The organism is Afifella sp. H1R (assembly GCF_021462425.1).
Classification (GTDB): Bacteria; Pseudomonadota; Alphaproteobacteria; order Rhizobiales; family Afifellaceae; genus Afifella; species Afifella aestuarii.
On record NZ_JAKEDY010000002.1, the window covers coordinates 397408 to 625673 of the forward strand.

Annotated in this window: 215 protein-coding genes, 3 tRNA genes, 1 other RNA gene, 3 pseudogenes and 1 riboswitch (1 of these 223 running past the window's edge); of the genes and pseudogenes, 120 read left to right on the plus strand and 102 right to left on the minus strand. The window is 63.5% G+C overall.

Annotated features, from left to right (window positions below; all coding sequences use genetic code 11):
• Positions 1-257: 257 nt before the first annotated feature.
• Positions 258-2156: a hypothetical protein gene (locus L0F51_RS13440; protein WP_234629718.1), complete on the plus strand. Its 1899-nt coding sequence runs from the start codon at positions 258-260 to the stop codon at positions 2154-2156.
• Here L0F51_RS13440 and L0F51_RS13445 read toward each other — a convergent pair.
• Entirely contained in the window at positions 2141-2614 is a 474-nt protein-coding gene (locus L0F51_RS13445; RefSeq protein WP_234629719.1) for a secondary thiamine-phosphate synthase enzyme YjbQ, read from the minus strand. The two genes, L0F51_RS13440 and L0F51_RS13445, sit on opposite strands and share 16 nt — an antisense overlap.
• A 30-nt stretch (positions 2615-2644) precedes the next feature.
• Complete coding sequence (locus tag L0F51_RS13450) at positions 2645-3133, minus strand: hypothetical protein (RefSeq protein WP_234629720.1); 489 nt, start codon at positions 3131-3133, stop codon at positions 2645-2647.
• An 87-nt stretch (positions 3134-3220) separates the two neighbouring features.
• Between L0F51_RS13450 and L0F51_RS13455 the strand changes: the two genes are divergently transcribed.
• Both L0F51_RS13455 and L0F51_RS13460 read left to right on the plus strand, forming a co-directional pair.
• Positions 3221-3583 (plus strand): DUF952 domain-containing protein, encoded by a 363-nt coding sequence (locus L0F51_RS13455; RefSeq protein ID WP_234629721.1) that lies wholly within the window; start codon positions 3221-3223, stop codon positions 3581-3583.
• Positions 3584-3596: 13 nt separating this feature from the next.
• Positions 3597-4668 (plus strand): annotated as a pseudogene (locus tag L0F51_RS13460) (quinone-dependent dihydroorotate dehydrogenase); the annotation flags it as partial.
• A gap of 28 nt (positions 4669-4696) precedes the next feature.
• Here L0F51_RS13460 and L0F51_RS13465 read toward each other — a convergent pair.
• The 3 genes from L0F51_RS13465 to L0F51_RS13475 form a co-directional block, all read right to left on the minus strand.
• Positions 4697-6007: an MATE family efflux transporter gene (locus L0F51_RS13465; protein WP_370642406.1), complete on the minus strand. Its 1311-nt coding sequence runs from the start codon at positions 6005-6007 to the stop codon at positions 4697-4699.
• A gap of 182 nt (positions 6008-6189) precedes the next feature.
• The gene (locus L0F51_RS13470) at positions 6190-6468 is read right to left on the minus strand and encodes a DUF6460 domain-containing protein (RefSeq protein WP_234629724.1); all 279 of its coding nucleotides are present in this window, start codon (positions 6466-6468) and stop codon (positions 6190-6192) included.
• A gap of 87 nt (positions 6469-6555) precedes the next feature.
• Positions 6556-8184, minus strand: a complete 1629-nt coding sequence (locus L0F51_RS13475; RefSeq protein ID WP_234630352.1) for a cisplatin damage response ATP-dependent DNA ligase — start codon at positions 8182-8184, stop codon at positions 6556-6558.
• 303 nt (positions 8185-8487) lie between these two features.
• On the opposite strand from L0F51_RS13475, the gene L0F51_RS13480 reads away from it, so the two are divergent.
• Together L0F51_RS13480 and L0F51_RS13485 are read left to right on the plus strand one after the other, a co-directional pair.
• Positions 8488-8688 (plus strand): hypothetical protein, encoded by a 201-nt coding sequence (locus L0F51_RS13480; protein WP_092808924.1) that lies wholly within the window; start codon positions 8488-8490, stop codon positions 8686-8688.
• Positions 8689-8710: 22 nt separating this feature from the next.
• Positions 8711-9274, plus strand: coding sequence for a GNAT family N-acetyltransferase (locus tag L0F51_RS13485; RefSeq protein ID WP_234629725.1), 564 nt, complete (start codon positions 8711-8713; stop codon positions 9272-9274).
• A gap of 3 nt (positions 9275-9277) precedes the next feature.
• Here L0F51_RS13485 and L0F51_RS13490 read toward each other — a convergent pair whose 3' ends face one another.
• The gene (locus L0F51_RS13490; protein ID WP_234630353.1) at positions 9278-10288 is read right to left on the minus strand and encodes a ligase-associated DNA damage response exonuclease; all 1011 of its coding nucleotides are present in this window, start codon (positions 10286-10288) and stop codon (positions 9278-9280) included.
• A 102-nt stretch (positions 10289-10390) separates the two neighbouring features.
• Entirely contained in the window at positions 10391-10894 is a 504-nt protein-coding gene (locus tag L0F51_RS13495; protein ID WP_234629726.1) for a hypothetical protein, read from the minus strand.
• A 113-nt stretch (positions 10895-11007) separates the two neighbouring features.
• On the opposite strand from L0F51_RS13495, the gene L0F51_RS13500 reads away from it, so the two are divergent.
• Both L0F51_RS13500 and pdeM read left to right on the plus strand, forming a co-directional pair.
• Entirely contained in the window at positions 11008-13599 is a 2592-nt protein-coding gene (locus L0F51_RS13500; protein ID WP_234629727.1) for a ligase-associated DNA damage response DEXH box helicase, read from the plus strand.
• Positions 13562-14275, plus strand: a complete 714-nt coding sequence (pdeM, locus tag L0F51_RS13505; RefSeq protein ID WP_370642438.1) for a ligase-associated DNA damage response endonuclease PdeM — start codon at positions 13562-13564, stop codon at positions 14273-14275. The genes L0F51_RS13500 and pdeM overlap by 38 nt, the downstream gene beginning before the upstream one ends.
• 39 nt (positions 14276-14314) lie before the next feature.
• Here the strand turns inward: pdeM and L0F51_RS13510 are convergent, their stop codons facing one another.
• The 3 genes from L0F51_RS13510 to L0F51_RS13520 form a co-directional block, all read right to left on the minus strand.
• On the minus strand, positions 14315-15073 hold the full coding sequence (locus tag L0F51_RS13510; RefSeq protein ID WP_234629729.1) for a TIGR02186 family protein: 759 nt from the start codon (positions 15071-15073) through the stop codon (positions 14315-14317).
• The gene (locus tag L0F51_RS13515; RefSeq protein WP_234629730.1) at positions 15073-15999 is read right to left on the minus strand and encodes a sulfite exporter TauE/SafE family protein; all 927 of its coding nucleotides are present in this window, start codon (positions 15997-15999) and stop codon (positions 15073-15075) included. Before L0F51_RS13515 ends, L0F51_RS13510 begins: the two co-directional genes overlap by 1 nt.
• 89 nt (positions 16000-16088) lie before the next feature.
• Positions 16089-20231, minus strand: coding sequence for a peptidoglycan-binding protein (locus tag L0F51_RS13520; protein WP_234629731.1), 4143 nt, complete (start codon positions 20229-20231; stop codon positions 16089-16091).
• 349 nt (positions 20232-20580) lie between these two features.
• Between L0F51_RS13520 and L0F51_RS13525 the strand changes: the two genes are divergently transcribed.
• The 8 genes from L0F51_RS13525 (at position 20581) to L0F51_RS13560 (ending at position 29027) form a co-directional block, all read left to right on the plus strand.
• Positions 20581-20982 (plus strand): MerR family DNA-binding transcriptional regulator, encoded by a 402-nt coding sequence (locus L0F51_RS13525; protein ID WP_234629732.1) that lies wholly within the window; start codon positions 20581-20583, stop codon positions 20980-20982.
• A 139-nt stretch (positions 20983-21121) separates the two neighbouring features.
• Positions 21122-22930, plus strand: coding sequence for an acyl-CoA dehydrogenase C-terminal domain-containing protein (locus L0F51_RS13530; protein ID WP_234629733.1), 1809 nt, complete (start codon positions 21122-21124; stop codon positions 22928-22930).
• Positions 22931-23008: 78 nt separating this feature from the next.
• Entirely contained in the window at positions 23009-24217 is a 1209-nt protein-coding gene (locus L0F51_RS13535) for an acetyl-CoA C-acetyltransferase (protein ID WP_234629734.1), read from the plus strand.
• Positions 24218-24220: 3 nt separating this feature from the next.
• A complete protein-coding gene (locus L0F51_RS13540; RefSeq protein ID WP_234629735.1) occupies positions 24221-24688 on the plus strand; it encodes a cupin domain-containing protein in 468 nt (155 codons plus the stop codon).
• A gap of 19 nt (positions 24689-24707) precedes the next feature.
• On the plus strand, positions 24708-26912 hold the full coding sequence (locus L0F51_RS13545; RefSeq protein ID WP_234629736.1) for a 3-hydroxyacyl-CoA dehydrogenase NAD-binding domain-containing protein: 2205 nt from the start codon (positions 24708-24710) through the stop codon (positions 26910-26912).
• A 97-nt stretch (positions 26913-27009) separates the two neighbouring features.
• On the plus strand, positions 27010-27480 hold the full coding sequence (locus tag L0F51_RS13550) for a thioesterase family protein (protein WP_234629737.1): 471 nt from the start codon (positions 27010-27012) through the stop codon (positions 27478-27480).
• A gap of 133 nt (positions 27481-27613) precedes the next feature.
• Entirely contained in the window at positions 27614-28276 is a 663-nt protein-coding gene (locus L0F51_RS13555; protein WP_234629738.1) for a helix-turn-helix transcriptional regulator, read from the plus strand.
• 16 nt (positions 28277-28292) lie between these two features.
• Positions 28293-29027 carry a thermonuclease family protein gene (locus L0F51_RS13560; protein WP_234629739.1) on the plus strand — a complete coding sequence of 245 codons (735 nt, stop codon included), beginning with the start codon at positions 28293-28295 and terminating at the stop codon, positions 29025-29027.
• 26 nt (positions 29028-29053) lie between these two features.
• Here the strand turns inward: L0F51_RS13560 and L0F51_RS13565 are convergent, their stop codons facing one another.
• The gene (locus tag L0F51_RS13565; protein ID WP_234629740.1) at positions 29054-30145 is read right to left on the minus strand and encodes a 2'-deoxycytidine 5'-triphosphate deaminase; all 1092 of its coding nucleotides are present in this window, start codon (positions 30143-30145) and stop codon (positions 29054-29056) included.
• A 158-nt stretch (positions 30146-30303) separates the two neighbouring features.
• A riboswitch (SAM riboswitch) is annotated at positions 30304-30381 on the plus strand.
• Between the two features lie 55 nt (positions 30382-30436).
• On the opposite strand from L0F51_RS13565, the gene L0F51_RS13570 reads away from it, so the two are divergent.
• Positions 30437-31624 (plus strand): O-succinylhomoserine sulfhydrylase, encoded by a 1188-nt coding sequence (locus L0F51_RS13570; RefSeq protein WP_234629741.1) that lies wholly within the window; start codon positions 30437-30439, stop codon positions 31622-31624.
• A 12-nt stretch (positions 31625-31636) separates the two neighbouring features.
• Here the strand turns inward: L0F51_RS13570 and L0F51_RS13575 are convergent, their stop codons facing one another.
• Positions 31637-32239 carry a CDP-alcohol phosphatidyltransferase family protein gene (locus tag L0F51_RS13575; RefSeq protein WP_234629742.1) on the minus strand — a complete coding sequence of 201 codons (603 nt, stop codon included), beginning with the start codon at positions 32237-32239 and terminating at the stop codon, positions 31637-31639.
• A 105-nt stretch (positions 32240-32344) separates the two neighbouring features.
• Here L0F51_RS13575 and L0F51_RS13580 point away from each other — a divergent pair, with 105 nt between their 5' ends.
• Complete coding sequence (locus tag L0F51_RS13580) at positions 32345-33166, plus strand: transporter substrate-binding domain-containing protein (RefSeq protein WP_234629743.1); 822 nt, start codon at positions 32345-32347, stop codon at positions 33164-33166.
• A gap of 9 nt (positions 33167-33175) precedes the next feature.
• Here L0F51_RS13580 and L0F51_RS13585 read toward each other — a convergent pair whose 3' ends face one another.
• On the minus strand, positions 33176-33985 hold the full coding sequence (locus L0F51_RS13585; RefSeq protein ID WP_370642408.1) for a sterol desaturase family protein: 810 nt from the start codon (positions 33983-33985) through the stop codon (positions 33176-33178).
• Positions 33986-34018: 33 nt separating this feature from the next.
• Positions 34019-34432: a tellurite resistance TerB family protein gene (locus L0F51_RS13590; protein WP_234629745.1), complete on the minus strand. Its 414-nt coding sequence runs from the start codon at positions 34430-34432 to the stop codon at positions 34019-34021.
• A gap of 177 nt (positions 34433-34609) precedes the next feature.
• Between L0F51_RS13590 and L0F51_RS13595 the strand changes: the two genes are divergently transcribed.
• Both L0F51_RS13595 and L0F51_RS13600 read left to right on the plus strand, forming a co-directional pair.
• Positions 34610-36220 (plus strand): lysine--tRNA ligase, encoded by a 1611-nt coding sequence (locus L0F51_RS13595; RefSeq protein WP_234629746.1) that lies wholly within the window; start codon positions 34610-34612, stop codon positions 36218-36220.
• Positions 36221-36351: 131 nt separating this feature from the next.
• Positions 36352-36426: transfer RNA gene (locus L0F51_RS13600), tRNA-Gly, on the plus strand.
• Between the two features lie 16 nt (positions 36427-36442).
• On the opposite strand, the gene L0F51_RS13605 is transcribed toward L0F51_RS13600, so the two are convergent.
• The 3 genes from L0F51_RS13605 to L0F51_RS13615 form a co-directional block, all read right to left on the minus strand.
• Complete coding sequence (locus tag L0F51_RS13605) at positions 36443-38560, minus strand: catalase (RefSeq protein WP_234629747.1); 2118 nt, start codon at positions 38558-38560, stop codon at positions 36443-36445.
• 282 nt (positions 38561-38842) lie between these two features.
• A complete protein-coding gene (locus tag L0F51_RS13610; RefSeq protein WP_234629748.1) occupies positions 38843-40321 on the minus strand; it encodes a glycosyltransferase in 1479 nt (492 codons plus the stop codon).
• Between the two features lie 323 nt (positions 40322-40644).
• Positions 40645-42693 (minus strand): glycosyltransferase, encoded by a 2049-nt coding sequence (locus tag L0F51_RS13615; RefSeq protein WP_234629749.1) that lies wholly within the window; start codon positions 42691-42693, stop codon positions 40645-40647.
• A gap of 227 nt (positions 42694-42920) precedes the next feature.
• Here L0F51_RS13615 and apaG point away from each other — a divergent pair, with 227 nt between their 5' ends.
• Positions 42921-43313, plus strand: coding sequence for a Co2+/Mg2+ efflux protein ApaG (apaG, locus tag L0F51_RS13620; protein ID WP_128293230.1), 393 nt, complete (start codon positions 42921-42923; stop codon positions 43311-43313).
• Between the two features lie 16 nt (positions 43314-43329).
• Here apaG and L0F51_RS20200 read toward each other — a convergent pair whose 3' ends face one another.
• From L0F51_RS20200 to L0F51_RS13645, 5 genes are all read right to left on the minus strand, one after another.
• Complete coding sequence (locus L0F51_RS20200; protein WP_234629750.1) at positions 43330-46725, minus strand: efflux RND transporter permease subunit; 3396 nt, start codon at positions 46723-46725, stop codon at positions 43330-43332.
• Complete coding sequence (locus L0F51_RS13630; RefSeq protein ID WP_234629751.1) at positions 46722-47987, minus strand: efflux RND transporter periplasmic adaptor subunit; 1266 nt, start codon at positions 47985-47987, stop codon at positions 46722-46724. Before L0F51_RS13630 ends, L0F51_RS20200 begins: the two co-directional genes overlap by 4 nt.
• A 289-nt stretch (positions 47988-48276) precedes the next feature.
• Positions 48277-49275, minus strand: coding sequence for an Hsp33 family molecular chaperone (locus L0F51_RS13635; RefSeq protein ID WP_128292095.1), 999 nt, complete (start codon positions 49273-49275; stop codon positions 48277-48279).
• Entirely contained in the window at positions 49272-50192 is a 921-nt protein-coding gene (gene argF / locus L0F51_RS13640) for an ornithine carbamoyltransferase (RefSeq protein WP_234629752.1), read from the minus strand. Before argF ends, L0F51_RS13635 begins: the two co-directional genes overlap by 4 nt.
• 12 nt (positions 50193-50204) lie before the next feature.
• Positions 50205-51407 (minus strand): aspartate aminotransferase family protein, encoded by a 1203-nt coding sequence (locus tag L0F51_RS13645; RefSeq protein ID WP_234629753.1) that lies wholly within the window; start codon positions 51405-51407, stop codon positions 50205-50207.
• Positions 51408-51764: 357 nt separating this feature from the next.
• On the opposite strand from L0F51_RS13645, the gene L0F51_RS13650 reads away from it, so the two are divergent.
• Positions 51765-52277, plus strand: a complete 513-nt coding sequence (locus tag L0F51_RS13650) for a GcrA family cell cycle regulator (protein ID WP_128292092.1) — start codon at positions 51765-51767, stop codon at positions 52275-52277.
• Positions 52278-52370: 93 nt separating this feature from the next.
• On the opposite strand, the gene L0F51_RS13655 is transcribed toward L0F51_RS13650, so the two are convergent.
• Positions 52371-53708, minus strand: a complete 1338-nt coding sequence (locus L0F51_RS13655; RefSeq protein ID WP_234629754.1) for an ATP-binding protein — start codon at positions 53706-53708, stop codon at positions 52371-52373.
• A gap of 79 nt (positions 53709-53787) precedes the next feature.
• Between L0F51_RS13655 and ppk2 the strand changes: the two genes are divergently transcribed.
• The gene (ppk2, locus tag L0F51_RS13660; protein WP_234629755.1) at positions 53788-54657 is read left to right on the plus strand and encodes a polyphosphate kinase 2; all 870 of its coding nucleotides are present in this window, start codon (positions 53788-53790) and stop codon (positions 54655-54657) included.
• A gap of 36 nt (positions 54658-54693) precedes the next feature.
• Here ppk2 and L0F51_RS13665 read toward each other — a convergent pair whose 3' ends face one another.
• Positions 54694-55878 (minus strand): glycosyltransferase family 4 protein, encoded by a 1185-nt coding sequence (locus L0F51_RS13665; RefSeq protein ID WP_234629756.1) that lies wholly within the window; start codon positions 55876-55878, stop codon positions 54694-54696.
• Positions 55879-56031: 153 nt separating this feature from the next.
• Here L0F51_RS13665 and folK point away from each other — a divergent pair, with 153 nt between their 5' ends.
• A complete protein-coding gene (folK, locus tag L0F51_RS13670; protein WP_234629757.1) occupies positions 56032-56571 on the plus strand; it encodes a 2-amino-4-hydroxy-6-hydroxymethyldihydropteridine diphosphokinase in 540 nt (179 codons plus the stop codon).
• A gap of 139 nt (positions 56572-56710) precedes the next feature.
• Here folK and L0F51_RS13675 read toward each other — a convergent pair whose 3' ends face one another.
• Genes L0F51_RS13675 through L0F51_RS13685 form a run of 3 tightly spaced genes read right to left on the minus strand, consistent with a single transcriptional unit; the run spans position 56711 to position 60120 of the window.
• Positions 56711-58168 (minus strand): NAD-dependent succinate-semialdehyde dehydrogenase, encoded by a 1458-nt coding sequence (locus L0F51_RS13675; protein ID WP_234629758.1) that lies wholly within the window; start codon positions 58166-58168, stop codon positions 56711-56713.
• A gap of 18 nt (positions 58169-58186) precedes the next feature.
• Positions 58187-59179: an Ldh family oxidoreductase gene (locus tag L0F51_RS13680; protein WP_234629759.1), complete on the minus strand. Its 993-nt coding sequence runs from the start codon at positions 59177-59179 to the stop codon at positions 58187-58189.
• Between the two features lie 5 nt (positions 59180-59184).
• A complete protein-coding gene (locus L0F51_RS13685; protein WP_234629760.1) occupies positions 59185-60120 on the minus strand; it encodes a hydroxyacid dehydrogenase in 936 nt (311 codons plus the stop codon).
• Between the two features lie 331 nt (positions 60121-60451).
• On the opposite strand from L0F51_RS13685, the gene hemN reads away from it, so the two are divergent.
• Complete coding sequence (gene hemN, locus L0F51_RS13690; protein ID WP_234629761.1) at positions 60452-61798, plus strand: oxygen-independent coproporphyrinogen III oxidase; 1347 nt, start codon at positions 60452-60454, stop codon at positions 61796-61798.
• Positions 61799-62141: 343 nt separating this feature from the next.
• Here the strand turns inward: hemN and L0F51_RS13695 are convergent, their stop codons facing one another.
• The 6 genes from L0F51_RS13695 to L0F51_RS13720 all read right to left on the minus strand — a co-directional run bounded on the left by L0F51_RS13695 (position 62142) and on the right by L0F51_RS13720 (position 63863).
• The gene (locus tag L0F51_RS13695; protein WP_234629762.1) at positions 62142-62546 is read right to left on the minus strand and encodes a hypothetical protein; all 405 of its coding nucleotides are present in this window, start codon (positions 62544-62546) and stop codon (positions 62142-62144) included.
• 5 nt (positions 62547-62551) lie between these two features.
• Positions 62552-62821: a hypothetical protein gene (locus L0F51_RS13700; RefSeq protein ID WP_234629763.1), complete on the minus strand. Its 270-nt coding sequence runs from the start codon at positions 62819-62821 to the stop codon at positions 62552-62554.
• Between the two features lie 60 nt (positions 62822-62881).
• Positions 62882-63121 carry a hypothetical protein gene (locus L0F51_RS13705; protein WP_234629764.1) on the minus strand — a complete coding sequence of 80 codons (240 nt, stop codon included), beginning with the start codon at positions 63119-63121 and terminating at the stop codon, positions 62882-62884.
• Positions 63122-63124: 3 nt separating this feature from the next.
• Positions 63125-63277, minus strand: coding sequence for a hypothetical protein (locus L0F51_RS13710; protein ID WP_234629765.1), 153 nt, complete (start codon positions 63275-63277; stop codon positions 63125-63127).
• Positions 63278-63400: 123 nt separating this feature from the next.
• Positions 63401-63592, minus strand: a complete 192-nt coding sequence (locus L0F51_RS13715) for a hypothetical protein (protein ID WP_128292082.1) — start codon at positions 63590-63592, stop codon at positions 63401-63403.
• A 61-nt stretch (positions 63593-63653) separates the two neighbouring features.
• Positions 63654-63863, minus strand: coding sequence for a cold-shock protein (locus L0F51_RS13720; RefSeq protein ID WP_092808877.1), 210 nt, complete (start codon positions 63861-63863; stop codon positions 63654-63656).
• A gap of 311 nt (positions 63864-64174) precedes the next feature.
• On the opposite strand from L0F51_RS13720, the gene L0F51_RS13725 reads away from it, so the two are divergent.
• Together L0F51_RS13725 and L0F51_RS13730 are read left to right on the plus strand one after the other, a co-directional pair.
• Complete coding sequence (locus L0F51_RS13725; protein WP_234629766.1) at positions 64175-64489, plus strand: hypothetical protein; 315 nt, start codon at positions 64175-64177, stop codon at positions 64487-64489.
• A gap of 3 nt (positions 64490-64492) precedes the next feature.
• A complete protein-coding gene (locus L0F51_RS13730) occupies positions 64493-65050 on the plus strand; it encodes a DUF421 domain-containing protein (protein ID WP_234629767.1) in 558 nt (185 codons plus the stop codon).
• Here L0F51_RS13730 and L0F51_RS13735 read toward each other — a convergent pair.
• Positions 65042-65389, minus strand: a complete 348-nt coding sequence (locus L0F51_RS13735) for a winged helix-turn-helix transcriptional regulator (RefSeq protein ID WP_370642411.1) — start codon at positions 65387-65389, stop codon at positions 65042-65044. The genes L0F51_RS13730 and L0F51_RS13735 overlap by 9 nt on opposite strands.
• A gap of 115 nt (positions 65390-65504) precedes the next feature.
• On the opposite strand from L0F51_RS13735, the gene L0F51_RS13740 reads away from it, so the two are divergent.
• From L0F51_RS13740 to L0F51_RS13755, 4 genes are all read left to right on the plus strand, one after another.
• A complete protein-coding gene (locus tag L0F51_RS13740; protein ID WP_234629769.1) occupies positions 65505-66059 on the plus strand; it encodes an NADPH-dependent FMN reductase in 555 nt (184 codons plus the stop codon).
• Between the two features lie 260 nt (positions 66060-66319).
• Positions 66320-67483: an MFS transporter gene (locus L0F51_RS13745; protein WP_234629770.1), complete on the plus strand. Its 1164-nt coding sequence runs from the start codon at positions 66320-66322 to the stop codon at positions 67481-67483.
• Between the two features lie 73 nt (positions 67484-67556).
• A complete protein-coding gene (locus L0F51_RS13750; protein WP_234629771.1) occupies positions 67557-68522 on the plus strand; it encodes a diacylglycerol kinase family protein in 966 nt (321 codons plus the stop codon).
• A complete protein-coding gene (locus tag L0F51_RS13755) occupies positions 68519-69403 on the plus strand; it encodes a metallophosphoesterase (RefSeq protein WP_234629772.1) in 885 nt (294 codons plus the stop codon). Before L0F51_RS13750 ends, L0F51_RS13755 begins: the two co-directional genes overlap by 4 nt.
• Here the strand turns inward: L0F51_RS13755 and L0F51_RS13760 are convergent.
• Positions 69382-69936: an AAA family ATPase gene (locus L0F51_RS13760; protein WP_234629773.1), complete on the minus strand. Its 555-nt coding sequence runs from the start codon at positions 69934-69936 to the stop codon at positions 69382-69384. The genes L0F51_RS13755 and L0F51_RS13760 overlap by 22 nt on opposite strands.
• 476 nt (positions 69937-70412) lie before the next feature.
• Between L0F51_RS13760 and L0F51_RS13765 the strand changes: the two genes are divergently transcribed.
• From L0F51_RS13765 to L0F51_RS13805, 9 genes are all read left to right on the plus strand, one after another.
• Positions 70413-71114 (plus strand): GntR family transcriptional regulator, encoded by a 702-nt coding sequence (locus L0F51_RS13765; protein ID WP_234629774.1) that lies wholly within the window; start codon positions 70413-70415, stop codon positions 71112-71114.
• A 266-nt stretch (positions 71115-71380) separates the two neighbouring features.
• Positions 71381-72289, plus strand: coding sequence for an NAD(P)-dependent oxidoreductase (locus tag L0F51_RS13770; RefSeq protein WP_234630354.1), 909 nt, complete (start codon positions 71381-71383; stop codon positions 72287-72289).
• A 228-nt stretch (positions 72290-72517) separates the two neighbouring features.
• Positions 72518-73516, plus strand: coding sequence for a DctP family TRAP transporter solute-binding subunit (locus tag L0F51_RS13775; RefSeq protein WP_234629775.1), 999 nt, complete (start codon positions 72518-72520; stop codon positions 73514-73516).
• Positions 73517-73669: 153 nt separating this feature from the next.
• The gene (locus L0F51_RS13780) at positions 73670-74365 is read left to right on the plus strand and encodes a TRAP transporter small permease (RefSeq protein WP_234629776.1); all 696 of its coding nucleotides are present in this window, start codon (positions 73670-73672) and stop codon (positions 74363-74365) included.
• 3 nt (positions 74366-74368) lie between these two features.
• On the plus strand, positions 74369-75784 hold the full coding sequence (locus L0F51_RS13785; protein WP_234629777.1) for a TRAP transporter large permease: 1416 nt from the start codon (positions 74369-74371) through the stop codon (positions 75782-75784).
• An 87-nt stretch (positions 75785-75871) separates the two neighbouring features.
• Positions 75872-76267, plus strand: a complete 396-nt coding sequence (locus tag L0F51_RS13790) for a cupin domain-containing protein (protein ID WP_234629778.1) — start codon at positions 75872-75874, stop codon at positions 76265-76267.
• 111 nt (positions 76268-76378) lie between these two features.
• Positions 76379-76777 carry a hypothetical protein gene (locus tag L0F51_RS13795; RefSeq protein WP_234629779.1) on the plus strand — a complete coding sequence of 133 codons (399 nt, stop codon included), beginning with the start codon at positions 76379-76381 and terminating at the stop codon, positions 76775-76777.
• Positions 76770-77612 (plus strand): alpha/beta fold hydrolase, encoded by an 843-nt coding sequence (locus L0F51_RS13800; RefSeq protein ID WP_234629780.1) that lies wholly within the window; start codon positions 76770-76772, stop codon positions 77610-77612. The genes L0F51_RS13795 and L0F51_RS13800 overlap by 8 nt, the downstream gene beginning before the upstream one ends.
• A gap of 94 nt (positions 77613-77706) precedes the next feature.
• Positions 77707-78516, plus strand: a complete 810-nt coding sequence (locus L0F51_RS13805; RefSeq protein WP_234629781.1) for an N-acyl homoserine lactonase family protein — start codon at positions 77707-77709, stop codon at positions 78514-78516.
• 77 nt (positions 78517-78593) lie between these two features.
• On the opposite strand, the gene L0F51_RS13810 is transcribed toward L0F51_RS13805, so the two are convergent.
• Genes L0F51_RS13810 through L0F51_RS13830 form a run of 5 tightly spaced genes read right to left on the minus strand, consistent with a single transcriptional unit; the run spans position 78594 to position 83245 of the window.
• On the minus strand, positions 78594-79319 hold the full coding sequence (locus L0F51_RS13810; RefSeq protein ID WP_234629782.1) for an ABC transporter ATP-binding protein: 726 nt from the start codon (positions 79317-79319) through the stop codon (positions 78594-78596).
• 10 nt (positions 79320-79329) lie between these two features.
• Entirely contained in the window at positions 79330-80052 is a 723-nt protein-coding gene (locus tag L0F51_RS13815; RefSeq protein WP_234629783.1) for an ABC transporter ATP-binding protein, read from the minus strand.
• Complete coding sequence (locus L0F51_RS13820) at positions 80049-81020, minus strand: branched-chain amino acid ABC transporter permease (protein WP_234629784.1); 972 nt, start codon at positions 81018-81020, stop codon at positions 80049-80051. Before L0F51_RS13820 ends, L0F51_RS13815 begins: the two co-directional genes overlap by 4 nt.
• Positions 81017-81877 (minus strand): branched-chain amino acid ABC transporter permease, encoded by an 861-nt coding sequence (locus L0F51_RS13825; RefSeq protein WP_128292063.1) that lies wholly within the window; start codon positions 81875-81877, stop codon positions 81017-81019. Before L0F51_RS13825 ends, L0F51_RS13820 begins: the two co-directional genes overlap by 4 nt.
• Positions 81878-81919: 42 nt before the next feature.
• Positions 81920-83245, minus strand: a complete 1326-nt coding sequence (locus L0F51_RS13830; RefSeq protein ID WP_234629785.1) for an ABC transporter substrate-binding protein — start codon at positions 83243-83245, stop codon at positions 81920-81922.
• Positions 83246-83398: 153 nt separating this feature from the next.
• Here L0F51_RS13830 and L0F51_RS13835 point away from each other — a divergent pair, with 153 nt between their 5' ends.
• Both L0F51_RS13835 and L0F51_RS13840 read left to right on the plus strand, forming a co-directional pair.
• A complete protein-coding gene (locus L0F51_RS13835) occupies positions 83399-84865 on the plus strand; it encodes an aldehyde dehydrogenase (protein ID WP_234629786.1) in 1467 nt (488 codons plus the stop codon).
• A gap of 372 nt (positions 84866-85237) precedes the next feature.
• Complete coding sequence (locus tag L0F51_RS13840) at positions 85238-85618, plus strand: carboxymuconolactone decarboxylase family protein (RefSeq protein WP_128292060.1); 381 nt, start codon at positions 85238-85240, stop codon at positions 85616-85618.
• Between the two features lie 92 nt (positions 85619-85710).
• On the opposite strand, the gene L0F51_RS13845 is transcribed toward L0F51_RS13840, so the two are convergent.
• Together L0F51_RS13845 and L0F51_RS13850 are read right to left on the minus strand one after the other, a co-directional pair.
• The gene (locus L0F51_RS13845; protein ID WP_234629787.1) at positions 85711-86457 is read right to left on the minus strand and encodes an SDR family oxidoreductase; all 747 of its coding nucleotides are present in this window, start codon (positions 86455-86457) and stop codon (positions 85711-85713) included.
• 106 nt (positions 86458-86563) lie between these two features.
• A complete protein-coding gene (locus L0F51_RS13850; RefSeq protein ID WP_234629788.1) occupies positions 86564-86959 on the minus strand; it encodes a cupin domain-containing protein in 396 nt (131 codons plus the stop codon).
• 125 nt (positions 86960-87084) lie between these two features.
• Between L0F51_RS13850 and L0F51_RS13855 the strand changes: the two genes are divergently transcribed.
• Positions 87085-87981: a LysR family transcriptional regulator gene (locus tag L0F51_RS13855; protein WP_234629789.1), complete on the plus strand. Its 897-nt coding sequence runs from the start codon at positions 87085-87087 to the stop codon at positions 87979-87981.
• Between the two features lie 220 nt (positions 87982-88201).
• Here L0F51_RS13855 and L0F51_RS13860 read toward each other — a convergent pair whose 3' ends face one another.
• The gene (locus tag L0F51_RS13860) at positions 88202-88819 is read right to left on the minus strand and encodes a LysE family transporter (RefSeq protein WP_234629790.1); all 618 of its coding nucleotides are present in this window, start codon (positions 88817-88819) and stop codon (positions 88202-88204) included.
• Between the two features lie 92 nt (positions 88820-88911).
• Here L0F51_RS13860 and L0F51_RS20205 point away from each other — a divergent pair.
• Positions 88912-89100, plus strand: a pseudogene (locus tag L0F51_RS20205) (LysR family transcriptional regulator); the annotation flags it as partial.
• A 27-nt stretch (positions 89101-89127) separates the two neighbouring features.
• Entirely contained in the window at positions 89128-89799 is a 672-nt protein-coding gene (locus L0F51_RS13870) for a LysR substrate-binding domain-containing protein (RefSeq protein ID WP_234630355.1), read from the plus strand.
• Positions 89800-89868: 69 nt separating this feature from the next.
• Here the strand turns inward: L0F51_RS13870 and L0F51_RS13875 are convergent, their stop codons facing one another.
• Both L0F51_RS13875 and L0F51_RS13880 read right to left on the minus strand, forming a co-directional pair.
• Positions 89869-90705 (minus strand): PhzF family phenazine biosynthesis protein, encoded by an 837-nt coding sequence (locus L0F51_RS13875; protein ID WP_234629791.1) that lies wholly within the window; start codon positions 90703-90705, stop codon positions 89869-89871.
• 153 nt (positions 90706-90858) lie between these two features.
• Complete coding sequence (locus L0F51_RS13880) at positions 90859-91185, minus strand: hypothetical protein (RefSeq protein ID WP_234629792.1); 327 nt, start codon at positions 91183-91185, stop codon at positions 90859-90861.
• A 75-nt stretch (positions 91186-91260) separates the two neighbouring features.
• On the opposite strand from L0F51_RS13880, the gene L0F51_RS13885 reads away from it, so the two are divergent.
• The 3 genes and pseudogenes from L0F51_RS13885 to L0F51_RS20005 all read left to right on the plus strand — a co-directional run bounded on the left by L0F51_RS13885 (position 91261) and on the right by L0F51_RS20005 (position 91831).
• Positions 91261-91434 (plus strand): helix-turn-helix domain-containing protein, encoded by a 174-nt coding sequence (locus tag L0F51_RS13885; RefSeq protein ID WP_234630356.1) that lies wholly within the window; start codon positions 91261-91263, stop codon positions 91432-91434.
• A 57-nt stretch (positions 91435-91491) separates the two neighbouring features.
• Positions 91492-91677: pseudogene (locus L0F51_RS13890) on the plus strand (LysR family transcriptional regulator); the annotation flags it as partial.
• A gap of 22 nt (positions 91678-91699) precedes the next feature.
• Positions 91700-91831, plus strand: a complete 132-nt coding sequence (locus L0F51_RS20005; protein ID WP_255701442.1) for a hypothetical protein — start codon at positions 91700-91702, stop codon at positions 91829-91831.
• Between the two features lie 230 nt (positions 91832-92061).
• On the opposite strand, the gene L0F51_RS13895 is transcribed toward L0F51_RS20005, so the two are convergent.
• The 5 genes from L0F51_RS13895 to L0F51_RS13915 form a co-directional block, all read right to left on the minus strand.
• Positions 92062-92766: a hypothetical protein gene (locus L0F51_RS13895; protein WP_234629793.1), complete on the minus strand. Its 705-nt coding sequence runs from the start codon at positions 92764-92766 to the stop codon at positions 92062-92064.
• Between the two features lie 436 nt (positions 92767-93202).
• A tRNA-Arg gene (locus tag L0F51_RS13900) sits at positions 93203-93279 on the minus strand.
• 101 nt (positions 93280-93380) lie between these two features.
• Entirely contained in the window at positions 93381-94838 is a 1458-nt protein-coding gene (locus L0F51_RS13905; protein WP_234629794.1) for a sensor histidine kinase, read from the minus strand.
• A 101-nt stretch (positions 94839-94939) separates the two neighbouring features.
• Positions 94940-96364 carry an FAD-dependent oxidoreductase gene (locus L0F51_RS13910; RefSeq protein WP_234629795.1) on the minus strand — a complete coding sequence of 475 codons (1425 nt, stop codon included), beginning with the start codon at positions 96362-96364 and terminating at the stop codon, positions 94940-94942.
• 9 nt (positions 96365-96373) lie between these two features.
• A complete protein-coding gene (locus L0F51_RS13915) occupies positions 96374-97111 on the minus strand; it encodes a TVP38/TMEM64 family protein (RefSeq protein ID WP_234629796.1) in 738 nt (245 codons plus the stop codon).
• 421 nt (positions 97112-97532) lie between these two features.
• Between L0F51_RS13915 and rpmH the strand changes: the two genes are divergently transcribed.
• The 5 genes from rpmH to argB all read left to right on the plus strand — a co-directional run bounded on the left by rpmH (position 97533) and on the right by argB (position 101684).
• A complete protein-coding gene (gene rpmH, locus L0F51_RS13920) occupies positions 97533-97667 on the plus strand; it encodes a 50S ribosomal protein L34 (protein WP_092811498.1) in 135 nt (44 codons plus the stop codon).
• Positions 97668-97678: 11 nt separating this feature from the next.
• The gene (gene rnpA / locus L0F51_RS13925; RefSeq protein WP_234629797.1) at positions 97679-98107 is read left to right on the plus strand and encodes a ribonuclease P protein component; all 429 of its coding nucleotides are present in this window, start codon (positions 97679-97681) and stop codon (positions 98105-98107) included.
• A complete protein-coding gene (yidC, locus tag L0F51_RS13930) occupies positions 98091-99914 on the plus strand; it encodes a membrane protein insertase YidC (protein WP_234629798.1) in 1824 nt (607 codons plus the stop codon). Before rnpA ends, yidC begins: the two co-directional genes overlap by 17 nt.
• A gap of 53 nt (positions 99915-99967) precedes the next feature.
• Positions 99968-100678, plus strand: coding sequence for a ribosome biogenesis GTP-binding protein YihA/YsxC (yihA, locus tag L0F51_RS13935; RefSeq protein ID WP_234629799.1), 711 nt, complete (start codon positions 99968-99970; stop codon positions 100676-100678).
• An 85-nt stretch (positions 100679-100763) separates the two neighbouring features.
• Positions 100764-101684: an acetylglutamate kinase gene (gene argB, locus L0F51_RS13940; RefSeq protein ID WP_128291983.1), complete on the plus strand. Its 921-nt coding sequence runs from the start codon at positions 100764-100766 to the stop codon at positions 101682-101684.
• A 27-nt stretch (positions 101685-101711) separates the two neighbouring features.
• Here the strand turns inward: argB and L0F51_RS13945 are convergent, their stop codons facing one another.
• A complete protein-coding gene (locus L0F51_RS13945; protein ID WP_234629800.1) occupies positions 101712-102401 on the minus strand; it encodes a GNAT family N-acetyltransferase in 690 nt (229 codons plus the stop codon).
• Complete coding sequence (locus L0F51_RS13950) at positions 102398-102886, minus strand: MarR family winged helix-turn-helix transcriptional regulator (RefSeq protein WP_234629801.1); 489 nt, start codon at positions 102884-102886, stop codon at positions 102398-102400. Before L0F51_RS13950 ends, L0F51_RS13945 begins: the two co-directional genes overlap by 4 nt.
• Before the next feature lie 274 nt (positions 102887-103160).
• Here L0F51_RS13950 and L0F51_RS13955 point away from each other — a divergent pair, with 274 nt between their 5' ends.
• The 6 genes from L0F51_RS13955 (at position 103161) to L0F51_RS13980 (ending at position 108027) form a co-directional block, all read left to right on the plus strand.
• Positions 103161-103904: a pyrimidine 5'-nucleotidase gene (locus L0F51_RS13955; protein WP_234629802.1), complete on the plus strand. Its 744-nt coding sequence runs from the start codon at positions 103161-103163 to the stop codon at positions 103902-103904.
• Positions 103905-104003: 99 nt separating this feature from the next.
• Positions 104004-104099: signal recognition particle sRNA small type (ffs, locus tag L0F51_RS13960), an RNA gene on the plus strand.
• A gap of 120 nt (positions 104100-104219) precedes the next feature.
• The gene (locus L0F51_RS13965; protein WP_234629803.1) at positions 104220-105971 is read left to right on the plus strand and encodes a DNA polymerase III subunit gamma/tau; all 1752 of its coding nucleotides are present in this window, start codon (positions 104220-104222) and stop codon (positions 105969-105971) included.
• A 4-nt stretch (positions 105972-105975) separates the two neighbouring features.
• Positions 105976-106299: a YbaB/EbfC family nucleoid-associated protein gene (locus tag L0F51_RS13970; protein ID WP_234630357.1), complete on the plus strand. Its 324-nt coding sequence runs from the start codon at positions 105976-105978 to the stop codon at positions 106297-106299.
• A gap of 18 nt (positions 106300-106317) precedes the next feature.
• Positions 106318-106923 carry a recombination mediator RecR gene (gene recR, locus L0F51_RS13975; RefSeq protein WP_234629804.1) on the plus strand — a complete coding sequence of 202 codons (606 nt, stop codon included), beginning with the start codon at positions 106318-106320 and terminating at the stop codon, positions 106921-106923.
• A 33-nt stretch (positions 106924-106956) separates the two neighbouring features.
• Positions 106957-108027, plus strand: a complete 1071-nt coding sequence (locus L0F51_RS13980; RefSeq protein ID WP_234629805.1) for a D-alanine--D-alanine ligase family protein — start codon at positions 106957-106959, stop codon at positions 108025-108027.
• A 189-nt stretch (positions 108028-108216) separates the two neighbouring features.
• On the opposite strand, the gene L0F51_RS13985 is transcribed toward L0F51_RS13980, so the two are convergent.
• Complete coding sequence (locus L0F51_RS13985) at positions 108217-108537, minus strand: PBECR2 nuclease fold domain-containing protein (RefSeq protein WP_234629806.1); 321 nt, start codon at positions 108535-108537, stop codon at positions 108217-108219.
• 100 nt (positions 108538-108637) lie between these two features.
• A complete protein-coding gene (locus tag L0F51_RS13990) occupies positions 108638-109810 on the minus strand; it encodes a DNA recombination protein RmuC (protein WP_234629807.1) in 1173 nt (390 codons plus the stop codon).
• 86 nt (positions 109811-109896) lie between these two features.
• On the opposite strand from L0F51_RS13990, the gene def reads away from it, so the two are divergent.
• The 3 genes from def to truA are packed head-to-tail and all read left to right on the plus strand — an operon-like array spanning position 109897 to position 112180.
• Positions 109897-110430, plus strand: coding sequence for a peptide deformylase (gene def, locus L0F51_RS13995; RefSeq protein ID WP_234629808.1), 534 nt, complete (start codon positions 109897-109899; stop codon positions 110428-110430).
• Positions 110431-110460: 30 nt separating this feature from the next.
• Positions 110461-111390: a methionyl-tRNA formyltransferase gene (gene fmt / locus L0F51_RS14000; protein ID WP_234629809.1), complete on the plus strand. Its 930-nt coding sequence runs from the start codon at positions 110461-110463 to the stop codon at positions 111388-111390.
• Between the two features lie 37 nt (positions 111391-111427).
• Positions 111428-112180: a tRNA pseudouridine(38-40) synthase TruA gene (gene truA, locus L0F51_RS14005; RefSeq protein ID WP_234629810.1), complete on the plus strand. Its 753-nt coding sequence runs from the start codon at positions 111428-111430 to the stop codon at positions 112178-112180.
• Between the two features lie 10 nt (positions 112181-112190).
• Here truA and L0F51_RS14010 read toward each other — a convergent pair whose 3' ends face one another.
• The 5 genes from L0F51_RS14010 to dapD are packed head-to-tail and all read right to left on the minus strand — an operon-like array spanning position 112191 to position 115533.
• Entirely contained in the window at positions 112191-112733 is a 543-nt protein-coding gene (locus L0F51_RS14010) for a hypothetical protein (protein WP_234629811.1), read from the minus strand.
• Between the two features lie 44 nt (positions 112734-112777).
• Positions 112778-113944: a succinyl-diaminopimelate desuccinylase gene (gene dapE / locus L0F51_RS14015; protein WP_234629812.1), complete on the minus strand. Its 1167-nt coding sequence runs from the start codon at positions 113942-113944 to the stop codon at positions 112778-112780.
• The gene (locus L0F51_RS14020; protein WP_234629813.1) at positions 113941-114279 is read right to left on the minus strand and encodes a DUF805 domain-containing protein; all 339 of its coding nucleotides are present in this window, start codon (positions 114277-114279) and stop codon (positions 113941-113943) included. Before L0F51_RS14020 ends, dapE begins: the two co-directional genes overlap by 4 nt.
• A 12-nt stretch (positions 114280-114291) precedes the next feature.
• Positions 114292-114657 (minus strand): DUF805 domain-containing protein, encoded by a 366-nt coding sequence (locus L0F51_RS14025; protein ID WP_234629814.1) that lies wholly within the window; start codon positions 114655-114657, stop codon positions 114292-114294.
• 27 nt (positions 114658-114684) lie between these two features.
• Positions 114685-115533, minus strand: coding sequence for a 2,3,4,5-tetrahydropyridine-2,6-dicarboxylate N-succinyltransferase (dapD, locus tag L0F51_RS14030; RefSeq protein WP_234629815.1), 849 nt, complete (start codon positions 115531-115533; stop codon positions 114685-114687).
• 162 nt (positions 115534-115695) lie between these two features.
• On the opposite strand from dapD, the gene L0F51_RS14035 reads away from it, so the two are divergent.
• On the plus strand, positions 115696-116115 hold the full coding sequence (locus L0F51_RS14035) for an HIT domain-containing protein (RefSeq protein ID WP_234629816.1): 420 nt from the start codon (positions 115696-115698) through the stop codon (positions 116113-116115).
• A 7-nt stretch (positions 116116-116122) separates the two neighbouring features.
• Positions 116123-117079, plus strand: coding sequence for an NAD(+) diphosphatase (gene nudC, locus L0F51_RS14040; RefSeq protein ID WP_234629817.1), 957 nt, complete (start codon positions 116123-116125; stop codon positions 117077-117079).
• Positions 117080-117119: 40 nt separating this feature from the next.
• On the opposite strand, the gene L0F51_RS14045 is transcribed toward nudC, so the two are convergent.
• Together L0F51_RS14045 and L0F51_RS14050 are read right to left on the minus strand one after the other, a co-directional pair.
• Positions 117120-118010 (minus strand): prephenate dehydratase, encoded by an 891-nt coding sequence (locus L0F51_RS14045; RefSeq protein WP_234630358.1) that lies wholly within the window; start codon positions 118008-118010, stop codon positions 117120-117122.
• Between the two features lie 2 nt (positions 118011-118012).
• Complete coding sequence (locus L0F51_RS14050) at positions 118013-118750, minus strand: 3-deoxy-manno-octulosonate cytidylyltransferase (protein ID WP_234629818.1); 738 nt, start codon at positions 118748-118750, stop codon at positions 118013-118015.
• Between the two features lie 159 nt (positions 118751-118909).
• On the opposite strand from L0F51_RS14050, the gene L0F51_RS14055 reads away from it, so the two are divergent.
• The 9 genes from L0F51_RS14055 to L0F51_RS14095 all read left to right on the plus strand — a co-directional run bounded on the left by L0F51_RS14055 (position 118910) and on the right by L0F51_RS14095 (position 129980).
• Entirely contained in the window at positions 118910-120310 is a 1401-nt protein-coding gene (locus tag L0F51_RS14055; RefSeq protein ID WP_234629819.1) for a cytochrome c family protein, read from the plus strand.
• A 170-nt stretch (positions 120311-120480) separates the two neighbouring features.
• Positions 120481-122376: an extracellular solute-binding protein gene (locus tag L0F51_RS14060; RefSeq protein ID WP_234629820.1), complete on the plus strand. Its 1896-nt coding sequence runs from the start codon at positions 120481-120483 to the stop codon at positions 122374-122376.
• Complete coding sequence (locus L0F51_RS14065) at positions 122373-124259, plus strand: extracellular solute-binding protein (RefSeq protein ID WP_234629821.1); 1887 nt, start codon at positions 122373-122375, stop codon at positions 124257-124259. Before L0F51_RS14060 ends, L0F51_RS14065 begins: the two co-directional genes overlap by 4 nt.
• A gap of 29 nt (positions 124260-124288) precedes the next feature.
• Positions 124289-125422, plus strand: a complete 1134-nt coding sequence (locus L0F51_RS14070; protein ID WP_234629822.1) for a microcin C ABC transporter permease YejB — start codon at positions 124289-124291, stop codon at positions 125420-125422.
• Positions 125423-125593: 171 nt separating this feature from the next.
• A complete protein-coding gene (locus L0F51_RS14075; protein ID WP_128293208.1) occupies positions 125594-126709 on the plus strand; it encodes an ABC transporter permease in 1116 nt (371 codons plus the stop codon).
• 10 nt (positions 126710-126719) lie between these two features.
• Positions 126720-126956: a hypothetical protein gene (locus tag L0F51_RS14080; RefSeq protein ID WP_234629824.1), complete on the plus strand. Its 237-nt coding sequence runs from the start codon at positions 126720-126722 to the stop codon at positions 126954-126956.
• Positions 126953-127393 carry a type II toxin-antitoxin system VapC family toxin gene (locus L0F51_RS14085; protein WP_234629825.1) on the plus strand — a complete coding sequence of 147 codons (441 nt, stop codon included), beginning with the start codon at positions 126953-126955 and terminating at the stop codon, positions 127391-127393. Before L0F51_RS14080 ends, L0F51_RS14085 begins: the two co-directional genes overlap by 4 nt.
• Positions 127390-129018 (plus strand): ABC transporter ATP-binding protein, encoded by a 1629-nt coding sequence (locus L0F51_RS14090; protein WP_234629826.1) that lies wholly within the window; start codon positions 127390-127392, stop codon positions 129016-129018. Before L0F51_RS14085 ends, L0F51_RS14090 begins: the two co-directional genes overlap by 4 nt.
• Positions 129015-129980 carry a glyoxylate/hydroxypyruvate reductase A gene (locus L0F51_RS14095; protein ID WP_234629827.1) on the plus strand — a complete coding sequence of 322 codons (966 nt, stop codon included), beginning with the start codon at positions 129015-129017 and terminating at the stop codon, positions 129978-129980. The genes L0F51_RS14090 and L0F51_RS14095 overlap by 4 nt, the downstream gene beginning before the upstream one ends.
• On the opposite strand, the gene L0F51_RS14100 is transcribed toward L0F51_RS14095, so the two are convergent.
• Genes L0F51_RS14100 through L0F51_RS14115 form a run of 4 tightly spaced genes read right to left on the minus strand, consistent with a single transcriptional unit; the run spans position 129947 to position 133464 of the window.
• Complete coding sequence (locus tag L0F51_RS14100) at positions 129947-130828, minus strand: FkbM family methyltransferase (protein ID WP_234629828.1); 882 nt, start codon at positions 130826-130828, stop codon at positions 129947-129949. The two genes, L0F51_RS14095 and L0F51_RS14100, sit on opposite strands and share 34 nt — an antisense overlap.
• 45 nt (positions 130829-130873) lie before the next feature.
• Positions 130874-131743 carry an NlpC/P60 family protein gene (locus L0F51_RS14105; RefSeq protein ID WP_234629829.1) on the minus strand — a complete coding sequence of 290 codons (870 nt, stop codon included), beginning with the start codon at positions 131741-131743 and terminating at the stop codon, positions 130874-130876.
• Positions 131740-132087, minus strand: coding sequence for a MarR family transcriptional regulator (locus L0F51_RS14110; protein WP_092811568.1), 348 nt, complete (start codon positions 132085-132087; stop codon positions 131740-131742). The genes L0F51_RS14105 and L0F51_RS14110 overlap by 4 nt, the downstream gene beginning before the upstream one ends.
• A gap of 21 nt (positions 132088-132108) precedes the next feature.
• A complete protein-coding gene (locus L0F51_RS14115) occupies positions 132109-133464 on the minus strand; it encodes a M17 family metallopeptidase (RefSeq protein ID WP_234630359.1) in 1356 nt (451 codons plus the stop codon).
• Between the two features lie 205 nt (positions 133465-133669).
• On the opposite strand from L0F51_RS14115, the gene L0F51_RS14120 reads away from it, so the two are divergent.
• Positions 133670-134479 (plus strand): tetratricopeptide repeat protein, encoded by an 810-nt coding sequence (locus L0F51_RS14120; protein WP_234629830.1) that lies wholly within the window; start codon positions 133670-133672, stop codon positions 134477-134479.
• Positions 134480-134563: 84 nt separating this feature from the next.
• On the opposite strand, the gene L0F51_RS14125 is transcribed toward L0F51_RS14120, so the two are convergent.
• From L0F51_RS14125 to L0F51_RS14165, 9 genes are all read right to left on the minus strand, one after another.
• On the minus strand, positions 134564-135529 hold the full coding sequence (locus L0F51_RS14125; protein ID WP_234629831.1) for a type II secretion system F family protein: 966 nt from the start codon (positions 135527-135529) through the stop codon (positions 134564-134566).
• A 9-nt stretch (positions 135530-135538) separates the two neighbouring features.
• Positions 135539-136516, minus strand: coding sequence for a type II secretion system F family protein (locus L0F51_RS14130; protein WP_234630360.1), 978 nt, complete (start codon positions 136514-136516; stop codon positions 135539-135541).
• Positions 136517-136577: 61 nt separating this feature from the next.
• The gene (locus tag L0F51_RS14135; protein WP_234629832.1) at positions 136578-138053 is read right to left on the minus strand and encodes a CpaF family protein; all 1476 of its coding nucleotides are present in this window, start codon (positions 138051-138053) and stop codon (positions 136578-136580) included.
• A 15-nt stretch (positions 138054-138068) separates the two neighbouring features.
• Positions 138069-139370 (minus strand): AAA family ATPase, encoded by a 1302-nt coding sequence (locus L0F51_RS14140; RefSeq protein WP_234629833.1) that lies wholly within the window; start codon positions 139368-139370, stop codon positions 138069-138071.
• 7 nt (positions 139371-139377) lie between these two features.
• Complete coding sequence (locus L0F51_RS14145) at positions 139378-140082, minus strand: CpaD family pilus assembly protein (RefSeq protein ID WP_234629834.1); 705 nt, start codon at positions 140080-140082, stop codon at positions 139378-139380.
• A gap of 21 nt (positions 140083-140103) precedes the next feature.
• Positions 140104-141615 (minus strand): type II and III secretion system protein family protein, encoded by a 1512-nt coding sequence (locus L0F51_RS14150; protein WP_234629835.1) that lies wholly within the window; start codon positions 141613-141615, stop codon positions 140104-140106.
• 32 nt (positions 141616-141647) lie between these two features.
• Positions 141648-142427, minus strand: a complete 780-nt coding sequence (gene cpaB, locus L0F51_RS14155; protein ID WP_234629836.1) for a Flp pilus assembly protein CpaB — start codon at positions 142425-142427, stop codon at positions 141648-141650.
• A 174-nt stretch (positions 142428-142601) separates the two neighbouring features.
• Positions 142602-143117, minus strand: a complete 516-nt coding sequence (locus L0F51_RS14160) for a prepilin peptidase (RefSeq protein ID WP_234629837.1) — start codon at positions 143115-143117, stop codon at positions 142602-142604.
• A 132-nt stretch (positions 143118-143249) separates the two neighbouring features.
• A complete protein-coding gene (locus L0F51_RS14165) occupies positions 143250-143423 on the minus strand; it encodes a Flp family type IVb pilin (protein ID WP_234629838.1) in 174 nt (57 codons plus the stop codon).
• A gap of 304 nt (positions 143424-143727) precedes the next feature.
• On the opposite strand from L0F51_RS14165, the gene L0F51_RS14170 reads away from it, so the two are divergent.
• The 4 genes from L0F51_RS14170 to L0F51_RS14185 all read left to right on the plus strand — a co-directional run bounded on the left by L0F51_RS14170 (position 143728) and on the right by L0F51_RS14185 (position 147284).
• On the plus strand, positions 143728-144279 hold the full coding sequence (locus tag L0F51_RS14170) for a pilus assembly protein N-terminal domain-containing protein (protein WP_234629839.1): 552 nt from the start codon (positions 143728-143730) through the stop codon (positions 144277-144279).
• A gap of 172 nt (positions 144280-144451) precedes the next feature.
• Positions 144452-144904, plus strand: coding sequence for a large conductance mechanosensitive channel protein MscL (mscL, locus tag L0F51_RS14175; RefSeq protein WP_234629840.1), 453 nt, complete (start codon positions 144452-144454; stop codon positions 144902-144904).
• A 50-nt stretch (positions 144905-144954) separates the two neighbouring features.
• On the plus strand, positions 144955-146157 hold the full coding sequence (locus L0F51_RS14180) for a pyridoxal phosphate-dependent aminotransferase (protein ID WP_234629841.1): 1203 nt from the start codon (positions 144955-144957) through the stop codon (positions 146155-146157).
• Complete coding sequence (locus L0F51_RS14185) at positions 146154-147284, plus strand: AbrB family transcriptional regulator (protein ID WP_234629842.1); 1131 nt, start codon at positions 146154-146156, stop codon at positions 147282-147284. The genes L0F51_RS14180 and L0F51_RS14185 overlap by 4 nt, the downstream gene beginning before the upstream one ends.
• Before the next feature lie 156 nt (positions 147285-147440).
• Here L0F51_RS14185 and hemA read toward each other — a convergent pair whose 3' ends face one another.
• Both hemA and L0F51_RS14195 read right to left on the minus strand, forming a co-directional pair.
• The gene (gene hemA / locus L0F51_RS14190; protein ID WP_234629843.1) at positions 147441-148712 is read right to left on the minus strand and encodes a 5-aminolevulinate synthase; all 1272 of its coding nucleotides are present in this window, start codon (positions 148710-148712) and stop codon (positions 147441-147443) included.
• Between the two features lie 205 nt (positions 148713-148917).
• Positions 148918-150255 (minus strand): aspartate aminotransferase family protein, encoded by a 1338-nt coding sequence (locus L0F51_RS14195; RefSeq protein WP_234629844.1) that lies wholly within the window; start codon positions 150253-150255, stop codon positions 148918-148920.
• A gap of 285 nt (positions 150256-150540) precedes the next feature.
• On the opposite strand from L0F51_RS14195, the gene L0F51_RS14200 reads away from it, so the two are divergent.
• The 19 genes from L0F51_RS14200 to L0F51_RS14290 all read left to right on the plus strand — a co-directional run bounded on the left by L0F51_RS14200 (position 150541) and on the right by L0F51_RS14290 (position 175087).
• Positions 150541-150684 (plus strand): DUF3096 domain-containing protein, encoded by a 144-nt coding sequence (locus tag L0F51_RS14200; RefSeq protein ID WP_234629845.1) that lies wholly within the window; start codon positions 150541-150543, stop codon positions 150682-150684.
• A gap of 233 nt (positions 150685-150917) precedes the next feature.
• On the plus strand, positions 150918-151796 hold the full coding sequence (gene rfbA, locus L0F51_RS14205) for a glucose-1-phosphate thymidylyltransferase RfbA (protein ID WP_234629846.1): 879 nt from the start codon (positions 150918-150920) through the stop codon (positions 151794-151796).
• Positions 151793-152347 carry a dTDP-4-dehydrorhamnose 3,5-epimerase gene (rfbC, locus tag L0F51_RS14210; RefSeq protein ID WP_234629847.1) on the plus strand — a complete coding sequence of 185 codons (555 nt, stop codon included), beginning with the start codon at positions 151793-151795 and terminating at the stop codon, positions 152345-152347. Before rfbA ends, rfbC begins: the two co-directional genes overlap by 4 nt.
• A gap of 19 nt (positions 152348-152366) precedes the next feature.
• Positions 152367-153443: a dTDP-glucose 4,6-dehydratase gene (gene rfbB, locus L0F51_RS14215; RefSeq protein WP_234629848.1), complete on the plus strand. Its 1077-nt coding sequence runs from the start codon at positions 152367-152369 to the stop codon at positions 153441-153443.
• Positions 153440-154342 (plus strand): dTDP-4-dehydrorhamnose reductase, encoded by a 903-nt coding sequence (gene rfbD / locus L0F51_RS14220; protein ID WP_234629849.1) that lies wholly within the window; start codon positions 153440-153442, stop codon positions 154340-154342. Before rfbB ends, rfbD begins: the two co-directional genes overlap by 4 nt.
• Before the next feature lie 67 nt (positions 154343-154409).
• Positions 154410-156629, plus strand: a complete 2220-nt coding sequence (locus L0F51_RS14225) for a glycosyltransferase family 2 protein (protein ID WP_234629850.1) — start codon at positions 154410-154412, stop codon at positions 156627-156629.
• Between the two features lie 8 nt (positions 156630-156637).
• Entirely contained in the window at positions 156638-157477 is an 840-nt protein-coding gene (locus L0F51_RS14230) for a hypothetical protein (protein ID WP_234629851.1), read from the plus strand.
• Between the two features lie 159 nt (positions 157478-157636).
• Positions 157637-158350 (plus strand): sulfotransferase, encoded by a 714-nt coding sequence (locus L0F51_RS14235; RefSeq protein WP_234629852.1) that lies wholly within the window; start codon positions 157637-157639, stop codon positions 158348-158350.
• A gap of 122 nt (positions 158351-158472) precedes the next feature.
• The gene (locus L0F51_RS14240; protein ID WP_234629853.1) at positions 158473-159552 is read left to right on the plus strand and encodes a M23 family metallopeptidase; all 1080 of its coding nucleotides are present in this window, start codon (positions 158473-158475) and stop codon (positions 159550-159552) included.
• A 298-nt stretch (positions 159553-159850) separates the two neighbouring features.
• Positions 159851-160537, plus strand: coding sequence for an FkbM family methyltransferase (locus L0F51_RS14245; RefSeq protein WP_234629854.1), 687 nt, complete (start codon positions 159851-159853; stop codon positions 160535-160537).
• A 147-nt stretch (positions 160538-160684) separates the two neighbouring features.
• Positions 160685-161911 (plus strand): glycosyltransferase, encoded by a 1227-nt coding sequence (locus tag L0F51_RS14250; RefSeq protein WP_234629855.1) that lies wholly within the window; start codon positions 160685-160687, stop codon positions 161909-161911.
• A 101-nt stretch (positions 161912-162012) separates the two neighbouring features.
• Positions 162013-164979: a glycosyltransferase gene (locus L0F51_RS20210; RefSeq protein ID WP_234629856.1), complete on the plus strand. Its 2967-nt coding sequence runs from the start codon at positions 162013-162015 to the stop codon at positions 164977-164979.
• Position 164980: 1 nt separating this feature from the next.
• Positions 164981-167140, plus strand: a complete 2160-nt coding sequence (locus L0F51_RS14260; RefSeq protein ID WP_234629857.1) for a DUF6212 domain-containing protein — start codon at positions 164981-164983, stop codon at positions 167138-167140.
• Positions 167140-169200 carry a glycosyltransferase family A protein gene (locus L0F51_RS14265; RefSeq protein ID WP_234629858.1) on the plus strand — a complete coding sequence of 687 codons (2061 nt, stop codon included), beginning with the start codon at positions 167140-167142 and terminating at the stop codon, positions 169198-169200. The genes L0F51_RS14260 and L0F51_RS14265 overlap by 1 nt, the downstream gene beginning before the upstream one ends.
• A 40-nt stretch (positions 169201-169240) precedes the next feature.
• Positions 169241-169912 carry a sulfotransferase gene (locus L0F51_RS14270; RefSeq protein WP_234629859.1) on the plus strand — a complete coding sequence of 224 codons (672 nt, stop codon included), beginning with the start codon at positions 169241-169243 and terminating at the stop codon, positions 169910-169912.
• 25 nt (positions 169913-169937) lie between these two features.
• On the plus strand, positions 169938-170981 hold the full coding sequence (locus L0F51_RS14275; protein WP_234629860.1) for a hypothetical protein: 1044 nt from the start codon (positions 169938-169940) through the stop codon (positions 170979-170981).
• The gene (locus tag L0F51_RS14280) at positions 170974-172212 is read left to right on the plus strand and encodes a glycosyltransferase 61 family protein (protein ID WP_234629861.1); all 1239 of its coding nucleotides are present in this window, start codon (positions 170974-170976) and stop codon (positions 172210-172212) included. Before L0F51_RS14275 ends, L0F51_RS14280 begins: the two co-directional genes overlap by 8 nt.
• 761 nt (positions 172213-172973) lie before the next feature.
• The gene (locus L0F51_RS14285) at positions 172974-174260 is read left to right on the plus strand and encodes a calcium-binding protein (RefSeq protein WP_234629862.1); all 1287 of its coding nucleotides are present in this window, start codon (positions 172974-172976) and stop codon (positions 174258-174260) included.
• 74 nt (positions 174261-174334) lie between these two features.
• Positions 174335-175087, plus strand: a complete 753-nt coding sequence (locus L0F51_RS14290) for a CmcI family methyltransferase (RefSeq protein ID WP_234629863.1) — start codon at positions 174335-174337, stop codon at positions 175085-175087.
• A 32-nt stretch (positions 175088-175119) separates the two neighbouring features.
• Here the strand turns inward: L0F51_RS14290 and L0F51_RS14295 are convergent, their stop codons facing one another.
• The 4 genes from L0F51_RS14295 to L0F51_RS14310 all read right to left on the minus strand — a co-directional run bounded on the left by L0F51_RS14295 (position 175120) and on the right by L0F51_RS14310 (position 180768).
• Positions 175120-175878, minus strand: a complete 759-nt coding sequence (locus L0F51_RS14295; protein WP_234629864.1) for a class I SAM-dependent methyltransferase — start codon at positions 175876-175878, stop codon at positions 175120-175122.
• 15 nt (positions 175879-175893) lie between these two features.
• Positions 175894-177546, minus strand: coding sequence for a glycosyltransferase (locus L0F51_RS14300; RefSeq protein ID WP_234629865.1), 1653 nt, complete (start codon positions 177544-177546; stop codon positions 175894-175896).
• A gap of 67 nt (positions 177547-177613) precedes the next feature.
• Entirely contained in the window at positions 177614-178999 is a 1386-nt protein-coding gene (locus L0F51_RS14305; protein ID WP_234629866.1) for an HlyD family type I secretion periplasmic adaptor subunit, read from the minus strand.
• Positions 178996-180768 (minus strand): type I secretion system permease/ATPase, encoded by a 1773-nt coding sequence (locus L0F51_RS14310; protein ID WP_234629867.1) that lies wholly within the window; start codon positions 180766-180768, stop codon positions 178996-178998. Before L0F51_RS14310 ends, L0F51_RS14305 begins: the two co-directional genes overlap by 4 nt.
• 330 nt (positions 180769-181098) lie before the next feature.
• Here L0F51_RS14310 and L0F51_RS14315 point away from each other — a divergent pair, with 330 nt between their 5' ends.
• From L0F51_RS14315 to L0F51_RS14350, 8 genes are all read left to right on the plus strand, one after another.
• A complete protein-coding gene (locus L0F51_RS14315) occupies positions 181099-182250 on the plus strand; it encodes a class I SAM-dependent methyltransferase (RefSeq protein WP_234629868.1) in 1152 nt (383 codons plus the stop codon).
• Between the two features lies 1 nt (position 182251).
• Positions 182252-183349 carry an acyltransferase gene (locus tag L0F51_RS14320; RefSeq protein ID WP_234629869.1) on the plus strand — a complete coding sequence of 366 codons (1098 nt, stop codon included), beginning with the start codon at positions 182252-182254 and terminating at the stop codon, positions 183347-183349.
• Between the two features lie 342 nt (positions 183350-183691).
• Positions 183692-184633, plus strand: a complete 942-nt coding sequence (locus L0F51_RS14325; protein ID WP_234629870.1) for a glycosyltransferase — start codon at positions 183692-183694, stop codon at positions 184631-184633.
• Between the two features lie 99 nt (positions 184634-184732).
• Positions 184733-185515, plus strand: coding sequence for an ABC transporter permease (locus L0F51_RS14330; RefSeq protein ID WP_234629871.1), 783 nt, complete (start codon positions 184733-184735; stop codon positions 185513-185515).
• A complete protein-coding gene (locus L0F51_RS14335) occupies positions 185515-186234 on the plus strand; it encodes an ABC transporter ATP-binding protein (protein WP_234630361.1) in 720 nt (239 codons plus the stop codon). Before L0F51_RS14330 ends, L0F51_RS14335 begins: the two co-directional genes overlap by 1 nt.
• A 254-nt stretch (positions 186235-186488) precedes the next feature.
• Positions 186489-187580, plus strand: coding sequence for an ABC transporter ATP-binding protein (locus tag L0F51_RS14340; protein ID WP_234629872.1), 1092 nt, complete (start codon positions 186489-186491; stop codon positions 187578-187580).
• Positions 187581-187817: 237 nt separating this feature from the next.
• Positions 187818-188840 carry an extracellular solute-binding protein gene (locus L0F51_RS14345; RefSeq protein WP_234629873.1) on the plus strand — a complete coding sequence of 341 codons (1023 nt, stop codon included), beginning with the start codon at positions 187818-187820 and terminating at the stop codon, positions 188838-188840.
• Between the two features lie 32 nt (positions 188841-188872).
• Positions 188873-190630: an ABC transporter permease gene (locus L0F51_RS14350; RefSeq protein WP_370642414.1), complete on the plus strand. Its 1758-nt coding sequence runs from the start codon at positions 188873-188875 to the stop codon at positions 190628-190630.
• A 128-nt stretch (positions 190631-190758) separates the two neighbouring features.
• Here the strand turns inward: L0F51_RS14350 and catB are convergent, their stop codons facing one another.
• On the minus strand, positions 190759-191397 hold the full coding sequence (catB, locus tag L0F51_RS14355; RefSeq protein ID WP_234629874.1) for a type B chloramphenicol O-acetyltransferase: 639 nt from the start codon (positions 191395-191397) through the stop codon (positions 190759-190761).
• A 190-nt stretch (positions 191398-191587) separates the two neighbouring features.
• Positions 191588-191677 (minus strand) — tRNA-Ser (locus tag L0F51_RS14360).
• Between the two features lie 296 nt (positions 191678-191973).
• On the opposite strand from L0F51_RS14360, the gene L0F51_RS14365 reads away from it, so the two are divergent.
• On the plus strand, positions 191974-192297 hold the full coding sequence (locus L0F51_RS14365; protein WP_128291915.1) for a hypothetical protein: 324 nt from the start codon (positions 191974-191976) through the stop codon (positions 192295-192297).
• Positions 192298-192359: 62 nt separating this feature from the next.
• On the plus strand, positions 192360-193025 hold the full coding sequence (gene msrA / locus L0F51_RS14370) for a peptide-methionine (S)-S-oxide reductase MsrA (RefSeq protein WP_234629875.1): 666 nt from the start codon (positions 192360-192362) through the stop codon (positions 193023-193025).
• A gap of 71 nt (positions 193026-193096) precedes the next feature.
• On the opposite strand, the gene mepA is transcribed toward msrA, so the two are convergent.
• Complete coding sequence (gene mepA / locus L0F51_RS14375) at positions 193097-194134, minus strand: penicillin-insensitive murein endopeptidase (protein ID WP_234629876.1); 1038 nt, start codon at positions 194132-194134, stop codon at positions 193097-193099.
• Positions 194135-194248: 114 nt separating this feature from the next.
• Here mepA and L0F51_RS14380 point away from each other — a divergent pair, with 114 nt between their 5' ends.
• Positions 194249-195187, plus strand: a complete 939-nt coding sequence (locus L0F51_RS14380; RefSeq protein ID WP_234629877.1) for a glycosyltransferase family 2 protein — start codon at positions 194249-194251, stop codon at positions 195185-195187.
• Between the two features lie 31 nt (positions 195188-195218).
• Here L0F51_RS14380 and L0F51_RS14385 read toward each other — a convergent pair whose 3' ends face one another.
• Positions 195219-196451, minus strand: a complete 1233-nt coding sequence (locus tag L0F51_RS14385; RefSeq protein WP_234629878.1) for an extensin family protein — start codon at positions 196449-196451, stop codon at positions 195219-195221.
• Positions 196444-197367: a L,D-transpeptidase family protein gene (locus L0F51_RS14390; protein ID WP_370642415.1), complete on the minus strand. Its 924-nt coding sequence runs from the start codon at positions 197365-197367 to the stop codon at positions 196444-196446. Before L0F51_RS14390 ends, L0F51_RS14385 begins: the two co-directional genes overlap by 8 nt.
• 634 nt (positions 197368-198001) lie before the next feature.
• On the opposite strand from L0F51_RS14390, the gene L0F51_RS14395 reads away from it, so the two are divergent.
• Complete coding sequence (locus L0F51_RS14395) at positions 198002-198178, plus strand: DUF1328 domain-containing protein (RefSeq protein ID WP_128291908.1); 177 nt, start codon at positions 198002-198004, stop codon at positions 198176-198178.
• A 163-nt stretch (positions 198179-198341) separates the two neighbouring features.
• Here the strand turns inward: L0F51_RS14395 and L0F51_RS14400 are convergent, their stop codons facing one another.
• Both L0F51_RS14400 and L0F51_RS14405 read right to left on the minus strand, forming a co-directional pair.
• Positions 198342-199301: a hypothetical protein gene (locus L0F51_RS14400; protein ID WP_234629879.1), complete on the minus strand. Its 960-nt coding sequence runs from the start codon at positions 199299-199301 to the stop codon at positions 198342-198344.
• 121 nt (positions 199302-199422) lie between these two features.
• On the minus strand, positions 199423-200283 hold the full coding sequence (locus L0F51_RS14405) for an SDR family oxidoreductase (RefSeq protein WP_234629880.1): 861 nt from the start codon (positions 200281-200283) through the stop codon (positions 199423-199425).
• Between the two features lie 151 nt (positions 200284-200434).
• On the opposite strand from L0F51_RS14405, the gene L0F51_RS14410 reads away from it, so the two are divergent.
• Positions 200435-201058 (plus strand): LysE family translocator, encoded by a 624-nt coding sequence (locus L0F51_RS14410; protein WP_234629881.1) that lies wholly within the window; start codon positions 200435-200437, stop codon positions 201056-201058.
• Positions 201059-201072: 14 nt separating this feature from the next.
• Here the strand turns inward: L0F51_RS14410 and lepA are convergent, their stop codons facing one another.
• Positions 201073-202893: a translation elongation factor 4 gene (lepA, locus tag L0F51_RS14415; RefSeq protein WP_234629882.1), complete on the minus strand. Its 1821-nt coding sequence runs from the start codon at positions 202891-202893 to the stop codon at positions 201073-201075.
• Between the two features lie 149 nt (positions 202894-203042).
• On the opposite strand from lepA, the gene L0F51_RS14420 reads away from it, so the two are divergent.
• The 4 genes from L0F51_RS14420 to L0F51_RS14435 all read left to right on the plus strand — a co-directional run bounded on the left by L0F51_RS14420 (position 203043) and on the right by L0F51_RS14435 (position 208174).
• On the plus strand, positions 203043-204329 hold the full coding sequence (locus L0F51_RS14420; RefSeq protein ID WP_234629883.1) for a glycosyltransferase family 87 protein: 1287 nt from the start codon (positions 203043-203045) through the stop codon (positions 204327-204329).
• A 176-nt stretch (positions 204330-204505) separates the two neighbouring features.
• On the plus strand, positions 204506-205648 hold the full coding sequence (locus L0F51_RS14425; RefSeq protein ID WP_234629884.1) for a glycosyltransferase family 87 protein: 1143 nt from the start codon (positions 204506-204508) through the stop codon (positions 205646-205648).
• Positions 205639-206931, plus strand: coding sequence for a glycosyltransferase family 87 protein (locus L0F51_RS14430; RefSeq protein ID WP_234629885.1), 1293 nt, complete (start codon positions 205639-205641; stop codon positions 206929-206931). The genes L0F51_RS14425 and L0F51_RS14430 overlap by 10 nt, the downstream gene beginning before the upstream one ends.
• 7 nt (positions 206932-206938) lie before the next feature.
• Positions 206939-208174 (plus strand): glycosyltransferase family 87 protein, encoded by a 1236-nt coding sequence (locus tag L0F51_RS14435; protein WP_234629886.1) that lies wholly within the window; start codon positions 206939-206941, stop codon positions 208172-208174.
• A gap of 131 nt (positions 208175-208305) precedes the next feature.
• On the opposite strand, the gene L0F51_RS14440 is transcribed toward L0F51_RS14435, so the two are convergent.
• Together L0F51_RS14440 and L0F51_RS14445 are read right to left on the minus strand one after the other, a co-directional pair.
• On the minus strand, positions 208306-208992 hold the full coding sequence (locus tag L0F51_RS14440; RefSeq protein ID WP_234629887.1) for an OmpW family protein: 687 nt from the start codon (positions 208990-208992) through the stop codon (positions 208306-208308).
• 156 nt (positions 208993-209148) lie between these two features.
• Positions 209149-209301 (minus strand): YqaE/Pmp3 family membrane protein, encoded by a 153-nt coding sequence (locus tag L0F51_RS14445; protein WP_234630363.1) that lies wholly within the window; start codon positions 209299-209301, stop codon positions 209149-209151.
• Positions 209302-209447: 146 nt separating this feature from the next.
• On the opposite strand from L0F51_RS14445, the gene L0F51_RS14450 reads away from it, so the two are divergent.
• Complete coding sequence (locus L0F51_RS14450) at positions 209448-210851, plus strand: deoxyribodipyrimidine photo-lyase (RefSeq protein ID WP_234629888.1); 1404 nt, start codon at positions 209448-209450, stop codon at positions 210849-210851.
• Between the two features lie 94 nt (positions 210852-210945).
• Positions 210946-211446 carry an MmcB family DNA repair protein gene (locus L0F51_RS14455; protein WP_234629889.1) on the plus strand — a complete coding sequence of 167 codons (501 nt, stop codon included), beginning with the start codon at positions 210946-210948 and terminating at the stop codon, positions 211444-211446.
• 65 nt (positions 211447-211511) lie between these two features.
• On the opposite strand, the gene L0F51_RS14460 is transcribed toward L0F51_RS14455, so the two are convergent.
• Together L0F51_RS14460 and L0F51_RS14465 are read right to left on the minus strand one after the other, a co-directional pair.
• A complete protein-coding gene (locus L0F51_RS14460; protein ID WP_234629890.1) occupies positions 211512-212069 on the minus strand; it encodes an ActR/PrrA/RegA family redox response regulator transcription factor in 558 nt (185 codons plus the stop codon).
• 87 nt (positions 212070-212156) lie between these two features.
• Positions 212157-213476 (minus strand): ActS/PrrB/RegB family redox-sensitive histidine kinase, encoded by a 1320-nt coding sequence (locus tag L0F51_RS14465; protein WP_234630364.1) that lies wholly within the window; start codon positions 213474-213476, stop codon positions 212157-212159.
• Positions 213477-213846: 370 nt separating this feature from the next.
• Between L0F51_RS14465 and dapB the strand changes: the two genes are divergently transcribed.
• From dapB to L0F51_RS14480, 3 genes are read left to right on the plus strand one after another with little or no spacing between them, the layout of a single operon-like run.
• Positions 213847-214647 (plus strand): 4-hydroxy-tetrahydrodipicolinate reductase, encoded by an 801-nt coding sequence (gene dapB / locus L0F51_RS14470; RefSeq protein ID WP_234630365.1) that lies wholly within the window; start codon positions 213847-213849, stop codon positions 214645-214647.
• Positions 214648-214675: 28 nt separating this feature from the next.
• Positions 214676-215308: a 2,3-bisphosphoglycerate-dependent phosphoglycerate mutase gene (locus tag L0F51_RS14475; protein WP_234629891.1), complete on the plus strand. Its 633-nt coding sequence runs from the start codon at positions 214676-214678 to the stop codon at positions 215306-215308.
• The gene (locus tag L0F51_RS14480; protein WP_234629892.1) at positions 215305-215904 is read left to right on the plus strand and encodes a hemerythrin domain-containing protein; all 600 of its coding nucleotides are present in this window, start codon (positions 215305-215307) and stop codon (positions 215902-215904) included. Before L0F51_RS14475 ends, L0F51_RS14480 begins: the two co-directional genes overlap by 4 nt.
• 479 nt (positions 215905-216383) lie before the next feature.
• On the opposite strand, the gene L0F51_RS14485 is transcribed toward L0F51_RS14480, so the two are convergent.
• Together L0F51_RS14485 and mbfA are read right to left on the minus strand one after the other, a co-directional pair.
• A complete protein-coding gene (locus L0F51_RS14485; RefSeq protein ID WP_234629893.1) occupies positions 216384-217253 on the minus strand; it encodes an aldo/keto reductase family oxidoreductase in 870 nt (289 codons plus the stop codon).
• A 106-nt stretch (positions 217254-217359) separates the two neighbouring features.
• Complete coding sequence (mbfA, locus tag L0F51_RS14490) at positions 217360-218337, minus strand: iron exporter MbfA (protein ID WP_234629894.1); 978 nt, start codon at positions 218335-218337, stop codon at positions 217360-217362.
• 116 nt (positions 218338-218453) lie between these two features.
• Between mbfA and L0F51_RS14495 the strand changes: the two genes are divergently transcribed.
• On the plus strand, positions 218454-219296 hold the full coding sequence (locus L0F51_RS14495; RefSeq protein WP_234629895.1) for a lipo-like protein: 843 nt from the start codon (positions 218454-218456) through the stop codon (positions 219294-219296).
• A gap of 50 nt (positions 219297-219346) precedes the next feature.
• Here L0F51_RS14495 and rpoN read toward each other — a convergent pair whose 3' ends face one another.
• From rpoN to L0F51_RS14520, 5 genes are all read right to left on the minus strand, one after another.
• Entirely contained in the window at positions 219347-220849 is a 1503-nt protein-coding gene (rpoN, locus tag L0F51_RS14500) for an RNA polymerase factor sigma-54 (protein WP_234629896.1), read from the minus strand.
• A gap of 121 nt (positions 220850-220970) precedes the next feature.
• On the minus strand, positions 220971-221885 hold the full coding sequence (gene lptB / locus L0F51_RS14505; RefSeq protein ID WP_370642416.1) for an LPS export ABC transporter ATP-binding protein: 915 nt from the start codon (positions 221883-221885) through the stop codon (positions 220971-220973).
• 13 nt (positions 221886-221898) lie between these two features.
• A complete protein-coding gene (locus tag L0F51_RS14510; RefSeq protein WP_234629897.1) occupies positions 221899-222507 on the minus strand; it encodes an LptA/OstA family protein in 609 nt (202 codons plus the stop codon).
• Positions 222508-222518: 11 nt separating this feature from the next.
• Complete coding sequence (gene lptC / locus L0F51_RS14515) at positions 222519-223238, minus strand: LPS export ABC transporter periplasmic protein LptC (RefSeq protein ID WP_234629898.1); 720 nt, start codon at positions 223236-223238, stop codon at positions 222519-222521.
• Between the two features lie 75 nt (positions 223239-223313).
• Complete coding sequence (locus L0F51_RS14520; protein WP_234629899.1) at positions 223314-223928, minus strand: ribonuclease D; 615 nt, start codon at positions 223926-223928, stop codon at positions 223314-223316.
• Positions 223929-224290: 362 nt separating this feature from the next.
• Here L0F51_RS14520 and L0F51_RS14525 point away from each other — a divergent pair, with 362 nt between their 5' ends.
• Positions 224291-224752 carry a GFA family protein gene (locus tag L0F51_RS14525; protein ID WP_234629900.1) on the plus strand — a complete coding sequence of 154 codons (462 nt, stop codon included), beginning with the start codon at positions 224291-224293 and terminating at the stop codon, positions 224750-224752.
• Between the two features lie 43 nt (positions 224753-224795).
• Here the strand turns inward: L0F51_RS14525 and L0F51_RS14530 are convergent, their stop codons facing one another.
• From L0F51_RS14530 to L0F51_RS14540, 3 genes are all read right to left on the minus strand, one after another.
• Positions 224796-225404, minus strand: coding sequence for a DsbA family protein (locus tag L0F51_RS14530; RefSeq protein WP_234629901.1), 609 nt, complete (start codon positions 225402-225404; stop codon positions 224796-224798).
• Between the two features lies 1 nt (position 225405).
• Positions 225406-226155, minus strand: coding sequence for a L,D-transpeptidase (locus L0F51_RS14535; RefSeq protein ID WP_234630367.1), 750 nt, complete (start codon positions 226153-226155; stop codon positions 225406-225408).
• Between the two features lie 234 nt (positions 226156-226389).
• A protein-coding gene (locus L0F51_RS14540) for a plasma-membrane proton-efflux P-type ATPase (protein WP_234629902.1) crosses the window boundary here: on the minus strand, positions 226390-228266 show its 3' portion. It continues 601 nt past the right edge of the window; only the last 1877 of its 2478 coding nucleotides appear in the window; its start codon lies beyond the right edge, outside the window; the stop codon is at positions 226390-226392.

Here is a 228266-nt window from a genome sequence, read left to right on the forward strand (position 1 = left end):
TGGCCGGGATGGATGCCGTAAAAGCATTGCACAGAACCTTTTCATACCCTGTTATCGCACATGGTGAAGGACAAAAAGGGACATGGGAGATGCGCCGAATCCGGCTATCCTTCTCATTCCGCAGATGGATCAGGTTCGCGCTGCAACGTTTCCAGCGTACGATCAACGATCTCAGACATGTCTGGAACGCGAGAAAACCCGCGGGTTCGGCGGGCATTGGAGCCTCGTGAAGTGTCGAGAAAGGCGCGTATCGAAGCATGAGTAATCTCCCTTATTCGATCGATACTGACTTCTTCACGGCTTATGCCCGCACCATCTGGGGCTTCTTTGTCGCAGTTCTGGTGGGATCGATTCTCCTGCTTATGGCGCTCGATGCACTCGGCCTGCCGCAAGCGGTGATCGGGATGGGCTGTCTGGCAGGATCGCTCATCGCCTTTGTCGGCATCGGGCTTGCTTCCGGCAGCACGCAGGCCAAGGGCTTCTTTCTCGCCGGCGGCAGTGTACCCGCCGGCTACAATGGCATGGCAGCGGCCGCTGCCTATCTCTCAACCGCATGGTTCCTGCTTCTTGGTGCAGCCTTCAGCTCCTGGGGCGCAGCCGCATGGGCGATCGTCGCCGGAGCGCTCATCGGCCTTGCAGCAGGCGGCCATTACCTCGCCGCCCCCATGCGCCAGAGCGGCGCCACCAGCACGGCGGATTTTCTGGCGCGGCGGCTTGCCAGCCCATCGGTTCGCCTTGCCGCCTCCCTCATCGTCATCGCCACGGGCTTCATGCTGCTTGCCGTGATCTTCAACACCGGCGGTCGCATCACGGAAAACCTCCTCGGCCTTCCCTTCGGATGGGGTGTCGGCACGATGGCCGCGATCGTCGCTCTGATGCTCATTCTCGGCGGCACGCGCAGCACGACATGGACGCAGACAGCACAATTCATCGTGATGTTCGCCGCCTTCCTCCTGCCGGTGGCGATCGCAGCCGCCGACCGCTACGGCTGGCCGTTGCCGCAGCTCGCGTTGAGAGATGCGGCCTCTGCCGTGCGCACGATCGCGGGCGCCGATCCCCGGGCAGCACCGGCAGCTGCCGGCCTGTCTCTCTTCGGACATTTCTGGCCAGCCGATTTTGCCGGATTGCTGGCATTTACGGCCTTGTGCAGCGTGGCACTGCCACATGTTCTTGAACGCTATCTGACGGCGCCTTCCGCCGCGAGCGCCAGGCGTAGCTCACGCTGGCTTCTCCTCTTCACTGGCCTGTTTCTGATCACGGCCCCGACCTATGCCGCATTCAGTCTACTCGAGCTGCTGCGCGACGTGGTCGGTATGCCGCTGCAGTCCTTGCCGGACTGGGTCTTTTCGCATGGTCAGGCGGGGAGCCTTGCGCTGTGCGGAGCGCCGGCCGTCTCACCCGAAGCGATCAGAGCGGCGTGCGGCGCGCGCGTCGACACGATCGGCCTTTCCCTGCCCGACATCAGGCTCGCCAGCGAAACGATGGTCATCAGCTTCGCGGAGCGTGAAGGGCTCTCCTTCGCCTTTTCGAGCCTTATCTTCGCGGGCACCGTGGCCGCCGCATTGTCGAGCGCCAGTGGGTTGTTGATGGTGATCGTCGGCACCGCCAGCCAGGATATCCAGCACCGGCTTTTGATGCCCGATATGCCGATCGGCAAGCGGCTTCTGGCGGCGCGCTTGACGATGCTTGGCGCGATCGCGCTTGCCGCGACGTGGGCTCTCGAGCCGAACCGCGCGGTGATCGATCTCGGGTTCCTGGCGCTCGGCCTCATCGCGGCGGGGCTGATGCCGGTCCTCATCGCGACGGCGCGCGCGCGCCATGTGCGGCCCTTGCCGGCGCTGCTCTCCATGCTCGCCGGGACGGCCACGCTTCTCGCTCTGTTCATGCTGCAGCGATTCGGATTCGACCTTCGCGCGGCAAGCGGTGACGAATGGCAGCCTCAGGCTTTCGCGGCTTTGAGCGAGGCCGGCATTCCTCTCGTCGCCTCGACCTTCATCGCCATCGCGGCATCGACGGCAACCCTCATTCTGGCCTCCGTGCTCGTTCCCGCGACAGCGTTGGCGGCTCGGCGTGGCCGAGGCCCGAAAGCACAGGTCGTACAACCGGAAGAGCTGTACCGACCAGGTGCCGAGCGGATGTCTCAGCTGCCGAAATAAACGAGCTTCAGGCTGCGCCTGTGCGGGCGCGTGCGATGCTCGACAAGATAGACGCCCTGCCAGGTGCCGAGAGCGAGGCGCCCGTCCTCCACCGGTACGGTCAAGGAGACATCGGTCAGCATGGTGCGGATATGGGCAGGCATATCGTCCGGTCCCTCCGTGTCATGTACCCAGCCCGCGTTCTGCGGCGCCAGGCTGTCGAGAGCGGTCAGAAGGTCGGTCTGCACGGAAGGGTCGGCATTTTCCTGGATTGTGAGCGAAGCCGAGGTATGCCGCAGGAAGACGCAGAGAAGTCCTCTCCGGGCTCCCGCCTCGCGCAGCCATTCCTGCAGCTCACCCGTGATGTCGATGAAACCTTGACCGCGCGTCGGCAAGGAGAGGCCGCTTTGCACGAGCCGCGCGGCCGTCGTCTCGATCGTTTCGTCGAAGCTCACATCGCGTGCGCGTGATCCCAGCATAGCGTTCAGTCGTGCTCCCCGTGGCCCGCGTCAAAGCCTGTCGTCGTTGAAATCGCGTTTCAGGTCTTCCACCATTCCGAAAAAACGGCGCATGACCTGATCGGTGAGGTTGAAGAAGCGATCGAGCTTCTCCTGCTCCTCGGACGTCATGCTCCCGTTGTCGCGCTCGGAGGCAGGGGGAGCCGACGGTCTCGCGGTGAGGCTCTCAAGCTTCCCCTCGAGCCGATCAAGGCGTTGCGACAAAGCCTCGATCTCCTCCTGATAGGCGAGCCGCTCATCCGCGACGAGGCGACAGACGGCGCCCTCGCCCATGCCTTCGCAGCGTGAGACCTCGCCCGTTTTCGTGTCGAGGCGCAACGCCCCCTTCTCGATCGGCACGAAGACATAGCGCTCGGTGGTCGGCCGATCGACGACGCCATTGGACGTGCGCGGTGGCTCGGCCGCACTTGCCGGCACCAAGGCCGACAAGGAGAGGCCGGCGCCCATCAAGAAGACGACGGCAAGCGAAAGGGAACGCATGGCTCTGTCCTTTTTGATGTGCACAAATGCGTAGCGGCGACGGCACCGCTTTCGGCGCAGCGCAGCTTCGTTATCATGGCGGCTGCAATGCAGCATCTCATTTACAAGATAGCGCCAAAACCCCTGTGGCGCGAGGCCGAGGCGGCCGGCGTTTTTCACGGAGCCCCTGTCGACCGCACCGACGGCTTCATCCATTTCTCCAGCGCCGAGCAGGTCGGCGAAACGGCGGCGAAGCATTTTGCCGGACAGAGCGATTTGCTGATCGTCGCCGTTGATGCGGAACGGCTCGGGCCTTCGCTCACATGGGAGCCATCGCGCGGCGGAGTGCTCTTCCCACACCTTTATGCACCCCTACCTCTTTCATCGGTCTTGTGGGTGAAAGACCTGCCCCTTGGCGAGGATGGCCGGCACCGTCTGCCGGAGGAGATCCGGGCGGAGGGCAGCGCGTGAACCTGGATCAGATGGCCGCCGGGCTTATGCGACTTTTGCCGCCGGAGCAGGCCCATGCGCTCGCATTCACAATGCTCAAACGCTTCGGGCGAACCAGCCGTGGGCGAGACGCGCACGGCAAGCTCGCCGTCAATCTTTTCGGTCTCTCCTTCGCCAATCCGGTCGGTCTTGCCGCGGGTTTCGACAAAAACGCGGAGGCCATCGACGGACTTCTCAATCTCGGCTTCGGATCGATCGAGATCGGCACCGTCACGCCGCGCCCTCAAAGCGGCAATCCGCGCCCACGACTCTTCCGGCTGACTTCCGACCGCGCCATCATCAACCGCATGGGCTTCAACAATGACGGTCACGAGGCCGTCGCCCGGCGCCTCGAAGAGCGGCGCGGCCGCGGCGGGCTCGTCGGCGTCAATATCGGCGCCAACCGCGACCAGGAAGACCCGGCGGCCGATTACGTTGCGGGCATCCGCCGCTTCGCACAGCTTGCGAGCTGGCTCACGATCAACATTTCCTCCCCCAATACACCGGGGCTGCGCGGCCTACAGGAGGCGGGCACCTTCGACCGACTGCTCGGCCGGTGTCTGGAGGCGCGCGAGGCCGTGCCGTCGCCCCGGCGCGTCCCGCTTCTCGTCAAGATCGCGCCGGATCTCACGGAAAAACAGCTCGCCTCGCTCATCGAAACCAGTGTCGATATGGGCATCAGCGGACTCATCATCTCCAACACCACGATTGCGCGCCCACCTCTCAAGGCGAAGCGACTGGCGGAAGAAAAAGGCGGCCTGTCGGGCCTCCCGCTTTTCAATCCGTCAACGGCCATGCTGGCCCGTGCCCGCCAGCTCGCCGGGCCAAAGCTGCCACTGATCGGCGTCGGCGGCATCCATGACGCACATTCCGCCTGGGCGAAGCTGGTGGCGGGCGCCGATCTCGTTCAGGTTTATACGGGTTTCATCTTCGAAGGACCGCGCTTCGCCGAGCGCATCAAATCCGGCCTTTCGAAAGAGCTCGCCAAGCGGAACTTCGACGCCATCAGCGATGCGCGCGGCATCGAGACGGCCCGTTGGGCAGCCGCCTGGCCACCGCAGGACTAGCTTTCAGACCCGCGACCTCTGCAGGACGTTAGATCGCGGCGCTCTCCATGCCCTGCCGCTTGACGGGGAGCCGCCATGCGAGCGTCAGACCACGCAGCCCGAGGAAGACGAGCAGCGCGGCCCACAGGCCATGATTGCCGAAAGGCGGAACGAGCACAAAACACAGAACGAAAAAGCTGGCGAGCGAGGCGAGCATCATATTGCGCATCTCCTTCGACCAGGTGGCGCCGATGAAGACGCCGTCCATCTGGAAGGCGAGCACGCCGGCAAGCGGGGTGAGGCAGGCCCAGGGAAGGTAAAGCCGGGCCGCTTCGCGCACGTCCTGCGACGTCGTCATCATGTCGACGAGCGTCCTTCCGGCAAAAAAGTAGAGCCCGGCGAGCGACAGCGCGAGCACGAAGCCCCAGACGACCGTCAGACGCACGGCGCGGTCGAAGGCCGGGGGGAAGCGTGCCCCCACGGCCCGTCCGACGAGCTGTTCGGCCGCGTTCGCAAAACCGTCGAGAAAATATCCGGCGACCAGGAAAAAATGCATCAGGACGGAATTGGCCGCGAGCGTGACCGCGCCGAGCGCCGCGCCCTGGCGGGTGAAAAAGGCAAAGGCGAAGAGCACAGAGAACGAGCGAATCATGATGTCGCGGTTGACGACGATGAGCCGCGCAAAGCCGGTCTTGTCGAAGATTCGTGTGAGGGACGGTCTCTGAGCACCGCTCACATGCGGGATAAGGACGGGCACGAAGGCGAAAAACGCCACCATCTCGGCAATGACCGAGGCCGCTGCGACACCGGTAATTCCCCAGCCAAAATCCAGCACGAAGAGAAGCGACAGAACGATGTTGGTGAGCGTCAGAACTGTTTGCAGCGCGAGCACCAGGAAGGAGCGGCCTATGCCCAGAGCCCAACCGACCAGGGCGTAGTTCGCCAGCATGAAGGGCGCGGCCCAAATGCGCACCAAAAGATAGTTGGAGGTCGCATCAGCCACCTCTGGACCGACATCCATCGCCACGATGCCGAGACGTGTGACAGGCACCTGAAAAAGGATGATGACGAGGCCGGCAACGAGCGCGATCAGAAGCGCGCGCACAAGGATCGCCTGCTCCTCCTTGCGATCGCCCGCACCAAACGCCTGGGCGACGAGCCCCGTCGTGCCGGAGCGCAGAAAATTGAGCGTCGTGAAGATGACGTCGAGGATGATGGCGCCGACCGCAATGCCGCCAATGAGCGCCGCATCCCCGAGCTGACCGATCACGGCCGTATCCACCAGACCTGCGAGCGGCACCGAAAGATAGGCGAACGTCATCGGCACGGCGATGCCGAGGACCAGCCGATTGTTGACCAAGAAAGGCTTCGGCGCGGCGCCCATCTCGGGCTTTGTCGGGGCGCCTGCTTGTTCAGGCGATGGGGCGGGGCTCGTTTCGCTCATCATCTAAGCCATACAGCAATCGGTCGGCCGCGAAACCACTACAGAAGTTCATAATATGTTCCAAGGGCCCTTCCTTATCGGCGACACGACCGCTGGGTTCAGTCCCGGCGGCCGCCCATCACGGAAAACAAGCGCATGATGATGAAGATTGGCACGACAATGAGGGCGCCAAAAAGGAAGTAGCCGAAGGCGTCGGAGAAGACGGCAAAACCCATGTGGTAGACGCGCATGACGAAGCGTTCGGCCCAATAATAGATGTCGAACGGATGCACGTTGAGCACCGACAGCACCAGGCCGACGATCACCGACAGGACGATGAGACGAAGAAGAACCCGAAAAGGGGAATCGCCCAGGAAGCGTGTCATCCGGCCCGCCATGCTCGGGTCTCCTTTTGTGCGATCGGCTGAGAGCTAGGGTTTCGGAGACCGAATGGCAAGCCGATACATCGAGGCACCAAACATCGATTATACCTGCTGCGGCAGCAATTTTTCCAGGTCATCGAGGCGATCCGCCTCCGCTGCAGGCTTGTCCCATCTGATCCGGCTGATGCGTGGAAAGCGCATGGCGATCCCGGATTTGTGGCGACTTGAACGAGCCAGCCCCTCGAAGGCCACCTCGAGAACGAGACCGGCGTCAGGCTCGGCCCGCACGGCCCGTACCGGGCCGAAACGATCAACCGTATTGTTGCGCACGAACCGGTCGAGCTCCTTCAGCTCCTCGTCCGTGAAGCCGAAATAGGCCTTGCCGACGGGAACGAGCTCCCCGTCCTCGGCTTTCTCCGCGGTCCAGACGCCAAAGGTGTAATCGGAATAAAACGAGGACCGGCGACCGTGGCCACGCTGGGCATACATGAGCACGGCATCGACCAGGAAGGGATCACGCTTCCATTTGAACCAAGGGCCTTTCGGTCGCCCGGCGACATAGGCCGTGTCCCAGCGCTTCAGCATCAGGCCTTCGGCGATTTCATCGAGGCGGCCCTCGGTCGGCGGATTGGCGCGCAGATGTGCAAGCTCGTCCCAATCTCCGAAGTCGACGAGGGGGGAAATATCGATGTGCGGCGACGACAGGCGAGTGACGAAACCCTCAAGCCGCCGCCGTCGTTCTGCGAAGGAAAGCGGGCGGAGATCTTCATCCCCGTCTTGAAGGAGATCGTAAGCCCGGATGAAGGCGGGATAATCCTTGAGCATCTTCGCCGTCACGCGCTTGCGGTTGAGGCGCTGCTGCAAATCCGAAAAGGGTGCGATCGCCATTCCCCCATCCCCTTCGCGCGCCACCAGCAGCTCGCCGTCGATCGCGCCGTCGAATTCCATTTGCTCCAAAACGTCGGGAAATGCGCCGGAGATGTCATCGCCGGTGCGGGAATAAAGTCGGCGTTCTCCACCTGAAGCCGCTGCCTGGATGCGAATCCCGTCCCATTTCCACTCGGCCGCATAATCTGTCGCATCGAGCTTCGAGAAATCCTCATCCTGGATGGCGCTCGCCAGCATGACCGGCCGGAAGGGCGCCTTCTGCTTCGATTGCGGTCTCTCTCCGCGCCCTTCCAGAAAGGCGAAGAGATCGACGTAGGGCGGCTTCAGGCCATGCCACATCTCCTCGATCTCGGTTGCCGGGCAGTCACCGAATTCCGCCAAGGCCTGGCGCGCGAGACGGGCCGTCACGCCGATCCTAAGCCCGCCGGTGATGAGCTTCAAAAGCGCGTAACGCCCGCTCGGATCGAGTTCGTCGAGCCAGCTGGCGACGAGCCTCGGCCCTTCGAGACGGGATGCGCCCCTGAGCCGCTCCACCACCTCGGCGAGATGCAGCGCCGCGCCGACATCGCTCTCACCCGGCCAGATCAGCGAGACAGTCTCAGCCAGGTCGCCGACATAATCATAGGAAAGCGCAAAGAGGACGGGATCGACCCGCTCCTCCGCCAGAGCGCGCACCATCGCCGGCTTGACCGAGATGATGTCGAGATCTCCGGTGATTGCCGCAATGGCGTAACCGCGGTCAGGATCTTTCACCTGGCGCAGATAATCGATCAGAAGCCTGATCTTGCCGTTGCGCTGCGGCGTCAGGGTGAGACGATCGAGGAGGGCGGCAAAGGCCTGCATGCCGGGAATATAGGCATCCCAGTAACGGTGACGAGCAAACCGCGGCGTCTTCAGGCCACGAAACGCCATTGCTGCAGCGCAATATTTATGGGTTGTCGCAAGGCCTGCGACAGCTCGCCTCAGTAGCACGAGTGTGCCGACACATCAGGCACTTGATGGACAATTGTGCTATGCAAAAACAATCCTGCTGCATTGCAAGAGAACGGGTTGGCAGGCGCGCGAAGCCACAGCATTTTAGGAGCGTTCGTCAGCTGCCGTTGCCGTCCCGATATGGCTCGGCTCCGTCTCCGGAAGGATCGCATCATGGCCCATGCCGCACACGGCTCTTTCAGCTTCGCCGGCCGGCTCCACGTACCCGCTCGGTTTCGCCGCGCGTTGAATTGGATCATTTGGGCGCGCGAGGCGGAAGCCATCCGCCGCATCGAACAGGAATCCGGTTTTCTCATCGGCCCGTCGCAGCTTCGCGAGATGAAGCGCCATCACCTCGCGCACCGGCCGCTTTGACGGCTTGCCTGGCTGAGGTCGCATGACGGCTTATATCCGCAAGCTCTGGCCGTATGAGGCCTCGCTCTTCTCGGAGCATCTGTGCCGGCTCGGTCCCGAGGCGCGGCGGATGCGCTTTGCGGGCCCCGTCAACGACGCGCGCATCAAGAATTATGTTCGCGAAGCCTGGGATCTGGACACCACGATCCTCGGCTATTTCGTCAACGGCGTCATCCGCGGCTCGGCCGAACTGCACCCGCTCACCAAAGAATGGACGGGCAAAGCCGAAGCCGCTTTCGCCATCGAAGAGGCCTGGCAGGGGCGAGGCGTCGGCCGGGCGCTTCTTGCGCGCACTTTCACGCTCGCCCGCAATCGCGGCTTTCGCCAGCTGCATCTCTTCTGCCTGCAAGAGAACCGGCGCATGCTGAAGCTCGCGCGCGAGCTTGGCGCCCGTCTCACCTATGACGAAGGCGAGGTCGACGCGTTGCTCGAACCGCCGCTTGCCAATCCGTTCTCCTGGTACGGTGAAGCGCTCGACGATGCAGAAAGCGCGTTCCAGGCGACCTTGAGCCTGTTGCAGCCGAAGCCTGCCGGCGTGGCCGCCTGAGCCTCAATCGGGTTCGTCTTCGTAGCCTGCAAGATGCAGCGGGCGGGCAGCAACACCGTTGAGCTCGCACCAGCGCAACAGCGCGTCGTCGCGGCCATGCGTGATCCACACTTCGCCAGGCGCAATTTCTCCGATCGTCTGCAACAGCTCTCCCCAATCGCAATGGTCGGAAATAACCAGCGGCAGTTCCACCCCGCGCTGTCGGGCTCGCTGGCGGATCATCATCCAGCCTGACGCGAAACAGGCGAGTGGATCGGGAAAGCGGCGTGCCCAGCGATCGGAAAACGCCGACGGCGGGCAGACGACGATGGCACCGGCGAACTCGCCCTTGCGCGCATTGTCCACGGTTGCCGGCGCGAGCGGACCGAGATCGACCCCCTCCTCGCGATAGAGATCGCACAGACCCTTCAAAGCACCGTGAATATAGATCGTGCGATCGTATCCGGCCTCACGAAGCAGGCCGATGACGCGCTGCGCCTTGCCGAGCGCATAGGCGCCGACGAGATGCGTGCGCTCGGGGAAGACTTCGGTGGAGTGCATGAGCTTGGCGATCTCGCCGCGGTCGTCCGGATGGCAGAAGACCGGCAGAGCAAAGGTCGCCTCCGTGATGAAGACATCGCAGGCGACCGGCTCGAAGGCGGCACAGGTCGGATCCTTCCGGCGTTTGTAATCGCCAGAAGCGACGATGCGGAAGCCGTCCTTTTCCACCGCGATCTGCGCCGATCCGAGCACATGGCCGGCCGGATGAAAGCTGACGGAGGTGCCGTTGATGGCGAGCGTTTCGCCAAGCTTCGCGTCCTGAGTGGAGGCCGCGAAGTCCGGCCCATATCGGGCGGCCATGATCTTCAACGTCTGCGACGTCGCCATCACGGCGCCATGGCCGGCACGCGCATGGTCGGCATGACCATGGGTGATGAGTGCGCGTGGCACCGGGCGCGTCGGATCGATGTAGAAATCGCCTGGCGGGCAATAAAGGCCTTTCGGCGTCGTGCACAGAAGCTCGGTCGGGCGCATCGTCCCGAGATAGGGGCGCGGGCGGACTTTTCCATGTCGCCGGTACATGTCACCGGCACGCTCATGTCACCGGCACGCCGCGGCGGAGCTTTCGGGCCTTGCCTAAATCTCGCCGAGCCGCAGCCAGCGGTCGTCGTCGGGCCGCCGCACCTCCCAGATGCGCCAACCGTTGAGATTGACCTTCTTGCCGTCGCGGGTGCGCACATGCGCGATGAGCGCGGCGGAGGGAGAATTGTAGCTCGTGCCGTTCACGACCCAGTGGCCGTCGACGATGAGACCTTCCACCGTCTGGCCGGCATAGGCAGCTCTCAAGGTCGTGCCGTTCGGCAGAAACACCTCGTGACCGTGACGGCCGATCTTCGACCAGCCGCCCTCCTTGGCACCGCCACCCTTGGCGCGACGTGCACGTTCACCGAGGCTTTCTTCCGCAGCCGCAACCCCTCCTCTGCGGCCGTCAAGGCCGAGCAGGCGACGGAGGATGGCGTTCTGCGTCTCCTCAAAATCTTCCCGTGCACCTTCGATCCGCTTGTGCACGTCCATGTCGACAGCAATCGTGGCGAGGTTCTCCTCGTCCTTCTTCTTGCTGCCCTTCTTCTTCTTGGCCATGCCTCCCCCCGGCAGCCGCATCTTGGCATTGTGGAACTTTTCGACGCCGCGGGGGACGCGACGCAACGTCAGGTCCGCTCGACTTGGCCGCAACCAAGCCTAAACTCATCGTCATGACGGCACCCGCTGCGATCCCCATTGGCGAAAACGGGCTCCTGCCGGAGCGTTTCCAGCAATGGTTCGCCGACCGGGGCTGGGCACCGCGCCCCCATCAGCTCAAGCTCATCGCCCAAGCACGGGCGGGCTCCTCGTCGCTTTTGATCGCTCCGACCGGCGCTGGCAAGACGCTCGCGGGCTTTCTGCCCTCACTCATCGAGCTTTCGCAAGCGCACGACAGGCGCAATTCATCACATTTCATCGGTCCGCACACCCTTTATGTCTCGCCTTTGAAGGCGCTCGCCGTCGACATCGAGCGCAATCTCGGCATGCCCGTCGCCGAGATGGGGCTACCCGTGACGGTCGAGACGCGCACCGGCGACACACCCACCCACAAGCGACAGCGGCAGAAACTCAGCCCTCCCGACATCCTTCTGACGACGCCGGAGCAGGTCGCGCTTTTGATCGCCTCACGCGATGCGGAGCGCTTCTTCGCGCGCCTGTCGACAGTCGTCTTCGACGAATTACACTCTTTGACCCCTTCAAAGCGCGGCGACCTTTTGGCGCTCGGGCTTGCGAGGCTGCGCAGGCTTGCGCCGGGCCTCAGAACGATCGGCCTCTCAGCCACCGTCGCCTTCCCCGACGATCTGCGTGCCTGGCTCGTCGAACAGCAGTCCGACGCGCGCCGAAATCTCGCCGAGATGGTCGTGGTCGGCGAAGGCGCGCCTCCGGAGATTTCGATCCTGCATTCTGAAGCGCGCATCCCCTGGTCGGGACACACGGCGCGCTATGCGCTGCCTGAGGTTCTCGAGGCGATCCAAAGCCACCGCATGACGCTCGTCTTCGTCAACACGCGCTGGCAGGCAGAGATGCTGTTCTCCGAGCTCTGGCGCATCAACGAGGAGGCACTTCCGATCGCGCTGCATCACGGCTCGCTCGACCGCGGTCAGCGCCGCAAGGTGGAGGCGGCGATGGCAGCGGGCTCTCTGCGCGCGGTCGTCGCCACCTCGACGCTCGATCTCGGCATCGACTGGGGCGATGTCGATCTCGTCATTCATGTCGGCGCGCCGAAAGGTGCGAGCCGTCTTGCCCAGCGGATCGGCCGCGCCAACCACCGGATGGACGAGCCTTCGCGCGGGCTCCTCGTGCCGTCGAACCGCTTCGAGGTGATGGAATGCCAGGCGGCACTCGAAGCCAATGAAGCCGGCATCCAGGATACACCGCCGCTCAGACCCGGCGCGCTCGACGTCTTATGCCAGCATATTCTCGGCATGGCCGTCGCCGCCCCGTTCGACCTTGAAAGCCTCTATGAGGAGGTTCGCTCAGCCGAAAGCTATCGTGGCCTCAGCTATGAGGATTTCGAGCAGGCCGTCGATTTCGTGGCGACCGGAGGCTACGCTCTCAGGAGCTATGAGCGCTACGCCAAGATCCGCCGCCGGAAGGACGGGCTGTGGACGCTTTCGCATCCGAAGCTCGCCCAACAATACCGCCTCAATCTCGGCACCATCGTCGAGGCGCCGATGCTCAATGTGCGCCTAGCCTCCCGACGTGGCGGGAAGGACGGCCGCCCCGGCACCGTGCTGCGCGGGGGACGCGTCCTTGGCAAGATCGAAGAGTATTTTCTGGAACAGCTCGTTCCAGGCGACACGTTTCAGTTCGCCGGCCAGGTCCTCGCCTTCGTCGGCATTCACGAAAACGAGGCGCTCGTCACACGGGCCGAGGCCAACGACCCGGCGATCCCTTCCTATGCCGGCGGCAAATTCCCTCTAAGCACCTATCTCGCCGCCGGCGTGCGGGCGATGCTCGCCGATCCCGCCCATTGGGAGAAGCTGCCGGCGCAGGTGCGCGACTGGCTCGCCATCCAGCGCGAGGTCTCAGTGCTGCCGTCGAAAGACGCGCTTCTCGTGGAGACCTTTCCACGCGAGACGAAATTCTACATGGTCGCCTATCCCTTCGAAGGGCGGCTCGCGCATCAAACACTCGGCATGCTGTTGACGCGCCGGCTGGAGCGGGCGCGCGCTCGCCCGCTCGGTTTCGTCGCCAACGATTATGCACTCGCCATCTGGGGGCTGCGCGACATGGGCGGCCTCTTTGCCGCCGGCAAACCTTCGCTTGCAGAGCTCTTCGATGAAGACATGCTGGGCGACGATCTGGAGGAGTGGCTGGCAGAGAGTTATCTCTTGAAACGCAGCTTCCGCAATTGCGCCATCATAGCCGGACTGATCGAACGTCGGCATCCCGGCGAAGAGAAGAGCGGGCGACAGGTGACGATTTCCACCGACCTCATCTATGACGTGCTGCGCAGCCACGAGCCTGACCATATTCTTCTCAAGGCCACGCGTGCGGATGCCGCGACCGGGCTTCTCGACATCCGCCGCCTCGGCGAAATGCTGTCGCGCATCCAGGGCCGAATCGTGCATCAAAGGCTGGCGCATGTCTCACCGCTTGCCATCCCGGCCATGCTGGAAATCGGCCGGGAGCCGGTCTTCGGCGAGGCGCAGGAGGATCTTCTGATCGAAGCCTCCGAGGAGCTGATGCGCGAGGCTATGGGCAGCGAGGCAGATTTTGGCGCTGGCGGAGACTTCTCACAGAGACGAGATCTTGCCTGAGACGCGTATCGCGCTTTCGGGGCGAGAGCTGGTGCTCGATGTTTCCGGGGCGCTCTGGGACCCGGCCTCACGCATGCTGGTCGTGGCCGACCTGCATCTGGAAAAGGCGTCGTCCTTCGGTCGCAGGCACACGTTTTTGCCGCCCTATGACAGCGCCGCCACCCTTGCCGCCCTTCACAACCTGATCCTGCGACGCAAGCCGAAGACCGTCATCTGTCTCGGCGACAGTTTTCACGATGGCGGCGGGCCCGAGCGCCTCGCCGAGATCGACCGCGGCAAGATCGCAGCGCTGCAGGCGGGACGCGACTGGATCTGGATCGCCGGCAATCATGATCCCGCTCCTCCCCCGGGCCTTGGCGGCGAGTGTCTCGCGGAGCTTTCGCACAATGGCCTCACCTTCCGACACGAGCCGGAAGACGCGATGGCTCAAGGGGAGATCGCCGGGCATCTTCACCCATGCGGGAAAATTGCCCGGCGCGGACGCAGTGTGCGCCGGCGGGCTTTCGTCACGGACGGCACACGGCTCATTCTGCCCTCGTTCGGGGTTTTGACCGGAGGGCTCAACGTCCTCGACCGCGCCTTTGTCGGCCTCTTCGCCAGACGCGGTTTCATCGCTTTCCTGGTCGGAGCCGACCGGCTTTATCCCGTCGCGCCGGCGTCTCTCAGGCCAGATTGAGGGAACTGCTTCGCCGAGATCCAGACGTTGGAAGCGGCCTCAGTTGCGGCGGAAGATGATGCCGGCCATCCAGCCGGTAAAGACGGCCACCATGACGGCGAAAAGTCCGTAGAGCAGCGGCTGCTCCGTCGAAAAACGCGCGATACGGTCGGAAAAGCCGCTCTTCTCGACAAGGAGGCTTTGTACTTCCGCCGCCACCAGTTCTTCGTTGCGAAAGAGGAAGACGGAGACGTGGTAGGTGCCGACGGGGATCGCCGACGGCAAATGGAAGGTGGTGCGAAAGACATTCGGCGCGAGGAAGGTGACCGCATCGCCGCGCTTTACGAAGAGCTCCTTCTGTTTCTTCAGCTCCACGAGCGCTTTTGCGAAGGCCTCGTCCTGCGGCGTGTAACTTGCGTCACGCGAGAAGCCGAGATCGGCGAAATCCAGCTTGTAGCGCGCCAAGAGCTGCTGGCTCGCCGCATCGTTCAAGTTCTCGCTCATATGGATGACGTAGAAACTCGGGACATTGTAGAATTCCCGAGAGGCGGTGTTGATCCAGATGCCGGCGACCTGGCCCTTGCGTCGCACGACAAGCGGCATCTGCGGACCCGCCACGACGATCGCCACCTCATAATCGCGCTCGCCGGAGGCCGATTTCGCGCCTTCCACCGCACCGAACACCGTGATGTTGGAGCCCGTGAAGTTGGACGTGATCTCGACGGCGTCATCCGACAGGGTGGAGACGAGCTTCTCCGCTGAAGCCGACCCGCAGGCGAAGAGACCGGAGACAAGAGCGAGAGCGAGCAGGAACCGCATCAGCCGATCCCCTGCAGAAGGGCGATCGAATAAAGGCTCGCAGGCGGCAGGAACAGGTTCAACAGGAAGCGGAGTGCTACCGCCAGCACCAGAAGCGCCAGGAAAAGACGCAACTGGTCGCCGCGCATGGCCTGACCGATCTGAGCCCCGAACTGTGCACCGACGACACCGCCGACGATCAAGAGACAGGCCAGCATCAAATCGACGGCGCCGTTCTCCAACGAATGCAGCACCGTGGCGAGTGCCATCGTGAAGAGGATGTAGCCGAGAGAGGTGCCGATGACGACGTTGCTCGGCACGCGCAGAAGGTAAATCAGCGCCGGCACCATGATGAAGCCGCCACCAATGCCGAGAACGGTGCCGAGAAAGCCGATCGACAGGCCAAGCAGGATCACCGGGATGACGCTCACATAGAGTTTGGAGCGGCGGAAACGGACCTTGAACGGCAGGCCGAGCAGCCAATTGTGATGGCGGCCTCGGCGCAGATTGGGTGGACGGCCGCGCCGCGCGCGCAGAAAGGAGCGCAGCGCCTCGCGCAGCATGAGGCCGCCGATCAGACCAAGAAAGGTGACGTAGGACAGCGAGATAATGACATCGAGCTGACCCAGCGAGCGCAACATGGTGAAGACCCGCACGCCGAGCCATGAGCCGGTGACGCCGCCGACGATGAGAAACATCGTCATCTGCGGGTCGATCATCCGCCGACGCCAATAGGAGATCGCAGCCGACGTGGACGAGGCGACGATCTGAGGCGTCACGGTCGCCACGGCGACGGCGGGGCTGATGCCGGAAAAGATCAAGAGCGGTGTCAGCAGAAAGCCGCCGCCAACGCCGAACATGCCCGAAATGAAGCCGACCGCCGCTCCCATTCCGAGATAGACGAAGATGTTGACCGTCAGTTCAGCGATCGGGAGATAGAGCTGCACGCAGGACGGTCCTGTCGCTATCGGCGAAATTCGCTCGGTCTAGGCCGATCTCTTCAACACCGCCGCTTCACGAAGCGCAAGACGGTGGTTCAGATATCTTTTTCATCAAGCGCCTTAATGACGCCGGTATCGATTTCGCCGGTCACGGAAAGGCCGTTATCCTTTTGGAACGAAGCAATTGCCTGGCGCGTCTTCTTGCCGAAGATGCCGTCGGCAGGTCCCGGATCGTAGCCCTTTTGGGTGAGAAGATCCTGGGTGTGCTTCACGAGGTCCGGGCCGCTGAGGCTCACGCTCTCGCTGGCTTGTTCGCCCCATCCGCTTTCGGGCGCGAAGACCATGTTGGCCTGCGGATCGATCGGCAGGGCCTTGAAAGTCTCGGCAGCCTTCTTCGCCTCCGGCAGCAGATCTTGCGGCAGTGCATTGGCGATTTCCTGCTGGCGCTTTTTCGCCTGCTGGTCGCCCGAGCGCGCTGCCACGGCAAACCATTTGTAGGCGGCCACAAGGTCCTGTTTGACACCGAGGCCCCGTGCAAAAAGAACTGCGATATTGAACTGGCTGTCGCGCACACCTCGCTCGGCCGCGCGCTCGAAGAGATCGGCCGCTTTTTCCAAATCCGGGGCGCCGTCCGCCCCCTCGGCGTAAAGAACGGCGAGATTGTGCATGGCTTTCACATTGCCGGCATCGGCCGCCTTGCCATACCAGCTGAGTGCCTTGTCGATGTCCTTGGGAACACCCCGTCCCTTCTCGTAAATCGAGCCGAGCCGATATTGCGCGGGGGCCAGCCCGCCGCGGGCGGCGCGCTCATACCAGGAGACCGCGGTCGCCTGATCGCTCGCCACGCCGCGGCCTTCGGCATAACGGACGGCGACTTCGAACTGGGCCTCCGTCACGCCGGTCTCTGCAGCGCGCCGAAGTTTTTCGGAACCGATCGACGCCGGCAGAGAGCCTGACGGATGTGAGACGGCCGGTTCTTGTGCCGTCGGTGCAAGCGTCTGGACGGCCTCGGATGGCGGCGGGGTGATCGAGGCCGTTTGCGACAGCGCTTCCCCATCGTCGAAGATTTCGTTGTCGTCAGGCTCCGCCGGGGCGGAGGAGACAGCGGCTTCCGGCGCCTGACCGAGCGCCGTCTCGTGTTCGGCTTCAGCCTTCGGCGCGCTGGCGCGTGCGGGCGGCGTCAGCTCCTGGGCGCTCAAGCCCGGCAGTGCGGAGAGACGGGTCGAAAAGGCTGTTTCCCGGTCGGGCCGTGGAAGTGTCGCGGTGTTATCAGATTCGATCACCGCTCCGCCCGACGCGGGGCTCGGCTGGATGATCGAGCTGCCGTCGCCCGGAACTTCGGTCTCCTTCGGAGCGGGCGCCGGTGTCTCGACCGCCGGACGCGAATTCGCGGTCCGGGCCTCCTCGCCTCGCACCTTGACGAATTGCACCGCGGCGAACGCGACGGCGAGCGCGACAGCACCCGCCACGAGAAGACGGCGCCGGGCCTTGAAGAAATCGAGGATCTGCGACCCGCCTCGCCCCTTGGCGCGGCCGGCATCGCTTTCGGCGGCGGCAGCTTCCGCGGCGGCGGCACGGGCGGCGCGACGCGCAGCGCTCAGGAAGTCGCTCGAGGAGGTCTCTCTGTTGCGGCTTTGAGCCCTGAAATCCTCGTAAGCCGCAGCCAGCGCCTCTTCGGAACCGCTCATCTGGGACGGCGGGTTCTTGCGGGCCGCTGAAATGTAATGGCTTGCCGAACTCGGCGCATCCGCGAGGTCGGAATGCAAGGGACCGCCGCCCGGCTCCAAGAGGGAGTCGAGCGACACCTCCTCTTCCTGGCGGGGCACGAAGGATTCCGCCCGGCCGCCAGTCGCCCGCTTCAGCAATTGCGTGGCGGAGAGGCGGCTCAGGAGGCCCGGGGCGGTGCTTTCTTCCACCCGCTTTTCCGGCTCCGGCGCGGGAGGCCGCGGCGACCATTGCACGGGACCCGCGCGGCCCGCGGGACCAGGCTTCGGGCCAGACGGCGCGGTCGATGAGGGAGACTTCCCGGACGGCCTGTCGTCATCGCCGGAAGGGGTGGCGCGCGGTGCCGGCGTTGTCGAACCGCCATTGTCGTCGCCGGAGAACGGCAGGTCGCGCTCTAGAAAAGCCATGCGCTTGACGACGGCTTCCAGCGTTCCGTGCACCGCGTCGAGCGAGCTTCGCGTGCGTTCCTCGCTCGCCTCGGCGACGGATTTCAGTTCGCCGAGATCATGCTGGAGCGCGCTGGCAAGACGCGCCAGCGCTTCCGATCCTTCAGCAGTGTCGACGCCGGCCGCGTGCCAGGTTTCCGCGTCGTGGTGCAGCTCCTGACGATCCAAGCGTTCGCGAATATCCGCGAGCGCGTCTTCGAGGCGCGTCAACGCCTTCGATTCCGCTGCGGGGCGATCGAGCATCGCAGAGATGCGGCCGATCTGGGCTTCCAGCTCGCGGTTGAAGCGCGCCGGCTCCTCGGGCAGCCGGTCGAGACGCTCTTTGATTTCGCGGATGGCCGGCTGCAGCACGCGAACGCCAGCATCGGCGGTCGGCGGGCTGTTGCGGATATCGGCCCTGAGCTCGGCGATTTCCGAGCGGAGATCGACAATATCGTTCAAAAGACTGCTGTCGCTATCCGGCAGTTTTTGATCAAGGCCTTGTATGCGGGCCTCGAGCGCCGCAAAGCGCTCACCGATCGGGGCGCTGGTAACGGCGTCTTCCATGCGGGCGACGAGACCGGAAAGCTGATCGACATCGACCCGCTCATCGGCGATGCGCGCATCGATTTCCGACAGGCGATCAAGGACGGGCTTGAGCGAGAAGCGTTCTTCGCTCTCGGTCAGGAAGCCTGAAATTTCAGCCGCAAGACGGTCGAGACGCTGGGTGATTTCGTCGATATCGGACGAGTCGACACTGCGTTCATCGATGCTCGTAGCGATGCGGCTCAGCTTGTCGTCGAGCGCGGTCAGCATCGGACGTGTGTCGGGCACGGCCTGAATACGCGCGGAAAGTTCGGAGAGAGGCCCCTCTATCGCTCCGAGATCGGAGCGGCTTTCACTGAGACCTTCAACACGCTCAGCCAGACGGTCAAGCTGCGCAGCAAGATCGTCGATGGCGCCGATTCGGCTGTCGCGGATCTCATCCATCGCGGCTGCGAGCGTGTCGAGTCGGCTTTCGATACGGGCGAAACTCTCGTGTTCGTCACCGCGATCGTGAGGTTGAGACATCGCATCGATGCGGCCAGCGAGTTCGCCGAGCCGGGCTTCGATCGCATCAAAAGCTTTTCCCTGCGGAAGCGCGGCAAGACCGATGCGGATGGCGGCGATTTCCTCCGCAAGCCCCTGCGGCTGGGCGACCGAGGCGACGCTGCGATGCAGCGCCTGAAGGCGCAGATCGACATCACCCATGCGCTCCTGCAAAGAGGCGAGCGCACCGCGCGAGGGACGCACCTCGTCTTCCAGTGCGTGCTGCAGCTTCTCGATCTGGCGCAAGACCTCGGCGTTCTTGTCGGCGGCGTTCTTGTTGGAAGGAGCCGGCATCCTGTCGCGCTCAGCAGCGGGTGCCGCGCGTGAAGTCTCTGCGGGTGCCTCGCTCTTCGGCCGACGATTGGCGAGATCGCGGGCGAAATCAGCAAGCCCGCCAGCGAATGCGCGGCGCGGTTCGGCGGGCTTCTCTACTGGCTTTTCTGAAGGCGTGGACTTGCGAGGCGATGGTGTCTGGATGCTCGGCTCTGCAGGTGTCGCCAGAGGCTCTGGTGTATGCGCCTCGTCGAAGGCCGCTTTGCGCTGGCCAGCACCGCCGGCGGCACCGCCACGTGAGAGCTCCTCCAGGTGCCTTTCGAAAGCGTCGAGACGCTTCAAGAGGTCGTCGGCGGCATCAGACGTCTTGTCTGAGTACGGCGGGGTCGTCGTTGCCGGCTCATCGAACGTGCCAGGGGCGGGAGGCGCAACCGGCGCACGCCGGCTGCGAGCCTGCGAGGTGCGGTCAGCCTCGCCGCGCTCTGCCTCTTCGATGCGTCTGGCAAGCGCTTCGACGGCCGCCTGCAGGTGTTCGGTGCTGATGTCGCCCTCGCCGACATCTCCGGCAAGGCGCTCAGCTTCCGAATCGGCGTAGGCCGGCTCGTGAATGATGCGACCTTCCGCATCGAAGCGCGCATTCAACAGAGCCCGCAGATCGGTTCCCTCCTGACCCGGGGCGGGCGGCGGCGATCCTGCTCTGCCTCTCCATGATGTGCGGGCTTTCATTGCGTCTCCTCGGACCAGAAGAGAAAAACTCGACCGTTCGCACGCCGACAGGTCGAAGCACTCTGATGGTTGGAAAAAGGTTAACGGCGCTCATGGTAAACATGACGTTAACTCTGCCATGTTTTGGACGATTTCTCATGTTGAGCAGCCGGGAAAGCAGCCTGACAAGGAACCGGGGCGGCAGACGCCCCGTTCACGTTTCATCGAAGCCCGTAGGCTGGACCTATAGGCTCATGATTGACGTGCGCTATTGTTCGGTCGAGAGACTGCGACCTCAATCAAAGTGAACGTACTCACGCCCGACCGGCGGAAAGCTGGCGCTTACGGCGGGTGCAGAAAGTGGACGTGAATGACTTACAGCATCGGTGAATTGTCGCGCGAATTCGGCGTGACGCTTCGAACCCTACGATTTTACGAAGACAAGGGCCTTCTCAACCCGCGTCGCGAGGGATTGAACCGCATCTATTCCCGGCGCGACCGGGCACGGCTGAAGCTCGTCCTGATGGGCAAGAAGGTCGGCTTCTCACTGGTGGAGATCAAAGAAATCCTCGATCTCTACGATCTCAAGGACGGCGAAGTTCTGCAGATGCAGGTGGCTCTCGATAAGTTCGAGGGACAGGTTGCCGTCCTGAAGCGGCAGAGAGAAGAGATCGAGCACGCCATCGACGAATTGTCTCAAACGATGGATTCGGTGCGCCAGATCCTGACGCAGAAGCAGGACGAGCAGAAGCAGGCCGGAGAGGCCGCGTAAGTCTTAGAAGACGTTGCGTCATGCTCAGAAACCCCCGCATTTCCGCGGGGTGAAGGGCGCGTGCGCGCTTGTCAGTGACGAAATCAGACGATAAGGGAAGGTCGACCTAGCTGACGTTTACGTAAGGGTAAGCTCTCCTATGCCGACCTATTCCGCTCCTGTTCGCGATACGCTTTTCGTCCTCAACGACGTGCTTGGAATTGGCCGTCTTTCGAACCTCCCCGGATTTGCCGATGCCGTTGGCGAAGTCATGGAAGCGGTTCTGGAAGAAGGCGGCAAATTCTGCCGCGAGGTCCTCGCACCCCTCAATCAGGTGGGCGACCGCGAAGGCTGCACGCGTCACGACGACGGCCGCGTGACGACGCCTTCCGGCTTCAAGGATGCCTACCGCCTTTATGCCGACGGCGGCTGGGTGGGACTGGCGGCAGATCCCGATTATGGCGGCCAGGGCCTGCCTTTCGTCATCGCCACAGCCGTCGGCGAATTTCAGGCCTCGGCCAATATGGCGTGGTCGATGTATCCGGGCCTTGCCCAGGGCGCCATCGCCGCCCTTTCCGCGCATGGCAGCGACAGTCAGAAGAGCGCGTATCTGCCGCGCCTGATCGCTGGCGAATGGCTTGCCACGATGAACCTGACGGAGCCGCATTGCGGCACCGATCTCGGCCTCATCCGCACCAAGGCGGTGCCGCAGGAGGATGGCAGCTACCGCTTGAGCGGCCAGAAGATCTTCATCTCCGGCGGCGAGCATGATCTCACGCCCAACATCGTTCACCTCGTGCTGGCGCGCATCGAAGGCGCTCCCTCCGGCGTCAAAGGCCTTTCCCTCTTCCTGGTGCCGAAGCGCCTGCCGGATGCGGACGGCGCGCCCGGCGAGGCGAACGGCGTCACCTGCGGTGCGATCGAAGAGAAGATGGGCATTCATGGCAATGCCACCTGCGTCATGAATTATGACGCCGCGAAGGGCTGGCTTGTCGGCGAAGCCCATAAGGGCCTCAAAGCGATGTTCACGATGATGAACGAGGCGCGGCTCGGCGTCGGCCTGCAGGGACTGGCACAGTCGGAAATTGCCTATCAGAACGCCGTCACCTATGCGCGCGACCGGCGCCAGGGGCGCGCCCTGTCGAAGAAGAACGGAACCGCCGGCGAGCCTGCATCTGCCGCCGACCCGATCATCGTGCACCCTGACATCCGCCGGATCCTAATGTCGGTGCGCGCCTTCAACGAGGCGGCGCGCGCGCTCATGCTCGACACCTCGCTCAAATCCGATATCGCCACCCGCAGTCCCGATCCCGCTGCCCGGCAGGCGGCGGAAGATTGGCTCGCGCTCGTCACACCGGTGATCAAGGGCGTCTTCACCGACCGCGGCTTTGAAAACGCCGTCGCCGCGCAGCAGGTCTATGGCGGCCATGGCTATATCGCGGAATGGGGCATGGAGCAGTTCGTGCGCGATGCGCGCATCGCCATGATCTACGAGGGCGCCAACGGCATCCAGGCGCTCGATCTCGTCGGGCGCAAGCTGCCCGCCGACAATGGGCGCGCCATCACGGCATTCCTGACCGAGATCGCGACCTTCCTCGCCGAAAACGCTGAGGACGCGACGCTTGCACCGCTCGTCCCCGCCCTGAAGGAAGGGCTCGACCATCTGCAAAAGGCGACGATGTGGCTCGCCAAGAACGGCATGCAGGATCCGGACAATGCAGGTGCCGGTTCCACCGATTACATGCACCTCTTCGGTCTTGTCGCGCTCGGCTATATGTGGGCGAAAATGGCGCAAGCGGCCGGCAGAGCGCTCGCCGCAGGCGCGACGGAGGATCAGAGCTTCTACGAAAACAAGCTTCTCTTCGCCCGCTATTACATGGAACGGGCGATGCCGGAGACCGGAACGCGCCTCAGACGGATCGCCACGGGCGCCGAGACGACGATGGCGCTGCCAGCTGAGGCTTTCTGAGGCCTCCCAGACGTCAAAACCAAACAGAACATCGTATCTGCGGAGCCCTCACCGCGGATCGCCAGGGCAGGAGAGAACATGTCTGAAGCCTATATCTTTGACCATGTGCGCACGCCGCGCGGCCGCGGCAAGAAGGACGGAGCGCTGCACACCGTGCCGACCGTGCGGCTTGCGGCAACCGCGCTTGAGGCCGTGCGCGAGCGCAACGGGCTCGATACGAGCCTCGTCGACGATGTGATCCTCGGCTGCGTCGATCCGGTCGGCGAAGCGGGCGGCAATATCGGGCGCGCCGCGGTTTTCGCCGCCGATTATCATCAGTCCGTTCCAGGCATGCAGATCAACCGCTTCTGTGCCTCGGGCCTCGATGCCGTCAACATGGCGGCCGGCCAGGTCGTCACCGGTCACCATGATCTTGTCGTCGCCGGCGGGGTGGAATCGATGTCGCGCGTCGGGCTCGGCGCGTCGGGCGGCGCCTGGGCCGTCGATCCGCAAGTGGCCGTGCCCGCCTACTTCATGCCGCAGGGCGTCTCCGCCGACCTCATCGCCACCAAATACGGCTTCACCCGCGACGATTGCGATGCCTATGCGGTGGAAAGCCAGAAGCGCACCCATGCCGCCTGGGAAGAAGGCCGCTTCAAGCGCTCGATCGCACCGGTCAAAGACCCGACCGGCCTGCCGCTCCTCGAACGCGACGAGCATCCAAGGCCCGAAACCGACATGCAGTCTCTCGGCTCCCTCAAGCCGTCCTTTGCGGGCGTCGGGGAGATGGGCGGCTTCGATGCCGTCGCCATCCAGGCCCATCCGGAAGTCGAAAAGCTCCGCCACGTCCACCACGCCGGCAATTCGTCGGGCATCGTCGATGGCGCAGCTGCCGTCCTCATCGGCAATGAACAGGGCGGCAAGGCCGCCGGTCTCAAGCCGCGCGCAAAAATCCGCGCCTTCGCCAATATCGGTTCAGAACCCGCTCTGATGCTGACCGGGCCGGTCGACGTGACCGAAAAGCTCCTGAAGCGCTCCGGCATGCAGTTTTCCGACATCGATCTCGTGGAGATCAACGAGGCCTTCGCCTCCGTCGTGCTGCGCTACATCCAGGCCTTCGATCTCGATCCGCAAATGGTCAACGTCAATGGCGGAGCGATCGCCATGGGCCATCCGCTCGGCGCGACGGGTGCGATGATCCTCGGGACGGTACTCGACGAATTGGAGCGGCGTGATCTCAACACCGCCCTCGTGACCTTGTGCATCGGCGCCGGCATGGGCACGGCGACGATCATCGAAAGGGTCTGAGCCATGCCAAAAATCGACATCGATCAGATCCCCGAGGTGAACTCCACCGGCTATCCGGCACCCTACGACGCGCTGGTGGCCGGGCGCTTCCGCAAACGCCTCGGCAATGCCGGCGGTCTCGACCAGTTCGGCGTCAATCTCTGCCGTCTGCAGCCCGGCGCCGCCTCGTCCCAGCGCCACTGGCACAAGGCGGAAGACGAATTCGTCTTCATCGTCGAAGGCGAAGTGGTTCTCGTCGAAGACGGCGGAGAGACGATCCTGAAGGCGGGAGACGCCGCCACTTTCAAGGCGGGGGTCGCGAACGGCCATCAGCTCATCAACCGCAGCGACAGGGACGCGCTCGTGCTCGAAGTCGGAACACGCTCCGGCGCCGAAACCGTGACCTATCCCGACATCGATTTGCACGCCGTCACCGACGACGGTGCACCCGGCTACACGCATAAGGACGGCACGCCTTACGAGCGCGCCTGAGCCTGGGGAGAAACAAACAATGACCTACGAGAATTTCACCTGCGAAACGGGTGGCGACGGGATCGCTCTCGTCACCTGGGACATGCCGAACCGCTCCATGAACGTCTTCACGGAGACGGTGATGGAGGAGCTCGCCGCCATCGTGGACTGGGCGGTGGCCGAAGACGCCGTGAAGGGCGTCGTCATCACCTCGGCGAAAAAGGATTTCACCGGCGGCGCCGATATCAACATGCTATCCAGCCTCCTCGGTGCTTTCGAAGCCAAGAAGGCGGAGAACCCGCAGGCGGCCACCGCCGAGCTTCTGGAACGCGCCTCGCGCATGTCGCGCCTCTATCGCCGGATCGAGACCTGCGGCAAGCCGTTCGTCGCCGCCGTCGCCGGCACCTGCATGGGCGGCGGGACCGAGTTGATGCTCGCCTGCCATGGCCGCGTCGTTGCTGAAAACGCCAAGATCGGGCTGCCGGAAGTCAAGATCGGTATCTTTCCGGGCGCCGGCGGCACGCAGCGCGTGATGCGCATGGCGGATGCCGTTGCGGGCCTGCAATTCCTTCTGCGCGGCAACACGCTCAAGGCCGAGGCCGCCAGATCGATGGGCCTCGTCGAAAAGGTTGCTCCGGAAAGCGAGCTCGTCGAGACCGCGAGGACGATGCTGAGCGAGGGTGTATCCCCCGTCAAACCATGGGATCAGGAAGGCTACAAGCCGCGCGGGGCGACCGCCGTCTGGACGCCCGGCGGCTTCCAGTTCTGGCCTGCCGCGAACGGCCTCTACCGCAAAGAAACGCAGGACAATTACCCTGGCGCACGGGCGATCATGCAGGCCGTCTTCGAGGGCGTGCAACTGCCGATGGACCTCGCGCTTCAGGTGGAGAGCCGCTACTTCGCCAAGACGCTGCAGACCAAGGAAGCCCAGGCGATGATGCGCTCGCTCTTCGTCTCGCTGCAGGCGCTCAACAAGGGGGCCCGCCGTCCGGCCGACGTGCCGGCGAGCGAGCTGAAGCGCGTCGGCGTTCTCGGCGCCGGCTTCATGGGGGCGGGCATCGCCTATGTCACGGCGCGCGCCGGCATGGGGGTCGTCCTCATCGATCGCGACCAGGAGACGGCGGAGAAGGGCAAGCTGCATTGCGCGAGCCTTCTCGAAAAGGAGGTGGCGCGCGGGCGTATGAGCGAAGAAGCCGCTGCCGGCATTCTTGACCGCATCGTCGCGACGCCCGATTACGCCGCGCTCGCCGATGCCGATCTCGTCATCGAGGCCGTCTTCGAAGACCGCAAGGTCAAGGCCGAGGTGACGGAGAAGGTGAAGGCGCATCTGCCGGAGGGCGCGATCTTCGCCTCCAACACTTCGACGCTGCCGATCACCTCGCTTGCCAGGAACTGGCGCTCGGAAGAGGAGTTCGTCGGCATCCACTTCTTCTCTCCCGTCGACAAGATGCAGCTCGTCGAGGTGATCCTCGGCGAGAAAACCGGCGACAAGGCGCTCGCCGTCGCCCTCGATTATGTGCGGGCGATCCGCAAGACGCCGATCGTTGTCAACGATTCGCGCGGCTTCTACGCCAATCGCTGCGTCACCGCCTATCTCCTCGAAGGGCATCTCATGCTTCTGGAAGGCGTGCCGCCGGCGATGGTGGAAAACGCCGGCAAGATGGCTGGCATGCCCGTCGGGCCGTTGTCACTCACCGACGAGGTCGGCGTCGATCTCGCCTGGAAGATCGTCAAGGCGACCGAGGCAGATCTCGGCGAAGGCGCCGTTTCGGCCGAGCAGAAGCGCCTCTTGTCGGAGATGGTGGAAAGCCGCGAACGCTTCGGCCGCAAGAACGGCAAGGGCTTCTATGATTACGCCGGCAAGGACAAGCACCTGTGGCCGGGGCTTTCCGAGATCGTGACGCCGCAATCGGCGGATGGTTTCGATTTCGCGGAGTTGAAGGAACGCCTTCTCGTCACGCAGGCGCTCGAAGCGGCCCGTACCGTCGAAGAAGGCGTGATCGAAGATCCGCGCGAGGCCGATCTCGGCTCGATCCTCGGCTTCGGCTTTGCACCCTTCACCGGCGGAACGCTCTCTTATATCGACTTCATGGGTCTCAAGGAGTTCGTCGCGAAGGCGGAGAGGCTCGCCGAGAGATACGGGCCACGCTTCAAACCGAACGCGCTTTTGAAAGAGATGGCGGAGAAGGGCGAGACGTTTTACGGCCGCTTCGGCAGGACGGACGAGCGCGAAAGGGCGGCCTGAGGTCGATGTCTAGCTGATGTATGTCTGGGGTAGACTTCTGAAGTTGGGGCTTTCGGGAACGAAGGCCCCTCTTCCCGTTCCGTTCGGGGTCTCGGAATTGTCGTTTCTCACCTGGCCGTGGGATTGCGACACCAATCTCCATATCACCAACGGTCGCTATCTGATGCTGGCCGATATCGGCCGCTTCGATCTCTTCCGCCGCTTTGGCCTGTGGGACGAGGCGATGAAACGCGGCTGGGCACCGATGCTCGGCGGCGTCAACATCGTCTTCCGGCGCGAAATCCGTATGTGGCAGCGCTTTCAGCTCACCTCGCGCATCGTCACCTGGGAGGGAACGAGCGTCGTCGGCGAGCACCGTTTCGTGCTCGGCGAAAAGGGCGAAGGGCAGGTTGCCGCCCAGGCACTGACCTGGGGCGGCATCTATGATCGCAAGGGCAAGCGCTTCGTGCCACCGGAGGAAATGTTCCAAATCCTCGGGATTACGGCCGAGCCGCCGGAGCCCGACGAGAACGTCGCCGCCTTCCTGGCCGCACAGCGCACCCTGCGAGAGCGTGTCAAGGCTGGGTGAAAACGCTTTACCGCCTGGAGAAAAGCACGCAACGCAAGAAAATCGGTCGTGCCGGCCACCGGCACAGTTGTGCTCCTGCCCTATTAAGGACTATATTCCTTAATCACGCGCAGGGCGGGAGCGCCCCACGATCATGGTCTGGACACACGCTACTGTTTGGGGCGCCATCGATGCGCTCGCCAGCCGCCACGGTCTCACTGTGTCCGGGCTGGCGCGCAAGGCTGGCCTCGACCCGACCGCCTTCAACCGTTCCAAGAGATGCAGTGCCGATGGCCGGCCCCGCTGGCCCTCGACAGAATCCATCGCCAAAATTCTGACGGCGACCGGAGCCTCGCTCGAGGAATTCGTCGGCCTCGTAGAGACGCGCACGCGCTATGGCGGCCGGGCCGTTGACGTACGCTTGCCGGCCCCGGCGCAGGTGCCGCTTCTCGGCCTTGCCCAGGCCGGTGCGGGAGGCTTCTTCGACGATGGTGGTTTTCCCGTCGGCCAGGGATGGGACGAGATCGACCTGCCGGTAGCCGACAGCGAAGGCTCCTATGCGCTCGAAGTCAGCGGCGATTCCATGCTGCCGCTTTACCGCAACGGCGATGTCATCATCGTCTCCCCGACCTCGCAATTGCGGCCGGGGGACCGGGTCGTGGTGAAGACGACGGAGGGCGAGGTGATGGCCAAGACCCTGCAACGGCAGACGACGGACGCCGTCGAATTGCATTCGCTCAATCCGGAGCACCCCGACCGGGTGGTGCCGCGGACCGAGATCGAGTGGATCGCACGCATCATCTGGGCGAGCCAATAAAATTCGGCCGCCCCAGATGCGCGCCCTGACCCTCATCAGCCTCCTTCTCGTCGTCGGGCTCGTTTTCGGGCTTTTTGCGCTTCCCTCGCCCGCCCCCGACGAGGGCAACGAGGGATCACCAGCCGCACCGCAAGCGGCACCGCCGCCGGCGCTCCCACAAGAGGTCGAGCCCGCGACGCGCAATGTCACTCCGCGCGGCATGACACTTGGTCCCAAGGTGAGCGGGCCGCTCCTGCGCGTGGAGCCACCGGAACCCGTACGCGCCCGCGAAGACGAGCCGGAGGAGCAGGGGAAGCAGAAGACTGCGCCGACGGAAAGAACCGAGCGTCTCTTCCGCCCCGTCGTTGCCGGCCTCGGCAAGATCGAAAGCGGCGAACACAGCGTCAGGCTCGCGGGGATCGAGCCGCTCGCGCCCGATGCGAGCTGCGGCAAGCCGGTCTGGCCGTGCGGCATGATGGGACGCTCGGCGCTGCGGCGCCTCATCCGGGCGCGCGCCATCGACTGCACGATTCCGGCGGGCACGGAGACGCTGCCGGAGACGACGTCATGCCGGCTCGGCGATATCGATCTCGGCGAATGGCTGGTGAGCCAAGGCTGGGCGAAAGCCACCGCGGCCCGCTATCAAGTCGCGGAAAAGGCGGCGAAACGCGAGAAGCGGGGCCAGTGGAGCACGCAAAGACCAGGCTTCACACCCGACGCAGAGGAGACTGCACCATTCTCCTCCGACCTCCCCTCAAGCTCACCTCTTTGACCGGGCGTCGGCCCGACAGGCGCGCCTCAGACGCGAAAATGCTTGGAGAGCTTGAGCGCCTGGCCCTGGTAATTTGAACCGAGCCCAGCGCCATAAAGCGCCTTGGGCAGCGCCGCCATGCGCTCATAGACGAGACGGCCAACCGTCTGCCCGTGTTCCAGGATGAACGGCACCTCCCGACTCCTCACTTCCAGCACCGCCCGGCTGCCGCGGCCGCCTGCCGTATCGTCGCCGAAGCCCGGATCGAAAAACCCCGCGTAATGCACACGGAATTCGCCGACGAGCGGATCGAAAGGCACCATCTCCGCCGCCGTCTCGGCGGGCACATGCACGGCTTCGCGCGAGGCCAGGATATAGAACTGATCGGGATCGAGGATCAGGCCCGCCTTGTCGCTCGGCCGCAAGGGCTCCCAGAAATCGGCAACCTCATAGGCGTCCGGACGGTCGACATCGATGACGCCGGTGTGTCGCTTGCCGCGATAGCCGATGAGGCCATCCTCGCCGCCGGCGAGATCGACGGAGAGAACGAGACCTTCGAAAAAGCGCGGATCGCTCGACACGAAGGACGTCGTCTGCAGCGTGCCAAGCTCTTCGTCAGAAAGGCGCGCATGGCCGCGGCGGAAGCGGATCTGTGCCAAACGCGAGCCGGTGCGGACGAGAACCGGGAAGGTGCGCGGCGAGATCTCCAGATAAAGCGGTCCGCGGTAGCCCGCCGGGATCTGGTCGAACGCGTCGCCATTGTCGGCGATCACCCGCGTGAAGACGTCGAGCCGGCCGGTCGAGCTTTTCGGATTGGCGCTCGCGGCGACCTCTTGCGGCAAGGCCAGGGATTCCAGCAACGGCACGATATAGACGCAGCCTGTTTCAAGAACGGCACCGCCGGTGATGTCGAAGGCGTGCAGCTTGAAGCGGTCGAGTTTTTTCTCCACCGCGCAATCGCGCCCGGGCAGGAAGCTCGCGCGCACACGATAGGCCGTCTCGCCGAGGCGGAGATCAAGGCTCGCCGGCTGCACCTGTCGGGCATCGGGCGGCGTGGCGAGATCGATTTCGCCTGCCGCGATCATCGCCTCAATCGCGCTGTCGGGCAAAATGCCGTCGCTGTTTTCTTTTGCGTTCATGCCCCTCGGTTAGCCGAAGCCAAGGGCCACGCCAAGTCGGCAGTTTCCGCCCCCTCTTCACCGTGGTCGCGCCTTTTGCTGCCGCCCGACGCATTCCAGCATCGCAGTCTTTCCTCAAGTGCAGCATTGACGCCGACCAAGTCGAAGAGTAATCGGCCCGAGGACTTCGTGGTGATTTGGCCGGCCGGCTTGCAGCCACGTAAAACAACTCGCTAAAAGGTCGGGGCGCATTCGACCCGGTCTGGCGGCGGCCCGGCCGGGTTTTCGTTTGCTTGAAGGCAGGAATGCGCCGTGACAGACAAAAAGTCTCTTCGCCCCGCCACGCAGCTCGTGCATGGCGGCACCACAAGATCTCAGTTTTCTGAAACCTCCGAGGCACTCTTCCTCACGCAGGGTTTCGTCTATCCGAGCGCGGAAGCCGCCGAAGCGCGCTTCAACGGCGACGATCCGGGTTACGTCTATTCGCGCTATGCGAACCCGACGGTTGCGATGTTCGAGGAGCGCATGGCGCTTCTGGAGGGCGCGGAAGCGGCGAAGGCAACGGCCTCCGGCATGGCCGCAGTGACGGCGGCACTCCTCGCCGACATCGAAGCCGGCGACCACGTGGTCGCCTCGCGCGCGCTCTTCGGCTCCTGTCTTTACATCGTGTCGCAGCTTCTGCCGCGTTTCGGCGTCACGTCCACGCTCGTCGACGGCTCCAACCTCGATGAATGGCAGGCGGCAGTCACGCCCAAGACGAAGGCGCTGTTCCTCGAAAGCCCTGCCAATCCGACGATGGAGCTCGTCGATATCGCCGCCGTTGCAGAAATCGGCCGCAGCGTCGGTGCCCGTCTCGTCGTCGACAATGTCTTCGCGACGCCGATCTTCCAGAAGCCGCTCGAACTCGGCGCCCATACTGTCGTCTATTCCGCCACCAAGCATATCGACGGCCAGGGCCGCTGCCTCGGCGGCGTGGTTCTGTCGAATGCCGAATGGGTGGAGGAAAAGCTCCTGCCCTTCGTCAAGCATACCGGCCCGGCGCTCAGCCCGTTCAATGCCTGGGTGCTTCTGAAATCGCTCGAAACGCTGGAACTGCGCGTGCGGCGCCAGGCGGAAACGGCAGCAAAACTCGCCGAGATCATCGGCGCGCATGCGGCCGTTGCCCGTGTTCTTTATCCCGGCCATCCGGACCACCCGCAGGCCGAGCTTGCCCGCCGGCAGATGCGCGGCGGCGGCACGATGATCGCCATCGACATGAAGGGCGGCAAGGACGCGGCCTTCCGGCTCGCCAACGCACTGCAGATCGTCAGCCTCTCCAACAATCTCGGCGATGCCAAGAGCCTCATCACCCACCCGGCGACGACGACGCACCAGAACGTCGCGGAAGAGGTACGGCGCGAGCTCGGGATCACCGAGGGTATGCTGCGCTTTTCCGTCGGCCTCGAAGATCCCGAAGACCTCGCAGAAGACGTGGCCCAGGCGCTCGACGCGGCGCTCTGAACGGCTCTCGCATCAGAAGGTGCGCCAACCGAGCAGAATGCGCGAGGTCGTCGTCACGGCGCAAAGCGCCGCAAACAGGTAGGCGAGAGGCGGAAAAGCCGCGGGAAACAGGCAGAAGGCGAGGAAGAAGATCACCGTCTCCGCGCCTTCCATGAGACCCGTCGTGAAGTAGAGCGACTTCACACCGCGCTGGTCGGTCGTGATTTTCTTCTTTTCCGCCATCACGGCGAAGGCAAGAAAGCTCGCGCCGTTGACGTAAAAGGCGAGAAGCAGGATCGCGGCCGCAAGTGCGTTGGCGTCCGGATCGGCGAGCGCGAAGGCGGCGGGGACGAGGCCGTAAAAGGCAAAATCGAGCGTGATGTCGAGAAAGCCGCCGCGATCGCTGAGCGCAGTCGCACGTGCCACGGCGCCGTCGAGCCCGTCGGCAAGGCGGCCCAAGAGAATGAGAACGAAGGCGAGTGCATAGGCCTCGACGACGATTGCACCAGCTGAGAGCAGGGCGAGACCGAACCCTGCCAACGTCACCTGATCGGCGGTGACACCGCGGCCGGCGAGCATCCGGCCGAGAGAGTTCAACCCGGGTTCAATCTGCTTGCGAATAAGCCCGTCGAGCATCTCCCGCCTCCTCGCGGTCTCGTTCGCTGACGCTCGCTCCTCTAGCGGTCCTGTCAGCAAGACACTATGAACGATTGCAAACGACCTCGTGATTGGCGCGCCGTCTTGCCGAGACTTTTCCTCTTTCTCGCGATCCTCTTCGTCGCCGCGGCCGGCGCGGCGAAGGCCGAAGATCCGGTGATCCCTAATTTCTGGGATCCGCGATCCCGCATCGAGCGGCCCAATATGGATGCGGTCGGCGCGATCCGCTTTCTCGTCACGGACGATTTCGCGCCGTTCTCGTTTCGCGACCGGCACGGAGACCTGGTCGGCTTCGACATCGACCTGATCCGGGCCATGTGCGAGGCGCTCGAGGTCCAATGCGCGGTGCAATCGCGCCCGTATGAGACGCTGGAGACGGCGCTTCGGGACAAGGAGGGCGACGCCATCATGGCGGGGCTTTCGCCCGATCCGGAAGGCGAGGATCCGCTTCTCGCCACACGCCCCTATCTCAAGATACCGGCACGTTTCGTCACTCTGAAGGAGACGGAGTTCGAACCCGACAGCGACAGTGACGGCTTCGTCGGAGTCGTCTGCCACAGCGCACATCAGGCCTTTCTGGAGGATTATTTCCCGAAGGCGCGTGTCGCCTGCTACCAGAACCCGGCCGCCGCTCTGCAGTCCTTGCAGGAAAAGCGTCTGACCGCCGTCTTTGGGGATGCGCTCAGTCTCGCTTTCTGGCTGCACGGCGCAGGATCAAAAGATTGCTGCCGCTTCGCGGGTGGGCCTTATCTCAACGATGCCTATTTCGGCGACGGGCTGCAGATCGCCGTGCGGCCGCAAGAGCACGAGCTCAAGAGCGCCCTCGATTACGCCCTGCGCGAGACCTATCGCAACGGCACCTATGCCGAACTCTATCTGCGTTATTTTCCCGTCGGTCTGTTCTGAGCCGGTGCCTCAGGCGCCGCGCCGGAAGGGATAGAGAAGCGACCAGAGGAAGCGCGCCGGCGCGCCATCCTGGTGCGGCTTGAGGCCCAGACGCATGCCCACCTGCCCGGCCTCGGGATCCTGCGTATAGACGCGGAAGAGCCGGTCCCAAACGGAAAAGTTGAAGCCGTAATTGCTGTCGGTTTCGCGCCGCTCCACCGAGTGGTGGATGCGGTGCATGTCCGGCGTCACGATCAGGACGCGCAGCGCCCGGTCGACGCGGTCGGGCAGGCGGACGTTCGAATGATTGAACATCGCCGCGCCATTCAGAACGATCTCGAAGAGAAGAACCGACAGGACCGGCGCACCGATGATGACGACGAAGGCCGCCTTCAAGCACATGGAGATGAGGATCTCGATCGGATGAAAGCGCAGCGCCGTCGTCACGTCGACATCGACGTCGGCGTGGTGCACGCGGTGGACGCGCCACAGGATCGGGATCTTGTGAAAAGCGACATGCTCCGCCCAGACGGTGAAATCGAGCAGAATGAACGCAAGGACGCCGGCGAAAATCGGATCGAGGCCGAGCGTTCTAAACAGCCCAAAACCCTGCGCTTCAGCAAAGATGGCGGCGCCGACCGCCGCCATCGGAAAGATCACCCGCAGGACCGCGACATCGACGAGAAGGACCGCAAGGTTCGTCACCCAGCGCCGGCTCTTGAGCGGATGCGCTCTACGACGCGGATAAGCGAGCTCAAATGCCGCCATCGCGCCGAAAATGCCGAAGAAGGCGAGAAGCCGAATGCCGGCTTCGGAAAAGAGAAATCCGAAACTCATCACGCCTCGTCCGATGGCCCTGGCCGCTTCGCGGCCTTAAACGCGACGGTAGCGGGCCGTGGCCGAACGCTCCAGGGCCGCCGCCGTCAATTTGTCGATAGCGAGCCGGTCGCGCAGCAGGCTGAGAAAGCGCAACTCCTCCTGCGGCAGATCGAGATCGGCCACCGCCACTTCGACCACCATGGCGTAAAGCGTGTCGTAGAGCTTCTCAGGCACCGCGTCTTCAAGCAGCGACAGCATGTTTTCGAGCCCGTCCGCCCCGGCGAGGATTTCGGCCGCGGTGCGCGACACATCCGGCAGACGGTCGCTGTCGAAGCCTGAAAAGACCGGCAGAGAGCGCGTCAGATTGCCGATCGTCATGAGTTCGGGATCCGCCATATGGCCGTCCACGGCCGAGACCGTGACCATGGCGTAGACGAGGGCATCCTGGGTGGAAACCGTTTGCGGCATTCTGGGCTCCTTGGCCGGCTGATACTGCCGCGTAGCTATGTTCGCCCACGCCCCTTCGCAAGCTGGCCTGCGCCTCGACGGCACGCTTTCCTTGCGCTAGAGCTGCGCTCCCAGATTGCGGCACCGGCTCATGACGACCCGGCATCGCCCACAATCGCTCAACCACCAGGATGAAAAATGTCTGCCCAATCTCTGCCCGAAGAATGGCTCGCCGCCGCACAAGTCTCGAAGGCCTGGCCTTTCGAGGAAGCGCGCAAGCTGATCGATCGGCTGGAGAAACGTGGCGGAGACAAACGCGAAATCCTGTTTGAGACCGGCTACGGCCCCTCCGGCCTGCCGCATATCGGCACCTTTGGTGAGGTGGCGCGCACGACGATGGTGCGCCACGCCTTCCGCGTCCTGACGAAAGACAGCGTGCCGACCCGCCTCCTCTGCTTCTCTGACGACATGGACGGCCTCCGCAAAGTGCCGGAGAACGTGCCGAACCGGGAGATGATGGAGGCGCATCTCGGCAAGCCACTGACGGAGGTGCCGGATCCGTTCGGCTCCGAGCACGGCAGCTTCGGACGGGCGAACAATGCGCGGCTGCGCGCCTTTCTCGACACATTCGGCTTCGAGTACGAATTCGCCTCGGCGACGGATTATTACAAGAGCGGCCGCTTCGACGAGACGCTTCTCAAGATGCTCGCCGTCTACGAGAAAGTGCGGGCGATCATTCTGCCGACGCTGGGCGAGGAGCGGCGCGCCACCTATTCGCCCTTTCTGCCGATCTGCCCGCGGACCGGCATCGTCCTGCAGGTGCCGACAATCGCGCGCGATCCTGAGGCCGGCACCATCACCTATCTCGATCCGGAGACGAACGAGGAAGTGACGGTGGGCGTCACCGGCGGCCAGGTGAAGTGCCAGTGGAAGGCCGACTGGGCGCTCCGCTGGACGGCGCTCGGCGTCGATTACGAGATGGCCGGCAAGGATCTCATCGATTCCGTCCGCCTCTCCTCGCAGATCTGCCGCGCGCTCGGCGGCAACCCGCCCGAGGGCTTCAATTACGAGCTCTTCCTCGACGAGAATGGCGAAAAAATCTCAAAGTCGCGTGGCAACGGGCTCACCATCGACGAGTGGCTCGCCTATGCCTCGCCGGAGAGCCTGGCGCTCTACATGTTCCAGAAGCCGCGCTCAGCGAAGCGGCTTTATTTCGACGTCATCCCGCGGGCGGTCGATGAATATTTCTCGCATCTTGCCGCTTATGACGCGCAGGCGCCGGAACAGAAGATCGTCAATCCGGTCTGGCACATCCATTCCGGAAAGCCGCCCGAAGTCGAGATGCCGGTCTCGTTCGCCATGCTTCTCAACCTCGTCTCGGCGTCGAATTCCGAAGATGCGCGTGTGCTTTGGGGCTTCATCTCCCGCTATGCGCCGGGGGCGAGCGCGGAAAGCCATCCGGCACTTAACGAACTCGTCGGCTACGCGATCCGCTACTACAACGATTTCGTCAAACCGACGAAAAGCTTCCGCGCGCCGACGGACACCGAGAAGGCCGCTCTCGCCGATCTCGACCAGCGTCTTGCGGCGCTGCCGGACAATGCCAGCGGCGAAGAGATCCAGAACGAGGTCTATGCCGTCGGCAAGGCGCACGATTTCGGCAATCTCCGCGACTGGTTCCAGGCGCTCTACCAAGTGCTTCTCGGCCAGGACCAGGGACCGCGCTTCGGCTCCTTCGTGGCGCTTTACGGCATCGGCGAGACACGGGCGCTGATTGCAAAGGCGCTCGAAGGCGAACTCGCCGCATAAGCGGCTGGCCGGCGCGCGGCCTCTGGTCGTCTCAACCATAGCGGCGTGCCGTGCCTCTTCAGAGAAAATGCGGCGGCCCTTCCGATCCTGCTTGACGGGAGGGCCGGCCGCGGCCAATTTGCGACCCGGCCGCGGGCGTAGTTCAGTGGTAGAACGTCAGCTTCCCAAGCTGAATGTCGTCGGTTCGATCCCGATCGCCCGCTCCACCTTTCCTCTTCGATTTTAGCCTGCGCTCACTTTCGGCTCCCGCTCCCACACGCGCAGCTTGCCGAGGCTCTTCACGAAGTTCTTCGCGTCGCCGGCGTCGGAAAGAGCGACGCAGCCCGCATCCATGTCGGAAGCAATTCCCGCCTTCTCGAACAGCATCTTCGCCGCCTGCGAATAACCGATGAACTTGCAATGCACGAACGCGTCGGAGACGAAATCCTTCGCCGGCGGCATCTTGGCAAGCGCGGCGACCGCATCCTCGGACGTCAGGATCGCCACCGCGTCGTAAAGGACGGAAGGGCCGCCATCGATCTTCTCATCGGCCTCGATCCAGGTGCCGTCGGAGGCTTCGACGCCGCCCACCATCGGCGCCACGAATTCGATCATCGCACCCTCGGCCTCGACAGCCGATTTCAGGGCTTTCACGAGATCGACGTCGACGCCGTCGGTGACGAGCACGCCGAGCTTGCGGCCGGCAAAGCTCTCCGGGCCGTTCAGAATGATTGAGAGCTTGGGCGAAGCCTTAAGCTCCATCTTCGTCGGCATGGCCGCTTCGATCGGCTCCGGCATCTTCTTGAGACGCAGCCCGTCCGCCACCTTCTTCGCCAGTTCCTCATCGACGTTCCTCAGATGAGCGACGATGCGGGCGCGGATTTCAGGCGTCTCCACCTTGGAAAGCTCGAACGTGAAGGCGGAGATGATGTGGCCCTTCTCCACATCGGTCTGCGACAGGTAAAATTGCCGGGCCTGGCTGTAATGATCGGCGAAAGTCTCGGAGCGCACGCGGCCCTTTTCGCCCTCGACGGCTTCCGGATGCGAGGCAAAGCCCGTCTTCGGGTCCTCGCGCGGCCCGCCTTCCTCTCCGCTCCAGGAATTCGGCTCGTAGTTCGCCCGCCCCACCGGATTGTGGAACGCCATGTGGCCGTCCTGCTGGAAGTGATGGAAGGGGCAGCGCGGGGCGTTCACCGGCAGATGCGTGAAATTGGTGGAGCCGAGACGCGACAGCTGCGTGTCGAGATAAGAGAAGTTGCGTCCCTGCAGGAGTGGGTCATTGGTGAAGTCGATGCCCGGCACGAGATTGCCGGTATGGAAGGCGACCTGCTCGGTCTCGGAGAAGAAATTGTCGACGCAGCGGTTCAAGACCATGCGCCCGACCGGCTTCACCGGCACCTCTTCCTCCGGAATGATCTTCGTCGCATCGAGGACGTCGAAATCGAACTTCTCGGCAAAATCCTCATCGAAAAGCTGCAGGCCGAGCTCCCATTCGGGATAGTCGCCCATCTTGATCGCGTCCCAAAGGTCGCGGCGATGGAAGTCCGGGTCGACACCGTTCAGCTTCAACGCCTCATTCCAGACGACCGATTGCATGCCCTGCTTCGGCTTCCAGTGGAACTTGACGAAGGTCGATTTGCCCTCGGCATTGACGAAGCGGAAGGTGTGGACACCGAAACCTTCCATGAAACGGAAAGACCGCGGAATCGTGCGATCCGACATGATCCACAGGGCCATGTTGATCGATTCCGGCGTCAGCGAAATGAAGTCCCAGAAATTGTCGTGCGCCGTCTGCGCCTGCGGGAAGCCGCGATCCGGCTCCTGCTTGGCGGAATGTATGAGGTCGGGAAACTTGATGGCGTCCTGAATGAAGAAGACCGGGATGTTGTTGCCGACAATGTCCCAGTTGCCTTCCTTCGTGTAGAATTTCACAGCGAAGCCGCGCACGTCGCGGGCGAGATCGGCCGAGCCTTTGTTGCCGGCCACCGTGGAGAAGCGCACGAAGACATCCGTCTTCTCGCCCGGGCGCTGAAAGAGATCGGCCGCCGTGATATCTGACAGGCTCTCGTAGGTCTCGAAATAGCCATGCGCCCCGAAGCCTCTGGCATGCACGACGCGCTCCGGGATCCGCTCATGATCGAAATGGAAGATCTTCTCACGGAAGTGCTGATCTTCCAGAAGCGTCGGCCCGCGGCGCCCGGCTTTCAGTGAGTTCTGATCGTCGGAGACGGGCGCACCTTGCGCCGTCGTCAGCGGCTTTCTCTTGCCATTCGCGACCTGATGCACCTCGCCACCCGTGCCGCGCAGCACCTTCTGGTCGGCGAAGTCGACGGGTTTCATATCCTGCTCAGATCTTGCCATGAGACTGTCTCCTCGATGCGGGGCTGTCCGTTGTCTGTCTCAGGCGCAACACGGGCCCGACGGGGGCCGTTCCCTCAAATGACGGAGACTTTCTTTAGCTGCACAACGGACGTGGCCGAGCGCGCCGCTCGAGGGCGGATGATGCATCCGTGTCGGCCGCGATCTTGGCCGTTCTGGCGGACGTACCATCGCCTTGGCAAGACTCGTGGGGGGCGGACGGTGATACAATCACCATCCGGCCTCTTCACGAAGATCAGGTGCACCGGATCGGCCGCTCGACGATCAGGCGGCGGCGCGGCCGTCGAGCGTCTCCGCCAGCACGCGCAGCCAGTTGCGGACATGGGCGAAGACCAGGAACTCGTTATGCACACGCTGCTGCGCGCTCAGGCCGAAGGCGTCGCGATGCTCCTGGTCGAGCAAGAGCTCGGTCAGCGTGCGGGCGATGTCGTCGGTGTCGTGGGCGTCCTTCACGAGGCGGCCATCGAGATCCGGACGGATCTGCTGGCGCAGGCCCGCCGCTGGAGATCCGACGATTGCCGCGCGCTTCCACATCGCCTCCGTCACCGTCAGGCCAAAGCCTTCCCGAACCGAATTCTGCACGACGATATCGGAGCAGCGCTGCAGCGCGTTGACGATTAACGCGTTGTTCTTAGGCGAGGTCATCGGCAGGGAGATGACGGCGATCGCCTCCTGCAGGTCGGGATCGAGCGAGAGATAGGTGTCCATCACCTCTTGCAGCGCCTCCAGACCTTCCGGATCGTCGGTCACCGATTCCGGATCGGGGCCGGCAAGCACCAGCCGCGCCAGATCGAGCGGGTGGCGCTCCTCCTCGCTCAGCGTGTTCGTCTTCAAGGCTTCTTTCATCTTCACGAAGCCCTGCATCAACGGCAGCCAGCCCTTGAGGCGGTCCCAGCGGGACACCTGCGTGACGATGGGCCGAAAAAGAAGGCCGAGGTCTTCAGGCTCGGTCGCCGGGGCCCATTCGCCGTTGCTCTGTAACCTCTGGGCACGCTCTTCGAAAGGCGGCGTCAGCGTCGGGCCGGTCGCCGTGATCAGACCGCCATTGGCGAGGATGCCAGCCAGCTTGTGCACCGGCAGATCCCGGTTCTTGTTGCTCAAAGGATCGATGGAGGGGTGGATGATGCTGGCCCGTCCGGCGAGACATCGCGGGATATATTCCGGCGCCGTGAAGACGGTGTGGTCGTATTTCACCGCCCATTGCTCGAGAAACTCCCAGGCCGCGATGGTCTCCGGCGTCTCCTCGTCGAGGCCGATATGGCAGCGCCAGATCGCAGTCAGGTCCATGCGCTCGCGCAGAAGCGCGCCGGCTCCGAGCGGCTGCGGATCGTGGATGACGAGAACGTCGTTCGGCTTCACGAATTCGGCGAGACGGGCCGCCACCGAGTGGCTCACCTTCTCGTAAAGCGCATGGGCGCCGTTGCCGAGGTCGGGGTCGCCCGCGCCATGGATGAGATTGTGGATCTGCTTGGTCAGGCGGAAAAACGCGTCCTCGTCGCTTTCCATGACAAGCCAGTTGGCGTCGACACCGAGTTCGCGCAGCATGGTGATCAACGGCGGCAGAAGCTCTGCAACGCCGCCCCCATGAGCCGTTGAGTTGACCATCCAGACCCGCCGCCCCTGCAATTTCGGCAGGAGCATTTCAGCTTCGTCGCGAAGGTCGCGCACATCGTTGCTGAGATGCGCGATGCGCTCATAATCCTTCAGCGAGGCGTGGTGGTTGGAATCGATGAGTCGTGCCATGCCTGTTCTCAAATCCTCATGGGTTCAAAGCCGCAAATGCAAAACCTATGCCTTTGGCTCGATCGGTGAAGATCACACTTTGGCGGGGTCACGAACAAAAGCGCCGAGCCAGAGCCTGAGGCCGAATTTCGCTGGCGAAAATCACAGTCGAACGACAGAAACCGTCAAAGAATGCTGGCCGGAGACAAAGGCGGCCGTCTGGAGGAAAGGAAGCTCAGCTTCCAGGGTGGACGGCTTTTCTAGCCGCAAGCCGCCTAAGGCTCAACCGGAGCCGCAGAAACCGCTCCGCAGGACTTCCACCCCGAGGCCCGGCACCCTTTGCATCAAAGACGCGCAGGCGAAGGACGGTTGGAGGTGGCACAACCTCTCGTCCCGCAAAGCTCAGACCCGGGCCGTCGGCTTCCGAACCATGTCCTTTGGCGCCACAACGCTCTGAACCGTGAAACGCTGAGCCATCTCGCCGGGCCGCGCTGGGTATCGGGCCCCATTCCCCGCGCCCTCGACAAGCCGTGGGCCGTCTTCTCCCACAGAAACGGGCGGCGCAGCAGCTGGAAGAACGCCTGCCAGGAGGCGAGCGACATCGCCATCCAATAAAACGGAAGAAGCGCAATCATCGGCACGAGGTCCGTCCGTCCGACCGATCGCAGGCCGCGGAAGGCCATGGTCGCCGAGGACAGGACGAGCACCGTCACATTGAGGAAGTTCGCTGCAAAAAGGCTCCAGGAGAGCAGGCCGTCCGGCTCCGGCATGCCGCCAAAGGCCAACGCCGCAAGAAGCCCGACAACGCAAGCGGGCCCGTAAGCCAGCAGCCCGGCAACCCCCATCCCCAAAATGGCCAGAACCGCCAGACGATCCTTTGCAGTCAGAGCTGGGGCAGCCGCCTGCGCCGGCCACATGGCAATGAGGAGAGACTGCATCCAACCCTTCACCCATCGCCGGCGCTGCCCCATCCACTGCGAAAGCGAAACCGGCGCTTCCTCGAAGGTGCGCGAGGCGATCGTGATGCTGCGATAATGGTAGCGGGCGAGCCTGATTCCGAGGTCGGCATCCTCGGTGACGTTGAAGGGATCCCAGGCACCGATCCTCTTCAGGACGGCGAGCGGAAAATGATTGGATGTGCCCCCGAGCGGGAGCGGCATGCGCCAATGCGCGAGGGCCGGCAGGAAGACGTCGAAATTGGCCGCATATTCGAGCGCAAACAGCTTCGAAATGACGTTCTCGGTGTTGTCGATGGTGAGCCGCGCCTGCACGCACCCAAGCGTCGGGTCGTTCGCAAAGACGGCGGCCGCCTTTCGAAGCTGATCGGGTTCAGGGCGATCCTCCGCATCGTAGACGACCACGAGGCGCCCCGTCGCGAACGGCAGCCCGTAGACGAGAGCCTTCGGCTTTGTGCGCGGCTCCTGCGGCGGCACGGCAACGATCTGGTAACGCGGATGGCACGCATGACGCCTCGCGGCGGCAAGCGTGTCTTCGTCGTCGGCCTCGATCAACAGGAGGCATTGCAGCTTCGAGGAGGGATAATCGATGCGATCGAGATGGGAAATGAGATCGGGCACGATCCCGGCCTCGCGGTAGAGCGGCACAAGGACCGTGTAACTCGGCAAATCCGCATCGCTCAAAGGCCGGACAGGCCTTTCGGTCGTCTGCAGGAGGGCAATGGCCGATTTGAGAAGCATCGAAAGAAAGAAGAAGGCACTCAGGAGGATCGCAACGATGCGCCCGAAAGGTAGGGGTGAAACGAGGATGAGACCGATCAAGGCGAGCGGCGCCGCAGCGATCGCGAGCCGTCCTTTGCGCGAACTGCAGAGAAGCGCTGAAAGCTGCGGCTTTGCACGCGCCAGCCGGTGCGCGGCGCAATAGGCGAGGCCGGCATCGTTGCGCGCCAGAAGACACGCCTGGATCGTCGCCGGATCGGCGATCGCAAAGCGCTCTTTGATCTCCGGCCGCTGCATCAGAAGGCGCTGCAATTCCTCGACCCGGGCCGGCCCCTCCGGTGCGAGCACGAGCATGCGCGCGGCGCCCTTTTCAACGAGCATTCGCCTGGACCTGGCGATGGTTTCCGCAGCCGGCGGCAGGGTCTCAGGCAGGAGTGTCACCGGATCGCCCTCGGCGATGAAAGGCAGACCGAGATGCTCGGCAAGAAGCCGCCAGTAGAGGGCGCGCGAAAAGCCCGGCAGGGCCATCAATTCCTGACTGGCCGAGGTTCCGCGCTGTCTTGCGAGCTGTGCCGCAAGAGCGAGCATTCTCGGCGTGAGACCGCGCCCGGCGAGGAAAGCGATATCGGCCGGCAGAGCCGCACTGTCCGGGCGCTGCAAATCGGCAGGAGATGGAAACAGCGAGGAAGCGCGCGACGAGCGGGAGACCGCCGGCAACACCCGTCTCGGCGGAACGGACACAGGCTGACGCGACCCGCCACCTGTGCGGCGGATACCCGGATTTTCCCCTTGCAAGCTCGCCCCCCTTCAAGCCCGCCAGAGACACAACTTTAGCATGAGGTTTGCAGTAAACAAATTCTTAACGACGTCCGCTGCCGAGACGCAAAGAGCTTGCGCTGTGTGACCGGGTCACGCAAAAAGCGCCGCAGAGAATCGGATCGACCATGTACCGCGCCACCACCCGCAACATCACCGTCTCCGTCGCGCCGGAGTTTCTGGAAAAAGAATCCAATCGCGAGGCGGGGCGGTTCTTCTGGGCCTACACGATCGAAATCACCAATGAAGGCCAGGAGCGGGTGCAGCTTTTGCGGCGGCACTGGCAGATCACCGATGCGCTCGGGCGCACGGAAGAGGTTCATGGGCCTGGCGTCGTGGGCGAGCAGCCCGAAATCCCACCGGGCGAGACTTTTCGCTATACGAGCGGTTGTCCGCTCAGCACGCCTTCAGGGATCATGGTGGGCAGCTACGACATGGTGAGCGAGACCGGCTCCGGCTTCTCCGTCGAAATCCCGGCTTTCTCGCTCGACCTGCCGGGACAAAAAGCGCTCCTTCACTAAGAACGAGCGCGCCGTCTCAGGACCGCGCGAAAGCCGAGACGCGCCGTCCCGCAGCAAAGCGGAAGAGGCGCGAGATATCCCCCCCAATACCGATCAGGGCCGGCACGAGGAAAAGCACGAGCCCGGTCGCAAAGCCCAGACCGAACACCATGGTGATCGCCATGGGCAGCAGGAACTGCGCCTGCAGGCTCGTCTCCGTCAAAAGCGGCGCAAGCCCGGCGATGGTCGTCAGCGAGGTGAGAAGCACCGCGCGAAGGCGGTCCGTACTCGCTCCGATCGCGGCCTCGGCCAGGTCGTCCCCATCCCGCAAGCGCTCCTCGAGACGGTCCACGAGAATGATGGAATCGTTGACGAGGATGCCCGCCAGTCCAAGCAGACCGAAGAGCGACAGGATGGTGAGGTCGAAACCCATGAACAAATGGCCGAGCGTCGCGCCGACGAAGCCGAAGGGAATGATGAGCATCACCGCGATCGGTCGCAGATAGGAGGCGAAGACCCAGGCGAGAAGAATGTAGATAACGGCGAGAGCGATCACCGCACCGAGCTTCAGGTCGGCGAAGGCGTCCTCCCGCTCCTCCGCGCGTCCGGAAAAGCCCGTGTCGAGGCCATAGCGCGCAGCGATGCGGTCGATTGCGCCGGTTTGGCGCAGAGAGGCGAGAACCGCACCCGGATTGGTGACGGCGAGGTCGACATCGGCGGTAACCGCGACGCTCGATTTGCCATCGACACGCTGGATGGAGGCAAAGCCCTGTCGCTCGCTCAAGGTCGCCACTTCCTCAAGAGGCACGTAAAAGCCTGCCGGCGTGCGCAATTGCAGAGCGCGCAAGGCGGCCGTGCCCTCCCCGTCCAACTTGCGCTTGACCCGGATCGTCACCTCTTCGTCGCCATCGGCGAAGCGGCGTGGAATGGCGCCTTCCAGCGCATTGCGCACCTGGCGGCCGACGTCTTCGTTGGTCAGGCCGAGAGCAGCGCCCCGCGGCGTCAGGCGGATGACGAGTTCGGGCTTGCCGTAGGGGAGGTCGTCGGCCACGCCGGAAACACCCGGAAAGCCTGAGAGAACCTCTGCCGCCTCTTCGGCGGCCTTCTTCAGATCGGCCGCATTGCCACCGCGGAAGCGGATATCGACGTCGCGTCCCGGCGGCCCACCGCGCATCTCGTAAACGGCGAAACGCTTGATGCCGGCAAGGTCCGGCGCTTTTTCCTGCCAGGCGCGCACGATCGTCGGCGTGCGCACGTCGCGCTCCTCGGAGGTGACGAGCTGCACCCGGAATTCGGCGAGATTGTCGCCTTCCGAGCGCCCCGCCGAACCGATGGTGGTGAAGGCGGCGACGATCAGCGGCTTGTCCGGAGAGAGTTCGTCGCTTGCCCGCCAGAGAGCGGATTCGAGCTTTCTGACCGTCTCCTCGACCTCTTCGCGCGGCGTACCCGGATTGAATTCCACGCGGCCTCGGATCGTCTCCGCCTCCGGGGACGGAAAGAACACGAAGGCGACACGCCCGCCCTGCAGAAGGCCGATCGTGAGGATGAAGCTTGCAACCGCGAGCGCCACCGTCAGGTAGCGCCAATGATAGGTGAAGCGGACGAGCCGCAAGAACGGTCCGCTGCGCACCCATTCGAAGCCGTTGTCGAGGCCACGGCGCAGCGCTGTGCGGCGGTGCGTGCTGCGTTCGCGGCGATGCGAGAACATCGCGACCAGAGCCTCGATGAGGGCACCGGCGGCCATGGCGAAAGCGACCGTAAAAAGAAGCTGCAAGGAGGACGGGCGCTCGGAAAACCAGTCACCGAGGGCGGAAAGCCAGGACAGTTCCAGAAGCTCGCCCGTGCCCGGCCGCAGCGCCAGGATGACGGCGGCCGCAACCGACAGCGAGGCAAACACCCATCGCCACATCGACCAGCCGAAATGGCGCACCCGCGTCAGCGAATGGGCGAGATGGCCGGGCAGAACCAGAAAGCACTCGACGAGACTTGCGAGGATCACCGCGATAACGACGAGCGGCAGGGTCTGGATGAACTGACCGATGCCACCGCGCACGAGGAAGAGTGGCGCAAAGGCTGCGACCGTCGTCAGGCTCGCCGCGAAGACCGGCGTCATCATATGGCCAGCCCCGCGGATGGCCGCCGTCAGCCCGTCATCGCCTCTCGACGAACGTGTGGCCGTATGCTCCCCCACGACGATCGCATCATCGACGATGACGCCCAGCATCATGATCAGCCCGAAGAGCGACATCATGTTGAGCGTCTGCCCGGTCACGTACATCACGCCGAGCGTCGTCATCATGGCGATGGGGATGCCGGCAGCGACCCAGAAGGCGATGCTGCCGTTCAAAAAGACGAACAGGATGAGGACGACGAGGATAAGGCCCTGGAGGCCGTTACGGACCAGAAGCATGATCCGGTCGGCCACCTGATCGGCATTCACGTCGTATTTCAGGATCTCGACATCCGGCGGCAATGTCGGCCGCACACGCTCCAGATAATCGTTCATCAGCCGCGCGCTGGCGAGCGTGTCGGCGCTGGCGGAGCGTTCGACGTAGAGCTCGATCGCTCGCTGTCCGCGCGCCAAACCTTCTTTGTCGTCCGGGTCGAAGCGCTCGTTCACGTCGGCGAAATCTCCGACGCGGATCCTCTCGCCAGACGCGAAGCCCTTGACCTCGATCTCCTTGATCGCCGCCGGATCTTTGGCATCGGAGAGCGCACGCACCTGACGCGACATGGAGGCGTCGAGTTCTCCCGACGGCAGGTCGCGACTGTTGCCGGCGATTGCCGTCGAGACGTCGCCGATGGTCAGGCCGAGCCGACGCAATTCCGCCTCTTCGGCGGTCACCACCAATTCGCGATCGCGAAAACCCGTATAGGTGACGGAATCGATGCCGGCGTCGATCAGCCCGTCATGGATTCGCTTGGCGATCGCGCGCAGCGCCGTCTCCGAATAAGGGCCGGTGACCGCCAATCTCGCGACGGCTTCGCGCCATTGTCTGAAGGAGACTTCCGGCTCTTCCGCATCCTCCGGCAGGTTGGTGATCGCTGCCACCGCCGCCTCGACATCCGACAAGGCCTTCTGCATGTCGGCGCCGTCTTCGAATTCGAGCGAGATCGTGGCGCTCCCCTCGCGGGCATAGGAGCGCATCTCGTCGACGCCGTCGAGGAAGCGCACATCCGGCTCGATCACTTCCAGAATATTGGATTCTACGTCCTCCGCGCTCGCCCCCGGCCAGGAGACGGAAATGGAGATCGTGTCGGTTTCGAGCGAGGGAAAGAACTGCGTGTTGATCTTGAGAAGGGCGAAGATCCCGAACAGGATCATCAGCACCATCAAGAGGTTCGCGGCATTGGCGTGACGCGCGAAAAGCTCCACGATCGGGATGGCATCGCGCCGCGGGCTCGACGAGGGAGCGGGCGGCACCGCACTCACGAGCCATGCCCCATCGACATCGTCGGTGAGATCCGCGTGTTCTCCCCAGGCTTCGCCACCTTGATGCCTTCGCGGGCATCGGCGATCTGCGTCGTCATCACCGTCTCGCCCTCCGACAGGCCGGAGGTGACGATGACGTCGGCCCCATCATAGGCGGCAACATCGACGGCGCGACGTTGAAGGCGCCCATCCTCGACGACGAAGACGGCATTGCCGCCGTAGAGCGCCGTTTCCGGAAGCCGAACGGCATCCTGCCACGTTCTGTCGGGCACGGAGACTTCAACGAAGGCGCCTGGGCGGAGATCGACCTCCGGCCCGTCTTTGACGTTGGCGAAAAGCTCCACGCCGCCACGGTCGGCCACGACCTCCGCACCGATACGATCGATCGTGCCCTTATAGACGAGAGGCTCGCCGCCGACCGTCCAGGTGATGTCGACCTCGCGGCCGATGACACCTTCAGAATCCGAGAGAAGACGGCCGAACTGGCGATCGCTCACCACGAAACGGGCTTCCACGGAGCCTTCGCGGTAGAGCTCCACGAGAAGGTCGCTGGCACTCACCTTGCGACCGAGCCCCGCCGCTTCGCTCATGACCACGCCATCGAAGGGGGCTTTCAGGACCGTATCGGCGAGATTTCGCTCTGCCTCTTCGACGCGCCAGCGCAGCCGATCGTTCACCGCGCGCTGCTGCTCCAACCGCGCACGGGCGACCTCAAGATTGCTCTGCCGTTCTTCGAGCGCCTGGGCACGCTGGCTCAAGATCAGCTGCCGTTCATCGAGGGATTGCTGAGTTCCGGTCCCGCGCGCACGCAATTGCTGGGCTCGTTCGAGATCCGTGCGGGCGAGATCCAACTGCTCTTTGGCGCGCGACACCGCAACCTCTTCGGCGCGCACACTCGCCTGCCGTTCGGCCAGCGTCGCCTCGGCCTCGCGCAGATTGGCGCGGGCCTCTGTCAGGGCGCCGCGATAGGGGAAATCATCAAGCGTGACGAGCGTGTCGCCCGCCGTCACGCGCCGCCCGACTTCCACATCATCGGAGATGGATACGATCTCGCCGGCAACGAGAGCACGCAGCTCGACCGTCTTGCCCGCGATGGTCGTGCCAAAGACCGCAAAATCCGGCTGATGGCTGCCGAACGCGACCGTCTGCGTTTCGACCGTGTAGACCTGCTCGCTCGGAGGGCGCTTCGGCCCTTCGGGCGCCGTGGCGGCCATGTAGCGCATGCCAGCGACCGCGGCGGCAAGCACCACGAAAACGAGCACGGTCTGAACGAGCCCACGCCAGACAGGATGCGCGGTGTTGTGCCGCGTCTTTGAAGATTGCGAGCTCTTCTCCTCAGCCGGCCGGGCGGCGGGCTGCAGCTCGCCTTCTCCTGCGCCTTGTTTCGGCGCAGGAGAATCGACCAGCAGGAGCGGCGTCTTGGCCTTGTCGGTCAGAGCAACATCCTTTGCGATTCAACGGCATCAGACAGCCCGAAACCTTAGAGGTTCCAGGTGAACACCAGCTGAATGGTAAGGCATGCGGCGACGTGGCCGACAACTAAACGATCGGTCAGGCTTTGCCGGAATTCAGCTCTTCGGGCGTGAATCGATACTCTTTGCCGCAGAACTCGCAGCGGACCTCTACTGCGCCTTCGACTGCCGCCTCTTCCAGCTCATCGGCGGGAAGCTGCTCCAACACCTGCTCGATGCGTTCGCGCGAACAGGTGCAATGATCGCGCAGAACCGTCGGCTCGAAGACGCGCACGCCACGTTCATGGAAGAGGCGAACGAGAAGACGTTCGGCCGGAACGGCCGGGTCGATCAGTTCGAGGTCCTCCACCGTATCGACGAGCGCGACGGCTTCCAGCCAGGCGTCGTCCTCGAGCGGCAGATCGGCCATATCGGCATCGTCCGGCGTATCGCCCGGATGGAGATCGCGGACTTTGATGCGCTCGCTCGATTCCGGCAAGAACTGCGCGATCAGCCCGCCCGCGCGCCAGGCCTGCTGGGCCTCGCCGGCACTGCCGCGATCGACGATTTCGGCAACGGCCAGGCGTACGCGCGTCGGGATCTGCTCCGACTGACGGAAATAGGAATGCGCCGCGTCTTCCAGGCTCTCGTTCTCCAACGGGACATAACCCTGGTAGCGGCGCCCGGTCTTGCCCTGCTCGATGGTCATGGCGAGCGTGCCGCGGCCGAGGAGATCGCCGCTCGCAGCGCGGCCGGAAACCGTCACCGCCTCCACGCGCTCGCGGTTGCACGTGGCCGTGGCGCGGATCTCGCCCGGGGTGCGGATATCGACGACGAGCATCGAGACCGGACCATCCGTTTCCGTTTGCAGGATGAAACGGCCCGTATCCTTCAAAGAGGTGGCAAGCAGCGAGGCGAGCGCCACGGCCTCGCCGAGAAGAACCTTGACGGGCCTCGGCAGATCGTGGCGCGCGAGGATCGCATCGATCGCCGGTCCGAGCGTGACGACGCGGCCACGCACGTCCAGCGGATCGACTTGAAAGGGCAGAGCGCGGTCGTCCGCGCGGGATTCAGTCTGTGTGACAGTCGTCTTGTTCACGAAGGCTCCGAAAGACACCAGGAAAGGATCGCCTTTTGCGCATGCAAGCGGTTTTCCGCTTCATCGAAGACGACCGATTGGGGGCCGTCGATCACGCTGGCGGTCACTTCCTCGCCGCGATGTGCGGGCAGGCAATGCATAAATATGGCGTCTTTCTTGGCATATTCCATCATGCGGTCGTTCACCTGGTACGGCTTCAAGAGATTGTGACGCCGCCCCCCTTCGTCATCGCCCATCGAAACCCAGGTGTCGGTGATCAGGCAGTCGGCCTCGGCTGCGGCCTCTTCCGGCGCATCGAGAAAACGCACCTTCGCGCCATTCTCCTGCGCCCAGTCGCGGATCGCCTGGTCGGGGCCGAGCTCGGCCGGGCTTGCGACATCGAGGCTGAAGCCGAAGCGCTCGGCCGCATGAACCCACGAATTCATGACGTTGTTGGCATCGCCCAGCCAGGCGAATTTGCGGCCTTCGAGGGAGCCCCTGTGCTCTTCGAAGGTCATCAGGTCGGCCATCAGCTGGCACGGATGCGAGCGGCGCGTCAGCCCATTGATGACGGGAACCGTGGCATGCTCGGCAAGGGCTGCGACCATGTCATGGTCGAGCGTACGTATCATGATCGCATCGACATAACGCGACAAAACCTTCGCTGTGTCGCTCACGCTCTCACCGCGGCCGAGCTGCATTTCCTTGCCGGTGAGAAGGATGGCGTCGCCGCCGAGCTGGCGCATGGCGACGTCGAAAGAAATGCGGGTGCGCGTCGAGGGCTGCTCGAAGATCATCGCAAGGATGCGGCCTTCGAGCGGCCGCTCGGCAACGGGACCGGCGCGGCGGGCAGCCTTCAGCTGTTTGCCGTCGTCAAGGATCAGCCGCAGCGTGTCGGACGGAATGTCGGCAAGGTCGAGGAAGTGACGCAGGCTCATGTTTTATTCTCCCTACGCGGCAGCGGACTTGCCGGCGGCGCGCAGCGCAGCTTCGATACGGTTCACGCCTTCATCCATCTCCGCCTCCGAGATGATCAGCGCCGGCAGGACACGCACCACATTGTGGCCCGCCCCCACGGTGAGGACGCCGTGCTTGCGCAGGCGGGCAACCATTTCCGCAGGTGCGCCCGCGCAGACGAGGCCCAGCATCAGCCCCTCGCCGCGCACATCTTTCAGTTGATCGGGATAGGCATCGACGAGGCGCGCAAGCTTCTGTTTGAGGAGGAGCCCCTTGCGGGAAACCTCGGTCAGGAATCCATCTTCGAAAACGAGATCGAGAACCGCATTGCCGACGGCCATGGCGAGAGGATTGCCGCCATAGGTGGAGCCATGCGAGCCGACGGCCATCGCCTCCGACGCCTCACGCGTCGCCAGGCAGGCGCCGAGCGGGAAGCCGCCACCGATCGCCTTGGCGATCGCCATGACGTCCGGCGTCACGCCCGCCCATTCATGCGCAAAGAGGCGGCCCGTCCGGCCCATGCCGCACTGGATCTCGTCCAGCACCATCAACAGGCCGTGCTCGTCGCAAAGCTCACGGATGAAGCGCAGGAATTCGTGCGGCACCGGGCGGATGCCACCCTCGCCCTGGATCGGCTCGATGAGAATGCCGGCCGTTTCCGGGCCGATCGCCGCTTTCAGTGCGTCACGGTCGGCAAAGGCGACCTGGTCGAAGCCTTCGACGTTGGGCGCGAAACCTTCCAGATATTTCGCCTGACCGCCGGCGGCGATCGTGGCGAGCGTGCGGCCATGGAAGGCGCCCTCGAAGGTGATGATGCGGTTCTTCTGCGGCTGGCCCTTGGCGTGGTGGTAGCGCCTCACCGTCTTGATGGCGCATTCCATCGCCTCGCCGCCGGAATTGGTGAAGAAGACGCGATCGGCAAAGCTCGCCTCGCAGAGACGACGACCGAGTTTAACCTGTCCCGGAATCTCGAAAATGTTGGAGACGTGCCAGAGCTTTTCCGCCTGCCGCTTCAGGGCCTCGACCAGATAGGGATGCGCATGACCGAATGCGTTGACGGCGATGCCGCCCATCAGGTCGAGATATCGCTCTCCCGATGTCGTCTCCAGCCAGACACCCTCGCCGCGCTCGAAGGCGAGCTCAGCGCGGGCATAGGTCGCATAAAGAGGAGAAGACAGGGGAGAGGCGGCCGACATGGGCGTGGTCCGATCCGATATGTGAGATTTTGCTGTTGAAATGCGAAAAGCCGCCCTACGGCGGCTGCGCTTCGTTTATCATGAGGCTGGCGAGCCGCGCAATGCGCGGCTTTTGAGCATGCCTGTGTGGCATTCCGGACTCACTTTTGCCGTATCCGGGGGAAAAACATCAAATCGCCGGCGGGACTCTTGTCGAAGAGTCGACCGATCGGGTAGTTTCGAAATCGTTAAACACGACATCTCGTGTGGCGGACCGGATCCCCTACCAGTTATTGCGTTGGCGCAGGTTTTTTGCCCCTGCGACGCAGACGGATTCCGCCAATGACACAAACGCGGCAGCAAGGAGCCAAGACGCCCATGTCCTGGACCGATGAACGAGTCGATCTTCTCAAAAAGCTCTGGCAGGAAGGCCTCAGCGCCAGTCAGATTGCCGGAGAACTCGGCGGCGTCACGCGCAATGCCGTCATCGGCAAGATTCACAGGCTCGGGCTTTCCGGACGCGGCCAGCCGACATCCACGATCAAGCGGGCGCGTCGACCGCGCAATTCCGCTCCCGTCCGGCAACAGCACCGGACCGTGACCGTCGGCGCCACGGCCCTTCAGGCCGAGGTAGAGGTAGAAATGGAAGTCGAGCAGGAAACCGAACTGCAGCCCGTGCACGCTCTCGTCATGCCGATCTCGCGGCGCCTGACGATCGAGAAATTGACCGAGCGCACCTGCAAATGGCCGATCGGCGATCCGGGCGACGAGGATTTCCATTTCTGCGGCTGCGATTCCCTGGAGAGCTCGCCCTATTGCGAATACCATGCGGGCGTTGCCTATCAGACATCCGATCCGCGCCGGCGCATGAAGCGGGCCGCGAACGGCTGAGTTCAGCTTTCTCCCGAAGACTGGCGTAACAGACTGCGGAGCTTCGGCTCCGCTTTCTTTTTTGTGAAACTCCGACTTCTCCGCCGCGCGGGATCAGCCGGCCAAGGCAGGCTTTTGCGCCTCATCCGCCGTGGCATGATCCGCCGGCGCCTCGGCAGCCGGCAGGCGCACGGTGAAGGTCGCCCCGGCGCCCTGCTCGCTGTCGATATCGAGGCGGCCACGATGGCGCGTCAGGATATGCTTGACGATGGCCAGGCCGAGGCCGGTGCCCTGCTTCTCGCGACTCGAGGCGACATCGACCCGGTAGAACCTCTCGGTGAGCCGCGGCAGATGCTCCGGCGCAATCCCCGGCCCCCAATCGCGCACGCTTGCCAGCACGACCGCTCCACCGTCCAGGTTCTGCTGCACCAATCTCACGTCGAGACGTTTGCCGGCGCCTCCGTATTTGAGGCCATTCTCCGCCAGGTTCTCCAACACCTGATGGAGCTCGTCAGCATCGCCCAGGACGAAGACGGGCTCGTCCGGGACATCGAGCGTCACCTCCACCTCCAGATGCTCGGCAAGCGGACGCAGACCGTCGACGACGCGGCGCGCGATCTGTGCAAGATCGATGTGCTCCCGCGGCTGTTGATGCACCCGCATCTCAAGCCGCGACAGGGAAAGAAGATCATCGAGGAGGCGGCGCATGCGCTCCGCCTGTTCGCGCATGATGGTCAGAAAGCGGTCCTGAGCTTTGGGATCGCTTCGGGCAGGCCCCTGGAGCGTGTCGATGAAGCCCGAGAGAGATGCAAGCGGCGTGCGCAGCTCGTGGCTGGCATTGGCCACGAAATCGGCGCGCATTCTGGCCGTCGCCAGGCGCTCGGTCACATCCTCGAAAAGCAGGAGAATGAAAGGCGCCGCGGCAGCGGCATGCAGCACCGGCTGAACGGTCACCACATAGACGGTCTCCGCCCCGCTGCGCTCGCGATACTCGAACCGGCTCGTCACCATACCCTGGGCTGCGGCCAGCGCATCTCGAAGACGCGGCGTCCGAATGCTCATGGAAAGCGGGTCGCCGGGGCGAGCCTGCGGGAACGCAGCGGTTGCTGCCTCGTTGGAGAAGCGCGTGATACCGCGCTGATCGAGCAGGAAAGCGGGATGCGGCAGCGATGAGACGACGGCCTTCATCCCCGTGTCGGGCCACAGGATGCGGCTGTGCGCGGCCGCAGACGACAACCGCTCAGAGCGCATGCGAGCAGGGGCTGCGGCCGTGACGACGAGAACGAAAGCAAATCCCAGAACGGACCACAGGACCGGCACGGAGAAATTGACGGTCACGAACGCCAGCACAAGCGCCGTCGCCAGAAGCGGCAAACGCGCCGCGGCGAGGCGTGCAAGCGGGCGGGCAGAATTCACCGACAGGTTGTTTTCCGTGTTCGTCTCCTCAATCACTTTTGCCGCTCTCGTAAAGCCATTCAGCGTTCTGTAGACTCGCTGCGTGACAAGTCTGAGTCAGAGAATCAACCTGCACATGAACAATCAGGACTTTTCCACCTTCGACCTCGATGCACCCGAACTGCCGGCCTGGGTGCATGAGAACGCGCTGACCTCGGGCAACTTTCCTTATTCCAAGAAGCTCAAGCGCACAAAGTACGAAAACGAACTGCGCGACCTGCAGCGCGAGCTCGTGCAGGTTCTCGCCTGGGCCCAAAACAAGAACCAGCGCATCGTGCTGTTGTTCGAAGGGCGCGACGCGGCCGGCAAAGGCGGCTCGATTAAGGTCCTGCGGGAAAATCTCAACCCCCGGCACGCCCGCATCGTGGCGCTCGCCAAGCCGACGGAGCGCGAGCACGGGCAATGGTATTTCCAGCGCTATGTGGAAGAGCTTCCGAGCAATGGCGAAATGGTGCTCTTCGACCGCTCCTGGTACAATCGTGGCGTCGTCGAACCCGTGATGGGTTTTTGCAGCGAGACCGAGGCCGCCGTGTTCCTGCGGGAGGCGCCGGATTTCGAGCGCATGCTGGTGCGCGACGGCGTGCACCTCTTCAAGTTCTGGCTCAATATCGGTCGCGAGATGCAGCTGAAGCGGTTCCACGACCGCCGGCACGACCCGCTGAAATCCTGGAAGATCTCGCCGGTCGACAAGGAAGCGATCAAGCGCTGGCCGGCCTTCTCTGCCGCCCGCGACCGGATGCTTGCCGCGACGCATTCGCAGGAAGCCCCGTGGTACGTGGTGCGCGCCAACGACAAGAGGCGTGCACGGCTCAATCTCATTCGCACGGTCCTTCTCTCGCTGCCCTATGACGGGAAAAATCGCGAGCGCATCGGCGAGCTGGACGAGGCGATCGTCTCACAGGGACCGGAATTTCTGAGCGAGGTCGAAGCGTCGCCAACGGGCTGAGCCGAAAAACGGCGGGCTGAGCCGAAAAGCAACGGCTCAGGCGGCGTTCAAGGTTGCACCCACAGCGGGCCCGCCGCGGCGCCTTGAAAGCGCCTCGTGGTAGAGGGCCTCATTCCCCTCTGCCATGCCGGAGAGGGAAAAGCGCTCGCGCACGAAGGCCCGCCTTGCGGCCGCCTCCTCGACAAGACGCTGAGGGTTTTCAAGCGCGGCTGTGAGCGCGGAGGCGAGCGCTCTCTCATTGCCGGGCTCGATCAGACGATCCTCCTCGCCTGAGAAAATTTCCGGAATACCGCCGACGCGCGTGGCGATCATCGGCGTGCCGGCGGCGGCGGCCTCCAACACCACGTAGGGCAGCGATTCCGCCAAAGACGGCACGACGATCATGCGCGCCTGCGCCAAAGCCTGGCGGGCCGGCATTGGAGCATGGAAGCGCACGTCGAGATCCTTTTCCGCAGCGAAGACCCGATAGGTCTCGATGTGCTCGCTGTTCCCGCCACCAACCACGCAAAGGCTCCGTCTGGTGCCTTCTGCCTTGAGGATCTCCAGCGCCCGCAACAGCACGCCGACGCCCTTCAACGGGCGCAATTCGCCGAGGAACAGAAAGTCCGCAGGATTGTCGATCTTCGCGACCGGCTCAAATTCTCCCGGCCGCAGCCCGTTGTAGATGACATGCGCGGGGCAACGCGGCTCGCCCACTTTCTCGCGGTAGGTTTCCGCCTCGAAAGCGGAAACGTGGATCAGCGAATCCGTCACCCGCTCCAAAGAGCGCTCCACGCCGAAATAGAGACGCCCCGCCAAGGTGTTTCGATCGAAGTTCAGGCTGCCGCCGTGGAGCGTATAGAATGTCGCGACCACACGGCCGGAGCGGCGCTCGCTCGCCGCAGTCAGGCGGCTGAAAACTCCACCCTTGGCGCCGTGGCCATGGATGACGTCGGGGGCAATCGAATCCGCGTGGGCGCGCACGCGCAGAAATGCGCCAAGATCGACCGGCCGGATCGGGCGACACATCGGCGTGCGCTTCAGGCCGAGGGCAAGGCGGTTTTCGAGTTCGGCCAATAGCCCGGCTTCGAACGCCCCACCCGTGGTGGAATCACAGATCATGCCCACCTTGTGGCCGCGATCAGCCTGCATTTCGATCAGATCGCAGACATGGCGAAACACGCCGCCGACAGGCGCACGCAGCACATGCAAGATCCTAAGGGGTTCACCTGCATTCTGCATTTCTTCCTCCCGGCCCAAACAAACATTATCGGGCAGCATGGATAAGAGGTCGTTAATATCTAAGGCGCGGGGCTTGCTTCGATCCGGCAGGCATCTCTACCTGTGCTGATGGAACGATTCGCGTACGTATCACCTCGACCACGAGGTTTTCGCATGATTCACCGCAGCCTCGCCTGCGGCGCCGTCAAGACCGTGCTGGGGCTCGGAGCCAATCTCGGCGATCCGGCTGACACTTTTCGCAAGGCCGCGAAGGCCATCGCCAATGTGGACGGGGTCACCGTGACCGCCGCCGCTCCGCTTTATGTGAGCCGGCCATGGGGAAAGACCGACCAGCCCGATTTCACCAATTCGGCGCTTCTGATCGAAACACAGCTGAGCCCACGGCGCCTGCTTGCGGCTCTTCTCGACGTTGAGAAGGAGCTTGGCCGCATTCGTGCCGAACCTTGGGGGCCGCGCGTCATCGATATCGACATTCTCGTCTACGGCGAAGAACTCCTCGCCGAGCCGGAGCTGTCGATCCCGCATCCGCATCTGACGGAACGAAGCTTTGCCCTCAAGCCGCTTGTCGATCTTTGGCCGACGGCGAAGATCGGCGAGCGTCCAGCAAGCGAGATTCTCGCACGGCTCGATCTGTCGGACCTCACCCCGGCAGGCGCCGGCAACTGGCATCGCGAGCCCCTGCGGCGGAATTGATGCGGCACACCTGACCGGCCACCGCGCCTGTCGCGCTTCATCTGCGCGAAACAAAGGCTGCACGAAAAAGGGGCTGCACGAAAAAGGCCTCCCCCTCGGACGAGGGAGAGGCCGATCAAACTCAGCTGCGCCTCGGCGATTAGAGCCCGAGGCCGCCGATGCAGACGTATTTGATCTCCAAATAATCGTCGATGCCGTACTTGGAGCCTTCACGGCCGAGGCCGGATTCCTTGACGCCGCCGAAGGGCGCGACCTCCGTCGTGATGACGCCCTCGTTGACGCCGACGAGGCCATAATCGAGCCCTTCTGAGACGCGGAACGCACGGCCGAGATCCTGCGTGTAGAAATAGCAGGCGAGACCGTATTCCGTGTCATTGGCGAGCGCGACCGCCTCTTCCTCCGTCTCGAATTTGAAGAGTGGCGAAACCGGGCCAAAGATCTCTTCCTTCGAGAAGCGCATATCGGGCTTCGCATCGGCGATCACAGTCGGTTCGAAGAAGGTCCCGCCGAGCTCGTGGCGCTTACCGCCGGCAATGACCTTGCCGCCCTTGTCGACGGCATCGCCGATCAGCTCTTCGACCTTGGCGACCGCATTGTCGTCAATGAGCGGGCCCTGCTGCGTCCCCTCTTCGAGACCAGAGCCGACTTTCAGGCCCTTGGCGGCTTCGGCGAACTTTTCGGCGAAACGGTCGTAGATGCCGGCCTGGACGTAGAAGCGGTTGGTGCAGACGCAGGTCTGGCCGGAATTCCTGAACTTTGCGGCAATGCCACCAGCGACCGCGCGGTCGATATCGGCATCATCGAAGACCAGGAACGGCGCGTTGCCGCCGAGCTCCATAGAAACCTTCTTCACGGTGTCGGCCGACTGGCGGATCAGAACCTTGCCGACATCCGTCGAACCGGTGAAGGTGACTTTTCGGACCTTCGGGCTTTCCATGAGCGCCGCACCGATATCCTTGGCGGAGCCGGTGACGACGTTGACCACGCCTTTCGGAATGCCGACCTCTTCGCAGAGCGCACCCCAGGCAAGGCCCGAATAAGGCGTCTGCGTCGCCGGCTTGACGACGGCCGTGCAGCCTGCAGCGATCGCCGGACCGATTTTGCGCGACAGCATCGAGGACGGGAAGTTCCACGGCGTGATGGCGCCGATGACGCCGACCGGCTGCTTCGTCACCATGATGCGGCGGTCTTTCCACGGGGACGGAATGAGATCCCCGTAGACACGGCGCGCCTCTTCGGCAAACCACAGGACATAGGCGGCGCTCATGCCAACCTCGCCTCGCGATTCCGTCAAGGGCTTGCCCTGCTCCAGAGTGAGGAGCTCGGCGAGCGCATCCTGATTGTCCATGATGGCGTCGTGCAGGGCGCGCAACAGCTTGGCGCGCTCGTCGGCGCTCGTCTTCTTGAAGCTCTCGAAGGCCTCGGCAGCGGCCTCGATGGCGCGCTCGGTCTCGGCCTTGCCACATTTCGGGATGGTGCCGATCGTCTCGCCGGTCGCCGGATTGGTGACGTCGATCGTCTCGCCGGAATCGGCTCCAACCCATTCGCCGCCGATCAGATTGGCTTCACGTTTCCAGTAATGCGTCTTTTGCAGCATGCCTCACTCCCATTCCTGTCATTCGATGCCGGCGATCGCCCGAACCGTGGCGATCACCGCGTCATCCATTTCAATTCCCTTCTCTTCCGCCTCCGCCCGAAGCGCCTGGCGCCGCGCACCCGGCACACGGGCGGGAGGATCGGCCTCGATCATCGCCGCCAGGTCGCCGAAGCGGCCAATGGCGTCGGCGCCGAAGGCCGTGGGATCGATGGCGATGATGAGTTGACCGGTGTTCGGAGGGCCACCCTCGGCGTCGAAGAAGGAACTCGCCTCGCTCGCATAACTGGCGCCGTTAAGACCGGCGGCAAGCATTTCCACCATAAGAGCAAGTGCCGTCCCCTTGGCCCCGCCGAGCGGCGCCATCGTGCCGGCAAGCGCCTCGACCGGATCGGTGGTCGGCTTGCCCGCCTCGTCGAAGGCCCAGCCCTCCGGGATCTCCTCGCCTCTCTGCTTGGCCGCCATCACCTTGCCGCGTGCCACCTGCGACAGCGACAAGTCGACGACCACCGGAGCGGCATCCTTGCGGGGGGCCGCAAAAGCGATCGGGTTGGTGCCGTAAAGACGGCTGCGCCCGCCCCAGGGGGCCATGGCGCCCGGCGCGTTGGCGAACATGAGAGCCAAGAGCCCCGCTTCGGCAAAGGCTTCGACCGTCACGCCCATGGCGCCGCAATGGCTGGAGCGCTTGATCCCTGCCATCGCCAGCCCCTGGCGGCGCGCAATGGGCGGCAGTTCGGCGAGAGCCAGATCAAGCGCGGGATAGGCGAAGCCGTGCGCCGCATCGACAGAGAGCGTAGCCGGTCGGACGACTTCGGCCGTCGGCACCGCAAAGCCGTCGATCTTGCTGGCGCGCGCCTGCCCCGAATAGGCCTCGACACGGCGAAGGCCGTGGCTCGTCTGGCCGCAGGCTTCAGCGGCGACGAGCGCACGGGCGACGGATGCGGCGTTTTCCGGGCTGACCCGCGAGGCGGTCAAGGCGGCCTCCACGAGATGCCGCAATTCGCCAAGTCGCATGTGGGTCACTTGCGGCCCTCGAGGTGATTGATGACCGCATCGGCGATGACCCGCCCGACGCGCAGGTTCGATTCTGCGGTGAGGCCCGCAATATGAGGCGTCAAAACCACATTCGGCAGATCCGCAAAGACGGCCCCCGCTTCGGCCGTCAACGGCTCGGTCTCGAAGACGTCGAGCGCGGCACCGCCCAACCGGCCCTCCTGCAGGGCCGCGACAAGCGCCGTCTCGTCGACGATGCCGCCACGTGCGGCGTTGATCAGGATCGCGCCGGGCTTCATGCGGGCGAGCGCAGCCGCATCGATGAGATAGCGCGTCTCGTCCGTCAGCGGGACATGCAGGCTGACGACGTCGGCTTCCGCGAGGAGCGTAGACAGGTCGGTGCGCGGCGCCTCGTTCCACGCAGCGTCCGAGGCCGGGATATGCGGGTCGGTGGCGATGACATCGAGGCCGAGCGCCTCGGCACGACGCGCCGTTTCACGGCCACTCGCACCGAAGCCGACCAGACCGATCACCTTGCCGCTCGCTTCGCGACCGCGCATCAGCTCTCCACGCGGCCATTGCCCGGCGGCGACGGCAGGCGTGGAGAGATAGGCGCCGCGCAGAAGCAGAAGCGCAGTCGAGATGACGTATTCGGCAACGGACAGAGCATTCGCCGCGGCGGCCGGATAGACGGCAATGCCGCGCCGGGCGCAGCATTGCGTATCGATGTTGTCGACGCCAACGCCGAGCCTGCCGACACATTCGAGCGCATCGGCCCCCTCGATCAGATCCGCCCGCACCTCGGTGCGGTTTCGGACGATCAAGGCTCGCGCTTCTGTGAGCGCCGCCTTCAGCGCATCGGGCTTTTCGGCAAGATCGGGGGCGTAAAGGGTGGAGAAGCGAGCGGACAGGCGCGCAACGGCCGCCTCATCCATAAACTCGGAAATGACGATGTCGGACATTTTTCCTGAAACGACCGGGCCTTCGGGAGGAAACGGCAAGCCCATGGCAGAGGCGAGCAGCGGTGATAATCACCACCGCCGCAGGGATAGATGACGAAGCGGCACCTTGTCCACGAATCTTGTTGAGAGAGCCGCTTCGCCGGGCATACGCAGGCCTCGCGGCGCACCGAAAAAGTGGAGGCGCAAGGCCGCGTTCGCGGGGCTTCTCGGATCGCCAAGCCGTTCAGATTGCAGAAGGACATGCCAGCGTGCGCGTCAAACCTTGCGGCGGCCGATTTCCTCTTTGACATTGATCAAGGACGCCTTCGACGAAAGCATTAGAAATACCCAAATGGTTCCTGATCTCGTCCGCAAATACGCGGCGCCTGTGCCGCGTTACACCAGTTATCCGACGGCGCCCCACTTCAACGAAGAAGTGGACGGCAAGGTCGCGAAAGCCTGGCTGAAAGAGCTTAAGCCCAATACCAGGGCTTCGCTCTACTTCCACATCCCGTTCTGCGATACGCTGTGCTGGTTCTGCGGCTGCACGACCCGGCATGTGCTGCGCTACGATCCGGTGCTGCCGTACCTCAAGACGCTGAAGGACGAGCTGAAGCTCGTGGCCGAGCTTGCGCCGGACATCAACGTCGAGGGCGTGCATTGGGGCGGCGGCTCGCCGACCTTGCTGAAGCCGGACGACATCATCGAGCTGGCCTCTGCGATCCGTGAGGCCTTCCCGTCCGCGGCGGATGCCGAATTCGCGATCGAGATCGATCCGCGAGAATTCGACGACGCGCGTGTGGAAGCACTCGCCAAGGCCGGGTTTACCCGCGCCTCGATCGGCGTGCAGGACTTCGACACGAAGGTGCAGGCCTCCATCAACCGCATGCAGAGCTTCGAGGAGACGGAATCGGCCGTCAATCGGCTGCGGGCTGCCGGCATTCGCTCCATCAATGTCGATCTCGTCTATGGCCTGCCATATCAGAGCCGGGACAAGCTCGTACGCACGGTCGAACAGATCCTGACCCTCAGGCCGGACCGCGTGGCTCTCTTCGGCTATGCGCATGTGCCCTCGGTCATCCCACGCCAGAAGATGATCCCGACGGACGAACTGCCGGACGTTCTGGAGCGCTTTGCGCAGGCCAATCGCGCGGCCACGCTCTTCACCGGGGCCGGCTATCAGCGCATCGGCTTCGACCATTTCGCCGTGCCGGAGGATTCCCTTGCCGTGGCCGCGTGGGAGGGTCGCCTCCACCGCAACTTCCAGGGCTATACGACGGACGAGGCCGACGCTCTGATCGGTTTCGGCGCATCGTCCATCAGCAAGCTCCCGCAGGGTTATCTGCAGAACGAGAAAACGACCCGGCGCTATGCGGCCGAGATCGAAAAAGGCGAGCTTGCGACCGTTCGCGGCTTCGAGCTTTCCCAGGCCGACCGGGTCCGGGCCTTCGTGATCGAGCGGCTGTTGTGCGACTTCGCCTTCTCGGCGGGGACCTTGAAGGCGCATTTCGGTGCGCTGGCCGATCCCGTCATCAACGATGCCCGCTATTTCGCGGAATCGGACCCCGACGGGCTCTTCTCACGCGTCGGCGACCGCTTCGTCGTCACCGATCGCGGCAGGCCCTTCGTGCGCAGCGTTGCAGCTTCTTTCGACGCTTATCTCGGGACGCGTGCGGCCACGCATTCGACTGCCGTCTAGAACGCCAGGCACGGGCGGAGCTGCCAATGGCGGCTTCTGCCCCTGTGCCGGCGCCGGCAGTCGCGGCCGCTTGGGGGCGTATCCTGGGGTGAGCGTCGAAAGAGCCTTGTCCGCAAGCCCCTCATCCATCGGCTTCTCGTCCGTCAGGCATAAACGACACATGCACTCCGGCCCCGTGATGGGCGGCCGAAGTCAGCCTGACACATTTGCCAATGCCTGGGCATCGCGTTGCCAGCAGGGCCCGCGCGATGCGAGCTCAGCACGCGCGGCATGCTCCCGTGAGCGCCGCGGTTATGGCGATCTTGCTATGAACGTCGCCTCGGTTCGCCCCCGCGGCCGTCAGCTAGATTTCTGAAACCTCTTCGGCCTCGTCAGGCTCATCGATTTCATCGTCAATGTCGTCCTCGATGTCGGCAGCAGGCGCCGGCGCCGCTTTCTTCGCTTTCGGCTTTCTCTTTGGGGCTTTGGCCCCATCGGCTCCGGCGTTCGCACCGGCCTTTTTGGAAGCCGCGCTCTTCGTCGCCCGCTTCTTTCGGGTGGTCTCTTTCGGCGCGTTCTCTTCTGCTTCCGTCGCTATCCCGGCGTCATCAGCTTCTTTGGCAAGACGCTGTGCCCGCAGTCTTGCGGTCTTCTGGCGTGCCGCGTTGAGCTCCGCATCGATCACCGCTTTCGCTGCGGCAGTCGTGGCATCGGCCTTGTCGCGGCGCAGCTTGACGCTGTCACCTTTGCCCTGCGTTTTTGTAGACATCGACATCACCCTTGATTTGTGGGCGGCGCGGATTCAGCGTCGTCGGCGTCGGACGGGCTCGCGCCAGATGGGGAGATTTCCGCCCCCGCCTCATCGATGATGCGTTCGATGCGTGCGAGTTGGTCGTCCGTAAGCATGGTATGGGTCCCCCGCTGATCGAGCCGCGCCTTCTGGCTTTCGAGAAACTCCCGCTGCGGAGGCGTGACGTTGTCGCTCGAAAGCGCATGCGCCATCCGCGCCTTGAGCTCGGCCACGTCCTTCACGCTCCTCGCCATGGCGCTCCCCTTCGCGGGCTTCCCCTGCGTCGACGACTTCGTCGGCGTTCCCATTTTAGATTATCGCTTGGGCCGGAAAGAGCTGCCCTGTGTCGCACCCTCAGCAAGCGGGCGCAGCAGCATCATATGACGGGTGGACAGGACGACATCCGGCAACGTCCCGGGTGCGCCGAGCCTGATTTCCTTGGCTGCGAGAAAGTCCGTCTTTTCGAGAAGGAGCCGCATCTCTTCGACAGATGCCATCTCATGCTCGATGAGGAGCTTGTCGCCGCTCGACATGGTGACTTCGAAGCGCGCCACAGATTATTTCTTCTGGCCGAGCTTGAGAGGCGTCCCACTGGAACCCGAAGAGCCGAGCTCTGCCGTCTCCATATATTTCGGGCTGTGCTTGGCGCCCTTTTCTTTGCTCTTCGGCTTCTTGGCTTCCTTGGAAGCCCGCATCTGCCCTTTTGCCATGACCTACATCCTCTCCGAACCGAATTGCACATCGTGCGCCGTTCGGGCGTTGCGCGGGAGCGGCAGGCGCGGAAAGCCGGCCTTGGTTCGGAAGGACCGTCTCCGGGCCTGAGACATACGCCGTTAAAGGCGCGACAACTGACTTTCCTGGACGACGCGCTGCTGCGAGCTCACCGTGCTTTGCACACGGTACTGGCAATCGCCGTGTTCCTCGGGCAGCAAAGCCAGGATTTTGTAGACGCCGGCGACACCCGGGCCGACGGTCTTTTGCGACAGGCGGACCGTCTGGCCCACCTTGAATGAATGGCTGGTCATATTCCCTCCGCCGTACGGCATGGGAAGAGAAGGCGCAGGCGAGCCTGCGCCTTCTGAAAAATCAGGCGTGCTGCAGGTTCGTTGCAGCTTCCTTGCCGGAGCGGCGATCCGCCTCAACGTCGAAGGAAACGCGCTGACCTTCGACGAGGCCGCGCATGCCGGCACGCTCGAGAGCCGTGGCATGGACGAACACGTCCTTGCCGCCGTCCTCCGGCTGGATGAAGCCATAACCCTTCTGGGAATTGTAGAATTTTACGGTACCAACCGCCATGGAATGTTCCTTTCGCAGAACGCGTATGGGTACACGTGACGCGACATGCGCACGTGTGTGGAAGTCGAGTTTTGGAGGAAGTCTGAACCCGCGCCCGGCGAAACGGGACTTAACGGCCAAATTGTCCGGCCAAAGATCGATGGTTGTTCTTGTAGACTGCAATTGCGGCATTAACAAGAAAAACTCCGCCCCAGGCCGGACAAGCCCCGGAACTCTCGAAAATGCCGGTTGTTGGTAAGTGAGACTGCATGGCCGCGGCGCCGCCGCCCGCAGGCCTTGCAGCGCAACAGCATGTTTCAAGAGGAGGCCCCATGGCCCGTCTCGTCGCCGCCGGCGCAGCCACCGCTCTGATCACCCTCGCGATCGCGGCCCCGGCCGCAGCGCAGGAGCGCTTTCCCGCCTGCCAGTCGCAGCAGAGCCTACAACAGATCATCGGCAGCAACGGGGAATTGATGCCGTCCGACTGCCGCAATCTCACCATCACGCGCCTCGAGAGCGACAGCGGCTCGCTCTGTCTCATCGACTTTTCCAATGCCGGAGGCGGCGTCGTGCAGGCCTTACGCGATGCGGCCATGCCGGAGAAATGGTGGGTGCGTTGCGATCAGCTCAGCGACACGGGAGGCTGATCGATGTTTTTTGACAGCTGGGGCGACCTCTTCCGCATCCTCGTTATCGGCATTCTGGCCTATGGCGGGCTCGTCCTCCTGCTGCGGGCGACCGGCAAGCGCACCTTGTCTAAAATGAACGCCTTCGATTTCATCGTCACGGTGGCGCTCGGCTCCATACTGGCCACCGTGCTGTTGTCGAGCGAGGTTTCGTTGAGCGAAGGTCTGTTCGCCTTCGCCCTCCTGTGCCTCCTGCAATATGCCGTGGCTTACGTCTCGGTGCGCTCGGAGCGGTTTCAGTCGCTCGTCAAGGCTGACCCCTCGCTCGTCTTCTTTCGCGGCCGCTTCCTCCACACCATGCTCAAGAAGGAGCGTGTCACGGAAGAAGAGGTCTACGCAGCCATGCGCGCGGCGGGGATGGCCGACATCGACGCCGTCGCGGCCGTGGTCCTGGAAACGGACGGTTCGATCAGCGTCGTTCCCGCAGCAAACGAGCCGGAGGGCGAACCGGCCAAGGCGTCCACTCTGCGGCATGTTCAAGGCCGACAGGAAGCTCGCGCCGAGGCAGGTCTGTCAGGCTGAGCGGCCGGTCCGCTCCGGACATGCATCATCGAAACGACGGCGGGCGTCTTCGACCTGCGCCTGGTTTTGCCGCGCCCATGCCGCCAACGCCGTCACCGGCACGAGGAGATCGCGGCCGAGCTCGGTGAGCTCATATTCGACCTTCGGCGGCACGGTCCCGTAATCGCGGCGCAACACGAAACCGTCGCGCTCCAAAGCCCGCAACGTGGCCGTCAGCATTTTCTGGGAAATGCCGCCGATCTCGCGCTTCAACTCTCCAAAGCGCAGGGGCGCATCGCCCAGCAAGGTGATGACGAGGACCGACCATTTGTCGCCGATGCGCGACAGGATCTCGCTCACAGGCCGGCAATCCGACGGGAGGTGACAGATCTGCGGTTTCAAAAAAGTGCCTTCTTGTGGCCCCCGGCGGGGCTGCCCTATCTGACGGTCACCAATGGTAACCAGGAAAGGCCTTATGCGAAAGATAGCAGTTCTCGTAGGCAGCCTACGGCGCGCCTCCATCAACCGGACCCTCGCTCATGCGCTTGAGAAGCTCGGCAAGGATGAGTTCACCTTCATCTATCCGGACCTCAACCTGCCGCTCTACAACAACGACCTGTGGGAGAATCCACCGGCTTCCGTGCTGGCGCTGAAGCGCGATCTTGCCGACGCCGACGGCATCATCTTCGCCACGCCGGAATTCAACCGGTCGATCCCGGCCGTCCTCAAGAACGCCATTGACTGGGGGTCCCGCCCCTACGGCGAAAGCTCCTGGACCGGCAAGCCGATCTCCGTCATCGGCGCGTCTCCCGGCCGGATCGGAACCGCCGCCGCACAGGTCGGTCTGCGCAGCGTCCTCGTCACCCAGAACGCCTTTGTCATGGGCCAGCCGGAGGTTTACCTCGCCTTCCCGGAAGGGCTGATCGACGGGGAGCTCACCGTCACCGACGAGACCACCCGCAACTTCCTCAAGGAATATCTTTCGCGTTTCGGCGAGTGGATCGACAAAATGCCAAAGCTCGACAAGTAGCGTCCGGTTCAGGCTTCCGACTTCGCCTCAGACCTTTGTCTGAGGCGCATCGATCTTTTCGCTTCAAGGACGGGACGCCCGTCCTTGCCTCCCCTCGGCATACGTCCCCAAGACGCCCCGAGCGAGCCGAGACCCGTGCGTTCCGGACACGAACGCACCGGAGACGGATGGCGGAATCCGCGTTACGACGTTATCTCGTGATGCACGGCCGGCGCATCTACCCGGTCCGTTTGGCGGCGCGTGGCCAGGGGGCGTTTCACATGTCGGTCGGCAAAGCGTCAGAGGCGGTCTTCGTGCTCGACCGGGCTGCCATCGCGGCGGTGATCCTCGGCGTCACCGCCTTTTCGGTCTCCCAGGGCCTTACCTATCCCCTCATTTCGCTCATCATGGCCCGTCAGGGCGTCACCGATAGCGTCATCGGACTCAATGCCGGCGTCTTCAGCCTCGGTCTTGCCGTCTCCACCCTCGCCATCGGCCCTTTGACGGCAAGGCTGGCCGGCGACAAGATCATCATCGTGGGCCTTGCTGGCTGCTCCCTCTGCCTCTTCGTCTTCGGCATCACGGATTCGCTGGCCGTCTGGTTCCTCGCCCGCTTCCTGCTCGGGATCTGCGTCAATCTCGTCTTCATGCTGAGCGAAGCCTGGCTCAATGCTGCCTGCCCGGATCATCTGAGAGGGAGGATCTCGGGACTTTACGGCGCCGGCATGTGCGCGGGATTTGCCGCCGGCCCCCTCGCCATTCCGTTTTTCGGCAGCGACAGCAGCTTTCCCTTCGCCATCCTTGCCGTCTATCTCGCCATCGTCGCGTTCGCGACCGCCGTTCTGAGCCGCCGCGCCCGCACACGGCCACAACCTTCACCCCCCGGCGCGCTGGTCACATTCGTACGTTCCGCCCCTGCGCTCGTCGTCATGGTGTTTGCTTTCGGCTTTGCCGACATCGCCGCGATCTCCGTCATGCCGGTCTATTTCGTGAAGACGGGACATTCGGAAGCCTTTGCGGCAATCGCGGTGACCATGGTCGCGCTGCCGACCGCGCTCGCGCAGCCCGTCGTCGGCCTGCTCCTCGACCGCCTGCCCCGCCACGGGGTCGCGATCGCCTGCGGCCTCATTGCCGGCGCCACCTTCATCATCATTCCCTTTCTGGAATCGGAGCCCGCGATCCTCGCCGTCTTTGCCCTGATGGGGGCCGCGGAATTCGCCCTTTACACCTGCGCGCTCACGCTTCTCGGCACGCACTATACCGGCGGCCTTCTCGTCGCCGGCAGTGCCGTCTTTGGCCTCTCTTACGCGATCGGGAGCGCGGGCGGGTCCACCGCCACGGCCTCGGCAATGGACATTTTTTCTCCGGCCGGGGCACCGGTCACCGCGGGGCTCGTTCTGTTCGTCCTCGTTGCCCTGATGTTGCGCTTGCAGTCCGACCGATGAACCGTTCGCCTCCTGGTGCATTCACGCAGGAGACGCCGGATCGACCGGCCGCAACCAAGGCAAGCCGCGTTTCATGCACCCGCTTCGCATCCATGTCGTCTTCAACGCCAATTCCGGGACCGCGGCCAATTTGACACCGGCCTCGCTCGGCGAGCGTTTCGCCGCCGCCGGTTTCGACGCCACCATCGACAGCAATACGGACCGCCCGCTACAGGAACGCGCCCAAGAGGCCGCATCTTCACAGGCCGATATTGTCGTCGCCGCCGGGGGTGACGGCACCGTTACGGCCGTCGCCTCGGCACTTCGAGGACGCGACGAGACCCTTGCCATCCTGCCGCTCGGCACCGCCAATCTTCTTGCCCGCGACCTTGCCGTACCTCTCGACATCGAGGAGGCGATCGCAACGCTACGCGACATGCAGCCGAGAAGGATCGATATCGGCGAGGTGAACGGGCGGGTGTTCCTGCACAAGGTCGTCATCGGCTTCGCACCTGCCGTGGCAGCCGGCCGCGAGCATCTGCGCGACAATCCGGGTTTCGGAACGCGGCTCAGCTTCCTGCGCTTTTTCTGGCGCCGCCTCACCCACCCCCAGGACCTGCGCGTCACGTTGCAGCGGGATGGCGCCGACAACACGGAAACCTTGCGTGTCCGCTCCATCGCCGTTGCCAACAATGCCTATGACGAGGAGCTCGGCCGCTTCTTTTCCCGCCGCAGGCTCGATCGCGGGCTTCTGACGATCTACGCGCTGCGCCATCTCGGCCTCCTCGATCTTCTCCGGCTCGTGGCCGGCATGGCGGTCGGGCGCTGGCGCGATGACGAAGCGCTCATCATCCATGAGGCGCATGACGTGCGGCTGTCGACGCAGCGTCGGCTGGTACAGGCGATGATCGACGGCGAGGTCGAAAAGATCCGCCCGCCTCTCGATTTTCGCGTTCACCCCCAGGCCCTCACGGTGCTCGCCCCGGTCGCGCAGACAGGCGAGACGGCAGAAGGGGGCGCGATTGCCTCAGCACCTTTTCAGGAGCGGGCGTCGGCATGAGAATCGCACATCTTTCCGATCTCCATTTCGGGCATCATGACCCGCGGCTGGCCACCTCGCTCCAGGAAGATCTCCTCGCCTCGCAGCCCGATCTCGTCGTGGTCAGCGGCGACTTCACCCAGCGCGGGGAGGCCGACGAATTCGCCGAAGCCGGCGCCTTTCTCGACGCCCTGCCGATGCCGACCTTCTGCGTTCCGGGAAATCACGACGTGCCGGCCGTCAATCTCATCGACCGCTTCCTAACGCCCTACCGGCTCTACAAGAAACACATATCCCGTGATCTGGAGCCGTTCGCGGAGATGGACGGCGTTGCCATTGCTGGTCTCAAAACCTCGCGGCGCATGCGGCTCGGCCTGAATTGGGCGCACGGCTCCTTGAGCCATGACCAGCTCGATGCGCTTGGCTCCCGCTTCGATGCGGCCGACGCCTCGGCCCTGCGTGTCGTGGTCGCCCACCATCCGCTGCTTCTGCCCGATCCACCGATCGACATGCGGCGGGTGAAGCGGGCGGACCTTGCTCTCGAGACCTTCGCCGGGCTCGGCGTGCGGCTCGTTCTCTCAGGACATTTCCATATGGCCTATGTCCGCAAGCATGGCGGTCCCGCGGAGAAAAAAGAGGGTGAGCCGACCGGCGGGCGCGAGGCCGCACACGCGCCCATCCTGGTGGCGCAGGCCGCGACCTCGATCTCGACACGGTTGCGCGGTGAGCCGAACGCCTACAATTCCATCGCCATCGAAAACGGGTCGATCGACATCGCGGTCAGAGCCTGGGACGGCGAAACCTGGCACCAGAGGCCCGCCGATATCTTGCACAAAGACACTCCTGAGGCAGAATCGGAGATGCCGGAGACGAGGCGGCTTCACGCCGCGGCGATCCGCTGAAGGATCGCGCCAACGAGCTTTGTGCGTCCCTCGTCGTGGTCAGCAACGGCGATGACCTCGTCGTCGGCATGGGCACGGACCAGATCTTCGACGCGCGCGTCGATTCTCAGCGCCTCGTCACCACTCTCGAGCCGGCCGTAGGTCTCGTACTCCGCCTGCGGGCGGACGATCAGAACGTCGAGGCGGCGGACGCTTTTGTGGCACCAGATGCAGAGCTCGTGGAAGGCCGTGGGATAATGGGGCGCGGCGTAGACGCTCGCCAAAAGCACGCATCCATCGACCACAATCACATCGACCTTGCCGAGAAGCTCTTCGACGGGCGCCCATTGCTCGCCGAGAATGGTGATCTTGTTGGCGATCGCATGCGGTCGGCCTTCCCAGATCCGCCTCTTGGTCACCTCGGTCACGAGTTCACAGGCAACGTGACGCCGCTTCAGATCGGAAAAGAGCCCCGCGGCGAATGTCGATTTGCCGACGCCCGGACCTCCCAGGATATTGACCACCAGGGTTTCGCGCGAAGCGGAGGCATTCATTGCTCGACCTTTCACGACGGAGCGCTTCGTTCAATCAAGAGCCGACGCAAAGCCATATGCGGCCGCCCCCGGCTTGCAGCGCAGAGGCGGGATGCGAGGCTCGAATGCTGAGATGGACGACTTGCAAAACTCTGTCGCCTTGACCTGATCTCAGCGCATCCGATAGCCGATGGTGCCTCCTGGCGCATCCCCTGGCGGCAGAGATCGGCCCATTGATCGGTCTATTCAAACGCGCTGATGGCGGGCGTTGGCCGGACCACGCATTGAAGGCGCGACTTTCGAGCGCGGCCCACTGGGATGGCATAAAGGTGCATATGCCCGGGCCTCTAAAGATTGTAGGACCGTCATGCGATCATTACGAATGCTAGACACGTCTGCGTTGCTGAACAATAATCTTCATGTCTGCGGGATCCGAGCGGGTCGGTGAGCGGGCGGCGGAAGCGACCAGTCCGGCAAGGGGAAAAGCAGTGCCCGGAATGAATGAAACGAAGGTGAGGGACGAGGAATTCCGCGTTCCACGCCCGGCGGCAACTTTGCGCCACAGCGTCACGGAAAGCATCCGCCAGGCCATTGCAGCCGGGCGGTTTCGCCCGGGCGAGCGCATGCCGGAGCGCGATTTGTGCGAGATGACGGGCGTCAGCCGAACGCTCGTGCGCGAAGCCCTCCGCCAGCTCGAATCGGAAGGCCTCATCGAGGTCATCGCCCATAAGGGACCGGTTGTCTCCCGGATCACCGCGGCGCAGGCGATCGGGGTTTATCAGGTGCGCGAGGTGCTGGAAGGCCTGGCGGCCGAGCTCTTTGCCGAGCACGCGACGGATAACGACCGCGAGGCGCTGAAAGCCGCGTTCGAGGAGGTCAAGAAGGCCGACATCGCCGCGACGCGCATCGCGCTGAAGAACAAATTCTACGATTGCCTGGTCACGGGCACCGGCAACGAAGCGCTGGGCAAGACGCTCTACATGCTGAACGCGCGCACCATGCTTTTGCGGGCGCAATCGCTGCAGGCCCCCAATCGCTGGCAGCAGAGCCTGAGCGAGCTGCAGACGCTCCTCGACGCGCTCGATCGCCGCGACGCCGCAGGGGCGAAGGCGATCGCCACGGACCATGTGCGGCGCGCCGCGGCGGCGGCCATGCACACATTTTCCATGGATACGCGCGACAAGAAGCGTCGCGCCTGAAGGCCCGTTTTTCAGGCCAGACGGGGCCCACCAAACCCTCCCCTCCGGCGTTGCCTCCGACCTTGGGTTTCATGTTCTACGTGTTCCCACCAGGACACGCAGGACGCGCGATCAACCACTAATAATATTGTATTACGGTATTAAGATCGATAAGGTAGCTCCGCTTGCGGGTTCCCGCGTCGGCGTCGGATGAGGCCGCTGCAGGCAAAATCCCGCCATCGCAACGAATAATCGGCAGGCTGTCGAGCCGCCAATCGTGGAGGAATATCTTGAGCGACAAAATCGGCTTCATCGGTCTTGGAAATATGGGGGTCCCGATGGCTGGGCGCCTCTTGGACGCCGGCAACCCGCTCGTCGTTTATGATGCGCGCGAAAGTGCAATCGCACCCTTCGTGGAACGCGGCGCCAAGGCGGCAAATTCGGCGGCCGATCTCGCCTCTCAGGTCGACACCGTCTTCCTGTCGCTTCCGACACCGCCGATCGTGGAGGCCGTGGCCTTCGGCGATAACGGGCTCGCGGAAGGAAGCCAGGTGAAGCGGATCGTGGATCTGTCCACGACGGGTCCGCAAATGGCGGAAACGCTGGCGAAAAAGATGCAGGACAAGGGCGTGACCTGGCTCGATTCCCCGGTGAGCGGCGGCGTCGGCGGCGCCAAGGCCGGCACCCTCGCCGTCATGTTCTCCGGTCCGAAAGGCGACTACGACAACCTCCTGCCGCAGCTCAAGGCGATCGGCAAGCCGTTCTATGTGAGCGACAAGCCGGGCCTCGCCCAGACGATGAAGCTCGTCAACAATTTGTTATCTGCAGCGGCCATGGCTCTCAGCTCGGAAGCTGTAGCGATGGGTGCGAAGGCCGGGCTGTCGCCGGATGTGATGATCGACGTCATCAATGCCGGCAGCGGTCGCAACACCGCGACCATGCAGAAATTCCCCCAGTCGATCCTGCCGGGCACCTTCGATTACGGCTTCTCCTCCGGGCTCATGTTCAAGGACGTCAAGCTCTTCAACGAGGTCGCCAAGTCGATGGGCCTCAACCTGCCCGGCTGCGAAACGGTCTTCGATATCTGGCAGGATGCCGTCGACAAGCTCGGCGCGGATTCCGATTTCACCAAGGTGGTGACGCTGACGGAGAAAGCCGCCGGCGTCAGCCTGCGCAGCGACGGCGCCACCGGCTGAATTCCGGGAAGGCGCGGCGGCCGCACAGGGCAGCGTAGCGCTTTTCTTTCTGCATAAAGTACACTTCTGCGACGACAGCACGCGCGGAAAGCGCGGGCTGTCGCCTGCAAAATTGTTCTGAAATATTCTGATCATACAATCATATTGACTTGGCCCAAGGCCTATGATCAGCTCACTTCAGGTTCCGCCACTGAACGAGCGGGAAAAGTGATCACCAGGGAGGACACGATGAAAACCACCATTCTCACAGCTCTCGCGATGAGCCTTCTGGCCAGCACGGCCATGGCTCAATCGGAGTGCCAGTCCGGCGAAACGCTCATCAAATACAGCCATGTGAGCGCTCCGACCGGCAATCCGAAGGGCGAGATGGCCACCGCGCTCGCCAAGCGCGTCAACGACGAGATGGACGGGCAGCTTTGCATCCAGGTCTATCCGAGCTCGCAGCTCTACAATGACGACGAGGTGATGGAAGCGCTGGCGATCGGCGACATCCAGCTCGCCTCTCCGGACATCGGCAAGCTCGGCGCCTATACGGCCAAACTCGACGTCTTCAACCTGCCGTTCCTGTTTGAGGACACCGACGCGGTTTCGCGCTTCACCCATAGCGAGACGGGCGACGAACTCCTGAAGTCCATGACCGACGACGGCTTCGTCGGCCTCGCCTATGTCTATAACGGGTTGCGGGCCTTTTCCGCGAACCGGCCCCTGATCGAGCCGTCCGACCTCAACGGGCTCAAGATCCGCGCGACCACCTCGGACGTGTCGATCGCCATGATCAAGGCCCTCGGCGCCAACCCGCAGCCGCTCGCCTGGAGCGAGGCCTTCGGCGCCTTGCAGACTGGCGTCGTCGACGGGCAGGAAAACACCTGGTCGAACATCTACACCGGCAAGCTCTACGAGGTGCAGGACGGGGTCACCGAGACCAACCACCAGTTCCTCACCTACATTCTCGTCACCTCCGAGGACTTCCTCGACAGCCTGGATGACGATGTGCGCGAGAAGTTCCTCTCGATCGTCGGCGAGGTCAGCGACGAGTACAACGAGAAGGCCACGGCCATCAACGAAGAGAGCAAAGAGCGCATCCAGGAAGCGGGCGTCACCGTTCGCACGCTCTCTCCGGAACAGCGGCAGAAATGGGTCGATGCCGTGAAACCCGTCTGGGAAGAGTTCGAAGACGGGATCGGCAAGGATGTGATCGAGGCCGCTGTCGCGTCCAACAAATCCTGAACGCAGGCTCTGCCGGGCCCACAAGCGCGGTGACGGCTGACATGCCGTCGCCGAACACGCCCTCCGTGCGCCCGGCCGGACCGCTCGCCATTGAGATTCCCTTCGCCGCTTTCGGCGAAGGGCCGCGAGGATCCAACCCCTGAAGGATGGAAGATGAGCAGTTTCGGCCGACGCGTCGACCGCTTCGAGCGCAGCGTCATCGCGATCTTGATGGCGGCGATGACAGTCACCTCCTTTACCCAGGTCATCGCCCGCTACGTGTTCAATACGGGCTGGCTCGGCGCGCTCGATTTCGCGCGCATCCTGTTCGCCTGGCTCATTCTCTTCGGCATGGCTTACGGCGCGAAGATCGGCTCGCATCTGGCGGTCGACACGCTCGTCCGGGCCCTGCCCAAGCACCTCTTCAAGGCGTTTGCGATCTTCGGCGCACTTTGCGGCATCGTCTACGCCGCAATCTTCTTCTGGGCCGACTGGCTTCAATTCGTCGGCATCGACGCCAAGGGCGGCGCCTTTCCTTACTGGCTGCGCACCTTTGAAACCGGCATCGGCCTCACCGAGATCCGCTATCCGGAATGGGCGCAGGAGATGTTCGATCTGCCCGCCCGGGTGCATCGCTGGATCGCCTATCTCATCCTGCCCCTCGGCCTCTTCCTGTTCGGCTTCCGCTGCCTGCAGGCGCTGATCGAGATCGTCCAGGGCAAGCGGGAGATGATCACCACCGCGATCGAGACGACCGAGCTCATGGATCAGCATTCAGATCCCGACCACGAGAGCTACGCCGCCGCGCAGGAGCACGCCTCAGAGGCGCCGCACTGGTACGACGACAACAACTCCACAGACCGGAGGTAAATGATGGTCTCCGGCTTCCTTTTCATCACGGTTCTGGCGCTTCTCTTTGCCGGCGTGCCTGTCGCGCTCGCGCTTGGCCTGTCGAGCGTTCTGACGATCGTTCTCTTCTCCGGCGATTCCATGTCGTCGGTGGCGCTCAAGCTCTTTACGGCCTCGCAGAGCTACACGCTGCTCGCCATCCCGTTCTTCATTCTCGCCTCGTCCTTCATGTCGACCGGTGGCGTGGCGCGCCGCATCATCCGCTTCGCAGTCTCCGCTGTCGGCCATCTCCGCGGCGGCCTCGCGATCGCCTCGGTGATGTCGTGCATGCTGTTTGCCGCGCTCTCCGGCTCTTCGCCCGCGACCGTGGTTGCGATCGGCTCGATCGCCATCGCGAGCATGCGCGAGGTCGGCTACTCGAAGGAATTCGCTGCAGGCATCATCTGCAATGCCGGCACGCTCGGCATTCTCATTCCGCCGTCGATCGTCATGGTGGTCTATTGCGCCGCCACAGACGTCTCCGTCAGCCGCATGTTCCTCGCCGGGATCCTGCCGGGCACCGTTGCCGGGCTGATGCTGATGGTCGGGGTCTATCTCAATGCGCGTTTCCGCGGCATGCCGAAACTGCCTTTCGCGGGCTTTACGGCCGTACGCGATGCCTTTCTCGACGCGTCCTGGGGCCTCTTCCTCGTCATCGTCATCCTCGGCGGCATCTATGGCGGCATCTTCACGCCGACCGAGGCCGCGGCCGTCGCGGCGGTCTATTCCTTCCTCGTCGCAATCTTCATCTACCGCGATATGGGGCCGCTTCGGGGCGTGCCGTGGCGCAAGGACGGTGAATCGATCATCGGCGCCGTGCAGCGCAACATCCTCCTGACGGTCACGCGCTTCGTGCCGGCCTGCTTCCACCGCGACACCGAGCATGTGCTGGTGGAGGCCGGCAAGGCGACGATCATGCTCATGTTCATCGTCGTCAACGCGATGCTCTTCGCCCATGTGCTGACGGTGGAACGGGTGCCGCAGACGATCACCGAATGGATGATCGGAGCCGGGTTCAACTGGTTCACCTTCCTGCTGGCGCTCAACATCCTGCTGCTCATCGGCGGCCAGTTCATGGAGCCCTCGGGCCTCCTCCTGATCGTCGTGCCGGTTGTGTTCCCGGTGGCGATGGAGCTCGGCGTCGACCCGATCCATCTCGGCATCATGATCGTCGTCAACATGGAGATCGGGCTGATCAGCCCGCCGATCGGGCTCAATCTCTTCGTCACGGCGAGCGTCGCCCGAATGAGCGTCGTGCAGGTGACGAAGGCTGCGGCCCCCTTCATCGGCATCATGCTCATCTTCCTCGTGATCGCCACCTACGTGCCGGGGCTTTCGACACTCGTGCCGTACTCGCTGATGGGCCCGGAGCCGAAGAGCTTCACGCATGGCCTCAAATGAGGCGTGCAACCCCACCGCTCAACGAACGACCCGCTGAGGCGGGAGACCAGGCCGGACGAAACGGCCGACATCAAGGAGAGGAGAAATATGGAGATCAGACGTCTTGGAACTCTGCCGACCCGCAAGGCACCGGCAAAATCCTTCACGGGGAATGTCTGGCAGGACCCGATCATCGAGGCGCCTGAGCCGGCGCTGCTGAAATCGAACGTGGTCATGTTCGAGCCGGGCGCCCGCACGGCCTGGCACACACACCCGATGGGTCAGACGCTTTACGTGACCTCCGGCACCGGCCGCATCCAGAAATGGGACGGGCCGATCCAGGAGATCCGAGCCGGCGACGTCATCTGGATCCCGCCCGGCGAGAAGCATTGGCATGGTGCGGGTCCCAACACGATGATGACCCACATCTCCATGCAGGAAGGCCATGACGGCGTCGTCGTCGAATGGCTGGAGCACGTCACCGACGAGCAATACGGCGCGTAAGGGAAAGCGGCGCGGCTCGAAAGAGTTCGCGCCGCCTGCTTATGCGCGAGGCTCCGACCTGGCGAGCCGGAGGCCCTGCCCCAGCCCGCCTTCGACGACAAGGATACCGAAATGGCTGAATTTCCCGACCCGGATTGGATGGCCGCCTTTGCCGACAGGGTCGCCTCAGACCGAGAGCTTGCCATCATCGGCGGCAAGTTCGACGTCGATATGGGCATCACCTTTGGCGAGCGCCGCTACGTCTTGCGGGTGCGCCAGGGCAAGATTGAAAAAATCCTGCCGGCCCCCGGCTTCGACGTCCCCACGCAATTTGAGATCCGCGCCCCGATGGAGCTGTGGCAACGCTTTTTGAGCGAGACGCCGCCGCCGCTCTACCACGACATCTTCGCCATGATCATGCGCGTGCCGGAATTCGTTCTCGAAGGCGACACGCTCGTGGCGATGCAGAACGCGCGTGCCCTGCACCGCATGATGGGCCTGATGCAGAAGGTGGGGAAAGAGCATGTCTGAATTCGAACCGATCGTCGGCCGCTACCTCAATGTGGCGATCCAAGGCCGCAACCACCGCATCTATGTGGAAGAAGCCGGTGAGGGCATCCCCCTCCTCTGCCTGCATACCGCCGGGGCCGACAGCCGCCAGTTCCGCCATCTCCTCAACGACGAAGAGGTGACGCGCCGGTTTCGGGTCGTTTGCTTCGACATGCCCCGGCATGGCCGCTCCGACCCGCCCGACGAATGGTGGCTGGAATCCTACGAGCTCAAGACGGAAGAGTATCTCGCGACCATCGAAGCCGTATGGAAGGGTCTCAAGCTCGACCGTCCCGTGGTCATGGGCTGCTCCATGGGCGGAGCCATCGTGCTCAGGGTCGCAAGCGACTTCCAGGACGAGATCCGCGGCATCATCGGGCTCGAAAGCGCCGCGCACGCGCCCGGCCGCTACAACGAATTCCTGCTGCATCCGGCCGTGCATGGCGGCGAACTCGTCGCCACCTACACGTTCGGCCTCAACGCGCCGCAAAGCCCCGAAGAGGGCAAGCGCGACAATTGGTGGTACTACGCGCAGTCCGGCCCCGGCGTCTATCGCGGCGACGTCATGTTCTACAGTTTCGATTTCGATGCCCGCGAACATGTGAAGACGATCGACACCGCCAAATGCAAGGTGAGCCTTCTCACCGGCAGCTACGATTATTCGTGCACGCCGGCGATGACGGAGAAAGTGGCCGCCGCCATTCCCGGCTGCCGCTACACCGAGATGGAAGGCATGGGCCACTTCCCGATGATCGAGAACTATGCCCTCTTCCGTCAGTATCTTCTGCCGGAACTTGAGGTGATGGAGGCCGACTGACCACCCTCACCCCGCCAAACGCGGTCACCCATGCACAGGAACCGGCCCGCGCCCCACCGAGAACAAGAGCGCGGCCGGTCGGAAGGGAGGAAAGATGACACCTGAACCTTATGAGGTCTACGCGGTCCGCTATGCGCACAATCCGGCCGCGACTGCCGCGCACAATTTCGTCGGCGGCGATCCGCATGACGTGCCGATGCCGCTCGACTATTTCGTCTGGGCGATCAAGGGCAACGGCCGCACCTTCATCGTCGATACCGGCTTCGATGCGGCGATGGCGGAAAAGCGCAAGCGGCAGTTCCTGCGCTCGCCCGGTGAGGGCCTGAAGACGATCGGCATCGATCCGGACGGGATCGAAGACGTCATCATCTCGCATATGCATTACGACCATTGCGGCAATTACGATCTCTTCCCGAATGCGCGCTACCATCTTCAGGACGCGGAGATGGCGTATTCGACCGGCCGCTGCATGTGCCACGACGCGCTCAAGCTCCCCTTCGAGGAAGAGGATGTGGTGGCGATGGTGCGCAAGGTCTTTGCCGGCCGCGTCAAGTTCCACGACGGCGCCTCGGAGATCGCGCCCGGCATCAGCGTCCATCATGTCGGCGGCCATTCCAAAGGGCTGCAGGTGGTCCGGGTCTGGACGCGGCGCGGCTGGCTCGTCGTCGCCTCCGATGCCAGCCATTTCTACGCCAATATGAACGAGGGCCGCGCCTTTCCGGTGCTGCACAGCCTCGCCGAGACGCTCGAGGGCTATGACCGGCTGTGGGAGCTCGCGAGCGATCGCTCGAACGTCATTCCAGGGCACGACCCGATCATTCTCGACCGCTATCCGGCGCCGAGCTCGGGCCTTGAAGGCGTCGTCGTGCGCCTCGACGCCGATCCGAAAGAGCCGGCAGGGTAAGAGATCCTCCCCTCTTCCCGAACGGCAAACGGGCGCCCGCGGGCGCCCGTTTTTTTGTCGGATTACGGTGAGCGCGTTCAGAGCCCGAGATAGGCCTCACGCACCTTCGGATCGTCGTGCAGCGCCTTGGCGGATTCCGCCAGAACGATCTCGCCCGATTCCAGCACATAGCCGCGCGAGGCGACCGAGAGGGCGAGCGAGGTGTTCTGTTCCACGAGCAGGATCGAGGTCCCCGCTTCGTGGATCTTGACGAGGGCATCGTGAACTTCGTCGACGACGATCGGCGCGAGACCATGGCTCGGCTCGTCGAGGATGAGAAGGCGCAGATTGAGCATCATGGCGCGGCCGAGGACGACCATCTGCTGCTCGCCGCCCGACAGCGTTCCGGCCCATTGCCGCCGCCGCTCCTTGAGGCGCGGAAAGAGGGTGAAAGCCTTTTCCAGGCGCTCCTTGTAAACGGGGTCCTGGCGCAGCGTGTAAGCTCCGAGCAGCAGGTTTTCCTCCACCGTCATGTCCGGAAAGACATGACGTCCCTCCGGCACATGGGCGATGCCGAGCTTCGGGATCTCATGCGCTTTCAGCGACATCAGATCCGTGCCATCGAAGGTGATGCGCCCGCGCGATTTCGGCACGAGCCGTGAAATGGTGCGCAGGAGCGTGCTCTTGCCAGCCGTATTCGCGCCGATGACGCAGACGAACTCGCCCGCATGCACGTCGAGGCTGACGCCGTGCAGAACATCCGAGCCGTCATATCCCGCATGCACATCTTCGACCGACAGGAGAGTGGGTGTCGTGTCGCTCATTCTGCCGACCTCATTCATATTCCTGTCCGAGATAGGCCCGCACGACCTCCGGATGTCTCGCAATTTCTTCGGGTGAGCCTTCCGCGATCTTCTTGCCGAAGTTCAAAACGACGATGCGCTCGCACAGCGTCATGATGGCGTGCATGTGATGCTCGACGACGACGACGGCGAGACCGTCGCGGCTCAAGGAACGGATGAGATCCATGATCTCCTCCATCTCCACGCGGTTGAGCGCCGCCATCACCTCATCGAGGAGAAGCCCCTTCGGCTTCGTCGCCAGAGCACGCGCCACTTCCACCCGGGCACGTTCGGGAAAGGAAAGGTCGGCCGCCTTCTTGCCGGCGATGTCGGCGAGGCCCACCCGCGCGAGGCAGGTCTTTGCGAGCTCGCGCGCATCGTGGACATTGGCCCGAAGAAGGCCGCCGATCAGGACATTGTCGAGCACCGTCGCCTCCATGAAGAGGGCGACATTCTGAAAGGTCTTCGTGAGACCGCGCGCAGCCACCTTGTGCGGCTTCAGACCGGTGATGTCCTCGCCTTCGAGCCGGACGATGCCGTCCGTCGGCTTGTGGAGACCGACGAGCGTGCTGAAGAGCGTCGATTTTCCGGCGCCGTTTGGACCGATCAGGCCGACGATCTCGCCGGGAGCGACATCGAAGGACACGCTGTCGAGGGCCGCCAGGCCCCCGAAATGCTTGCTGATGCCGTCAACTTCGAGGATCGCCTGTCTCATGACGACTTCCTCCGGCGAAGGCGAGAGACGCCGTTGGTGATCAGAGCGAGAATGCCGCGCGGTTCGATCAGGATGATGGCGATCAGCATCACGCCGAAAGCGAGCTGCGACAGGCCGGCGCCGCGCGAGGAGAGGAGCACATTCGCCATTTCCTCCATCGGCACGATCAGGAAGGCGCCGATGATCGGGCCCACCACCGTTCCGGCACCGCCCAGAATGGCGATGATCGCCGCCCGCACCGAGATCGGGATGATGCCGAACACCGCTTCCGGATCAAAGAAATAGGTGAACTGGGCATAGAGCGTGCCGAGGGTCGCCGTGAGCGCGGCGGAAATGACGGCCGCCGTGATCTTCACCTGCGTGGTGTTGACGCCGACCACTTCGGCGGCCTCCGGATTCTCCTTCAAGGCGCGCAGCCGGTAGCCGAGGCTGCTGTGGCGCACCCAGACGAAGACGCCTGAGATGACGACGAGCGCGCCCAGCATGATGTAGTAATAGGGCATCGTGCTCTTGAACTGCAGAAGCCAGAAGCTGTCCGGAGAGAACGGCACCGAGAGACCGACCGGCCCGCCCGTCACCGATGTCCAGGAGCCTGCAATCACGCGGAGCACTTCGCTGAAGGCGAGTGTCGCCAGCGCGAAATAATGCCCACGCAGCTTCATCGTCGGGAAGCTCAGGAGATAGGCCGCAACCGCGGCGATCGCCGCGCCCGCCAGCATGCCGATCCACGGCGACAGGCCGAAATTGATCAGAAGGATCGTCGAGGTGTAGGCCCCGAGCCCGAAGAAGGCGGCGTGGCCGAGCGAGATCTGATTGGCGAGACCGCCAACGATGTTCCAGGCCTGGCCGAGCGCGGCAAAGAGAAGCGCAAGCGTCAGGACGCGGATCGCATAGCCTGTCGGATCGAGAAACGTCGGGACAATGGCGGCGCCCACGAGGACCACCGCACCGACAATCCACCACTTCATCGTGCCGCTCCAATCAGTCCGGTCGGCCGCACCGCCAGCACCGTCAGGAAGACGATGAACAGGACGAGGTTTTGCAGCTGGATTGGGAAGAACAGGGTGGAGACGGACTGGATCACGCCGACGGCGAAACCGCCGACGACCGCACCCGCCACGCTGCCGAGCCCGCCGAGCACCACGACCGTGAACATGAGCACGACGAACTGGTGGCCGACGGTCGGATGCACGGTGAAGTAAGGCAGGATCACCGCGCCCCCAAAGGCCGTCATGCCGACGCCGAGGCCGAAGGCGATCTGGCGCATGCGATCGGCGTTGATGCCCATCAGGTTCGCCGCCATCGGATCCTGAGCGGTCGCACGCATCGCCCTGCCGTACCAGGTCTTGTTGGTGAACAGCCAGAGAGCCGCCGCCGACAGAAGCGCCATCAGGAAGGCGGCGAGATAGGGAACACCGATGAACAGGGGCCCAAGCCGCAAGGTCGACGTCTGATAGCTCGTCGTCACCGAATGGAAATCAGAGCCGAAGACGATCAGCGTCAGGTTCTCAATGACGATGAGCAGGCCGACCGTGACGAAAATCTGCGCCACGGGCGGGGCGTTCAGAACCCGTTGGATGAGCGTCATCTGGACGACGACACCGAGTCCGAAGATCACCACGAAGGATAGAAACGAGCCGATCAGAGGATCGAGCCCGAGGAACTTCCAGGCGAAATACGCGACGAACATGCCAAGGGTCAAAAACTCCGCCTGCGCGAAGTTGACGATGCCCATGACGCCGAAGACCAGGGTCAGCCCGATGGAGATGACGGCGTAAACGCCGCCGATCATCAGCCCATCGAGCACGGCTTGGATGAAGGCCATGCAGCTCTCTAGCGAAATGTTGAACGTTTGGAGCGGGGCCGGCTATTTGCCGGCCCACACAGCCTCTTTCTTGGCGACATCGTCCGGCCAGACCGTCACCAGATCGTCGCCGCGCCATTGCACGATGATCGGCTTGGCGAGCGTGTTGAGACCGGTCTCGTCGAAATCGACGCCCCCGCCCGGGATGACGCCGGCCCAACCACCTTCGAAGCGGTTGTTGCGCAGGGCCTCGCGGAGCGCATCGGAATCGGTGTCGCCCGAAATCTCCAGAGCCTTCGCAAGCACGTCGAGGCAGACGGCATGCTCCAGCGCCTCGTGCACCATGAAGTAGCCGAAGCGCTCCTTGAACGCATCGGTGAGCTCAGGCGCGAGATCGTAATTGCTGGGCGCAACCGAAAAGACGTTTTCGGCATATTCGCCGAGCGCCGCCCGGAAATCCGGAATGACATAGCCGCCCGCGCCGCCGATCACCGGCATATCGATACCCTGCTGGCGCATCGTGCGGATGATCTGCACACCGTCATTGAGATAGGAGCACGGGAAGACGGCGTCGGCATTGGTGCCGCGCAGCTGGTTGATGAGCGGCGTGACGTCGGTGATGCCGAGAGGATAGGCCTCATCCATCACCACTTCGATGCCGAGCTCGGCCGCCGTGTCGCGGAGGCCGCCGGCCTGCGACGTGCCGAAGGCCGTGTCCTCATACATGATGGCGATCGACTTCAACGGCTTGCCGGCCTTTTCGGCCACGCCCGCCGGACCGCGCAACTGCGCCGCGCCCATCGTCGTCGCCTTGGAGATCACCTGGAAGACGTTCTTGAAGCCGCGGCCCGTGATCATGTCGGAGAACGACATGGTGAGAAGCGGCACGTCACGCCGCTCCGTCGCTTCCGACAGTGCGAGCGACAGCGACGAGGCATAGGCGCCGAGGATCGCCACGACGTTCTGCTGCGCGATCAGGCGCTGACCGACGGTCGCCGCATTGGTCGGCGTCGACGTCGAATCCGCGATGATGAGATTGATCTTGGCGCCACCGAGAGCCTTGATGCCGCCATTGTCGTTGATCTGGTCGGCAGCGAGCTGGATGCCGTTGCGCGAATTGACGCCGAACTGCGCATTGGCGCCCGACAGCGGCACCACCACGCCGACATTGACGTCGGAGCCCTGGGCACGGGCGACCTTCGAAAGATAGGGGGTCGCGAGCGTCGCCGCGCCTGCGGCGAGGAAATGCCGCCGGTTGAGAGCGAAACGCGAAAGCCCCTTAGGCGCGCTGGCCGGGCTCTCGGTCACGCCCGTCTTCGAAACGGACTTCTCCTGCGATGCCGACGGTGCGTCAGCGAAATCGGTCGGTCCCTTGCCTTTCCGGTGCATATTTTCCTCCCACTCTATGATTGTCTTATTGAATGAAGTGTTGCGGCATCAAACGCGCTCGTCAAGTGAAAACTGCTCATACAATCATACGTGGACGTCGACATCGGTTTCTGCCAATTTCGCCCCAACGATCACACGACATGGGAGGTCAACATGCAGCGTTACGGGCATTTCATCGGCGGGAGCTTTGTCGATCCGGCCGAAGGCGAATGGTTTGAGACGAAGAACCCCTATACGGGCGAGGCCTGGGCGGAGATCGCTCGCGGGACGAAATCCGACATTGAAAAGGCCGTTGCCGCGGCCGAGGCCGGCTTCGAAGAATGGAGCGCGTTGACCCCGTCCGCCCGCGGCAAAGCACTTTACCGCCTCGCCGAGCACATCGAGGCGGATGCGGAGCGGCTGGCGGAAATCGAGGTCCGCGACAACGGCAAGCTCTATGCGGAGATGTTCTCGCAGACGAAATATCTCGCCGAATGGTACCGCTATTACGGCGGGCTCGCCGACAAGATCGAAGGCGCCGTCATCCCGACCGACAAGGGCGGGATCTTCAATTTCACCCGCTATGAGCCGCTCGGCGTCGTCGGCATGATCACGCCGTGGAATTCACCGCTGCTGCTGCTCGCTTGGAAGCTCGCGGCGGCGCTTGCCGCAGGCAATACGGCGGTGATCAAGCCGTCGGAGTTCACCTCCGCCTCGACGCTCGAATTCATGACGCTCTTCGAAAAGGCCGGTTTCCCGGCAGGCGTCGTCAACACGGTCACAGGCTTTGGCCTCGAAGCGGGCGCGCCGCTCGTGGAGCATCCGCGCGTCTCCAAGATCGCCTTCACCGGGTCCGATATCGGTGGGCAGAAGGTCTATGAGACGGCCGCGAAACAGATCAAACACGTCTCGCTCGAACTCGGCGGCAAATCGCCCAACGTCGTTTTCGAGGACGCGGAGATCGACGCCGCAGTGATGGGGGCGATTTCCGGCATTTTCGCCGCCACGGGCCAGACCTGCATCGCGGGTTCGAGGCTTCTTTTGCAGCGCTCGCTCCACGATCGCTTCGTGGAGCGGCTCCTTGAGGTGGCGCGCGAGGCGAAGATCGGCGACCCGATGCTGGCAGATACCAATGTCGGCCCGGTCACGACCCCCGCGCAATATCGCAAGGTGCTGGACTATATCGAAATCGCCCGAGCCGAAGGGGCAAAATGCGTCCTTGGCGGCAAACCGGTCGAGGGTCAGCCGGGCGGGCAGTTCGTCGAGCCGACGGTCTTCACCGGCGTCAGCAACGAGATGCGCATCGCCCAGGAAGAGGTGTTCGGCCCGGTCCTCGCCGTCATCCCGTTCGAGGATGAAGACGATGCAGTGCGGATCGCCAATGCCGTCGATTTCGGGCTCGCAGCTGGCGTGTGGACGAAGGATATGGGCCGGGCCCTGCGCATGTCGGAGCGGCTGCGCGCCGGCACCGTCTGGGTCAACACCTATCGTGCCATCAGCTACACCTCGCCCTTCGGCGGCTTCAAACGCAGCGGTATCGGCCGCGAAAGCGGCCTCGAAGCCATCAAGGAATATCTCCAGGTGAAGTCGGTGTGGATCGCGACCGAAACCTCCGTCGCCAATCCCTTCATCATCCGCTGAGGTCCAAAAATCGGTCTGTTTGGAGGCGGATCGATTTTCCGCGATTGACCCCATCAGTTATGATTGTATGATCATCATAATAAGAAGATGAGCGCAGGCGCTCCGTGCGAGCGCCTGCGTCGCCTCAAAGGGAGGAAAGATGGACCGTTCGGCGGCAGCCGCGCTGGAAGAAGCGCGGGCCGGTTCGAGCCTGTGTGGCGATGCCGCAAAGGCGCGAACCTGTCGGCCGGCGCAATCCGGCGGATCTGCCCGGCAGCATCACTCCCGCACATCAAGACCTGCCCTCACCCGTGGCCCGTGCCGTCGCGGACGCTGGGGCGGGCTCACCACAGCCGAATCTGAAGAGAGCTCAGGAAAGAAGGGACCTTAAAGATGGATCAGAAGATGTTCGAGAAGGGGCTCGCCAAGCGCAAGGGAACGCTCGGTGCGGAATATGTGGAGCGCAACCTCGCCGCGGCCGACGAGTTCAGCCTGCCCTTTCAGGAGGCCATGACCGCCTGGTGCTGGGGCTTTGGCTGGGGCGATGAGGCCATCCCGCCGAAAACCCGCAGCCTGATGAATCTCGCCATGCTGGGCGCCCTCGGCCGCTGGCACGAATGGGAAACGCATTGCCGTGGCGCGCTGACGAACGGCGTCTCCAAGGAAGAGATCCGCGCCGCCGTCCATGTCGTGGCGATCTATGCCGGCGTGCCGTGCGGAGTGGAATGCTTCCGCATCGCCCGCCGCGTCCTGGAAGAAGCCGGCGAACTCTGAGAAGCCGCAGCCCGATCCTCGCTTTGAAACGAGAGGATCGGGCGCGCTCACGGGCCCTTGACGCGAGCGATCGCGCAAGGGCCATTTTTGTCTCAGACCGGCTGGCTCGTCGGCCGGAACAAAATCTCATTCACATCGACTTCGGCCGGCTGGCTGACCGCAAAGGCGACCATGCGGGCGAAAGACAGCGCCGGAACCGCGATTTCGGCCACGTGCTCGCGGACACCCTTGGCGATGTCCTCTTCGCTGATATGGTCGAGAAGCTCGGTCGCGACCGCCCCCGGCGAGATCACCGTCGTGCGGATGTCGTAGGGCTTCACCTCTTGCCGCAGCCCCTCCGAAATGGCGCGCACAGCGTGTTTCGTGCCGCAATAGACAGCCGCACCGGGCGCAACCTTGTGTCCGTAAACGGATGACACGTTGATGATGTGCCCGCTCTTCTGCCGCTTCATATGAGGGAGCGCGGCAGCGATCCCGTAGAGCACGCCCTTCACATTGACGTCGACCATACGGTCCCATTCGTCGATCTTCAGACGTTCGAGCGGCGCAAGCGGCATCAAACCGGCATTGTTCAACATGACGTCGATACGGCCGAACGTCTCGACAGCCTTGTCGACGAGCGCCGCCACCTGATCGCGGCGGGTGACATCCGTGGTCACGGCGAGAGCCTTGTGGCCTTGATCCGTCAGTTCCTTGGCGATCGCGTCGATGCGCTCCGCCCGGCGCGCGCCGAGAATCACCGTCGCGCCCTGCTCGGCGAGATGCCGCGCCGTCGCTTCGCCGAGACCGCTGCTGGCGCCGGTGATGACGATGACCTTCCCCTCGATGTTGTCACTCATTGGAAAACTCCTTGTTTGCCGGCTCCGCAGCCGAGGCGCGGAACGCTCTGACCACCTTCCGAACGCCACAGCTTCGGCGATGGAGCGGCCGGCGGTTCTCGCCTGCTCATTTGCGGTATTCTTCGTCCGTTACATGCTCCAGCCAATCGACCGGAGAGCCGTTCAGCTTCTCCTGGATGGCGATATGCGTCATGGCGGTCGTGGGCGTCGCGCCATGCCAATGCTTCTCGCCGGGCTCAAACCAGACGACATCGCCCGGCCGGATCTCCTCAATCGGCCCATCCTGGCGCTGAACCCATCCGCAGCCCGCAGTGACGATCAGCGTCTGGCCCAAAGGATGCGTGTGCCAGGCCGTTCGCGCCCCAGGCTCGAAAGTGACGCTCGCCCCGGCAACCCGCGCCGGGTCGGGCGGGCTCATCAGAGGATCGATGCGGACCGAGCCGGTGAAATAGTCTTCCGGCCCAGGGGCAGAGGGCTGAGAGCCGCTGCGTTTGATATCCATTCTGGCCTCCTTCTCGCCTGAGAATGCGTGGACGCCTCCATCGGCGCCTTGGCCACAGATATAATCACTCCTATTTTTCCAATTAGGCCATATTATCTGAACACACTTATTAGCTGGCCTAATCTATGCCCTCCGAAAACCTCAACGATCTCGCTGCCTTTCTAGCCGTTGCCCGGGCACGCAGCTTCACCAAGGCGGCGGCGAATCTCGGCGTCTCGCAATCTGCTCTCAGTCAGACGATCCGCAATCTGGAAAGCCGGCTCGGGCTGCGCCTGCTCTCGCGCACCACGCGCAGCGTGCAGACGACGGAAGCCGGCGAGCGTCTGGAGCTCGTGCTCGGAGCACGTCTCGACGAGATCGACGCGGAGTTGGCCGCCTTGAGCGAATTGCGCGAGAAACCTGCCGGCACGATCCGCATCACCGCCGATGAACATGCCGCGACGATGGTGCTGTGGCCGGCGCTTGAACGCTTCCTGCCGGACTATCCCGACATCAAGGTGGAGATCGTCATCGATTTCGGCCTGACCGACATCGTCGCCGAGCGCTACGATGCCGGGGTGCGCAGCATCGAAATGGTGGCGAAGGACATGATCGCCGTCCCCATCGGTCCCGATATGCGGATGGCCGTTGTGGCAAGCCCCGGCTATTTCGAGACGAGGTCCCGCCCGCAAACGCCACAGGATCTCACCGCGTACAATTGCATCAATCTGCGGCTGCCCACCCATGGCGGGCTTTATGCCTGGGAGTTTCAAAAGAACGGGCGAGAGCTGCGTGTGCGCGTCGACGGACAGCTTGTCTTCAACAGCGTTGCGATGCTCCTGAAGGCCGCGCTCGCAGGTCTCGGACTGGCCTATGTGCCCGAGGCCGAGGCCCGGCCGCATCTCGACGACGGGCGCCTCGTCCGCGTGCTTACGGATTGGTGCGAGCCGTTCTCGGGCTACCATCTCTACTATCCGAGCCGGCGCCAGCAATCTCCCGCCTTCGCCCTTCTCGTCGACGCGCTTCGCTACAAAAAGAGGTGAACGCTTCAGGGATCGCGCCCGTCCCATGCGGTTCGACCAGGTCGAGTTCGGAGGCGGCGCATCGCCCGCTTGCACGCAAGCACCTCTTCCAGAGCGAACGGCTTGATCAGATCATCAACGGCGCTGTCATCGCGCTCTTCGATGCGGTCGGGGCTGTCCCCCGGGCGCTCAGCAGCGCAGCGATGCGGATCTCAAGCCCAGCCGGCGATCTATCGGACACTCAAGACCCTAGATTGGTCGCTGCCAACGCAATCCCGAAGCCGACCAGCAACATGCCGAAAACCCTGTCGATCCAATGACGCACATTGAAGATCTGCTTCTGGATGCGTGGTGCGCCGAAGAACAGACTGACCATGGTAAACCACACCACATGAGCCAGCGAGATGAAGAGCCCGTAGGAGATCCGCGTCACCAGCGGCGTATCCACCTGAACAACTTGCATGAACAGGCTGACGATGAAGATCGTGGTCTTCGGATTCAAAGCGTTCGTCAGAAAGCCGATCCGCAAGGCCTCCAGGTCAGACGGAGCCGTTTCGTTTACCGCCGCCGGTCCCCCGGCCTTGCGGCTGAACAGCATCTTTGCACCCAACCAGACCAGATAGGCCGCGCCAACCAGCTTCAGGATGTTGAACAGGCCCGGTGACTCGCGGATCAGCACCCCGATGCCGAGCAGCGTGTAGCTCACATGAACCAGCACCCCCATGCCGATGCCGAGCGCGGTCAAAACACCGGCCCGCCGGGAAAGCGACAGCGAGTTGCGCGACACCATGGCGAAGTCCGGCCCCGGACTGATGACGGCGAAGATGGTGATGGTGATGACCGCGAGCCATTCGGCCATAGCGTGCCCCTTCGGTTTTTCCCTTGGGTAGCGCCGTGAGAGCAGTGGCAAAAACGATGACTTCTGACCGAATATGTGAAAATAAATGACATATGGGTCGGCACATCACATCGCTCCCCGCGCTCGCCTGTTTTCGGGTGGCTGCCGAGCTTGAGAGCTTCAGCAAGGCCGCTGATCGGCTGAATTTGACGCATGGCGCGATCAGCCGCGCGGTGAGGCTGCTTGAAGACGATCTCGGCACAGCGCTTTTCGAGCGCCGAAACCGTGCGGTTTTTCTGACGGACGCCGGACGCAGGCTGGCGCAGGTGGTGGCGCGCGGTCTTGGGGAAATCGAAGAGGAAGCACAGCGCATCAAGGAGGAACATGCCGACGCGCCCGTCACGATCTCATGCGAACCGACCCTGATGATGCGCTGGCTTATCCCCCGGATGCCGCTCTTCCATGCCGCACATCCGACAGCTGATGTGCGCCTGCTGGCCGGTGGCGGGCCGGTGTCCCTCGGATCGGGGATCGACCTCGCCATACGCCGCAATGACTTCACCTGGCCGGAAACCTACCTCTCGCAGCATCTTTTCGACGAACGGATCGGCCCGGTCTGCCGTCCCGACAAGGCTGGGGAGTTTTTCGGTTCCAATCGGATGAATGCAACGACCATGCTGCTGCATACGCGCACGCGGCCATCGGCCTGGACGACATGGGCCGAAATCACCGGCGAGACTTATTCGGCCAACCCCCGACAGGATTTTGAGCATTTCTATTTCAGCCTGCAGGCCGCCGTGGCGGGCCTGGGCGTTGCAATCGGGCCGTGGCATCTCGTGCAGGACGATATTCGGGCCGGACTGCTTGCCGCGCCCCAAGGCTTCCGCGCGGATGGCAGCGCCTATGTTCTGCTTTCGGCGCGAGAGCCGGAAGACCCCTCGACAGCCACTGCATTTCAGCTCTGGCTGGGCGCCCTTGCGACCGATGAAGCGCGGGCATAACGGCGTTCCTGAATCCCAGCGGCCCTGGTCGCGACTTCCGGCGCAAATCGGCCCGTCGACGAACGCCGCTCAGGCGCGACTCGCCCCGCCTCCACCTCGGCCTGCCTCTGTGTCGTCTGGAAGAGAAAGCGTCGCCTTCATGAAGGTCACGGCATTGCCTGCCAGCAGAACGCGGTTCTCGGTCAGCTCGCAGTTCAGCCATCCGCCGCGGGGCGAGGCCTGGTAGGCGAGAAGCTTCTGGCGCCCAAGCCTCTCTGCCCAATACGGCACGAGCGTCGCGTGGATCGACCCGGTCACGGGATCTTCGGGGATGCCCGCGCCCGGGGCAAAATAGCGAGAGACGAAATCAGCTCCGTCTTCGCGCGTTTCCCGGCCCGTGACGACCAGGCCGACAGGCCCGAGACGGGCGATTGCGGCCAGGTCCGGAACGAAACCGCGTACGGCGTCCGCATCGCCCAGATCGATGAAGAAATTCTCGAAATTGCGGAAGATAGCGACGGGCGGCGAAGGAAAAATGCGCCCGATTTCAGACGGCAGAGCCTCGATCATCTTGGGCCGCAGGCAGGGAATATCGAGGCGATATCCGCCAGCGTCTTTTGCCACCCGCAACTCGCCCATGCGCGTATGAAAGATGAGCGGGGAGGTTGCCGCACAGGTCGTGAAAAGGATGTGCGCCGTCGCCAAAGTGGCATGTCCGCAGAAGTCCACTTCGTGGGCGGGGGCGAACCAGCGCAGATCCCAGACGCCATCCGCGCGAGGCTTCACGAAGGCGGTCTCGGCGAGATTGTTCTCTTGTGCGATCGCCAGCATCAGCTTGTCGGGCAGCCAGCTCTCAAGCACCAGAACGGCGGCCGGATTGCCGGCAAAGAGCTGATCCGTGAAGGCGTCGACCTGATACATGCGCATCGGAGACCTTTCCCAGGTGCGAGTTCTCTTCGGCCGGCAACGATGCCCCATCACCATGCGGGATAAAACATCGAGACGTGGGCGCGAGCGCAAAAAGCGATGACGAACCGCACCGGGCGAAGGTGAGAGCGATGTCTGCGCCATAGTTCTCCTTCATGCCGAAGCCGATGGCCCGGCGACGTGGATCCCGCTGAGGTGGATCACGGGAAGCCAATCACGGGGAAGCGGATCACTCGGCCGCCTTGGTGACCGCCCCCTGGTAAGGCTGCGCGTCCATTGATAACCGCTGCCGTTCTGCGTCACGTGGCCGAGACCCGGGAAGCTGACATGCTCGGCCGCAACGAGCTCGTGCGTCTCAGCCAGCTCGGAAAGCGTGCGTTCGCGCGTCGCGCGAGCCTGCGCCGGACCGGCGTCGAAATCCGCCGTGACGTTGGGGTGTGAAAACTGCACTTCGGCGGCGTGGACGATGTCTCCCACCACCAGAACATGCTGCCCCTGGCTGGCGATCCGGTAAAAGCTGTGTCCCGGCGCGGGATCGGCGGCATCTCCGAAAAGATGCTGATCCAGACGCTCAAACGGCTCGAAGGTGCGGGTCTGGTGACCCGATTCGCCTACCCTGAGGTCCCTCCGCGCGTCGAATACTCGCTCACCGAACGGGGAAGATCGCTCAGCCCTCTTATCGTCGCTTTCGACGAATGGATCGAAGACCATTCCTTGGAAATGGTCTGACAGGGGACATGGCCCGACAGCCTCACGCGCCCGCCGACATGCGCTCGTTTTCGGAAAGCCTGCATCGCCGCCTTCACCGTGCGCGAAGACATGAGCGCCGGCCGCCTCGTGCCGGTCCTCGCCCATCTCGATGCAGGCGAGAAGGAAGCCTTCCACGCAGTCTATCTCGGCCAGGGCGGCCCGCTGCCATCGCGCGTGCGGGCGCTGCTCGACTTCCTCGCGGAACACGGCAGGGTGACATGACTGGCGGCGACAAAGTCGCGAGATGGCCGTCACACGCAATGTCTGCGCGTTGCGGCAGACGGAAGCAAGGCACGCCGTGGCGATCTATGCCGGCGTGCCGTGCGGGGTGGAATGCTTCCGCATCGCCCGCCGCGTTCTGGAAGAAGCCGGCTAGCTTTAAGCCGGAGGTTTCGGCCACGTCCTCGCCTGAGGTTAGAGGATCGGACGTTCAGCGCACCCGCAGCCGATAACGGCGCAAAGACGAATCAACGAGGTGGCCCAAGACGACGGCCGCCTCGTTTTTCGTTGGGGCCGCGAATATCGAGCAGCATACCGGCGGCGCTGCCGTGCTGAGTGGGCGAAAAACTTCTCGCAATTTCGGAAAATGGCGGCAGGCGCTGCAGCTCAAATTCCGGTACCACGTGGCGTGTCGGAACGGATGATCGGCAAAAGCAGATTCTCTAGCGTAACGACAGCATCATCGACCGCTTCAGCGACTGCATCGGCACCATTTTCACCAAATCCGAACCACAGGACCTTTTCGAGCTTCTCTTTGCGGGCGATCTCCTTCTTTATCAGGTCCTCCCGAACTTCAGTAGGCAAGTCCCGGATACGAGCATAGTTTTGTGCCGCAGCTATGATCTCATGTCGCTGGTTCCAGAATTCATTCAGCTGTTGTTCAACCTCATCACCAAAGATCGCCTTGGCGGTGGGCATGGTGTCAACGAGTTTGTTCCAGTCATCTCGAAACTGCTCCGATCTCGATAATGTCCCTTGAGCCGTGATTAAAAAGCCCTTGGCGCCTTCGGGCGTGCTGTCATCAATCACCCCCTTCTCTCGCAAGTTTGCCTCTACGGCGACAATTTCGCCCGCCATCATCATCGGCGAACGGATGCTCCGAATAACCTGCTTTAGTTTGTAGGCCAGCGCCAAGATTTGCTCGGCCAGATGGATACGCCGTTCCTCGTGTTTTTGCCGACGCCATTGCTGAAATGTATCACTGCCTTTGCGTGCAGCATAAATAACTGCGCACGCTCCGAGGATTGTTCCAATCCCCGAAAGCATCGCGCCCACAGCCGTCCAGTCGATCCCACGAAGCCACTCCATCACCGAAACGTAACTTCGGTTTCACGCTCCGTCGACGTTGTCCTCGGCATCCGATCGCTGCGAATTGCCTCAATCGCGCGAAAAAGAGATGATGTGGCCTAGCCACGGCAACACTCTGCTTCACCGCGGATTGCGAGCTGCAACAGGCCACGTTGCAGGTGATGCAGGCTGAGCTAATGGCTCCGCCGCCCAATGGAAACCTTGAGAGAATAACTGCGCTCGCTGTCGGCCTTGGTATCGGCGGATGGGGCATCCACATACAGACCCAGGGAGTAAACAGTCAGAAACTGGAGATAACTGCAGAACGGCGATCCGCACATCTAGAGGCACGAGCACCGGGATCGTTGGACTGAGCGTACCACACGCTTGCCGCCCGGAGCCGACAACCAGGCGCAACTGAGCCAGAACGCCCTCAAAATTCTATGAAATAGAAAGGAAATGGCGCACCGGAGAGGATTCGAACCCCTGACCCCCAGATTCGTAGTCTGGTGCTCTATCCAGCTGAGCTACCGGTGCTTGCCGCGGTCGTCGCAACCCATCGGGTGCGGCGCGGAGCGACACACCTAATCGCTCAGAAGACGGATTGCAAGCACCTCTCGCCGCCTCTTTCACGGCTTTTATGCTTTGCGGCGATCGCGCATATCAGCCAGCCGCGCCGGACGGTCGGGGATCTCGATCTGGAAGACGGTTCCGGCCCCAGCCCGCTCCAAAAGCTCTATTTCTCCACCATGGGCAGCCACGATCTCCTGCGCGATCGCAAGACCGAGCCCGACACCGCCCGGCCGCGTGGAGCCCTGGAAGGGTTTGAACAGCGCCTCGCGCGCCCGCTTCGGAAGGCCCGGCCCCGTGTCACAAACACGCAGGCGCGCGACCGCGCCCGTGCGTTCTCCCTCGACCCAAAGGCGGCGGATGACGGAGGCGTTTTCATCCGACACGAGAGCCTCCTGGGCATTGCGGCAGAGGTTGAGCATGACACGGAAGAACTGGTCGGGGTCGGCGTCGATCTCCAGGTCGCCCGGGACCCGGTTTTCGAAAACAACCGTGCCGTCCGGCGTCAGGCTCAAGATTTCCGCCACCTCCTCCACCAGCCGCCGGGCGGAGACGAGCCGGCGCACGGGCTCCGCCTCTTCGGCGCGGCCATAGGCGAGAACCGAGCGGGTGTAGCCGATCGCCCGATCGATCGTGCCCACGAGCTTCGGCGCGATGCGGCGCACGAGCGGGTCCTGCGCCTCGCCGAGATGGTCTGAGAAGAGCTGGGCGGAAGCCAGGATGTTTCTCAGGTCGTGATTGATCTTGGAGACTGCGAGCCCGAGATTGGCGAGATGCCGGCGCTGATGCAACATGTCGCGCAAGGCCGCCTGCATTTCGGCGAAACGCTCCTCCGCGCGGCCGATCTCGTCATGGCGGCCGGTCGGCGTGACCTCGCAGCGCACATCCTCCGGATCGGCGGAAAAGTCCTGCATGCTGGCGGCGAGTTTCTGGATGGGCCGCACGATCATCCGCCTCAACGCCAGATAGACGAAGGAGGCGGTGATGACGGAAATCGCCATGGAGAGAAGCAGGATATTGCGTGAGTACCGCAGCATGGCCTGGCGCAGGCCATCCTCGCGCAGCACGATTTCGAACATCGCCATGCCGGCCGGAGGCTCTCCCGAAACACGGATGAGCCGATCCCCGCCCCCCAAAAAGAGCGTGCCGAAGGCCGCCGCGATCGCCTCTGCAGGTCCCAATTCGCGCAGATCTTGATGGACCGCCACTTCTTCCGGCATGTTGCCGGCCGCGATCAGGATATGCTGGCCGTTCTCCATCATCGCGATCGCTTCCATGCCGATCGCCTGCAAGAGACGCTTCTGCAGATCTTCGGGGAAAGGAGCTGCGCCGGGGCTTGATCCCGCAAGGGCCGCAATCGACGCCGCCTCGAGCTTCTCGTCGAGCCACATATTGCGGAAATTGGCGATCGAAGGCACGTAGATCAGCACTTCCGCGACCATGACGAAGGTGATCGTCAGCACGAGAAGCTTGCCCGACAGCCCGCGCACCGGCCACAGCTCGGCAAGCCGCGACTTTCTCGTCATGTTCTCCGGGGGCTTTTCCTCAAGCGCCACCAAACACTCCTCAGACGCCTCGCGATCCTCGCACGCGTCACATCACAACAGGCCGCATTCGCGCCTGCCCTTCAGCCGAAGCGGCGCAGAAAACGTGCGAGCGCCTTCGCCTTATTCGGGACCGGGAGATAGAAGCTCGTCGCCGCGCGCTTTCCCACCTCCGAAACAGTCGGATAAGGCAGGAGCATACCCATCATATCGCGCACCTTGAGACGTTTCGAGAGCGCCAGCGCATAGGGGGCAATCATCTCGCCCGCATTGCGAGCCACAATGTCGACACCGAGGAGGCGACCCTGGCGCGTCGTGACGAGGCGGATCAGCCCCTCCGTTTGCCGTTCCGCCCGGGCGCGATCGTTCTCAGCGACGGGCCAGCGCAAGACCCGCACATGGCCATGGCGCCGCTCCGCCTCCTCAAGCGTCAAGCCGGCATGCGCGAGTTCCGGATCGGTGTAGGTGACCCAGGGCAGAAGGTCGCGTTGCGGCCGCGCGCCGATCCGAAACAGCAGCGGACGCAGCAAGAGCCCAGCCTCATAGCCGGCCCAATGGGTGAAATTGGGTCCGCCGGTCACGTCGCCGACGGCATAGACGCGACGATTGCGGGTGCGCAGGTTGGCGCTCACCTTGATGCCGGCCTCATCGAAATCGACCCCGGCCTTGTCGAGATCGAGCCTGCCAACATTCGGCCGGCGGCCCGTCGCGACCAGGATCTGCGTCCCATCGACGGCCTCTTCGCTGCCGTCGGACTTTTTAATATGCACGCGCACGCCGTAGCGTCCGCGCCGGGCCACGCGCAAAATCTCCGTCTCTTCATGAATGGTGACGCCTTCGGCGACGAGACGGCGGCGAACGTGATCGGCAAGCTCAGGATCGTCATGGGAGAGGACGCGTCCCCTCTCCAGGAGGCTGACCTCCGAGCCGAGGCGGCGAAACGCCTGCGCCATCTCCATGCCCACCGGTCCGCCACCGATGACGATGAGATGGGTCGGCAGTTTCGTCAGATCGAAGAGGGTTTCGTTGGTCAGATAATCGAGGCCGTCCAGCCCTTCGATGTCGGGCACCTGCGGCGACGAGCCTGTGGCGATGACGAAGCGACGCGCGCTGATGCGCGTCTCGCCAGCGATGATCGTGCGCCGGTCGAGGAACGACGCCCTTTCGCGAATGACGCGCACGCCGAGGCCGGTGAAACGCTCCTGCGAATCGTTGGGTGCGATCGCCGCGATGACAGAGCGAATATGAGTGTGAACGGCCGCGAAATCGACGTCGGCAGCCCCAGCGTTGACGCCGAAGGCCGGCGCCTCGCGCAGATGTGCCACATGCCGCGCCGCCGCAATCAGGGCCTTCGAAGGCACGCAACCATAGTTCAGGCAATCGCCGCCCATCCTGCCGTTCTCGACCAGAACTGTCGGAACGTCGAAAGCGGATGCGGCCGCCGCGAGCGTCAGGCCGGCGGAGCCTGCGCCGATCACACAAATGTCGGTCTTGATCTCTTCTGTCACGTCAAACGGTCACGTCTTTTTGCCGGCAACTCGGGCCCTCCAGCGCTTCAACATGATGGGCAGAAGAGCGGCAAGGGCAAGGACGGCAAAACCGAGAAGAAGCTGCGTCGAAAAGACCGGCCCCTCTTCGTCGAGAGCCGTGCCCACGCCCTCGCCGAAATAGGAGTACGCGAAAGTGCCCGGAAGAATGCCGAGGAAGGTCGCAAGCGCATAGGGGCCGAGACGCATGTCGAAAAGCGCCGGGGCAAGATTGATCACCCAGAACGGAAAGATCGGCGCGAGGCGCAAAAACAGAAGATAATGAAAGGCGTCTTCCTGGAAGCCTGCCCGCAGGCGTTTCAGGCGCGGGCCGGCACGGCGGGCAAGGACCGTGCCGAACGACGTGCGGGCAATGAGAAAGATGATGCAAGCGCCGATCGTGGCGCCCACGGCCGACAAGGCGCCGCCCAGCACCCAGCCAAAGAGCAATCCGCCCGCGATCGTGACGATGCTCGCCCCCGGAAAGGAGACGGCGACGAGGGTGATATAGACAATGACATAGAGAAGCCCGGCAAGCGCGAGTCGGTCGTCAACAAAGCCTTTGAGGGCTTCGCTCTCTTCTTGAAGAGCCTTGAGAGAGAGAAACTCCTGAAAGCCCCCCGCATAGAGCAGGAGGAGCAGGAGCACGACAATCCCGACCGGCAGGAAACGCAGCCAAAGCGCGCGCGGCGCTTCGCTGGGGGGATGCTCCTCTATGGCATCCCCCATCGTGCCTTCGGTTTCGTCTCGTCCATCCGCTCTTCGTTCCCTGACTTTCGTCCCAACATTGTTCTCGGCCATTCGCCTGCGATCCTTCGGCGCTGCCTTGTTCGTGTTCCTCAGCCGCTCGACACGATATTTGATGTCGCGCGCGACGGAGCCCTCTCAGACCCCAGGTAAGGCATTCAGGCCGGGAGAAGGCGAGCTTCACTCGGAATTGAACATCACGCGATCATTCTCTCATGCGCACATGACCTTTGGAACGCGCGTTGACTTCGGCCAGGCATTGCCACTATATCGCGCACGCGAAAAGCACCGTGCCGCAATGGCGCACGGTCCGAATTCCGAACATCGAAGCAGCATTTCGGTCATAGGTGCCGGCTGACTTCCGTTCACCAGCTTGAGGGCTGCCGCAGGCGGCAGAACGATTATGAAACGGACTTTTCAACCGAGCCGCCTCGTGCGCAAGCGTCGCCATGGCTTCCGTGCTCGCATGGCCACCAAGAACGGCCGCAAGGTTCTCGCCCGCAGACGTGCGAAGGGACGCAAGCGCCTGTCTGCGTAAGCTTCGGCGCCATGCAGCGCCTCAAAAAACGAAGGGACTTCCTGGCAGCTCGCAAGGGCTTTCGCCGGGCAGGTCCCTATTTCGTTCTGGAAAGCCGTGATCGCGGCGATTCAGAAGAGGGGCGCATCGGCTTTACGGTGTCCAAACGCGTGGCCCGCCAGGCGGTGGTGCGCAACCGTATCCGCAGGCGCCTGAAAGAGGCGGCACGGGAGGCTGTCAGCGATCGACAGCAGACCGGGCGCGACCTCGTCGTCATCGCACGTTTGCCGGCACTTCGAGCCGATTTCGCCGATTTGGTCGGCGCATTCTCCACGGCGCTCACCGCTTCGAGCGAGACGGCTCACCACGACCATTCGAGCCGTTCGCGCAGAAAGCGCCGCGGCCCCATTGAAATTCCGCCCGAGCGCGGAGGACGGGACGCTGATGGACAACAACCGTAACGTCATTATCGCCATCGCCCTGTCGCTGGCGATCCTGCTCGGCTGGCAGTACTTCGTCGCCGGACCGCGCATCGAAGCGCAGCGCCAGCAACAGCAGGAAGAGGTGCAGCAGGCGACGGACCAGGAAACGTCGGTTGCCGGCACGCCAGGCGCGACCGCGCCCGCAGGTGCCGATGCCCCGGCCGGCGCGGCCCCGCAAATTCCGCCTTCCGCGAGCGAGACGGCGCCTGCAACGGGCGGCACGGCCGAGCCCGCCGCCGATACGCCCCGGCTTGCCGTCGATACACCGGCACTTCAAGGCTCCATCAGCCTCGTCGGCGGACGCATCGACGAACTCGATCTGAAGCGCTACCACGCGACGCCCGATCCGAAGAGCCCGATGATCGAGCTCTTCTCGCCGATCGGCAGTGCCGACCCCTATTATGCCGATTTCGGCTGGGTGGCCTCTGCGGGCGGGCCGGCGGTTCCGGACGCCAATACGGTCTGGCAGGCCGACGCGGAGACGCTGACGCCGGACAAGCCTGTCACCCTCACCTGGGACAACGGCCAGGGTCTCGTCTTCAAGCGCCAGATCGCGGTCGACGACAATTACATGTTCACGGTGTCGCAAAGCGTGGAGAATTCCTCCGGCGCGCCCGTAACGCTTTATCCTTATGGCCTGATCAGCCGGCACGGCACGCCGGGCGGTCGCAGCTTCTACATCCTGCATGAAGGCCCGATCGGCGTCTTCGGCGACGAAGGCCTCAAGGAAGTCAAATACAAGGATCTCGAGGACGAGTCCGTCACGCCCGCAAAGACGAATGACGGCTGGCTCGGCATCACCGACAAATACTGGGCGTCCGCCCTCATTCCGCGCGGCAAATCACCGTTCCAGGGCCGCTTTCTGCGGACCGAAGACGGAGCTGTGCCGACCTATCAGGCGGATTTTCTGGGCGATGCCGTCACCGTCGAGCCCGGCGCTTCGGCCAATCACGAGACGCTGCTTTTCGCCGGCGCCAAGGTCGTCACGCTCCTGAAGCAGTACGAGCAGAGCTTCGACATCGACCGGCTCGACCTGCTGATCGACTGGGGCTGGTTCTATTTCCTGACGAAGCCGATGTTCTTCGTCATCGACTTCCTGTTCCGGTTCCTCGGCAATTTCGGCCTGGCGATCCTCGCCGTCACGGTCATCGTCAAAGCCATCTTCTTCCCGCTGGCGAACAAGTCGTACGCCTCGATGTCGAAGATGAAGAAGATGCAGCCGCAGATCAAAAAGCTGCAAGAGCGCTACAAAGACGACAAGCCGGCGATGCAGAAGGAGATGATGGAGCTCTACAGGCGGGAGAAGATCAATCCGCTTGCCGGCTGCTGGCCAGTGCTCATTCAGATCCCGGTGTTCTTCTCGCTCTACAAGGTGCTCTTCGTCACCATCGAGATGCGGCATGCGCCGTTCTTCGGCTGGATCAAAGACCTTTCGGCGCCCGATCCGACGAACATCTTCAACCTGTTCGGGCTGCTGCCGTTCGAGGCGAGTTTCCTGCATCTCGGCGTGTGGCCGCTCATCATGGGTCTCACGATGTTCGTGCAGATGCGCATGAACCCGCAGCCGCCCGACAAGACACAGGCGATGATCTTCAACTGGATGCCCTTGATCTTCATGTTCATGCTGGCGTCGTTCCCGGCCGGTCTCGTCATCTACTGGGCCTGGAACAACTTCCTGTCGGTGCTGCAGCAGGGCATCATCATGCGGCGCAACGGCGTGAAGATCGAGCTGTGGGACAATATGAAGGGCCTCTTCGGCCGCAAGTCCGACACGCCCGCCGAATAGGCGAAAGCGGCCGGCAAGGTGCCGGCCGCTCCCCGAACAGGTGAGATCAAGCCATGCCGCATGAGCCGCCTGAGGGCCAAAGTGACAGCGAACGGAGCAGCCGACAGGCCAATCCCTGGGGCTCTCCCTGGCGTTATGTCGCCTCCGCGCCCAACCTCGCGGCGCTTCCTCCAGAAGGCCCCGTCGAGATCGCCTTCGCCGGTCGCTCGAATGTCGGCAAATCGAGCCTGATCAACGCGCTGACGCGCCAGAAGGACCTCGCCCGCACCTCCAAGACGCCGGGGCGCACGCAGGCGCTCAATTTCTTCGTCCCAGATCGTCCAGGCGACAGCGGCGAGGAACCTCTCATCGCCCTCGTCGACATGCCCGGCTATGGCTTTGCCAAGGCGCCGAAGGACAAGGTGGAGGACTGGACGAAGCTCATCCACGACTACCTGAAGGGACGGGCGACGCTCCGGCGCGTCTTTCTTCTCGTCGACGCTCGCCACGGGCTCAAAGCGGCCGATCTCACCGTGATGAAGGAACTCGATACGGCGGCCGTCACCTACCAGATCGTCCTGACGAAGGCCGACAAGCCGAAACCCGGCGAGCTCAAGCGCCTGATCGAGGCGACCGCGGAAGCGATCCGCAAGCGCCCCGCCGCTTTTCCGGAGATTCTGGCCACGTCGAGCTTCAAGGATAGCGGCCTTGAAGGCGTCCGCACGGCCGCCGCTGCGCTCATTGATTGGCAAGGCGAGCGAGACTTGCTAGACACCGCGCCCTGAAGCGCCGGTTGCCGACGCCCTCCAGATCCTCTTCCTCGGCCACGCGTTATAGACGCCTTCCGGCCCTTGATCTTCGGAGCCATCGATGAGCGAAGCCACCAAGAGCGAAGCATACGATCAGGCGAGACTTCTTTCCGAGGCCCTGCCTTATATGCAGCGCTACGAGGGGCGAACGGTGGTCGTCAAATATGGCGGGCATGCCATGGGCGATCAGCATCTCGCCACGGCCTTCGCCCGCGATATCGCTCTCTTGAAGCAATCCGGAGTCAACCCGATCGTCGTCCATGGCGGCGGACCGCAAATCGGCGGCATGCTTGAAAAGATGGGCATCGTCTCGGAATTCAAGGGCGGCCTGCGGGTGACCGACCGCAAAACCGTCGAAGTGGTCGAGATGGTGCTGGCCGGGTCGATCAACAAAGAGATCGTCGCGCTCATCAACGCGCAGGGCGAATGGGCGATCGGGCTTTGCGGCAAGGACGGCAATATGGTCTTCGCCGAAAAGCTGAAGCGCACCGTCGTCGATCCCGATTCCAATATCGAGAAGGTGGTCGATCTCGGCTTCGTCGGTGAGCCGGTGGAGGTCGACCGGACGCTGCTCGACCTTCTTGCGCGTTCTGAGATGATCCCGGTCATTGCCCCGGTGGCGCCTGGCCGCGACGGCGAGACCTACAACATCAATGCCGACACTTTTGCCGGCGCCATCGCCGGCGCGCTCGAAGCCAAGCGGCTCCTCTTCCTTACCGACGTCTCCGGCGTGCTCGACAAATCGGGCAAGCTGATCGACGAGCTCACCGTCGCCGAAGCACGGGCCCTCATCGCCGACGGCACCATCAGCGGCGGCATGATCCCGAAGGTGGAAACCTGCATCGAGGCGGTGGAACGGGGCGTCGAAAGCGTCGTGATCGTCGATGGCAAGGCGCCGCATTCGGTGCTCCTGGAGCTCTTCACGGTGCACGGCGCCGGAACGCGCATCCGCCCCGACGGAGCCCCGGAACGCACCGCCTGAGAGCAGGGTCGACGGGCGCGCTTTTCCTTACGCCTTATCTGCCATGACGACATGCATATGGGTGCGGAGGCGAAAGCCGCAGGCCTCGTAGAGCCGGATCGCGTTCTCGTTTGAGGCGTAGGCATGCAGGAAGACGCGCTCGCCGCGGGCGACGATCTCGCCCGCAACAAAGGCGAGAAGGGAGCGGCCGAGACCACGCCCTTGCGCCTCCGGCCGTGTACAAAGGCCGCTGAGTTCCGTCATCCCCGGCAGTTTCAGCCGCTCGCCCGCCATGGCGATCAGCCTGCCATTCTCTTTCACGCCCCAGAAGCTGCCGAGGCTCTGGGCTTTCAAGGAAAACGGCCCGGGTTTCGTCAATTCGGCAAGCGCCAGCATCGCCTCTGCATCGTCGGGTCCGAGCGGAACGATCCGGGGATCCTCGATCCGCGAGAAAGACCCCTCGCCCACCATCTGGACACCGTCAGCCTCCATGGCGACCGCCACACCCTCAGGCAAAGTGACAGGATCGCGCTGCAGGAAGACCATCCGCTCGCCCGGACGGCAGAGCCTCTCCAGCGCGGCGAGGCTCTCCTTGCCATTATCCTTTGTCGCAACGAAGGGGCTGGTATCGGCCGGATATCGGCGGGCACCCGCGCTGCCCTCGGCGAGATGGGCATGTCGGGTGACGAGCGCCGTCCAGATCGGGCGGCGGAGGTTCTCTTCCTCGATCGGGCTCATGGTTCTGACTGCTCCTCCGTACGGCGGGCAAGCGACGCCTCGGCGAGACTGTCTTCGAGCGCGGCGAGCTGCTGAAGGAGTGGCCCGCGGAGGCCTTGGCAGAGATCGGCTACCGCCGCCTCGATGCGCGGCCAGAGCTCGCGCTTGCCGACTTCCACCAATTGCCGGCCCTCATCGGTGAGATCGACGATCTTGCGCCGCCGATCCTCTAGCGAGGCCTCGGCCTTGAGGAGGCCCTGGGCAATCAGCTGATTGACGGCCCGCGTCGCGCCCGGCTGGCTGACACCGACGGCCTCGGCCAGATCTCCGAGCGTCATCGATCCGAGGCGGTCGAGGCTTGCGAGATAGGGATAGTTGCTGGCGTTAATCGCCAGTTCCTTCGTTGCCAGGATCGCATCGGTGTCGGCCTGAAGCCGTTCGCCGATGCGCCTCAGGCGGGTGCCGAGGCAGAGGAAGCCAAGCGCGCGAACCACATCTTCCGGCAATGGATCCTCCTTTTCGATAACCGGTTATATATCTTGTTATATTATCGCTGTCCATCCTCTCCCGAAAAGCGGATGGACAGGACGGACGGCGTTGTCATCGGAACGGCTGGCGGGCGCCTGATGCCGGGACCGGCGGGTAGAAAAGAACGCGGTCTCCGCAACGGCCTCGCACGAAAATCTTCGGTGACGAGGCCCGGAGCTGTGGCCACGCAGCCATGTCAGCCTCACCAAAGCAAGCCGTGCACATGTTTACGAAATCGCGTAAGCAGACCGCATGAACGCACTTGCAGCAGAAGACATCGCACCCCACAGCCGTGAAGATCTCAGCGTCTTTGCGGAGGTGGAGGCATGGATCTTTGATCTCGACAATACCCTCTATCCTCGCGATTCGAACCTGTTCGCGCAGATCGACGAGCGCATCCGCAGCTATGTCCGGAATCTCTTGAATGTCGACGAGGCTGAAGCCCACCGTATCCAGAAAGAATTTTACGAGCGGCATGGCACATCGCTGCGCGGGTTGATGCTGGAACACGACGTCGACGTCGACAGCTTTCTGGAATTCGTGCACGACATCGACCGCTCGGCGCTCGCCCCGGCCCCGGAACTCGCCGCGGCGATCGCTCGCCTGCCCGGCCGCAAATTCATCTTCACCAATGGCTCACGCGCGCATGCGGAGCAGACGGCGACGCAGCTCGGCCTCTCCGATCATTTCGAAGACATCTTCGACATCGTCGCCGCCGACCTCCTGCCGAAGCCGCGCGAAGAGACGTATCGGCGCTTCATCGAGCGTTTCGATATCGCCCCCGCCAGGGCGGCCATGTTCGAAGACCTGTCGCGCAACCTCGTCGTGCCGAAAGATTTCGGCATGCGCACCGTCCTCGTCGTGCCGTCTGGCACGCGCGAAGTCTTCCATGCCGAATGGGAGATGGAGGGTCATGACGGCGCGGAGCATGTCGATTTCGTCACCGACAACCTCGCGGCCTTCGTCTCGGAGATCGTCACGGCACGCGGCGTTTAGCGGCCGCGCCGCCTGTCTTCGGCCTCGGACAAAGCGCCCCATCGCGCAAGTCGTGCGCTCCCCTTGCAGGCGCGGCGCAAAATCGTCATATAGGCGCCGGGAGGCTGGCGACGGGCGCGTCTTTCGCCAATCGGGTCAGGTCCGGAAGGAAGCAGCCCCAACGAATTCGGCGCGGGTCGTCGTCCAGTCTCCTTCTTCAATCAGGCCGCCACGCAAGGCGGCCTTTTCGTTGGCGCGGCATAAAAGGGAACATCGTTTGGAGCGCTTATTGCGTTCGGCATTCAACCCAAGCCGATCATGCTCTAAAAGAAGCTGATGAGCGCTGCGCCCGGCTACCAGGTTCTCGCCCGCAAATACCGCCCCTCCGGCTTCGATGATCTGATCGGCCAGGAGGCGATGGTGCGCACCCTGAAAAACGCTTTCAGGGCCGGGCGCATCCCGCATGCCTGGATGCTGACGGGTGTCAGAGGCATCGGCAAAACCACCACGGCGCGGATTCTCGCCCGCGGGCTCAATTACCAGCCCAAAGAGGGCGAAGGCGCCCCGACGGTGGAGTTTTCCGAAGAGGGCGTGCATTGCCGCGCCATCATGGAAGGGCGCCATCCGGACGTCATGGAGATGGATGCCGCCTCCCATACCGGCATCGACGACATCCGCGACATCATCGATTCGGCCCGCTACGCACCCACCTCGGCGCGTTACAAGGTCTACATCATCGACGAGGTCCACATGCTGTCGAAGGCGGCCTTCAACGGGCTGCTGAAGACGCTCGAAGAGCCGCCGCCGCATGTGAAGTTCATCTTTGCCACGACCGAAATTCGCAAAGTGCCGGTGACGGTGCTGTCGCGCTGCCAGCGCTTCGACCTGAAGCGCGTCGATGCCGCGGAACTCATCACGCATCTCAATTCCATCGCCGGCAAGGAAGGCTTTGAGGTCGAGGCCGAGGCGCTCCGGATGGTGGCACGCGCAGCCGAAGGCTCGGTGCGCGATGCGCTTTCCATCCTCGACCAGGCGGTCGCCCATGGCGCCGGCCGGGTCGGCGCGGAGACGGTGCACGATATGCTGGGGCTGGCGGATCGTGCCCGCATCGTCGACCTCTTCGAAGAGGTGATGAAGGGCGATACCGCCTCGGCGCTCGCCGAATTGCGGCTGCAGCACGAGCGCGGCGCCGACCCGGTGACCGTCCTCACAGATCTTGCGGAATTCTGCCATTACGTGACCGTCTCCAAGCTCGCGCCGGGGACGGCGCCTTCGAGCGCCATTTCCGAGACGGAGCGGGTGCGGGGGGAAGCGCTCGCGGGAACACTCGCGGTCTCGATCCTCTCGCGCGCCTGGCAGATCCTCCTGAAAGGCATCCAGGAAGCACAGCTTGCGGCCCATCCCGAACAGGCGGCCGACATGGTGATCGTGCGGCTCTGCCACGCCGCCAATCTGCCCACACCGGAAGAGGCGCTCAAAGCGCTCGCCGACGAGCAGGACCGATCCGGCAGTGCTGCGGGGCGCCCCGATGGCGGCGGCGCCGCACCACCTCCCCCGCCGCAGGCGCGGCTCGTGCAGTCGGGCAATGGCGGGACACGAGCCCACCCGGAGCCACGTCAGCAGCCGGCCGCAGCACCCCGCGCGGCGCAAAGCCAAGCCGGGCCGCAGCTGCAAAGTTTTGCCGACATCGTTGCCGAAGGCCGCGCCCGGCGTGATATCCGCCTCGTCAACGCGCTCGAACGCTTCGTGCGGCCGGTCAAGGTCGAGGACGGGCGGGTGGAGATCGCGCTCGACGAGGGCGCCCTTGCGGATCTGCCGCAACGGCTTTCGGCTGCCCTTTCGGAATGGACCGGCCAGCGCTGGGTCGTCATCGTCAGCCAGACAAGCGGCGCGCAAACCCTGCGCGAAGTGAAGCAGGCTGAAGATGCACGGCTGATGGCAGAGGCGGAAGCCGATCCGATCGTGCAGAAGGTTCTGGAACGCTTTCCGGGTGCAGAGATCGTCGCCGTACGCTCGCGCCCCGAAGACGACGACACTGATGACGACGAGGCGGGTGAGACGCCCGACCCATCAAGAGAGGATGACTGACACCATGCGCGATCTCATGGGCATGATGAAGCAAGCCAAAGAGCTTCAGGGAAAGATGCAGGAGCTGCAGGAGGAGGTGGCCGCGATGGAGGTCGCCGGCTCTTCCGGCGGCGGGCTCGTCTCCGTCGTGGTCGACGGCAAGGGCACGCTCAAATCCATCAAAATCGACCCCTCGCTCATGAAAGAGGACGAGACGGAGATCCTGGAAGACCTCGTCGTCGCTGCCGTGGCCGACGCGCGCGGCAAGGCCGACCAGGCGACGCAGGAGAAAATGTCGGAGCTCACCTCCGGTCTGCCTCTGCCCCCGGGCATGAAGCTGCCGTTCTAGGATTCCGCGCGAGACATCATGGCCGCTTCCACTGTCGGGCCGGAGATCGAGAAACTGATCCAGGCCCTCTCGCGCCTGCCGGGGCTCGGGCCGCGTTCGGCCCGGCGCGCTGCGCTTGCGCTCATCAAAAAGAAAGAGACGCTGCTCGTGCCGCTCGCCAATGCGGCACGCGAGGCGGCGGAGGCTGCCAAGGTGTGCTCCCTTTGCGGCAATATCGACAGCCGTGACCCCTGTTCGGTCTGTTCCGATCCGTCGCGCGATCCTTCCACCATCGTGGTGGTGGAAGACGTCGGCGACCTTTGGGCGCTGGAACGCGCCGCCGCGACTAAGGCGCGCTACCATGTGCTCGGCGGCGTGCTCGCCCCCCTCGATGGGATCGGCCCGGACGATCTTGCCATCGACAGCCTTCTCGGCCGTGCGGCAGCGCCCGAAGTCACGGAGATTATCCTCGCCGTCAACGCCACGGTCGAGGGCCAGACGACGGCGCATTACCTCACCGACGAGCTCGCCTCCTGTCACGTCCAGGTGACCCGGCTGGCCCATGGCGTGCCCGTCGGCGGCGAGCTCGATTATCTCGACGACGGCACGCTCGCAGCCGCCATGCGGGCAAGGACGGCGTTTTAACCCCCTTTCCGGAAACCTCCTGCAGGAGCCACCATGACGCCTCCGTCCTCACGCACGCGTATCGCCGTCCTTTTCGGCGGCCGGTCGGCGGAACACGATGTTTCGATCATGTCGGCGACCAACGTCATGCGGGCACTCGACCCCGAGACTTACGATCTCGTACCGATCTTCATCACGCGTGACGGACGCTGGCTTGAAAGCCGTTTCGAAGACGGCCGCCCGACGACACCCGAGACGGGGACAGAACTCGCTCTTCTTTCTGGCGGCAAAGGCCGCATGCTTGCCCTTTCGCCCGAAGGACAGGCCCGGGAGATCACTTCAATCGATATCCTCTTTCCGGTCCTTCACGGCCTCTTCGGCGAAGACGGCTCCATCCAGGGCCTCGCCGAGACAGCGGGCGTCGCCTTCGTCGGCTGTGGCATCCTGGGCTCAGCGACCGCCATCGACAAGGACATCGCCAAGCGTCTCCTCATGCAGGCCGGCCTGCCCGTCGCGCATGCGGTCACGATCGCATTGGGTGAGGCGCCCTCCTTCACCGAGATCGAAGGCGCGCTCGGACTTCCCCTCTTTGTCAAGCCGGCGCGGCAGGGCTCGTCGGTCGGGGTGAGCAAAGTGACGAGCGAAGCAGGCTTTGCCGCGGCACTTGCGGAAGGCTTTCGCCACGACACGAGGCTTCTCGCCGAGGAGTTCATCGCCGGCCGCGAGATCGAATGCGCCGTCCTTGAAGACCCGAAAGGCGCGCTTTTCGTCTCGCGTCCGGGCGAGATCGTGCCGGCGGAACGCCACGGCTTCTACAGCTATGACGCCAAATATATCGACGAGACCGGTGCGGCGTTGAAAGTCCCTGCGGATTTGCCGCCGCATCTCGAAGCCGAAATCCGCACCCTAGCCGCAAAGGCGTTCCGGGCGCTCGGCTGCGACGGCATGGCCCGGGTCGACTTCTTCGTGACCGCGGAGGGGCGTATCCTCGTCAACGAGCTCAACACCATCCCGGGCTTCACCGATATCAGCATGTATTCCAAGGCTATGTCGGCAAGCGGCGTCGGCTACGCGGAGGTCATCGACCGGCTGGTGGAACACGGCCTCGCACGGGCCGCAGGCTGAAGAGCAAGGCGAGATTGAACCAGCCGATTCTATCGCTTATATTAGCTCTGCTTGCGTTCAGAGGTGAGAACGGCCTTCTCACGCACCTGAAGTGCCTATGGCGCATCAGGTCAGTAGCCCGAAAGAGCGAAGAGATCCGGAATTTGGCGTCCGGCGATCGCAAACAGGAGCCCCGCTTCGGCGGGGCTTTTATTTTGTGCGCGTGACAAAGCCTTTCCGCAGCCGGCGATCGAGCTTGTTCCGGTCGATCGGATAAAAGGAACGGACGAGATAGCGGCCATCTCCGTCCCGCTGCAGCCTGATCGCGATCAGCACGATCAGGCTGTTGTCTTCGACCTCGCCAATCAATTCAAAACCGCTTTCGCGATGATGTGGCGACTGTCCGATATAGTCGGGGCTCCGCACAATTTCGGAGAGAAATGGCAGACAGGCGGGGAAGGTTTCGCGATGCCGACGGAACGCATGCTGCTGTGCCGGAATGCTCAAATAGACGGGGCCGGACGGCAACACCAGGTTCGCCCTGCTGAGGGCACCAAGAGGCAGCCTCCCGAGAGTGAGGGGACGGAAACGTGGCTCATTGTCCCTTCGCTTTGCCGACAACCGCTCTGCCCTACCCCTCGCCGCCGGCCGCGAGCTTCTCCTCCTCCGCTTCCTCGCCGAAGCCCAGGCCCTCTATCCGGGCACCACGCTTCTGCAGCTTGTCGCTCGAAATCAGGATCTGTTCGATGTCGCGGCTCGTCTGGCCGAAATGCGTGGCGAGTTTCCTGATACGCTCGTCGAGACGTCCGAGATCCTCCATCAAGGACATCACCTCTTCCTGGATGACATGCGCCTGCTCGCGCAGCCGCGCATCGCGCAGGACGGCCTGCATCACCTGGATCGACAGCATCAGAAGCGACGGCGAGACGATGACGACGCGCGCCCGGTAGGCGCGCTGCACGACCTCTTCGAAGCGTTCATGGATCTCCGCGAAGACCGTCTCGGAGGGCACGAACATGAAGGCCGTGTCCTGCGTCTCGCCGGGAGTGAGATACCGCTCCTGAATGTCGCGGATATGCTTCAGGAGATCCGTGCGGAACTGCGCCTGAGCCGCCTTCTTTGTCTCCGCCGTCTCCGCATCCTTGAAGGCATTGTAGCCTTCAAGCGGGAACTTGGCGTCGACGACGAGCGGCGGCACGCCGTTCGGCATGAAGACGAGGCAATCCGGTCGCGCGCCGGATTTCAGCGTCGCCTGGAACTGGTAGGCCCTCTTCGGCAGGCCGTCGGCGACGATCGCTTCCATGCGCGCCTGACCGAAGGCACCGCGCGTCTGCTTGTTGCCGAGGATGTTCGACAGGGTCGTCACCTGACCAGCAAGCTCGGTGATATTCCTCTGCGCCCGGTCGAGCACGGCAAGACGCTCATGCAGCTGGCGCAGATTTTCGCCGGTGTTCTGCGCCGCCTCGCCGACAGAGCGGTTGAGACGGTGGCCGATCCCATCGAGACGTTCCGAGAGATGCCGGTTGAGCTCCGACTGGCGGCTGCCGAAAATTTCCGCCATCGACTGCATGCGCCCCGACATTTCCGCCTGGGTTTTCAGGAGCGCCGAGAGCTCACCGCGCATCTCCGCCGCCTGCACGCTCGCCTCAGCAGCCAGACGACGGTTCTTCGCACCGGCCCGCAGAGCGAGGAGGAGCACGACGAGAAGCACGAGCCCACCGAAGCCGGCCGCCGACAGCACAAGCGGGTCGGCGTCGGAAAGTCGGCCAAGTGCATCGGCAAAGACAGGCGACCATGAGTCCATTTCATGAACATAGCTGATTCGCCGCGTACACTCGGCCGTCACCCGACATTGACCGCAGGCCCCGGAAACCCTAAGTCGCGAGGGCCATGGCCAAACTCGACATCGTCACACTTCCCGATCCCGTCCTGCGCAAGCTCAGCGACCCCGTCGAGGGCATGAGCGAGCCGATCCAGAAGCTTCTCGACGACATGCTGGAGACGATGTACGAGGCGCCCGGCATCGGCCTCGCGGCCATCCAGGTCGGCGTGCCGAAGCGGGTCATCACCATCGACGTCAGCCGCGAAGAGGACAAGCGCGAGCCTCTGTTTCTCGTCAATCCGCAGATCGTGTGGCGCTCCGACGATCCGAACGTGCACGAGGAAGGCTGCCTCTCGATCCCGGAATATTTTGCGGAGGTGGAGCGCCCCGCCCGGGTGAAGGTGACGTATCGCGACTATGACGGCAAGGAACAGGAGCTCGAAGCCGACGGTCTTCTCGCCACCTGCATCCAGCATGAGGTCGACCATCTGAACGGCGTCCTCTTTATCGATTATCTCTCCAAGCTGAAGCGCGACATGGTCATCCGCCGTTTCACCAAGGCGGCGCGCGAGAAAGAACGCAGCGCCAGTTCGGCCATGTAGCCGTCCCCGGAAGGGGCAAAGGGACAGGCGATGACACTCAAAGTGATTTTCATGGGCACGCCGGATTTCGCCGTGCCGACCTTCCTCGAACTCGTCGGCCAGGGCCACGAGATCGCAGCCGTCTACACGCAACCGCCGCGCCCCGCCGGCCGCGGCATGGCGGAGCGCAAAAGCCCAGTGCATCTTCATGCCGAGCGCTTCGGCATTCCGGTGCGCACGCCGAAGAGCCTCAAGAACGAAGAGGTGCAGGCGGAATTTGCGGAACTTCAGGCCGACGTCGCCGTCGTCGTCGCCTATGGGCTCATCCTGCCGAAGCCGATCCTGGACGCGCCGAGTGAAGGCTGCCTCAATCTCCACGGCTCGCTCCTGCCGCGCTGGCGCGGGGCGGCCCCGATTCAGCGCGCCGTCATGGCGGGCGATCCGGAAACCGGCGTCATGGTCATGCGCATGGACGAAGGTCTCGATACCGGCCCGGTGTGCCTTGCCGAAAAGACGCCGATCGGTCCCGACGAGACGACGGGGCAGCTGCACGACCGGCTCGCGCGTCTTGGCGCCGATTTGATGGTGCGGGCGCTCGGCGCGTTGGAGCGGGGGGCGCTGACGGCCACCCCTCAGGCCGAAGACGGCGTCACCTACGCCTCCAAGATCGACAAGAGTGAAGCGAAGATCGACTGGTCGCAGCCCTCTCCTGAGGTGCACAACCTCATCCGCGGGCTCTCGCCCTTCCCCGGCGCCTGGTTTGAGATCGAGGCGGGCGGCAAGCGCGAACGCGTGAAAGTGCTGCGCTCGGAAAAAGCCGAAAGTTCGGGCCAACCGGGCGAGCTCCTCGACAGGATGACCATCGCCTGCGGCGACGGTGCCATTCGCCTCGTCGAGGTGCAGCGTGCCGGCAAGCAGGCGATGGATGCCGAGGCGGCACTGCGCGGCCTGCCAGCCGATTTCCGCATCCTCGTCGCGTGAGACAGCACGCCCTGGCGCCCTTCGGCAGAGCCTCGTTATGCCCCGCTACCGCCTCCTGATCGAATATGACGGCGGCCCTTTCGTCGGCTGGCAACGGCAGACGACGGGCCCTTCCGTGCAGGCCGCGATCGAAGATGCGATCTTTGCCTTCACGGGCGAAGAGATCCGGATCCGGGGCGCCGGCCGCACCGATACGGGCGTGCATGCGCTCGGCCAGGTGGCGCATTGCGACCTGCAAAAAGACTGGCCGGACGACACGGTGCGTGACGCCCTCAACGCGCATCTGCGACCCGCGCCGGTCGCGATCCTCGCGGCAAGGCAAGTACCTGACGATTTCGATGCGCGGTTTTCGGCGGAAAAGCGGCATTATCTCTACCGCATCGTCAACCGGCGCCCGCCACTCGCTTTGGAGCGTGATCGGGCCTGGCAGGTGCCGGTGCCGCTTGATGCCGATGCCATGCACGAGGCGGCGCAGACGCTCGTCGGGCGGCATGATTTCACCACCTTCCGGGCGGCCGAATGCCAGGCGAAGAGCCCGGTCAAAACCCTCGACCGGATCAGCGTGCGGCGTGAACTCGATATGGTCGTGGTCGAAACCTCCGCGCGCTCTTTCCTGCACAGCCAGGTGCGTTCCTTCGTCGGCACGCTGAAACTCGTCGGCGAGGGCAAATGGCGGGCGCGCAACGTCGCCGAGGCACTCACCGCATGCGACCGCCGCCGCTGCGGACCCCTGGCACCGCCCGACGGGCTTTATCTGGCGAAGGTCGATTATCCAGAAGACGACGCCTGAGCGACGCCGGCTACATCACCCCGACGAAAATGCGGTCGAGGCTCACCTCGATCAAAATCCCGATCAAGAGCTGCAGCAGAACGACGGGCACGGCCATCATCACCGGCACGGCGAGTGCGGTGCGGACCACCAGATAGGAAAAGCGCAAGGCGACCACGAACAGCGCCAGCAGAAGGAAAGAGAGGACCGGAAGCGGCACGAAGCCCGTCGCGTGGAGCGCATGCGGCAGCGCGAACATGCCGGCGATCACCACCGCACTCCAATTGCGCGCCACGATGAACGGCACATAATGCGTGGCAACCCCGAGCGGGCGGGCAACGAGCGCAAAGAAGATCGGAAACGCGACCCAATCGAGGGCGAGGCCGAAGAGCCGCAGGGAGACGAAGCTCCCGGCCAGAACCGTCACGGCGTGATCGGTCGCCGTCAGCGCAATTTTCTCGGAGGAGATCGCAACGAGCGTGAATGGGATGATGAGGATCACCGCACCGAACGAGCGCCAGAACCCCTCCAATGTCAGATCGAGTTCCTGCAGCCCTTCGGCACGGCCGTTCATCACCTTCCATGCGCCGGTGACTTGTTGGATGCAGTAAGAGAAGATCATTGCGTGCGGGCGAAGATGCTGTCCAGGAAGGCTTCGTAGATGCGTGTCAGCTCCTCGAGATCGGCGGCCGGCACCCTTTCGTCGGTCTGATGCATCGTGGCGCCGACGAGACCCAGCTCCACGACCGGGCAAAAATCCTTGATGAAGCGCGCATCCGATGTCCCGCCGCCCGTCGAGAGGCGCGGACGTGAACCGACGATGGCGGAAACGGCCCCGCTCAAACTGCCGATCAGCGCCTCGTCCCGGGCAAGAAAGGAATCGCTCGGCGGCTGCCCCTCTTCCAGGCTCCAATGGATCTCGCCTTTGGCCGCCTCGCTCAGCCGTCTCTCGATTTCGGCGCGCAGGCTCGTCCGCGTCCAGCAATCGTTGAAGCGGCTGTTGAAGCGGGCCCGGGCCTCTCCGGGAATGACGTTCCAGGCGCTATTGCCTGTCGCGACATCGACGACCTCGAGCGTCGAAGGCTCGAAATGGGCACTGCCTTCATCGAGAGGCGTCGCCGTCAGCCCCTCGAGCAGCGTCATCAAGCGCATCACCGCATTCTCAGCGAGATGCGGATAGGCGGCGTGGCCCTGCCGCCCATGCGCGACGATGGTCGCCGAAAAGCTGCCGCGCCGGCCGATCTTGACCTGATCTCCGACCCAGTCTGCAGATGTCGGCTCGCCGACGAGCGCGCCGGAGAATTCATGCCCTCGAGCCTTCGCCCAATCGAGCAGCTTGGTCGTGCCGTTGATGCCGGGCCCTTCTTCATCGCCCGTAATGAGGAAGGAAAAACGGCCGGAAAAATCGCTGCGGCGCGCCTTGAAGCGCGAGAAGGCGGCGACCATCGCCGCGATCGCGCCCTTCATATCGACGGCGCCGCGCCCGTAGACGAGGTTCTCATCGAGCGCTCCGGAAAAGGGTGGATGCCGCCAGGCGGCTTCCTCTCCGGGTGGCACCACATCGACATGACCGGCGAAGGTGAGATGGTAATCGCCTTCACCGATGACGGCGAAGAGGTTCTCCACGTCCGGTGTGCCGACCTCGGAGAAAACGGGCCGATCGACAGCGAAACCGAGCGGCTTCAACGCCGCCTCGAGGACGTCGAGCGCCGGCGCCGCTTCGGGCGTCACCGAAGGTGCGCGGATCAAATCGCGGGCGAGCTGGACGGGGTCGATCACGGTCACGGGATGAGACGCGTTTCCGGGGGCGGGCCCCAGCTGTTGGCGTCCGGATCTCCCTCCAGGAGGCCGAGATCGACGATGGCCCAGATCGGTCCGATGACCGGGATCAGAATGATGAGCGCCCACCAGCCCGAGCGGCCGCGATCGTGAAAACGTTTCACGTGACAGGCGATGCCGGCCAAAAACAGGAAGACGGAAATCAGAAAGGCGATCAGCCCGTCATTGCCGAAAAGCAGCGTCGCGATGAGAGAAATGATGAAGAGGCCGATGACCCCGATCCACCAATCCTTGCGCGCGATGCGCCCTTCGAAGCTCGTATAGAGATATTTCCAGTCCATCCTCGGCCTCCCTCACCTCGGCGGCAGGTTCGGCGCCTCGCCAAACCGGTTCTTTCCGCCGGTGCCCCGCACGACACCGAAGGCGATGGTAGCGAAAATCGACAGAACGGGAACGAGTAGGATCGCCGCAAAGGCGCCCGTCGCGTTGAAATCGTGCAACCGCTTCACACCGATGGCGATGGAGCAGACCATGCCGACAATGAGAGCGAAGCTGGCGAGCGTCGGATTGTGGAAGGTGACATCGCCCGTCTGCGGGTGGACATCCGGCTGCAGCAGGAAGGCCAGCACCGCCACCACGCCGAAATTGGCGAGCCAGTAGACTTCGCGGCCGATGCGGCCATCAAAGCGGAAAAAAAGCCAAAGCAGGCTGCGCGCCATCTTGCCTCCAAATGCTGGCGGGACGCGTCAGCTGCGCAAGAGCTCGTTGATAGAGGTCTTGGCGCGGGTGCGCTCGTCGACACGCTTGACGATGACGGCGCAATATAGCTGTGGCCCCCAGTTTTCACCCGGCAGGTTCTTGCTGGGCATCGTGCCCGGCACGACCACAGAATATGGGGGCACTTCGCCGATAAACACCTCACCGGTGTTGCGATCGACGATTTTTGTCGACGCGCCGAGATAGACTCCCATCGACAAGACCGAGCCCTGGCGCACGATCACACCTTCGGCGACTTCGGCACGTGCACCGATGAAGCAATCATCCTCGATGACCACCGGTCCGGCCTGCAACGGTTCCAGCACACCGCCGATGCCCGCACCGCCCGAAAGATGCACGTTCTTGCCGATCTGCGCGCAGGAGCCGACCGTCGCCCAGGTGTCGATCATCGCCCCCTCGCCGACATGGGCGCCGAGATTGACGAAGGACGGCATCAAGACCGCGCCCGGCGCGATGAAGGCTGAGCGACGCACCACACAATTGGGCACCGCGCGAAAACCTGCGCTCTCGAAATCCGCGGCCCCCCAGCCGGTAAACTTCGACGGCACCTTGTCCCACCACACGGCTCCGCCCGGACCACCCTCGATCACCGACATCGGCGTCAGGCGGAAAGACAGCAGCACCGCCTTCTTCAGCCATTGATTGACGTGCCAGTTGCCATCAGGTCCCGGCGCGGCCACACGCTCTTCGCCGCTGTCGAGAAGGTCGAGCGCCGCATCGACGGCATCGCGCACCGGTCCTTGCGTCTCCGGGCTGAGCTCGCCGCGCTTTTCGAAGGCCTCGTCGATGGTCGCCGCGAGTTCGGTGTGATCGGCCATTTTCTTCGTCTTCCCCTGCCGGTGAGTTGCTGCCGGTCTTGCCCATATCAATCCTGCGGTGGCGTAAGCCGGGGCGGGCGCCGCGTCAATTGCCACAGATCCTCCCTTCGCGCCGGCCCTGGCAGGTGTTAGAGCCTCACACAGGCTCTAGGTCACGAGGTCATGTCCGGCTTTTCTCTTCATCCTCGGCTCGCCGCCGATACGTTTCCGCTCACCGAATTCCCTCTCTGCCATGTTCGGCTGATGAACGACGCCACCTATCCATGGCTCATCCTGGTGCCGGCGCGGCCGGAGCTCGCCGAGATCATCGATCTCGATGTCGCGCAGCAGAACGTTCTGATCGGCGAGATCGACGCGGCGGCGCGGTCGCTCCGGCAGGTGACGGGCTGCGACAAGCTCAATGTCGCCGCCCTCGGCAACGAGGTCCGCCAGCTTCACATCCACGTCATCGCCCGTTTCGTCGGCGACCCGGCCTGGCCGAAGCCCGTCTGGGGCGCGGTCCCTGCAAGGCCTTACGCGATCGAGGCGAAAGACACACTCATCCGCCGCCTGGAAGACGCTTTTGCAGCCGCTTCGGCCTGAACGCGTCATGTCCTCAAGCTTCCTAGATCGCCCTTTCCTCGAGGCGAGCGCCGCAAACGGCTTCGCGGGAAACAATTTCGACCGGCAGAGCGAGCATCGCGCGGAACATGCGGTCGAGATCGCGCTCGGTTCACCCGATGCGCGGATCCACCTCTTTTGCGAAGACCGTGCTCTCGTGAAGATCTCTCCGGAGCCGCAGGCCGCCTTTTCGGTGAACGAGGCCGAGGCCATCGGCTTCGATCCCGCCACCCTCATTCTTCTCGGATTTCTCGGCGCAGAGCCGCGGCTTGCCGCCATGGCGATCCCGCAGGCAGAGTGGCCGGAGCCGCTGCGGGCGATCGATCTTCGCTCCCTCGCGGTCCAGGGCCTTCTGTCGGCGGAAGATCTCGGCGGGCTCGCGCAGGCGCGGTCACTGCTTGCCTGGCATCAGAACCATCGTTTCTGCGCGAGATGCGGGAGCGAGACGGAGATGCGGGCAGGCGGCGTGAAGCGGCACTGTCCGTCCTGTGAGAGAGAGCATTTTCCGCGCACGGATCCGGTCGTCATCATGCTCGTCATCGACCCGGCGCAGAACCATGACGCCTGCCTTCTCGGCCGCCAGCATCGCTTTCAGCCCGGCATGTATTCCGCGCTTGCGGGGTTTCTGGAACCGGGGGAGACGATCGAAGCGGCGGTGAGGCGCGAGATCGCCGAGGAGGCGGGGATCCGGACGGGGCGTGTGCGCTACCATTCCAGCCAGCCCTGGCCTTTCGTCTCCTCGCTTATGATCGGCTGCCATGCGGAGGCCGCCTCCAACGAGATCACGCGCGATGAAAGCGAGCTTGAAGATTGCCGCTGGTTCACCCGCGATGAGGTCCACCGGATGCTCACCGGCACGCATCCGGATGGGCTGACGGCGCCGCCCGAAATGGCGATCGCGCACCGCCTCATCGCGGACTGGGCCGATTGGGCGGAGGGGAAATAGCGAGCGCCTCACGGCCCTCGCCTTCCGTCATCCTATCGCTTTACGCCCCGCGGGAGGGTCTGAGCGCGCGGTTCGCTTCCGGCTCCGCCTGATGGGCGCGAAACGGATCGGCCGGATAGACACCCACGACCCGGAACTCGGCCGAGAAGAACTGCAGCTCTTCGAGAGCGAGCGCCACCATCGGATCGTCCGGATGGCCTTCGACATCGGCGTAGAACTGCGTGGCGAAGAAGGTGCCGCCGAGCTGATAGCTCTCGAGCTTCGTCATATTCACGCCATTGGTCGCAAAGCCGCCCAGCGCCTTGTAGAGCGCGGCCGGAACGTTGCGGACGCGGAAGATGAAGGTGGTGACGGCCGGTCCCGCCTCGATCGCCGGCTGCTGCGGCTCGCGCGACAGGATGATGAAGCGTGTGGTGTTGTGCGCCTCGTCCTCGATATCCTCGGCCAGAATGTCGAGGCCATAGACTTCGGCTGCAAGCCGTGTCGCGATCGCCGCGCGGCTCTTGTCGCCGAGGTCCGCCACCTGATGGGCTGAACCCGCTGTGTCGGCGGCCACTTCAGCCTTCAACCCATTGGCGCGCAGGAATTTGCGGCACTGGCCGAGCGCCATGACATGGCTTTGCACCGTCTTCACATCCTCAAGGCGCGCACCTTTGAGGCCGAGAAGCTGGTGGCGAATCGGCAGGAAATACTCGCCGATGATGGAGAGCGTCGAGGACGGCAGGAGATGGTGGATATCCGCGACGCGGCCAGCGACGGAATTTTCGATCGGGATCATGCCGAGATCGGCCTCCCCCGTCTCGATCGCCTGAAAGCAATCCTCGAAGGTCGCGAGCGGCACCGCTTCGGCCGCCGGAAACACATCCTGGCAGGCGATGTGGGAGTTGGCGCCGGGTTCTCCCTGGAAGACGACGCGTCTCGCCTCGGCCATGTTCATTCCGCTTCTCCTGCAAGGATGGCGCGTGCGCGCTCCAGATCCGCCATTGTGTCGACGCCGAGCGGCACGGTTTCGACGATCATGGCGTCGATGCGCATGCCGTTTTCGAGTGCCCGCAGCTGCTCCAACTTTTCGCGACGTTCCAAAATGCCGGGTGGCAATGCGACGAAACGTTGCAGAGCGGCGCGCCGATAGACATAAAGTCCGATGTGATGAAACAATGGTCCCTCCCCATACGGCGCCGTCGCACGGGTGAAATAAAGCGCCCGCAGCCGATCTGGCGCGACCGGCGTGCCGACGACTTTGACGACATTGGGGTTCGTCCGTTCCCCTCTCTCCGAAATCTCTGCCGTGAGCGTGGTGATCGCCACCTCCGGATCTTCAAGGGGGCGGAGAGCCGCGGCGAGCGTGGCGGGATCGAAGGTCGGCAGATCGCCCTGCATATTGACGACGACATCGTGCCGGCCTTCCGGATCGAATGTCTCGAGCGCTTCGGCGATGCGGTCGGAGCCCGAGGGATGGTCGGCCCGCGTCATGATGGCGATCGCGCCGGCCGCTTCGGCTGCCTCGGCGATGCGCTTCTCGTCGGTCGCCACGACGACCGGACCAAGCCCGGACTCGTGGCCGCGGTCCACGACATGGGCGATCATCGGACGGCCGGCGATATCGGCGAGGGGTTTTTCCGGCAGCCGCGTGGCGGCAAGCCGTGCCGGGATAACGATGAGAGGATTCATCGAAAATTCATCGAGATACACTGGAAAGGAACTTCGGCGGCGGGCTTATACGCCCGCGATGGAACCGTCAAACCGAGAGCTTCAGCGCTCTCAACCTTGCCTCCCGGGTGTGGTGCGCCCTATTTGCAGCCCGGCCAATAAAGCGGAGTAGAGATTTCAATGCATTCGCCCGCCTGGAACACCTACGCAATGGCGATCCTGGGGACGCTGCTGGTCGCCTTCGGCCTGTCTGTTCTCGGAGATATGCTGTTTGAATCGCCGGAGCTGGACGAGCCCGGCTACGTCATCGCGACAGCCGAAGAGAGCGGCGGCGGCGACACGGCTGCCGAGCCCGCAGGCCCGGAACCTCTGCCGGTTCGCCTTGCCAATGCCGACACGGATGCCGGACAGCGCACCGCCAAGCAATGCGTGGCTTGCCACAACTTCCAGAAGGGCGAAGGCAACAAGATCGGTCCGCTGCTCTGGAACGTCGTCGGACGTCCCGTCGCGTCGGAGGAGGGCTTCAGCTACACCGACGCCATGCAGGAATTCGCCAAGACCGAAGGCGAATGGACGTTTGAACATCTCGACAGTTACCTGACCAATCCGAAGGGCGTGGTGCCAGGCACGGCGATGAACTTCGCCGGCATCAAGGACGATCAGGACCGCGCCAACGTCATCGCCTATCTGCACACGCTCTCCGACGATCCTCTGCCTTTGCCCGAGCCCGAAGCCGCGCCAGCCGAAGGCGGCGATGAAGCCGCCGCGTCTGAAGGCGAAGCTGGAGGAGCGCAGGCAGAGGCAACGCCGGAAGAGACGCCGGCTCCTGCGACCGCAACAGGTGGCGGGACGGCAGCTCCCGAAGGCGAAGTGACGGAGGAGACGGCCCAATCGGCAACCGAGCAGGGCGCCTCCGATGTGCCGGGCGGCGATGCCGGTCAACAGCAGGCCCAGGGCGAGCAGGCCCAAGGCGAGCAGGCCCAGGGCGAGCAGGCCGGCGAACAATCCGCAGAACCGCAGCCGGAGAATGCGCAGCAGCCACCGCAGCAGTCTCAGGCCGCACCATCACCGGCAGGTCAGGCGACGGCGGACGCTCAGCAACAGGGGCAGCAACAGGCTCAGCAGGGTGAGGCAGAGCAGCAACCTCAGAACCAGCAGCCGGCCGAGGGTCGGCAGCAGGCTCAGGCGCCTGCCGGGAATCAGGAGCCGCCGAGCCCGACGGTCGCCATGATCGCCGATGCCTCGCCGGAGGCGGGCGAAAAGGTCGCCGCGCAGTGCCGCGCCTGCCACACCTTCGATAAGGGCGGCGCCAACCGGATCGGCCCGAACCTCTGGGAGATCGTCAACCGTCAGGCCGCGGCACATGAAGGCTTCAAGTACACCGATGCCATGCAGAAGCATGCGCAGGAGATCGGGACGTGGACCTACAACCACCTGGACACCTATCTCGCCGATCCGCGCGGCGTGGTGCCTGGAACGAAGATGATCTTCGCCGGCGTCAAGAAGGACGAGGACCGCGCAGCGCTGCTCGCCTATCTGCGCACGCTCTCGGCCAACCCAGCACCGCTGCCCGGGCAATGAGCCCTTGCAGTCGGACAAAATGACCCTGTTGACGCCGCGGCTTTGCCGCGGCGTTCTTTTGTCTGACAAAACAACGGGTTAAATTTTCGTCAGGTCGCGTCTCGGCGGGTGAAACGCGATCCTTCGGCGTTTATCATGATGTTTCGACACAGCGAGATCCGGCCTCTTACATGACAGCACGCTTCCTCCAGCTTCCCCTCGTCTGCCTGCTCGCGCTCGGCGGCTTTGTGAGCGCCCAGGCGCAGGATGCGGACCAGCCGCGCGACGAGAAAACCTGGCGCCATGCGACGTCGCTCATCCAGGAGCCGAAATACGGGCCGGATTTCGCCCATTACGATTACGTCAATGTCGATGCGCCGAAGGGCGGTACGCTCAACCAGGTGGCGGTCGGCACCTTCGACAGCCTCAATCCCTTCATCATCCGCGGCACGGTCGCGGCGGGTCTCGGTCTCATCGTCAATGCGCGCGGCGGCATCGGCTACGACAGCCTGATGGAGCCGTCCGAGGAAGAACCGAGCACCAGCTACGCCCTCATCGCCGAGGCGATGAGCTATCCGGACGATTATTCCTCGGCGACCTTCCGGCTCAATCCGAAGGCGCGCTGGCATGACGGCGAGCCGATCACGGCCGAGGACGTGGTGTGGTCCTTCAATACGCTCAAAGAGATCAACCCGCAGTACAATCAGTACTACCACAACGTCGTCAAAGCCGAGATCACTGGCGAGCGCGAGGTCACCTTCACCTTCGACCAGAAAGGCAATCGCGAGCTCCCCAACATCATGGGCGATCTCGTCATCGTACCGAAGCATTGGTGGACGGGCACCGACAAGAACGGCAAGAAGCGCGATATCACGCAGCCGACCTTGGAGCCGCCGCTCTCCTCGGGACCCTACCGGATCAAATCCTTCATCCCCGGCCGCAGCGTGATCTGGGAGCGCGTGCCGGATTATTGGGGTAAGGACCATCCGTTGCGGGTCGGCCGCTACAATTTCGATGAGATCCGCTATGAGTATTTCCGCGATGCCAATGCGGTCTGGGAAGCGTTCACCAAGGGCGGCATCTACGACTTCCGAGCGGAAAACCGTGCCCAGCGCTGGGCTCAGGGGTATGATTTTCCCGCCGCACAGCGCGGCGACGTCAAGAAAGAAGAATTCGAGACGACATCGGGCGAGCCGATGCAGGCCTATGTGCTCAACACCCGCCGGGACAAGTTCTCCGACCGGCGCGTGCGCCACGCCCTGACGCTCGCCTTCGATTTCGAGAGCCTCAACAAGAACCTGTTCTTCGATCTCTACAGCCGCACCAACAGCTATTTCGAAGGCACCGAGCTCGAAGAGACCGGGCTGCCGGAAGGCAAGGAGCTCGAATATCTGGAAAAGGTGCGCGACAAGGTTCCGCCCGAGGTCTTCACCGAAGAGTTCAAACTTCCCGTCTTCGACAGCCGCGAGGCGATGCGCGACCATCTGCGCGAGGCGGTCAAGCTCCTGCGTGAGGCCGGCTGGGAGCAGCGCGATGGCGGCCTCTTCAACAAGGAGACGGGCGAGCGCTTCACCATCCAGTTTCTCGGCAACGATCCGAACGACGAGAAGATATTGTCGCCTTACGCCAACACGCTGCGCCGGCTCGGCATCGACACGTCGATCCGCATCGTCGATGCGGCCCAATACCAGGCGCTGACCGACGATTTCGATTACGACGTCATCGTGGGTTCGTTTCCCCAGTCGCAATCACCCGGCAACGAACAACGCGAATTCTGGGGCTCCTACGCCGCTGATCAGCGCGGCAGCCGCAACGCCGCCGGGATCAAGAATGAAGCCGTCGACCAGCTCGTCAACGACATCATCTACGCGCCGGATCGCAAAAGCCTGGTCGCGGCGACCCGCGCCCTCGACCGCGTGCTCCTGTGGAACTACTACATGGTACCGCAGTGGAATCTGCCGAAAATCTGGCTTGCCTACTGGAACAAGTTCGGCATCCCGGACAAGCAGCCCTCTTATGCGGGCGTCGACGTCTACTCCTGGTGGATCGACCCTGAGAAAGAAAAGAAACTGAGGATGGCAGAGTGATTTCGTTCACCCGCCGCGGCGCTCTTCTGGGCGCCGCATCGCTTGCGATGGCGCCGAAGCTGATCGGCGCGTCCGGATTCGCCGGAGCGGCCCATGCCGCGACGCCCGCCGGCCCCCGACACGGAATGTCGCTCTTCGGCGACCTCAAATACGGCGCCGATTTTGCCCGCCTGGACTACGTCAATCCCGATGCACCACGCGGCGGCCGGCTCGTCATGGTGCCGAGCCAGTCCTACTACAATCAGAGCTTTCTCACCTTCAACACGCTCTCCTCTTTCGTCATCCGCGGCGACGCCCCGCCGCTCATGGAGCTCACCTTCGACAGCCTCATGAAATGGGCCGCCGACGAGCCGGACGCCTGTTACGGGCTCGTGGCGGAGAGCGTCGAAGTCTCCGAAGACGGTCTCACGCTGCACTTCCGTCTTCGTCCGGAAGCCCGCTTCAACGACGGCACGCCACTCGTCGCCGATGACGTCGTCTATTCGATGAATATCCTGAAGGAGAAGGGCCATCCGGACCTGCTTCTGCCGTTGAAGGAAATGGTTTCCGTCGAGGCGGACGGCGAGCACGACGTCGTCGTCAAACTGTCGGGCAAGCATTCTCCCGAACTGAAGCTCGTCGTCGCGCAGCTGCCGATCTTCTCGCGCGCCTGGTACCAAGGCCGCGCATTCGATGCGTCGACACTCGACGCGCCTCTCGGTTCCGGCCCCTATGAGGTGGGCGAGCTGCAGCAGGGCCGCTTTATCGAGTATCGGCGGGTGGAGGATTACTGGGCCAAGGATCTCCCCATCAATCGCGGCTTTCACAATTTCGACGTGATCCGGCTCGAGTTTTTCCGCGACAGGCAGGCAGGATTCGAGGCCTTCAAGAAGGGCGCCTTGACCTTCCGCGAGGAACTCTCATCCAAGAGTTGGGCGACCGAGTACGACTTTCCGGCCGTCGTGAGCGGCAAGGTGGCGACGGAATTGATGCCCGACGAAAAGCTCCCGGACTTTCAGGCGTGGTACTTCAACACCCGCCGCGGGAAATTTGCCGATCCGGCCATACGTCAGGCGATCGGCCTCGCCTTCGATTTCGAATGGCTCAACACCAATCTCTTCTACGATTCCTATCGCCGCACGGCATCCTGGTTTGAAAAATCCGTCTATGCCGCGGAAGGCGAGCCTTCGGATGCCGAACTTGCGCTCCTCGAACCTTTTCGGGACGAGTTGCCGGAGGAGGTCTTCGGGCCCGCTGTGGTGCCGCCGACCTCCGATGGCTCAGGTGTCGATCGCGACAATCTCCGCAAGGCGGACGAGCTTCTTCGCCAGGCCGGCTGGAGCCGCAACGGCGGCCGCCTCGTCAACAATCAGGGCGACGTCCTCTCGGTCGAATTCCTGATCCAGAACGATCCGGTCTCGGAACGCGTTCTCGGCAAATTCGTCGATTCGCTCCGCCGGCTCGGCGTCGACGCCTCGATCCGCCCGGTCGATTCGGCGCAATACCAGGCACGCGCCTCGGAGTTCAATTTCGACGTCATTGGTCTGCGTTTCCGCACGACGCCCACGCCCCTGGAATCGCTGCGCGCATCCTATGGCAGCGCCTCCGCGGATCTGCCTGGCTCGCGCAATTATGCGGGCATTCACCTCAAGGCGGTCGATGCCCTCATCGATCAGGCCCTCGCGGCCAAAGACCGTGACACCCACCGCAACATCCTGCGGGCGCTCGACCGGGTCTTGCGCGCCCATTATTTCGTCGTGCCGCAATGGTACCAGGATGCGCATCGCGTGGCGCGCTGGGACATGTTCTCACGCCCCGAAACAAAGCCGGACTACAGTTTTCCTTTCGAGACCACCTGGTGGTACGACGAGGAAAAGGCCAAGCGAATCGGCATGGCCGGCTGAGCTGAGACCGACGAGCCGACGGAGACGGATTGGCAGCCTATATCCTGAGACGCCTCTTGCTGATGATCCCGACCATCCTCGGGATCATGGCGATCAGCTTCGTCGTCGTGCAGTTTGCGCCGGGCGGGCCCGTCGAGCGGGTGATCGCGCAGATCCAGGGCACCGACGTGTCTGCAACGGCTCGCATCGGTGGCTCGAGCGGCGGCGACTTCTCCGCCGCCGGCAACACCAATCAAAGCGGCTCGGATGCCGCCATCACCTCGAAATATCGAGGTGCTCAGGGACTCGATCCGGAGTTCATCCGCCAGCTCGAAAAGCAATTCGGCTTCGATAAACCGCCCCTCACCCGCTTCGGACTGATGCTGTGGAACTATGCCCGCTTCGATTTCGGCGAGAGCTATTTCCGCGACATCTCCGTCATCGACCTCATCAAGGAAAAGCTGCCCGTCTCCATCTCTCTCGGGCTTTGGATGACGCTTTTATCTTACGTCATCTCCATCCCGCTCGGGATCCGCAAGGCCGTCAGCGACGGCTCGGTGTTCGATGTGTGGACTTCGGCCGTCGTCATCATCGCCTATGCGGTGCCGGGCTTCCTCTTCGCGATTTTTCTGATCGTGTTCTTCGCCGGCGGCTCCTTCTTCGACTGGTTCCCGCTGCGCGGCCTCTGGTCTGAGCAATATGCCCGCATGGGCTTCTGGGAATGGATCACGGATCCAGAAGCGCTCGTCGACTATTTCTGGCACCTCGCTCTGCCGCTCATCTCGATGGCGCTTGCGGCCTTCGCCACGACGACGCTCCTCACCAAGAATTCTTTCCTCGACGAAATCCGCAAACAATACGTGGTGACGGCGCGGGCAAAGGGGCTGACGGAACGCCAGGTGCTCTATGGCCATGTCTTCCGCAACGCCATGCTCATCGTCATTTCGGGCTTTCCGGCTGCGTTCGTCTCGGCCTTCTTCGCCGGCTCGCTCCTGATCGAGACGATCTTCTCGCTCGACGGGCTCGGGCTCCTCTCCTTCGAGAGCGTCATCAACCGCGATTATCCGGTCGTCTTCGCCACGCTCTATATCTTTTCGCTGATGGGCCTCATCGTGCAGCTCGTCTCCGACCTCACCTACACCTGGATCGATCCTCGGATCGATTTTGAGAGCCGGGAGGTCTGAGCGATGGAAGTCGAGACAGATCCGAAGCAGACGGACGAACCGAGGCCGGACGCGCCGAGGGCGGAAACGCCGACGACGCCCGCTCCGCCGCATGCGCCGGATCCCGGCACGCCCGAAGCACCCGCGCCCCTGCCCGGACAAGAGGCTGCACCCGGACGCCGGCTCTTCACTATGTCGCCAATCAACAAGCGGCGCTGGGAGAATTTCAAGAAGAACCGCCGTGGCTTCTGGTCCTTGTGGCTCTTCCTTCTCCTCTTCGGCCTGTCGCTGATCGCCGAAGTGCTCGTCAACGACAAGCCGATCGTGCTCTCCTACAAGGGAGAGCTCTATTACCCGATCCTCGTCGATTATCCGGAAGAGACCTTTGGCGGCTTCCTGGCGACGACGGACTACCGCGACCCGTTCATCTCCGACGAGATCAACGCCAATGGCTGGATGATCTGGCCGCCGATCCATTATTCCTATCGCACCGTCAATCGCGATTTCCCGACGGAAGAGCTGCGCGAGGCGCTGGGGCGGCCGATCGGCTTTCCGGCACCGCCGACATGGCGGATCGCGGGCTCCGTCTGTCCGGGCGACACGGAGCAGCTCGAACGGTTCTGCGACAAGTCGAACTGGAACTGGCTGGGCACCGACGATCAGGGCCGCGACGTGGTTGCCCGCCTCGTCTACGGCTTCCGCATATCCGTGCTCTTCGGGCTCGTGCTCACCGTATTTTCATCGATCGTCGGCGTCGCGGCCGGTGCCGTGCAGGGCTATTTCGGCGGGCGCGTCGATCTCTTCTTCCAGCGCTTCATCGAAATCTGGACGGCGATCCCTGCGCTTTATCTCCTTCTCATCATCTCCTCGATCCTGCCGCCGGGATTCTGGGTGCTCCTCGGCATCCTCCTGCTCTTTTCCTGGGTCGCGCTCGTCGGCGTGGTCAGGGCGGAGTTCCTCAGGGCGCGCAATTTCGAATATGTGAAGGCGGCGCGCGCGCTCGGAGTGTCGAACCTGACGATCATGTTCCGGCACCTCCTGCCGAACGCCATGGTGGCGACGCTCACCTTCATGCCGTTCATCCTGAACGGCTCGATCACGACGCTCACCTCGCTCGACTTCCTGGGCTTCGGAATGCCGCCCGGTTCGCCGTCGCTCGGCGAGCTCCTCGCTCAGGGCAAGGCCAATCTGCAGGCGCCCTGGCTCGGCATCACCGGCTTCATCGTCATCTCGCTGATGCTCTCGCTCCTCATCTTCATCGGCGAGGCGGTGCGCGACGCCTTCGACCCGCGCAAGACTTTTGCGTAGGGTGAGCGCCATGGACGAAAGAAAGCGCCATATCGTGGAAGACTATCCGGCCGAGCGACTGCCGCCAGAGCTTCGCGGAGACATCGATCCGAGCCATCATGCGCGGGTGATCGTGGAGGATACGGGAAGTGAGGTCCCGGCGAGAAGCGGATGGCGCAAGCACTTTAGAGCCGCCGCTCATCGAAACACCTCGATCGAGGAAGCGGTCGCGCGGATCCGCGAGCTGCGTGACGAATGGGAAAAATGAGCGACAAGGCCCGCTGGCGTGTCTATCTCGATTCGAATTTCTTCATCCGTTTCGTCGAGAGCGAGGACGAGCGTCTCGCGCCTTTGTTTGCGCAGTTGGAGGCAGGGTTGCTGACCCTTCATACCAGCGAACTTGCCCTGGCGGAGCTTCTCGTGGGGCCACTGCGAACAGCCAATGCCGAACTCAGCGGGCGGTACGAGGATATCATCGGCGCCTCGGATTGGTTGCAGGCCTCTCCGGTCAGCCGAGAGATCCTGAAGCGGAGGGCTGAAATCCGCGCCACCATCGGGAATAAGCTGCCGGACGCCATTCATGTGGCGACTGCGATGGCTGAGGCATGCAACGTCTTCGTCTCCTCCGACAAGCGACTGAAGATGCCCGAGACAATGAAACGTATCGGCCTCGACGAGGTCGCTATCGAGGAAGTCTGGCCATGACCTCCCCCCTCCTCTCGGTCCGCGATCTTTCCGTGGACTTCACGCAGGGCGGGCGCACGACGCATGCGGTGCGCCATGTCTCCTTCGACATCGCGGAGAAAGAGACCGTGGCGCTCGTGGGTGAATCGGGCTCCGGCAAATCGGTGACGGCGCTTTCCGTCCTACGGCTTCTCACCTATCCGCCGGCGAGCCATCCCTCCGGTGAGATCTTCTTCCGCGACCGCGAACTTCTGAAAGCCGGCGATCGCACCCTTCGGGAGGTGCGCGGCAACAAGATCTCCATGGTGTTCCAGGAGCCGATGTCGTCCCTCAACCCGCTGCACACGGTGGAGCGGCAGGTCGGCGAGGTGCTCGACGTGCACCGCGGCATGAGCGGCAAGGCGGCGCGGGAAAGGGTTCTGGAGCTTCTCCACCAGGTCGGCATCCGCGAGCCGGAAAGCCGTCTCAGATCCTATCCGCATCAGCTCTCAGGCGGCCAGCGCCAGCGCGTGATGATCGCCATGGCGCTCGCCAACGAGCCCGATCTCCTGATCGCCGACGAGCCGACGACGGCACTCGACGTCACCGTGCAGGCGCAGATCCTGGAGCTTCTCGCCCGCCTGAAGCACGAGCAGAACATGGCGCTCCTCTTCATCACCCACGATCTCGGCATCGTGCGCAAGGTGGCGGACCGGGTCTGCGTCATGACGGATGGCGAGATCGTCGAGCGCGGGCCGACGGAAGAGATCTTCACCAACCCGCAGCACAGCTATACGCGCCATCTTCTCGCCGCCGAACCCAAGGGCTCCGCGCCCGCCACCGACCGTGACGCACCGTTCGTCATGGAAGCCGACGACCTCAAGGTCTGGTTTCCGATCAAGCGCGGCTTCCTGCGTCGCACCGTCGGCCATATCAAGGCCGTCGACGGCATCGACGTCAAAGTGCGCGAAGGCGAGACGCTCGGCGTCGTCGGCGAATCGGGCTCCGGCAAGACGACGCTCGGGCTCGCCCTTCTCAGGCTGATTTCCTCCAACGGCCGCATCGCTTTTCTCGGGCGCGACATCCAGGCGGCGCGGTTCAAGGACACCCGTGCGCTTCGCGCCGATATGCAGATCGTCTTCCAGGATCCTTATGGCTCGCTGTCGCCGCGCATGATCATTCGCGACATCGTCGGCGAAGGTCTCGCCGTGCACGAACCCGATCTGAAGGCATCGGAGCGCGATCGCCGCGTTGTCAAAGCGCTCGACGAAGTGGGCATCGATCCGGAGACGCGGTTTCGCTATCCGCATGAATTCTCCGGCGGCCAGCGCCAGCGCATCGCGATTGCCCGCGCCATGGTGCTGGAGCCGAAATTCGTCATGCTCGACGAGCCGACCTCGGCTCTCGACATGAGCGTGCAGGCACAGGTCGTTGACCTCCTGCGCGATCTGCAGAAGCGCCACGACCTCACCTACCTCTTCATCTCGCACGACCTCAAAGTGGTGCGCGCGCTCGCCAACGAAATCATCGTCATGCGCGACGGCAAGGTGGTGGAAGCCGGACCTGCCGCGCAGATCTTCGACCATCCGCAGACCGATTACACCAAAGCGCTGATGGCCGCCGCCTTCGATCTGGAAGTCGCCTACCGGGGAGCCATCAGCACGTGACCACTCTTCTTCTTTCCCTCGCCGATTGGGATCCCCGTCGCTGGCTTGAAAACCTGAAGGCCGCACTTCCCGAAGACGAGGTCGTCGCCACGACGCCGGAGGGCGGCTTTGCCGGCGATCCCGCAACTCTCGAGCGGGTGGAGTATCTTCTCACCTGGAAGCCCCGCCCCGAGCTTTTCGACAGCCTGCCCAATCTCAAGGCCATTCTTTCAGTCGGCGCCGGCGTCGATCATCTCGTCGATCTGCCCAACCTTCCGGATGTGCCGATCGCACGCATCGTCGATCCCGACCTCACCACGCGGATGACGGAATATGTCGTCTGGCAGGTGCTGCATCACGTGCGCCTCGGTCCGGATTATGCCGCACTGCAGAAGGAAAAGCGCTGGCGACCGCTCGCCCAGCCCCCGGCCGGCAAGGTGACGGTCGGAATCATGGGGCTCGGCGTGCTCGGCACGGCGTCGGCGAAGATGCTCATGCAGCTCGGCTTCCGTGTGGTCGGGTGGAGCCGACGCCCGAAGATCGTCGCCGGCGTCACCGCCTTTGCCGGCGAAGGCGAGCGCGATGCCTTTCTGGCAGAAACGGACATCCTCGTCTGCCTTCTGCCCGACACGCCACAGACGCGCGGGATCATCGACGGAGGGCTCATCTCAAGACTGCGCAAGGATGGCCCGCTCGGCGGCCCGGTCCTCATCAATGCCGGGCGCGGACAGTCTCAAAACGAGGCAGATATTCTGTCAGCCTTGCGCGATGGCACGCTGCGCGGCGCGAGCCTCGACGTTTTCCGCACGGAGCCCTTACCGGCCGACAGCCCGATGTGGAACGCGCCCAACCTCGTGGTCACGCCGCATATGGCCTCGATCTCCGATCCGCATGGCTTGTCGCCGCTGATCGCGCGACAGGTGCGCCGCGGCAAAGCCGGCAAGCCGCTTCAGTATGTGGTGGATCGGGACGCCGGGTACTGAGGCACGACCGGCGTGAAGGCCATATTGGCGGCGACGATGGTGTTTTCGTCGGTGTGCTCGAGCATCTGAAATCCCATCACCTCCAAGGCACGCTCGACCTTGTCCCAGGCACCGGCGCGTCCATGCGCCGGGTTCATGTCGATGGCGAGGAGCCGCGTCCGCTTCAGGGTGCGCATGGCTCCGGCAAGAATTTCAGGCTCCACGCCTTCCGCATCGATTTTCATAAAGTCGATCGCAGGCAAGGCCGCGACAGCAGGCAGAGCATCGAGCGGCCAGGCTTCGACGGAGGCGAAGGCGCGCTTCTGCTCCGGGCGGCGGATGAGCGAGCTCGACGCGCCATCTGGGGCGAGATGCAGCTTCAGAGCTTCCCGTCCCTTCCACATCGCACAGGAGACGAGACGGACATTGTCGAGCCCCCTGACATTCTGGGCCAGACAGGCATAGGCGCGCGGATCCGGTTCGATCGCAATGATCGTCGCACCCGCATCGGCGCATAGAAGCGTCAGCTCGCCAACATTGGCGCCGATATCGATGACGACATCGCTTTCGCGCGGGAAATAGAGCGTGCCGACGGCGTATTTTTCACCCGTCAGATGCAGCCGCTCCCCGATGCCGCTGCGGTAGCGGGGAACGCGATTGAGGCTCGGGAGAGCGAGACGGCGCAGGCCGTCATCGATGATGATGCGCTCGGCATCAGGGATGATTTCGACGGGCCGCCCCCGGCCGTGCCGATGGGCCTGGAAGCTCAAATGCCACTGGTAGTACCGGCGCAGCAACGTCTGCGGGCACACCGAAAGAATCGCATTGCCGAATTGCCGAGCAGGCAGATGCATGGAGGAATACGCCACGGAAGTCGCCAATTCTTTGCCGACGAAGGGACACGTTTGATGGCGTCATTGCAAGCGTCGAATTGCGGTGATCTTGAGACCTTTGGCGGCAAAACGCGAACGTGCCGCAACCAGCGGTTCGCTCGCTGAACACATGTGGAAAGCGTTGGCGTGGAGAAGGGTTTCGCCGTCGCGCATCAGCCCGACATGCCCCTCCCAGAAGATGAGATCGCCGCGGCGAAGCGGCGGCAGATCATTGCCGGGCTCGAGCGCCTCGCCGATCTCTGCCGCCTGCATATCGGCATCTCTCGGCGCTTTCCTGCCGGCCATGTGGAGCGCGACCTGGACGAGGCCCGAGCAGTCGATGCCGGCATCCGTCTTGCCGCCCCAGAGATAGGGGACGCCGAGAAAACTCTCTGCCACGGTGGTCCAGTCAGACTCGCGTGGGGCATCCACGGGCGACAGATGCTGCATGACGACCGCGCCGGCCGGTTCGACGAGGCCGTAACGGGCGTTCTTGTCCTGCGCCTCCCCCGTCACCGCCACTTCGGCGCCGAGAGGCAACGTCATGAGCGGCGGCAGTTTGATATCGGGGCCCGGAAACAGAAAAGTGCTTCGCGCGGCAACGCGATGGGTGGGCACCGTCACCTCTGCCCGCAGCGACGCGGTCGGTAGCCAGCCGACATAGCCATCTCCTTCGAGCTGGCCCCAGGCCCAGCCCTCGCCGGTCTCTTCGAAGACGCGGACGATTTCGCCGCAAAGCGCTTGCGTCTCGAGCGCGCCCATCGGGTTCGGCTCGCGTCTCACCGGTGCCGTTCCATCGACCACCTGATAGAGACTGCCCTCGACGAAACGCGGCGCCTCCACGCGTCCCTTGAGACGCACATCCGCGAGATCGCGCCGGAAGGCGTTGCGGCGCGGATCGAGCTTCGTCATCGTGTCACATCCTCGGTCTTGGCAACGACGAGGTCGGCGAAGCGCTCCAGAAAGAGCGCGCCGTCCACCGTTCGCTGCACCAGAACATTGCGCATGTCTTTGGGATCGCGCTTGCGCGTCAGAAGCCCGTGCCGCCCGAGCGTGTCGAGCGCGCGCGTGATGACGGCCTTGGTGACGCCGAGTTTCGCGGCAAGCCCGCGGACCGTATGCGGCGGCGCCTCCAGATAGACGATCAAGAGGACCGTCATCTGGCGCGCCGTCAGATCCGGCTCGTCGGCACGCACCAGCGACAGCGTCACCTCGTGCCACAGACGCAGAGCCTGGCTCGACCGCAGGATCGTCATGAGAGGCCGAATTCGGGCACGTCAGCCCCGGCCGTAACGCTCGGCACAATAGGCGAAGAGCGCCCGGATCCCTTGCGCCTCGCCACCCTTGGGACCGAGCGCCCGCGCTTTCGGTGCCCAGCCGAAAATGTCGAAGTGCAGATAGGACGGGCTTTCGGTCACGAAACGCGCCAAAAACAGCGCGGCCGTGGTCGCCCCGGCGAAGCTGTTGCTCGAAATATGGTTCACATCGGCGATTTCGGAGGAGAGCCACGCGTCGTAGGGCTTCCACAAGGGCAGCCGCCAGACGGGGTCGTGCTCGGCCTTGGAGGCGGCCTGAACGCCTTCCACGACGGCCTCGTCGTCGGTGAAGAAGGGAGCGATATCGGGTCCGACGGCGACACGCGCGGCGCCCGTCAGGGTCGCCATCGAGACGATGAGCTCCGGCTTTTCCTCGTCGGCCAAAGCCAGGGCATCGGCCAGAACCAGCCGTCCCTCCGCATCGGTGTTGCCGATCTCAACCGTCAGGCCCTTACGGCTCGGGAAGACATCGCCCGGGCGGAAGGCGCGACCGGAAATGGAGTTCTCGACGGCCGGGATGAGAACGCGCAGACGTACCTTGAGACCGGCGAGCATGATCATGCGGGCAAGCCCCAGGACATTAGCCGCCCCGCCCATGTCCTTCTTCATCAGAAGCATCGAGGACGGCGGCTTGATGTCGAGGCCGCCGGTGTCGAAGACGACGCCCTTGCCGACGAGCGTCAGCTTGGGATCGGCCTCGTCACCCCATTTCATATCGATCAGGCAGGGCGCGCGGTCGCTGCCATGACCGACGGCATGAATGAGCGGATAGTTGCGCGCCAGCTCCTCGCCTTCGGTCAGCGTAAAATCGGCGCCTGTCTCTTCAGCCAGTTGCCGCGCCGCCGATGCAAGCTCGGACGGGCCGAAATCGTTGGCCGGCGTGTTGATGAGATCGCGCGTGAGGCTGACGCTCTCCGCCGTCTGCCGCAGCGCTTCGATATCGAAATCATCCGGCAGCACGAGGCGCGGCCGTTCCATGTCCGCGTCGCCGTGATAGCGAGTGAAGCGGTAGCCGCCGAGCGCGAAGCCGAGGGCGGCGAGACGCAATTCGCCCAGCGCACCTTCGAGACGGTAGTGTCCCTCCGGAAGCTTTTGCGCGAGCTTGCCGGTGAGAAACGGATTTCTCGCAAGGCCACCACGCCCGGCTCCGAAGAGCACGCGTTCGAGCCCCCCATCCGCTCCCGGAAGGAGCGCGATGTCGCCGCTATGGGCGCAAAAGCCGCTGACATCCGCGAACTTGCGGTGCTGATCGCTGAGACCGGCAAGGGCTTCGTCGAGCCCCGCTTCCTCGATGACCGTGACGGGCGTCACGCCCATTTCGGCGCCGACTTCGCCGGCCCTGACGAAAACTGGATGATTGCTCAAGATATCCTCCGATCGGCCCACCCCTAGGCGCGAGCGTCTGCCATTGCAACGAGGACGATCCTTCAAGACGCACGACCTGCCGCATTTAGCGTTAACGAATGCTTAGCCAGTGAGGCCTACATCTTGGTGCATAACGTGCCAGAACGGGACAGCCTCCATGCGGATGCGGCCAAGTCAGAAATCAGGTGCGGCGCTTCTTCGAACCGCTGCCATTCTTTCGCTCGTGGCCTTTGCGGCGGGCTGTCAGAGCCGGCAGGCCGACGCGCCACGCACCACGGGTTCGATCGGCGCAACACAGACGCTCGAGGTTTCAAATCTCAGCCATGACCAGGCGCTGCGCGCCGTCCAGGCCTGGGGGGCGCGGTATAGCAACGACGAAAAAGACAAAGTCGCGGCACTCAATTATGCGGCAGCGCTGCGGGCGGCCGGCCAGCCGTCTCAGGCCGTGGCCGTCTTGCGCAAAGCCATCATCTTCCATCCGAAGGACCGGCAGGTGCTCGCCGCTTTCGGCAAGGCGCTTGCCGAGAACGGCGAATTCCAGGAAGCGCTGGCGACGGTGCAGCGGGCTCAGCATCGCGACAACCCGGATTGGCGCCTGCTCGCGACCGAAGGGGGCATTCTCGATTCCGTCGGCCAGAACGAACAGGCCCGTCAGGCTTACCGCCAGGCGCTCGTGCTCGCCCCCGGCGAGCCGCAGATCCTCAACAATCTCGGCATGTCCTACACGCTGACCGGCGAGCTCGACGAGGCCGAGAAGGTGCTCAGACAGGCGGTCGCCAATCCGAGCGCCTCGGCGAAGGTGCGTCAGAACCTGGCGCTCGTCCTTGGGCTTCAAGGGAATTTCCGGGAGGCCGAGGCGGTCGCCGCGCAGGATCTCTCACCCGAAGAGGCGAAGGCGAACATCGCCTATCTCAGGGCGATGCTCGCCCAGAAAGACACCTGGAAGGACATCAAGCAGGCGGGCTGAGGCGCGTTCCGGTGCGCCGGCGACCCTGGATTTTCCGGTCCTCCCGCATGATCCGGCGTCACGCCGGCCCGCCGCACCACAGCATCAATTCATCGACATGACCTGAATCGCCGCCGGCGTGATGATCACGGCGAACAGCACCGGCAGGAAGAACAGGATCATCGGAACGGTGAGTTTCGGTGGCAACGAAGCCGCCTTCTTTTCCGCCTCTGCCATGCGCATGTCGCGGTTTTCCTGAGCCAGAACGCGCAGCGAATGGCCGAGCGGCGTGCCGTATTTTTCCGCCTGAACGAGACTCGTTACGACCGCGCGCACACCTTCGACACCGGTGCGCTTGCCGAGGTTCTCGTACGCCTTGCGTCGATCCTGGAGATAGGAGAGCTCCGCCGTCGTCAGCGACAGCTCCTCCGCCAGCTCCACCGATTGATGGCCGATCTCTTCCGACACCTTTCGGAAGGCCGATTCGATGCCCATGCCCGATTCGACGCAGATGAGCAGGAGGTCGAGCGCGTCCGGCCACGCCTGCTTGATGGCCGTCTGGCGCTTCGTCGTCCGGTTCTTCACGTAGAGGCCGGGCAGGTAATAGCCGAGATAGGCAGCCGCCACGACGATCACGAGCTTGATCGTCGGCGGCTGGTCGATCGGATCGAGGCCGAAGAGATAAAGCCCCGAAGCGATGAACATGCCGAGCGGCGCGAGCAGGCGAGCCGCAAGGAAGAAGAGAACCGGATTCTGGCCCCGCAGGCCGGCCATTCGAAGCTTGTTGACGATATCCCCGTCTTCCGCCTGTTTCAGGAGGTTGAAACGGTCGACGAAGTTTTTGACCCAGCGCGTGGGCTCGGGCTTCAGCGTCGCCTGCTTCTTGGCGGCATCCATCTTGGCGCGCTCACGTGCGCGGATGCGCTCGCGTTCGCTCGACACCTGCTTCATGCGCGCGGAGAGATTGTCACCGGCAAGGTAGGGCCAGGCCAGAACGACGATCGCCGAGAACACCGACAGCGCCGAAGCAAGGGCGATGAAGAGATCGGCGTTTTGCTGAATGAGGTTCATGACCGCGCGCTAGAAATCGAAGTTGATCATTTTGCGCATCACGAGGATGCCGATGAACATCCACATGGCCGCGCCCACGAGAACGATATGACCGAGCGTGGTCGTGAAAAGAAGGGCAATATAATCCGGGCTCGTCAGATAGACGATCGACCCGACGATGATCGGCAGGCTGCCGATGATCATCGCCGAGGATTTGGCCTCAGAACTCATCGCCTTGATCTTTCCTGCCATCTTCTTTCGCTCGCGCAGAACCTTGGAGAGATTCGACAACGCCTCGGCGAGACTGCCGCCGGTGCGCGACTGGATCGCGATGACGATGGCGAAGAAATTCGCTTCCTGCAGCGGGATGCGCTCCGGCAGCTTGGAAACCGCCTCATCGAGCGGCATGCCAAGCGTCTGATCCTCGATGACCTCGCGGAATTCGGTGGAGACGGGCGGTGAGGCTTCGGCGGCGATGATCTTCATGCAATCGATCAACGGCAGACCCGCCTTGACGCCGCGCACCACCACGTCGAGTGCGTTCGGAAATTCGGCGGTGAACTGCTTGAAGCGGCGCTTGCGCAGGAAATTCACGTAGGCATAGGGCAGAAGAATGCCGAGGCCGACGCCAAACCCCGCCGCCGGCACCAGGGGCAGGATGCCCAAAAGCACCAGGAGCAGGATCGCCAGAAGCGAGGTGATGGCGCAAATCAGCGTGAAAGTCCTGGCCGACCAGGAAAGGCCGGCCTGGCGCATACGTAAGACGAGGGTCGGTTTGCGGCTGCGTTTCGATTTCTGCTGCTCTTCGATCTCGCGCAGCGTTTCTTCCACGCTGCGGCGCCGGCGGCCTTCTTCACCACCCTTGCGCTCCGTGGCGAGAGGACGAGCGGTGACCCCTTCGACACGCTTCTGACTGCGCGAACCGCCTCCGAGCCCCGACGAAAAGAGCGCGAAGATCACGCCCCCGACCGAGAGGATTATGACGCCGACGAGGGCGAGCTTGACCATCTCAGGCGTCAGCACGGCCGCGCCCTCTCACATGTGCGACGATCTCTGGCCCGGGCTCCGCTCATGCGCGCATCGGCTCGTCTGCCTCGGCAGCATCGAGAGCCGCGGCAAGGCGCTGTTCTTCGTTGAAATAGCGCGCCCGGTCCCAGAAGGCGGGGCGGCCGATGCCGGTCGAGCGATGGCGGCCGAGAACGCGGCCATCCTTGTCTTCGCCAACGATGTCGTAGACGAAGAGATCCTGCGTGATGATGACGTCGCCTTCCATCCCGAGCACCTCGGTGATGTGGGTGATGCGGCGCGAACCGTCGCGCAGACGCGCGGCCTGGACGATGACGTCGATCGAGGAGACCATCATTTCGCGGATGGTGCGCGAGGGCAGCGCGTAGCCGCCCATGGTGATCATCGATTCAATACGGCTCAGCGCCTCACGCGGCGAGTTGGCGTGCAGGGTGCCCATCGAGCCGTCATGGCCCGTGTTCATGGCCTGCAGGAGGTCGAAGGCTTCCGGTCCGCGCACTTCGCCGACGATGATGCGTTCCGGGCGCATACGCAGGCAGTTCTTCACGAGATCACGCATCGTCACCTCGCCCTCGCCTTCGAGGTTCGGCGGACGGGTCTCCAAACGCACGACATGCGGCTGCTGCAATTGCAGTTCGGCCGCGTCCTCGCAGGTGACGATACGCTCGTCGTGATCGATATAGCGGGTCAGGCAGTTCAACAGCGTGGTCTTGCCCGAACCGGTGCCGCCGGACACCAGGACGTTGCAGCGAACCCGACCGATGATCTGCAGAATGGTCGCGCCTTCCGGCGTGATCGTGCCGAAGCGGACAAGCTGATCGAGGGTGAGCTTGTCCTTCTTGAACTTTCGAATGGTGAGGGCGGGCCCGTCGATCGACAATGGCGGGGCGATGACGTTGACGCGCGATCCATCGGGCAGGCGCGCGTCGCAGATCGGGCTCGATTCGTCGACCCGGCGGCCGACCTGGCTGACGATGCGCTGGCAGATATTCAGAAGCTGCGCGTTGTCGCGGAAACGGATGTCCGTCTCCTCGACCTTGCCCAAGACTTCGATGAAGACCTGCTCGAACCCGTTGACCATGATGTCGGCAATGTCGTCGCGCGCCAGCAGCGGCTCGAGCGGCCCATAGCCGAGAACATCGTTGCAGATATCTTCAAGCAGCTCCTCCTGCTCGGAGATCGACATCACCAGGTTCTTCACCGTGATGATGTCGTTGACGATATCGCGGATTTCTTCACGCGCCTGCTCGGCATCCATCTTGGCGAGCTGCGACAGGTCGATCGTGTCGATCAGCGCCCCGAAGATCTGCGTCTTGACGCGGTAATATTCCTCCGACTTGCGCGGCCGCGCAGCGATTTTCGCGGACTTCGTCGGCGCAGGCGGCGGTGTCAGGCTGGGGGTGGCCGGAGCCGCCGGCCTCACCGCGCTCTCCGAGACAGCTGGTTTCTTCGGCGCCTCGGCCGCGGGCTTCGGTCGTTGCGCCTGTTCCAGCTCGGTGACGCTGCGCTTGCCGAACATACACTCTTCCTTGGTTTAGGCGGCCCGCTTCGATTTGGGCTTCGACTTCAGCTTTTCGAGCAAAGGCCCCAAGAGGAGGCTGGTTTTGCGTCCGTGCTTGGTCTCCTTACGGCCGGTGACAACCTGCGCCAGGTCCGTGAAGATCTCATTGATATTGGATTTCGCCGACGCTTCGGCAATCATCTGACCGTTGTTGGCGGCCGTGCCGAAGAGAAGCGGATCGAAGGGGATCACGGCACTCGTCGGCAATTGCAGCGCGGCGGCAAAGTCATCTGCCTTGATTTCCGGCTGACGCGGCACGCCGACCTTGTTCAGGACGAGCCGCGGAGGCGCATCGTTGGGCCTCGCCTGCTTGAGGAAATCGACCAGGTTTTTGGTGTTGCGCAGATTGGCGAGATCGGGCGTCGCGGTGATGACGATTTCATCGGCCGCCAGCAGCGTCTTGCGCGCCCAGGCTGTCCAAAGGTGCGGCAGGTCGAGAACGACCGTCGGCACGTTCGACTGCACGAGGTCGAGGACGTGGTCGAAGGCCTCTTCGTCGAAATCGTAGGTCTTGTCGAGCGTCGCCGGGGCAGCGAGCAGGCTCAGATGCTCCTGGCACTTGGTCAGAAGGCGGTCGAGCAGGACCTCGTCGAGCCGGTCGGAGCCGAAGACGGCATCCGCCATGCCTTGCGGCGGATCCTCGTTAAAATCGAGGCCTGCTGTCCCGAATGCGAGGTCGAGATCGGCAAGGATGACGTCTGAGGCGAAGACGGACGCCATAGTCGAGGCGAGATTGTGGGCGATCGTCGAAGACCCCACGCCGCCTTTGGCGCCGATGAAGGCGAAGACCTGTCCGAGCTTCGCGCTCCCTTCGTCGCCATAGATATCGGCGATGGCACGGATCACGGCCATGACGTCGATCGGCGCGACGAGATATTCGCTGACGCCGCGCCTGATCAATTCCCGATAGGTTGCCACATCGTTGGAATGGCCGATAACGAGAACCTTCGTGCCGGCGTCGCAGACTTCCGCCAGCTCATCGAGGCGCGCCAGAAGATCTTCCTTCTCCAGGCGGCTTTCGACCACGATCAGATTGGGGGTCGGCGCGGAGCGATAGAATTCGCAGGCTGCACCAAGACCGCCGGTATGCACCTTGCAATGCGCGCGCGCCATGCGCCGGTCGGAGCAGGCCATATCGAACGTCGCGGCGACTTCCGGCGTGTCGCAAAACGCCTGGATGGTGACGCGCGGAACCGGCTTGATATCGGCCTTCTCCGTCGTCTCCGGCTCGGACACGTCCTCCGCAAAGGGGTCGTCGTAATCATTGCTGCTCATTGGGCCATCAATCTCCCAAGTCGCTGCTGATCAGGGTTATGCCGGACTTGGTTTCGGAACCCGAAGCATAGTCCTGAAGAACCTTCGCGCGCCGTGTCGCATTCGCCGGAGACATCTGGCGCGGCTGCAGCAGATCAGCAGGATTGGCCACCATCGCGGCGAGATTGTGCTGCGAAGCGCAGCCAAAATTGTAGTATTCGCGATTGTCCGCCGTGGCGGTCACGTCGTCCGGCCAGACGCCGCATTTCGGCGTCACCGCCTTGACCTTCAAATAGGACAGACGCACTGGGGCCGCGCGGCTTGCATTGCTGCGATAGGGCGCAACGCGCACGAGTTCCGGCTCCACCCCAGCTTCCAAGACGGCTGCGCGGATGGCACGCGAGGCCGCCGCGGCGGCAATGTCGTTGCCGGAGCCGCTCGGCACCTGAACGGTCACCGAACCGATGCCTGTGTCACGGTAGCCAAGAGCGTAATCGTAAATCGCATCCTTGATCTCAGGCGACAAATGCCCGCCGCGCATCCCGATCGGGATGTCCAGCGTCTCGGCCTCCTCCGAAACCATAATGGGATGTCTCAGGCGATAATCCTGCCGCTCGAGTCCGGCCTGGTCAAGATTTCGTGACTGGCAACCGGCCAGGAGCCAAGCAGAGAGGACGAGCACGAACGCTGCTTTCGCTCCACTCTTCCGGCGATGACATGCGAAGGATTGCATGAAGTCGTTCCCCTTATCCGATCAGTCGAACGAAAATCCGACCTGACCGGCGTAAACACCCGTCGGGCGGTCTCCCTGGGCGCCATAGCGCTTGACCAGACTGCCGAGAAAATAAGCCTCGGCATCATTGGCCATCGCCATATTGTCGTCGGGGCGGGCGAGTTTCTGCGGCGACACCGGTTTGACGACGTAGGGCGTGATGATGACGACGAGCTCCGTTTGGGAGCGCAGGAAATCCTTGGAGGAAAACAGCGCCCCGAGAATCGGCAAGTGCTGCAGCCCCGGCAGACCGGAAACTGCGCGGCGGGTTTCATCCTGGATGAGGCCTGCAATGGCGAAAGCCCCGCCCGAAGGAAGCTCGACGGTCGTCTCGGCGCGACGCACGGTAATTCCGGGGATGGTGATGCCGGCGGCCGTCGAAAAGGAGCCTTCGGTCGCGAGGTCGCTCACTTCGGTGCGCACCTTGAGGCTGATGCGGCCGCCATCGAGAACGACGGGCGTGAAAGCGAGATTGACGCCGAACTGCTTGAACGCCACCGAAATGTTGCCGTCTTCGTCGACCGCAACCGGCACCGGAAATTCGCCACCCACCAGAAAGTTCGCCGTCTCGCCGGAGACAGCCGTCAGGTTGGGCTCCGCGAGGTTGCGCAACATGCTCGCCTCTTCCAGGGCCTTGATGCTCGCCGAGAGCCTGTTGCCGTTGTTGTTCCAGGCAAAGCCACCCGAGGCGGGATCGGTGTTGGTGTTGATTGGAAAATTGAACGGCGAAAGGCTGCTCACCCCACTGACCGCACCATTGCTGATGGCGCCGAAGCCGAGATTGCCATCCTGCAGAACGGCCTGAGTGTTGATGCCGAGCTGTTTGACGATCTCGCGATTCACCTCCGCAATCGTAACGCGGAGATTGACCTGCTCCTGACCGGTGATCTTGAGAAGGTTGATGATGCCGGGGCCGTCGTCGGAGGAGCCGCCGCTGCCGCCCGTATTGATGGTGATGGAGCCGGCGCTCATGCCGCCGCCACTGGACGACTGGATCAGGCTTCTGGCGATCTGTTCGGCCTTCTGAGACGCGCTGGAGGACGGGACATAGCCCGTCAGAACGATCGAGCCATTGATCACTTCGGCATTGATCTGGGCGTCTGGAATGGCCGTGCGGAGAAGCCGATTCAGGGGCGTCAGATCGGTTTCGACATAAAGATCGAGGCTGGCGATCTGCCGTCCGGCCGCATCGAAGAGAAAGACATTCGCCTGGCCGGTTTTGACGCCGATCAGATAGAGCCTGGTGGAGGTGCGCAACACCGCATCTGCGATCTCGGGATTCGAGACGAGGACGTCCCCTGCTGCCCGGGGAAGCTCCACGACCATGGATTTGTTGACGCCGAGGCGTAGGGGCTGATTCTGTGAGGCACCGGTCGCGCTCAGCGTGACGGTGCGAGGAAAGTCGGATGCGGCCTTGCTTATCCCTGCCAAGGGCAAGGAAAGCGCAACGAAAGTCAGCACGGCCAGCGCCCATATGCGCGCATGCCCAACCATCTTCACTCTCCTTCTGGGGATGCGACAGGCATTCATTGGGTCTTCACCAGCTGCTCATCGCCGAAGCGGATCACCTTGACCGTGCTCGAGCGGTTGCGGTCGACGGCCGTATCCGTGCTGTCGGCGTCCGCCATGCTCCGAAGGGCGAGCGACAAGGTTCCGCTGCCTTCCGCCGCCGTCACAACTTCGGCTTCGCGTGGAGTCACTTCCAGCGTCGCCGTCTTCCCGATGACGACCGGCTCGCCCTCACGCTCCTGCACGGTCTGATCGATGGCCAGAACGCGAATATTTCTCAGGATCGTACGGGTGATCTGGCTGCGGGATTCGCCGCCTTCCTCGGAGGACGTCAGAAGAATATCGACGCGGTCATTGGGAAGGACGAAACCGCCGGCCGCGCTTTCGGCCGACACGCGAACGGCAACGGCGCGCTGCCCCTCCGGCAGGATCGCCGACATGAAGCCCGAATCGGCGGTGGCGAGCTTGCCATCACGGATCGGTTCTCCGTCCAAAAACTGATTGCGCACGACGACACCAGAGAGCTTTTCGATCGCATCCGGCCGCGCCGTCTTCTCGATGAAGGCCGGATTGATGCTGTCTTCGGGCCAGGGCTGCCAACGCATGTTCGAGCCGCTGAGCGTGGTGCCCTGCGGGAGATCGGCGGAGGCGACCAGGATGTCGCGCATTGCGACCTGTGGAGGCGGCGTGGCGGTGGGCTCGTTCACGGGCCCACTGTCGAGGTTGAGCGCCAGATAGGCGGCTGCACCTCCGGCAAGGAGGGCAACGACCAAGACGATCAATCGGATTGGGGCCATCGCGTGGAGAACCTCGGCTGACGCAATTCACGCCTAAGGGCGCTCAAGCCGGAGTTTCTTCGGGAATGGTCAAGGTATGGTTAATGCGCCGGGCCATCTGTCCCTTTCTGGGACGCAATCTACAATTGCACCGCTCGATCAAGCCTGATTCAGAGATTGAATTGGCCTTGATGATCATGTGAGCCGAGGGAGCCAATCGGTCTGATGAAACAGAATCAGGGCTGCGGCAGCAAAAGCCACGCCATAGGGCACGCCGCTCTCTCCATCGCGGAAACGGCTGAGACAATCAGGCCAATAATTGGGGAAGGGGATGCGGCCCATTCGCAGTTGTAGAACGACGAGGGTCAGCACGCCTCCCAGCACGGAGGCCAGGGCAAAATACGGGAGGACATCGGCCCAGCCGAACCACAAGGCGGCTACACTGGCAAGTTTGGCATCACCGCCACCGATCCATCCGGCGGCAAAAAACGCGAAGGTCACGCAAAAGGTGGCGAGCCCGACAGCGAGGCTCAGCCCCATTTCATGCAGCGTCAATCCTGCAAGCGGCGCAGCAATCAGCCACAAAATGAGGAGAAATAGGACCAGGACGTTGCGAATCTTGAACGTCAAAAGATCCATGATTCCCGCATAGGTCATCAGCAGCGGGAAGAGAAACAGAACGGCGTATTTCAGGAGAGCGATTGCGGACACGCCATTCTCCAATGCGCCCCAGGCGCCGGCCGATGCTCACACTGGTGCAGTCCCGAAAAGGAGAAACGGAGGGCGATGGCCCTCCGTTGCATGAACCCTGCGTGCGATACGCCAATAGCAGGCCTTTATGTCTCAGCCAGCTGTGCCGAGCGTGCTCGCGATCGAGCTGAATGCACCCTTCAGGCCGGTGCCGAGCGTGCTCATCACAGCAATGATCACGACCGAAATCAGCGCGGCGATCAGGCCATATTCGATGGCGGTCGCACCGGACTCGTCCTTCACGAAGCGGTTCACAAGCTTCTTCATCTCTCTGCTCCTTCTGTCGTCACCCCGAACGCCCGCCGTTGCGGTCTTTGGTGCCCGGGAACTAGGGACAATGCCTAGCAACAATTGTTTGCGGCAATCTTAATCCAATCATCCAGAGAGCCGGGGGGATGCTGCACGACGAAGCTTGCGCGAAGCATGCACCGAGATCTCTTTAAGATACGGAAAAGGGTGACAACGGCCGCTATTGAAGGAATTTATCTCAGAAACTCATACACTTATGAGACTCCCCGTTTTCCAAACAATTTTTCGCACTTCCCTCATGACGCCGAATGACTGAGAGGCTTTGCACGAAGTTATTTGCACTTCGTTCACCCTTCTTACGTATTGTGCTGATGAATTTGGTAAGGACGATCTCATGCAAGGCATGCGCACCAGGACGAATCGAGCCGCTGCCGCTCGCATCCTGGCAGGGCTGCTGCCCCTTTTCCTTCTCGTCGCCACGAGCCTTCCCGCGCGTGCGGACACGATCGCGCTGACCATCGATTTCGCCAAGGTGATGAAGCTCGACAAACCGGTGTCGACGATCGTGATCGGCAATCCGGGGATCGCGGATGCAACGGTGGAGGATGAACAAACCCTCGTCCTCACGGGTAAGGCGGCCGGCACGACCAACTTGATCGCGCTTGATCAAGATGGACACGAGGTCGCGAACGCCATTTTGCAGGTGGTGTCGAACGACCGGCAGCTCACGACCGTCTTCTATGGATCCAACCGTCAGACCCTGTCCTGCTCGCCAATCTGCGAGAAGGTGATTTCGGTCGGCGACGCGGTGACGAATTTCGAGCAGGCGAGCGCCCAGATCCAACAGCGCCAGAGTTTCGCTCGCGGACGGTGACGCCTGCCGCCGGACAAACCCCGGCATGTCCCCTCACGACGCTCGCGACCGCGGCTCCTCTTGTGGTGGGCGCCAGGACCCGTACACACGCCTTGTCGGCCAGGCCGCGGCAGCATGAGCCTGGATTGCGAAGCATGGCGGCAGCTCCCAGAACGACCTCGAAGGACTTATAATGCTGAAGGAATTCCGTGAGTTCGCCCTCAAAGGCAATGTCCTCGACATGGCGGTGGGCATCATCATCGGTGCGGCCTTCGGGGCGATCGTGTCGTCTCTCGTCGATGACATCCTGATGCCGCCGATCGGCGTTCTTCTGGGCGGCGTGGATTTCTCCCAGTTCTTCGTCGTGCTGAAGGGTGACGGCACCTTCAACACCATCACGCAGGCGAAGCAGGCCGGCGCCGTCACGTGGAACATCGGTCTTTTCATCAATGCGCTCGTCAAATTCCTGATCGTCGCATTTGCCGTCTTCCTGCTGGTCAAGGCCGTGAACCGGCTGATGCGCAAGCGTGAGGAAAAGCCAGCGGCGGCTCCCGAAGTGCCAGAAGACATCCGGCTGCTTCGCGAAATCCGCGATGCGCTGCAGGCGCGCACTCCCGCAGCGAAAGACGGGAATCCCACCATTTGAGCCCATCAAGGCGCTAGACGGGCTCGGTGAACGGGCGCTACAAATTGCGCATGAGCGCCCTTCCCTCCGATCTCTCCGAACCCGGAACGCAACTTCTTTCCACGCTTCGCCAGGAGGCGCTCGCCACGCCTGATTCCGGCATCGTGGAGGTGATGAATTACGGCCGCGAAAGGCCGGGTATGATCCCGCTGTGGGCCGGGGAAGGCGACCTTCCGACACCGGATTTCATCTGCGAGGCGGCAGCGCGCTCGCTCGCCGCTGGCGAGACCTTCTATACGTGGCAGCGCGGCATCCCGCCTCTGCGGGAAGCGCTCGCGCGCTACCATCAGCGTCTTTACGGGCGCGATTTTTCAGCCGAGCGTTTCTTCGTGACGGGCTCCGGAATGCAGGCGATCCAGATCGCGATTGCAGCGGTTGCCGGGACCGGCGACGAGGTGGTGATCCCGACACCGGCCTGGCCGAATTGCGCGGCGGCCACCGGCCTTGCCGGTGCGACGGCCGTGCATGTGCCGATGCATTTCACCGACAATGCCGGCTGGCGTCTCGATATCGACGAGCTTCTTGCCGCGACGGGTGAGAAGACGAAAGCGATCTTCCTCAATTCCCCGTCGAACCCGACCGGTTGGACCGCAACGCGGGAGGAATTGCAGGCGATTCTCGATTTCGCCCGCAGGCGCAAGCTCTGGATCATCGCCGACGAAGTCTATAACCGCTTCTTCTTCGCGGGTGATCGCGCGCCGTCTTTCTACGACATTGCGCGGGACGACGACCCGATTCTTTTCGTCAACACTTTCTCGAAGAACTGGGCGATGACGGGGTGGCGCGTCGGCTGGATCGGGGCGCCACCGGCGCTCGGCCGGGTGCTTGAGAACCTCATTCAGTATTCGACTTCCGGCGTCGCCGTGTTCATGCAGCGCGCAGCGACAGTTGCCGTGGAAGAAGGCGAACCCTTCATTGCCGAGCAGGTGGAACGCGCCCGCCAAAGCCGAAAGGTAATTTGCGAGGCGCTGCAAACCTCGCCGCGCACGCGCTTCACCTGGCCCGACGGCGCCTTCTATCTCTTCTTCTCGATCAAAGGCGAAGAGGAGACGGGAAAGCTCGGCTTGCGTCTCGTTGACGAGGCAAATGTCGGCGTGGCGCCCGGCACCGCCTTCGGAGCGGCGGGCGAGGCTTTCATGCGGCTTTGCTTTGCGCGCAAGCCCGAGGACATGGCCGAAGCCGGGCGGCGGCTCGCAAACTGGCTCGCGAGGTGAGTGGCCAGGCCGGCGACTTCGCCCTTCCTCTTCGCGAAACCCTCGTTCGGGTCGCGGCCACGCTTGCCCTTTCGACGGCAGGTGGAGCTTTGTTTGCGCTGATCGGCCTACCCGCCGCGTGGATTTCCGGAGGCATGCTCTTCGTTGCGGCATCCAGTCTCGGCGGCTTCCACACGGAGATCCCGAGCGGGTTGCGCAACATCATTTTCCTCGTTCTCGGCGTGATTTCCGGAACGGGGGTGACGCCGGCAACGCTCAACGAGGTGTCGAGCTGGCCGGTCAGCTTTTTCGCCCTTGCGATCACTGTGATCCTGGTCACCGTCGGAAGCTACCTTCTCCTGGTGCGCATGTTCCGATGGGACCGCCACAGCGCGCTTTTCGCAGCTCTGCCGGGGGCGCTTTCCTTCGTGCTGGCAGCTGCCGAGATGACCTCTGCCGATCTTCGACGCGTCGCCATCGCTCAGAGCCTTCGGCTCATCATCCTGCTCGAGGCGCTGCCGCTTGCCGCCTTCCTGGCTGGCGTTCATCCGAGTGCGGTCGGCGCCCGCGGCGTCGCCTCCGTCGATTGGGGCGAGCTTTTTCTGCTCTTCGCCGCCGGGGCCGTTTGCGGATTTCTTCTCTACAAGCTGCGCATCCCGGGCGGGCAGATGCTCGGCGGCCTCCTCGCGGCAGCCGTGCTGTGCGTCTCCGGCGTGGTCGAGACGGCGATCCCCGCCTTCATCCTCATTCCGAGCCTCATCGGCATCGGTGCCATTGCCGGCTGCAGGCTGCGGCCTGAAGATCGGCCGCTCCTGCCGAAAATCCTGACCGCCGCAGGCGCCGCCTTCGCCATCGCTGTCGTGATTTCCGCGATCGGCGCGGCGATCACGAGCGTGATCCTCGATATTTCGCTGTTGCAGACCTTCATGGCCTTTGCGCCGGGCGCGCTCGAGGCGCTGACCATCCTCGCCTTCACCATGAATGTGGACCCGGCCTATGTGGCCGCCCATCATGTCGTCCGGTTCGCTGCCCTCGCCTTCGCAGTCCCCCTTCTCGCGCGCTGGCTGATGCGGCAGGAGGAGCACGCCGCTCCCGATCCCGAAGAACCCTGGGAACGCGGGCGCAGCGAACGCGGGAAGAAGACGTAGCCGCCGCGGAACCTCGGCGCACCCATCCGAAAAGAGGCGTGGCTTTAAGCTTGCAGCCATCCCAAACGAAAACGCGGGCCTCTCGGCCCGCGTTCTGATGCGACGTCTGACGTCGCGCTATCTGTTGCAGTTGGAGGCTGCAGCCAGCCGCAGCACTCAGCCGCCCGAAGCCGCGAAGATCTGGGCACGCGCCGGCGCCGTCTCGACGGAGTCGGGCCGGTTGAGCGGCAGATGGAGAGCCTGCCACGTCTCCACCAACGCCTCGGCAAGCTGATCGATGAGCTGATCGTCGTGCATCGGGGTCGGCGTGAGCCTGAGACGCTCAGTCCCGCGCGGCACGGTCGGATAATTGATCGGCTGGATGTAGATGCGGTGCTTTTCCATCAGACGGTCGCTCGCCGCCTTGCAGGCTTCCGGGTCGCCGACGAGCACGGGAACGATGTGCGTTTCGCTCGGCATGACTGGCAGACCGGCTTTGCGCAGCACGTCCTTGGCGCGGGCGGCCTGACGCTGCTGGCCGGCACGCTCTTCCTGCGACGTCTTGAGATGGCGGATCGAGGCGCAAGTGGCCGCAGCGATCGCCGGCGGCAAAGCCGTCGTGAAGATGAAGCCCGGCGCATAGGAGCGGACCGCGTCCATGATCGAGGCAGGCCCCGTGACGTAGCCGCCAAGCGTGCCGAACGCCTTCGCCAGCGTACCTTCGATGATGTCGATACGGTCCATGACGCCGTCGCGCTCGCAAATGCCCGCGCCGCGTTCGCCGTACATGCCCACGGCATGCACTTCGTCGATATAGGTGAGCGCGCCATACTCGTCCGCGAGATCGGCGATCTTCTCGATCGGCGCGACGTCACCATCCATCGAGTATACCGATTCAAAGACGATCAGCTTGGCGCGATCCTTACCTGCCACCTTCAGAAGCTCTTCCAGATGCGCAAGATCGTTGTGGCGCCAGATCTGCTTCTGGGTGCCGGCGTGCTTGACGCCTTCAATCATCGACGCGTGGTTGAGCTGATCGGAGAGGATGAGGCAGTCCGGCAGGAGCCGGGCGATCGTCGAGATCGCCGCCTCGTTGGAAACGAAGCCCGACGTAAAGACCAGCGCCGATTCCTTGTGATGGAGATCGCAGAGCTCGGCTTCGAGCTCGACCAGCGGCCGGTTGGTGCCGGAAATGTTTCGCGTGCCGCCCGCGCCCGCGCCCATCGTCAGCGCCGCATGGCGCATCGCTTCGACGACCTTGGGATGGTGGCCCATCGCCAGGTAGTCGTTCGAACACCAGATGGTGACTTCCTCCGCCTGGCCGTCGCGTCGCCAGATGGCTCGCGGGAACCGCCCGACTTGCCGCTCCAGATCGGCAAAGACGCGGTAACGCCGCTCGTTGCGCAGGGCCGCGATGGCGGCTTCGAAATGAGAATGATAATCGAACATAGCGTTCCCCGGTCGATGCCGCTCGAACAATAATCAGCCCGAACCTTGCTTGGCTAGCGGCGCTTCGCCGCGCAACCGTCAAGCAGGCCTGACACTGACGATACGTCCATCAGATTGACACACCCGTGATCTGGATCAAAGAGCGGGCACTTTCCTGCGGCGAGTGGCCGCTTTTTTTGGCCACTCGCCCTTTTTAGCGGCAGCCCTAAAGCACACTCAGCGTCTGGCGCAGAATGTCAACCATCTCGTCGACATGGCTTTTTTCGGCGATCAGCGCCGGCGCGACGATCGCGGTATCGCCGGTGAACTTTACGTGCAGGCCTTTCCAGAAAAGTTCTTTCTGCAGCCTGTTGCCACGGACACCCGGCTTGCCATCCTCCGGCCAGGCTTCCACGCCCGCCATCATTCCATAGCCGCGGATGTCGCGAACGGCGGGAATGTCCTTCAGCGAGTAGATGGCGTCGAGGAAGTAGCCCGACAGATCGGCCGCCCGATCAAACAACCCTTCGCGCTCGTAGATGTCGAGTGTCGCCAGCCCCGCGGCGCACGCCACCGGATGGGCGGAATAGGTGTAGCCATGGAAGAACTCGATGGCGTTCTCCGGTGCGGAATTGGTGATCGTCTCGTAGATCTCGTCACGCGCAGCGACGGCGCCCATTGGAATGGTGCCATTGGTGATCGCCTTCGCCATCGTCATGATGTCAGGCGTGACGCCAAAGGCCTGAGCGGCAAAAGGCGCACCGAGGCGGCCGAAACCGGTGATCACTTCGTCGAAGACGAGCAGGATGCCGTTCGCATCGCAGATCTCGCGCAGGCGTTCCAGATAGTCCTTCGGCGGCACGAGCGTGCCGGTGGAACCTGCGACCGGCTCCACGAAAACCGCCGCGATGGTCGACGCGCCGTACATGTCACAGAAGCGCTGCAGATCGTCGGCGAGCTCGGCGCCTGTTTCCGCCTGCCCCCGCACGAAGGTGTTTTCTGAATCCCAGGTATGGCGCATCGCCACCACATTCGGGATCACGCCCGGAAAAGCCTCGCGGTTCTTCATCAGGCCCGAGAGCGAGACGCCGCCGATATTGACGCCGTGATAGGCCCGCTCGCGCGACACGAAGCGCAGACGCTGCCCCTCACCGCGGGCACGGTGATAGGCCATGACGATCTTCAGCGCCGTATCGATCGCCTCCGAACCGGAATTCACGAAGAAGATGTGATTGAACGGTTCAGGAAGGATCTGCGAGAGCTTGGCGGACAGGGCGAAAGAGCCCGGATGCCCAAGCTGGAAATGCGGCGAGTAATCGTTCTGCAGCATCTGGGCGTGGACCGCCTCGATGATCTCCTTGCGGCCATGGCCCGCCGCCACGTTGAACAGCGCCGAAGACCCGTCGATGATTTTGCCGCCCTTGTGGTCCCACAGATACATGCCCTCGCTTTTCACCACGAGGCGCGGCTCGGCCTTGAAATCGCGGCTTGCCGTAAACGGCAGCCAATGGCTCTCCAGCGAATTGGTGGCGAATTTCTGCAAAGGCTCGGCCAGCATGTTCATCGAGGCACCTCCAAGATTTGGCAACCGCCGGACACGGATGTTCATGACCGGCCCACGACTCCGTTCAGCGGACCATCGAGCTGAACGCTGTCTCAGATGCTTGTCATGGCGATTTGTCGAGAGATTGTCCATCGCGGTGATATTCGTTCGATATGCCCCGCATAAACTTCGCTCTTTCGCTCAAAGCGTGAGCAACGCTCTTCGGTCTTCGACGTTTTGCGACAGTCACGAGGGCGGACCGCGGACAGCCCCCATCGCCCCGCCCCTATCCAGGAGACCTCACCCATGGACATCGTCCTCATCCAACCGGCGGTCGCTCTCATCGCCGGCATTCTCATTCTCGTCTTTCCGCAGATCCTGAATTACGTGATCGCCATCTACCTGATCATCATCGGCCTCGTCGGACTTTTCCCCCAGCTCGCCGGATGAACCGAGCAATCGGGAAGCCGTCAGGATCGGCCGGCGCCCCCCAAAGGGGCGTCGTCGCCACACAATCCAAGCGCGGTCCCCTCGACCCGAAGATCGCGATCGCCTAAGAGCTTCTCTCCAGCGTCTTTCTTTGCCAGGGCGCCTCGGCGCGCCCTGAAGCAAGGCTGGCGTGCGCTTGCACGCGCGGCCTACCTATCCTAGACGCCTGTGGACTTTTCAGCTGAGGTATAGCCATGCGGGGGATCATTCTGGCGGGCGGCAGCGGCACGCGGCTTTATCCGCTCACCATTTCCGTCTCCAAGCAATTGCTGCCGATCTATGACAAGCCGATGATCTATTACCCGCTCGGCGTGCTCATGCTGGCGGGCATTCGCGACATCCTGATCATCACCACACCGCGCGATCTGCCGATGTTCCAGGAATGCCTGGGCGACGGCAGCGCTTTCGGCGTGTCCTTGTCTTATGCCGAACAGGCGCATCCGAACGGCCTCGCCGAAGCCTTCATCATCGGGCGCAATTTCGTCGGCAACGAGCCTGCCGCCCTCATCCTCGGCGACAACATCTTTTATGGCGCGGGCCTTTCGGGCCTTCTCAAGAACGCGGCCAGCAAGGACACGGGCGCCACCGTCTTCGCCTATCACGTCGACGATCCGGAGCGGTACGGCGTCGTCTCCTTCGACCGTGAAACCGGCATGGCGCAGTCGATCGAGGAAAAGCCGGCAAAGCCGAAATCCTCCTGGGCGGTGACCGGGCTTTATTTCTACGACAACGACGTCGTCGACATCGCGGCCGACGTGAAGCCATCCGCCCGTGGCGAACTCGAAATCACGGACGTCAACCGGGCCTATCTCGAACGTGGCGATCTCGAAGTCTCGCGGCTTGGACGCGGCTATGCCTGGCTCGACACCGGCACGCATGACAGCCTCCACGAAGCCGCCGCTTTCGTGCGCACCATCGAACACCGGCAGGGAACCATGGTGATGTGCCCGGAAGAGATCGCCTTCGAGCTCGGCTATCTCGATGCGGCGGCCGTCACCGCCCGGGCCGAGAAGCTCGGCAAAACCCATTACGCGCAATATTTGATGCGCCGCATTCAGGAGCGCAGCCAATGATCGAGGTCAGGCCTCTCGGCCTCGAAGGCGTCGTCGAAATCGTCCCGAAGAAGTTCGGCGACGATCGCGGCTTCTTTTCCGAGACCTACAATGCCGACCGCTTCGCGGAAGCGGGCATCCCGCTCACCTTCGTGCAGGACAACCATTCCTATTCGAAGGCGGTGGGGGTTCTGCGCGGGCTGCATTATCAATTGCCGCCGCGGGCGCAGGACAAGCTGGTGCGCGTCACGCGTGGGCGCATCCTCGATGTCGCCGTCGACATCCGCCGTTCTTCGCCGACCTTCCGGCAATGGGTCAGCCTCGAAGTCTCCGCTGCGAAATGGAACCAGATCCTGATCCCGGCCGGCTTCGCGCATGGATTTCTGACGCTCGAGCCGGATACGGAGGTCCTCTACAAGGTGACCGACGTCTATTCGCCCGAGCACGACCGCTCGCTGCGCTTCGACGATCCGGAGATCGGCGTCGACTGGCCGCTATCTGGCGATGCGCTCACGCTGTCGGCGAAGGATCAAGGAGCGCCCCTCCTCGCCGAAGCGGATATCTTCGATTAATCGGGCCGGAGGCCAAGAGATGAGAATACTCGTGACGGGCGGGGCGGGCTTTATCGGCTCTGCGGTCTGCCGCCACCTCGTGCAGGAGGGCGTGGAGCGCGTCGTCAACGTCGACAAGCTCACCTATGCCGGCAACAGGCAGTCTCTGCGCGCGATCGAGAATGCGCCCAACCACGTTTTCGTTCAGGCCGATATCTGCGACGACACGGCGCTCCTCGACGTCATGAAGGCGGAGCGCATCGACTCCGTCATGCACCTCGCCGCCGAAAGCCATGTCGACCGTTCCATCGACGGCCCGGCAGCCTTCGTGGAAACCAATGTCGTCGGCACCTTCCGGCTTCTCAACGCGACGCTCGCCTATTGGCGAGAGCTTTCGTCGGAGGCACAGGAAAAATTCCGTTTCCATCACGTCTCGACCGACGAGGTCTTCGGCGACCTGCCTTTCGACAGCGGCATCTTCACCGAGGAGACGCCCTACGCGCCGTCTTCGCCCTATTCGGCCTCGAAGGCGGCGTCCGACCATTTCGTGCGCGCCTGGCACGAAACCTACGGCCTGCCGGTCGTTCTCTCCAACTGCTCCAACAATTACGGGCCCTATCACTTCCCGGAAAAACTCATCCCCCTCGTCATCCTGAACGCTCTCGACGAGAAGGAGCTGCCGGTCTACGGCCAGGGCGCCAATGTGCGCGACTGGCTCTACGTGGAGGACCATGCGCGGGCGCTCGCCCTCGTCGTCGGCAAGGGCGAGATCGGCGAGAGCTACAATATCGGCGGACGCGCGGAACGCACCAACCTTTCGGTCGTGGAGACGATCTGCGATCTCCTCGATGAGCGGCGGCCGCGCGACGGCAACAAGAGCTACCGCGACCTCATCACATTCGTCACCGACCGTCCGGGTCACGACCGGCGCTATGCGATCGATCCCTCGAAGATCGAGCGCGATCTCGGCTGGCGCGCCCAAGAGAGTTTCGAGACGGGTATCGCTCGCACCATCGACTGGTATCTCGAAAACGAATGGTGGTGGGGCCCGCTCCGCGCCGAGCGCTACAAGGGCGAACGTCTCGGGCATGCCCATCAGAAAGCGAAGGCCGGATGAGGATCGTCGTCACCGGCAAAGACGGGCAGGTCGCACGCGCCCTGATCGCAGCGGGCACCCGATCCGATGCGACCGAAATCATCGCCGTCGGCCGCCCCGAGCTCGATCTGGCGCGGCCTAAGACGATCGCGCCGGCAATCGCCGCCGCTCGGCCGGATGTCGTCGTCTCCGCCGCCGCCTATACCGCGGTCGACCAGGCCGAGGACGAGCCGGACCAGGCCTTTCTCATCAACGAGAAAGGTGCGGGCGAAGTGGCGCGGGCCGCACGCGAGCTCGGTGTTCCGATCATCCATCTGTCGACGGATTACGTCTTTTCGGGCGATGGCGCCGAGCCCTATGACGAGGCGGTGGCGACGGGCCCGAAGGGCGTCTACGGCGCGAGCAAGCTTGCCGGCGAACAGGCGGTTGCCGCCGCCAATGCCAACCATCTCATCCTGCGTGTCGCCTGGGTCTACAGCCCCTACGGCAAGAACTTCGTCAAGACGATGCTCCGGCTTGCCGAAGGCCGCGATCAGCTTTCCGTCGTCGACGACCAGATCGGCAATCCGACCTCGGCCGAGGACATCGCCGACGCCGTTCTTGCAATCGCCCGGCACTGGCAGAAGACCGGGGCCGCCCGCCCGAACGGACTTTATCATTTCGCCGGCACCGGCGAGACGAGCTGGTGCGGGTTCGCGCGTGAAATCTTCCGTGTGAGCGGAACGCTCGCCGGCCCGACGGCGGAGGTTGCGGCGATCACGACGGCGGAGTTTCCGACAAAGGCGGCGCGGCCCAAGAACTCCCGCCTCGACTGCCGCCGTTTCGCCACGGATTTCGGCCATGCGGCGCCCCCCTGGCACGATAGCACCGCCCGCGTGGTGAACACCCTCTTGCGCGACCGAGATGGCTCGCCGAACTGAGAGACGAGCAAGCGCCCCGGCATGAGACCGGACCGGCGCAAGATGATCAAAGCGAGGAACCGAAAAAGTGCGCGCTGTTGACCTTCGACAGGATTGTGCGGCGTGCGAATATGTGAACGTTTCGGGCGCTGACGGCGCCTACACTGCGACCTCCGACGACCCGCAGATCCGCTTTCGGCCGGTCCGTCCGCTCGAGCCCGGCTGGTATCATTGCGCCTTTGAAATCTCGGGCAATTCCGTCGTCACACCGCAGATCGTCATCGACACGGGCAAGGGTTTTCTCGCCACTTATCGGGTGAGCCTCAAAAGCGACCGGCGGCGAAACCGCTTCTCTGCCGATTTCTATCTGCCCGAGCCGGCAAACGAGCTTTGCCTCTACCCCGCGGACGGCGCCGGCAAATTCGAGATCGGCCGCCTCCGCATCAAGCGCCGCAACCGGGCGGAAACGCTTCTCTTCTTTGCCGGCCACGCACTCCAGATTCTCTGGCGAGATCCGATGCGTCTTGTGCGTCGGTTTCGGCAATACTGGCATTATCTGCGCCGCCCGCATTTCGTGGGCGTGCGCACACCGTCGCGGCTGAGCCCCGGTGGCGGCAGCTATCCCGATTGGATCAAGCGCTACGATTACCAGCCGGAGCGCGATCGCAAGAGGCTCGAGACGCAGATCAAGGCGCTCGAAAGGCGCCCCGTCATCAGCGTTTTGATGCCGGTCTACAACCCTCCGGCCGATCTTCTCGATGCCGCCATCCGCTCTGTCGTGGAACAGGTCTATCCGAACTGGGAATTGTGCATTGCCGACGACGCCTCGTCGGATCCGGAGATCGGTCGCCGCCTCGAGGCATGGGCGGAGCACGATCCCCGCATCAAGGTCGTTCGACGAGAGATCAACGGGCACATCTCGGCCGCCACCAATTCCGCTTTCGTCGTCGCAACGGGCGACTGGATCGCCCTCCTCGACCATGACGATGTCCTGCGGGAAAACGCGCTCGGCGAAGTCGCCGTCGAAATCGGGCGCCATCCGGACGCTGAGATCGTCTATTCCGACGAGGACAAACTCGGCTCGGACGGGCTGCGCTACGAGCCCTATTTCAAGCCGGACTATTCGCGCGAGCTTCTGCGCTCACAGAATTATTTCAACCATCTGACCGTGCATCGGGCGGAAAATATCCGTCGCGTCGGTGGATGGCGCGTGGGTTTCGAGGGCAGTCAGGATTACGACCTCAATCTGCGCATCGCCGAGATCGTCGAGCCCGGGAAAATCCGACATATCCCCAAAGTGCTTTATCACTGGCGCGCGGTGGAGGGCTCGACGGCCATGGCCGGCGGGGAGAAGAACTATGCCTATCTTGCCGGCCAGCGCGCCCTTGAGGATCATGTCACACGCACCGGACTGCCGGCGAAGGTCGAGCCGGCGCCGGGCGTACCCTTCTACCGGCTGAAGCTCTCAGTGCCGGAGCCCCGCCCTCTCGTCAGCCTCATCATCCCGACGCGCGATCACGCAAAACTTCTGCGTGGCTGTATCGAATCGATCCTCACCAAGACCACCTACGACGCTTACGAGATCCTCATCGTCGACAACGGCTCCGTCGAACCGGAGACGCATCGCTATTTCGAGGAGCTGCGCGCGGATCCGAAAGTCCGCGTCATCTCCTACGACAAGCCGTTCAACTACGCGGCAATCAACAATTTCGCCGCCGCCCAAGCGAACGGTGCCATTTTAGGCCTCGTCAACAACGACATCGAAGTGATCTCGCCCGATTGGCTCACGGAAATGGTGTCCTGGGCGGTTCAGCCGGATATCGGGTGCGTCGGCGCCAAACTCTACTATGCCGACGATACGATCCAGCATGCCGGCGTGATCCTCGGCATTGGCGGCGTTGCCGGCCATTCCCACAAATACTTCCCGCGCGAGGAGCCCGGCTATTTCGGGCGGCTCAAGATCCTGCAGAACGTTTCGGCGGTGACGGCGGCCTGCCTTATCGTGCGCAAGGAAGCCTATGAGGCTGTGGGCGGCCTCGACGAAGAGCATCTCGCCGTCGCCTTCAACGATGTCGATTTCTGCCTTGCCGTCCAAAAGCTCGGCTTTGCGAACATCTTCACGCCCTATGCGGAGATGTACCACCTAGAAAGCATTTCACGCGGCCATGAGGACAATTCCGAGAAACAGGCCCGATTTTTCGAAGAATCGCTCTACATGCAGAAAAAATGGCAACGCCTGTTGGCATGCGACCCCTTCTATTCTCCCAATTTGAGCCGGGAGCACGAAGATTTCTCACTTCGCAGTTGATTGAGCCGATGCGCAAGCTCCAGGACCTGAAGAACGCTCTTCCGCTCTCACGCAGCATCGTGACGAGCAGGAAAAGTAAGAATATCGACAAGATTTTCTTCCTGCATATTCCGAAAACGGCAGGTTCGGCCTTCAACCTCGCCTTCCAGAAAGCCGTCCCCGACGGACGGCATTTCGAGCACATGGAGAGCCAGCGAGAGCTCTTCTATTCCGTCGTCAGCGACGGCCAACCTTTCTACGCGTCCGGGCATTTCCCCTTTTCGAGAGTGCGCGACCTCGTGATGCGGCCCGACGTCTTCACCATCACGATCTTCCGCGAGCCGCTCAAGCAGCTCCTCTCGCATCTCAAATGGGTGAAGGCCTATGGGCGGCCCGACGGCGAAGCCCGCCGTCATCTCATTCCGGAAAACATCGCCGAACTGTCGCTCGACCTTTGGGAAACCGATCTCAACGACGTCGCCAGGCTCGAACCGATCCTCGCCTCGCCGACCGCCATCTCCCTCTTCGACAACACGCAGACCCGCTACATGACGCGCTCCATCGGCGGACGCATCGGTGAGGAGCAGAACCGCTTTTCCATGGGGCATCTGAAACATTTCGACTTCTTTTTCGTCCTTGAGGACATGGCGGCCGCACATAAAAAGCTCACCAGGAAAATCCCCGGGCTCGGGCCAATTCCGCGCACCAATGAGGCGATGCTATCTGAAACGGTCGACCTGCAGGACGGCAAGATCCGGACCTTTTATGAAGGCTTCGTACGTTTCGACAGGAAGCTTTACGACAATGCGCGGCGCCGCTCGAGGCGCCGATTCCTCGGCCTGTCCGAGGAGGACATGCAGAGCGTGTGAGGCGCGCGACTTGAACGCAGTACGCACGAAGACGCATTCTAGGCGGGCGGCGTCGGCAGGGCGTGTTTCAAAAGGTTCTCACCCGCTGGCAGCATTCTTCAACACGGGGCGCGCCGAGAGGCTCCGGCGCGTCGATCCCCGCAAGACCAGGAGCCACGATTGCACTCGCTTGAAGACTATCTCCGGCAAACGAAGCTCGCGCGCTTTCCATTCCTTTTCATCGTCACCTATGGCCGCTCCGGCTCGACCTTGCTGCAGGGATTGCTGAACGCACTGCCGGGCTATCACATCCGCGGCGAGAACAACGCCGCCCTCGTCCCACTCTTCCGCACGCAAAGACGATTGCGGCACACGCGCTCTGAATGGGGAAACGAGGCGACCACGCCAGGGAGCCCGTGGTATGGCGCCGAGCTCATCGAGCCCGACATGTTCGTGGCCGGTTGCGCGGACGCCTTCTTTCGCTCTGTTCTGAGACCTTCGGTCGGCGCAAGATGCTGCGGTTTCAAGGAAATTCGCTACGACAGAAGGACACTGAGCGACGGGGACTTCGTGCCCTATCTCCGGTTTCTCCGGCGAGCTTTCCCCGGTGCCGCCTTCGTTTTCAATTTCCGCAATGTCGAGGACACTCTGAAGAGCGGCTGGTGGCCGGATTACGAGCCGGGCGATGCGGAGCGGGCGATCTCGGTCATGCGAACGCGCATGGGAGATTATGCCCGGGACCACCCCGAACATTCCTTCTCCTTCGACTATGACGCCGTGTGCCGCGATCATTCCTACTTCGCCGAATTGTGCGCCTTCCTCGGCGAGGAGTACGACCCAGGGATGGTCGAGCGGGTCATGAGCACCAGCCACAGCATCGGCGGGTCACGGTGACAGGCTTTCCCGCCTGGAACTCCTAAGATCGCGCTCGAAAGCGCGTCTTGCCGCTGCCCCAGTCACGAAGCGGTCGCATTTGCGACCTTTCTTCGGGCCGTCTCATCAGGAAAGGAACGCCCATGCGCGCGTGGCATGGCCATCTCTCCATCGCCTCATCAAGTCGTGCGATGCCCGCTCTGACCGCAGTGGGGCGGCTCCGCGCTCCGGCGCTCGCACTCGTCCTGCTTGCGCCGCTCACGGCATCGGCGGCCGCCTTCGAACTCGAACTGCCTCTCGCCTGCACGCCTGGGACGGATTGCTTCATCCAGCATTACGTCGACCGCGACGGCACCTCGGGCGCGCATGATTATCATTGCGGCAGCCTCACCTATGACGGCCATAAGGGAACGGATTTTCGCATTCCGACGCTTGAGGCGATGCGCGAGGGGGTCAACGTGCTGGCAGCGGCCCCCGGCAAAGTGCTGCGCGTGCGCGACAAGATGGATGATGTGTCCGTGCGCCGCATCGGGGTGGAGAACGTCAAAGGCTCCGAATGCGGCAATGGCCTCGTCATCGATCACGGCGACGGCTGGCAGACGCAGTATTGCCATATGCGCCTTGGCAGCATCGTGGTGCGGCCGGGCGAGCAGGTGGAAGCGGGCGCCGTTCTCGGCCAGGTGGGCCTGTCGGGACAGACGGAATTTCCGCATGTGCATCTTCAGCTGACGAAGGACGGGACGATCGTCGACCCGTTCAGCTACCAGCCGGATGTCGCCGCCATGGAAGGCGAGGCCGCCTGCGAGAACCAGATCCCCGGCACCTCGCTTTGGGCCAGCGACGTCCAGGCGAACCTCGCCTACACGGCCGGCAGCATTCTCAATGTCGGCTTCAGCGACCGGGCGGACCTGAAGATGGTCGATATCGAAGGTGGCATGCTGCACGATCCCGACACGAGCGCGCCCGTGCTTGTCGCCTATGGCCGCGCCATCGGCCTTCTGAAAGACGACATCCAGCACATGCGCATTACCGCGCCTGGAGGGCAGGTTCTCGTCGATCAGGCCGTCGACCCGCTCGAAGCCAACAAGGCCCAGGTTTTCGTCTTCGCCGGCCGCAAGCGGCCGTCCCAGGGTTGGCCCGCCGGGCGCTATGAAGGCGTCTATAGTGTCGAGAGGGACGGGGAAACGATCCTGGAAAAACCCTTCTCCGCCACGCTCGAATAGGGTTCTCAAAAAAGAGGTCCCAGATGACAGTGCATCTGGGACCTACGGAGTCGGTCTCTATCTGGAGATGCCCCAGTATGACCGGATGCAGCCGGTTATGCCAGAGACAGTCTGCGTCTTTTGCAGACGAGCGTCTGCAAAAAGCCAGTCAAATACGACACGCTGACATGGGCTGCACAGAAAAATGCGTCCGGGGAAGACGTGGGGCGCGGCTTCGGCGACTGGTTGCCGCGGCGGGCGACTGCGGATAAGCCGACCACCGACGCTTATTCTGCAGCATGACGACAAGGAGCAAGAGATGCAGCCGGCTACGAGCCCGGAAATCGTCGAATGCCGGGGCGTCCGCCTCGACCTGTCGCATCCCCTCTTTACCGAAAAGCTGCGGCGCGCCGTCGAGCGCGGCTGGTATGAAGGCGCGGAAGCGCGGGCGAGCGAGATCATGGTGAGGCCGGGCGACCACATCGTCGAATTCGGTGGCGGCTGCGGCTTCATCTCGAGTTTCATGGCCCTCACCCATGCCGACATCACGATCGAGTGTGTGGAGGCCAATCCCGAGCTTCTGGCCCTGATCGAACACCATCACCGTTTGAACGGCGTCACCTGCGCGACCCTCCACCACGAGCTCGCCGCGCGCGAGGACGGCCTGGCGGATTTCTACGTGAGCAAGGATTTCTGGGCCTCGTCGACACGGCCGGGGGCGGAGGCGCGTCGCGTAGAGGTCCCAGCACGCGCCATCTCCAAGCGTCTCGATGAGTGGGATCCGCAGGTCGTCGTCATGGATGTCGAAGGGGCGGAACTGGAGCTTCTTGCAGATCCGCTGCCTTCGAACCTGCGCGCGCTCGTCCTGGAGCTTCACCCGGACATTTACGGTTTGCCGGGCGTCAAAGCCGTCATGGACGGACTGTCGAAACAAGGGTTCGCTTTCGTGCCGGAGGCGAGTGAGCATGCGGTTACCGCCTGGGCACGGGTCGATGCTCTTGCCTAGCTTGAGACAAGCGGCTTTCCGGCGCCTTTCTATCCTGCGTGTTGACAGCGCAGCCGCGTCCCCGCATTGCCATCATGCAGGGTTCGTCACCCCCGTTGCCGGCACGACGCCTGGCCTGCCAAGCACCTCTTCGGATTTTTCAGCCCCATGAAAATACTCTTCCTGCACAATAATTTTCCTGGCCAGTATCGGCGTCTCATCAACTTCCTGAAGGATGATCCTCTGGTCGAGGACATGATCGCGGTTACGCTGGAAACGAACCAGCAGAAATTTCCTTTGAAGAAGGTTCTGTACAAACCGCATCGCCCGGTGACGAAGGGCATCCATCCGGCAGTCGTCGCCTTCGAATCCGCGGTCATCAATGCGCAGAACGTGTTTCAGAAACTCGTCAGCGTGAAGCAATCCGGCTGGAAGCCCGATATCATCTGCGGCCATTCCGGCTGGGGCCCGACGATGTTCCTGCGCGAACTGTGGCCCGACACACGCATGCTCACCTATTACGAGTGGTGGTACAATTCGACGGGCGCCGATACCGACTTCCTGCGCCGCGAACCCGCCCCCTATGACGAGCGCGTGCGCATGCAGATGAAGAATGCGCCTTTCCTTGCCGATCTCTCGATCATGGATTGGGGGATCTGTCCGACGCGGTTTCAGCACAGCCAGTTTCCGGCCATGTTCCGCGACAAGATCGAGCTTCTGCACGACGGCGTCGATACGGATTTCATGTGTCCGGACCGCTCCGACACGCTCACGATCGGCGACAAGACTTTTCGGGCGGGCGACGAGATCGTCACCTATGCCACGCGAGGCATGGAGCCCTACCGCGGCTTTCCGCAGTTCATGGAGGCGGTCGCCAAGCTGCAAAAGCGGCGCCCCAACATGCAGACGATCGTCGTCGGCAGAGACCGCGTCGCCTACGGCTCCAAGCGCTCCGACGGCAAGACCTACAAGGAACATGCCCTGGAGACGCTCGATCTCGATCTGAGCCGCATCCACTTTCTCGATCTGGTGCCTTTGGAGAAGCTGCGTACGGTCTTCCGCATCTCCTCCGTGCACGTCTATCTCACCGTGCCCTTCGTGCTGTCATGGTCGATGATCGAGGCGATGAGCACCGGCGTCCTGCTGCTTGGTTCGGACACCGACCCCATCCGGGAGATGATCGAGGACGGCAAGAACGGCCTCCTCGTCGACTTCTTCGATTCCGACAAGATCGCCGCTCGGATGGAGGAGGCGCTCGCCGGGCAGCAGAAATTCGTGCCGTTGCGCGCGGCCGCACGTCGCACGGTCCTGGAGCGCTATGCCATGAAGCATCTTCTGCCCTGCCACCGGCAGCTCATGGTCGATGTCGCCTCTGGCGCCAAGACCTGTCGCTGAGCCGGTCGTCCTTTCGATTTGGCGCGACCTGTGCCATCCATCCGAGCCACACAGCCGCATCATGCCGGCCTGGCATTTCGTATTGCCCTGGGAGCGCGTTCGTGAACGCCACACTCAAGCGGACTTTGAAACGCTATCTGCTGCCCTTCACGGGATCGATGCGGCTCCTCAGGGCGCATCCGATCCTGATGAACGGGCAATGGTACCTTGAGAACAATCCGGATGTGGCGCGCGCCGAGATCGACCCGATCGAGCATTTTCATCGCATCGGCTGGAAAGAGGGGCGCAATCCGTCGGAGCATTTCGACGTCACCTATTATCTGACTGCCTACCCCGACATTCGGGCCGCGGAGATCAACCCTCTCATCCATTACCTTCAGGTCGGCTGCACCGAAGGCCGCAACCCCTCGCCCACCTTCGACGCCGCCGCCTATCTGCGCGACCACCCCGACCTCTCGCAAAAGAAGCTCACGGCCTACGAGCAGTTTCTCGTCGCCACCGGCCGTGCAGACGTCGAACGCGAGCCGATGACGATCCCGCGCGGCGCTTATGACGAGATTTCGGAAAGCGGGCTTCTGCACGAGACCTGGTATCGCGGGAAATATCCCGACGTCGTCGCCGTGCCCGATCCGCTTCGACATTACATCGACTGGGGCATCCGCGAAGGCCGCAGCCCCAATCCATATTTCGACCCGACCTGGTACACGAAGGAGCACCGCTACGCGCTGCGCGGCCTGCCTCCGATCCTGCACTATCTGCGCCATGGCTGGCAGAATGGCTGCGACCCGTCGGCGGCCTTCAGTCTCACGCATTACAGCAACCTCACCGGCTGGTCGCCACGCGATGGGGAGCCGATCGCGCGCTTCATGAAGGAGGGGCTGCCGCAGGCGCCCGCGCTCAGGCCGGTCGATCCCGCAAAGCCCGGGCATCGCATCAATCTCGGGCGGCGGGACGCGCATTGCTGCAAGGGAAGCTTTCTGCGTTACCCGCTGGATCACCGGCCCGCCGAGACCGCCGATGCACATGGCAGTTTCATACCGAACCGCCTCGTCCTGCATTGGGTGATCCCGGATTTCGGGACTGGCGGCGGCGGCCATATGACCATCTTCCGGATGGTGCGCGCCCTCGGTCTGCGCGGTCACCGCCAGACGGTCTGGATCCATAACCGCGATCCGAAAGAGCCGCTCGACGGGGCCTACGACGACGTCGTGCGCCATTATCAGACGATCGACGCGGACATCCGCCTCATCGACGAGGAGGGTTTCGTCGATGCTCAAGGCGATGCCGTCATCGCGACCGACTGGGCGTCGGTGTGGCCAGCCCGTTCGATGCAGCAGGTGAAGCGCTGCTTCTACTTCGTGCAGGATTACGAGCCGTTCTTCTTTGCCCGCGGCGCCGAAGCGCTTTTGGCGGAAACCACCTATCGAAGTGACGTCGATTGCCTGTGCGCGAGCCCCTGGCTGTCGCAAACGCTTGAGGAGAATTTCGGCCGCTGGACGCGCCATTTCCACCTCGCGGCCGATCGCGATGTTTATTATCCGGCAAGCCCGCGCTCGGCGCCTGCCGCCAACGCGGACGCGCTTCCGCGGATCGCGCTTTACGCCCGCCGCTTCACCGCCAGGCGCGCTGTCGACCTCGGCCTTCTGGCGCTCGAGGTGCTGGCGCGGCGCGGACACGGATTCATCGTCGATTTCTTCGGTTCCGAAGAGCCGATCGAGACAGCGCCCTTCCCTTTCGTGCAGCATGGGACGCTGCCGCCGCAGGAGCTCAGCCGGCTCTACCGTTCCGCCACGATCGGCGTCGTCTTCTCGGCGACGAACTACTCGCTCGTTCCGCAGGAAATGATGGCCTGCGGCCTGCCGGTGGTCGAGCTCGATGTGGAAAGCACCAAGGCGATCTATCCCGAGGGCGTGGTGTCGCGCGCGGGCGCCAATCCCGACGCTCTCGCCGATGCCATCGAAGCGCTGCTCTTCGATGGCGAGCGCCGCGCCACACAGGCGCGCAAGGCCCTCAACTGGGTCTCCCAGTTCAGCTGGGAAGGCGCTGCCGACGTCATCGAAAAAGGCATCGTCGACCGGCTTCAGGAACTCGGGCACGCCCGGCTTGCGCCGGCGGTCCCGCGGGCCACACCGAAAGCCTCCGTCGTCATCCCGACCCTCAACGGCGGGCCGCTCCTCCTCGACGTCATCGAGCGGGTGAAGGCGCAGAAGCTGCACGAGCCGTTCGAGATCCTCGTCATCGACAGTGGCTCGAGCGACGGCACGATGGAGCGCATCGAGGCGGACGATTCGGTCATGCTGCACCGCATCGACAAATCGGAGTTCGGCCATGGCCGCACGCGCAATCTCGGCGTCGAGCTGACGAGCGGCGATTACATCGCCTTTCTCACCCAGGATGCGCTGCCGACGAACGAAGGCTGGCTCGCCAATCTCGTGATGATGCTCGACCATTATCCGGATGCAGCCGGCGCCTTCGGTCACCATCTCGCCTGGGAAGCCGCGAGCGCCTTTACCAAGCGCGACATCGACCAGCATTTCCGGCAATTCTTCGAAATGCCGCTCGCCGTCTCCAAGGATCTCGATCCCGCACGCTACGCGGCGGGCGACATCCAATGGCGGCAGCAGCTGCATTATTACAGCGACAACAATTCCTGCCTGCGGCGTTCCGTTTGGGAGAAAATCCCTTATCGCGACGTTCCCTTCGGCGAAGACCAGCTCTACGCCGAGGACATCGTCGCGGCCGGCTACCAGAAAGTCTTCGCACCGAATGCCGTCGTCTATCATTCGCATGATTACGACGAAGCGGAGACCGAAGAGCGTTCGATGATCGAGGCGCGGTTCTTCTACGAGCATTTCGGCTACGTCCTCATGGAAGATGCCGCCACTCTCGAGAAGACGCTTGCCGCTCTCAATGCCGCCGACACCGCCTGGGGACGCACCCACGGGATCGGCGACGAGGAGATCGCCTATCGGCACAAGCTCAACAAAGCCCGCCTGAAGGGCTATCTCGCCGGGGGCCCAGAGGCTCAGGGCCATCTCGAGCGGTGGCGCAGAAAGAAGGTCGCCTGACGTGCCGGATCCGACCGCCTTTTCCAGCGGGATTTTCGTCGATCCCGACAGCGCGCAACAGATCTTCGGAGCGTCGAGCCAGGTGTTCGTCTCCGAAAGCCTTGCCGAACGTCTCGGAGACCTGTCGCATCTTCCGACTTCCGTCACGCTGTTTGATCAGGATGGCCGGCTCAGATCCTCAGGATCGCATCCGGGCGCGGCCGCCCATGTCCTCACCGACGCCATCCCGCACGGCGTCTTCCTGATTGCCTGCGGTGACGGTGAGCAGGAGATCGCGGCAAAGCTCGTCGGGTTCTTCAAGCGGCACGACGCGCGGCCCGTCCCCTCTCTTGCCGTCATCGATGCGACCGAGACCGATGCGGCGCTCTTACGCTTCACCCATGCGCTCTTGCCGGCGATGAGCCATCGTCTCGCCATCCAGGAAGAGGTCCTCGGCCGGCGCGAGAGCGAGCTTGCCGAGATGCGCCAGCACGCGGAGTGGCAGCAGCTACAGCTTCGCCTCGGCCGCGAGATGGTCGAGGCGCTCGGCTATTCCACACGCATGCTCGCCTATGAGGTGCCGGCCGGCGATCGCACGATCGGCCCTGGCGGCGACGAGGAGGCGACATCGCTCGTCCAGCGCCTGCCGGTCGATCTCGCCGGCATCAACGCCGTCAGTCTTTATGTCGTCACGCCCAAGAAGACCTCCGGCCAAATCATCGTCACGCTCGGGCCCCCCGATCTGCGGCAGAGCCTCGCCCGGGCGGAGATTGCCGCTACGGATTTGAAGGCCGGCTGGAACGATATCGTTCTGGAAAAGGCCGTCGGTCCGATCCACGGCGATGGCGTCCTCACCGTCTCCTTCCTCCGAGACGCAAAGGTCGCCGCACCGCTCCTGTCGCTCACGGACGAGACGACCGACCGTTTCGGCCTGATCGATCCCGACGGCGCGGGTTCGCTCGCGCTCAAGATCTGGAAGGGCCTTTCGCCCGAAGCGTTTCCGGCAGCGAACCGTGCGGCTTTGCGGATCTCCCGTGCGCCGCTCGATACCGCGGGGCTCTCTCGTCGGCTGCATTATATCTTCGGCGCCGCCGAAGAGGCGATTCTTCGGCAAACGAGCAAGGGCGGCCCGCTTTCGGCAACCGACAGCAATGGCCAGATCGGCCTGCGCACCCTTCCTGGAAAGATCGGCGGCTTCCGGCTTGCGGATGCGATCAGTCCCGGCACGCTCACCGTCTCCGTCGATCTCGCGCGCGCCGCCGACGATGTGGATGAAGAGATCGAAACCGCCATCCTTGCGATCCCGAGCCAAGACCTCGTTCTGCGCGATGCGGACGAGCTGCGTCAGGTCGTGGAAGCGATTTTCGCGCAGGATGCCGGCACGACAGCGAACCTGCCGGCCTCGCTCACCCGACGCCTGCCGAAGGCGACGCGCACGACATTGCGGCTGACATTCGCGGGCCCGACCGAGCGGCCGATGGACGTCGTCCTGGCGCTCCGCAATTCTTCAGGCGTCGAGATCGCATTAAGCGCATCGCACATGGAGGTCGAAAAGATCGAGGGGCTGCGGAGCGAACTCGAACCGCCCTTTGCCCGGCGCATCCCCTTCGCGGAACTGAAAAGCCGGATGAGCTACATGTTCGGCGACAGCGAAGGTCGCCGCGCATCCGAAGGCCTCGGGTTTTCGGTTTTCGAGATCTCCGACGTCGAAAACTTCATGCAGACGCATCCTTTGCCCGACGGGCTTTCGGGGGCGCGCGGTGTCGGCATCCTGCCCGAAGGACTCGTTCGTGTCAGCGCGCGGGTGATGACGAGCCACCGTCTGGGACCCGATGCGGAATACGGGCTGTTCCTTATCGAGCGCGGTGCGGGCGAGGAAGACCCCGCCGCCTTCGCCAGGGCGATGGAGCGCTTCGTCGAAGACGGCGACACCGCCCGGCCCGATTTCGTCATCGCATCCGCGAAGGTGAACACGAAGCCCAATGAGCGGCACGATTTTGCCATCGAGCTTCAGACGCCGCTCGCACAGCCTGCCGACCTTCTATGCACCATCCGCAGTCTTTCCGGACATATCAGCTTTGCCTGGTGCCGCTGGTATGGGCTCGATCTCACGGTCGCCGGCAAGGGCGCGCATCGCCTTGAGCTCACCGGCGGCAAGGCAAAGCCTCGTTCGGAGAGGTGATGCGGAGCCCGCTCCTCACCGACAATGACGTGCCGTCCGGCTTTCGGCGGATCGGCGTCGTCGTGCCGGTCTACGGCCATTCGCGCTTTGCCGTCGAAGCGGTGAAAAGCGCCTGCGAGCAGATGCTTGCGACACCCCATGTGGTGGCCGTTGTCGACGACGGCTGTCCGAACCCCGAAACCCAGCATGCGCTGACGGCCTGTCGAGCGCGCTATCCGGGGCGGGTGATCAGCCTGCGCCAGAGAAATGGCGGCCTGTCGGCCGCCCGCAACACCGGCGTGCGCACGCTTCTGGGGCTCTTTCCGGATACCGACGCGATCTTCTTTCTCGATGCCGATAACAGGCTGGAGAATTACGCACTTGCCGCCTATGCGGCCGCCCTCGGCGCGGAGGACGGCGCCGGCTGGGCCTTTCCAGACGTGCACGCTTTCGGCCTGACGCCGATGGTCGACGGCGTCGATGTGCGCGAAACCACGCTCGCCGATTCCGCGCTCCGGCATCGCCGCGGCAATATCAGCGAGGCGGGCAGTCTCGTGCGGTCCGAGGTCTTTCGCGCAGGTGTCTTCTACGACGAGACGATGAAATTCGGCCTCGAAGACTGGGATTTCTGGCTGTCGGCCCGCGAAGCCGGCTTTCACGGCGTGCGTGTCACCGATCCGGGCTTTCTCTATCGCGTGCGTCCGGAAAGCATGGTCGCGCAGTCGCGCCGCCAGACGGACGAGATCATGGCGGGGATGCAGCGCAAGCATTCCGATCTCTTCGCCCGCTCCGCGATCCTGGCCGACGAGCACGAGGAAGCGCCGCGTTTCCTGATGGCCAACCTTGAGACCGGCGAGATCCGGGCGACATCGGACCCGCTTTTGCCCGGCCGCACATTGACGTTGCGGGAAGCGGCGACCCTCTTCGAAAAGCATCTCTCCGGCATTCACGAGCACGACGTTCCGCCCGTTCTCGTTGCCCATCACGGGCGCGCCGCGGCCGACATGGAATGGCCGCAGCATCTGCGCAGCCTCTTCTTCGAAGCACTGGCAGAGCCCCTTTCCGGCCCGCACATCCTTTCCATTCGTGCCGCCGATCATGCGAGCCGCTTCGTCGGCGACACGCGGCGCGCGCGCAAGGACATCGAAGCCGCCGAGGCTCTCATCGCCCTCATCCCGCTCAACGAATTGTCGCGGCTCGCCTTCGAGAGACCGAAGCGGCCGGGTCTTGCCCTCGTGCGCGACGTGACGCGCGTCGAGCACTGGAGCCTTCCGACGCTCGAGCAGGTGCCGCCGTTTCAGGGCCATGTCGGGCACAAGCGGCGGATTGCGCGGCTTTCGGCCCTTCTGAGGCCGTTCACACGCGTGTCGCAGGCGCGTCCTCTCCACCATGCGAGCCGGTTCTATCGCGGCCCGATCGTGAAGGATGTGCGCGAGTTGATGGCCGACGATCTCTGCGGCTACGCGCCCTTCAAGCCGTTCCCCTTCATCGCGAGAGGCCGGGAGCGCTGCCTCGTCGCCGTCGCGCCAGCGAGCCTAGCCGATGAGGCGCTGCAAGACGCGTTCGGCCGCTTCTGCGAGCGCCTGTCTCGGGCGGGCCTGCGCCTGTCGCTCGCGCTTGACGGACAGACGGCGAATCCGGCCTTCGCACGCGCCGCACGGGCGGCCAATTTCGAAAACATCCTTCTCGATCCGGTGCCCGCGCCGCCGCCGTCGGATTTCGGCTTCATGGGAAGCGACATCCCTGTCCAGGATCCTTCCAGGCATGCGCGCCTGATGGCGCTGGCGCGCGGCCATGACGCCCTCATCACCTTCGGCATCACCGATTTCCTGCCCTTTGCCGGCGAGGCCAAGGGCGACAAGATCTTCACCATCCTCACCCTCGACGACATTCTTGTCGAACGAGATGCCGTCCGGGGCCGGGATCCCGTCACCGTCGCGGCCGCCTATGAACACGCCCATCATGTGATCGCCGCCGGGGTGAAGGCGCGCAAAGCGCTCGCCAATTGCGGCGTGCCGTCGAGCCGCCTCGTGCCCACGGAAGCGCTCGCCTTCACCATCAAGAGCCGGCTCGCCCGTTGATGCGCCGGCCGTCCCATTCGCTGAACCCGCGGAGACCCCTATGACCGCCAGGCCCGACTTCGAGAAATTCATCGTCATCGTCACCTATGGCCGCTCGGGCTCCACGCTGTTGCAGACGGCCCTGCAGACGATCCCCGGAGCGATGATCCGGGGGGAAAACAACAACCTTCTCTATCCGCTCTTCCGGGCGTGGAAGCGGGCTCACAACACCCGCTACAATCAGGGACAGACGCCGATCCCGGCGCACGGGCCTTGGTACGGCGCCGACGAGATCGTGCCGCGCCGCTTCGGCGAGGAACTCGCCGGCCTCTTCGTGCGCGAGATTCTGAAGCCCACGCCGCAGACGCGTGTCCTCGGCTTCAAGGAAATCCGCTTCCACGATGCGGAGCCTGGCGAGATGCCGGAGTTTCTCGATTTCATCCGCGAGTTCTTCCCGCCCTGCCGGCTCATCTTCAACACGCGGCGCGCTGCCGACGTCGCGCGCTCCTCGTGGTGGAAAGATGTGGAAACCGAAAAGGTGATGGAGATGGTGGAGGATCTCGACCGGCAGTATGCGGATTACGTCGCCGCGCATTCCGATACGAGCTTCCTCGTGCGCTACGACGATTACGTCAAAGACCGGGCGAGCCTGCGCGCCCTTTTCGACTTCCTCGGCGAAGCCTATGACGAGGCGGCGGTCGAGGCGGCCTTCGGCCACCGCCTGCCGCATTGAGGCACGAGCCGAAAAACCGCTCCTGATGCGCGAACTCCTTCTGCATATCGGCCACCCGAAGACCGGCTCATCGACACTTCAGGCGTTTCTCGCCCGGAATGCGGAGGAGCTTGCGCGCCGCGGTCTCTTCCTCGCCGGCGGGGATCTCGGCTTCGATCCGCACAACAAAGTCTCCGGCAATCCGCTGCATTATTTCCGCGCCAATGCCGGGATCGCGCCCGAGGCTTTTGCGGACCATCTGCGCGCCAGGATGGCGACGATTGAGGCGCCCGACGCCCGCTTCGTCCTCTCCACCGAGATCCTCTTCAATCCCGGCCATGCGGCACTCTTCGTCCCGCTTCTCGGCGAGATATCGGTGCGTGTTGCCTATTACATCCGCCGGCAGGATCGCGTGCTTCTCGCCGCCTGGCGGCAATGGGGGCTGAAGCGCGGGCTGTCTCTGCCGGAATTCATCGCCTACCGGATGAATTCCGGGCTTCCCGATTATGAAGCGACGATCACCGAATGGGGCGAGGTCGCGGGAGACAACGCGCTCCACCTGCGCTTTCTCGATCCCCGCTTTCTGACGCGCGGCGATCTCTTCGCCGATTTCGCGGAGTTCCTCAAAACGCCGGCCGAGGGCCTCGCCGCTGTCGCCAATGAGAATGTCAGCCCGGACGCACGGCTTCTGCGCTTTCTCTCCCGCCATTCCGGCCTCTTCGAGAGCCTCGACGACGACCGGCCGATCAACGTTTTGGCGATGGGCCGCTCCGGCGACGGCGCGGAAAAGCTGAAGCTGCCAAAAAACCTCTTCGATCTCGTGCGCCGCCGCTACGAGGTGCGCAACCAGGAGATCCTCGCCCGCTTCATGCCGGACAGGACGGGGCTCGCCGTCATCGACGAGGCGGATGCGCCGATCGAGGAGACGCAAGCGTCCGCCGGGGCCGAGGCGCGCGACGCCGAACATGTGACGGCCCGGCTCGTCGATCTCGTCTCCCGCCAGGAGCGAACGTTGCAGGCCTTGCGGACACGCATCGAAAAGCTGGAGGCCGAGCGGGCGAAGGATCCGGACGGCAGCACACGTGGCTGAGGATGCCGCAGCCACCCTGCGGGCTCTTGCCGGGCACGAGGTCGCGCCGGTGCGGGCGCCCGATCTCTGGGCCCGGCCCGGCGTCTGGCATCCGCTCTCGCCGCGGCTGCAGGCCAAGGCCGTTGCGGGCGCCGCACCGCTCGGCGATGAGGGGCCGCGGCTTGCCCTCGGTGCGCCACCCGAAACGGAGATCGAGCGCGATCCGCTTCAGGCGCGGCCGCGCTATGTGGTTGCGGGAAAGAACGTCCTCCTCGCCGGCCAGCGGGCGTTGATCGATCCGGGAGATCCGGACATCGCCGAGAGCGGCGCGGCAGAGCCTGTCCTCGTCAACGACGTTCTGCTTCTCCCCGCGCCCTTCTTCGATCAGTCTCGCCCGCTGTCCGCTTTCCCGCACGAATTCCGCATGACGCACGGGGTGAGCCGTGCCGGCGAAAGGCTCGGCATCGCGGCCGACGCCCACCTTGCGCCGCCGATCGAAACCCCGGTGGTCGCACTCGGCTCGACCGAATCGCGCAATTACGGCTCCTGGCTCTTCCGCATCCTGCCGAAGCTCCTGCTCCTCGATGAGATCCCCGAAGCGGCGGGGCGCGCGCTCCTCGTGCCGATGGAGGCGGAGTGGATGCGCGAGATCGTGGCGGCCGCCGCACCCGGACGGGACGTCATCGCGCAGGACGTGACGGCGATTACGCCGCTTGCCGATGGCCTCGCCCCTTCGCTTGCCGCCCCCGGCAACGTGTTTCCGTCCGAGCTGCGCCGGGCTCTCACGGGCTTCGCCGCGCGGCTGGCCGGCCCCGCATCCTCGCCGCGCGGCGCCGGGCACCGGCTTTATATCTCGCGCCGGAGCTGGTCGAAGACGGCACCGCGGCGCATTCTTATGAACGAGGACGAGATCGTCACCCGCCTCGGCGCGCTCGGCTTTGAGGAGATCCGGCCCGAGACCCTGCCGCTCGGCGCCCGCATCGCAGCCTTTCAGGAAGCCGAGATCGTCATCGGCCCGTCGGGCTCCGGCCTCTTCAACTGCGTCTTCTGCCGGCCGGGCACGACGATCCTGGAGCTCGAGCCGCATGGCGGCTTCCGTCCCATGCATCAGAGCCTTTATCGCAGCCTCGGCTTCGCCCATGGCTTCCTGCGCGGTGAGATCGTGTCGCCGGGCCCGGCACCGGCCCATCCCAACTGGCGGATCGAGGCGGAGGCGGTCTTAAGAATCGCAGAGGCGTGCGCGGCGCGCTGAAAACACCGCCGACAAGGCACCCGAAACGGCGGAAAAGCCGCCTGCGCCTGCCGCTTGACATGATGCAGACGGGCAACACTTCCGCGCCAACGCACCGGCGAGATGTTGAGCCGCAGGCCGGCCTCAGGGATGGCGCACCGGGAGGCCGCACGGGCCGCCGCCCCTCGGGAGAGCGGGGCGCCGCGGTCCCGCCGGGCCATCGCTCCACAGGCTCTCAGGAGCCAGATCACCGGATCGGCAGGTCCTGCGACGCCCCGCCGCCTTGCATCAGCGACAGACCGGCGAAAGACGTGTCGCATCTGCCACGCGCCGAGAACGGCGCTCCACACGTTTGTTTTCCAAGGACTTAGGGAAGCGCAGAGACGTCATCCGCGCGTCGGGCGACACCAGCGGCGGCGAATGGACGAAGGAAACCGTGGCGTACCACAACAGCTCTGCAAAGGCTGGCACAAAACCTGCCGCGCCGCACGAGAGGCGCCCGCCGACAGGCAAAGGCGCCGCCATTCTTTTCAGGTACTCTTAAGTTTCTTTAAAAGAAGCTTTCCCCAGCTGGCGTTTTCACTTAAGCCCTTTCTACGACGCGACAATTGCATTTTAGCAACCCCCGCGGAAATTTATCCGCCGTGGCTTTCGCAGGTTGACACCGATAGGGGCCTCCGCAATAAGCTGCGGTCCGCGTTACCCTCCGCCGCGGCGCAAACATGGCGTGGGGATGGGGATACAACACACGCGCGTGTTTTGAAGCTCTACTGGAGAAACACATGGCTGAGATTTTCGGAACGAACGGCGACGATACCCTGGTGGGTAGCGCTGCTGCGGATTCAATCTATGCAATGGCCGGCGACGACGTCGTGAGCGACGGCAACGGCAACGACCTGGTTTTCCTGGGTGATGGTGCTGATTCCATCACCATGACTGCTGACGGCCTCGGCGACACCGTCCTTGGCGGCGCCGGCAATGACACCGTCAACCTGAACGCTGAGAGCCTTGCTTTTGGCGTCTCCGGCCAGATCAACGAGATCTATCTCGGTGACGGCGCCGACTCCGTTACCGGCGCTGGCGCCGGCGACATGATCAACATCATCGGCGGCGGCGACGGTGCCGACACGATCGCGGTTGGCGCTGGCGCCGACACGATCTATGGCGGCGACGGCGACGACGTTGTCACCAGCACGGGTGGCGACGACGTGATCTTCCTGGGCGCTGGCAACGAGACGTTCACGGCCGTGGCCGGCGACAACCTCGTCTATGGCGGTGCTGACGAAGACAGCCTGACGGGCGGCGCGACCGATTCCGACACGCTGTTCGGTGGCGACGGTGCCGACACGCTGACCGGTGGTGGCGGCGACGCCCTCCTCGGTGGTGGCGCTGGCAACGACGTCCTCGTGGGCGCCGGTGGCGACGAGACGATGTATGGCGGCTCGGGCAACGACGTCATGTCGAGCGGCGGCGGCGATGACGAGATCTACGGCGGCGCAGGCATCGACACGATCACTGTCGACGGCAACGACACTGTCTTCGGTGGCGGAGACGCCGATTCGATCGTCGTCGGCACGGCCGGTGGCAACGAAGTCTATGCCGGCGACGGCAACGACCTCATCAGCAGCTCCTTCGCCGGCAACGAGCTCGGTGGTGGCGCAGGCGACGACACGATTTCCACCAGCGCAGCTGACACCGTTTTCGGTGGTGAGGGTGCTGATTCGATCGTCTCTTCGGGCGGCGGTGCCGAGCTCTTCGGTGGCGCTGGTGCCGACACGATCGCTGCGGTTGACGGCGACGAAGTGACCGGCGGTGCCGGCGACGACGTCCTGAACTTCACGGGCCTTGCCGGTGGTGGCACAGAGAACGTCACGGTTACGGACTTCGACGACGACGGCAACGACATGGTCGTTCTCGACAGCGGTGACACGGTCGACTTCAACTTCGACACGACCACCCAGCCGGGCGACGTGATCGTCACTGTCACCGACGGCGGTGGCACGTTCACGATCACCTTCGAAGACACCGACGCGTCTCAGATCTCGTCGGACGACTTCATGTTCGTTTGATCGTTCCTCAGGAACGAAAGAAAGGGGCGCTTCGGCGCCCCTTTTTTTATGTAAAAAGGAGAGGAGACGAGCTCATGCGGCTTTCGATCCCGCTCGAGCAGATCAATGGTTTTTTCTTTGGTTTCAAACGCGGCCGGTACTTTCCGACACGGCGGTTTCCGCCGCTGACATCGGAGGAGCAGGCGATCACCGATCGCTTTCATCGGCTCTATTACAGGCGCCTGTTCTCCAAAGCGGCCGAACCGTCCGAGGTGAGCTGGCTCGGTCACCGGGTTCTGAAATGCCCGATGGACATGATCACCTATCAGGAGATCATCACCGAGACGCAGCCTGATCTCATCATCGAATGCGGGACGAAGTTCGGCGGCAGCGCCTTCTTCCTGGCGACCATCTGTCAGCTCGTCGGAAACGGCCGCATCGTCACCATCGACATCAACGCGCCGGACGATCCGCCCAAACACAATCTGATCACCTATCTCACGGGATCGAGCACCGATGCCGCGATCGTGGAGCAGGTGAAGGACATGATCCGGCCCGACATGCGCGTGATGGTCATCCTCGATTCAGACCACCGGGCCGCGCATGTCCGTCGGGAATTGGAGCTTTATGCGCCCCTGGTCAGCTCAGGCTGCTACCTGATCGTCGAGGACGGCAACGTCAACGGCCATCCCGTCTTTCCCGAGCACGGCCCCGGGCCGCAGGAAGCGATCAAGGACTTCCTCGCCACGGACGACCGTTTCGAGCTCGATGCGCAGCGCGAACGGCATCTTTTGACGCTCAATCCCGGCGGCTTTCTGCGCCGGAAGGGCGAAGCGGCGTCCGCCTGACGGCTCGCCGGCGCTTTTAGTCTCGCGCCGGTTCAGGCCTGACGCGCTTGCGCCGGAGCCTTCTTCGCCGCCATCGCGAGTTTCAAGCGGTTCGTCACGGCCCCGCCCAGGAAGGCGAACGTCCGGCGTACGGCGCTCGTCGCCTCCGGGTCGTGGCGGGCCGCGCAGAGCGAGGTGATCGCTTCGTTCCGCGGCTCACCCTTGACGAGCACGCCGAGGCCAAAGCCATGCAAGAACTCGAACGCATGCGCCCCCTCCGCGATCTCCGCCCAATAGCGGTGCACGCCGAAATCGCCCCTGCGGACATTGGTGTCGTGAAAGAGGATAACGCCCCCCTCCTTCACCTTCGGCAGCCAGGTCTTGTGGTCGTGCCCGACGGCCTCGTAGGTGTGAAGCCCGTCGATATGCAGAAGATCGATGGCGCCGTCGTCGAAATGGGCGAGCGCCTCGTCGAAGCGGGCCCGGATCAAGGTCGCGAAGCTGCCGTAGCGATCCTCGTTGTAGCGCGACAGCTCGTTGTAGATGTTATCGCCGTAATAGCCGGCGTGCTGGTCGCCCTGCCAGGTGTCGACGGCATGGCAGGCGGTTGCCGTGCCGAGCTGCTTGATCGCCTGATTGAAGGCGCAGAACGAAATGCCGGTATGTGTGCCGAGTTCGACGAGGCGCTCCGGGCGCAGCTTGTCGATGAGCCAGAAGGCGAAGGGCGTGTGCTCCAGCCAGCCTGAAGCTCCGATCCGCTCAGGCACCTGAAAGACGGCCGGCGAATAAAGCCAGGAAAGATCTTCGGTCATAACGTCATCCACCCTCTAAGCCGTCTCGGTTTGTGGCTCGCCCCAGGCCGGCTCATCGCTCAGGCGCGCGACGCGCTCGGCCTCGAGCGCTTCGTGATTTCGCAACAGGCCTGCGTACCATGCGGCCTCGCCGCTCGCGTGGTAGGTGCGCATGCGCCGTGACGCAACTTCGTCATAGGCCGCGCGGGCGATTTTTTCGCGCCGCTCGCGATCCTCGATCAAGGCCCGCAGATGTTCGCGGAGCTGTTTCGCCGATTTGTAGAGAAGCCCCGTCTCGCCATGGCGGGCGACATCGCCATAAATCATCGGGCTCGCGACGACGGCGACGGAATAAGCACCGCATTCGATGAACTTCAGGTCGCTCTTGCAGCGATTGAAGAGATTGTCTTCGAGCGGCAGCCAGGCGATATCCGCCTTCGACATGAGCGCCTTGTATTCCCTGAACGGCAGAACCGGCTGGTAATGCTTGTCCTCCGCCTTCACCGCCTCGAAGAACGCACGGTCGAAGACGACGTCGACGCGAAGCTTGTCCGGCCCGTAGCGGGAGACGACCTCGTTGACGGCATCGATATAGGGGGCCCAATCCTCTTTGCGGTTGAGCGCGGCAAAGAGAAGCCTGACCGGCCCCTGCCGGGGCTCGACGGGCCGAAACGGCGGCAGCGCCTCGATCTGGTTGGGCGAGACGAAGACGTTCGGATTCCACTCCCGGATGATCTTGGCGAGCGTTTCCGTCGAGGTTCTGACGGCATGCGCGGAGCGGAAGGTGAGGTGGCCGTTTTCCGCGATCGCCGGCCAGCGCATCGGATTGTCGTCGAACTCCACCACGAGGAGCTTGTGGGTTTCGAGAATCTGTCTGTAGACGGGAAGCGATTCCTCGCGCGTCAGGATCGGCCGCTGCCAGACGAAGACATCGCGCGTCCCCTGGCTCGGGCGCCTGGGCGTGGGGCCGAGATCGTCGATCATGAACTCGGGCAGCGTGCCAAGCGCTGCAAGCGGCGCCTGCATACGGACGATTGCCATCGCGTCGGGCTTTGAAGCGAGCGTCTTGCCGGTGAAGCGGATGATCCTGTCCGGCACTCGGCGCGGGCGTGTCTGGGCGGTGAAATGCGACGCCGCGAGCCGCCGGAGCGCGGTCTCGCCATCGACCTTCAGCGCGGCGCAGAGCGGCCGCACGGCCTTTGCCGTCTCTTCGCCGAGCCCTGGTCCCGCCTGGATCGCGACGATGCGTGCAAGCGGTGCGCCGGCGCGTTTCGCCATCTCCTGCAGCTCTTCGGGATCAAACCCGGCTCTGGCGCCATCGTTCTTCCCCGCAAGAAAGGCCTGCAATCGCGGCCAGAAAAACCGGTTCGGCACGAGGAGCGCGCAGACACCCTCGTCGCGCACGCGCGGCGCCAGCGCCTTCAGCGCGGCTTCCGCCTCATCGGGCGTGTCGGCGACAAGTGCGCCGGCATCATAGGGGCCCGTCTCACAGCTGGAAGCATCGCCCGGCATGTCCGCAGCGGGCGTGGCGCTGTCCGCCCGGTCGATCTCGATTTTTGGGTTGCGGGCCCGCAGCAGCGCCTCGAGCCCCGGCACGGGCCGCCCGGCGAGAAGGACGCGGCGCGCCGTGATCGGCAGCTGCGCCGCCAGCCTGTCGGCCAGCATGCCCGGCGTCTCGCTCTCGCCCATTCTCTCCCCCCGGCCCCGCTCCGGTCGCCCGTCTTCGGGCTTCTTCTCGTGTCCGTTGCCGCGCGGCTCAGCCGACGAAGGCCTTGTCGCGCATGTCCTGATAGGGCTCGATCAGATATTCCAGGAAGGTCTTGTTTTCGAGCTCGAAATACACCTGCCCCACATTGCCCGGCATGACCTTGCCGTACTCTTTCAGGCTTTCCGGGTCGACGGAGGCGCGCACCTTGTAGAAATAGCGGCCGGTCTTTTCGTCCTGCTCGCTGTCCGGCGAAATGTAGCTCACCTCGCCGTCGAGAATCTGGATCGCCTTGGAGCGCTCGCGCGAGGGGAAGCGGATCGAGACGTGCTGACCCTGGCGCACGGAATCGATGTAATGCGGGTCGACCATCGCCTCGATGCTCATCGGCACGCCTTCCGGCAGGATCTCGAAGATCGGATCGCCCGGCTTGATCACCTGGTCCTGCGTGTTGACGGCGACATTCACGATCGTGCCGGAAACCGGCGCACGCACTTCCGAACGCTTCGTCACATCCGAAAAATAGCGGATATTCGAGGAGAGCTCGAAGATGTTGGAGCGCAGATCCGTGATCTGCTGGGCGACTTCGTTGGCCCGCTGCGACAGGGCCCGGTTCAGCTGTTCCTGCGTCTCATTGATGGTGGAACGCTTGTCGTCCATCTGAATGAGCGTCTGGCGGACATTGTCCTGGTCGGACGCGAGCTGGCGGTTGAGCGCAAAATTGCGATCGCGCGTCGTCAGGCCTTTGTCCAGAAGATCGCTCGAAACGCGCACCTCTTCCTGCGTCGCCTCTACGCGCTCGCGCCGCTCCGTCAGCATCTCTTTCAGATTGTCGAGAAGCTGCTGATTGTTGTCGATGCGCTGGTTGAGGATCGTTTTCAGCGACGTCATCTCCGCCGTCTTGGCTTCGAATTCCTCGCGCTGCGAACTCGCCGTGTCGGCAAGCTCCGGCTCTTCGGCGATGCGCCGCTCCAGATCCGGCGGCAGGACGATCTCGTCGTCGCCCCGCTGCTCGGCGAGATAGCGGGCAAGCTTCACCCGGGCGACGTCGCGCTGCATCTGCGCGGTCGCAAGCTTCGCCTCCGCGCTCGTCACGTCGATGCGGGCCAGAAGGTCGCCCGCCTTCACCTGCTCGCCCTCCTTCACCAGCACCTCGTTGACGATGCCGCCTTCCAGATGCTCCACGATGCGGTTCTTGCCCTGGGCCACCAGGCGGCCATCGGCCATGAAGGCGCCGTCGATCGGGGCGGAGACGGCCCAATAGGTGCCAAGCCCGACGAAACAGAACATGGCGATGATGGCGAGCCGGTAGGCGCGCGTCAGCTTCAACGGCACTTCGTGGTGCCAGGCATGGTAGAAGGGCGCGTCGTCCTTACGGGGCTTGCGGGCCGCGGGGGCCGGCTTGCCGTACATGCCGATCGCCTGCAATTCCTTCACGATGCGGACCCTCCCGCGCCGGCCGCGACCTGGCCGTCCGTCTTCTCGTTCGCCTCCTCGCCGCCTTTCGGCTGCTGGATCTGGCGCACGGGCCGCCGTTCCACGCTCGCCGGCTTCACCACCTTGGGCAGAACTTCCTGGCGCGGCCCGTAATTCTCGATCGTGCCGTTCTTCATCAAAAGCACGCGGTCGACGACCTGCAGCAGCACCGGGCGCTGCGTCACGAGGATGATGGTGGCCCCACGCGCCTTGGCGCGGCTCACCGCGCCCAGAAGAATGTGGTCACCCTCCTGGTCGAGATTGGAATTGGGCTCATCGAGGAAGATGAGCCGCGGATTGCGGTAAAGCGCGCGGGCGAGCGCGATCAGCTGCTTCTGGCCGCCCGACGGCTGCATTCCACCCGTGCCAATACGCGTGTCATAGCCGCGCGGAAAGCGCAGGATCATCTCGTGGATGCCCGCCTGCTGCGCCGCCTCGACGATGTCGGTGTCCGACGCGTCGGGATCGAAACGGGCGATGTTCTCACCGATCGTGCCGGGGAAGAAATCGACCGCTTGCGGCACGTAGCCCATATATTCGCCGAGCTGGATGCGGTTCCAGTTGCGCATGTCGGCGCCGTCCAGGCGCACATGGCCGGCATTCGGCATCAGCCCGCCGGCAAGCAGGCGCAGAAGCGTCGATTTGCCGGCGCCGCTCGGTCCGATGATGCCGATGGTCTCGCCGGCTTCGATGCCGAAGGAGATGCGCTTGATGATCGCCTCGTCGGAGCCGCGCACGCCGAAGACGAGCTTCTCGACCATGAAATTGCCCTTGGGCTCCGGCAGGGCCGTCCTCTCCGGCTCGACATAAAAGCCGATCAGCGCATCGCGGACGCGGTTATGGGCGGACCAGGCATTCGTCAGCGCGCTCCACGAGCCGACGAGACCGTCGAGCGGCGCGAGCGCCCGGCCGCCGAGCATCATGCAGGCGAAGACGACCACCGCCGCGACATCGCCCTCGAGCGCCAGGAAGGCGCCGACGCCGAGGATCGAGGCCTGAAGGCTGAAGCGCATGAAGCGGGAAAAGCCGCCGAAGAGCGCACCGACCGTCTGCAGGTTGACGAAAGCGGTGAGGCCGCGCGCATTGAGGCTGCCCCAGCGCGCGATCGCCGTCTTCTGCAGGCCGAGGACACGCACCGTTTCAGATTGTTCGATATGCGATTGCAGGATCCGGTTGGCGCCGCGCTGGGCGTCGTTCTGCACTTCGATGCCGCGCTTCATGGCACGCTGCTGGAGGATGGCGACGACGACCATCACAACCATGCCGCAAGTGATCAAAATCCCGAGCGCAATGTCAACCATGAAGAGAACGGCGACAAAGATCGGGATGAACGGAGCCTCGGCCACCGCGGCCAGCGCGCGCGAGCCGATGAAGGTCTTCACCTGCCGCACATCCTGCATGAGCTCCATGCCGGAGGATGCATCGCGGCTGCCATCCAGGAAATGCGCGTAAACGACCGGCCCCGCGAGCATGGCTTCGTAACGCGCGGCCGCCCGCGCCAGGACCGCCATGCGCAACGCCTCGAAAATGCCGTAGGTCGCAAAAGCGATGAAGGCGAGGATCGAAAGCGCGATCAGCGTTTCCTCGCTGCGGCTCGGCAGCACCCGCTGAAACACCTGCATCATGTAAAACGGCAGCGCCAGCATCAGAACGGAGGTGATCCCGCTCATGATGAACACGCCAATGAAGGCGCGGCGGACACTGGAGGTCGCGTGGTCAAGTTCTGTCATTGCGCTGTCGAACACCCGTTGCGGAAGCCGTCAGCGGCGTTCCGCAAGATGGAAAGGAGACTCCCGACACCAAACCCGCGTCCCGGGTCGTTCGTGGCCGCCGGAAAGCGGCCACCGTCGCATGCCAGACCGCTTCTGTTCAAACCCATGCCTACAATAGCATCTGGGATAGATTATCAGCTAGCACATGCTAACGAAGTCTCACAAGCACAGCGTTTCGGACGATATTGCGGCGAAACGATGAGAGATTCGTGCCACACGCTGCCGACCTCAGTGATGAGGATCGTCTCGCCTGGACAAGATCGTCACGCAACTCGTATAGGCGCCCCCATGATCCACCTCGACAGCCACCCAACTGCCGAGCTCTCCACGCCTTACGACGTGTTCGAGGGATGGGTTGCACATGCCTCCGAGGGACCTCTTGATCTCAGACTTGCCGGCGCGCCGCTTGCGGTCAGCAAAGTTGCGCGCCCCGATCTCGGGCAAGGCGGGATCGGCTTTCGGGCCTATGTCGATCTCACGCAGCTCGATGCTAAAGCTCTGAACGCGCCATTGCCCCTCATTGCGGAAGTGGATGGCAATCCGGCCGGCGCGCTTGAAGTCACGATCGCGCCCGATCTTGCCGACACCGTCGCGGCGGCGCGTTCTGCCAAACTTCGCAAGCGGGACTGGCTCGTCCACCATCTGCGGCACTGGCAGAGCGGTGAAGCCGGGGTGGAGAAAGACGAGGCTCTTGTCTTTCCGCAGTCTGGCTTTTCCACGCCGCTTCCACCCTTCGGCGCCGTCAATATGCTCGATCCCGCTTATGGCTTCTCCGGAAAGCTTGCTGACAAGGCCGACGGGGTCTCCGACCATCCCTATCCAAGCCTGCTCGAAACCCAGCTTGCCGCGGCGCGGCACGAAAACTTCATGGCGCTCGATTTCGGCGCCGGCTTCAAGCGGATCGAGCGGCCCGACGTGATCTACATGGAGATCTTCGACTATCCGTCGACGGACCTCCTTACCGTCGGCCAGGCTCTTCCCTTCGCGGACAACACCTTCGACATGGTGCTGACACTCGCGGTGCTCGAGCATGTCGATGATCCCTTCACCTGCGCAAAGGAAATCGTGCGTGTGCTGAAGCCGGGCGGATTGTTGTTTTCCGGCATCCCCTTCATGCAACCCGAACACGGCTATCCCGACCATTATTTCAACATGACGCGCTCGGGTCATCGCCGTCTCTACGGTGCGGAAATCGAGGTCATCGAGCACATCGTCGACGACCACCAGCACCCGTTCCGCTCGCTGCAGTGGATCCTGCGCTCCTATATGCAGGGGCTGCCGGAGGACGCGCGCCCGGAATTTGCCGAGATGAGCGTGCGCGATATTCTGACGAGCCGCTACTGGAAGGCGCGCCAGCAGCCTTTCGTCAAAGATTTGAGCGAGACGGCCCAGTTCGAACTCGCCTCGGCCACGACCTTGATCGGCCGCAAGCGCGGCTGACATGTTCGACCGCCTGCGGACCGCCCGCGACGAGAGCCAGCCTTGGCCAGGTCCCGCCCCCGTTCCGGCGCATATCCCGGCCCTCGACGGTCTGCGGGGCGTGGCGGCGGTCATCGTCATGCTCTCGCACGTGGCGAGTGCGACGGGCATCGCGCATGATTACTTTCAGCGCGGCGGCGGTCAGATCGGTGTCATGATCTTCTTTGCGCTGTCGGGCTTTCTGATGGCGCATATCTATTTCGAAACGCCGCTACGGCCTTCTACGCTCTACAAATATCTTGTGGCCCGCGTCGCCCGTGTCGTGCCGCTTTTCCTCGCCGTGGTCTTTCTCTCCTACGCGGTGACGCGGTGGAAGAGTGGCGAATATCCTTTCGTCTATTCCATCGACGGCGCCGATCTCATCGACCACCTGCTTCTGCGACGTGGCGAAAACGTGCTTTGGACGATCCCGGTCGAGCTCCGCTTCTACGCGCTCTTCCCGCTCTTCTGGATCCTCTATCGCGTCTCGGGCAATCTCGCCCTCGTCTCCTGCCTGGCGATCGCGCTCGCCTATTATCTCCTGCCGCCCTTCTCCATGCCGGTCATGCATCTCGGGCATTACTTCGTCATCGGCATGGCCACGAAGCTTTTGTCCCAACGCATCCATTTCGCTCCGAAGCTCAACGATGCGGGCTTCCTCGGCTCCACCGCTATGATCGCATTCCTCTTTCCGATGCCGTTCATTTGGCTGTTCGGACATACGCCACGCATGTGGTGGGAACCGCAGATCGCTGTGGCCGTCTTCCTCCTCCTCTTCTTCACCTTGCGCAGCAACTTCGCGGCACGTCTTCTTGGCACGCTCTGGCTGCGCAAACTCGGCGACATTTCCTATTCGCTCTACCTCACCCACATGCTGGCGATCGGCAATCTGCGCTACTTCCTCGACCCGCAGACACACCCCGTGCTTCTCGGGGTCTCGGCCATCACGCTCGCCATCCTGCAATCCTTCCTGATCTTCATCCTCTTCGAGAGACCGGCGCGCCGTCTCATCCGACGCCTTGCAGGACCGAGGCGCCGGCCTGCCATGCGCTCCGCGCCGAGCGCGCCGCGGAAGGGTTGACAGAGCGCGTGACGACGATGATGCCTTGGCCGCGACGGACCAAAGCCGCCCGTCGATCCCTTGATGCCTCAAAATCACCCTATTGCGCCGGACATGAGCCTCGTCGATTTTCAACCCAGGGTCAGCCGGCTTGCCAGTTCTGCCAGACGCTCCGCACACCTTCGCATCGCGACGCTGCATCGACGCCTCGGGAGACGTCGCGAAGGTCACGTCTGTGAGGCCGGGGCATGCCGCCTTCCGGCATCGCGGTTCGACGCGATGAGCGCCATCTCAAAGCGGCACCGCACACGGATGCGAGCAGCGCCGGATTTTCACCAAAGCGAGGCGGCGTAGACGATGTCCTTGTCGCGAATTGAACCGGATGCGCCGCGGACCGCCGTCCTCCTGTCGGTCTACAACGGTGAGCGTTTCCTGCTGCCGCAAATCCAATCCCTGAAAAACCAGACCGTCGCTCCGATCGATCTTTGGATCTCAGACGATGGTTCCTCCGATGGCTCCGACAAGATCCTGACGGAGACGGAACGGCAATGGGACAAGGGAGCCTGCCGTCGACTAGCGGGGCCACGGAATGGCTTCGCGGCCAACTTCCGAGCGCTTCTCGCCAATCCCGATATCGAAGCCGATTACGTGGCCTTCTGCGACCAGGACGACCTGTGGGACGAGGACAAGCTCGCCGCTGCGCTCGCCTGGCTCGCGGGCGCGGACCCGAACACGCCGGCGCTCTACTGCACCCGCACGCGCCTCATCGCCGAGGACGGCAGTCTCCTTGGCTATTCACCGCTGTTCCCGCGCACGCCGAGCTTCCAAAACGCCATCCTGCAGAGCATCGCAGGCGGCAACACCATGGTCATGAACAGGGCCGCCCACGAGCTGATGCGGGAAGCCTCCCGCCGCAGCGACTTCGTGAGCCACGATTGGTGGTGCTATATGATGGTGACGGGAGCCGGCGGACGGGTGCATTACTCGCCCGAAGCGCGCATCGGCTACCGTCAGCACGGCTGCAATCTCGTCGGCGCCAACTCCTCCTGGCCCGCCCGTCTGCGCCGGATCACCTTCCTCACCAAGGGCGGCTTTCAGGGATGGAACGCGCATAATCTCGCCGGTCTTCGGGCCTGCTGGGATCTCTTGACACCGGATGCGCGAAACGTCATCGAACGCATCGAACAAGCGCGCTCCGGCCCGTTGCCTCGACGGCTTTCCGCGCTTTGGAAATCCGGCGCTTATCGACAGACCGTCTACGGAGATATCGGCCTTTATGTCGGCTGCATCATCAATCGCCTATGACGCTGCCATCCTGTCGCGCCGACGCGCGCCCGAGGTCGCCCCGGCGCAGGGGCGTGCTCAGGCACTTCCGGCGGGACGGCGTTGCGTGAGGCAATGGCAATGCTGAAATGGCTGTGGGCCGCATTTGCGGATCTGCGCGAAGGGATCGCCTTCCGCCGCGCCTGGATGGCGCTTGCGGGCGAGGACATCACCGATCAGCACCGGCGCACGGCGCTCGGTCCGATCTGGCTTCTCATCAACTACCTCGCCTTCGTCGGCACGTTCATCGCCATCTTCGGTTATGCGCGCGGCGCCGGTTTTTCGGCCTATGTCGCGCTCGGCTTCTTCGTCTGGATGTATCTGTCGGAAGTGATCAACCAGAGCATCTCGCTCTTCGTGCGTGAGGAGAACTTCATCAAGGGCACGCGCCTGCCCCTCTCCGTCTACGTGTTCCGACTGACCATGCAGTCGCTCATTCGCGCCGGCTACGCCCTCATCGGCCTTCTCGGCCTGCTCTTCATTCTCGGAACGCCGATTACGGTGGCCTGGATATGGTCGCTTATCGGCATTCTTCTGATCATCGCGATCACCCCAGCCGCGATCACGGTCCTTGCCGTGGCCGGGGCCTTCTTCCCCGACCTGCAGTTCGTCGTCGGCAACATCATCCGACTCGGTCTCTTTCTCACGCCGATCTTTTGGTATCCGGCCGAGGGCGCCATCCGCGGGCATTTCTATTTCTGGAACCCGTTCACCTATTTCCTCGAGATCGTGCGCGTTCCGATCACGGACGGCGTGTTGCCGCTGCATGCCTTCTATGTCTGCGGCCTGATCGGCGCCATTTCGTGGATCCTGGCTCTCTGGAGCCTCGGCCGTTTCCGTCGGCAGATCATCTTCGTCCTGTGATGCCCTCCATTCATCTCGACAATGTCAGCCTCGTCTACCGCGTCCGGCACAAGCTGAGCTTTCGCCCGACGGATCGCAGGCTGAGCCCGCCCGGCGGCGTCATCGGCGGCCGCGGAACGAAACGCTTCGTCACGGCGCTCGATGGCGTCAGCCTCGATCTCAAAGCTGGCGACCGGCTCGGCCTTGCCGGTCCGAACGGAGCCGGCAAGACGACGCTCCTCAAGGTCATCTACGGCGTCTATGAGCCGAGCGGCGGCGTCGTGAAGATCGACGGGCGCGTCGATGCGCTCTTCAACATCACGCTCGGCTTTCGCGGCGAGGCGACCGGCCGGCGCAATGTCGAGCTCCGCGGCCTCATCAACGGCTGGAGCAAGGAAGAGATCGCCGAGCGCATGCCCGAGATCATCGAGTTCAGCGAGCTCGGCGAATTCATCGACATGCCGCTGAAGGCCTACAGCCAGGGCATGGCGGCGCGCCTCGCCTTTTCGGTGGCGACGAGCTTCGAACCCGAAATCCTGGTCATGGACGAGTGGATCGGCGCCGGCGACAAGAGCTTTCAGGACAAGGCGGCGACCCGCATGAACGCGCTTGCCGAAAAGGCTGGCATCATGATCCTCGCCAGCCACAATCCGACGCTGCTGAAGCGCACCTGCAACAAGATCCTCACGCTCGAAAAGGGCAAGATCAAATCCCTGGAGCCGACGGCGTCGACGGAGTGAGAAGCCCATCCTCCTCGTCCGTTCCTGTCGCGCTCCACGCACGGCCATCGCTCAAAAGAGGCCGGCTCGCATGCCGTGGCGGCGCCTCATGACATCCCGACACCGCGCGGTTGGATGACGACCCGCGAGGGCAAAAAGCCACCTCTCCCGCACACGCGACCGTGACCGGTGGAGATCCTTTCCGGACATGCGGGAAACCATCGTGGATGCTAAGGCTCGGCGCGCCGTCCTATCGTGAACCGAGGCCCAGACCGATGAACGACGAGCCCCCACCAATCCTAAAGGTCGACGGCGTCACGCGCCGATTCGGCCGCGTGCCCGCTCTCGACGACGTCTCCCTGGAGGTCAGGAGCGGAGAGATCGTCGCGCTTCTCGGGCATTCCGGCTGCGGAAAATCGACTTTGCTGCGGATCATCGCCGGCGTTGAGGACATCGACGGCGGTCAGGTTGCGCTGGGAGGCCAGATCGTGGTCGGGGGCGATATTTTCGTCGAGCCCGAGATCCGCAATGTCGGAATGATGTTCCAGGATTATGCGTTGTTTCCGCATCTGACGGCGCGCCAGAACATCGGCTTCGGCCTGAAGAAGATGCCGCGCAAAGCGGCTGCGGCCCGCGTCGCGGCGGTCCTCGAGCGGCTGAACCTCGAAGGCCTGAGTGAACGCTATCCGCATATGATGTCGGGGGGCGAGCAGCAGCGCGTCGCACTCGCCCGTGCGCTGGCGCCCCAACCTCACATTCTCCTGATGGACGAACCGTTCTCCAATCTCGATCGCGGATTGCGCGAGAGGATCCGGAAAGAAACCGGAGAGGTGCTACGCGCACTCGGCACGACGGCGATCATCGTGACGCATGACGCCGAAGAAGCGCTGGCGCTGGGCGACCGCGTCGTGCTCATGGACAAGGGTAGGATCGTGGAAGAGGGCTCCGGCGAAACCATCTACCGGACGCCGCACACCGCGGATGCGGCCCTGTTCTTCTCGCATGTCAACATCGTGCCGGCGCAGGCCTCGGGGGAATGGCTCGACAGCCCGATCGGACGTTTCCCGGATCTTCGCACGCGGACCGGCCCGGTACAGCTCTTCATAAGACCGCAGGCCGTGGCGCTTGCAGAGCACGGCATCCCGGCGCGCGTCAGCGGTCGTATGCTTCTGGGCGAGATCGAAGAGCTGGTGCTGACGGTCGAGACGCTCGAAGACCCTCTGGTCATGCGGACGACCGCGCGCAGCGACGTCGAGATCGGCGATGACGTCCGGGTCAGTTTCGATACCGGCAGCATCCTCGTCTGCGAGGGCGATCATCCCGCCGCACGCGCCCTCAGCCCGCTCTGCGAGGCGGGCGAGGTTTGACGAAACGGGCCGCTGCGGACAGCGCTCGTGGGCGGCCACAAAAGGACCGCCCGCGAGGACGCGAACCTATGGGGTGACGGGTGGCGCCTGCCGGCACGGGCGTCCACACGCAACCGTGATCGACATGCCCGGGCAATCGTCGGATCAGCCTGGCCGTAAATGTTGACTCTATTTGTCATCTATGAATTAAGGCGCCTCTGGATGCGCTGGCATCCGGTCAGCAGACGGAGAGGAAACATGACGCCTGCCTTGAAGATCGCCATCGGTTTCATCGCGCTGAGCGCCGCCATGCCGGCCGCCGCGCAGGAAGTGAACATTTATACGACCCGGGAGCCGGGGCTGATCCAGCCGATTCTCGATGCCTATACGGCCGAGACCGGCACGACCGTGAACACGGTGTTCCTTCAGGATGGCCTCATCGAGCGGGTCAAGGCGGAGGGCGAAAGCTCACCCGCGGACATTCTGATGACGGTGGATTTCGGGGCGCTGATCGACCTCGTCGATGCCGGGCTCACGCAGCCCGTCGAATCGGACGTCCTTCGCTCGGCCATTCCGGAGAGCCTGCGCGACCCCAACGGCAATTGGTTCGCACTCTCGGGACGTGCGCGCATCGTTTACGCGGCACGTGATCTCGACATCGATTCCATCACCTATGAGGAGCTCGCCGAGGAGAAATGGCGGGGCCGCCTGTGCATCCGCTCCGGCCAGCACCCGTACAATACGGCCCTCTTCGCCGCCTACATCGCGCATCACGGCGAAGAAGCGGCGGAAGAATGGCTGCGCGGCTTGAAGGCGAACCAGGCCCGCCCGGCGGCCGGTGGCGACCGTGACGGCGCACGCGACATTGCCGCCGGCATCTGCGATATCGCGGTCGGCAATTCCTACTATGTCGGCCGCATGAAAAGCGGCGGCGGCGGTGCCGAGCAGGTCGAATGGGGCGATGCGATCAAGGTTCTCATTCCGACCTTCGAGGATGGCGGAACGCATGTGAACATCACCGGCGCCGGCGTTGCCGCACACGCCCCCAATCGCGAGGAAGCCATCGAGCTCCTGGAATACCTCGTGTCCGACGAAGCCCAGAAACTCTATGCCGAGGCCAATTTCGAGCATCCGATCACCGAGACGGCCGAGCCGCATCCGATCGTCGCCTCGTTCGGAGAGGTCGTCCCCGACACGATCTCGCTCGGACAGGTGCTGCCTCACCGCACGGTGGCGAGCGAGATGGTCGACCGTCTGAACTTCGACACCTTTGAGAACTGAGCGAGAGAGCCCGCCTCCCGCGCGTGTTCCCCATGCGTGAAATGGCTCTCAGGCCCATGCGCAGACGCGCACGGCTCATCCCGAACGGATGGGCCGTGTTCGCGTTCGGGGTCGCCGCGTTCGCCGTCCTGCCGATCGTGGTCATCCTCACGACTGCCATGGAGAATACCGGCGCACTCTGGTCCCATGTCGTCGTCGGGATCCTGCCGCAGGCGACCCGCACGACGCTGACCCTTCTCTTCGGGACCGCCGTCCTGGTCACCGTCATCGGAACAGGATGCGCCTGGCTCGTCACGGCGTACCGGTTTCGCGGCCGGGCGTTCCTGGAATGGGGACTGCTCCTACCCCTCGCCGTTCCGACCTACATCATGGCCTATGCCTATATGGATGTGCTGAGCCCGCTCGGCTTCGTTCAAGGCGTGATCCGCGACCTCCTTGGCTATTCCAGTCCGCGCGAGTTTCGACTGCCGGACATTCGCGCGATGTGGGGGGCGATCACCCTCTTCGGCTTCGTGCTCTACCCTTACGTCTATCTGACCACCCGCATGATGTTCCTCACGCAGGCAGCCAACCTCGTCGAGGCTTCGCGCACATTGGGGGCGAGCCGGTCCGCCGTGTTCTGGCGGGTGGCGCTGCCGCTCGCACGTCCGGCGATCGCCGTCGGCGTCAGCCTGGCGCTCATGGAAACGCTCAACGACATCGGCGCGTCGCAGTTTCTCGGCGTGCGAACGCTGACGGCGTCGGTCTACACGACCTGGATCGTCCGCAACGATCTTGCAGGCGCCACCCAGATCGCCACCGCGATGCTCGTCTTCGTGGTTGCGCTGATCTGGCTCGAGCGTTTTGCACGGCGGCGCCAGCGCTACGCCACCAATGCCCAGCGCTCTCGGGCCATGGCTGCGCGCCCCCTCAGCGGCGCGAAAGGCGCGCTCGCTTTCGCCGTGGGCTTTCTGCCGATCTTCATCGGCTTCGTCGGCCCCGCGTCTTATCTTCTGACCGCCGCCATCCGGCGCATCGAATTTGCCGGCATATCGCCCCACATCGTGCGGGCGACCATCAACACGGTCTCGGTCTCGGCCGCCGCCACGGTGTTGGTTCTCGTGGCGGGCTTCGTCGTGGCCTATGCGAGCCGCATCCGCCCGGGGCCGTGGACCGGGAGCTTCCTGCGCCTCTCCACTCTCGGCTATGCCGTGCCCGGCACGGTTCTGGCGATCGGCATCCTCATTCCCGTCGCGGCGCTCGATCGCTTCATCGACCGCAGCGCCAGCGAGTGGTTCGGGTTGTCGACCGGCCTGTTGTTCATGGGGTCCGGTTGCGCCCTGGTCTACGCCTACACGGCCCGCTTCCTCGCCATCTCCTCGGGAGGCATCGAGGCCGGTCTGAGCCGTATCGCGACCTCTTATGATCATGCCGCACGCACGCTCGGCCACACGTCGACCGGCGCGCTTCTGAGGGTTCACCTGCCGCTGTCGCGAACGGCGCTGACGGCCACCGGCCTTCTCGTCTTCGTCGATTGCATGAAGGAGCTGCCCGCAACGCTTCTGCTCCGTCCACTCAACTTCGAGAGCCTCGCAACGCTGCTTTACGGCGAAGCCGCGCGGGGCACCTATGAAGATGCCGCTCTCGCCGCGCTGGTGATCGTGGTGATCGGGATGCTGCCGGTAACGTTGCTGGCGCGGGTGGGAACCTCTTCGTCAGATCCCGTCGCTCTCGCCGACGGCGCGCAGGATGGTCGCTCCGGCCGGCGGATCTTTTGGAAGACCTCCGGCAGGAGATCGGTATCGACCTGACGTTCGAGCGGCTGGCCGAGGCACACGGACGGTGAGCCGATGCGGCACACGACAGAGCCGTCGATGCGTGGGGTCCTGCCCGTCCGCTTCTGAAAAGAGGACGGGCAGAAGAAAGCGCAAAGGGCGCGTCACTCCGCCGGTTTGATAACCGTCTGCCAATAGCGATGAAGGGCCGCGACGTCGCCGCTCGTCAGGATCGGCATCGCGTCCTTCAACGCCTCGTCGTCCCAATCCCACCAGCGGAGTTGGAGGAGCTGCGCGATGGCGGCGTCGTCAAATCGCTTGCGGATCACCTTGGCCGGGTTGCCGCCCACGATGGCGTAAGGTTCGACGTCCTTTGTGACCAACGCCCTGGTTCCGATGACAGCACCATCTCCGACCGTGACGCCCGGCATGATGATCGCCTCGGATCCGATCCACACATCGTTGCCCATCACCGTATCGCCGGCCGGCTGATACCCATTCTCGGATCCTTCGAAAGCGGGAACCTCGGGCATCCAATAGAACGGGAATGTGCTGATCCAATCGTTTCTGTGGCCCTGATTCCCGGCCATGATGAAGGCCGCGCCCGAACCGATCGAACAGAACGAGCCGATGATGAGCCTGTCCACGCCTTCGTCCGGCAAGAGGAAGCGAGCGCATTCATCGAAGCCGTGGCCGTGATAATAGCCGGAATAATAGCTGTAGCGACCGACTTGGATGTTCGGATTGGTGACGAGGCGATCAAGAGTGATGCCCCGGAAGGGGCTTTCAAAGACATTTGCCATAGCAAGTACCGTACGTTCGCAAGCCGCATATGCGGCAACGCTTCACCCGCAAATCTGCAGGCGAAGGTGAGCAAGCGATCGCCGGGATCGCTTGCCAAACGCTTCTGACGTCAGAGACGCGGAAGCGGTATGCGGGTGGTACAGTCTGCGAACTTCATGTCGTCGTCATGCTGCGCAAAGCGGCGCTTGATGGCGGAGGGAGAGGGATTCGAACCCTCGAGACGGTTGCCCGCCTACACGCGTTCCAGGCGTGCGCCTTCGACCACTCGGCCATCCCTCCGGCGAGGCTCCCCTTTAGCGATGCCGCGCCCTGAGGGCAAGGCGGAGAGCACGAATTCGTCGCTGTTGCGGTCAGCGTCGTTTCGGGCTCCTGCGACGGGCGCCCAATCTTGCGATCGGAACCGGCCACGGCAGCCCCGGCAAGCCGTTCGGTCGGTGACCGGGCGCGCAGGCGGGGCCTGATGCGAAACGTCGAAGACCGAGCGTCGACGAAAAGCCGGAGCGCGATTGCACGCGAGCCGGCGCGGCCCTACCTAATGAGCCAGGAATGAAACCTCAAGTGCTGCGCAAGGCCAGATGATCCGCTTTCTTCTTCGTTTCCTGGCCATCTGGCTCGCTGCCGCAGGCCTCGTCATGGCCGTCATCGACGCGGCGAAATCGATCGCCGAATCACGCCTCGTTCTCACACCCTTTGCCGAGACCTGGGCGAATTGGGCGGCCGCGAGCCTCGATGCCGCGCATCATGCCGTTGCCGACAAGGTGCCGTGGCTCTGGGCGTTTCTCGAGAAGGTGGTGCTGACGGCACCGACCTTTGCCGTCTTGCTCGTCGTGGCCGCGCTCCTCTTCTGGCTCGGCCGGCCGCGGCGGCGTTTCACTTTCGCGCATGAGCGCGACCTTTAAACGGGGCGGTCTCCAGTCCCCGCCAAATTCACACAACGCGACCTCCAGAAAAGGATCCCCCCATGTTCCCCTTCGACCGGCTCGCCAAGAAGACTGATCTCCCGAAGCCCGAAGAGGCGCTGCCCGGGCGCGCCGAGGCTTTGCCCACGGCCGAGACGCATTTCGTCAATGGCCGCGCCCTCAAGGGGCCCTACCCGGAGGGTCTCATGACGGCGATCTTCGGTCTCGGCTGTTTTTGGGGGGCGGAGCGCGTCTTCTGGCAGACAGACGGTGTCTATGTGACGGCGGTCGGCTATGCGGGCGGCGCCACGCCGAACCCGACCTACCGGGAAGTCTGCACCGGCCGCACCGGCCATAACGAGGTGGTGCTTGTCGTCTACGACCCGAATGTCATCAGCTATTCGAAGCTCCTCGCCCGCTTCTTCGAGGCGCATGATCCGACGCAGGGCATGCGCCAGGGCAACGATGTCGGCACGCAATACCGCTCGGGCATCTACGTCTTCGACGAGGAGCAGAGGCAAAAGGCCGAAACGGCCAAGGCGGCCTATGCAAAGGTTCTGAAAGAGAAAGGCTTCGGGCCGATCACGACGGAGATCGTCGATGCGCCCGCCTTCTATTTCGCCGAGGATTACCACCAACAGTATCTGGCGAAAAACCCGGGAGGCTATTGCGGCCTCGGCGGCACCGGCCTCTCCTGCCCCTCCGTGCCGGAGAATGCGGCCGCCTGATCAGGCGAGATTGCGAATTCCGCCGTTCTCAGAACGGCGGAGTTCCTGCGAGCCCCCTCGTCGGAAGAGCCTCAGCGGATCACGGCCGGCCGCGCCTGCGGCAGGGTATGCGGCATCGACGGCGCGCCGGGCGCTCCGACATCAGGACGAAGCGCAACGGCCTTGGCCGCCACGTCGGCCGGAACATCGTCGCCATAGGCAGCAAGTGCCGTGATTGCGCCAGACTTGTCGCCCGCAGCCAGCACCTGGCGGCAGGCGTTCGGCAAATCGTCGAGCGTCGTTTCGCGCTTCTTCGCCGGCTTCTTGCTGGGCTTGGCCTGACGATAGGGTTCCTTCGAATACCACCAGGCGAGCGGTGCGCCGCAGCCGTCGTCCTTGCCTGTCGCACGCTGCGGCTCGCAACCGGGCGAGCCTTCCGGGCAAAAGAGGCGCACATGGATATGCTCGTTATGGCCCCAATACGGACGCACCTTGGCGAGCCATGAGCGATCGCCCGTCGCCGTCTCGCAGAGCTTCTTCTTGATGCCCGGCGCCACGAAGATGCGCTGGACATCGGGATAGGACGCGGCGCTCTTGATGAGCCTTGCATGCGCGTCCGTCCAGCGTCGCGGATCGACCTCGTGCGGGCCGACTTCCACGACGGGGATCGCCGACATCGTCTCGCGCTCCTTCGCCGAGAGCCGGCGCTGCGGCATCGGCTGCAGCCAGATGTCGATGTCGAGACCGACCTGATGCGAGGCATGACCTGACACCATCGGGCCGCCGCGCGGCTGCGACATGTCCCCGAGGAGCAGCCCCGGCCAGCCGTCCTTGGTGGCGGCCTCGCGCCCCAGCCACTCGATGAAATGAATGAGATTCGGATGGCCCCAGATGCGGTTGCGCGACAGGCGCATCGCCTGCCAATAGGGGCCGTCGACGGTGATCGCCTCGCCTCCCGCCAGACACCCCTTGGAATAAAACCCAACCGCCGCGGCGCGCCCTTCGGAGGGAAGCTTGGCGGCCCCGAAATAGCGCTTGGCCGGAATCTGGTCGGCCAGACCCGCGGCCGGCCAGCCCGCCAGAAACAAGGCGCTGAAGGCAAAAACCAGTCTTGGGACGAATCGTAGCATTGTCCAATGCTATCATGCCGATGCCCTGATCCGAAGTCGGCGCCTTACTCTCCTTTAACGCTTTAGAAGCTATCTTTGGCTTGCGTTTGCGCGGCATTAAGGGGAAGCGTCGAAATGAGCGAGTTCACCGCCTGCGAGGGCCTCGGCGTCGCCGTGCTTCTGCCGTGCCGCAATCAGGCGGCCACCATCGAGAACGTGGTGCGCGGCTTCCGTGAAGCCTTGCCCGATGCCCGCATCTATGTCTTCGACGAAAATTCCTCCGACGACACCGCCCGTCAGGCGCGAAAGGCTGGCGCACGCGTTCTGCGCGGTCCAAGCCATGCACCGAACTATGCGCCAAACCAGGCGGTGTGGCGCATGTTCGCCGATATCGACGCCGACATTTACCTGCTTGCCGCAGGCGACGGCTCCTGCGATCCGACCGATGCGAGCTCACTGCTCAATGCGCTTTTGACGGAACGCGTCGATATGGTGGTCGGCACCTCGGCGACCCTCGGCGGTTGCGACGCCGACGACATGCGCCACGGCGCCGGCAGCGTCTTTGACCTCTACCGGCGCTTCTTCGGCACAGGCCTTTCGGCGCGCACCTCTATCTACCGCGCTCTCAGCCGCCGCTTCGTCAAAAGCTTTCCGCCCGTCTCCGAAGGGCTCTCCCCGCAGACCGAATTGTCGCTGCATGCCAGCGAACTCATGGTGCCGGTCGCGAGCCTGTCGCTCGATGGCGGCCAGAACACGAGCGAGCGGAAGCCGGCAGAGAATGTGCGGCACGCCATGGGCGAAGTCGCCACCTTCCTGCGCGTCATGCAGGTCGCACGACCGCTCCCCCTCTTCGGCGTCGCGGGCCTCCTTCTCGGCCTTTTCGGGTTCCTCGCCGCGCTTCCGGCGCTCTCCGATGGAGACTCCATGCAGGCCGGCGCAGTTCTTTCGGCGAGCGCCTTCGTGCTTGCCGGGATTTCCCTCTCCTGCGGGCTCATTCTGGAGAGCCTGCGCCGGTCGCGGCTCGAACAGAAACGCATCTTGTTTCTGAGCGTCCCGGCACTCCCCATTCAGTAGCCAGGTCCGCCCTTTCCGCTATCGCCGCGGGTTATTGGCAGATGCGGTAGCCGTTGCTCCGCTCCTTCAGATCGAAATGGAAATGCGTGGCATGAGCGGCGTTGGCGCCAGGTCCAAGGACCGTGGTGAAATATTTGCAGGCGCCTTCGCGGATCCGCTTCTGAAAGCGGCTCGCGGCCGCATCCGCATCCTCCCGCTCCTTCACGGAAACCGGCGAACGGCTCTTGAAGGTGATGGCGCTAACATCGATCGCATTGGCGAGCGCATGCTCTGAGATCTTCGCGCCCGGGCGATTGTAGCGCGTGCGGCACACATAACCGGAGGCCTGGGTCACGCCGCGCAATTCAGCGCCATCGAGAAGGTCTTTGGCCGCGGGCTTCACCACCTCCTTCAGCCAGGTGGCGAGTGCCTCCGTCGCCGCGCAATTCAGCGTGACGGGAGGCGAGATGGCGACGCCAGGCGCAAGTTCCTCGACCTCGATCGGGTGGGCGATCTCGCAGGCGCCGCCGTCGGTGATCGCCGGCTCCTCGTCGAACTCCACACCGAGGGCTCTGAGGCGCCAGACACACTGACGGAATGTTTCCGCGGCAGCCGCCTTGGCCGCCTCGTCCTCTTCCGGCACCTTCGAGGCCTCTTCGGCGGACTCGTCCTCCGGCGCCGCTGGGTGTTCATCAGGGCCTTCAGACGGCGTCTCCGAGGGGGGCTGAGCAATCAGCGGCTCCACCGGCTTCGGCGCATCTTCCGGGCGAGCCTCAGGAAGGGAGGGCGCATCGCTTCCAGCAGCCTCGCCCGCAGGTTTGTCCGACGTCTCATCCGCAGGCGCCTCATCTTCGCGTTCGGGGACTGGTTCGGCCTCGGAGGCACCCTCGTCCTTCGGTGTTTGCTCTGCCTTCGTGGCGTCCGGAGACGCCGCAGCCGGCGCCTCTTCAGGCGCGGTCGCCTCGTCCGTATCCGGCGTCGCCGCTCTTTCGTCCGTTTCGCCGGCCTCCGGGCCCGCCTTTTCCGGCGGGCGGACGTCCGGCACGGGCGGGAGAGCGTCCGCATCTTCAACCGGTCCTTGCGGCCGCGGCTTGGGGGTCGGCGGGGTGTCGCCCGCCTCACGCACGGAAGAGGGAGCTGGCTCTGCGGCCGAGGGCGTCGCTTTCTTTTCCGCCGCCTCCGCCGGGCGGGGCTGGGGTTTCAGCGGAGGCGTTTCGGCCCCCGCCGTGCCAACCCCGATCGCCAGTGCCAGCACAAAGCCCCAGGCGGGAAGATGGCTAGTCAAGAAATTCCACCGTCGTGCCCGGCTTCACCATATGGGCGAGCTCCGTGGCGTCCCAGTTCGTCAGCCGCACGCAGCCATGCGAAAAGGTCTTGTCGATCGCCTCGGGCGCGGGCGTGCCATGAATGCCATAGGTCGGCTTCGACAGATCGATCCAGACCGACCCGACCGGCCCGTTGGGACCCGGCGGGATCGTCAAGACATCGCGATTGTCGCCCTGCTGGAAGTTGACGTCCGGCCGATAGGTGTAGGTCGGGTCCAAGGCGACACCTTCCACCTCGACGGTCCCGCTCGGCGAAGGCGTATCGGAACTGCCGATGGTGGCGGGATAGACGACGAGGAGCCGGCCCGCGGCGTCGTAGCCGCGCAACGCCGCAAGCCCCTTATCGGCCTCGATCCGCACCACCCTGCCTTTGACATCACCGCCCGGCGCCGCAACGGCAAGGGTCGTGCCCACAACGGAGAAATCGGCCTGCGGGTTGAGCGCCTTCAGAAAATCCTCATCCATATGAAAGCGCTCGGCGAGCATTTCGGACGGACTCGTGAAGGAGAGCCGCTCCATCGCGGCCTTCTCGCGGTAATCGGACGGAATCGAAGGCGCGAAGGGACCCGCCACATCCTCTTGCGTGATGCGATATTGGGTGATGACGGGCGTCGTGTCGTTTTGCGCGATCTCGGCCCAGAGCGTCGCCGAAAGCTGTCCGTCCGGAACCTCTTCGCGCGACAATTGAAAATTCTGCACGGCCTTTTGGACGTTGTCGCCCCAATAGCCGTCGATCACACCCGGCGAAATTCCAGCCCGGTCGAGAAGCACCTGCAGCTTCACGATGAACGGATCGCGATGCTTGGAGACGAAGACGTGGTCGGCAGCAAAAGTCGCGGCATTGATCGTCTCGGACGTGACCAGAGGGGCCGCCATCTCCTGCTCGCCGAGGGGAACCGCTTGGAGCTGATCTGTCGCGGTGCCGGTCGGCGCATTGCCTAAAGCCGGATCATTTACAGGCGGCTGCGCCGGCGCAGGCGCCTGGGTCTCAGGCGCCCGGGAGGCAGGCGGTGGAGCCACAGGCGGCGGAGCGGGCTCGACTATGACCGGCGGCGCAGACGGCGCGGGAACCACGGGCGGAGGGGGAGCTGCGGGAGGGGGAGGCGCCGGCTCCCCCGGCGCCGGGGCCGGACCGAGAAGCACCGATCCCGGTGACACGCCGGGAGGTGCTTCGAGCACCTCCTGCGAGACGGCCGGCGGGATGAGAAAGGAAACAGCGGCGACACCGAGAACGGCCCGGAGGGCAAAGCTGCAGACAAAGCGGATGGACATCAAAAAGGATCGGAAAATTCTTGTTTCAGTTGAAGGACAAACGCCGATCCTCCCGAAACGCTCCCATGCGCCTACCTTTGCGGCTCTGATGGTCGCGCCACCGTTTGCGGCCGGTCGTCGAGACAGAAACCGGCCCCAGGCCGCCGAACACCGCACAGACCTGCGGGAACAAGGCGTCAACCCGGCGGTTAATTCGGACAGGTGCAACGACACCTGAACCTACCGGAGAATTTCCACCATGCTGAAATGGGCCCTTATCTTTGCCGTGATCGCGGTCATCGCCGGCGCACTCGGCTTCAGCGGCATCGCTGCGGGCGCCGCAACGATCGCACGCTTCCTGTTCTTCATCTTCCTGGTCGTCGCCGTCATCTTCTTCGTCCTGATGCTTCTGGGCGTTGGCGCCGTGGCAGTTTAAGGACGGGTTTCTGCGGGGGCCGTGCCTGGCGCGGCCTGCCGAGCGATCCGATATGACGAAGGGCCCTGCCGCGGCAGGGCCCTTTTTGTTGCCGGTCGTTGCCGGCTTCAACCGCCTTCAGCGCCGACGACAGCTCTGCCGTTCGGACGCAACACCTAGCCCGTCAGTCGCGCGTAGAGTTGTCCGAGGAGCGGGCTACTTCATACCATTTGAGGAGACGCTTCATCGCATCTACCGCTTCTCTGACGGCAAGCTCATCGAAACCAGACGACTGCCGCATTTCCGGAACCCTAAAGGATATCTGAAGGCCGTCTTTACTGCTTCCGTAGTCCTCCCCGATCGCGTCGTGCGGCCTCATTTGGAGCAAGCGGGCTTTCTCTTTCTCCTCAACAGGCGAAAAGACAAGATCGACCCGTCCGGACGGATCTCGCACCGATGTCCACAGGCGATGTCTCAGCCAAACCCCAGCCGGCATCATGCGGTGGCGGATCGGCTCGACCCAAGAATCGCCATCGTAGTAGGCGCCTCGCAACCACGGAAAGGTGAGACCCGTGCTCTTGTTGGCGCACAATGTCTCGATGAACTTCAAATATTGGGATCGAAGGAGGCGCATTGCGGGATCAGGGACCTGAACGCCCGACGCGTTTTTCTTCGCGATCGCCCGTTGGATAATCTTTTGGCGATATGCGCGCCGCACTGGATCGGCTGACTCAATGAGTTCAGCAACAGCTTCCAGCGCGATCGCGCAATCAAAAAGATCCCGTTCACCTCCGTAAGCCGCCGGGGCAACCAGGATGCAATAGACTGCGTCCCAATCGCCGCGCAGCCGTTGAGCATACCGACGATAGCGTTCAGCCTGACGGACTCCCGGCTGAGCCGTTATCTTGTCTTCGATGAGGAGCGCGATCCGTTTGTTGTGTGCGCTTCCCTTCACCAGCAAATCGCCGAAGCCCTCACCACCGAGGCTCGGTTCCGGAACGGCCTCTAAAACACGGTAATCTGGCACAGAGAGACCGCATTCAGACAAAAACCGGTCTGCGAACGTCAAATCGCAACAGAACTCTTCCGCCAGGAGATGGTCGATTTCGACCTCCTGTGCAGCTTTGCGCAATATCTCCGTCATCTTCTTCCGGCTGGCTTCCAATTCCGCACTTTTGATGGAAAGCCTCAGGATTCTCTGCCCATCGTCAAGGTCTGCTACGACGCAGCTTCCGGCGGAAATGTGCGGCCTATATCCATGGCGTTTAGCCGCCGATGATGTCGCCGCCGTTCGGGTGCAGCACCTGCCCGGTCATGTAGGAGGAATCGGCGCAGGCGAGGAAGAGCACAGCCGGCGCCACCTCGTTCGGCTGCCCGGCACGGCCCATCGGCTGGTTGGCCCCGAAATTCGCCACCTTGTCGGGCGGAAAGCTGGCCGGGATGAGAGGCGTCCAGATCGGGCCGGGGGCCACGCCGTTGACCCGAATCCCCTTGTCGGCAAGGTTCTTCGACAAGGAGCGGGTGAGCGCCAGGATCGCCCCCTTGGTCGAGGCATAATCCATCAGAACCGGCTGTCCGCGATAGGCGGTGATCGATGTCAGATTGACGATCGCATCGCCATTCTTGAGATGCGGCAGCGCCGCCTGCGTGATGAAGAAGATGCCGAAAATGTTCGTGCGGAAGGTGCGCGTCAGCTGGGCTTCGGAGATCTCTTCAAGCTCTTCGGCCATATGCTGTTCGCCGGCATCATTGACGAGAACGTTGAGGCCGCCGAATTCCGACACCGTCTTCGCGACGACCTCCTCGCAGAAGCTCTTGTCGCCGATATCGCCGCGGAAGGCGATCGCCTCACTCCCCTCCTCCTCGATCATCCGGCGCGTTTTTTCGGCGTCTTCGTCCTCATCCTTGTAAACGAAGGCCACATTCGCGCCCTCGCGCGCAAAGAGGATCGAGGTCGCCCGCCCAATGCCCGAATCGCCGCCGGTGATGAGCGCGACCTTGTCCTTGAGCCGTCCGGAGCCCGAATAACGGGGCATGTAATCCGGCTCGGGATACATCTTGTGCTCGTCGCCCGGCTGATGGGCCTGTGCCTGCGGCGGACGCTCGGTGTCATGTCTGTCGTTCATGGCCTTCTCCCTCATTCTCGAGGGGAAGCAAAGCCGGCGGGCGCGGTTCCGCAGGTGAGGTGGGAACAGCTGAGACGGCTAGTTTCCGGCTCGCCGGGCATGCGAACTTCGGCTAGCCTTAGGGGCTCTGTCACAAAGGCCCTCGGACCCAATGCTCCTTGATCCGCTGACCCTCATGCTTTTCGCGGGTGTCCTCCTCGTCAATGCCGGCACGCCGGGGCCGAGCGTGACCGCCCTCGTGTCGCGTGTTCTGACCCGTGGATGGCGCGATGCCCTGCCTTTTGCAGCCGCGATGTGGATCGGAGAGGCTCTGTGGCTCGCCGCGGCCGTCTTCGGCCTCGCAACGCTCGCGAGCAGCTTTTTCTGGGCCTTCGCCGTCGTGAAATTCGCGGGCGCGGCCTATCTCGTCTATCTCGCTTTCAAAATGTGGAATGCGCCGACGCGTCCGGAAGCGGATGACACCGCGATGTCGCCGCGCGGCTCGGCTCTCAAGATGTTCCTTGCGGGTTTTGCGGTGACGATGGGCAATCCGAAGATCATGGTCTTCTATCTCGCCCTCTTGCCCAACCTTCTCGATCTCGAAAGCCTGAGCCTCGTCGGCTGGGGTGAGCTGTCGCTCACCCTTCTCCTCGTGCTCGCTGCGATCGACCTCAGCTATATCGCGCTTGCCGGCCAGGCACGGCGTTTCCTGCAGAAGCCGGCAGCCGCGCGTGTCATCAACCGGATCAGCGCCCTCTTCCTCGGCGGTGCGGCCGCGGCGATCGCGACCAGATAGACCGTCGAGTGGGCCTATTCGTCGCCCATCTTCAGCGCGGCGATGAAGGCCTCCTGCGGGATCTCCACCTTGCCGAACTGGCGCATCTTCTTCTTGCCCTCTTTCTGCTTGTCCAAAAGCTTGCGCTTTCTGGTCGCGTCGCCGCCATAGCATTTGGCGGTCACGTCCTTCCTGAGGGCCGCAATCGTCTCGCGTGCAATGACCTTGCCGCCGACGGCCGCCTGGACCGGGATCTTGAAGAGGTGTCGGGGGATCAGATCCTTCAGCTTTTCGCAGAGGGCCCGGCCGCGCCGATCGGCCTGGCTGCGGTGCACCAGCATCGAGAGCGCATCCACCGGCTCGGCATTGACCAGGATCTGCATCTTCACGAGATCGCCCGGCTCGTAGCCTGTGATGTAATAATCGAAGCTCGCATAGCCCTTGGAGATCGATTTCAGCCGGTCGTAAAAATCGAAGACGACCTCGTTCAAGGGCAGATCGTATTCCAGCATGGCCCGCTGGCCGACATAGGTGAGCCCTTGCTGGATGCCGCGGCGGTCCTGGCAGAGTTTCAACACCCCGCCCAGATATTCGTCCGGCGTCAGAATGGTGGCGCGGATCCACGGCTCCTTGATTTCCTCGATCCTGACCGGATCAGGCATATCGGCCGGGTTGTGCAGCTCGATCTCTTCGCCGTCCGTCAGGCGGATCTGATAGACGACGGAGGGCGCCGTCGCGATCAGATCGAGATCGAATTCGCGCGCCAGACGCTCCTGGATGATTTCCAGATGCAGAAGCCCCAGAAAGCCACAGCGGAAGCCGAAACCGAGCGCGGCCGAGGTTTCCATCTCATAGGAAAACGACGCGTCGTTGAGGCGGAGCTTGCCCATCGCCGCGCGCAGATCCTCAAAGTCGTTGGCATCGACCGGGAAGAGACCGCAGAAGACGACGGGCACGGCCGGCCGGAAGCCCGGCAGCGCCTTTTCCGTCGGCCGCTTGTCCTCGGTGATCGTATCGCCGACGCGGGTGTCGGCCACGTCCTTGATGGAGGCCGTCAGAAAGCCGATCTCGCCCGGCGGCAGTTCTGCGGTCTCCACCATCTTCGGCGTGAACATACCGACCTGGTTGACCTCGTAGCGCGCGCCGGTGCCCATCATGCGCACCGTCTGGCCTTTCTTCAGCGTGCCGTCGATGACGCGCACGAGGACAACGACGCCGAGATAGGGATCGTACCAGGAATCGACGAGGAGCGCCTTCAACGGCGCGTCGAGCAGGCCTTTCGGCGCCGGCAGGCGATGCACGATCGCCTCCAGCACGTCCTCGATGCCGAGCCCGGTCTTCGCGGAGATCATCACCGCATCCGAGGCATCGAGGCCGATCACATCTTCGATCTGCTCCTTGACGCGCTCCGGCTCCGCCGCCGGCAGGTCGATCTTGTTCAAGACCGGAACGATCTCGTGATTGACCTCGATCGCCTGATAGACATTGGCAAGCGTCTGCGCCTCGACCCCTTGCGAGGCATCAACGACGAGGAGCGACCCTTCGCAGGCATAGAGCGAACGGTTCACCTCGTAGGCGAAATCGACATGGCCGGGCGTATCGATCAGGTTGAGGTGATATTCCTCGCCGTTCTTCGCCGTGTAGCGCAGATGCACCGTCTGCGCCTTGATGGTGATGCCGCGCTCGCGCTCGATATCCATGGAATCGAGGAGCTGCTCCTTCATCTCACGGTCCGGCAAGGTGCCGGTCATCTGGATCAGACGGTCGGCAAGCGTCGACTTGCCGTGGTCGATATGCGCGACGATCGCGAAATTGCGGATGTGGGAAAGATCAGCCATGGAGCGCGCATGTAGCATGGCCGCAGGCCGGCGCAAGCACGGATGATGCGGCATGACCCTCCTGCCGCAGAAATTGCGCGGCGCGGACGGCGTCTTTCGTCGCAGGAGGACCTCGCGGCGCCGGGTTTAACCGCGGATTCAAGCCTCGCTGCGTAGTCTTTCCGGCGATGCCGCAATTCACCATCCTCAACGACCGCCGCTTCTGGCTCTTCTTCGCCTTTGCGCTAACGCTCGCGGGTTTTCCTCGCGGCTATCTTGTCGATTGGCTGAACCAGGCAGGAAGTTATGCCAACGATCTGCATCCCGGCGGCGCCGATTTTCTGAACTTCTGGGTTGCGTCACTGAAAAGCCTGCATGGCGAAGCCCGCGATCTTTACGATCCGCATCTCTATGCGCAGGCTCTCATCGATCAGTTCGGCGACGATTTCGATCGACGCTGGCTTTATCCGCCGCACTTCCTGTTCTTCATCCTGCCTCTCGGGCTTTTGCCCTATTGGACCGCTTTCGCGCTCTTCATGGGGGGCAGTCTTTTCGTCCTCCTCATCGTCGCCGCGAAAATCTGGGGGGGACGCGGCATCGTCTTCTGGCTCCTCATCGCCCCCTTCACAGTCCTTGCCTTCATTTTCGGGCAGACGACGTTCCTCATCGGCGCACTCTTCATCGGAGCGCTTTTTTGGCGGGACGAGAGGCCGATCCTAGCTGGGGTCTTCCTCGGCATTTTGACCATCAAGCCGCAATTCGGCGTCTTCTTTCCTCTCCTTCTCCTTCTGGAGCGCCGCTTCCTCGTCATCGCGGTCGCATCCGCGACCGCCACAAGCCTGATCGCAGCCTCCGTCGCCGCTTTCGGGCTCGAAGCCTGGAGAGGATTTATCCTCCATCTTTCCGGCCCGCAGGGTGACATGCTGCGCGCTTCCGCCAGCAATTTCTTGTCGCTGCAGCTTACGCCCTACGGGGCCGCCCGCCTCTTTGGTGCCGATATGGAGACGGCCGGTCTCATTCAGGCCGGCACGGCCGTCTTCGCGGCTCTTGCCCTTGTCAGCGTCGTCCGCTCAAAGGCGGAACGCGACACCAAGGACATGATGTTCGTCGCGACCACCTACCTTGCGACACCCTATATCCTGGGCTACGACCTCGCCGCCCCGACGTTCGCGGCAATCTGGCTGTATCTCGGCCATAGCCGTGAGAAGGCGCCGGGCTTTGCCTTTTCCGTTCTCCTCGTGCTCGTCGCGGCCCTGTCCTTCGTCAACGGCCTCACCTTTGCTGCGGGCTTTAGCGCTGGACCGGTGCTGTTTCTCGCCCTTGCGGCTGCGCTCCTGCTGCGTGCGAAGCTGGAAAACGACGCCTGTCGCGCTCAGACTTGCATCCGAGTACCGACAGCTATGGACCAATCAGAGAAGCGGGGTGGGAAAGGCCCCTCTCTGCCTCCGACCAAGACAGAGGTCGCGGTGCGATGAAAGCTTCAGCGAGCCGGCACGGACACTCGGCGGAAGGTGTTACTCGAGCCTCCCACTTCACGATCCTCAATGATCGCCGCTTCTGGCTCGTCCTCGCCTTCACAATCGCCTTTCTTGGCTTTCCGCTGCACTTTCTCTCAAGCCTCTCGTCCACGGGCGGGGACACCGCGTCGGCTTTGCGCTTTACCGGAGCGGACTTTGTCAATTTCTGGAATGCCTCGCTCACCACTCTTCAAGGCGAGGCCGTCCACCTCTACGATCCTAGTGCCTACTCGGCTCTGCTCGCCGACCGCTACGGCACCGACTTCGGGTATCGCTGGCTTTATCCGCCCCACTTTCTGTTCGTGATCCTACCGCTCGGGCTGATGCCTTACTGGACGGCGTACCTGACCTTTATAGCGATATCGCTCCTCGCCTTCTTGCTCATCGGTGTGTCCCTGTGGGGCAGAGCCAAGGTCATCCCATGGCTCCTCATCGCGCCCGCAACCATTCTCGGGGTCATCATGGGGCAGACGGCTATCCTCGTCGGCACCCTTTTTATGGCCGCGGTGTTTTGGCGGGATGATCGGCCCGTCATTGCCGGCTTCTTCTTCGGTCTTCTGACGATCAAGCCGCATTTTGGGGTGCTTATCCCCCTAATTCTCCTCGTGGAGAGGCGCTTCCTCGTCATCGCAATCGCCTCACTGACTGCGGCATTCCTCATGGCCGCTTCCGTCTTGGCGTTCGGTGCCGATGCCTGGGCGAGCTTCTTCCGCAATTTTGGTGGGGCTCAAGGTGAAGTCCTTCGCAACACCGGAGCACTACTGACAGCCCAGCTCTCCCCGTTCGGGGCTGCTCGTTACGCCGGCGCCTCACTCCAAACCTCATTTCTCATTCAGATGATTGCGACTGGCTTCGCGGCCTTGGCAGCCATCGCGGTCGCGCTCTCTAAGGCGGAGCGCGACACCAAGAACATGACGCTGATCGTGACGACCTATCTCGCGACACCCTATGTCCTGAGCTACGATCTGGTGGCACCGAGCTTCGCGGCGATTTGGCTCTATTTCGGACATCACCGCGAGCAGGCACCGGGCCTCGTCCTTTCCATCCTGCTCGTGCTCGTGGCGACCCTGTCCTTCGTCAACGGCCTGACTGTCGCGATGGGCTTCAGCGCGGGGCCGTTGGTGTTCGCGGCGCTAACCACGGCGCTCTTTTTCCGCGCCCGCGAGGAAAGTGTCCGCGCCCCAGAACATCAGCGCAGTCACCGACCGGACGAGACGACGCCACGAGCCAGCGACCGAGCTTTCCTCGTCAGAGAGAGTGCGGCGTCATGGCGGTGAAACACTCGCAGGCACATGTGGAAATTCTCAGGCCGGAGCTGGCGAGCATGCAATTCACGATCCTGAACGACCGGCGCTTCTGGCTGCTCTTTGCTTTCGGGATCACGCTGCTCGGCTTTCCCTATGGCATCCTGACCGACTGGATCACCCGCAGCGGCGACGTCTATTCGACGAACCATCCGGGCGGCGGCGATTTCGTCGTCTTCTATGTCGCCTCAGAGCTGATCCTGCAGGGGCATATTCGCGACCTCTACGACCCAGCCAAATTCTCGCAGACGATCATCGATCGTTACGGCAGCGACTACGAAATGCGCTGGCTCTACCCGCCGCATTTCCTGTTCTTCATCGCACCGATCGCCAAGTTGCCTTATCTCGCGGCCTGGGCGGGCTTCATGGCAGCGAGCTTCGCCTTTCTGGCCGCAATCGGCCGCATCGTCTGGGGAAAGCGCGACATCGTCTTCTGGCTTCTCGTCGCCCCCTCGACATTTCTCGGCGTGCTTCTCGGCCAAATGAGTTTTCTTGTCGGCGGCCTTCTGATCGGCTCCATTTTTCTGTGGGATCGGAAGCCCATCCTCGCCGGCATTCTCCTCGGCCTTCTCACCATCAAGCCGCAATACGGGGTCCTGATCCCGCTTGTTCTCCTTCTGGAAGGGCGGTGGCGCGTCATCGGCGTCGCGTCGGCAACAGCCCTCGTCATGATCGGCGCGTCCCTTCTCGTCTTCGGCACAGCCCCCTGGCACGCCTTCCTGTTCGGCATGGACGGGGCCAATTCCGATATCCTGACGACGGCGAGCAAAAAATTCCTCGGGCTGCAAATGAGCGTCTTCGGCTCGGCGCGCCTCCTCGGGGTCGATCTTGCGACGGCAGTTTGGCTTCAAGGGCTGAGCGCGCTCTTTGCCGTCGTTGCGCTCGTCGCCACGACGCTGTCGGGCGCGCGACGTGACACGAAGATCGCCATGCTCGTCACCGCAACCTATCTCGTCTCGCCCTATGTGCTTTTCTACGATCTCGTCGCCCCGACCTTCGTGGCGCTGTGGCTTTATTTCGGCAAAGGGCGTGAGGAAACGCCCGGCATTTTATTCTCAGCCCTCCTCATTTTCATCGCCTGCCTCTCCTTCGTGAATGGCGCCACCGTAGCGATTGGCTTCGGCAGCGGCCCCATCGCCTTCTGCGCTTTGGCGGTGGCACTTCTCCTGCGCGCGCGGGGCGAGACCAGGCGCGATGGCGGGCCGCATCGGGAGCTTCTCACAAAAAGCCCGGGTGATGAGGCCAAAGCCACATGAGGCGGGGATGAAAGCCGCGACGCCGAGCGGCTCGGCATGTGCGGCCGAAGCGGGGTCCCGCTTTGCGCTCCTCAACGATCGCCGTTTCTGGCTGGCTTTTGCCTTCCTCGTCACCCTTCTCGGCTTTCCCCGAAGCATGCTGACGGAGTGGATGACGCGCACGGGCGAGGTCTATTCCACAACGCATCCTGGCGGCGGCGACTTCGTCGTCTTCTGGATCGCCTCGCGCATGCTTTTCGAGGGCCATCTCTCGGGTCTCTTCGATCCAGGCGAGTTTTCGCGTTACATCGTCGACCTTTACGGCTCCGATTTCGGCGTCCGCTGGCTCTATCCGCCGCATTTTCTCTTCTTTCTCGCGCCGCTCGGGCTCTTTCCCTACCTCGTCGCCTATGGCCTCTTCATGGGCGGCAGCCTCGCAGCGTTCCTTTTCATGGCGGCGCGTGTGTGGGGGGACAGGAGCATCGCCCTCTGGCTTTTGATTGCGCCCGTCACGGCGCTCGGAATCCTCATCGGCCAGACCTGCTTCATCGTCGGTGCGCTTTTTGTCGGCGCTATCTATCTCTGGGATGAAAGGCCAATCCTCGCCGGAATTCTCCTCGGCCTCCTGACCGTCAAACCGCAATTCGGCGTTCTCATCCCGCTCGTGCTTCTCTTGGAGCGCCGCTTCCTCGTCATCGCGGTGGCCAGCGTTACGGTGACTGTACTCATCGGTGCCTCGATCCTCGCCTTCGGGATCGAACCGTGGAGAGCCTTCCTCTTTGGGCTGCAGGATCCGACGGGCGCGATCCTACTGAGCGAGCGCGACGCCTTCCTGAGCGTGCAGATGACCGTCTACGGTGCTGCGCGGTATTTCGGCCTCGATTTCGCAGCGGCCGCCGGCCTGCAAGGGATGAGCGCGCTCTTTGCGGTCTGCTCCCTCATCTACGTGACATTGTCGAGCGCCCCGCGCGGCGCCAAGGCAGCCATGCTGGTGACGGCCACCTATCTGACGCTGCCCTACGTGCTTTACTATGACCTTGCAGCCCCGACGTTCGTGGCGCTCTGGCTTTATTTCGGGCACGGCCGAAGTTCTCGGCCCGGCATCTTCGTCTCCGTCCTCCTGGTGGGCGTGGCCTCGATCTCCTTCCTCAACGGCATCGCCACCACTTTTTGGCACGTCAACGTCGCGCCGGTCGCGTTTTCGGCACTCGCTGTTTTCCTCATCTCGAGCGTCCGGCGCGAAACGCTCGAAGTCTCAGGCTGATTGTGAGAGCGGTCCCAAAAGCGAGACGCATAGTCGCGAGAGCGCGCTGGCGCCTGCGTAAAAGAAAAGCGGCCCCGCAAGCGGGGCCGCTCAAATTGTTCAGCGCAATGGCGATCAGAACTTAGGCGCGATCAGAACTTGTAGGTGATACCGGCGCCGATCAGCCAGGGATCGAGATCGGCATCGCCGCTCACATAGGTGCCATCGGCAAGGCGGCCGTCCCACTCGGTCGACAGGAACAGCTTCTTCACATCAAGGTTCATGCCCCAATGCTCGTTGAACATGTAGTCGGCACCGACCTGCAGCGCGAGGCCGAAGCTGTTGTCGATGTCGAAGGCAGCGAGATCGTCGTTCTCGGTGCCGTAGAAGAAGGTGTAGTTCACGCCCGCGCCGACATAAGGCTTGAAGGCGCCGAAATTGGTGAAGTGATACTGCAGCGTCAGGGTCGGCGGCAGGATCCAGGTGTCGCCCGCGTCGAGACCGCTGATCGGTCCGTCGCCTTCGACCTCGGCATAGGTCGTGCCAAGAATGAGTTCGGCCGCGATATTCGGCGTGAAGAAGTAGGTGATGTCGAGTTCGGGCGTGACCGAATTCGAATAGGACAGATCAGACCCCGGGATCTGATCGACCGAGCCCGAATCATGCGGGACGACGGCCAATGCGCGCACACGAATCTGCCACGGGCTCCAGGCGACGGGCGCCGGTGCAGCCATGGGCTCGTAGGTTTGGCTCGGCAGATCCGCGGCCCCAGCCACGCCTGCGATGGAGAGGAACGCGGCCGCCAGTGCCGCCCGTCCCAGAGTCGTTGTCCCGCGCATTCTCGTCCCCTGCGTTCGAAAAACAGGGCCCTGATATGCGGGGCGGGCAGCCTCGTCCATTTGACACAGGTCAAAAAGCAGGCCTTCTCCCGCAACATGTTAGAATTGTTGCAATTCTAACACAGAAGCGGGCGGGGACTGCAACGGTGCGCGTCGTTAACGACGCAGAATGATCCAGACGGCGTGGATGATGCCCGGCACATAGCCGAAAATCGTCAGAAGAATGTTCAGCCAGAAATGCAGACCGAGCCCGACCTGAAGAAACACGCCGAGCGGCGGCAGGATGATCGCCAGAAGAATGCGGACGATATCGCCGCTCGTTGCTGTCGAGCGGTCGACCGGATGACCGTGGTGGCGGTCGGCTTCATAAGACATGGAATTCTCCTTGTTCGCTGCCGCCTCAACTCTTGACACGGTGAAGTGTTCCGCATCCGCGCCGCAAGATCGCGCGCGGATTGCAACGAAAGCGCGCTAAGCTCGTCATCACCCCGACGAACGACGAACAGCCGGTGAATTCCATGACCGACGACGATCCCCGCCTCATGCCTTTGAACGGCAAGACCCCTCAGGAGGGTCAGTTCGTGCTCTATTGGATGGACCGGGCGCAGCGCGTACGCCTCAACCACGCGCTCTCTTTCGCCGCCGGGCAGGCGAACCGGCACGAATGCCCGCTCCTTGTCGTCATGCGCCTCGGGGGTGAGGAGCCGTCGATCACCCGCAGGCAAGCGAAGTTCATGGCCGAAGGCCTTCAGGAACTCGCGGACGAGCTTTCCCACATGGGGGCCGGATTTCTCGTTCTGGCGGAGGCAGACGACACGGCCTTTTGCGGGCTTCTCGAGCGTGCGGTCATTGCCGTCACCGATGTCGGCCATCTCCGCCATCACCGTCAGCGCCGCGCCTGGCTCGGCGACAACGCCCCCTGTCAGGCGATCGCCGTCGAAACCGATCTCGTCGTGCCGGTCGGCGTGGCGTCCGACAAGGCCGAGTACGCCGCGCGCACCATCCGCCCGAAGATCAATCGGCAGCTTGAGCGTTTTCTCGTCGATCAGACAGATGAGCGGCCGCAAAAGAGCTTCTCCAGCATCGCGCTTCCGGCGGGCCTTGCCCCTCACGATTGGAAAAAGCTCGCCGCAGTCTGCGGTGAGCGCGGGCCCGAGCCGGTCGACTGGATCGCGGGAGGTCACAACGAGGCGAAGCGGCGTCTTGCAAGGTTTCTCGCCAACGATCTTCCCCGCTATGATGGCGAGCGCAGCGATCCCACGAAATGCCGTGTCTCGCATCTTTCGCCCTATCTGCGCTTTGGCCAGATCTCGCCCATCGAGATCGCGCTCAAGGCGCGGGCCGCGAAGGCGGAGGCCGCCGGATTTCTGGAAGAGCTCATCGTACGCCGGGAGCTCGCGGCCAATTGGTGCCATTACCGCGACGATTACGATCGCTACGAAGCCCTGCCCGACTGGGCGCGCGCCGCACTTGAACGCCATTCGGACGACAAGCGCGATCCCGGCTATACGGCCGCCGAGATCGAGGCGGGCGACACCTCAGACGAGGCCTTCAATGCCGCGATGCGGGAGATGAAAGCGACCGGCTATCTGCACAATCATCTCAGAATGTACTGGGCGAAACAGATCCTGCGCTGGGCCTCCAGCCCGCAATATGCGCTTGAAACCATCATCGCCTTGAACAACCGGTATTTTCTCGACGGCGGCGATCCAAACTCTTTCGCCAACAATCTCTGGGCGTTTGGGCTCCACGACCGGCCTTTCCAGGAAAACGCCGTCTACGGAACCGTGCGCCCGATGACGCAAAGCGGGCTTCGCCGCAAATTCGATGTCGATGCGTATGTGAAGAACGCGCCCTGAGGTCCGGCCTTCTCTCCGCCCGGTCGTGCGCCATGGTCGAGACCCATGTTCATCTTTTGTTTGCAGACGCGGTGGCGCTTGCTATCTTTGCCTCATGCCGCGCATCGCCATCCGCACCGTTCTCGTCGAGACCGACAGCCAGCCCGCCCTCATCGACGGCCGTCAGTCAGCGGCGGCGCTTGCCATCCGCCGCGGCACGTGCCGCCGGCTTCGGGCTGAAGGCTATGCGCTTTTGCCGGAAGTCTCGCTTTCGAGCGGACGCCGCGCCGACCTCGTGGCCCTTGGCGGCAAGGGCGAGATCGTCATCGTGGAGATCAAGTCGTCGCTCGCCGATTTCATGGCCGACCATAAATGGCGTGACTACTTTGGCTATTGCGACCGGTTTTATTTTGCGACGTCCGCGGACGTGCCGCTCGACGTCTTTCCGCAAGACGCTGGCCTCATCCTCGCCGATGCCTTCGGCGCCGAAATCCTACGCGACAGCGGCGAGACGCGCCTCGCGGGCGCCCGGCGCAAGGAAATGCTGGTGCGGATCGCACGTGCAGGCGCCAACCGCCTGCACGATCTGGAGGATCCGGATGGCACGCGCGAGTGATCGCGCGCGTTCATCCAGGTCAGATGCGTCCCGAGAGGCCAGAGTTTCGGCCAGGGACGGACGGCTCAGCGCGGGGCGCGCTTTGCCAGAATGCGCTGCAGAGTGCGGCGATGCATGTTGAGGCGCCGTGCCGTCTCCGAGACATTGCGATCGCAGAGCTCGTAGACGCGCTGGATATGCTCCCAGCGGACGCGGTCGGCCGACATCGGGTTTTCCGGCGGATCCGCCCGGTCTTCCGGGTTGCGGATGAGCGAGGCAAAGATGTCGTCGGCATCGGCTGGCTTCGACAGATAGTCGATCGCCCCCATCTTCACCGCCGTCACCGCAGTCGCGATATTGCCGTAGCCGGTCAGGATCACGGCGCGGGCGTCCGGTCGCTTCTCGCGCAAGAGCTCGATCACATCGAGGCCATTGCCATCTTCCAGACGCATGTCGACAACCGCGAAGGCTGGCGGCTTGCTCGCCACCTGCTGCTTGGCGTCGCGCACGCAGTCGGCGGTAACGATATCAAAGCCACGCTTTTCCATGGCACGCGCAAGACGCTGCAAGAAGGCGCGGTCGTCATCCACGATCAGCAGGGAGGAATCGGCAAGGCCGAGTTCCGAAACGGTTTCACTGTTCATCCCAGAAACGCCTGATTTAACTCGTTGCTCCACTATCTGTGCTAATGCCTCAGCACAGGGTTTGCAAACCCGATCGTCAAATTGATTTTACACCTCATAGTGTAAATCCGACCCGTCACCGCTCGCCAATGCCGGCGACTGGCGTCGCCAGCCGATCGTGACGATCGCGCCCGTCTCCGGGGTTGGTCGGTTTTTGAGCGACAGTCTGGCACCGCTCCGCTCCAGGAGCGTCTTGGCAATAAAGAAGCCGAGACCCAGTCCGCCCCCGGAATTCTCACGTTCCGTGGGGCTCGTCTTGAAGCGGGTCGAGACATAGGGCTCTCCGAGACGCTCGATCATCTCCGGCGCGAAGCCGGGACCGTCATCGGAAATGGCGATGAGGACGAAGCGATCGTCCCAGCTCGCGGAGACGAGAACCTCGCTCTTGGCAAAATCGAGAGCGTTTTCCAGAATGTTGCCAAGGCCATAGAGAATACCAGGGTTGCGATGAAAGATGGGCTCCGGACCCTTCCCATCGCTCTCCACCATCAGCTTGATGCCAAAATCGCGATGCGGTGCCGTCGCCTCTTCGAGAAGGCGCGGCAGAGCGAGACGGCCAAGATGCTCCTCCGGCTCGGAGGAGAGCGAGGTGAGCTTGGAGAGGATCTCGCGACAGCGCGCGGTCTGAGAGGCGAGGAGCTTCAGATCTTCCGAAGAGGGATCTTCGGCATCGACCTCACTCAGCATCTCCTTGACCACGAGCGTGATCGTCCCAAGCGGTGTGCCGAGTTCGTGGGCGGCCGCGGCCGCAAGTCCATCGAGCGCCGACAGATGCTGCTCGCGCTGCATCACAAGTTCGGTGGCGGCGAGCGCATCGGCAAGCTGGCGCGCCTCCTCGGCGACGCGGAAGGCGAAGAAGCCCATAAAGACGAGCGAGCAGACGACCGCCGCCCACATGCCGCCGACGTAGAGCAGCGGCAGGTTCAGGGGCGGGCCGGACCAGGGAAGCGGCTCGTGGAAAAACACGAGATAGCTTGCACTGATGAAAGCCAGACCGCCCAAGAACAAGGTCTTGTCCGGCGGCATCGTCGTCGCCGAGACGAGCGCCGGGAAAATGATCAAAAAGGCGAAGGGGTTTTCCATCCCTCCCGTCAAGTACAAGAGCCCGGCCAGCTGTACGATGTCATAGGTGAGAAGCACCGTCGCCCAGTTCGGATGCAGGCGCCGTGTTGCCGGAAACGTCAGTCTGAGACCGATATTGACCCAGGCCGACAACGCGATCAGCGCGAAGCAGGCTCCGAAGGGGACCGGGAATCCGAGGACGAAGCCGATCAGCACCACGGCGGCCGTTTGCCCGGCGATGGCCAGCCATCGCAGGCGCGTCAGGGTGCTCAACCTGAGGCGTCGGCTCGAAAAAGCCCGCTCCATTCCAACTTCGCGGGTCAGTTTGCTCGATGGGTCGCTGAAAGGCATGCGTCCTCTTAGCGAAACTGCACACGATTGGAATATGCAGCAGGCTAAATTTCGCCAATTTCGCGCTCTCCAGCAGCGTTGCCGCACCACAAAGCGTTACTGCCGCGCAAAGACTTCGTTGGCGCGAAAATATCTATCTCGGTTTTCTGCTTATTTGAGCGGTGCGAGCGATTTTCTCACGGACCGTTTTCTGACGCAGGCCGTTCTCTCACGCGGTCCGTCGCGACCAGGACGGCTTTGAGTTTTGGCAAAGCCGGCGAGGATGGCCTTGCGCCGCAGGCATGCTATAGGCGGCGCGACAGAACGGGAGAGGCCAGTGACACAGCTGAGAACCGTCGTGGCGGGTGCCAGCGGGCGCATGGGACGCGCTCTCGTCGCCGCCGTCACAGCACATGACGACTTGCGCCTCGTGGGCGCGCTGGAGCGGGAAGGCTCCGAGGCGATCGGCCAGGACGCGGGACTCGTGGCCGGCATCAAGGAGACGGGCATCGCCATTTCCGACGATCCGCTTTCCGTCCTCGCACAGTCTGACGTGCTGATCGATTTCACGGGGCGCTCCGCCAGCCTCGCCTTGAGCGAGCTCGCAGCCCAGGCGCGCATCGTCCATGTCATCGGCTCGACGGGCTTTCAGCCGGAGGACGAGCAGATCTTCCGCGCCGCCTCCCGCCATTGCCGCATCGTCAAATCCGGAAATATGAGCCTCGGCGTCAATCTCGTGGCCGGGCTCGTGCGCCGGGCCGCGGCGGCTCTCGGGCCGGACTTCGATATCGAGATCGTCGAAATGCATCATCGCCACAAGGTCGATGCGCCGTCCGGCACCGCGCTTCTTCTCGGCGAGGCGGCTGCCGAGGGACGCGACGTCGATCTCGACACCGTCGCCGTGCGTGGGCGCGACGGCGAGACCGGGGAGCGGCCTGAAGGTGCCATCGGCTTTGCAAGTCTCAGGGGCGGCTCGGTCGTCGGCGATCATATGGTGGTGCTCGCCGGCGAGGGCGAGCGCATCGAGATCGGCCACCGCGCCGAGACCCGCCTCATCTTCACCCGCGGGGCGCTGCGTGCCGCCTTGTGGGCCTTCGACAAGAAGCCCGGCCTCTACGACATGGCCGACGTTCTCGGGCTGCACTGAAACCATTTGCCTAATTGAGGGAGACAATATGGATCGCCTTCTCGTTCTCGTCCGCCACGGACAGTCGGAATGGAATCTCAAGAACCTCTTCACCGGCTGGAAAGACCCCGGCCTCACGGAGAAGGGAATCGAAGAAGCCCGCAAGGGCGGCCGGCTTCTCAAGGAAGCGGGCCTCAGCTTCGACCTCACCTATACGAGCGCGCTGACGCGGGCCCAGAAGACGCTCGATCTCATCCTGGAAGAGCTCGGCGTGCCGCTTACCGGCGAAGGTTCTCTGCCGCGCCAGCAGGATCTCGCTCTCAACGAGCGCGATTACGGCGATCTCTCCGGCCTGAACAAGGACGATGCGCGCCAGAAATGGGGCGAGGAGCAGGTGCATATCTGGCGCCGCTCCTACGACACGGCGCCTCCGGGAGGTGAAAGCCTGAAGGACACCGGCGCCCGCGTCTGGCCCTATTACATGACCCACATCCTGCCCGACGTGATGAACGGCAAGCGAGTTCTGGTGTCAGCCCACGGCAATTCGCTGCGGGCTCTCATCATGGTGCTCGACCGGCTGTCGCCGGACGCCGTCACCAAACTCGAGCTCGCCACCGGCGTGCCGCTCGTCTACCGGCTCAACGCCGATACCACCGTCGCCGAAAAGGTCATCTTGCAGTGACCGATGCCCCGTCGATCGATCCTGCGCTCAGGCTCGGTTCGCGGGCCCATCTGCCGGACGATCTCCTCGCCCTCCTGCGGAAATATCCGCGGGAGGTGTGGCCGGAGCACGAGAATCTGGGCGAGCTCGCAAAATTCTGGCTCGCCCGCCACGACATGTTCCGCGAGCTCTGTGCCATCCTCGCCAAATCGGCGGAGGATCTCCGGGAGGGGCGTATCGACCCGGCCGAATTCCGCGGCTTCTTCGCCCCGCGCATGCGTTTCTTTCTGCACCAGCTGAACGGGCATCACCAAATCGAGGACCACGCCTATTTCCCCGCCTTCATGGCGGCGGAGGCGAGCCTCACCCGTGGCTTCGAAATCCTGGAAAACGACCACGAGATCATTCATCGCAATCTCGTCCGGATGGGCGAAGCGGGACAGGCGCTCGTTGAAAGCCTGAGCCGGGACCGGGACACGCAGATGCGCAGCGCCGAAACCATGAGTGGCGAACTGACCGGTTTTTTAACCGGCCTTCACCGCCATCTCGCCGACGAGGAGGACATCATCGTCCCGCTCATCCTCGATCGCACGGAAGAAAAGCTCGGCGTGAAGTAGACCCGCCTCGCATCTTCGGGCGATCGTCATGGCTATGGAGACGCTGCAAACCTTCCCGCGCTATGGATCCGGTCACTCAGTCGCGGATGCGCCTGGTGAGTGACCGGATTAAAAAGAGGCGCTGCGGGGCTGGTTGCGAGCCGCACATGCGGGGCCGGCGCCACGCATGTAGTGCTTTTCAGGCCGGTAGGCGGCGGAAAAGAAAGCGCGGGTGCTGTCACCCAGGCGGCGAACCCATTTTCTGAACAGCAGCATGGTCTTAACTCTCCCGTCCGACCGGACCTCAAGCGCGGGCGGAGCCTCTCGGATATGGCTCAAGCGATAGCGCCGAATATCTAAACAGAAGATGACCTGGGGCTTGCGCCCGATGAATTCTTACCAATTCGATTAAACTGTTGTGCCGCGGCAACAGGTAGCAGAGCCGTCGGGCCCGCTCGTGTGCCGGACCCTGACGGCTCTCTTTTTCACAAGGCGCGCAGTCAGCCCGCTTTGCCGATTGTCTCAAGCTCCTCAAGCGCATCCGGCGGCAGATCGAGCTCGGCGGCCGCCAGGTTCTGCTCGAGATGATCGGGCGAGGACGTGCCGGGGATGAGCAGGATATTGGGCGAGCGCTGCAGGAGCCAGGCGAGCGCCACCTGCATCGGCGTTGCGCCGAGGCGTTCGGCAACCGCACTCAAGGACGAGGATTGCAGCGGCGTGAACCCGCCGAGCGGGAAGAACGGCACATAGGGAATGCCGTCCTTCGCCAGTTCGTCGATCAGTTCGTCATCGGAACGGTGAGCGAGATTGTAGAGGTTCTGCACGCAGACGATTTCCGCGATTTTGCGTCCCTCCGCGACCTGCGTCGGCGTGGCGTTGCTCAGTCCGATGTGATGGACGAGCCCCTCCTCCTGCATCTTTGCGAGGACCGTGAGCGCCGGTTCCACCGATCCTTCGGCCGGTCCCTCGGCGAACATCAGCCGGAGATTGACGACCTCGAGCCGTTCCAGCCCGAGATGTTCAAGGTTGTCGTGGACGGCCTGGCGCAGCTCCTCGGGCGAGAAGGCCGGCAGCCAATTGCCCTTGTCGTCGCGGCGTGCGCCGATCTTCGTGACGATGACGAGATCGTCCGGATAGGGGTGAAGCGCCTCGCGGAGGATTTCGTTGGTGACGTGCGGTCCGTAAAAATCGCTGGTGTCGATGTGGTCGACCCCCGCCTCCACCGCCCGGCGCAGCACCGCAATCGCGGCATCGCGGTCCTTAGGCGGGCCGAAAACGCCGGGGCCAGCGAGCTGCATGGCGCCGTAACCGAGACGTTTGACCGTGTGGCTGCCGAGCTTGAATGTGCCGGCCTTGTCGATGTTGGGCATGAAACGAAATCCTCTCCGCAAGCGCTTGGCGCGAGACATAGCGCCGTGGGCGACAAAGTGCAGTGCGGAAAGTGCAGATCTCAGCCGTTCGCCGGACCGGCTTGGCTCAAGCGTTGCCGATCAGAATACCCGCGGCAAAGACGAGAGAACCACCCAAGATCACCTGCATGGCAGCCCGCCAGAAGGGCGTGTCCATCCAGCGCTGCTGGATCCAGGCGATCGCCCACAATTCCGCGATCACGATCGCAAAAGCGAGCGTCGTCGCCGTCCAGAAATGCGGGATGAGGTAGGGAAGCGCATGGCCGAGCCCGCCGATCGCCGTCATCACGCCCGACGAAATGCCCCGCTTCAGCGGGGATCCCCGACCGGTCAGCGCGCCGTCGTCGCTCGCCGCCTCGGTAAAGCCCATCGAGATGCCGGCGCCGATCGCAGCGGCAAGACCGACGAGAAAGGTCTGCGAGGTGTCATGGGTGGCAAAGGCGGCGGCAAAGATCGGCGCGAGCGTCGAGACCGAGCCGTCCATCAGCCCGGCAAGGCCTGGCTGCACATAGGTCAGGAGAAAACGGCGATGGGCCGCCCGGTCTTCTTCGGAGCGCGCCTCGGCCGGCAGATATTCCGCCTCCAACCGCTCTGCGGTGGCGATGTGGTGGCCTTCGGCGACGGCAAGATCTCCGAGGAGCTTGCGCGTCTCCGCATGGGCCGTGCGCGCAGCCGCCTTCTGATAGAAATTGCGCGCTTCCTCTTCCATCGCAGCCGCTTCGCTGCGGATCCGGTCGAGACTCAAATTGGCGACGAGCCAGACCGGTCGCCGGCGCATGAAGCCCGCCACATGCTCGCGGCGGATGAGGGGGATCGTGTCCCCGAACGCCGCCCGGAAATGATCGATGAGCAGGCGCCTGTGGCCGTCCTCTTCCTTGCTCATCGCAGCAAACATCGCCGCCGTCCGCGGAAATTCGTCTTTCAGACGTTCCGCATAGGTGCTGTAGATCTGGCTGTCCTCCTCCTCGGCAGAGATGGCGAGGGCCAGTATCTCCTTCTCTCCGAGCTCGGAGAAGCGAAGGCGGCGCTGCATATTGATCAGCATGGGGATCCTTTCATCCGCTCCATGGCGCGCAATCGTCGCAGGCGCAAGGGCGCCAGTCGCCGCAAGTTCAAGAGCCTCTTGACCAAGCCGGTCCGGATACTTCTTGTTGGCAGGGCATGACGCAGCAAGCTGATACCTTTCTGGAGCGCACGGGGCACGTCCTCGCAGGCTGGCTGCGCACCGAAACGCGCGACTACGAACCCTTCGCGCCCTTCGACGCGGTGGCGCTGCGCAAAGTCTTGAAACCCGGCGACATCATCCTCGTCGAAGGGCGAGAGTATATTTCCCAGGTCATCAAATACCTGACGACTTCGACCTGGTCGCATTCCGCCCTTTATGTCGGCGATATCCCCGGCAAAACGGAAGTGGACGGCGAACCGCACTGCCTCATCGAGGTCGATGTCGGAGAAGGTTGCATCTCCCTGCCCTTGTCGCGCTACGACACCTACAACATTCGCATCTGCCGACCGGTCGGGCTCTCATCCGCCGATCGCGAGGAGGTGACGCGCTTCATGATTTCGAAGATCGGCCTCTCCTACGACATGAAGAACATCTTCGACCTGTTGCGCTATTTCTTTCCCCTGCCGCTGCCGGCGAGATGGCGGCGCCGGGCGATCGCCTTCGGATCGGGCGATCCGACGCGCGCAATCTGTTCCTCGCTGATCGCGGAGGCTTATCAGCGTGTGCATTATCCCATCCTGCCGATCATCCGCACGGAAGAGAGGCACCGCTGGGGCATGGGCGCGAGGCGGCGCGAGATCTATTTCATCCGCCATCATTCGCTGTTCGCACCACGCGATTTCGACCTCTCGCCCTATTTCGCCATCGTCAAGCCGACGCTCGAAAGAGGCTTCAAATACAAGAAGATCGTCTGGGGCGAGGGCGACCCGCCTCCGCAGGAGCACGAGGTGGTGACGGCGACGGAAAAGGCCGTCGAAGAGGCCACGGCGCAGGGCTAAAGCGCGTCATCGCGTGACGACGGCATTCTGCCATAGCGCCATCATCCCTTTCAGGATGCGAGTTTCTGGCGCTGCATGCGGCGGCGATTGACGGATGAGGGAATGCCCATCGCTTCGCGGTATTTGGCAACCGTGCGGCGGGCGATGACGATGCCCTCGTCTTTCAGGACCGCCACGATCTGATCGTCGGAAAGGACGCGATCGCCTTCGCCCGCGACGAGGACGCGAATGCGCTGGCGCACCGCCTCGGCAGAATGGGAATCGCCGCCATCCGTCGCAGCAAGCGCGACGGAGAAGAAGGCTTTGAGCGGAAAGATGCCGCGCGGCGTCGCCATCGCCTTGTTGGCCACGGCGCGGCTCACCGTCGATTCGTGCATGCCGATCTCGTCGGCCACCATGCGCAGCGTCAAAGGCTTGAGATAGGCCGCGCCGTCATGCAGAAAACGATCCTGCCAGCGTACGATTTCCGCCGATACGGCAAGCAGCGTGCGGGCGCGCTGATCGAGGCTCTTTTCGAGCCAGGTCGCCTTCTGCAGGCATTCGGAGAGAAACTTTTCCGTCGCCTGGTCGCGGCGGCGACCTTTGACTTCCGTATGGTAGCGGCGATCGATGAGAAGCCGCGGCAGAACCGCATCGTTGAGATCGATCAGCCAGGCGCCCTCCGGTCCCGGCCTGACGACGATGTCCGGCACCAGAAGCGCCACGGGATCGCTCAGATAGCGCAGGCCCGGTTTCGGATCGAGCGCCCTCACCTCGGCGATCATCTCGATCATGTCTTCCATATCGACGCCGCAGGCGTTGCACAAAGCGGCTCGGCTGCCCGAGGCGAGAAGCTCCAGATTGTCGATGAGCGCGGCCATCGCCGGGTCGCAACGATCGAATTCGGCCAACTGGATCTTCAGGCATTCCTTGAGCGAACGGGCGAAGACGCCGGCCGGCTCGAATCCCTGGCAGCGAGAGAGAACGCGCAGCACGTCTTCCAAGGCCACGTCGAGGTTCGCCGCGAGCATCTCGGGCTCGGCACGCAGATACCCGGCCTCGTCGATCTCACCCAGGAGCGTGAGCGCGATCATGCGCTCCGCGGCGTCGGAGAAGGCCGCATCGATCTGCTGCTCGAGAACCGCAAGAAGCGTGGGCGTGGACGCGGCGTAGCTGTCTTCGTCCGGGAATTCGGAGGCGTCGCTTCTGCCGGCACGGCCGAAATCACTCGACCCGGAAAGACTGCGATCATCGTCTGGGTAAAGATCTTCGCGGGCGACGTCGGCGTCGCTGACGGACGCGGCGGCCGTTTCTGCAGTGAGCTCGCCGCCCGCATTCTCCGCGGCGGACGCCTCTTGCGTTTCCGCAGCGCCCTCGGATGCGCCATCTCCCGCATCGGTACTCCCCTCACCGCTCTCGTCACGCGAAAGCAGCGGGTTTTCCTCGATCTCGCGGTCGATGAAGTCTTCGAGCTCCGGCGCCGACATCTGCAGGAGCCGGATCGCCTGCATGAGCTGCGGCGTGATGACCAGTGACTGCGACTGCCTGAGCTGAAGTCTCGCCGACATGTTCATCGTTGACGCCCCACGCCTTGGGGCCAGACGCCAACACCCTGCCGATGACCTTCAAATGACCTTCAGAGGAGGCAGCTGGCCCGTTCCTTGCAGGGAAAGCTTAACCGGCTTTTGGAGCGTGTCAAAGCCGGAAGTGCTCGCCCAGGTAAACGCGTCGCACCTCTGGATTGGCCACGATCGCGTCAGGGCTTCCTTCCGTCAAAACCTCGCCGGAATGGATGATATAGGCGCGATCGATGAGCCCCAGCGTCTCACGCACATTGTGGTCGGTGATGAGCACGCCGATGCCGCGCGAGGTGAGATGGCGCACCAGCGACTGAATGTCGCCGACCGCGATCGGATCGATGCCGGCGAAGGGTTCATCCAGCAACATGAAGGCCGGACGGCTCGCCAGCGCGCGCGCAATCTCGCAGCGTCGGCGTTCGCCGCCGGAGAGCGCGATCGCGGGCGATTTGCGCAGATGCCCGATATGGAATTCTTCGAGTAAGGAATCGAGCTCCTGCCGCCGCTTCTTGCGGTTGGGCTCGACCAGTTCGAGGATGGCAAGGATATTGTCTTCCACGCTGAGGCCACGGAAGATCGACGCTTCCTGAGGCAGATAGCCGATGCCCAGGCGCGCGCGCCGATACATCGGCAGGCGCGTCACGTCGTAACCCTCGAGCTCGATGCGGCCGCCTTCCGCACGGATCAGGCCGGTGATCATATAAAAGACCGTCGTCTTGCCGGCGCCGTTCGGCCCGAGGAGCCCGACGGCTTCTCCCTGGCGCACGGCGAGAGACACGTCCTTCACGACCGTGCGTCCCTTGAACGACCGCCTGAGCCCGCTCGCAACGAGCCAGCCGCTGCGATCGAGGGCCTCGGAGCCTCCGGTTTCCTCGCCGGCCATGCCGGTGTGGCTGTCGAAATCGTTTTCTTCTGCGGTCGAGGCAGCCCCGTCGTCCGGGAGGGAGGACTCGCGCGACAGGCCCGAAAGACCTCGTCGCGAGCCCCCCTCAGCCTCGGTTTCGGCGGGGGCGCCATTCGCGGCGCGGCGCATCAGCATTGCTCCGTTACTGTCCGCTTTGACCGGAAGAACCCGGCGCGAGGATTGTCTGCACGCGCCCGCCCTGCATCTGCGCCTGCTTGGTCTTCAAATTGACGACGAGCTTTTCCCCGCGCAGCACGTTGTCGTCCTCCGTCAGGACGACATTGCCGTAGAGCGTGACCATGTCGGTCGCCATTTCGAAGTCCGCCCGGTCGCCCGTCGCGGTACGATTATCGGAGGTGACGAGGACGCCGCCTTCCGCCTCGATCCGGGTGATGGAAGAGCCCGGCGTTGCGGAGGCGTTCGAGGCGGCCTTGCCGCCGTTTCCGCCACTCTCCCCTTTGTTCGCTCCGTTACCCCCGCCATTGAGGCTTTCGCTGGGATTGCCGGAGTAATGAACCGTCAGTTTGGCCGTCTCCAGCACGGTTTCGGCCTGGCGCACTTTCACATTGCCGCTGTAGATCGCGACCTTGTCATTGTCGCGCACCTCCAGACGATCGGCTTCCACCAAAATCGGATCGTTGGAGCTCGAGGAGAAACCGGAAAACGTTTCCCCGAAATCCTGCGCCTGCGCTGTCGCCGCCAAGGGCAGCACACACAACGCGGCGAGAAGCGCCATAAGCCGCAAAGACATCAGCAAAGACCTCAATTGACGGCCGCCGCTTGGCCACGTTTCGGCGGCATGATGCGCGTGCGCACATCACCTTGGATCATGATGCGCGTGCGCACATCACCTTGGATAATGATGCGCTGACCGCCGTCGGTGGCGTCGATCGAATTCCCGGTGGTTTCACTGTCGTGATAGGTGATCGAGACGGGGTTGTCGGATTTGAGCGTGCCGCTCTTGGTGTCGATCTGTGCGCCGGTCAGCGTCAGACCGTAACCGTCGGCGGAATCGACGACAATGTTGCCGCCCATCTGCAGATCGCCCTTGGCATTGTCGAAATCCGCCGTGACGGCGTCGATCGCCACCGGCCCGCGGCCGGGCGAATTGATGTGCGCGGTGATGTTTTCCAGCGTCACGGCGTCGGGCGAGGTGAATTTCTGGATGGCACGATCGGCTTCCAGACGGAATTCGCGGTCATAGCGATCGAAGCCCGTGAGCTTCGGATTGTCCATGATGATGGCGTTCTTGGCGATCGTCGTCTTGGCGATCGAGAGGTCGAACTGCTCGTCGCTCGAAAACTGCCCGACCAGCGCAAGGACTGCGATGCCTGCAACACCACCTGCCGGCAGAAAGACGCGCAGAAACCGCACGAAGGCCGAATGACGCTTCGCCTTGCGGAAAGCCTTGTCGCGCGCAGAAAGCCGGGCACGCCCGAAAATCTGCGGCTGCGCCGTCGCGGTTGCTGTCGCAGCTGCCATCAACTCACCTTCTGGTGTCGGGGTCGCCACACTTCATGCCGTCCAACATGGTGATTTTTGGGCGGACGCCAACCTTTAGGCATGCGCGAAGATATCCGAATCCTCCCAGCCGAGCAAATCGAGCTCGGCGCGCACAGGCACGAAGCGGAAGCAGGCTTCGGCGAGTTCCAAGCGATGCTCGCGGGTCAGCCTTTCGACGAGAACCTCGCGCATGGCGTGGAGATGGAGAACGTCGGCGGCCGCATATTGCAGCTGCGCTTCACTCAGCGTGTCGGCCCCCCAATCGGAGCTCTGCTGCTGCTTCGACAATTCGAGACCGAGAAGCTCGCGCGCCAGATCCTTGAGACCATGGCGGTCGGTGTAGGTGCGTACGAGTTTGGAGGCGATCTTCGTGCACCAGATCGGGGTCGTGATCACGCCGAAGGCGTAGCGCAAGGCCGCCACGTCGAAGCGAGCGTAATGAAAGATCTTGGTGCGCTCCGGATCGGCCATCAGTGCCGTCAGGTTCGGCGCCTCGTCCTGCCCTTGCGCGATGCGCACCACATCGGCGGTGCCGTCGCCCGGCGAAAGCTGCACGACACAGAGCCGGTCGCGGCCTGGCCGCAGCCCCATCGTCTCGGTGTCGATCGCGACGAATTCGCGGTAATTGGAAAGATCCGGCAGATCGCCTTCGTGAAAGCGGATGGTCATGTCTTAGCCTCTTCGTTGGCAAAGCTCCTGACATGATCTGCGCCCCCCGACAATGGGTGACGGTCGCGTCGCCCGCCCGGGCGGCGCCCGGAACGGACGCCACAAAACAGCCCACTCCTTCTGCCCCACTCTCCATTGCCGTTCTGCTGGTATCATGGTCCCGGCGGATTTTCCCGCGCCTTGATGCTTTTCAGCGCGGCTCCTGCCATCGTCATTGCAGACGATCTGAAATCAGCGAGGCCGGCCGGTGCAGGAAGCCGATTGCAGGAAGAGGGGGCTCACAGCCACAGCCCTCTCCTGCACCCGACCGACCCTTGCTCTTGCCCTCCGACCCTCTCAACAACCCTTGAAAGGCACCGTGTATGACTGCGACCGAATGGAAAACGCGCCAAGGCTCCTGTCGCTGCGGCAGGTTGCGCTTCGAAATCACTTCACCTCCGCTCGTCACGGCGGCGTGCCATTGCAAGGGATGCCAGCGGATGAGTGCGAGCGCTTTTTCCCTGAGCGTGGCGGTGCCCGGAGGCGGATTCCGACTTCTCTCTGGCGAACCGGTCATCGGCGGCGCGCAGGAAATGGAAGGGCTCATCCATTCATTCTGCGGTCACTGCATGAGCTGGGTGTTCACGCGCTTTCCCGACGTGATGGGCGACGTCGTCAACGTTCGCAGCACGATGCTCGAGGACACCAGCGATCTGGAACCCTTTATTGAAACCTGCACGGCCGAAAAGCTCGACTGGGTCACAACGCCGGCAAAGCACAGCTTCGCCCATTTTCCGTCGCCCGAGGAGTTTCCGGCGCTGATCGACGAGTTCAGCAGGCGCTGAGCCTCTCTCCCACCGATCGCAGAAACGTCCGTTTGAAAAAGCCTCAGCCGCGGGCTTTGGCAAACGCCTCCAGCAGCGCCTTCTCGTCCATCACGCCCGGATAAAGCGTCGTCTCGGCGACGAAGGCCGGGGTGCCCGGAAAGCCGAAGGCTTCGGCCTGATGCGAATTGCGCATGATGAGCGCGTCGATCTCGCCTTTGCGGTCACGATAAGCACTGCGGAGCGCATCCACATCGAGCCCGGCTTTCTCAAGCGTCGTCTCGACCGCCTGCCGGGTGAGTGCGCCCTTCGTGTTCAAAAGCGCTTCCTGGGCATGGGCGTATCCGCCGCTCGGCACGGCCGCGAGAACGAGATGCGACGCATAGACGGAGGCCTCGCCGAAGATCGGCCAGTCCTTCATGACGAGGCGCACCTTGCCGTCCTTTTCGACCGCCCGCATCACCTCGTCATGACTGCCTTTGCAGGCCGGGCATTGGTAGTCGAAGTACTCAACCAGCGTCACATCGCCATCTGAATTGCCCCGCACCGGAGCGGTCGGATCGGAGAGAACTTCCTCGACTGTCAGTCCCGTCTGCGCCGGCGCGACGCCCGGAAGCAGGGCAAAGCCGGCCGCGCCCGCGGCCAGCGTCATGAAATGGCGGCGATCCAGCATGTCAGCTCAGCCCTCCGGTCGAAGCCGCGCCCGTCAGGGGTCCGGCAGCCATGGGGCCATCCGGCACCGTGCCCTGACCGGATTGCGAACGATCCAGCACGACGACGCGCGACCCCGGGGGGACGCGGCTGGCGAGATCGATGATGTCCTGGTTGAACAGCCGGATGCAACCGGAGGAGACGGCCTTGCCGATCGACCAGGGCTCGTTCGTCCCGTGAATACGGTAGAGCGTATCGCGACCGTTCTTATAAAGGTAAAGCGCCCGCGCCCCGAGCGGATTGGAAATGCCGCCGTCGAGACCGTCGGCGACCTTGCCGTATCTCTCAGGCTCGCGCTTGATCATCGCCTGTGTCGGCGTCCAGCGCGGCCACTCGGCCTTGCGGGCGATTTCCGCCTTGCCGGCAAATTCCATGCCCGAGCGGGCGACGCCGACGCCGTAGCGCATGGCCTTACCGTTCTCCATCACGAGATAGAGGAAGCGTTCGTAAGGATCGACGACGATGGTGCCGGCCGGATAAGGCGAATTGTAATCGACGATCTGGCGCAGATAGCGCGGATCGACTTTCGACACGTCGATGCCCTGGACGTTCCAGCCGTCATCCTGAACCGGCCCATACATGCGAACATAACTCGGATCCACGCGCGGCCCTTCAGGCTGAACGGGGCGGGTCGTCGTGCAAGCGGCCAACGCCAAGGCAAGCGCAGCAGCGGCCGGAAGCCGCACGGCCACCCCGCGGCTTTTCTCAAACATCCAGTGCGGCAATTCTTTCTCCTTCTTGCGCCTTCGGCCGGCAGGGCCCCGCTTTCAAAAAAACGGAGCAGGCCGTGGTGGCCGGCGGGCCGCGCGCCCCGCGCGGATGGCCACCGTTTCAAGGCGAAGATGTGACCAAACCGGCATTTGTCGAGAGAGATCACATTCTTATCACTGCAAGTAAGAGTGAGCGAGGCGGGTGTGCAACACTTGCCGCCCCGTTCAGCGGCTCGTTCAACGCCCGGCGAGGCGACCTTCCGTCCGCGCCAGATGGCTCGTCTGATGTTCAGCCTTCATGTCGAGGGCGCGACGCAGGGCGATCGCGATCGCGCTCTCGATCGGGAGCCAGGCGAGCGCATAGGCCCAGACGCCAAGCGCATAGGTCCAGCCGATCGGCGCAACGAAGATACCGTAGACGGCGACGAGCGTTCCGAGGATCTGCGTCGCCTCCGTCGTCAGGAACAGCCTCAGGCTCGGGAAAGGCCTCGACCAGAACCAGCGCTGGTTGCGCGTGACGTAGAGCGTCAGGTGGCCGGCGACGAGAAGCTTCAGGAAGATCACCGTCTGGATGACCTCGCGCGGCAGATGCATGACGGTGTCGACGTACCAGAAGAGCAGGAAGGTTTCGGCCACGCCCAGAAGACCGAGGCAGCTCGCGATGGTGAGGACACGCGGCATGTTCCAGCGCACCGGCTTTTCGGCAACATTGGCGTTGTCGTAGGCGATCATCATGATCGGGAAGTCGTTGAGGACCGCCAGAAGCACGATCATGACGGCCGTCACCGGATAAAAATCGAAGATCAGGATCGACAGGCTCATGAACAAGAGGACCCGGATCGTCTCGGCGATGCGGAAGGTGGCGTAACTCGTCATCCGTTCGAAGATGCGTCGGGCCTCTTCGATCGCCGAGGCGATGACGCCAAGCCCGGAACTCGTCAGCACGACATCGGCGGCGGCACGCGCCGCATCCGTCGCCCCGCTCACCGCGATGCCGGCGTCGGCCTGTTTCAAGGCGGGGGCATCGTTCACGCCGTCCCCCGTCATCGCCACGATATGACCGCGATCCTGCAAGGCGCGCACGATCTTGAACTTGTGCTCGGGCAGGACGCGCGCGACGCCATCGGCCTGTTCGATGCGGTCGCCGACCTCGCCATCGCTGCCGTCGGCGAAGACGGCGTCGGCCGAGCGGATGTTGCGGCGGAGCCCGAGCTTGCCCGCGATCTGGCGGGCGATCGCCTCGTGATCGCCGGTGATCATCTTGACGGCAAGGCCCATCCGCCCGGTCTCGGCGATGGTCGCGGCCGCGTCCTCACGGGGCGGATCGAAAATCGAGACGAGACCGAGGAACTGCCAGGCATCGCCCTCGCGGCGCGCCACGCCGAGGGCGCGGTAGCCCTCTTCTGCGAGGCGGGCGACCTCCGCCTCGATGCGCGCCCGGCTCTCCGCAGGTGGTGCAGCGAGATCGAGGATGACCTGGGGCGCGCCTTTGGAGAAGGCGACTTTTCGATCACCTAAGGTCGTCTCCACCATGGTGCGCTTCGACACCGGGTCGAAGGGCGTGAAATCACCGGTCACATAGCCCGCATCGGCAGGCGCGCCTTCGGCGGCGAGCACCGCCTTGTCGATCGGATCGGGGTCGTTGGCGTTGCTTGCGAGCTGCGCGGCGAGGACGACGTCGGCCACCTCCACCCCCTGTTCGGGGAGGATGTCGGCGACAGTCAGCGCGTTCATCGTCAAGGTACCGGTCTTGTCGACGCACAGAACATCGACACCGGCCAATTCCTCGATCGCGACGAGGCGCGAGACGATCGCCTTCATGCGGGCGAGCTTTTCCGCACCGACCGCCATCGTCACAGACAGGACCGTCGGCAGAGCGACCGGGATCGCCGCGACCGTCAGAATGAGCGAGAATTGCACGGTTTCCCAGAAGGGCGTGCCGCGGAAGACGGCCACGAGCACGATGATGGCAACGAGCGCGAGCGTCGTCAGGATCAGGAAATTGCCGATGGAGAGCACGGCGCGCTGAAAGTGCGAGCGCGTCTCGGCGGAGGCGACGAGCTGCGCCGTCTTGCCAAAATACGTGTTCATGCCGGTCGCGGTCACAACGCCGG

Coding starts and splice junctions, on each gene's coding strand:
- L0F51_RS13440 (WP_234629718.1), top strand. CDS start 258: ATGAGTAATCTCCCTTATTCGATCGATACTGACTTCTTCACGGCTTAT.
- L0F51_RS13445 (WP_234629719.1), bottom strand. CDS start 2,614: ATGCTGGGATCACGCGCACGCGATGTGAGCTTCGACGAAACGATCGAG.
- L0F51_RS13450 (WP_234629720.1), bottom strand. CDS start 3,133: ATGCGTTCCCTTTCGCTTGCCGTCGTCTTCTTGATGGGCGCCGGCCTC.
- L0F51_RS13455 (WP_234629721.1), top strand. CDS start 3,221: ATGCAGCATCTCATTTACAAGATAGCGCCAAAACCCCTGTGGCGCGAG.
- L0F51_RS13470 (WP_234629724.1), bottom strand. CDS start 6,468: ATGGCGGGCCGGATGACACGCTTCCTGGGCGATTCCCCTTTTCGGGTT.
- L0F51_RS13475 (WP_234630352.1), bottom strand. CDS start 8,184: ATGCAGGCCTTTGCCGCCCTCCTCGATCGTCTCACCCTGACGCCGCAG.
- L0F51_RS13480 (WP_092808924.1), top strand. CDS start 8,488: ATGGCCCATGCCGCACACGGCTCTTTCAGCTTCGCCGGCCGGCTCCAC.
- L0F51_RS13485 (WP_234629725.1), top strand. CDS start 8,711: ATGACGGCTTATATCCGCAAGCTCTGGCCGTATGAGGCCTCGCTCTTC.
- L0F51_RS13490 (WP_234630353.1), bottom strand. CDS start 10,288: ATGCGCCCGACCGAGCTTCTGTGCACGACGCCGAAAGGCCTTTATTGC.
- L0F51_RS13495 (WP_234629726.1), bottom strand. CDS start 10,894: ATGGCCAAGAAGAAGAAGGGCAGCAAGAAGAAGGACGAGGAGAACCTC.
- L0F51_RS13500 (WP_234629727.1), top strand. CDS start 11,008: ATGACGGCACCCGCTGCGATCCCCATTGGCGAAAACGGGCTCCTGCCG.
- L0F51_RS13510 (WP_234629729.1), bottom strand. CDS start 15,073: ATGCGGTTCCTGCTCGCTCTCGCTCTTGTCTCCGGTCTCTTCGCCTGC.
- L0F51_RS13520 (WP_234629731.1), bottom strand. CDS start 20,231: ATGAAAGCCCGCACATCATGGAGAGGCAGAGCAGGATCGCCGCCGCCC.
- L0F51_RS13525 (WP_234629732.1), top strand. CDS start 20,581: ATGACTTACAGCATCGGTGAATTGTCGCGCGAATTCGGCGTGACGCTT.
- L0F51_RS13530 (WP_234629733.1), top strand. CDS start 21,122: ATGCCGACCTATTCCGCTCCTGTTCGCGATACGCTTTTCGTCCTCAAC.
- L0F51_RS13535 (WP_234629734.1), top strand. CDS start 23,009: ATGTCTGAAGCCTATATCTTTGACCATGTGCGCACGCCGCGCGGCCGC.
- L0F51_RS13540 (WP_234629735.1), top strand. CDS start 24,221: ATGCCAAAAATCGACATCGATCAGATCCCCGAGGTGAACTCCACCGGC.
- L0F51_RS13545 (WP_234629736.1), top strand. CDS start 24,708: ATGACCTACGAGAATTTCACCTGCGAAACGGGTGGCGACGGGATCGCT.
- L0F51_RS13555 (WP_234629738.1), top strand. CDS start 27,614: ATGGTCTGGACACACGCTACTGTTTGGGGCGCCATCGATGCGCTCGCC.
- L0F51_RS13560 (WP_234629739.1), top strand. CDS start 28,293: ATGCGCGCCCTGACCCTCATCAGCCTCCTTCTCGTCGTCGGGCTCGTT.
- L0F51_RS13565 (WP_234629740.1), bottom strand. CDS start 30,145: ATGAACGCAAAAGAAAACAGCGACGGCATTTTGCCCGACAGCGCGATT.
- L0F51_RS13575 (WP_234629742.1), bottom strand. CDS start 32,239: ATGCTCGACGGGCTTATTCGCAAGCAGATTGAACCCGGGTTGAACTCT.
- L0F51_RS13590 (WP_234629745.1), bottom strand. CDS start 34,432: ATGCCGCAAACGGTTTCCACCCAGGATGCCCTCGTCTACGCCATGGTC.
- L0F51_RS13595 (WP_234629746.1), top strand. CDS start 34,610: ATGTCTGCCCAATCTCTGCCCGAAGAATGGCTCGCCGCCGCACAAGTC.
- L0F51_RS13605 (WP_234629747.1), bottom strand. CDS start 38,560: ATGGCAAGATCTGAGCAGGATATGAAACCCGTCGACTTCGCCGACCAG.
- L0F51_RS13610 (WP_234629748.1), bottom strand. CDS start 40,321: ATGGCACGACTCATCGATTCCAACCACCACGCCTCGCTGAAGGATTAT.
- apaG (WP_128293230.1), top strand. CDS start 42,921: ATGTACCGCGCCACCACCCGCAACATCACCGTCTCCGTCGCGCCGGAG.
- argF (WP_234629752.1), bottom strand. CDS start 50,192: ATGAGCCTGCGTCACTTCCTCGACCTTGCCGACATTCCGTCCGACACG.
- L0F51_RS13645 (WP_234629753.1), bottom strand. CDS start 51,407: ATGTCGGCCGCCTCTCCCCTGTCTTCTCCTCTTTATGCGACCTATGCC.
- L0F51_RS13650 (WP_128292092.1), top strand. CDS start 51,765: ATGTCCTGGACCGATGAACGAGTCGATCTTCTCAAAAAGCTCTGGCAG.
- ppk2 (WP_234629755.1), top strand. CDS start 53,788: ATGAACAATCAGGACTTTTCCACCTTCGACCTCGATGCACCCGAACTG.
- L0F51_RS13665 (WP_234629756.1), bottom strand. CDS start 55,878: ATGCAGAATGCAGGTGAACCCCTTAGGATCTTGCATGTGCTGCGTGCG.
- folK (WP_234629757.1), top strand. CDS start 56,032: ATGATTCACCGCAGCCTCGCCTGCGGCGCCGTCAAGACCGTGCTGGGG.
- L0F51_RS13675 (WP_234629758.1), bottom strand. CDS start 58,168: ATGCTGCAAAAGACGCATTACTGGAAACGTGAAGCCAATCTGATCGGC.
- L0F51_RS13680 (WP_234629759.1), bottom strand. CDS start 59,179: ATGCGACTTGGCGAATTGCGGCATCTCGTGGAGGCCGCCTTGACCGCC.
- L0F51_RS13685 (WP_234629760.1), bottom strand. CDS start 60,120: ATGTCCGACATCGTCATTTCCGAGTTTATGGATGAGGCGGCCGTTGCG.
- hemN (WP_234629761.1), top strand. CDS start 60,452: ATGGTTCCTGATCTCGTCCGCAAATACGCGGCGCCTGTGCCGCGTTAC.
- L0F51_RS13695 (WP_234629762.1), bottom strand. CDS start 62,546: ATGTCTACAAAAACGCAGGGCAAAGGTGACAGCGTCAAGCTGCGCCGC.
- L0F51_RS13700 (WP_234629763.1), bottom strand. CDS start 62,821: ATGGCGAGGAGCGTGAAGGACGTGGCCGAGCTCAAGGCGCGGATGGCG.
- L0F51_RS13710 (WP_234629765.1), bottom strand. CDS start 63,277: ATGGCAAAAGGGCAGATGCGGGCTTCCAAGGAAGCCAAGAAGCCGAAG.
- L0F51_RS13715 (WP_128292082.1), bottom strand. CDS start 63,592: ATGACCAGCCATTCATTCAAGGTGGGCCAGACGGTCCGCCTGTCGCAA.
- L0F51_RS13720 (WP_092808877.1), bottom strand. CDS start 63,863: ATGGCGGTTGGTACCGTAAAATTCTACAATTCCCAGAAGGGTTATGGC.
- L0F51_RS13725 (WP_234629766.1), top strand. CDS start 64,175: ATGGCCCGTCTCGTCGCCGCCGGCGCAGCCACCGCTCTGATCACCCTC.
- L0F51_RS13730 (WP_234629767.1), top strand. CDS start 64,493: ATGTTTTTTGACAGCTGGGGCGACCTCTTCCGCATCCTCGTTATCGGC.
- L0F51_RS13740 (WP_234629769.1), top strand. CDS start 65,505: ATGCGAAAGATAGCAGTTCTCGTAGGCAGCCTACGGCGCGCCTCCATC.
- L0F51_RS13745 (WP_234629770.1), top strand. CDS start 66,320: ATGTCGGTCGGCAAAGCGTCAGAGGCGGTCTTCGTGCTCGACCGGGCT.
- L0F51_RS13750 (WP_234629771.1), top strand. CDS start 67,557: ATGCACCCGCTTCGCATCCATGTCGTCTTCAACGCCAATTCCGGGACC.
- L0F51_RS13755 (WP_234629772.1), top strand. CDS start 68,519: ATGAGAATCGCACATCTTTCCGATCTCCATTTCGGGCATCATGACCCG.
- L0F51_RS13760 (WP_234629773.1), bottom strand. CDS start 69,936: ATGAATGCCTCCGCTTCGCGCGAAACCCTGGTGGTCAATATCCTGGGA.
- L0F51_RS13765 (WP_234629774.1), top strand. CDS start 70,413: ATGAATGAAACGAAGGTGAGGGACGAGGAATTCCGCGTTCCACGCCCG.
- L0F51_RS13775 (WP_234629775.1), top strand. CDS start 72,518: ATGAAAACCACCATTCTCACAGCTCTCGCGATGAGCCTTCTGGCCAGC.
- L0F51_RS13780 (WP_234629776.1), top strand. CDS start 73,670: ATGAGCAGTTTCGGCCGACGCGTCGACCGCTTCGAGCGCAGCGTCATC.
- L0F51_RS13785 (WP_234629777.1), top strand. CDS start 74,369: ATGGTCTCCGGCTTCCTTTTCATCACGGTTCTGGCGCTTCTCTTTGCC.
- L0F51_RS13790 (WP_234629778.1), top strand. CDS start 75,872: ATGGAGATCAGACGTCTTGGAACTCTGCCGACCCGCAAGGCACCGGCA.
- L0F51_RS13795 (WP_234629779.1), top strand. CDS start 76,379: ATGGCTGAATTTCCCGACCCGGATTGGATGGCCGCCTTTGCCGACAGG.
- L0F51_RS13800 (WP_234629780.1), top strand. CDS start 76,770: ATGTCTGAATTCGAACCGATCGTCGGCCGCTACCTCAATGTGGCGATC.
- L0F51_RS13805 (WP_234629781.1), top strand. CDS start 77,707: ATGACACCTGAACCTTATGAGGTCTACGCGGTCCGCTATGCGCACAAT.
- L0F51_RS13810 (WP_234629782.1), bottom strand. CDS start 79,319: ATGAGCGACACGACACCCACTCTCCTGTCGGTCGAAGATGTGCATGCG.
- L0F51_RS13815 (WP_234629783.1), bottom strand. CDS start 80,052: ATGAGACAGGCGATCCTCGAAGTTGACGGCATCAGCAAGCATTTCGGG.
- L0F51_RS13820 (WP_234629784.1), bottom strand. CDS start 81,020: ATGAAGTGGTGGATTGTCGGTGCGGTGGTCCTCGTGGGCGCCGCCATT.
- L0F51_RS13825 (WP_128292063.1), bottom strand. CDS start 81,877: ATGGCCTTCATCCAAGCCGTGCTCGATGGGCTGATGATCGGCGGCGTT.
- L0F51_RS13830 (WP_234629785.1), bottom strand. CDS start 83,245: ATGCACCGGAAAGGCAAGGGACCGACCGATTTCGCTGACGCACCGTCG.
- L0F51_RS13835 (WP_234629786.1), top strand. CDS start 83,399: ATGCAGCGTTACGGGCATTTCATCGGCGGGAGCTTTGTCGATCCGGCC.
- L0F51_RS13840 (WP_128292060.1), top strand. CDS start 85,238: ATGGATCAGAAGATGTTCGAGAAGGGGCTCGCCAAGCGCAAGGGAACG.
- L0F51_RS13845 (WP_234629787.1), bottom strand. CDS start 86,457: ATGAGTGACAACATCGAGGGGAAGGTCATCGTCATCACCGGCGCCAGC.
- L0F51_RS13850 (WP_234629788.1), bottom strand. CDS start 86,959: ATGGATATCAAACGCAGCGGCTCTCAGCCCTCTGCCCCTGGGCCGGAA.
- L0F51_RS13855 (WP_234629789.1), top strand. CDS start 87,085: ATGCCCTCCGAAAACCTCAACGATCTCGCTGCCTTTCTAGCCGTTGCC.
- L0F51_RS13860 (WP_234629790.1), bottom strand. CDS start 88,819: ATGGCCGAATGGCTCGCGGTCATCACCATCACCATCTTCGCCGTCATC.
- L0F51_RS13875 (WP_234629791.1), bottom strand. CDS start 90,705: ATGCGCATGTATCAGGTCGACGCCTTCACGGATCAGCTCTTTGCCGGC.
- L0F51_RS13885 (WP_234630356.1), top strand. CDS start 91,261: ATGCTGATCCAGACGCTCAAACGGCTCGAAGGTGCGGGTCTGGTGACC.
- L0F51_RS20005 (WP_255701442.1), top strand. CDS start 91,700: ATGGCCGTCACACGCAATGTCTGCGCGTTGCGGCAGACGGAAGCAAGG.
- L0F51_RS13905 (WP_234629794.1), bottom strand. CDS start 94,838: ATGACGAGAAAGTCGCGGCTTGCCGAGCTGTGGCCGGTGCGCGGGCTG.
- L0F51_RS13915 (WP_234629796.1), bottom strand. CDS start 97,111: ATGGGGGATGCCATAGAGGAGCATCCCCCCAGCGAAGCGCCGCGCGCG.
- rpmH (WP_092811498.1), top strand. CDS start 97,533: ATGAAACGGACTTTTCAACCGAGCCGCCTCGTGCGCAAGCGTCGCCAT.
- rnpA (WP_234629797.1), top strand. CDS start 97,679: ATGCAGCGCCTCAAAAAACGAAGGGACTTCCTGGCAGCTCGCAAGGGC.
- yidC (WP_234629798.1), top strand. CDS start 98,091: ATGGACAACAACCGTAACGTCATTATCGCCATCGCCCTGTCGCTGGCG.
- yihA (WP_234629799.1), top strand. CDS start 99,968: ATGCCGCATGAGCCGCCTGAGGGCCAAAGTGACAGCGAACGGAGCAGC.
- argB (WP_128291983.1), top strand. CDS start 100,764: ATGAGCGAAGCCACCAAGAGCGAAGCATACGATCAGGCGAGACTTCTT.
- L0F51_RS13945 (WP_234629800.1), bottom strand. CDS start 102,401: ATGAGCCCGATCGAGGAAGAGAACCTCCGCCGCCCGATCTGGACGGCG.
- L0F51_RS13955 (WP_234629802.1), top strand. CDS start 103,161: ATGAACGCACTTGCAGCAGAAGACATCGCACCCCACAGCCGTGAAGAT.
- L0F51_RS13965 (WP_234629803.1), top strand. CDS start 104,220: ATGAGCGCTGCGCCCGGCTACCAGGTTCTCGCCCGCAAATACCGCCCC.
- L0F51_RS13970 (WP_234630357.1), top strand. CDS start 105,976: ATGCGCGATCTCATGGGCATGATGAAGCAAGCCAAAGAGCTTCAGGGA.
- recR (WP_234629804.1), top strand. CDS start 106,318: ATGGCCGCTTCCACTGTCGGGCCGGAGATCGAGAAACTGATCCAGGCC.
- L0F51_RS13980 (WP_234629805.1), top strand. CDS start 106,957: ATGACGCCTCCGTCCTCACGCACGCGTATCGCCGTCCTTTTCGGCGGC.
- L0F51_RS13990 (WP_234629807.1), bottom strand. CDS start 109,810: ATGGACTCATGGTCGCCTGTCTTTGCCGATGCACTTGGCCGACTTTCC.
- def (WP_234629808.1), top strand. CDS start 109,897: ATGGCCAAACTCGACATCGTCACACTTCCCGATCCCGTCCTGCGCAAG.
- fmt (WP_234629809.1), top strand. CDS start 110,461: ATGACACTCAAAGTGATTTTCATGGGCACGCCGGATTTCGCCGTGCCG.
- truA (WP_234629810.1), top strand. CDS start 111,428: ATGCCCCGCTACCGCCTCCTGATCGAATATGACGGCGGCCCTTTCGTC.
- L0F51_RS14010 (WP_234629811.1), bottom strand. CDS start 112,733: ATGAACGGCCGTGCCGAAGGGCTGCAGGAACTCGATCTGACATTGGAG.
- L0F51_RS14020 (WP_234629813.1), bottom strand. CDS start 114,279: ATGGACTGGAAATATCTCTATACGAGCTTCGAAGGGCGCATCGCGCGC.
- L0F51_RS14025 (WP_234629814.1), bottom strand. CDS start 114,657: ATGGCGCGCAGCCTGCTTTGGCTTTTTTTCCGCTTTGATGGCCGCATC.
- dapD (WP_234629815.1), bottom strand. CDS start 115,533: ATGGCCGATCACACCGAACTCGCGGCGACCATCGACGAGGCCTTCGAA.
- L0F51_RS14035 (WP_234629816.1), top strand. CDS start 115,696: ATGTCCGGCTTTTCTCTTCATCCTCGGCTCGCCGCCGATACGTTTCCG.
- nudC (WP_234629817.1), top strand. CDS start 116,123: ATGTCCTCAAGCTTCCTAGATCGCCCTTTCCTCGAGGCGAGCGCCGCA.
- L0F51_RS14045 (WP_234630358.1), bottom strand. CDS start 118,010: ATGGCCGAGGCGAGACGCGTCGTCTTCCAGGGAGAACCCGGCGCCAAC.
- L0F51_RS14050 (WP_234629818.1), bottom strand. CDS start 118,750: ATGAATCCTCTCATCGTTATCCCGGCACGGCTTGCCGCCACGCGGCTG.
- L0F51_RS14055 (WP_234629819.1), top strand. CDS start 118,910: ATGCATTCGCCCGCCTGGAACACCTACGCAATGGCGATCCTGGGGACG.
- L0F51_RS14060 (WP_234629820.1), top strand. CDS start 120,481: ATGACAGCACGCTTCCTCCAGCTTCCCCTCGTCTGCCTGCTCGCGCTC.
- L0F51_RS14075 (WP_128293208.1), top strand. CDS start 125,594: ATGTCGCCAATCAACAAGCGGCGCTGGGAGAATTTCAAGAAGAACCGC.
- L0F51_RS14080 (WP_234629824.1), top strand. CDS start 126,720: ATGGACGAAAGAAAGCGCCATATCGTGGAAGACTATCCGGCCGAGCGA.
- L0F51_RS14085 (WP_234629825.1), top strand. CDS start 126,953: ATGAGCGACAAGGCCCGCTGGCGTGTCTATCTCGATTCGAATTTCTTC.
- L0F51_RS14090 (WP_234629826.1), top strand. CDS start 127,390: ATGACCTCCCCCCTCCTCTCGGTCCGCGATCTTTCCGTGGACTTCACG.
- L0F51_RS14105 (WP_234629829.1), bottom strand. CDS start 131,743: ATGACGAAGCTCGATCCGCGCCGCAACGCCTTCCGGCGCGATCTCGCG.
- L0F51_RS14110 (WP_092811568.1), bottom strand. CDS start 132,087: ATGACGATCCTGCGGTCGAGCCAGGCTCTGCGTCTGTGGCACGAGGTG.
- L0F51_RS14115 (WP_234630359.1), bottom strand. CDS start 133,464: ATGGGCGTGACGCCCGTCACGGTCATCGAGGAAGCGGGGCTCGACGAA.
- L0F51_RS14120 (WP_234629830.1), top strand. CDS start 133,670: ATGCGGATGCGGCCAAGTCAGAAATCAGGTGCGGCGCTTCTTCGAACC.
- L0F51_RS14125 (WP_234629831.1), bottom strand. CDS start 135,529: ATGAACCTCATTCAGCAAAACGCCGATCTCTTCATCGCCCTTGCTTCG.
- L0F51_RS14130 (WP_234630360.1), bottom strand. CDS start 136,516: ATGGTCAAGCTCGCCCTCGTCGGCGTCATAATCCTCTCGGTCGGGGGC.
- L0F51_RS14135 (WP_234629832.1), bottom strand. CDS start 138,053: ATGTTCGGCAAGCGCAGCGTCACCGAGCTGGAACAGGCGCAACGACCG.
- L0F51_RS14140 (WP_234629833.1), bottom strand. CDS start 139,370: ATGAGCAGCAATGATTACGACGACCCCTTTGCGGAGGACGTGTCCGAG.
- L0F51_RS14145 (WP_234629834.1), bottom strand. CDS start 140,082: ATGCAATCCTTCGCATGTCATCGCCGGAAGAGTGGAGCGAAAGCAGCG.
- L0F51_RS14150 (WP_234629835.1), bottom strand. CDS start 141,615: ATGGTTGGGCATGCGCGCATATGGGCGCTGGCCGTGCTGACTTTCGTT.
- cpaB (WP_234629836.1), bottom strand. CDS start 142,427: ATGGCCCCAATCCGATTGATCGTCTTGGTCGTTGCCCTCCTTGCCGGA.
- L0F51_RS14165 (WP_234629838.1), bottom strand. CDS start 143,423: ATGAAGAAGCTTGTGAACCGCTTCGTGAAGGACGAGTCCGGTGCGACC.
- mscL (WP_234629840.1), top strand. CDS start 144,452: ATGCTGAAGGAATTCCGTGAGTTCGCCCTCAAAGGCAATGTCCTCGAC.
- L0F51_RS14180 (WP_234629841.1), top strand. CDS start 144,955: ATGAGCGCCCTTCCCTCCGATCTCTCCGAACCCGGAACGCAACTTCTT.
- hemA (WP_234629843.1), bottom strand. CDS start 148,712: ATGTTCGATTATCATTCTCATTTCGAAGCCGCCATCGCGGCCCTGCGC.
- L0F51_RS14195 (WP_234629844.1), bottom strand. CDS start 150,255: ATGAACATGCTGGCCGAGCCTTTGCAGAAATTCGCCACCAATTCGCTG.
- L0F51_RS14200 (WP_234629845.1), top strand. CDS start 150,541: ATGGACATCGTCCTCATCCAACCGGCGGTCGCTCTCATCGCCGGCATT.
- rfbA (WP_234629846.1), top strand. CDS start 150,918: ATGCGGGGGATCATTCTGGCGGGCGGCAGCGGCACGCGGCTTTATCCG.
- rfbC (WP_234629847.1), top strand. CDS start 151,793: ATGATCGAGGTCAGGCCTCTCGGCCTCGAAGGCGTCGTCGAAATCGTC.
- rfbB (WP_234629848.1), top strand. CDS start 152,367: ATGAGAATACTCGTGACGGGCGGGGCGGGCTTTATCGGCTCTGCGGTC.
- rfbD (WP_234629849.1), top strand. CDS start 153,440: ATGAGGATCGTCGTCACCGGCAAAGACGGGCAGGTCGCACGCGCCCTG.
- L0F51_RS14230 (WP_234629851.1), top strand. CDS start 156,638: ATGCGCAAGCTCCAGGACCTGAAGAACGCTCTTCCGCTCTCACGCAGC.
- L0F51_RS14240 (WP_234629853.1), top strand. CDS start 158,473: ATGCGCGCGTGGCATGGCCATCTCTCCATCGCCTCATCAAGTCGTGCG.
- L0F51_RS14245 (WP_234629854.1), top strand. CDS start 159,851: ATGCAGCCGGCTACGAGCCCGGAAATCGTCGAATGCCGGGGCGTCCGC.
- L0F51_RS14250 (WP_234629855.1), top strand. CDS start 160,685: ATGAAAATACTCTTCCTGCACAATAATTTTCCTGGCCAGTATCGGCGT.
- L0F51_RS14265 (WP_234629858.1), top strand. CDS start 167,140: ATGCGGAGCCCGCTCCTCACCGACAATGACGTGCCGTCCGGCTTTCGG.
- L0F51_RS14270 (WP_234629859.1), top strand. CDS start 169,241: ATGACCGCCAGGCCCGACTTCGAGAAATTCATCGTCATCGTCACCTAT.
- L0F51_RS14275 (WP_234629860.1), top strand. CDS start 169,938: ATGCGCGAACTCCTTCTGCATATCGGCCACCCGAAGACCGGCTCATCG.
- L0F51_RS14285 (WP_234629862.1), top strand. CDS start 172,974: ATGGCTGAGATTTTCGGAACGAACGGCGACGATACCCTGGTGGGTAGC.
- L0F51_RS14290 (WP_234629863.1), top strand. CDS start 174,335: ATGCGGCTTTCGATCCCGCTCGAGCAGATCAATGGTTTTTTCTTTGGT.
- L0F51_RS14295 (WP_234629864.1), bottom strand. CDS start 175,878: ATGACCGAAGATCTTTCCTGGCTTTATTCGCCGGCCGTCTTTCAGGTG.
- L0F51_RS14300 (WP_234629865.1), bottom strand. CDS start 177,546: ATGGGCGAGAGCGAGACGCCGGGCATGCTGGCCGACAGGCTGGCGGCG.
- L0F51_RS14310 (WP_234629867.1), bottom strand. CDS start 180,768: ATGACAGAACTTGACCACGCGACCTCCAGTGTCCGCCGCGCCTTCATT.
- L0F51_RS14315 (WP_234629868.1), top strand. CDS start 181,099: ATGATCCACCTCGACAGCCACCCAACTGCCGAGCTCTCCACGCCTTAC.
- L0F51_RS14320 (WP_234629869.1), top strand. CDS start 182,252: ATGTTCGACCGCCTGCGGACCGCCCGCGACGAGAGCCAGCCTTGGCCA.
- L0F51_RS14330 (WP_234629871.1), top strand. CDS start 184,733: ATGCTGAAATGGCTGTGGGCCGCATTTGCGGATCTGCGCGAAGGGATC.
- L0F51_RS14335 (WP_234630361.1), top strand. CDS start 185,515: ATGCCCTCCATTCATCTCGACAATGTCAGCCTCGTCTACCGCGTCCGG.
- L0F51_RS14340 (WP_234629872.1), top strand. CDS start 186,489: ATGAACGACGAGCCCCCACCAATCCTAAAGGTCGACGGCGTCACGCGC.
- L0F51_RS14345 (WP_234629873.1), top strand. CDS start 187,818: ATGACGCCTGCCTTGAAGATCGCCATCGGTTTCATCGCGCTGAGCGCC.
- L0F51_RS14350 (WP_370642414.1), top strand. CDS start 188,873: ATGCGTGAAATGGCTCTCAGGCCCATGCGCAGACGCGCACGGCTCATC.
- catB (WP_234629874.1), bottom strand. CDS start 191,397: ATGGCAAATGTCTTTGAAAGCCCCTTCCGGGGCATCACTCTTGATCGC.
- L0F51_RS14365 (WP_128291915.1), top strand. CDS start 191,974: ATGATCCGCTTTCTTCTTCGTTTCCTGGCCATCTGGCTCGCTGCCGCA.
- msrA (WP_234629875.1), top strand. CDS start 192,360: ATGTTCCCCTTCGACCGGCTCGCCAAGAAGACTGATCTCCCGAAGCCC.
- mepA (WP_234629876.1), bottom strand. CDS start 194,134: ATGCTACGATTCGTCCCAAGACTGGTTTTTGCCTTCAGCGCCTTGTTT.
- L0F51_RS14380 (WP_234629877.1), top strand. CDS start 194,249: ATGAGCGAGTTCACCGCCTGCGAGGGCCTCGGCGTCGCCGTGCTTCTG.
- L0F51_RS14390 (WP_370642415.1), bottom strand. CDS start 197,367: ATGGCGGCCCCTCTGGTCACGTCCGAGACGATCAATGCCGCGACTTTT.
- L0F51_RS14395 (WP_128291908.1), top strand. CDS start 198,002: ATGCTGAAATGGGCCCTTATCTTTGCCGTGATCGCGGTCATCGCCGGC.
- L0F51_RS14400 (WP_234629879.1), bottom strand. CDS start 199,301: ATGACGGAGATATTGCGCAAAGCTGCACAGGAGGTCGAAATCGACCAT.
- L0F51_RS14405 (WP_234629880.1), bottom strand. CDS start 200,283: ATGAACGACAGACATGACACCGAGCGTCCGCCGCAGGCACAGGCCCAT.
- L0F51_RS14410 (WP_234629881.1), top strand. CDS start 200,435: ATGCTCCTTGATCCGCTGACCCTCATGCTTTTCGCGGGTGTCCTCCTC.
- lepA (WP_234629882.1), bottom strand. CDS start 202,893: ATGCTACATGCGCGCTCCATGGCTGATCTTTCCCACATCCGCAATTTC.
- L0F51_RS14420 (WP_234629883.1), top strand. CDS start 203,043: ATGCCGCAATTCACCATCCTCAACGACCGCCGCTTCTGGCTCTTCTTC.
- L0F51_RS14430 (WP_234629885.1), top strand. CDS start 205,639: ATGGCGGTGAAACACTCGCAGGCACATGTGGAAATTCTCAGGCCGGAG.
- L0F51_RS14435 (WP_234629886.1), top strand. CDS start 206,939: ATGAAAGCCGCGACGCCGAGCGGCTCGGCATGTGCGGCCGAAGCGGGG.
- L0F51_RS14440 (WP_234629887.1), bottom strand. CDS start 208,992: ATGCGCGGGACAACGACTCTGGGACGGGCGGCACTGGCGGCCGCGTTC.
- L0F51_RS14455 (WP_234629889.1), top strand. CDS start 210,946: ATGCCGCGCATCGCCATCCGCACCGTTCTCGTCGAGACCGACAGCCAG.
- L0F51_RS14460 (WP_234629890.1), bottom strand. CDS start 212,069: ATGAACAGTGAAACCGTTTCGGAACTCGGCCTTGCCGATTCCTCCCTG.
- L0F51_RS14465 (WP_234630364.1), bottom strand. CDS start 213,476: ATGGAGCGGGCTTTTTCGAGCCGACGCCTCAGGTTGAGCACCCTGACG.
- L0F51_RS14475 (WP_234629891.1), top strand. CDS start 214,676: ATGGATCGCCTTCTCGTTCTCGTCCGCCACGGACAGTCGGAATGGAAT.
- L0F51_RS14485 (WP_234629893.1), bottom strand. CDS start 217,253: ATGCCCAACATCGACAAGGCCGGCACATTCAAGCTCGGCAGCCACACG.
- mbfA (WP_234629894.1), bottom strand. CDS start 218,337: ATGCTGATCAATATGCAGCGCCGCCTTCGCTTCTCCGAGCTCGGAGAG.
- L0F51_RS14495 (WP_234629895.1), top strand. CDS start 218,454: ATGACGCAGCAAGCTGATACCTTTCTGGAGCGCACGGGGCACGTCCTC.
- rpoN (WP_234629896.1), bottom strand. CDS start 220,849: ATGAACATGTCGGCGAGACTTCAGCTCAGGCAGTCGCAGTCACTGGTC.
- lptB (WP_370642416.1), bottom strand. CDS start 221,885: ATGCGCCGCGCCGCGAATGGCGCCCCCGCCGAAACCGAGGCTGAGGGG.
- L0F51_RS14510 (WP_234629897.1), bottom strand. CDS start 222,507: ATGTCTTTGCGGCTTATGGCGCTTCTCGCCGCGTTGTGTGTGCTGCCC.
- lptC (WP_234629898.1), bottom strand. CDS start 223,238: ATGGCAGCTGCGACAGCAACCGCGACGGCGCAGCCGCAGATTTTCGGG.
- L0F51_RS14520 (WP_234629899.1), bottom strand. CDS start 223,928: ATGACCATCCGCTTTCACGAAGGCGATCTGCCGGATCTTTCCAATTAC.
- L0F51_RS14525 (WP_234629900.1), top strand. CDS start 224,291: ATGACTGCGACCGAATGGAAAACGCGCCAAGGCTCCTGTCGCTGCGGC.
- L0F51_RS14530 (WP_234629901.1), bottom strand. CDS start 225,404: ATGCTGGATCGCCGCCATTTCATGACGCTGGCCGCGGGCGCGGCCGGC.
- L0F51_RS14535 (WP_234630367.1), bottom strand. CDS start 226,155: ATGTTTGAGAAAAGCCGCGGGGTGGCCGTGCGGCTTCCGGCCGCTGCT.